Genomic DNA, 228,702 nt, shown 5'->3' with positions numbered 1-228,702 from the left:
CCATGGCCTGGGATGCCCTGGACGAGGAGACCCAGACGCTGCTGGAAAAGCTGGAGGTTGCCTACAGCTTCAGCATGCAGCGCAAGCACATGCGCTTCGTCAATCTGGAGGGCTACCAGCCGGGTGAAAACCTGGCGAAAAAACCCTCGGACATCGGCTTCCCCGACTTCGCGGATGCGGTATACCCGGCGGTCGTCACCCACCCCGTCAGCGGCCGCAAGGTGCTGGAAATCGTCGAGCAGTTCCTGGACCGGGTGATCACCCCGCAGAAGTTCGGGCTGTCCAACGACGAATCCATCGAGCTGCTGGAGCGACTGGTGGCCCACACCCGCAAGCCCGAGTTCCACTACTTCCACCAGTGGCAGGAAGGCGACATGGTGCTCTGGGACAACTGGCGCATCATGCACTGCGCCACCGGAACCCCCCCGGGCGTACGCCGTGTAATCAACCGCACCACCATCATGGGGGAAGAGACCCTCGGGCGGGTGCTGGACGGGGAGTGAGTCCAGCCCCATCACGTGGGCATAGACTATAGCCCCTTCCATCAGCAAGTTGAGCTCGTTGGCGAGCACTTAAAGCCTACAGTGATCACGCGTGCGGAGGTAAGCCGGCAGGCTCTTCATCATTAACGGGGGACACAGAGGTGGCCGCAAAAAACCCGTATTTACAGGGACTTGAGGACACCAAGGGTGTATTGCTGGGGGGTAAAATGGTCGGTGTGAGAGGATTCGAACCTCCGACCCCTTCCTCCCGAAGGAAGTGCGCTACCAGGCTGCGCTACACACCGATAGATTTGAGGGCGGGAACTATACCAGAGAGCTGGCTGATTACCAATAGGGAGAACACCCTGGGGACCAACACCCTTTCGGCCAAGGCGGAGGGGCTCAATGGGCCCGCGGGCCCGAAGCCGACGCAGACAATGTTGCTCCACCCTCGGATGAAACACCGGGCTGGTCGCGATCGACCACGCGATCGCGACCCAGCTCCTTGGCCGCATACAGGCGCTGGTCTGCCAGGCGAATCAGCTCATCAAGCCCGTCGTCGGAACCCAGCTCGCCGCTCGCGGCGACCCCAATGCTGACGGTGATATGGGCGCCGTCACCGTCCACGGCAAAGGCCCTGGCAGCCACCTGGGCCCGGAACCGCTCCATCACCTGGGTCGCGGCAGCCGTATCGCGGTTGAGGATAATGGCCATGAACTCCTCGCCACCGTAACGACCCACGAGATCGTAAGGTCTGCAACAGGACTGCAGCAACCGGGAAAACGCCGCGAGCACCTGGTCGCCGGCCTGGTGCCCATAGGCATCATTGACCTGCTTGAAATGATCGAGATCGAGAATGGCCAGGGAAAAGGGTCGCGGTTCACGCCGGTGCTCCGCCAGCAGCTGATTCAGGCGCTCCATCAGATAGCGACGATTGTACAGCCCGGTGACGTGATCGAGAGTGCTCTGCCGGTAGAGTTCCGCCTCGGCCATTTTACGGTCGGTGATATCGATGATCAGCCCCTCGAGCGCCTCGATTTCACCCTGTGAGTCTCGGACAAAATCGCCCTGCTCAAAGACCCAGCGAACCTGCCCGTCGGCGCGCCGAATCCGGTATTCAAGACGGCAGGGCAGCCCATTCTCGCGAGCTTCATCCCAGACTTGCCAGACAGCCTCGCGATCCTCGGGCAGAATGATGTCATTCCAGGAGAGGCGCCGATTTCCCAGCAGGTGTTCGACCGGGTAGCCCGTCAGCTGATCACAGCCCTGGGAGAGAAACTCCATGGTCCAGTCAGGGTCGTAGCGGCAGCGGTAGGCAATCCCCGGCAGATTCGCGATCAACACGGCCTTGCTGCGCTCGCTTTCCTTGAGAGCAGCATTGATCTGCTGGAGCCGCCGGTTCCATACCCAGGCCAACCCACCACTCAACAGGAGGAGCAGCAAGCATATCGCCAGCAGCAACTCGAGAAGCTGTGGGGACACGCGGCAGACCCGCTGTCAGTACACCCCGTACCAGCGTGCCAGCAGCTGGCTGAACAAGCTGAACAGGGTGACAACCACCAGCAGCCCGATCAGCAGGCGCAGGGGGCGGAAGGGCTTCCGCTCGACCGAGTTGACGCCTCGCGACAGAAACTCGTCCACCCTGGACTGATCGTCCGGATTGAGGCGCTGGTCCTCGTTGACATGGGACTCTTGAGACATGGTGCGTTACCTCCAATCACACGCATATTGTGGCCCCTAACCCGGTACTTGTCACCCGCGGGACTCAGAGGGCAAACAGCGCCTCGGGCATCTGCATCAGGCTCTGCGACCCGGCGAGCACGGCATCCCGATGACTGCCGGCCCGCGGCAATAGCCGCGCGAAATAGAACTCGGCGGTCATCAGCTTGGCTTCGTAGAAGGCCTTGTCATCGCCACCCTCGGCCACTTTCTGACGGGCCAGCACCGCCATGCGCGCCCAGCACCAGGCCAGCACCACATAGCCACTGTACATCAGGTAATCCACCGCGGCGGCACCCGCCTCCTCGGGATTCTGCATAGCCAGCTCCCCGACCTTCAGGGAGAGCTCCAGCCATTCGTCCTTGTAGTGAACCAGGGGCTCGATGAAGCGGGCATCCGCCTGGTCATTGTGCTGCGTGCAGAAGTCATCGATCAGGGCGGTGAAATCGGTCAGCAGCTTGCCGCCACTACCCAGCACCTTGCGCCCGATCAGGTCCATGGCCTGGATACCGGTAGTGCCTTCGTAGAGCATGGCGATGCGGGCGTCGCGCACGATCTGCTCCATGCCCCACTCGCGGATGTAGCCGTGGCCGCCAAATACCTGCAGACCAAAATTGGCCGACTCGAAACCCGTCTCGGTCACGAAGGCCTTGGCGATGGGCGTCAACAGCGCCAGCCGGTTTTCGGCGGCCTGGGCCTCTTCCGCCTCTGCGGAATCGACAATATCCGACTGTTGCGCCAGGTAGTACAGGAAGGCCCGACTGCCCTCGACCAGGGCTTTCTGGCTCAACAGCAGACGGCGCACATCCGGGTGCACGATGATGGGATCGGCCGGTCCCTCGGGGTTTTTCGGGCCGCTCAGGCTGCGCATGGCCAGGCGTTCCCTGGCGTAGGCCAGAGAACCCTGCCAGGCCAGTTCGCCATGGGCCAGCCCCTGGATGGCAGTGCCGATGCGCGCCGTATTCATAAACGTGAACATGGCGTTCAGCCCGCGATTGGGCGGCCCGATCAGGTAGCCGGTGGCACCGTCAAAGTTCATCACGCAGGTGGCCGAGGCCTTGATGCCCATTTTCTTTTCCAGGGAAGCGCAGTGCACGGCATTACGCTCACCCACTGTGCCATCGTCCCGGGCCAGGAATTTGGGAACAATGAACAGGGAAATGCCCTTGGTACCCTCGGGCGCGTCCGGCAGACGGGCCAGCACGATATGCACAATGTTCTCCGCCATGTCGTGTTCGCCGGCACTGATGAAGATCTTGGTGCCGGTGATGGCGTAACTGCCGTCCTCTCGCGGCTCGGCCCGGGTCCGCAGCAGCCCCAGGTCACTGCCACAATGCGCCTCGGTCAGGCACATCGTGCCCGACCAGCTGCCCTCGATCAGTCGGGTCAGGTAGGTGGCCTTCTGGGCATCGTCGCCATGGGCCTCGATGGTCTTGATGGCGCCGTGACTCAGCCCCGGGTACATCAGCCATGGCCAGTTGGCAGTGCCCGCCAGCTCATTGACCACAATACCCAGCAGATTCGGCATTCCCTGCCCGCCCCATTCGGGATCCGCGGCCAGGGCGGGCCAGCCATTGGCCACGAACTGCTGATAGGCGTCGGCAAAACCGGCCGGTGTCGTCACCACACCGTCGTCCCAGTGGCAACCTTCCTCATCGCCGCTCTGGTACAGGGGCGCCAGCACGTTCTCGGCAAATTTTGCGGCCTCGCCAAGGACCGCATCCATTAGCTCGCGGCTGGCCTCCTGGTACGCGGGCAGCCGCTGGTAGAGCGACTCGGACTGCAGCAACTCGTGCAGCACAAACTGGATATCGCGCAGGGGAGCCTTGTACTCGGGCATGGGGGAACCTCTCGGTGAAGCGGCAAAGTGAACGGCGAACACATTCTGCGGGTTTTGCCGCGGATGTCAAATGACATTTCTGCGGGAGAGCGCAGCCAAGACGCCGCCGGTAGCCGGCCACATCAGCGCGACAAGCGCGCCAGGCGCAAGGTCAAGCCTGTGAAACCCCGAAAAAAAGGCGTTCTAAATCAATATGCTGGCAAGCCTGAACTGGATCAAAAGGCGGCTGGAAGGGCACTTCCCCCAACAATGGCGCAGGCAGCCAGCGCGCGAGAGTGTCCAGGTTTTCGCGGTGGCAGGCCATTTCCTGCCCCGGCTGGTTGGCCACCCACCCAGCCAGGCGCAGACCATCGCGCTGTATCGCTTCGGCAGTGAGCAGGGCGTGATTGATGCAACCCAGGCGCATGGCCACCACCAGAATCACTTCCGCCTGCAGGGTTGTGGCAATGTCGGCAAAGGTTTCGCGCGGCCCCAGCGGCACCCGCCAGCCCCCGGCACCCTCCACCAGTACCAGGTCGGCACCCAGCCCCATCACGCCCCGGCAGAGCCCCGCCAGCCGGTCGGCCTGCAGACGCCGCCCCGCCTGCTCGGCGGCGATATGCGGTGCAATCGCCGGCTGCAGGGCGACCGGGTTGACCTGGCTATAGGGCAGATCCAGTGACATCGACCGCATCAGGGCCAGCGCATCCTCATTGCGCCCCTCGCTGTCACAGCCCGCCGCCACCGGCTTGACGGCGCCGGTGGTCAGGCCGGCGCGCCTGGCGGCTTCCAATACCGCGCAGCTAATGGCGGTCTTGCCCACTTCGGTATCGGTACCGGTCACGAAATAGGTGCGGGTCATGATTGCAACTCCAGACGTGCATGGATAACTTCCCAGGTGGCCGGCAGGCCCCGGGGCTCGCGGAAGCGCTCATAGGCCCGCAGCATCGCCGCCAGCTGGCGCCGGGTAGTCAGGCCACCGGCACGGCCGCTGTTCATGTTGTGGGCTCCCAGGGTCTTCAGCTCCCGCAGCAGGTCGGCGACCGCCGCATGATGTACCACCCGGGTCTCCACCTCCGCGTGCAGGGTGACGCCGGGCAGACTTGCGGCAGCCTCCTGCAGCGCCGACAAGGGCAGGAAGCGGTTGACGTGCTGGCCGTCGTCCACTGCCGCCCAGGCCCCGCGCAACTCGTGCAGTGTCGACGGCCCCAGGGTACTGAACAGGGCACAGCTACCGGGCTTCAGCACCCGGGCCAGCTCGGCCAGCAGGCGCCGCGGGTGGTAACACCACTGTAGTGCCAGGCTGCTGAAAATCAGGTCGACACTGGCGGTTGCCAGTGGCAGGGCCTCCGCGTCACCCACGACCCAGCGGGCCTGCCCCTCACCATCCTGCTGTCGCGCCCAGGCCAGCATCCCGGCGGCAATATCCAGCCCCAAGTAAGCCGCACCCGGGTAGTGGTGCTGCAGCGCCGGGCGGAAGTACCCCGTGCCACAGCCCAGGTCGACCACCGTGTCCACGGTGTTCGCCGTCTCCGGCAGGCGCGAAAGCAAGGCATCGCCCACCTCACGCTGAACTTGCGCCACACTGTCATAGTGAGGCGCTGCGCGACTGAAGGAATTCGCAATAGCCTGCTTGGAAACCGGTTCCGGGCCCTGCGGGATGCCGGCTGCGGAGGACTCCAGCAGCGGCGCTATCGCAGCCAGGAGAGCCTCGCTGGCCTGCAGTGGCAACAAGTGACCCACCGCCGGCAGCGCAGCTACCACCGCCTCACGCTGCCCCGCCAGGAGGCTTTCAAGCGCCGGGGCCAGATCCGGGGGCACCAGCGCATCGGCCTCGCCGAGGAGGTGCCGCTGGGGCATGGGCAGCGTCGCCAGGACTTCGCGGAGGTCGAGATCGCCCAGCCAGGCGAGACCTGCCTGCAGGGCAGGCAAGGGCAGTTCGCGGCGGCACTGCTGCAGGTAGCGCAGCCAGGCGCGCGGCGCACCTCGCCCCTGCAGGGCGTCAAAGCGGCGCAGGGTCTGAACGGGATGGCGGGGCAGGCTGGCTCCCATGGCGGCCAGGTCCTCCGGCGACAGGCCCGGCCAGTCTGCGCGCGCCAGAAAGCAGGGATTACTGCACACCGTCACCAGACAATCGACCCGCGACGGCGCCCGGGCCGCCAGCGCCGCCGCCAGCTGCCCGCCCAGGGACCAGCCAAGCAGCCCGAATCGCGCGGGCAGACGATCCAGAAGGCCTTCCACGGTAGCCGCGAGACCGGTTTCGGACGGCACATCGGGGGGTGGCAGCCAGTCCACCAACACCAGGTTCGCCAGGCCTCGCAGCGGAGCCAACAGGGGCCGCCAGAGTTCGCGGCTCCCGGACCAGCCATGCAGCAGCACCAGGTGCTGCTCGCTGTCGATGGTGGCGGGCAGGTATTCGATCTGAAAGCTTGCCTCAGGCATCGGCGCTCAACTCCGCCAGAGCATCGAGGAGCTGTTCCACCTGCCCGACTGTGTGGCCGGCGGTCAGCGTGATACGCAAACGCGAGGTTTTGGCGGGTACGGTGGGGGGGCGAATGGCACTGACCAGGAAGCCCCGCGCGCGCAGCCCTTCACTGAGCTGCAGTGAACGCCCAGCCTCGCCCACCAGCAGGGGTTGAATCGGGGTCGGCGAAGGCATCAGGGGCAGATTTCGTGCGGCGGCGCCATTCCGGAAGTGGGCGATCAGGGTCTGCAGGTGCTCGCGCCGCCAATTCTCCTCCGTCGCCAGCCGCAACGCGGTCAGGCTGGCGACGGCAATCGCCGGTGGCGGCGCCGTGGTGTAGATGTACTTGCGGGTCACCTGGATCAGCGTCTCGATCAGGGTCTCGCTGCCCGCGACAAAGGCGCCGGCAGTACCCAGCGCCTTGCCCAGGGTCGCCATCAGCACCGGCACCGCTTCACTGTCCAGGCCCGCCGCCGCCACACTGCCGGCACCGCGCTCCCCCAGCACGCCGAAACCGTGGGCATCGTCGACCATCAGCCAGGCGTCGTGCTGGCGGCAGAGAGCCGCCTGCTCGACCAGGGGCGCCAGATCACCGTCCATGCTGAACACACCGTCCACCGCCACCAGGACCGGGCCCTGGCTGCTCGCCAGCTTGCGCGCCAGATCGGCACAGTCGTTGTGGGCAAAGCGCCGCAGGCGGGCGCCGCTGTGCAGGCCGCCGTCCAGCAGGGAAGCGTGGTTGAGGCGGTCCTCCAGCACGGTGTCCCCGGCTTGCAGCAGGGCCTGCAGGGCGCCGGTATTGGCGGCGTAGCCACTGCCCATCAACAGGGCCCTGGGCCGTCCCGTGGCCTCGGCGAGTGCCTCCTCGAGCTCGGCGTGGGCGCGACTGTGGCCACAAACCAGGTGGGAAGCGCCACTGCCAACCCCGTAATCCCGGGCACCGCGGCGCAAGCTCTCCACCAGGCGCGGATCGCTGGCCAGGCCCAGGTAGTCGTTGCTGCAGAAGTTGAGGTAGTCGCCCCCCTGCCAGCGCACCCGGGGGCCCTGGGGCGAGTCCAGGGTCAGGCGCTGGCGATAGAGGTCGGTGGCGCGACGCGTCTCCAGCACCTCGCGCAGGCGCCGGTCAAAAGCGGACACGGCGGGGCGGTCAGTGGGCCGCGGCGCTGCGCGTGGCGTCGTAGAACTGCGGCGAGGGCATCTCCGGCGCCTGCTCCAGCTCACGCTCCTCGGGGTGGATACCCAGGCGCTGGAACAGGGCCAGATCGCGGTTGGCCTCGGGGTTCGGAGTGGTCAGCAGCTTCTCGCCGTAGAAGATCGAGTTGGCACCGGCGAAGTAGGCGAGGGCGTGCATCTGTTCGTTCATCGATTCGCGTCCGGCGGACAGGCGCACGTGCGACGCCGGCATCAGGATCCGGGCCACGGCGATGGTGCGGATGAAATCGAAGGGGTCGAGATCCGCCTCTTCGGCCAGTGGCGTCCCCTCGACCTTGACCAGCATGTTGATGGGCACACTTTCCGGATGCTCCGGCAGGTTGGCCAGCTGCTGCAGGAGACCCGCGCGGTCCCGGGCCGACTCGCCCATGCCGACGATGCCACCGGAGCAGATTTTCATGCCCGCCTCGCGTACGTGGCCGAGGGTCTCCAGCCGGTCCTGGTAGGTGCGGGTAGTAATGATTTCGCCGTAGTACTCGGGCGAGGTATCCAGGTTGTGGTTGTAGTAGTCGAGCCCCGCCTCCGCCAGCTCCTGGGCCTGCTCGGGGCTCAGCATGCCCAGGGTCATGCAGCTTTCCAACCCCAGTTCGCGTACGCCCTTGACCATCGCCACCACGTAGGGCATGTCGCGCTTCTTCGGCGAGCGCCAGGCAGCCCCCATGCAGAAGCGCGATGCCCCACTGGCCTTGGCCGCCCGCGCCTGCTCCAGCACTTTCTCCACTTCCATCAGCTTTTCCGCTTCCAGACCGGTGTCATAGCGGTTGCTCTGGGGGCAATAGGCGCAATCCTCGGGGCAGGCGCCGGTTTTGATGGAAAGCAGTGTGCTCACCTGCACCGCATTCGGGTCAAAATAGGCCCGATGCACGCTGTGTGCCCGGAACAGCAAATCGTTGAAGGGCAGGGCAAACAGGGACTCGATTTCCTCGCGGCTCCAGTCGTGGCGCAGCTCGGGTTTGGCGGTGGCGACAGCAGTCATGGCGGGCATCTCGTGACGGGAATCAGGCGCCCATGATACGGGCTGCCCGAAAGCAGTCAACCAGGAGGGCATCGCATGGTTAACAGCCAGCTGGACACCCTGCTCGAAAAGCTCTTCCCCCGGCAGTGCCTGCTCTGTCGGCAGGCCAGCCACAACCCGCAGCCCCTGTGCCACGACTGCCGCACCAGCTTGCCGCTGAACCACTGCGCCTGTGAGCAGTGCGCGCTGCCACTACCGACGGGTGCCGCCCCCGGCGCACTCTGCGAAAGCTGCCTGGAGGGACAACGGGACTTCGACCGGGTGATCGCGCCGCTGGTTTACGGCCCGGGTATACGCCAGCTGGTGAGCGCCTGGAAATACCGGCGCCAGACCCTTCTGAGCCCCCTGCTCGCCAGCCTGTGGCTGGAGCACCTGACGCAGCTTCCGGCGTGCGACCTGCTGCTGCCGGTGCCGCTGCACTGGCGCCGACAGTTGTGGCGCGGCTTCAACCAGGCCGCCCTGCTGGGGCGGGCACTGCGACGCAGTCACCCGGCACTGGCAGGGATCCCCCTGCTGGAGGGAGGCCTGCAGCGCCGGCAGCACACGCGACACCAGGCGGGTCTCGGCGCCGGCGCCCGGGAGGCCAACCTCGCGGGCAGCTTCCGGCTGCGGGCTGAGGTGAGCGGGCTGCGGGTCGCGGTGATTGACGATGTCGTCACCACCGGCGCCACGGCCCGGGAGGTGGCGGCCGTGCTGAAGGACGGCGGCGCAGCAAGCGTGCAGATATGGAGCCTGGCTCGCACCCCCGCGCACCCTGCTACACTGGCCGGTCCAGCCAGCGGTTTGAGCGCAGAGTATGCAGCACCACAGTGAACACCCCTATGAACGCCTGACCCCGGACTGCGTGATCGATGCGGTGGAGGCCGCCGGCTACCCCTGTGACGCGCGCCTGCTGGCACTGAACAGCTACGAGAACCGTGTCTACCAGGTGGGCATGGAGGAGGGACCACCCCTGGTCGCCAAGTTCTACCGGCCGGGTCGCTGGAGCGACGAACAGATCCTCGAGGAGCACGCCTTCAGCCTCGAGCTGCAGGCGGCGGACATTTCCGTGGTCGCCCCCCTGCAATCAGCCGGCGGAGACAGCCTGCACCAGCACGAGGGCTTTCGCTTCGCCCTGTTTCCCCGCCGCGGCGGCCACCCCCCGGAACTGGACAACCTCGACAACCTGCTGGTCCTGGGCCGCACCATCGGCCGCATGCACCGGGTCGGTGCCGCGGCACCCTTCCGCACTCGCCCACACCTGACGATTGACAGCCACTTTGTCAGCAGCCGCGACTATCTGCTGGCGGAGGGCTTTATCCCCCGGGAGCTGATCGCCGCCTACGCCTCCCTTACCGACGATCTGCTGACTCGCCTGCGGGGCGCCCTGGCCAACCTGGAGGACAGTGACTGCATCCGGGTCCACGGCGACTGCCATGCCGGCAACATACTCTGGCGCGACGAGACCGCGCACTTCGTCGACCTCGACGACTGCTGCATGGCCCCGGCGATCCAGGATCTGTGGATGTGTCTGAACGGCGATCGCCAGGAGCGCCAGCTGCAGCTGGCGGAATTGATTGAAGGCTACAGCGACTTCGCCGACTTCGCGCCCCGGGAGCTGCGCTGGGTGGAAGCGCTGCGCACCCTGCGTATCGTCAACTACGCTGCCTGGCTGGCCCGGCGCTGGGGCGACCCCGCCTTTCCCAAGGCCTTCCCTTGGTTCAACAGCGAGCGCTTCTGGGGCGACCACATCCTGCAGCTGCGGGAGCAAATGTCCGCGCTGGAGGAGGAACCGCTGCGGCTGCTCTGAGGGCTCAACGCGCTTTGCCAGTCCGGCCGCGCATCGCCTCCAGGCAATCCTCGTCGTCTTCGCTGCAGGGGAAGGAGTGGTCCATTTCCAGCGCGGGTGACTGCGAGCGGGGACGCCCGACCACCTTCGCCGGCACACCCGCGACTGTGGTGTGGGGCGGCACCTCTTCCAGCACCACGCTGCCGGCACCTACCTTGGCACCGTCGCCCACCCGGATGTTGCCCAGGATCTTGGCGCCGGCGCTGATCAGCACACCGTTGCCGATCTTGGGATGCCTGTCGCCGTGCTCCTTGCCGGTGCCGCCGAGGGTGACCGACTGCAGGATAGACACGTTGTTGCCCACCACCGCGGTTTCGCCGATCACCAGCCCGGTCGCGTGGTCCAGCATGATGCCGTGGCCGAGCCTGGCGTTGGGGTGGATGTCCACCGCGAACTCGGCGGACATGCGGTTCTGGAAGAACAGCGCCAGGGAGCGGCGCCCGCGCTGCCACAACCAGTGGGATACACGGTGGGTCTGCAGGGCGTGGAAGCCCTTGAAGTACAGAAAGGGAATGTAGAGCTCCTGGCAGGCGGAGTCACGCTCCTCGACCGCAAGCAGGTCACAGCGCACCGACTTGCGCAGGCAGGCATCATCCCGAAAAGCCTCCAGGATGACCTCCCGCAGCAACAGGGAGGATGCCGTGGGACTATCCAGCTGGTAGGCAAGATGGAAGCTGAGGGCGCTTTCCAGGTCGCCGTGATTGAGAATGGTGGCGTGCAGGAAGCTGGCCAGGATCGGTTCATCCGCGGCGTGTTGCGCGGTCTCGTCCAGGATGCGTTGCCACACCGGGTCGGGCTTTTTCGGCGCCATGATCTCTCCTCTTTGTCAGCGCACCAATGTAGCACAGCCCGCAAGGGGCTGTTCAGGGGCCCTGGTATTGCCACAGGGCGTGCCCGCTGGCGCGGTACTTGGCCTCGAAGCGGGTCAGGGCCGGGCCCTCCGGCAGCTGGCACACCCGCCCCGGGCTGCCAGCCAGCAACAGGGCCACGCCAAACTCCTCGACGTAGAGCTGCCAATTACTGCGCAGCTCAATACGGCCGCCCAGCGCCACCAGATCGCTGAAGCCGGGATGCCCGTGAATGCGCCGCTGCAAGTGAGCCGCCTTGGGCCAGGGGTTGGGGTAGAGCAGGTAATGATAGTCGACCCGCCAGCCGGCCTCGCGCATCAGAAGCCATATGTCCTCGCATTCGGCCCGCAGCAAGTGATAGCAGGCCCCGCCGCCGGGGGTATCGGCGGCGCTGTGGCGCCCCAGGCGATCCGCGGAGCGGTCGATGCCCACCACACGGTGCTGGGGATGGCGCGCCGCGAGCAGGGCCGTGCTCATCCCGGTACCGCAGAAGGAGTCCAGCACCAGCGGTCGCGGGTCTTCCTCCTGCAATCGGGCCAGCTCGGCAAAGGCCGCGCGACTGAAATCGGGCACCGGGCGCCGGTTCGGGCTGCGCAGGTGCTTGCGCACCCGTTCGGCAAGGCGCGGGTGCAGGCCGGGCTGGTTGCTGGTGACCGGTCGCGAAGTCTGCTGCATGGCGTGTTGGTTTGCGTCGCTGTCGGGGGCTTGTCATGATACGCCGGCTGCGACCTGCGCCCAAACGGGATCCGATACCATGCAAGAGGATTTGCGCCCTTACTGGGTAAAGAAACTCTACCTGCGCCTGCGTCACGCCTGGACCGAGTGGCGCCTGCGGCCCCGCTGCGCCAGCCTGGGCCCCTGGCACAGCATCATGAAACCCTGGTACGTGCATATCTCCGGCGCCAATATCCGCATCGGCCGCAACTTCACCGCTATCGGCGAGCCGGGCAACCGGGTGGAAATCGGCGTGTGGGGGCGGGAAGCCGGGCAGGGGCGCGTCAGCATTGGCGACTGCGTGCTGATGAGCCCCGGCTCGCGCATCAGCGCCAGCGACGAAATCACCGTGGGCGATGGCACCATGTTCGCCAACGGCGCCTACGTGACCGACTCCGACTGGCACACCATCCGTGATCGCACGGTCAGGGCGGCGACGCCCACCCCGGTGCATATCGGTCGCAACGTCTGGCTCGGGGATCACGCCACCGTGCTCAAGGGCGTCACTATCGGCGACAACAGCGTGGTTGCCGCCCGGGCCGTGGTCACGCGCGATGTCCCCGCGAATGTCGTGGTCGCCGGCAATCCGGCGCGCGTCGTGCGCGAGCTGGACCCGGAGGAAGGCTTCACCACCCGCATGGACCTGTTTGCCGACCCGGCGGGTGTGGAGGCCTTTTTCGATGCGGTGGACCGGGAAGTGCTCGCCGGCAATTCCCTGTGGCGCTGGCTGCTGTCGCTGGTGTGGCCGGCAGCAGCCCTTCGCCATCACCCCTGATGATACTGGGGTGACAGCTCCTGAACCGCATCCACAAAGGCGGTGACATGATCCGGGTTCACACCGGGGGTGATCCCGTGCCCGAGGTTGAACACATGCCCGCTACCGTGACCGAAACTGGCGAGGATGGTGGCCACCTCTTCGCGAATGCGGGCCGGTGAGGCGTAGAGCATCGCCGGGTCCATGTTGCCCTGCAGGGCAACCCGGTCGCCCACCCGGGCACGGGCCTGGCCGATGTCCGTGGTCCAGTCGATACCCACCGCCTGGGCACCGCAGGCGGCAATCGCCTCCAGCCACTGGCCGCCACCTTTGGTGAAAACGATCACCGGCAGCGGCCGCCCATCGGCTTCGGTCGGCAGCTTGCTGATGACCCGCTGCATGTACTTGAGGGAAAACTCCCGGTAGCCGGCGGCACTGAGTGAACCGCCCCAGGTATCGAAGATCTGCAGCGCCTGGGCGCCCGCCGCCACCTGCTCGCTCAGGTAATCCGCGACGGCATCCGCCAGGCGTGCGAGCAGGGCGTGCATCAGCTCCGGCTGATCGTAGGCCATGCCCTTGACCCGGGCGAAGTCTTTCGAGGAGCCGCCCTCCACCATGTAGGTGGCCAGGGTCCAGGGGCTGCCGGAAAAACCGATCAGCGGCACCTGACCGTTCAGTTCGCGGCGGATGGTGCGCACGGCATTCATCACATAACCCAGGTCGTCAGCCGCCCGGATCTGGTTCAGCCCCGCGAGGTCCGCCTCGCTGCGTACCGTTTTCCGAAACTTCGGCCCTTCCCCTTCCTCGAAATAAAGCCCCAGACCCAGGGCGTCGGGGATGGTGAGGATGTCGCTGAAGAGAATCGCCGCGTCCATGGGGTAGCGCCGCAGGGGCTGCAGGGTCACTTCACAGGCCAGCTCGGCGTTCTTGCACAGATCGAGGAAGGAGCCCGCCTGGGCGCGCGTGGCGCGGTACTCGGGCAGGTAGCGCCCGGCCTGGCGCATCATCCAGATGGGCGTGCGGTCGACGGGCTGGCGCGCCAGGGCGCGGAGGAAACGGTCGTTCTTGAGATCAGTCACGGGGGAACCCTTGTACGTGCGTGAGGGGTGCTTCGTAGTCCGGTCTCGCCCGGCGTTGGTGCCGGTGAGACACGCCGTGAATACGTCCCTGTAGGCTCGAGGAGCGCATCCATGCGCTCCACGGTCTCCCCGGCACCAACGCCGGGCAAGACCTACCATCGCGGCAAACCGAAAACACAGTGGCGGGATTCTACGTGACTCCGCGGCGGCCAGCCAGCTGCGGCACGTCTCGCCCGTGACTTTGACCGACCGCACGACGGCCTAGGAGCTTCGTAGCACAGTCTTTGCCGGTGTCGAGTCAACCGGAAACGCGGCGCCTGCGGCCTGCTACGTACCAGGCCGGTTGAGCCGCGGTGCCCATCACCGACTCTCTGCGACATGGATGTCGCAGAGAAGCCCCCAAGGACGGGTTCACGGCGTGTCGGTGATGGGCTCCGCGGCTCAACCGGCCGGCGCTACGAAGCGCCAACCCAAGCCGGAATCAGACCTCCAGGAAGTCGAGAATACCCTCGGCCGCCTGCCGGCCTTCCCAGATCGCCGTGACCACCAGGTCCGAACCGCGCACCATGTCGCCACCGGCAAAGATCTTCTCGTTGGTGGTCTGGAACTTGTATTCCTGCTCCTCCGGCGCCACGATGCCGCGCCAGTCGTTGAGCTCCACGCCCTGCTCGACCAGCCACTCCGGCGGGCTGGGCTGGAAGCCGAAGGCGATGATCACCGCATCCGCTTCCAGCACTTTTTCGCTGCCGGGGATCGGTTCGGGGCGACGGCGGCCGCTGTCGTCGGGCTCGCCGAGGCGGGTCTCGACCATTTTCACGCCGCAGGCCTTGCCGTAGTACTCGACGATCTCGATCGGCTGGCGGTTGAACAGGAACTCGACACCCTCTTCACGCGCGTTGGCCACCTCGCGACGGGAGCCGGGCATGTTTTCCTCGTCCCGGCGATAGGCGCAGGTGACACTGGTGGCGCCCTGACGCACGGCGGTGCGCACGCAGTCCATGGCGGTGTCGCCACCACCGAGTACTACCACGCGCTTGCCCTTGAGGTTGACGTAGGCGTCTTCCGGCTGGGGGTAACCCAGGTTGTGGTTGACGTTGCCCACCAGGTAGGGAAGGGCCTCGTAGACACCCGGCAGCTCTTCGCCGGGGAAACCGCCGCGCATGTAGGTGTAGGTACCCATGCCCAGAAAGACGGCATCATACTCTTCCATCAGTTCCTGCATGCTGACGTCCTTGCCGACCTCGGTATTCAGGCGGAACTCGATGCCCATGCCCTCGAATACGCCCCGGCGCCGGATCATCACCGACTTCTCCAGCTTGAATTCGGGGATGCCGAAGGTCAGCAGGCCGCCGATCTCGGGGTAGCGGTCGTAGACCACCGGCTTCACGCCGGCGCGCACCAGGACATCGGCGCAGCCCAGACCGGCGGGGCCGGCGCCGATGATCGCCACCTTCTTGCCGGTGGGCACCACCTGGGACAGGTCCGGCCGCCAGCCCATGGCCAGGGCGGTGTCGGTGATGTACTTCTCGGATGAACCAATGGTTACCGCACCGAAGCCGTCATTCAGGGTACAGGCCCCCTCGCACAGACGGTCCTGGGGGCAGACCCGGCCGCACACTTCCGGCAGGGTATTGGTCTGGTGGCTGAGCTCGGCGGCCTCGAAGAGATTGCCCTCGGCCACCAGCTTGAGCCAGTTGGGAATGAAATTGTGGACCGGGCACTTCCACTCGCAGTAGGGGTTGCCACACTCGAGACAGCGGTGGGACTGCTCCTGCGCCTGGGAGGGCGTGAAAGGCTCGTAGATCTCGACGTAGGCGTGCTTGCGACGCTCCAGGGGTTTCTTGTCCGGATCGTTGCGGCCGACATCGATAAACTGGAAGTGATTGGACAGACGATTGGTCATGATGGCTTCTCCCGGTACCTAGTCGGTATTACGCAGGCGTGACAGCAGCTGGTTGAGATCCGCGGCCTTGGGTTTGACCAGCCAGAACTTGCCCAGGTGGTCCTCGAAGTTCTCGAACAGTTCGCTTCCCCAGGCGGAGCCGGTCTCCCGGGCATGCTCCCGCAGGATGCTGCGCAGGAGGGAGCGGTAGGCCTCCATGTGCTCGCCGCTGACGCGGTGGATTTCCACCAGTTCGCTGTTGTAGCGGTCGATGAAACCGCGATCCTGGTCCAGCACAAAGGCAAAACCGCCGGTCATGCCCGCGCCGAAGTTGACCCCGGTCGGGCCGAGTACAGTGACAGTCCCGCCGGTCATGTACTCACAGCAGTGATCGCCTGCACCCTCGACTACGGCGTGGGCGCCGCTGTTGCGCACGGCAAAACGCTCGCCGGCCACACCGGCGGCGTAGAGGTAGCCCCCGGTGGCGCCATAGAGGCAGGTGTTGCCGATGATCACGGTATCCTGGGAGCGGAAGCTGGATTCCCGCGGCGGGTAGACCACCAGCTTGCCACCGGCCATGCCCTTGCCCACGTAGTCGTTGGAATCACCTTCCAGGTACATGTGCAGGCCGCCAGCATTCCACACCCCGAAGCTCTGGCCCGCGGTGCCCTTGAGGCGCAGCACCACCGGGTTGCTCTCCATGCCCATGTTGCCGTGCCGCCGGGCAATCTCCCCGGACAGGCGCGCCCCCAGGGAGCGGTCGCAGTTGGTGACCTGGAATTCGAACTCGCCACCCTGGCCCGACTCGATCGCCGGCAGCGCCGCCTCGAGAATGGCCTGGGCCTTCTCGGCGCGGTCGAAGGGCGGGTTCGCTGCCACCTGGCAGAAACGCGGCTCGCCCTCGGCCTCCGGATCCTGGTAGAGGATCGGGGACAGGTCCAGCCGGGCCTGCTTGGCGGTATCGCCCGGCAGACGCTCGAGCAGGTCGGTGCGCCCGATCAGTTCCTCCAGGGAGGACACGCCCAGCTTCGCCAGCCACTCGCGCACCTCGCGGCCGATGAAGGTGAAGAAGTTCACCACCATCTCCACGGTGCCGTTGAAGTGGTCGTCCCGCAGACGCTGGTTCTGCGTGGCGACACCCGTCGCACAGTTGTTCAGGTGGCAGATGCGCAGATATTTGCAGCCCAGGGCAACCATGGGTGCGGTACCGAAACCGAAGCTCTCGGCACCGAGAATCGCCGCCTTGACCACGTCGAGACCGGTCTTCAGGCCACCGTCGGTCTGCAGACGGATCATGCCTCGCAGGCCGTTGCCGCGCAGGGTCTGCTGCACTTCCACCAGGCCCAGCTCCCAGGGCGAACCGGCGTAGCGGATCGAGGTCAGGGGACTGGCAGCGGTGCCGCCGTCGTAGCCACTGATTGTGATCAGGTCGGCGTAGGCCTTGGCCACACCCGCGGCGATGGTGCCGACACCCGGCTCGGACACCAGCTTCACCGACACCAGGGCCTCGGGATTGACCTGCTTGAGGTCGAAGATCAGCTGGGCCAGGTCCTCGATGGAGTAGATATCGTGGTGTGGCGGCGGCGAAATCAGGGTCACGCCGGGCACCGAGTAGCGCAGGCGCGCGATCAGCTCGTTGACCTTGCCTCCGGGCAGCTGGCCGCCTTCGCCGGGCTTGGCCCCCTGGGCCACCTTGATCTGCAGCACCTCGGCATTCACCAGGTACTCGGGGGTGACGCCGAAGCGGCCGGAGGCAATCTGCTTGATCTTGGAGCTGCGCTCGGTGCCGTAGCGGGCCGGGTCTTCACCGCCCTCACCGGAATTGGAGCGCGCGCCCATGCGGTTCATCGCCGCCGCCAGGGCCTCGTGGGCCTCCGGACTCAGGGCCCCCAGGGACATGCCGGCGGAGTCGAAGCGCGGCAGGATCTTCTCCAGCGGCTCGACATCGTCCAGCGACAAGGGCTGCGCCGCAAGTTTCGGCTGCAACAGGTCGCGAATCGTGGCTACGGGGCGCTCGTTGACCAGCTGGGCATAACGCTGGTAGGTGGCGTAATCGCCACTGGCCACCGCCTGTTGCAGGGTGGTCACCACGTCCGGGTTGAAGGCGTGGTATTCCTGACCGTGCACATACTTGAGCAGGCCACCCAGCTGCAGCGGCTTGCGCGAGATCCAGGCACGGCGCGCCAGTGCTTTCTGGTCGGCCTCCAGCTCCTCGAAACCGGCACCCTCGATGCGCGAGGCGACGCCGCAGAAAGCCAGATCGACCACTTCCCGGGCCAGGCCCACTGCCTCGAAGAGCTGGGCGCCGCGGTAGGAGCTGACCGACGAGATGCCCATCTTGGACATGATCTTGAGCAGACCCTTGTTGATGCCCTTGCGATAGTTCTTGTAGCAATAACCCGGCTCACCCAGCAGCTCGCCGTCGCGAATCAGATCCTCGAGCACGCTGTAGGCGAGGTAGGGATAAACCGCCGTGGCACCAAAGCCCAGCAGACAGGCAATCTGGTGGGAGTCCCGGGCGCTGCCGGTCTCGATCACCAGGTTGGCGTCGCAGCGCAGACCCTGGCGAATCAGGTGGTGGTGCACCGCGCCGGTAGCCAGCAGGCTGTGGATCGGCAGCCGGCCCGGCTCGATCTTGCGGTCCGAGAGCACCAGGATGGTCGCGCCACCGCGCACCGCGTCCTCCGCGGTCTTGACCAGGGCCTTCAGGGCGCTGTGCAGATCCGTCTGCTCGGCATCGTAGGTGCCGTCGATATCCGCGACCTCGAAGCCTGGACGATCCAGGCCGAGCATGGTGTTGAACTTACCCTGGGAGAGCACCGGGGAGGTCAGGATCACCCGGTTGGCATGCTCGGGCCCCTCGTAAAAGACATTTTTCTCGGCCCCGAGGTCGGTTTCCAGGGACATGACCACCGCTTCCCGCAGCGGGTCGATCGGCGGGTTGGTCACCTGGGCGAACTTCTGCCGGAAATAGTCGTAGAGCGGGCGCTCGTGACGCGAGAGCACCGCCATCGGGGTGTCGTCCCCCATGGAGCCGACGGCCTCGTTGCCGGACTCCGCCAGCGGGCGCAGCACCTGGTCGCGCTCTTCGAAGGTGACCTGGAAGTGTTTCTGGTAAGCCGGCAGCTGCTCGGCGTCGATACCCGGCGCCTGTTCGGTGGCGAAGGAACCCTCAATGCGCATGGCATTTTCCTTCAGCCAGCGCTTGTAGGGGTGGCGCGACTTCAGGCGCTCATCGATGTCGGCTGTCTCCAGCATTTCACCGGTCTGGGTATCCACCATGAGGATCTGGCCGGGGCCGACGCGACCCTTGGCAATCACGTCCTCGGTGCGATAGCCGTGGGTACCGACTTCGGAGGCCAGGGTAATAAAGCCGTCGCGGGTCTTCACCCAGCGGGCGGGGCGCAGACCGTTGCGGTCGAGCAGACAGACGGCATAGCGACCGTCGGTCAACACGATACCCGCGGGGCCGTCCCAGGGCTCCATATGCATGGAGTGGTATTCGTAGAAGGCGCGCAGGTCCGGGTCCATGTGCTCCATGTTGTGCCAGGCCGGCGGAATCAGCATGCGCAGGGCACGCGGCATGTCCACACCACCGGTGAGCAACAGGTCGAGCATGTTGTCCAGGCTGGAGGAGTCGGAACCGGTACGGTTCACCACCGGCGCGATGTCGGCGATATTGGGCAGCCGATCCGTCTCGAACAGCGCGGAGCGGGCCTCCGCCCAGTTGCGGTTGCCTTCGATGGTATTGATCTCGCCATTGTGGGCGAGCATGCGGAAAGGCTGGGCCAGGGGCCAACGCGGCATGGTGTTGGTGGAAAAGCGCTGGTGGAAGACACAGATGGCGGTTTCCAGGCGCGAGTCGTCGAGGTCGCGGTAGAAGCGCGGCAGGTCCACCGGCATGACCAGGCCTTTGTAGGCAATCACCCGGCCGGAGAGGCTGCAGATATAGAAATCCGGATCGTTGTCGATCGCCTTTTCCGCCTTGCGGCGCGCCACGAACAGACGGGTAGCCAGCTCGTCGGCCGTCAGCCCGGGGGCGTCGACAAAGACCTGTTCGATCCGCGGCAGGCAGGCCAGGGCAATTTCACCGCAGACGCTGCTGTCGGTGGGCACTTCCCGCCAACCCAGCACACTGAGCCCCTGGTCGCTCAAGGCCGACTGCACGGCATCCCGGGCAGCTCCGGCGAGGCCGGCGTCCTGGCTGAAGAACACCTGACCGACGGCGTACTGCTCGGACAGCGTCGCGTCAAAGTGCTCCCGCGCCAGCTCCCGAACAAACTGTTCGGGCATTTGCATCAACAGCCCGCAGCCATCCCCGGTGCGTCCATCCGCGGCGATGCCGCCGCGGTGGGTCATACAGGTCAGGGACTCAATAGCGGTCTGCAGCAAACGGTGGCTGGCCTCACCGGCGCTGTGGACGATAAGGCCAAAGCCACAATTGTCACGAAACTCTTCAGGGCGATACAGACCTGCTGCACTCATACTCGATCCAGAATGGCTGGTAAAAACAGACACGTGCTCCGAGCGCCACCCGGCGCGCTTACGCAGTGCACGGATTCAAAGGGGCAGCCATTCTACACAGCGCTCAGGACTTGACAAACACGGCGAGCGCTCTTATTTGGTGCGAATACAGCTTTATTCTGGTGCATAACGCCCTATATTGGGGCGCAAGATCACCTGGATGGGGCACCCCGCTCCGCGGTTTGCAGCAAAGTTTCCAGCTCCGCAGCAGAGACATCGTCGACGATGCAGGCCTCGCCGATGGCGCGCAACAATACCAGCCGCAGGCGACCATCGATCACCTTCTTGTCCCGCGCCATGAGCTTCGCGAAATCCCCCGGGGCCATGTCCTCGGGGATGCCGGTGGGCAGGCCCGCACCCTGCAGCAAGCCCTGCAGCTCCGACACTGCCGCCGACTCCAGCCAGCCGCGCTGGACGGAGAGGCGCAGGGCCAGGAGCATGCCGGAGGCGACCGCCTCGCCGTGCAGCCACTGACCATAGCCCTGGTGCGTCTCGATGGCGTGACCAAAGGTGTGACCGAGGTTGAGAATGGCGCGCAAGCCACCTTCCCGCTCATCGGCGGCCACGACATCCGCCTTCAGGGCACAACTGCGCTCGATGGCCTCCGCCAGGGCGCTCTCTTCGCGGGCAGCCAGTCGCTCCCGGGCGGTCTGCAGCCAGGCGTAGAACCCGCTGTCGCGAATCAGCCCATATTTAATGACTTCCGCCATCCCCGCCGCGAACTCCCGGGGCGGCAGTGTATGCAGAGTATTCAGATCGATATACACCGCCCGCGGCTGGTGGAAGGCACCGATCATGTTCTTGCCCAGGGCGTGGTTGACGCCGGTCTTGCCCCCCACCGACGAGTCGACCTGGGAGAGCAGGGTCGTCGGCACCTGGAGGAAATCCACCCCACGCTGGTAACAGGCCGCGGCAAAACCGGTCATGTCCCCGACCACGCCGCCGCCCAGTGCGATCAGAGTCGTCGTGCGATTGTGACCCTCGGCGAGCAAGCGATCAAAGATCGTTTCCAGAACAGCGAGTGTCTTGTGCGCCTCGCCGTCTGGCAACACGATCTCGGTGACCTTGTCGCGGGACCCCAAGGCGCGCCGCAGCCGTTCCATATAGAGGGGAGCCACGGTGGCATTACTGACCACGGCAACCTGCCGCCCGGCGATATGGCGATTCAGCAATTCGCCATCGGATAGCAAGTCCCGGCCGATGTAGATGGGATAGCTGCGTTCACCCAGCTCGACGTGCAGGGTGTGCATGACAACGGACACGGCTGACTCCAGACAAGGGAAAAGCCGTCATTCTAGCGGCTGGCGCCAGGACTGTCTTTAGCCCAGCACCGCTTGCAGCCGCTGGGCGACGGTGCGCGGCGAACAGCCGTCGGTGTCGATGACGTGATCGGCAATTTCGCGGTACAGCGGATCGCGCAGGGCCATCAGTTCGGCCAGGACGGTCTCCGGCTTCGCCGCTCGCAGCAGCGGACGCTTGCGATCGCGCGCAGTGCGCCGCAACTGCTCGCGCACGGTGGCATGCAGGTAGATGACGAAGCCGCGCTCGGCCAGGTGCGCCCGGTTGCTCGGGCGCATGACGACACCGCCCCCGGTGGCGAGCACGATATCGTTGAGCTGGGTCATGTCGGCGACCACCTGCTCTTCCCGGTCGCGAAAGCCCTGCTCGCCCTCCATGTCAAAAATCCACGGGATATCGGCGCCGGTACGGCGCTCAATCTCGCTGTCGGTGTCGGCAAAGGCCAGCCCCAGGTGACGGGCGAGCAACTTGCCAATGGTGGTCTTGCCGGCCCCCATGGGGCCGACCAGATAAATGCGACTGGGTGCGGACATCAGACTACAGCACACCCCTAGTCGAGAAGGGAGTCGGCCAGGATGCGCGGCGTGATGAAGATCAGCGTTTCCGTCTTGGTCCGGGAGTTGCTCTCGTTCCGGAACAGGCGCCCGACATAGGGAATGTCGCCGAAGAAGGGCACCTTGGTCACCGACTGGATGTCTTCCGTGCGGAATACACCGCCCAGCACCACGGTTTCGCCGTTGCCCACCAGCACCTGCGTGGTCAGCTCAGTGGTGTCGATGGAGGGAATGAAGCCCCCCTGGCCACTCGGCACCAGTTCACCCACCGAGTCCTGGGTAACCACCAGGTCGAGCAGAATCCGGTCATCGGGCGTGATGTTGGGAGTGACATCCAGCTGCAGGACGGCTTCCTTGAAGGAGGTGGTGTTCTGCCCACTGAGCGAACCCTCCTGGTAGGGCACTTCGGTACCCGATTTCACCGTGGCCTTCTGCTTGTCCCCGGTTATCACCTTCGGCTGGGACACCACTTCGCCCTTGCCCGCCGCTTCCAGTGCAGACAGTTCAGCGGTGAGGAACAGGTCTTCGCTGGTGAAACCCACCGCGAAGCCCCCCGCGGCGCCCGACACCCCGAGGTCCACCAGCAACGCGCCCGGGTAATTGACACTGCCCGGCGTGCCGTCGATCACCGACTGATTCAGATTGGTGACGTTCTCGGTATCCCCGGAGATGGTCACCGCATTGCCGTTGACATCGGAGTCGACGAAGCCGCCGCCCCATTCAATACCCAGCTCCTTCTCCAGGTCGGACTGCGCGATCACGATCCGCGCCTCGATCATCACCTGGCGGATAGGCGTATCCACCAGATCGATCAGCTCGCGGATTTCCGCCAGCTTGGCGGCGGTTTCCGTGACGATCAGGGAGTTGGTGCGCGGGTCGACAATCACCGAACCGCGGGAGGAGATCAGGGAGCCGCCCTCTTCGGAGCCGGCCTTGAACAGGTTGACCACATTCGCCGCGCTGGCGTAGCGGATGCGGATGAATTCCGTCTGCAGGGGCGCCAGCTCGGCGATCTGCTTGTTGGCCTCGATCTGCTGGCGCTCGCGCTCGGCGATCTCCGCCGCGGGCGCCACCATCAGAACGTTGCCCACCTGGCGCTTGTCCAGACCCTTGGTGCGCAGCACCAGGTCCAGGGCCTGATCCCAGGGCACATTCTGCAGGCGCAGGGTAATGCGGCCGGAGACCGTATCGCTGGCCACCAGGTTCAACTCGGTGAAGTCGGCGATCAGCTGCAGCACCGCGCGCACTTCAATGTCCTGGAAGTTCAGGGAGATGCGCTCGCCGACGTAGGTGAATTCGTCGCGACGCTCCTCGGCCTCCTTCTTGCTCAGGGGCTTGACCGAGATGACGTATTCCTTGTCCATCTGGTAGGCCAGGTAGTCGAACTCTCCGCTGGTGTTCAGGGTCAGGGTGGTGCCCCGCTCGCTGGTATTGACGTCGATACTCGAGACCGGCGTGGCGAAGTCGGTGACATCGTAGCGGCGCAGCAGCCGCTCCGGCACCGTGGTATCGATAAACTGTACCTTGATGTCGCCGCGCTCACTGAACACGGTGACATCCACCGAGGGGTCTTCCAGCTGCAGGGTCAGGCGCCCTTCACCCTCTGGTGTGCGCTGGAACTGCAGGTCCTCGATACTGGAACGGTCGCGACTGACCCGCTCCGTCGCGGATATCAAACGGTTGGGGTCGCTGGAGGGTTTGACGTAATCACCGCTTTCTTCCTGACCGACCACCAGGTACAGGCTGTTGCCCTCCACGCGGGTGTCATAGGGAACCAGCTTGACCAGGTTGACCACCATGCGGGTGCGATCGCCCGACTCCAGCACCACCACCCCGGTGGCGTTGCCGTAGGGGAGGGAGTAACTCTTGCGCTCCAGGGCGCTGCGCGCACCGGGAAAATCCAGGGCTATGCGGGCAGGCTTCTCAATGGTGTAGGACTGCGGCTCCGGCACCGCCCCATCAAAGTCCAGACGCACCTCAAACTTGCTGCCGGGTCGTGAAGCAAACTCGATATTGGTCACCGTCGACGCCGCCTGCACGGCCTGGGCCAGAAACAGTCCCGCCAGCAGCACCAGACTTGCCCGCAGGGCGCCCACAGCGCCGCTGCCGCCACCTCGGTAATTTTCCATGACTGTCATCCTGCCCATGCCTGCACCCATACCCCGCGTCAGATGCCGCTCAATTCAATCGTTCTGGGCCGCTCGACCCAGCCGTCTTCCGTGCCATCACTGACAATTTCCACCACCGAGACATAGGTCTCTGACAGCTCGACCACCTTGCCGTGATTGCGACCCAGGTAGTTGCCCAGGGTCACGCGGTGAACGCCGCCCTGGGGGTCCCGAACCAGGGCCCATTGTGTCCCTCCGCGCTCCAGCGTACCCACCATGGCCAGCGAGTCGAAGGTGAACTGCTCGAGAAACTCCTTCGGCCGGCTTTCATCAGGTTTCACCGCACTGATGGCTTTCAGCTGGGTCACATCGCGCACCTCGACCGGCCGGTCAAAGGGACTGCGCAGGGCCATGGCGCTGTAGGCAAAGGGGTCGTAAGCCTGAAACGTGGGAATCGGCGCGATGATCCCGCCGGGGCGCGAGCGCTTTTCATCCATGAAGGCGTCGAGATCGGAAAAGTCCTCGCTGCCACAGCCGGCGAGCAGCGAAGCCGCGAGAAACACTGTCAGCAGTCGCAAGTCCATCAGCCCTCCCCGTCCTTGTAGCGATAGGTCTTCGCGACAATGCTCAGGTTGAGCGCGGTGGTATCACTGGATCGCGCGTTGATCGAGAAATCGTGGAGGGTAACGATGCGCGGCAGCCCCGCCAACCCGCTGATGAAAGCGCCCAGGTCGTGGTAGGAGCCGGTGGCCGTGATTGCGATCGGCAACTCGACGTAGAACTCCTTGGCCTGCTCCGCCTGCAGATTGATGCTGTTGATCTCGAGGCCGTTGCTGAGCCCCTTGTTGGTAATGTCCTCCAGCAGGCCGGGCACTTCCGTGTCGCTGGGCAGCTGGCTCACCAGGGCGCCAAAGGACTCCTCCATTTCCACCATCTGCTGCTTGTAGGCTTCCAGGTTGGCCGCCTCGAAGGCTTTCTTCTCGAATTCCTGTCGCAGCTTGTTCTCTTCGGACTGCACGCGCCCGAGCTGGGCCTGCAGGTCCTTGACGTGATAGTAGTAGCCGCCCACCAGCACCAGCGCCAACAGCAGCACGCACAGGATCGCCTTGATGCCGGCAGGCCAGGAGCCAATGTTCTCGAAATCGATGTCGTTGACGTCGAATTCACGCAGGGTGCGGAGTGTGTCTTCCCAGGCCATGGCCTACTCCTCCTCACCGCTGTCGGGCAGCTGGATTTTCACCTTCAGGTTGAAGGTCGTGGCCTGGTCGCCGTACTGGGTCGCGGCACGCACGGAGTCCAGGTTGGGCTGCTTGAACCAGTCGGAGGCGTCGAGACGCCGCATCAGGCTCGACACCCGGTTGTTGGATTCGGCCACCCCAACAATGCTGATATCGTTGCCCCGGGCCTGCACGCTGGTATAGAACACCCCGTCGGGGACCGTCCGCACCAACTGGTCCAGTACCCGCACAATGATCGGCCGGTTGCCCTGCAACTCCTGGATGACCCGCATCCGGTCCAGCAACTGGTTGCGCCGGCGCTGCAGGTCCTTGATTTCAGCCACCTGGCGATCCAGCATCTTGATGTTGTCCCGCAGGTACTGGTTGCGGGCCTGCTGGTGCTCGATCTGCCCGTTGACGACGCGGTCGGCGAGCACCAGCAGCAGGACACCAAACAGTGCAACCACTGCGAGCAGGATAAAAAACTCCTTCTTGCGCTCTGCGCGTCGCTCCTCGCGCCAGGGTAGCAGGTTAATCTGGGCCATCAGTCAAAACTCCGCAGGGCCAGACCACAGGCAATCATCATCGCCGGCGCGTCGGCTGCCAGCGCCACCGCGTTGACGCGAGAGGAGATGCTCATGTCGGCAAAGGGATTGGCCACCGCGGTGGGGGTACCCAGCTTGTCCTGGACCAGCTCGGCCAGCCCGTCCATGGAGGACACACCGCCGGCCATGATGATGTAGTCGACATCGTTGAACTGGCTGGACGAAAAGAAAAACTGCAGAGAGCGGGCCACCTGCTGCACAACCGCCTCGCGGAAGGGCTCCAGCACCTCCGGCTCGTAGTCATCGGGCAGGCCGCCCTGTTTCTTTGCGAGGCCGGCTTCTTCCAGGGGGAGCCCGTAGCGGCGCATGATCTCATCCGTCAGCTGCTTGCCGCCGAACAACTGCTCGCGGGTATAGATCGTCTGCCCGTTGTTGAGCACCGACAGGGTGGTCATGGTGGCACCGATATCGACAATCGCCACCAGGCTGTCCAGATCCAGGTCCAGCTGCTTGCGAATCAGACCGAAGGAGCGCTCCATGGCATAGGCTTCGACATCCATGATCCTGGCATTGAGGTCGGCGCCCTCGATGGCGTCCAGGCGAGCATCGATGGTCTCCCGCCGACAAGCGGCGAGCAGCACTTCGACCTGATTGGCGTGCTCGGGGGAGGGGCCCTGAACCTCGAAGTCGATTGCCACCTCATCCAGTGGGTAGGGGATATACTGGTCCGCCTCGAGGGTCAGCTGGATCTCCATGTCATCGTCGCTGAGCCCGGCGGGCATATCGATGATCTTGGTAATTACGGAAGAGCCGGCGACAGCAGCGGCAACGGTTTTCAGCTTGGTGCGGGACTGGGCGACGATGGCGCGGATGGCGTTGGAAACAGCCTCGATGTCGTTGACATTCTTTTCGATGACCGCATCCACGGGAAGGGAGGTCACGGCGTAACTTTCCACCCGATAACGCCCCCCGGACTGGCTCAACTCCAGCAGCTTCACGGTCGTGGAACTGATGTCCAGCCCCAGTACCGGCGGCGTTCGCCTCTTCCCGATTATCCCCAACAAGGTAATTTCCTATGCTTTGCGAGTACTTAGACTCTTTTTATGCACCGGCACATTAACTGCACGATAAAGCATAGCCAAGTGTGCAATCAATAGCCAAAATGCACATATAATTACCACTTCCCCGTGCTGCAGCCCCCTGTCTACGGTTACAGTAATACAACTCACTCCATTGTAAAGGATTAAATGCGCCTCCTGAGCCTCGCCCTCCGCGCCGCCCTGCTGGGTACCCTCGGGTCCATCTGGCTGCTGGCCGGGGTCTACCTCTACTTCGGGCCCGACCTGCCGGACGCCCACAGCCTGCGCGACGTCAGACTCCAGACCCCCATGCAGGTCTTTACCCGCGACGGCCATCTGATCGGCCAGTTCGGCGAGCAGAAGCGCAACCCGCTGCCCTTCGAGGCCATTCCGCCTACCTTTATCGAGGCCCTGCTGGCCGCCGAGGATGACCGCTTCTTCGAGCACCGCGGCGTGGACCTGGCGGGGCTGCTGCGCGCGGTCTCGGAGCTGTTGCTGACCGGTGAAAAAGGCTCCGGCGGCAGCACGCTGACCATGCAGGTCGCGCGCAACTACTTCCTCAGCCTGGAGCGCACCTTCACGCGCAAATTCCGGGAGATCCTGCTGGCCATCGAGATCGAGCGCGCGTTGACCAAGGAGGAAATCTTCGAGCTCTACTTCAACCGGGTCTTCCTCGGCCACCGCGCCTACGGCTTCGAGGCGGCCGCTCAGGTCTATTACGGGCGCAGCATCAATGACCTCAGCGTGGCCCAGCAGGCGATGCTTGCCGGCATCCCCAAGGCGCCCTCGCGCAACAACCCCATCAGCGGTCCCGAAGGTGCCCGCGAGCGGCGCGACTGGATCCTCGGACGCATGCTGAACCTGGGCTACATCGACCGCGATACCTGGCGACTGGCGACCGCGGAGCCAGTCAGCGCCAGCCACCACGAGGCCCAGCTCAGCTTCAGCGCCCACTACGCCGCCGAGATGGCCCGCCAGGAGATGCTCGACCGCTACGGCATGGCCGCCTACAGCGACGGCCTGAAGGTCTACACCACGGTCGACAGCCGCTGGCAGCAAGCCGCACGGGAGGCACTGATCCAGGGCCTTGTCACCTACGACCAACGCCACGGCTACCGCGGCCCGGAGCAGCAACTGCCCCCGGGGCCCGAGGAAACACCCGAGGCTCTGCGCGAGCGCTGGCTGGCGGCACTCAAGGAAACACCGACCATCGCCGGCATGGCGCCCGCCGTGGTCACCGCGGTCGGCGACCGGGAGCAGGGCGTCGAGCTGCTGCTCGACGCGGACCAAATGGCCCTCCTGGCCTGGGAGCGCGGCCTGCGCCAGGCCAGCCCCTACCTGAACGAGAATGCCGTGGGCCGGGCACCGGAGTCCCCGGCGGATGTGGTCAGTGTGGGCGACCTGGTGCGTGTTCGCGCCCACCCGGAGGGCGGCTTTGCGCTCGCCCAGGTGCCAGAGGTACAGGGCGCACTGGTCTCTCTGGACCCCGATAACGGGGCCATTCGGGCCATCGTGGGCGGGATGGGCTTCGAGCACAGCAAGTTCAACCGCGCCACCCAGGCGCGCCGGCAGCCCGGGTCCGCCTTCAAGCCCTTCGTCTACGGCGCCGCACTGCACGCCGGCTACACTGCCGCAAGCATCATCAATGACGCCCCGATCGTGCTCGAAGACAGCTCCCTCGAGGACATCTGGCGGCCGGAAAATGACAGCGGACGCTTCTACGGACCCACGCGATTGCGCTGGGCGCTGACCAAATCGCGCAATCTGGTTTCGATCCGCCTGCTGCAGCAGATGGGCGTCGGTACGCTGATCGACTACCTGGCCCAACTGGGCTTCGAGACCCGCGATTTCACCCGCGACCTGTCCCTGGCCCTGGGCACCCAGGTGATGACGCCCCTCGAGCTGGCGACCGGCTATGCGGTGCTGGCGAACGGCGGCTATGCCGTCGAGCCCTGGCTGGTGGAACGGGTAGAGGACACTGCCGGCAAGGTGCTCTACCAGGCCAGCCCGGCGACTGTGTGCCGGGCCTGCGAAGATACGGGGGCAGAAACGCCGGCCCGGCGCGAACTGAGCATGGACGAAATCCTCGCCCGCGATGGCGAGCCGGAACGGCCGACGGCACCCCGGGTCATGGACGAGCGCGACAACTTCATTCTCACCAGCATGCTGCAGGACGTCATCCAGCGCGGCACCGGGCGCCGGGCCCTCGCCCTCGGCCGGGATGATCTGGCAGGCAAGACCGGCACCACCAATGGTCCCATGGATGCCTGGTTCTCCGGCTATAACCCGGACATCGTGACCACCGCCTGGGTCGGCTTCGACAACTACACCCCGCTGGGCCGCCGGGAGTTCGGTGGCACCGCCGCCCTGCCGATCTGGATCGATTTCATGCGGGTGGCACTGGAAGCGTCGGCCGAGCGCAGCCGCCCCATGCCACCCGGCGTGGTCAATGTCCGCATTGACCCCGACACCGGGCACCTGGCGCGACCCGGCCAGCCCGATGCCATCTTTGAATATTTCCGGGAGGACCGCCTGCCGCCCTCAGGCGAGCGCGGCGACGGCAACAGCGCCCCCAACGGCGAGGAGCTGCTGCGGGAGATTTTCTGAGGGAGGGGGCGCGGCGCGCCCCGATGGTGTGCGTCTTCAGCCCGGAACGGTGGGGCTGTAGTCTGCCGGGAGGGGAATCCGTGCCACGCCACTTTCCACGGCGGCGCGAGCCACGGCCGGGGCAATGCGGTGCAACAGGCGCGGGTCCATCGGTTTCGGAATGATGTAGTTGGGCCCGAAGCTGAGAGACTCGACCCCGCAGGCCTTGAGCACCGACTCGGGAACCGCTTCCCGCGCCAGCCCGGCCAGGGCGTGTACCGCCGCCACTTTCATGTCCTCGTTGATCGCTCGGGCACGGACATCCAGGGCACCCCGGAAGATGAAGGGGAAGCCGAGGACGTTGTTGACCTGGTTGGGATAATCCGAGCGGCCGGTCGCAATGATCAGGTCGTCGCGCACGCTCATTGCCAGCTCGGGACGGATTTCCGGGTCCGGATTGGAACAGGCAAAGACCACCGGGCGATCGGCCATGGACAGGAGCATCTCGGTGCTCATGAGGTCGGCGCCGGAGAGACCGACAAAAACGTCGGCGCCACGCAGGGCGTCGCTGAGACTGCGCTTCTGGGTATGGTTGGCGAACTCCTGCTTGTAGGCATTCACCCCCTCGCGGCCGGCGTAAATCACCCCGCGCCGGTCCAGCATGTAGATATTTTCTCTGCGCGCGCCCAGGCTGATCAGCAGGCGCATGCAGGCTATCGCCGCCGCACCGGCGCCGAGGCAGGTAATGATGGCATCCTCGAGGCGCTTGCCCTGGACTTCCAGCGCATTGATCATGCCCGCCGCGGTGACGATCGCAGTACCGTGCTGGTCGTCGTGGAAAATCGGGATATTGCAGCGCTCGACCAGGGCCGCCTCGATCTCGAAGCACTCCGGGGCCTTGATGTCCTCCAGGTTGATGCCACCAAAGGTGTCGGCGATATTGGCGACAGTCTCGATGAAGGACTCGCTGTCCTCGGTAGCAACCTCGATATCCACCGAATTGATCCCGGCGAAGCGCTTGAACAGCAGCGCCTTGCCCTCCATCACCGGCTTGCTCGCCAGCGACCCCAGGTTGCCCAGGCCCAGTACGGCGGTACCGTTGGAGATGACGGCCACCAGGTTGCCCTTGCCGGTGTAGCGGTAAGCGTCCGCGGGGTCCTCGGCGATCCGGCGGCAGGGTTCGGCCACCCCGGGACTGTAGGCGAGCGCCAGATGGGCCTGTGTCTCGGCCGGCTTGGTGAGCTCAACGCTGATCTTGCCGGGAATGGGCTCCGCGTGATAGTCCAGCGCGGCCTGTCTGAAGTCCTGGGTCATAGATTCACTTGCACTGCACGGGGGTAGTTATAAAAGGCATCCGAGCATATAGAAAAGCCCGAGGGGGGACAAGCCGGCACGCCCACTTCCGGCGCGGCCAGGTGACAATGCGAGAAAACAAAAACGCCGGCCCTCTTTCGAGGGCCGGCGTTTCGCGAAGACTTGCTGCGCGCCCGCTATCAGTTCGAGCGGGTGGCACCCCGTGCACCGAAGCGCTTCTTGAAGCGATCGACGCGACCGCCGCTGTCAACGATCTTCTGCTTGCCGGTAAAGAAGGGGTGGCAGGCGGAACACACGTCGATGTGGAAGTTTTCGCACACGGTGGAGCGGGTCTCGATGGTGTTGCCACAACTGCAGGTGGCAGTCACCGTCTCGTACTTGGGGTGAATTTCAGCTTTCATCTCGGGACTCCTGTTGGTGGTGCCGCCACCCGGTCACCGCCGGGCACCGCACCGAGGCGGAAAAATAGGCGCGCATATTACCAGATGGGCACAGGGACGCAAGCATTAGTGGGCTCTGCCGCCAACGGGTCGCCATGCAGTCCGCAGCCCGCTAGCAAGGATTTGCTAGACTGCGCGACTTTCCAGGCCAAATCACTCCCAAGGAGCCGGGCTGCATGAGCATACTCCGCGTGGCGGTGCCCGCACCACTGCGCCAGTTGTTTGACTACCTCCCCCCCGAGGGCACAGACACCCGCCAGATCGCCGGGCTGCGCCCCGGCGTGCGGGTGCGGGTGCCCTTCGGGCGCCGCGAGCTCACCGGCATCCTGACGGCGGTGGTTGAAGAAAGCGACTCGCCACCGGGCGCCCTCCGCGCCGCCCTCGAGGTGCTCGACCGGGAGCCCCTGCTGAATGCCGCCGCGCTCTCCCTCGGCCTGTGGGCCGCCCGCTACTATCACCACCCCCCGGGCGAAGTCCTCGCCCTGGCGCTGCCCCCCGGCCTGCGTGAAGGCGGCCAGCCACAGCCGCCGGGAACACCGGCCTGGCGCCTGACCACCCGCGGCAAGGGCCTGCCCGCCGACGCCCTGTCCCGGTCTCCACGCCAGGCCCAGGCCCTTGGCCTGCTGCAGGCCGAGGAAGCCGTCAGCGCGGCCCGGCTCAAAGCCGAGGGCATTTCGCCCGCGATCCTGCGCAACCTGGCCGACAAGCAGCTGGCGGAACGCTGCACCCTGCCCCCCGTGGAGGCCGCACCCGCCCCCGCAGCCAAAGGCCTGGCCCTGAACCCCGACCAGCAACAGGCATTCGACCAAGTGCTCTCCGAGTGGGGAAACTTTGCCTGCCACCTGCTGGAGGGGGTCACCGGCAGCGGCAAGACCGAAGTCTACCTGCAGCTGATCGCCCACTGCCTGGCACAGGGGCACCAGGCGCTGGTACTGATACCGGAAATCGGCCTGACCCCGCAGACCCTGCAGCGCTTCGAACAGCGCTTCGGCAGCGGCATCGCGGTCCTGCATTCCGGCCTCGCCGCCGGGGAGCGCCTGGCCGCCTGGGACGCCGCACGCACGGGGCGGGCCAGGATCGTGATCGGCACGCGTTCGGCGGTCTTCACGCCACTGCGCGAGCCAGGTCTGATCATCGTCGACGAGGAGCATGACAGCGCCTTCAAGCAGCAGGACGGCTTCCGCTACTCGGCGCGGGACATTGCGGTCAAGCGCGCCCAGGACGCCCGCTGCTGCGTGGTGCTGGGCAGTGCCACCCCGTCGCTGGAGACCTTGCACAACGCCCTTGAAGGACGCTACCACCACCAGCAACTGCCAGCCCGTGCGGGGGCCGGGACCGCGCCCTCGATTGCCACCATCGACGTGCGCTGCCAGCCCCTGGACGGCGGCCTCTCGCCCCCCCTGGTGGCTGCCATGACCGACTGCCTGAGCAGCGGCGGCCAGGTGCTGCTGTTTCTCAACCGGCGCGGCTATGCGCCCACCCTGCAGTGCCACGATTGCGGCTGGATGGCCCAGTGCGGGGCCTGCGACGCCAGGCTGACCGTGCACCGGCGACAGCGGCGCCTGCGCTGCCACCACTGCGGTGCCACCGCCCCCCTGGCCCGGTCGTGCCCGGAGTGCAGCAGTGCGCGACTGCTGACCAACGGCCTGGGCACCGAACAGGCCGAGGACAGCCTGCACCGCCAGTTCGCCTCGTGGCCCATACACCGCGTGGACAGCGACTCCATGCAGGGTCGCGACGCCATGCAGCAACTGGTCACGCGCCTGCACACGGGCGAGCCCTGCATCCTGATCGGCACCCAGATGCTGACCAAGGGCCACCACTTTCCGGAGGTCGGCCTGGTCGCGGTGATCGACGCCGACGCCCTGCTGTTCAGCCCCGACTTCCGCGGCGAGGAACGCATGGCGCAGCTGCTCACCCAGGTGGCCGGCCGCGCCGGGCGCGCAGACCGGCCCGGGCGTGTGTTATTGCAGACCCACTACCCCGACCACCCGGCCATGCGCGCCATGCTGGAGCAGAGTTACGGCGAGCAGGCCCGTCGCCTGCTGCGGCAGCGCCAGGAGCAGGGGCTGCCGCCCTGGAGCCAGATGCTGATGCTGCGCAGCGACTGCGCCGATCCCCGCGCCGGCGAACAGTTCCTGGCCCGGCTGCGCCGCGAGGTGGAGCCCCGCCTGCCGCCTGGCTGCAAGCTGATCGGCCCGCTACCCGCGCCACTGCAGCGGCGCGCCGGCAAATTCCGCCACCAGCTGCTGCTGAATGCCCCGGACCGGCGCAGCGCGCAGTACGCCGCCAGCCAGATGGTCGCCGCGGCCGAGTCCCTGCCGGGCCGCGGCGGTCTGAGCTGGTCGATCGACATTGACCCGCTGGACCTGAACTGACGGGGCAGCGTCGACCCGCACTGGCCATCGCCACCCCGAACGGGGATAATGCGCGCCTGCTTCAACCCACCACAGGACCAGGTACCCCGGGCCCATGAAGGAACAGCTTTCCGCGATCATCCAGCAGGCTCTCGACCAGCTCGTCGAGGCCGGCACCCTGCCCGCCGATCACGCCGCCAGCTACACGATTGAGCGCACCCGGGATCCGGCACACGGCGACCTGGCAAGCAACGTGGCTCTGGTGCTGGCCAAGGTCGCGCGCAGGAAGCCGCGGGAACTGGCCGAGCAGATCCGCGACGCGCTGCCGGATTCGTCGGTGGTCAGCCAGGTGGAAATTGCCGGGCCCGGCTTCCTCAACTTTTTCCTCTCCGACGACAGCAGTCAGGCCGTGGTCCGGCGGGTACTGGAGGAGGGCAAGCGCTTTGGCTGTTCCAGCCAGGGCCAGGGACGCCGGGTACAGGTGGAATTCGTCTCCGCCAATCCCACTGGCCCGCTGCACGTGGGCCACGGCCGCGGCGCCGCTGTGGGCGACAGCCTGTGCCGCCTGCTCGCGGCAACCGGCTGGAATGTCCACAGTGAGTTTTACTACAACGACGCCGGCGCCCAGATCACCAACCTGGCGCTATCGGTACAGGCCCGCTGCCGGGGCCTCGGTCCCGAGGATCCCGCCTGGCCGCAGGACGGCTACCGCGGGGAGTACATCCGCGACGTGGCCAGCGCCTATCTGGCCGGCGAGACCATCGACGCGGAGGACCGCCACGTCACCGGTCAGGGTGACCCCGAGGACCTGGAGGCCATCCGCGAGTTTGCCGTGGCCTACCTGCGGCGCGAGCAGGACCTGGACCTGAAAGCCTTCGGCGTGCACTTTGACGAGTACTTCCTGGAATCCGCTCTCTACGAATCCGGCGAAGTGGAAGCCACTGTCGAGCGTCTGGTCGCCGGCGGCCATACCTATGAAGAGGACGGCGCCCTGTGGTTGCGTACCACGGCCTTTGGCGATGACAAGGACCGGGTGATGCGCAAGTCGGAGGGCGGCTATACGTATTTCCTGCCCGATGTCGCCTACCACCTGAACAAGTGGCAGCGCGGCTTCGAGCGCGTGATCAACGAGCAGGGCGCCGATCACCACAGCACCGTCACCCGGGTGCGCGCGGGCCTGCAGGCCCTCGAGGCCGGCATTCCGGAGGGCTGGCCCGACTACGTGCTGCACCAGATGGTGACAGTCATGCGGGATGGCGCCGAAGTGAAGCTGTCCAAACGCGCCGGCAGCTACGTCACCCTGCGCGACCTGATCGACGAGGTGGGCCGGGATGCCACCCGCTACTTCCTGGTGGCGCGGGCACCCACATCCCAGCTCACCTTCGATATCGATCTGGCCCTGTCCCAGAGCAACGACAACCCGGTCTACTACATCCAGTATGCCCATGCCCGCGGCTGCTCCATGCTGCGCAAACTGGCGGAACAGGGCGAGGAATGGCAAACGACCCAGGGCCTGGAGAGCCTGGACAGGTTGCAGGAAGAGCACGAGCGGGCGCTGCTCAAGCGCCTGGACCAGTACCCCGAGGTGGTCGCCAGCGCGGCGCAGGCCTGCGAGCCCCACAGCGTGGCCAACTACCTGCGTGAACTGGCCGGCGAGTTCCACACCTGGTACAACGCCCACAAGGTCCTGGTCGAAGACCGCCCGCTGCGCGACGCGCGCCTGGCCCTCAGCGAAGCCGTGCGCCAGGTCATCGCCAACGGCCTCGAACTGCTCGGGGTTTCCGCCCCGGACAGCATGTAGTCCATGGCGCGGACGCCCAGCAGCAACAATCGCCGGGGAGCCGTGCGCAAGCGGCCCACAAGCGGCAACTCTGGCAGCGACCGACTCAGCCCCTGGCGCTGGTACGGCGCCGGCGTACTGACCGGGGTTTTCCTCAGCCTGCTGCTCTACCTGGGCGCCCTGCCTCCGGCGACCCCGCCCGCGGTGGAGCCCGAGGCCGCGGGCAAAGCCGACAAGAATCCCGCCCCGAGCCGTCCGCGCTTTGATTTCTACACCGTGCTGCCCGAACAGACCATCGACGTCGAGGTCGAACCGGCCACGGTCAGCCAGCCCCGGGAAAGCACCGCGCCGGCAACCTGGCTGCTGCAGGCCGGCTCCTTCCGTCAACGGGAGGATGCCGACCGCCGGCGCGCCGAACTGCTTTTACTGGGCCTGGAGCCCCGGGTCGAGGAGAGCCCAGACAGCGGCACCGGGCGCTGGTTTCGCGTCTACCTCGGCCCCTTCGACTCACGCAGCGAAGTCTCCCGCGTACGCGGGCTCACCGCCGGGCAGGATATCGACACCCTGCTGCTGAAACGCGGTCAGCCCTGAGCCGCCAGCAGCGCTTGAAATCGCGCTGGCGCACCCCATATCCCCCGTAAAGGAGTCCTTTATTGTGGAACAATTCCGCGGAACAACCATTCTCTCGGTACGCCGGGGCAACAGCGTGGTCATCGGTGGCGATGGCCAGGTATCCATGGGCAACACGGTCATGAAGGGTAACGCCCGCAAGGTGCGTCGCCTGCACAAGGACCAGGTCATCGCCGGCTTTGCCGGCGGCACCGCCGACGCCTTCACGCTGTTCGAACTGTTCGAGGCGCAGCTGGACAAGCACCAGGGGCACCTCGTGCGCGCCGCGGTAGAGCTCGCCAAGGCCTGGCGTACCGAGCGCAGCCTGCGCCAGCTGGAGGCCCTGCTGGCCGTGGCCGACAAGCAGACCTCCCTGATCATCACCGGCAACGGCGATGTCATCGAGCCCGAGGACAACCTGATCGCGATCGGTTCCGGCGGCCCCTACGCCCAGTCGGCGGCGCGCGCCCTGCTCGACAACACCGACCTGGACGCCCGCAGCATCGTCGAGAAAGGCCTGTCCATCGCCGGCGACATCTGCATCTACACCAACCATCACCACACTATCGAACAACTCGACTACCAGGCCTGACCATGTCCGACATGACCCCCCGCGAGATCGTCCACGAGCTGGACAAGCACATCATCGGGCAGCAGGAGGCCAAGCGTGCGGTCGCCATTGCCCTGCGCAACCGCTGGCGCCGCATGCAGCTGCGCGATGCCCTGCGCGCCGAAATCACCCCCAAGAACATCCTCATGATCGGGCCCACCGGGGTGGGCAAGACCGAGATCGCCCGACGCCTGGCCAAGCTGGCCAATGCGCCCTTCGTCAAGGTGGAGGCGACCAAGTTCACCGAAGTGGGCTACGTGGGCCGGGATGTCGAGTCGATCGTCCGCGACCTTGCCGACGTCGCCATCAAGCTCTACCGCGAACAGGAGATGGAGCGGGTACGCTACCGGGCAGAAGAGGCCGCCGAGGAGCGTCTGCTGGACATCCTGCTGCCTCCGGCCCGGGACAGCGAGCGCGGCGAAAGCGGCGCCGGCACCCGGCAGCTGCTGCGCAAGAAGCTGCGCGAGGGCGAACTGGATGACAAGGAAATCGAGGTGGAACTGGCCAACGCCTCACCCAGCATGGAAATCATGGCGCCCCCGGGTATGGAGGAGATGACCAACCAGCTGCAGAGCATGTTCTCCAACCTCTCCCGCCAGCAGCGCAAGACCCAGCGCATGCCGGTGAAAGCGGCCTTCAAGGCCCTGCGCGACGAGGAGGCGGCCAAACTGGTCAACGAGGACGAGCTCAAGCAGAAGGCCATCCGCGAGGCCGAACAGAACGGTATCGTCTTCATCGACGAGATCGACAAAGTCGCCAAACGCAGCGAGGGGGCCGGTGCAGACGTGTCACGGGAAGGGGTGCAGCGCGACCTGCTGCCGCTGATCGAGGGCTCCACTGTGACCACCAAGCACGGCACCATTCGCACCGACCACATCCTGTTCATCGCCTCGGGGGCTTTCCACCTGTCCAAGCCCTCGGACCTGATTCCCGAGCTGCAGGGCCGCCTGCCCATCCGGGTCGAGCTGGAAGCCCTCACGCCGGAAGATTTCGAGCGCATTCTCACGGAACCGGACGCCTCCCTGACCGAGCAGTACCAGGCCCTGCTGGCGACCGAGGGCCTGAAGGTGGAGTTCACCCCCGAGGGCATCCGCCAGATTGCCGAAACCGCCTGGGAGGTCAACGAGAAGACCGAGAACATCGGCGCCCGGCGCCTGCACACCGTGATGGAGCGCCTGCTCGAAGAAGCCTCTTTCAGCGCCGCCGACGCCGGCCTGCAGGACAGCACCCTGCGCATCGACGCCGACTATGTCGACAGTCAGCTCAAGGCCCTGTCCCAGGACGAAGACCTGTCGCGCTTCATTCTCTGACCGGGAGGTCGACCATGGCTGAACAGAGCGCAGCGCCCACCGGGGTTCACCTGCACCGCAAGTCCCGGCTCCTGGAACTGACCTGGGAAGACGGTTCGCGCTACCAGCTGCCCTGCGAGTACCTGCGGGTCTACTCCCCCTCGGCGGAGGTCAAGGGGCACGGACCGGGCCAGGAAGTGCTGCAGACCGGCAAGCTGAACGTGGCCATCACCGACATCAAGCCGGTGGGGCACTACGCGCTGCAGCTGGTCTTCGATGACGGCCACGACACCGGCCTGTATGGCTGGGACTACCTGCGACAACTGTGCCAGGAACAGGAGCAGCGCTGGGACGACTACCTGCGCCGGCTGCACGAGGCCGGCGCCAGCCGCGACCCCCAGGTGCAGGTGGTCAAATTCCAGCCCTGACCGGGGCCGTTCATCGCGCTACAATAGGCGGTCAGTCCAGCACGGCGGAGGCCGCATGAGCGACAAGCGCACCACCCACTTCGGCTATCGCGAAGTCGAGTCCGAGGCCAAGGCCGGCCTGGTGGCCAACGTGTTCCACTCCGTGGCGGCACGCTACGACCTCATGAACGATCTCATGTCCGGGGGCGTCCACCGCCTGTGGAAACGCTTCACCATCGAGTTGTCCGGCGTTCGCCCGGGCCACCGGGTACTCGACATCGCCGGCGGCACCGGTGACCTGGCGTCGAAATTCTCCCGCCTGGTCGGGGAGACCGGCAGCGTGGTCCTGGCGGACATCAACGAGTCCATGCTCCGGGTGGGCCGCGACAAGCTGATCGACCACGGGGTGCAGGGCAACCTGGAATACGTTCAGGCCGACGCCCAGGCGCTGCCCTTTCCCGACGACCATTTCGACTGTGTCAGCATTGCCTTCGGCCTGCGCAACGTCACCGACAAGGACCAGGCCCTGCGCGAAATGCTGCGGGTACTGCGGCCCGGGGGCCGCCTGCTGGTGCTGGAGTTTTCCAAGCCGGGCAACGAACTGCTGGGCAAGGCCTACGACCAGTACTCCTTCCGCGTACTCCCGCTGATGGGCAAGCTGGTGGCCGGGGACAGCGACAGCTACCAGTACCTGGCGGAATCCATCCGCATGCATCCCGACCAGGAAACCCTGCTCGGGATGCTGGAAGATGCCGGCTTCGTCAACTGCGAATACCATAACCTCACCGGGGGCGTGGTGGCCCTCCACCGGGGCTTCAAGGCCTGACCGTGAGTCAACTCGACCCCACCCTGGTGACCGCGGTGCTGGCCGGCCTCGAGCGCGCGGTCAATGCCGCCCTCGACCTCGACCCAGGGGCCGGCAAAGCCCTGGCCGGGCTGGAAGGCAAGTGCTTCGCGCTGGCCTGCACGGCACCCGCCGTCAGTGTCTATCTGCTGCCGGGCCGGGACGGTCTGAGCTTGCGCGGCTGGTACGATGGCCCGGTCACGACGCGGGTGCGCGGGGCCGCCTCGGATTTCGCCGAGCTGGCGAGCGCCGACGACCCCGCCGCGACCCTGATCAACGGCAGCCTGCAGCTCGAGGGGGACAGCGGCGCCCTGATCCAGCTGCAGCAAATCATCGCCGGGCTGGAGCTGGACTGGGAGGCCCCGCTGGTCGAGGTCCTGGGCGATGTCGCGGGCCACCAGCTGGCCGTGTTCCTGCGCGCCAGCTTCAGCACCGGCCGCGAAGCCTCCCTCAGCCTGCGGCGACAGCTCGAGGAATACCTCCACGAGGAGGGACGTCTGGCGCCCTCGCGACAGGAAGTCGAGGATTTCTACCGCGACCTGCAGGCCCTGCAGCAACGGGTGGAACGCCTGCAGTCGCGGCTGGGCCGCCTGCGCCGCCGCACCCAGCAAGGCAAGCATTCGTGATCCGCGCCCGGCGCCTGCTGCGCATCCTGCGGGTCGCCATGACCCACCGGCTGGATACCTTCCTGGATACGGCGAGCCTGCCGCTCGGGGCCCGGCTGGGACTGCGCGCCCTGGGGCTGGGTGGCAGCACCGACACACCCCGCGGGGAGCGCCTGCGCCAGGCGCTGGAAGACCTGGGCCCGGTTTTCATCAAGTTCGGCCAGCTGCTGTCCACCCGCCGCGACCTCTTGCCGCCGGACATCGCCGACAGCCTCGCCCACCTGCAGGACCGCGTGGCGCCCTTCGATGAGAGCCGCGCCGCCGCGTTGATCGAGACTGCGCTCGAGGCGCCGCTGGCGCAGGTCTTCGCCGAATTCGAGAACCGGCCACTGGCCTCCGCCTCGGTGGCCCAGGTGCACGGCGCTGTGCTGCATGACGGCAGCCGGGTGGTGGTCAAGGTCCTGCGCCCGGATATCGAAGCCGTGATTCGCCAGGACATTGGCCTGCTCTACCTGATCGCCCGCCTGGTGCGGCGCTACCTGTCCGACGGCCGCCGCCTGCGCCCAGTGGAAGTGGTGGCCGACTACGAACAGACCATCCTCGACGAGCTGGACCTGCGCCGCGAGGCGGCCAATGCCTCGCAGCTGCGGCGCAATTTCGCCGACAGCCCGCTGGTCCACGTGCCCCAGGTGTACTGGGATTACACCCGCTCCAACGTCATGGTCAGCGAGCGCATTTCAGGTATCCCGGTGACCGATATCCCCGCCCTGCGCGCCGCGGGCACGGATCTCAAGCTGCTCGCCGAGCGCGGTGTGGAAATTTTCTTCACCCAGGTCTTCCGCGACAACTTCTTCCACGCCGACATGCACCCGGGCAATATCTTTGTCGACGCCAGCGATCCGGCCGATCCGCGCTACATCGCGGTGGACTGTGCCATTGTCGGCAGCCTGAGCGACGCCGACCAGTACTACCTGGCCCGCAATCTGCTGGCGGTCTTCCACCGCGATTACCGGCTGGTGGCCGAGCTGCATGTGGAGTGTGGCTGGGTCGCGCCGGAAACCCGGGTGCAGGATTTCGAGTCGGCCATGCGCGCGGTCTGCGAGCCGGTGTTCGAGCGCCCCCTCAGTGATATCTCCTTCGGCCAGCTGCTGATCTACCTCTTCGATACCGCCCGCCGCTTCGACATGGAGGTACAACCCTCGCTGGTCCTGCTGCAGAAGACCCTGCTCAACATCGAGGGCCTGGGGCGCGAGCTCTACCCCCAGCTCAACCTCTGGGATACCGCGCAGCCCTATCTCGAGGAGTGGATGCGCGAGCGCTATTCACCGCAGCAGGTGGCCCGCCGCCTGCTGCGGCAACTGCCCTCCTGGCTGGAACAGTTGCCCCGGGTGCCCGACGCGATACTGGACAGCCTGCAGCAGGCCGCGCATGCGCCCGTGGCCAGCGCCAACCCACGGCGACAGCTTGTCCCGGCAGGCCCCTCGCTCAGCGAGCGCCGCCGCCGTTTTCTCGCGGTCCTCGCCCTGTTGCTGGCCATGTTTCCGCTGCTGGCAGAGCCACAGGTCCTGGGGCGCCTGCCCTGGTGGAGCTGGCTGTCCCTGGCAGCCGGGCTCGCCCTGCTGTGGCCCCGGGCGCGGCCGGTGCCCGAGGACCGCGGCAGCGCGAGATAGGCCAGAAGCCGCCGCTGTGCGATAATCCAGACCATGAAACCATCACCGAACCCACTGCTGGACGCCGTCACCTGGAATGACCAGGGTCTGGTCGCGACCATTGCCCAGGACTGGCAAAGCGGTCAGGTGCTGATGCTGGCCTGGATGAACCCGGAATCTCTCGCCCTCACCCTGGCGGAAGGCCGCGCCGTGTACTGGTCGCGCTCGCGCCAGGCCCTGTGGCGCAAGGGGGAAAGCTCCGGCAACGTGCAACGCCTTCACGAGCTTCAACTGGACTGCGATGGCGATACACTCTTGCTAAAGGTGGAGCAGATCGGCGGCATTGCCTGCCATACCGGGCGCCAGCACTGTTTCTACCGGCGCTGGCAGGACGGCGACTGGCAGATCACCGAGCCGGTCATCAAATCGCCGGAAGCGCTGTACGGATCCAGTCAATGAACGATATTCTGCAACATCTCGACGCCATACTCGCCCAGCGCAAGACGGCAGCTGCGGACAGTTCCTACGTCTCGAGCCTGCATCACAAGGGCCTCAACAAGATCCTCGAGAAGGTTGGGGAAGAGGCCACCGAAGTGATCCTGGCCGCCAAGGACGCGGCTGCCAGCGGCGATCGCGAGGCCCTGGTGGGCGAAGTGGCCGACCTGTGGTTCCACACCCTGGTGATGCTGTCCCACCTCGACAGTGACGCCGCGGCAGTTCTCGGCTGCCTGGAACAGCGCATGGGCATATCGGGCCTGGAGGAAAAAGCCTCCCGGCAACAGCATTCCTGAACGGAGATCGACATGGGCATCGGCGGTATCAGTATCTGGCAGCTTCTCATCATCCTGGCCATCGTGGTCATGCTCTTCGGCACCAAGCGCTTGCGCGGCCTCGGCAGCGACCTGGGGAGCGCCATCAAGGGCTTTCGCAAGAGCATGCAGGACGACGGTGACGCCCCGGAAAAGGAAAAGGACGAGGCGGGAGACACCGCACCCGGCCAGCGCAGCGAACAGGCGGATGACGCCAGCAACGGGAGCCACCCCAAACCCTAGGCCTCCCGAACCGGGAACCCCGCATGTTTGATATCGGATTTGCCGAATTGCTGATCATCGCCGTGGTCAGCCTGCTGGTGATCGGGCCGGAACGCCTGCCGGGCACCGTACGCACGGTCATGGCCTGGGTTCACCGCCTGCGGCGCGGTTTTAACGAAATCCGCATGGAGGTCGAGCAGGAACTGCACAACGATGCCGTGATGCAGGAACTGAAGAAAACCGGCTCGGAGATCCGCAGTCAGGCGCAGGAAGCCAGCCGCGAAGTGGAAGCCGGCCTGGACAGCGTCCGACGCGACCTCGACACCACCGCCTCCGGGCAGGTCCACCCCCCCGCTGACACCGAGCCCGCCTCGCAAACGGACGCCAGCGAGGCACCCACGCCCCCGCAGGAAACTGCCCCGGATCAGAGCAGATCATGAGCGACGACACCCACGACCAGCCCATGCCGCTGGTCGCGCACCTGACCGAGTTGCGCGACCGCCTGCTGCGGGCGCTGCTGGCGATACTGGTGGTCTTCATTGCCCTGTTTCCCTTCGCCAACGAGATCTATACCTTTGTCTCGCAGCCCCTGCGGGCACTGCTGCCCCCGGGCACCAGCATGATCGCCACGGAAGTCGCCTCGCCCTTCCTGACGCCCTTCAAGCTGACCCTAGTGGCGTCGATCTTCGTCGCCATACCCTACGTCCTGTACCAGATCTGGAGTTTCATTGCGCCGGGCATGTACCGCCACGAGAAGCGCCTGGCGATTCCGTTGCTGGCCTCGTCGGTGCTGCTGTTCTACGCCGGCGCCGCCTTCGCCTATTTCGTTGTCTTCCCCCTGATCTTCGCCTTCTTCACCAGCGTGGGGCCGGAAGATGTCGCCATCATGACCGACATCAACCGCTACCTGGATTTTGTCCTCAAGCTGTTCTTTGCCTTTGGCCTGGCCTTCGAGATACCCATCGCCGCGGTCCTGCTGATCTGGGCCGGTATCACCACCCCCGAGGACCTGGCGAAGAAACGCCCCTTCATCATCGTCGGCTGCTTCATCTTCGGCATGCTGCTCACCCCGCCGGACATCATCTCCCAGTCGCTGCTGGCGATCCCCATGTGGATGCTGTTCGAGGTGGGCGTTTTCTTCGGGCGCTTCGTGCAGAAACGCGGCGAAGAAAACGGCGCGGAATGAAGCCCGGCCGCTCCCTGTCACCCCTGCTGTCGGTCTTTCGCTTTCTGCTGCCCTACCGGGCGCGCCTGCTGGGCGCGCTGGTGGCGCTGCTGTTCACTGCAGGCGCCACCCTGGCCCTCGGGCAGGGGGTGCAGCTGCTGATCGACCAGGGCCTGGCCGGTGGGACACCCGGCGACCTGCGTCGGGCCATCGGATTCATCATGGCCATCGCCGCGGCCATGGCGGTGGGTACCTTCCTGCGTTTCTACCTGGTGTCCTGGCTGGGGGAGCGGGTCAGTGCCGACCTTCGCCAGGCGGTCTTTGACAATGTCATCCATCTGCACACGGCCTACTTCGAGGACAATCGCAGCGGCGAAATCATGTCCCGTCTGACCACGGACACCAGCCTGTTGCAGACCATTATCGGCTCCTCCCTGAGCATGGCCCTGCGCAGCAGCCTGACCCTGAGCGGCGGCCTGCTCATGATGTTTGTCACCAACCCGCGACTGAGCCTGATCATCGCCGGCACGGTTCCCCTGGTACTGTTGCCGATCCTGATCTTCGGGCGCCGGGTGCGGCGCCTCTCCAGCCAGAGCCAGGCCAGCATCGCCGACGTCGGCAGTCGCGCCGGGGAAATCATTCAACAGCTACCCACGGTGCAGGCCTTCACCGCCGAGGCGGCCGAAAGCCGGGCCTTTGGCGCCGCCGTGGAGCGCGCGTTCCAGGTTGCGCGGCGGCGAATCCGTCAGCGTGCGCTGCTGGTCTGTCTGGCCATCCTGCTGTTGTTCTCCGGCATGGCAGCCATGCTCTGGAGCGGCGGCAGCGATGTTCTCAGCGGTCGCATGAGTCCGGGGGAGCTGGGGGCCTTCACGTTTTATGCCATGCTGGTAGGCATGGGCTTCGCCACCATCGCCGAAGTCTGGGGCGAATTGCAGCGGGCCGCCGGCGCCGCGGAAAGACTGCTGGAGTTGCTCGACACCCGCAGCGCGCTGATCGATGGCGAGCGCAGCGAGGCCCCGGCGAACGCCGGGCTGCGGCTCCAGGGCGTCACCTTTTCCTACCCCAGCCGTGCGGACAAACCCGCCCTGAGGGATCTGGAACTGGAGGTTCCCGAGGGCCAGAGCCTGGCCCTGGTCGGGCCTTCAGGCGCCGGCAAGTCCACCCTGTTCCAGCTGCTGCAGCGCTTCTACGACCCGGACCAGGGCCAGGTCCTGCTGGGTGGCGTCGACCTGCGGACACTGCGACTGGCTACCCTGCGGGCGCAACTGGCGATCGTGCCCCAGCAACCGGTGCTGTTCACTGCCAGTGTGCACGACAATATCGCCTACGGGCGGCCGGGTGCTAGCCGCGACCAGGTCGAGGCCGCCGCCCGCGCTGCCCACGCCCACGACTTCATCCGGCGACTGCCCCAGGGCTACGACAGCCACCTGGGCGAACTGGGGGTGCGCCTGTCCGGCGGCCAGCGCCAGCGCATTGCCCTGGCCCGGGCCATCCTGCGCAATCCGCGTATCCTGCTGCTGGACGAAGCCACCAGCGCCCTGGACAGCGAGAGCGAGCACCATGTCCAGGAGGCTCTGCGCGAGGTCATGCGCGGCCGCACGACCCTGGTGATCGCGCATCGTCTCTCTACCATCCAGCGTGTCGATCGCATCGCCGTCCTTGAAGAAGGGCGTGTGATCGCCATCGGCAGCCATCAGAGCCTGTTGCGCGACTGCCCGCTATACGCCCGCCTGGCGGAACTGCAGTTTCGCGACGGCCATGCGGCACCACACCCGACGGCTTGACGTTCAACGCCCGCCCGGTGTGGGCTCATACCATATCGGCGAGGTGTAGGCCCGCTCCTGATGGGCTCGGGCGGTACCCGATTCGAGCTCTGCCCCAAGACGCAGCACGTCGTAGTTCACCCAGCGAGGCGTGGGAATCTCCAGCACCCGCAGGTAGTAGAACGCCCGCTGCCCGGGATCAAAATCCGGGTCGCGCCAGACACCGCTGAGCTGCGCTGTACCGATACTGTTGCGGTAGGTGGCGTGCTCCAGGTCAACCGTATCACCGACTGGTGGCAAGCGGCCGTCAGCCCCAGGCTCGCGCTCACCCGACCAGGCGACATCGTAGACACGCTCGTGCAGTTCCCCGCTGTCCGGGTCATGCCAGCCCTTGACCACTTGCACGCGGTCGAGATTGGCACCTTCGGTGTCCTTCAGCGCAGCAAACAGGAAGGTCGGCGCCGCCACATCCTGATCAGCGGACAATACACCGCCCATAGGCACACCCTTGCGATAGCCCGTCAGCGCCAGATGCGGTGACAGGGCGTCATCATCCGCAAACTCCCACCCGGCAAAAAAACGAACACTCATCCGGGGGCCCGTGGTGGCATAGACTTCCCGTCGCTGCATTGCGTCGAAAATGGCCTCCCGGGTATTTTCCGTCGCCCACACCGCAGCGTAGCCCGCAGCCAGTTGCTCCCAGGTACGCATGCTCTGGTCGGGATAGGGACGCGAGGGGATCATGGGGCCTCGCGCTCGCGTGGGAGAGGGCTCCATGGTGGGACCCTTGCTCCAGAAATTGTCCTCATCCATCGCGGCCAGGGCGTTGTGGGCATCGCTGGAGCCAATCACGCCGAAGCGGTAGGGGTTGCTGCCAGTGTCTTCCTGCATGCGCAGACCCAGCTTCAAGGCCTCGCGCGTGTATTCATACTTCAGCATTTTTTCTTCGTTGAGGCGATTGCCCAGCAGGTTGAGACGGTCCCAGGTACCGTAATCGGCAAACTCGTCACCAGGGGACAGCAAGGGGTGCGCTTCACTGTCACCCTTGATCTGGGTAATCTCCACCAGCGGCTCCCAGCGGGCTCGCATCGCCGTGTACTCCGGCGTCGGCGGACTGCCGTCGTACATTGACTCGGTGAACATCAGTCCATTGCTGACATTGCTGTTGTGGGGAATCGCGAAGGCCTGGCCCCCGGTCTCCTGCTCGTAGCTGGCCAGGTAGCGCCAGAGATCCTCCGGGTTCTCGCTGTCGAAAGCCGAGTAGGGGAGCACGGCAGTGACCTTCTCTGCCCCATCGCGGAATACGACCACCCGGTGCAGGTTGTTTCCCTCACCCGGCATGGAGGTCCACTCAAAACCAGTAAAGGCCGTGAACGCGCCCGGGGTATTGGCTTCATCCACCGCGGCCGCAATATGGGCCCAGGTATCGCGCGTAATCGAGGCGTTCTCGATCAGCGGCTTTCCGCCGATAAACGACGCCGTCACCTCCTGAATCGCTTGGCTGACGTCTTCCCGGGAGCCCGACAGCATTTCCATCCAGCGCCGTGCGGTGGGACTGTCCATCATGCCCGGGTCGCCTGCACGCATGGCGGGTATCAGCCCCAGGTACTCGGCGTGGTCCGAAATCACCAGAAAATCCAGCGGCCGGGCCAGTTGTGCCTTCAGGCCACTGGGCGCGACCACCTCCTCGCCGCGGGCAAAACGCAGTGCTTCCTCGGGCCCCAGGGTGAGATTGCCGGAAAAGTTGGCATCTGCCGATAGCCGGGTATGGATGTGCGTATCACCCCACAGCAGCTGCATGGGCACAGCCTGTTGCTGGTGTGGGGAGTAAAGCACCTCGGAGGCCAGCCCGGGAGCGGCCAGTGCAAGTGCCAGCAGACCTGTCCATCTACGCTTCATCGTGAATCCTCCCTGTGGGGGTCAAAGCAGCAACGCGGCCCGCTACAGTTCCAGCACCAGGTCGACGCCGTAGCTGCGAGGCTCGCCGAAAATCGTCGTGGGCACGCCAGTCGGGAAATGGGACAGGTAATACTCCTTGTCCTCCAGGTTGCGCCCCCACAAGGCCACACGCAGCATTGCGTCACCGCCTACCGCGATATCACTGACACCCACTCGGGCATTCAGCAAACCATAGTCGTCGATGCGATAGCGGCGATCATTGGCGGCATTGCCAAATCGCTCATCACTCCAACTGTAGCCGAGACTGGCGGTCAACTCGGATCCCGCGATGAACTCAGCACTGTACTCAAGATCGACGTTCCAGGTGTGCTCGGGGCTGTCGACAAACTGGTAGTTGCGATAGAGGTTGCGACCAGCCTCATCGATAACCTTCTCGTAAACCGAGTTCACGTAGCCATAACTGGCCGTCAGCTGGAAACCCATACCAAGCAGCGCGGTCACATCGAGCTCCAGGCCTTCCACGGTGGCTTCGCCGGCATTCAGGATGTCTGCCCGGGTCACATCTACCGGGTCGGATACCGAAAGCTGAATATCATCGTAATCAGCGGTAAACAGCGCAACATTCACGCGCAGACGATTTTCGAGCAGCTGGGTCTTGGCTCCGACTTCCCAGGAGATCAGTTCTTCCTGATCGAAACCATCCTCGAAGCGCTGGATGCTGCTCGCCCGGATGTTGAAACCACCGGTCTTATAGCCAGAAACCACCTTGGCGTACAGGTTAGTGTTCTCGCCCAGGTCGTAGGCAACGATCAGGCTGGGACTGACATCGGAAAAGTCGTTGTCGCCCTGGCCAGTCAATGCGGCAATCTGCTGCCCACCGAAGAACCGGCGATCCAGCATGCGCGCTTCGCGCTCGTCCTTTGACCAGCGCAAGCCGACGGTGAATTTGAGGCGCTCATCCAGTACGTCAGGGCGCCAGCTGGCCTGCCCAAATACGGCGTAGGCCCGGTTCTCCACATTGATCGTGCGGCGAGACATGAAGTTCTGCAAAGGCACGTCGACCTGGTCACGGCTATCGGCCGACTCGTCAAAATAGTACAGACCCGCCACATACTCGAGACGCCCGTCGAGGGCATCGCCGGTGAGCTGGAACTCCTGGGTGAACTGGTCCTGCTCCTGCCACCAGGCATTGGCAAACAGGGGCAGTGGTGCGACCACACCAGTGTGGTAATTCTGGTTGTTGAAATTGTCGAGGTCGCGGTAGGCGGTAATCGACTTGAAAGTCAGATTCTCGGCAATCTCCCAGTCGACCGTAAGGTTGTGCCCCTGGGCAGTAATGTCATTGGCGAGCAGGTCTCGAACACCTGGCGAACCGGCGCTGGGCCGGCTTCCCGTCGCCGGATAGAGGGGCACGGCAGCCAGGAAGGCGGGCGTGTCCTCGATGATCGAGCGGTCGTAGGTGTACCGGACCTGCGTGCTGTCACCCACATCCCAGAGGAGAGCCGCGCGCCAGGCCTCGCGATCCTGGTCACCAAACCGTTCGACACCGGTACCGCGATTGTCAACGAATCCGTCGCGCTCCTGACGCAACCATGTCACCTCGGCCGCGGCGGTGTCACCCAGGGGCAGATTGACGCTGGTACGATGGCGCAGGAGGCTCCGGTTACCCACCGAGACATCCTGGCGCAGCCCCATCTCTCCCAGCCGGGGCGCCCGGGTATGGAAATTGACCGCACCGCCGGTGGCGTTGCGCCCGTACAGCGACCCCTGAGGTCCCCGCAGCACCTCAATACGCTCAATATCCGCGACTTCCATGGCCAGGCCCTGGCTACGCGCCACATAGACATTGTCCACATAGACCGCAACCCGCGGGTCCAGAGTGATCTGGTCGTCCGTGTTTCCGACACCGCGAATGTTGATCAGGGTGGTGGCGGCACTGTTGGGATGTGGCGAAATCTGGAAATTGGGTATCTTGTCGCGAACGCCCGTGAGGTCAGTGATGCCCTGTCGTTCCAGCTGCTGGTTGTTGAACGCTGCCATGGAGATCGGGGTATCCTGGGCGGACTCTACCCGCTTCTGGGCAGTGACGAAGACTTCTTCCAGGGCAGCAGCCGATACATGGGGCTGCATACCGATTGCACACAGAGTTGCCAGTGCAAGTGGCTGAAAACGGAGTACGGTAGAGTTCTGTTTCACGGGGTTCTGCCTCGGCTACGGTTATTGTTGCCGAAACACTACGAATTGATTGCTCCATCAGCGACCGCGCCGAACGGCACACACGTCATCGCGGGCTTTTCAGTCGATGATTTGGCGGCAAGCGCCAGATAGCACAGCACCTTCCACCGTCTCGGCGAATAACCGCTGCTATCGATACAGGAGGGGGAACAAACGAAAAGGGCGGGATAACCCGCCCTGGAGAAGATGTCGGGCCCCTGTGGGAGCCCGGAGCAGGATCAGCTGAACTCGCGGATCAGGCCGTTGAGGGTTTCCTTGGCGTCGCCGAAGATCATCCGCGTATTCTCCTTGTAGAACAGCGGGTTCTCGATACCGGCAAAGCCCGAGGCCATGGAGCGCTTGAGTACGAATACCGTGCGCGCCTTGTCCACGTTGATCACCGGCATGCCGTAGATGGGGCTGGACTCCACCTCGCGGGCAGCCGGGTTGACCACGTCGTTGGCACCGATAACGATCGCCACATCCACGGTTTCCATGCGCGGGTTGATATCGTCCATCTCCAGCAGCTGGTCGTAGGGCACATCCGCCTCGGCCAGCAGCACGTTCATGTGCCCGGGCATGCGGCCCGCCACCGGGTGGATACCGAAGTTGACCTCGGCACCGTTGGACTCCAGCAGTTCACAGAGCTCTTTCACCGCGTGCTGCGCCTGGGCTACCGCCATGCCGTAGCCGGGGATGATGGCCACGCTGGTGGCCGCTTCCAGGATGTAGAAAGCGTCGTCCACGGACAGCGGCTTGATCTCGCCCTCCACCGTGCTGGTGTCCTTGGCAGCACTGCCGAAGCCGCTGAACAGCACGTTGCTCAAGGAGCGGTTCATCGCCTTGCACATGATCTGGGTCAGGATGATGCCCGAGGCACCGACCAGGGCACCGGCCACGATCAGGATGTTGTTGTTGATCGCGAAACCCGCAGCACAGGCAGCCAGACCGGAGTAGGAGTTCAGCAGCGAAATCACCACCGGCATGTCGGCACCACCGATGGGAATTACCGCCATGATGCCAAACAGCAGCGACAGCCCCACCACCACGTACAGCCAGGTGTGATTCTCGGGCTGCAGGCAGAACATCACCGCGCTGGCCAGAATACCCAGCACAATCAGGCTGTTGACGATCTGCTGGCCGCCGAAAGTCACGGCACCACTGCCGATGGTCTCGCTGAGCTTGCCGTAGGCAATCAGCGAACCGGTAAAGGTCAGGCCACCGATCAGAATCGACAGCACGATGGTCACCAGGGTAAAGGTGTTGCCGGCACCACCGAGTGCAGCCCAGCCCACCAGCAGGCTGGCCATGCCGCCGAAGCCGTTGAACAGGGCCACCATTTCCGGCATGGCGGTCATCTGCACCAGGCGCGCCGCGGCGGCGCCAATCAGGCCGCCGACCACAAAGCCGATCAGGATCCACTGGAACTCCAGATCCTGCTGGAGCAGCGCCGCCACGATGGCCAGCAGCATGCCCACGGCGGACATCAGGTTGCCCTTGCGGGCGGTGCCCGCGGAGCCCAGCAGTTTCAGGCCGAAGATGAAGAGGATCGCCGCGACGACCCAGGTCATCTGAATAAACAAAGCATTGCCTCCCACGATCAACCCCCTCTCTTCTTGAACATGGCGAGCATGCGGTCGGTCACCATGTAACCGCCGACCACGTTGATGGTTGCCAGCGCAACGGCACCCGCGCCCAGCCACTGTGACAGATCATGCTGTCCGCTACCGGCCAGACTGATGGCACCCACCACGGTGATACCGGAAATGGCGTTGGCCCCGGACATCAGCGGTGTGTGCAGGGTCGCGGGAACCTTGTGTATCAGTTCGAAGCCCAGAAAGATGGACAACACCAGGATAAAAGTCAGGAATACGGCTTCCATGTCAGTTGCCCCCCTCAAGGATGTTCTTGATGGTTTCGTTGGTGACCTGGCCGTCGTGGGTGATCACACAGCCCGGCAGGATGTCGTGATCGAAGTCGACCTTGAAGCTGTTCGCTTCCTTGTCCCAGACATCATCCACCAGGTTGAAAACGTTGCTGGCATACATCTGGCTGGCATCCCGGCAGACCTGGTTGGGCAGGTTGCCCTGTCCGATAATGGTCACGCCGTTGACGTCCACAGTCTCGTTGGGCACCGAGCCCTCGACATTGCCCCCGGTCTCGGCAGCCATGTCCACGATAACCGAACCCGGCTGCATGCCTTCGACCATATCCCGGGTCACCAGCACCGGAGGCTTGCGACCGAACACCTGGGCCGTGGTGATGACCACGTCGGAGTTGGCAATAACCTCTTTCTGCGCCTGGCGCTGCTTCTCGATCTGCTCGGGAGTCAGCTCCTTCGCGTAGCCACCCTCGGTCTCGCCGGTTTCACCCAGATCGATCTCGAGGAAGGTGCCGCCCAGTGAGCGCACCTGTTCGGCCACCACGGGCCGGGTATCGAAGGCTGTGACCTTGGCACCCAGGCGCTTGGCCGTGGCGATTGCCTGCAGGCCGGCCACGCCGGCACCGATGATGAACACCTTGGCCGGCTTCAGGGTACCCGCCGGTGTCATCATCATCGGCAGGATACGGGGCAGGTGAGTCGCCGCCAGCAGTACCGTGACGTAACCCGCCAGGTTGGCCTGGGAACTCAGGGCATCCATTTTCTGGCTGCGAGTGGTCCGCGGGATCATCTCCATGCTGATCGCCGTCACGCCCTGTTCCTGGAGCGCGCGCACCAGGTCGTGCTCGTTGAACGGGTCCAGATAGCTGATATGGATCGCCCCGCGCTTCATCAGGGAGACTTCGTCCCGCTGAGGCTTGCGCAGTCTGAGCAACAGATCCGCATTGCGGAACAGCGCCTCGCGGTCATTGCTGACGGTGGCGCCGGCGTCGATGTACTCCTGGTCGGCAAAACCCGAACCGGCCCCCATGCCGGCTTCGAACTCCACTTCCGCGCCGAGGCGTACCAGCTTCTTGGCCACCTCCGGTGTGACGGGAACCCGGTTTTCACCCGGGTGGGTTTCCCTGGGAATGGCTATACGCATAGTGTTGGATACCCCATGTATCTTCCAGACAGAGACTGCGCTTGGGCACTCGGTGCCGGCGCTACGACCCCTCGCCCCCCAAGAGGCAAAAAGCGGCCGCGTACTGTACACGTTTCGTACAGGCCGCGGATAGTATCATCACCAGCGCGGTGCACAAACCTGGCGTTTTGGCCAGTTTTATGCTTCATAAGTGTGAAAAATGCCCCGAAAAGGGGCATTCAGAGGCCAACTCCGAGGATGCCCGAGCCTCGAAAAGCCCGGACACAAGTTGATCAACCGGGACGCAACTGCAGAAAGGGGTTCATCCAGCGGTACTTCCAGCTGGTGAAGCGCAGGGGCGCATCCAGCACCGCCAGGCAAATGCAATCCTCGGACTGCAGCGCCGTGGGGGCGTGATCATCCTCCGCATCGCGGTAGAGAAAATCGCCCACGTGATAGCTGCCATGCGCATCCGAAAAGCCGCCCTGCAGGATCAGGGTCATCTCCGAGCCGCGGTGGGTATGTTGGGGAATCCGCCCCCCCGCCTTGATGTGATAGAGGGCAAACTCAAAGGAGGGATCTCCCGTGCGCAGGTAGCTGATACGCAGCGAACCGGTGATTTTCTTCCAGCTGAGCTCGCGGAAATCCCCACGCATCAGGCGCTGCAACAGGGCCGGCAGGCGGCCCACGCCCGACTCGGGCACCCGCTGGTAACGCAGTGGCGGTGCCTCGTCGAGACGGGCCAGCACATTGTCCAGCAAGCTCTCCGCCACCGGCTGCGGCGGCAGGGAGGAAAAAAGCTCGGCACCGAGATCCTGCAGCTGAGCGGTCTGCTGCCGGCACTGGGCACAGTAATTGAGGTGAGCCGAAAGGCAGGCAGCCTGAGCCAGCGGAAGGATGCCCGCGGCGTACTCGGTCAACAAATCGACACTGGGGTGATACTTGGCCATAACGCTATTGTCTTTCCATCTGAATCTGTAGTTTCTGCAGCGCCAGGCGCACCCGTGACTTCACGGTGCCCAGCGGCAGGTCCATGTCGTTTGCCGCCTCGGCGTGGGACTTGCCTTCCATGTACACCTTGGCGAGGATCTGCGCCTGGTCGGGCGGCAGTGTGCTCATCAGGGCCTTGATGCGCTCCCGGTTGCGGCGGCTCTGCAACTGCACCAATGGCTCCTCGTCGTCCTGCTCCGGGGTAAAGTCCTCGGCCGCCAGCGGCGTATCGAATTTCTGCAGGCGCCGGAACATGTCCGTCCTGCAGTTGCGGGCGATGGTGTAGACCCAGGTACTCGCCGCCGCCTTGCGGGGGTCATAGGCCCCGGCTTTCTGCCAGATCTTCAACATGACCTCCTGTACCAGCTCGTCGGCATGGGTAGCCGACAGACTGGAACCCGCCAGGGCAAAGGCCTTGATGAGTGGGGCGAAATGTCGGAAAAGGCGGGTAAAAGCCGCCCGGTCCTGGTTGCTGCCGATCAGCACCAGACATTCACTCCACTCGTCGACGCGGCGTCCCGACGCGTCGATCGCCTGGCTGGTCCCCGCTTCCCGTGAATCCTCCACGCTTGCACCCTTCCTTTTGACTTGTGCTGAGTATACGCTGGCAACATGAGGCTGGATCAGTTACCGCGGGTTTCTCGGGACGTGTCCCGGACGGGGCCCGTCCGCTCGATGAAACGGAGCGTGATCCACGGCCGGACAAGGCGCGTAATCAGGCACAAGTCAACCAATAATGCGGCCGCGCCGCGCCCCCACCAGGAGGTCCGCCTTGGACATTGCCGTTATCGGCTCGGGAATATCCGGCCTGACCTGTGCCCACTATCTCAGCCGCGAGCACCGGGTCAGCGTTTTCGAGGCCGGCGAGCGCATCGGTGGCCACACCGCCACCGTGGACGTGAGCCTCGGCACCCGTCGCTACGCCGTGGATACCGGCTTTATCGTCTATAACGATTGGACCTATCCACACTTCATAGCCCTGCTCGACGAGCTCGGCGTACCCAGCAAACCCACGTCCATGGGCTTTAGCGTGCGCGATGAGCGCAGCGGGCTGGAGTATTCCGGCAGCAGCCTGAACACGCTGTTTGCCCAGCGTCGCAATCTGGTCTCCCCGCGTTTCCTCGGCATGATCCGGGACCTCCTGCGCTTCAATCGCGAAGCCGTCGCCGACCTGGAAGGCGGGCAACTCGCGACAGGGGAAACCCTCGGTCACTACCTCGACAGGCGCGGCTACGGCGAGCCCTTCGCCGAGCAGTATCTGGTCCCCATGGCTTCGGCCATCTGGTCCTCCGACTGTGCCAGCGTGCGGGAATTCCCGGTCGAGTTCTTTGTGCGTTTCTTTCGTAACCACGGGCTACTCTCGGTCAAGCAGCGGCCCCAATGGCGCGTCATCGAGGGCGGCTCCCGGGAATATCTGCGCCCCCTGTGCCAGCGCTTCGAGGAGCGCATTTACACACGCGCCCGCGTGAAGCACCTGCAGCGGCAAGCAGACGGCGTAGAGTTGATGCTGGAAGACGGTCGCAGCTTTCGCTTCGACCAGGTCGTGGTCGCGACCCATTCCGATCAGGCGCTGAGCCTGCTGGCCGACCCCAGCCGGGAGGAGAAACAGGTCCTCGGCGCGCTGCCCTATCAGGCCAACGACGTGATCCTGCACACGGATACGCGCCTGCTGCCGCGCAAGCGCAGCACCTGGTCGAGCTGGAATTACCGCCTGGGGGTGGACAGCGGTCGCGCCGTGGTGACCTACAACATGAACATCCTGCAGGGCCTGGATGCCCCGGAGACCTTCTGTGTCACCCTGAACGACAGGGACGCGATCAATCCCAATCGGATTCTCGGCGAGTTTCGCTACGATCACCCCGTTTTCTCCCTCGCGGGCATCGACGCCCAACAGCGCTGGGGGGAAATCAATGGTGTGCGCAACACCTGGTATTGCGGCGCCTACTGGCACAACGGTTTCCACGAAGATGGCGTGGTCAGTGCACTCCGGGTGGTCGAGGGCATCGGCGGGGCGGGCAGGGCAGCGGCGTGAAATCGAGGCTCTACCAGGGCACGCTACGGCATCGCCGCTTCCTCCCGCGGGAACACAGCTTCGCCTATCGAGTATTCATGCCCTACCTCTGCCTGGACGAGCTGCCCGAGCTGTTTGATGGCCGCTGGCTGTGGTCGGCCCGGGGCCGCGCACCCGCCTGCTTTCGCCGCAGCGACTTCCTCGGCGACCCCGACGTTCCCCTGCAGGAAGCCGTGCGACAGCGCGTGGAGGAAGCGACAGGCGAGCACCCCCGTGGCCCGATCTATCTACTCGCCAACCTGCGCTACTTCGGGCTGCAGATGAACCCGCTGGCCTGTTACTACTGCTTCAGCGAAGACGAGACTCGGCTCGAGTACCTGGTGGCCGAGGTCACCAACACCCCCTGGGCTGAACGCCACAGCTATGTGCTACCGGGGCCCGCGGCGGGCCAATGGTTGCACTCCGAGTTCGACAAATGCTTTCACGTGTCGCCCTTCAACCCCATGGCCATGCGCTACCACTGGCGCAGTAACACCCCGGGGGAGCAGCTGTCCATACACCTGGAGAACCACACTGACGAGGGGAAGGTGTTCGATGCCACCCTCGACCTGCAGGCTCAGACCCTAACGGCGGGCAGCCTGAACCGCATACTCTGGCGCTACCCCCTGATGACGGGCAAGGTAGCACTGGGCATTTACTGGCAGGCCCTGCGCCTGTTCCTGAAACGGGTGCCCTTCCACTCGCACCCCGGAACAAAGAAAAGCACTGGAGTTTGAGCAATGAGTGATGTGAGTGTCAGCGACATCCGACTGCAGGCCCGCCCCCGTCGTCGTTGGAGCAATACGGGACTGGCGCGGCGACTACTGCTGGGGGTGCTCGACAACTTTTCTGTCGGCAGCCTGACCATTCACGACGGTGACCAGGTCTTCCACGTCGGTCACACCGACTGCCCCAGTGGGCTGCACGCCGAAGTGCGCGTCCACAATCCGGCGGTCTACGCCCGGGTACTCACCCACGGCACCGTGGGTTCGGGCGAGGCCTATATCGAGGGGGAGTGGAGCAGCCCCGATCTGACTGCGGTCACCCGCCTGTTCTCCGCCAACCTCCCCACCATGGAGGCGATGGAGGCACGCCAGTCCTGGCTGCTGCGCCTGAGCCTGAAACTGGCCCACGGCATGAATCGCAACACCCGCCGCGGCTCCCAGCGCAATATTGCCGCCCACTACGACCTCGGCAACGACTTTTTCCGTCTGTTCCTCGACCCGACCATGATGTACTCCTCGGCGCTGTTCGAGGAACCCGCACAGACCCTGGAACATGCCTCGCTGGCCAAGCTGGATACCCTTTGCCAGCAGCTGGAACTGGGCCCCGATGACCACCTGCTGGAAATCGGCACGGGCTGGGGTGGCATGGCCATCCATGCCGCGCAGCACTACGGCTGCCGAGTCACCACCACCACCATTTCCCGTGAACAGTACGAGTACACCCGCGAGCGGGTCGCCGAACTGGGCCTGGAAGGGCGCGTCGAGGTGCTCTGCGAGGATTACCGCCTGCTCCAGGGGCAGTACGACAAGCTGGTCTCGGTGGAAATGATCGAGGCCGTGGGGCATCAGTTTTACGCCGACTATTTTGCCCGCTGCAGCGCACTGCTGAAGCCGGCAGGAAAGATGGCCTTGCAGGCGATCACCGTCGCCGACCAGCGCTACCGCCAGGCGCGCGACAATGTCGATTACATCAAGCGTTTCATCTTCCCCGGCGGCTGCCTGCCCTCCCTGGCGGTGATTGCCGACAACGTCGCCGAGCACACCGACCTGCAGATGGTCCACCTGCGCGACATCACCCTGGACTACGCCCGCACCCTGGCCTGCTGGCGCGAACGCTTCCTGGCCCAGCTGGACGCCGTGCGCCGCCAGGGTTTCGACGAGCGCTTCATCCGCATGTGGGAGTTCTACCTCTGCTACTGCGAAGGCGGCTTCCGCGAACGCATCATCAGCACGGTGCAACTGACCCTGGCCAAGCCCGGCTACAGACCAGCTGCCTGATCGCACGCACGGCTTCCTGGCTAGCTCCGTGCGCCGCCCGTATTGCGCGCTTTGGGACACGCTGTGAATACGTATATGTAGACCTCTTGTTGAGCAAGTCCCAAATGCTTCCGCGGTGTAAAAGGTTAACTGGGTAAAACTGCGCACGTATATCCGGCCTTTGTGCTGAGTCACTTCGGTGACTCTGGCCTCAATGAAAACCGCGCCCTTGCCGCTTATCGTCCGTACGGAGTTGGGGCTCCGTGTATTCAGCAGCATTCACAAGGGCCGGTTTAACCCGTTAACTCATTGCTCACCGTGTTTGCTTGGGGTGATTGCTCCTTTCAGCCAGTCGTATTAACCGGGCCGGTATTCGGTCTGGTGATACAACATAGCCCATAGTATGCGCGCCAGTTTGTTCGCCACAGCGACCACGGCTTTGTGTTTACCGCGGCGCTCCATGACGTTGTCGGCCCAGCGCGATAGCCGATCCGTTGATCGACTCGCGTAACGGATGACCGACCAGGCGCCCTGAATCAATAGCCGGCGCAGATAATTGTTGCCCCGTCGGGTGATGCCGCCCAGCTTTTGCCTGCCGCCACTGGAGTGCTCACTGGGCACCAGTCCCAGATTGGCAGCAAAGTGTCGTCCGCTCTTGAACGCCTTTCCCTCGCCGGCAAAACCAACCATAGCAGTTGCCGTTTTCTCGGCAACTCCTTTGACCGCCATCAGCCTGCGAGCTGGCTCCAGCTGCTTGGCTGTTCTCTTGAGCTTAGCCTCATGGGCCTGAATCTGCCGATCACTCTCCCACCATTCCTCCAGCAGGCTATGGAGTACTTCTCTGGCTGCAGGTGTCAGCCCGTTATCGGGATCTTCCAGAAGCTCAGGCAGGGCTCTGAGCAAACGCCCCTTCCCAGGACTGACAACAACGCCGTATTCGTTCAACAGCCCTCGGATCTGGTTCGTCAGCGCCGTACGCGACTTCACCTTGCGATCGATAACTTTGTGCAGCACCAGAATATCTGTCTGTTCCAGCGTTCGCGGCTGGACAAACTGCATCCTGGGCCGTCGAGCTGCTTCGGTGATCGCAAAGGCGTCGTTGCGATCGTTCTTGTTGCCCTTTACGAAGGGTTTAACGTGCTGTGGCGGAATCAAAAACACTTCAAACCCATGCTTTTGGAGTTCCCGGCCCCAGTAGTTGGACCCACTGCAAGCTTCCATAGCAATGGCAGCATCAGGAAACTGGAGAAGTTTCCCGTGCAGCCGGTTCCGGCGCACCTGATGATTGAACACAACCTTGCCTGCCTGGTTGACGCCGCAGACCTGGAGAACAGACTTTGCCAAATTAACTCCGATTAAGGTAACTTTCACTTGAACACCTCTTGTTGTTGATCTATTGATTTCGTTAATCCAATAGTGGCGCCTTGACGCCGATTTCAACAAGAGGTGTTCATCTCATCATCCTTGTAAGCTCGACGGCGACATCCCTGTCGCCGACGGTCCCAAAGCGCGCAATACGGGCACCGCACTCAGTGCCGGCGACAGCCCACACGAGCTCGCTACTGGCACTGAGTGCTGGGCCGAACATGCTCCTTGTTGGGACCGTTGCCGGCCATGGATGGCCGGCAACGAGCGTACAGGGACGTATTCACAGCGTGTCCCAACAAGGAGCATGTTCGGCCCAGCACGGACTTTCCCGGAAAGCCGTGGGCAGTCAGTCGTTGCGGATGGTGTAGTGCCAGGCGGGTGGGAGCAGCGCGCGGACCTCCCGCTGGGCGTAGCGGGTGTCGATCAACAGGGCACTGCCGCGGTCACTGCTGCTGCGAATCACGCGACCGAGTGCCTGGCTGACTTTCTGCAGACCGGGGTAAAGGTAAGCGTAACGGTAGCCGTCCATGCCCTGGTGCTGGTAATGGCTTCTGAGCTGCTCGCGCAGGGCATTTAGCTGGGGCAGGCCGAGACCGACAATAACCACGGAGCTCAGCTGGTCACCGGGAAGATCGATACCTTCACTGAAGGCGCCGCCAAGCACACAGAAGGCGGCGACATCCCGGCGCCTGTCCAGGGTAGCGAGGAGCTCGGCATGTTCTGCCGCAGGCTGGCCTGGCGCCTGTACCCACAGCTGCCGGGAGGACAGGGCCGCCTGCAGGAGCGGATCCGCGAGTGTGGCTTGCAGGTAACCGTAGGACGGGAAGAACAGCAGGCAGTTGCCGGCGTTTGTGGCCAGCCAGTCGGCCAGCAGGCTCCCGAGATCCGGCAGGCTTCCGGCTCGCGCGCGATAGCGCGTGTCGATGTGGGTCGCCAGCTCCACCGAGAGCTGCTCACTGTCAAAGGGCGAGTCCGCCGACCAGGATACCGTGTCCGGCGCCAGCCCCAGGCTGGCCAGTACCCAGTGACGCGGGGACAGTGTCGCCGAGAAAACCACCAGAGCGTGCAGCAGGCCGTGGCGCTCCGCCAGGAGGCGCGCCGGGTCGAGGCAGTGCCAGCGCAGGACCACCTGGTGAAAGCGACCCGACAGCTGTCGCGTTACCTGCAGTCGATACTCCTCACCCCAGCAGGCCTGTACCCGCAGGCACTGCAGCAGGGCGAAATACCATTCGCGCAGGGCCGGCAAACGCTGCAGCAGGAAGGCGTCCCGGGCCAGCTGCTCTGCCACCGCGTCGGACGCCCGCTGCAGGCTCTCGAGCAGATCCTCGGGAGGAGTATCCAGCCAACTCTCGCCCTGGGTGCCATCGTGCAAGGCCATCAATACGCGGTCCACGCGTCGCAGGCTGCTGCGCAAGGCGGCCGGCGCCTCCGCCAGCGCCTGACGCAGGGCGCCGCGGCTCAGCTCTGCCGCGTACATCTGGCGAGCGCGTTCAGGCAGGTTGTGAGCCTCGTCCACCAGTACCGTGCAGCGCCGGCCGCCATCCACCAGACGGTCAAGCAGTCCCGGAGTCAGGCTGTAGAGATGGTGCAGGTCGGCGACCAGCAACTCCATCCAGGGCGCCAGGTCCAGGGCCAGCTGCCAGGGACACAGGGTGTGCTCCCGGGCCAGCCTTTCCACGCCGGCGCGATCCAGCTGCCCCGCCGCCAGGGCTGCCTCCCGCGCCGCAGGCAAGCGGTCGTAGTAGCCGCGGGCATAGCGGCAGTCGTCGCCGTGACAGGCCTTGCCGGGGGAAAAGCAGATCGACTCCTTCGCGGTCAGCGTCAGGGCGCTGCCACGATAGCCCCGCTGCACAAAGTGCGCCACGGTATCCTCCACCGCGCGCCTGCCGCTGACTCTGGCGGCGGCCACGACCACGCAGTCGTGCAGCCCTCGCTCCAGGGCGCGCAGGGCGGGGTAGAGCACCGACGCGGTCTTGCCGATACCGGTGGGCGCCTCCAGCAGCAGGCGGCCGCCGCCGTGGACACATTTGTAGACCCGCTCGGCCATGGCGCGCTGTCCGGGGCGAAACTCGGAATAGGGGAAGGCAAAGCGAGCCAGACTCTCGTCGCGCCGCTGGCGCCGCGCCTCCAGCTGCGCCAGCCACTGGCGGTAGCGCTGCAGGGTGTCGTCAAGAAAATCCTCCAGTTCACCCCGGCTCAGGTCCTCCTCCAGCGGGTGCTCACTGTCGTCATCCAGCCGCAGCCAGGTGAGCTGTACCCGCAGGCCCGGCAGGTCTTCGCTGCGGGCAATGATGGCTGCGTAGAGTCGGGCCTGGGCCAGGTGCAGGCGGGTCAGCGGCACCGGCAAGCGGGCCGGATCGACACGACAGGTCTTGATCTCCTCCACCAGCCCTCGCTGGGGGTCGTAGCCATCGGCGCGACCGCGCACGCGGAGTGACAGGCCGACTGCCTCGGCGTCGACATAATCCACGGGGAACTCGGGAAGATAGCTGGCAGGGCGACGGCGGTACAGGCGCTGATGCCCGGCCGTGCCCTCCTGCCCGGTGGGCGACGGGGTAAAGCGCAGATCGATATCGCCGCTGCGATGACAGAACTGCGCCAGGAAACGCACGCTGACCGCGACTTCAGTCATCGCTCCAGCTCACACGCAGTACCTGGGCGGGAATACCCTCCCGGGCAAAAAAACGCAGCCAGCGCCGCTGACTGTCCTGCAACTGGTCGCCCGGGCCCTTGACCTCGTAGAAGCGGTATTCCCCCGGACGCTCGTCCAGGGCCAGCAGATCGGGAAAGCCGCGGCGATTCTCCGCCGGATCAAACAGCTGCCGCTCCCAGATGGCCAGCAACACCCTGGGGGGCAGGCAATCGAGGCTGCGCGCCAGCAGGTCCCGGGACAGGTAGCGCCAGGCCACCCAGCGACACTGGTAGCCTTCGCAGCGGTCCCAGGTGGCCAGCACCTGCGCGCGCAAATCGCCACTGCGCAGCTCCTCCAGTCGCCGGGCCAGAATCTCACGCCGCCGCTCGCGAAAGCCGGGCTCGTACATATCCGCGGGCACTGCCTGGAAAGCATTGTGAAATGCACCGGCCACCGGCGCGAAAATGACATCCCAGAAGGCCAGACCAAAGAGGCCGTTCAGCAACTGGTTCTCGACATAGTGTACCTCGGCCCACTCCGCTTCCAAGGCTCGCGCTGCTGCCAGCTCGACGCGCTCACCGCAGGGGGGCAGGAGCATATCGCGGGTGTTGAAGCGGTCCCGGCGCGCCGGGGGTGTGGGTCGGCCCAGCTGTCGCAACAGGCGGGGGCGCATGCGCCGGACCGCATCCAGCTCGGCTTCGTTCCAGGGGGACGCGAGCATCGCCTCGCACTCTGCCAGGGCCCCTGCCGGATCGCCACTCAGCTCCAGCGTCCGGGCCAGACGCTCCCGGGCGGGGTGGAGCTGACTGCGACGATAGAGTGTGGCGGCCAGAGGCAGCTGGCCGTGTCGCTCCAGCTCACGGGCCACGCGATTCAACAGGCGCCAGTAGCGCCGCTGGCTCGGCGCATGACGGGGCCAGTCCTCCAGCAGGAGCTCGCCGAGCCCGGCCAGACCCTCGCCATCGCCCGCCTCCCGCAACAGCCAGGCGGCGTCCGCCAGCAGGCCGAAATGCCGGTACTCGTCCAGCGCGGCGCGGCTGGCAAACAGTCGCTGCTGCCGGTCCAGGGCATAGGGGTAGTAGCGGGCCACCCCCAGGTCGCTGAGGACAAAGTCGGTCAGGCCCTGACGGCGATTGCCAAAAAACAGCAACTGCAGGACCTCGACCGCCTCGACGCCACAGGGTGCGACAATCGTCTGACTGCCCGCCAGGCGCCGCTGGAGTTCGCCGTCACCCAGGTCCAGTGTCGACACTGCCTCGAGCAGCGCCGCCTTGTTGGCCGACGCGGGTACCGCGGTCTCGTCAGCGAAGGCGCGCCGCCACTCGGGCAGGGTGAACAGCGGGCCCAGGGCATCCATATCCAGCGCATCGCCGCGCGCCAACAAGTCCTTCTCCAGCAGTTCCGCCAGGGCCGCGGGCAGGTCGGGAATCTCTGGATAATCGAGCCGATCCACGCGAAACCAGGGACCGGCCCGCGACACCAGGCGCACGTAGAGGCACTGAGCCGGCGGCGAGCAGAACCGCCAACTGTCGATCAGGCCCTGCTCATCTTCCGACAACAGGTCGGCGTACAGCGCTTCCACGCCTTCGCACAGGCGCTGGAAATTGTCGCGGTAGTAGGTGGGGGGTAGTTCAATCAGGACGAAGAGCGCTCCAGGCGGATCAATCGGGATTCGGCGGCCAGCCCGCCCTGCCGCGCCGCCCGCGGCCACCTTTCCCTGTCGAGATCTTGCATGTCACTGCCACTCCTTGGAGCTGCTTCTGTCGGGGAGCCGGGCCTGTGCTACGCTAGGCGCCGAACCACCGAGCGAGCCTGCCCCCGTGAAAGACGCTGTCGCGGAAACTGCCAAACCGGGCCTGTCCACCGGACTTGCCCTGCTGCCCATCATCTTCCTTACGACCCTGCTCGCCCTGTCGGTTTACCTGTTTGGCGCCGACTCCTCCTATGGCGCCAACCAGATAGCCCTGATACTGGCCTCCGGTGTGACTGCCCTGGTGGGCATGCGCACAGGGCTCAGCTGGGCCCAGTGCCAGGAGGGGCTGGTCGCGGGTATCAGCCTGGGACTGGGCCCCATGCTGATTCTGCTCTCAGTGGGCATGCTCATCGGCACCTGGATCCTGGGCGGGACCGTACCCGCCATGATCTACTACGGGGTGCAGATTCTCAATCCCGGGATTTTCTACGCCGCGAGCGCGGTGATCTGCGCCATCGTTGCGGTTAGCATCGGCAGCTCCTGGACCGTTGCCGGCACGCTCGGCACCGGGCTGATGGGCATCGCCGGCAGCTTCGACCTGTCACCGGCCATTGCCGCCGGTGCCATTGTCTCCGGGGCCTACTTCGGCGACAAGCTCTCGCCGCTCTCCGACACCACCAACCTGGCTGCGGCCGCCACCAGCGTCGACCTGTTTGACCATATCCGCCACATGCTGTGGACCACCGTACCCGGCTTCGCGATCGCCCTGCTGCTGTTCCTGTTGATGGGCGGCGGCGAAGCCGCCACGCCGGAGGAAATCGAAGCACTGCAGGCGAGCCTGGCACGCGAGTTTGCCATCGGCCCCCACCTGCTGCTGCCCCTGCTGGTCATGCTGGCCCTGGTCTACAAGCGGGTGGCGGCCTTTCCGGCCATCATCATCAGCTCACTGCTGGGCGCCGGTTTTGCCCTGGTCTTCCAGCCCGAGGCGGTACGCCAGCTGGCCGGGGAAGGCGGCGAACCGCTGGTCCTCCTCAAGGGTGTCTGGATCAGCCTCTTCGACGGCTATACCGCTGACAGCGGCAATACCTTCCTGGATGCCCTGCTCAGCAAGGGCGGCATGAGCAGCATGCTCAACACCGTCTGGTTGATCATCTGTGCCCTGGGTTTCGGTGGCGTGCTGGAGCGCACCGGCATCCTCGAACACCTGCTCAACCTGACCCTGCGCGGCGTGCACTCGCTGTTCGGACTGGTGGGAACAACCGTCGGCACCTGCATCGGCACCAATATCCTGGCTGCTGACCAGTTCATCAGCATTGCCCTGCCCGGGCGCATGTTCAGCAAGGCCTGGCAGCGACAGGGCCTCTCCCGGCTCAACCTTTCGCGCACCCTGGAAGATTCGGCGACCCTGACCTCGGCACTGATTCCCTGGAATACCTGCGGCGCCTACATGGCCGGGACCCTGGGCGTGGCCACCCTGAGCTATGCCCCCTATGCGTTTTTCAACCTCGCCTGCCCACTGCTGGCGCTGCTCTATGCCGCCCTGAACATCGCCTGGAAACCGCTGGAACCGGAACACGAGGTGCTGGTGTGACAGCGATGGATCCCCACAGTCTCGACTGGGATTACCCGGCGCCCTTTGTACAGTCTGTGACTGTCGCAGACACCGACATCGACGGCCTGCAGCACACCAACAACACGGTGTATGTGAAGTGGTGCGAGCGCGTTGCCTGGGCGCATTCGGTAAGCCTGGGCCTGGACCTGGACAGCTATCGCCGACTTGACCGCGCCATGGCCATTACCCGCAGCGAATGGGACTATCTGAGAGCTTCACAGGCCGGTGAAACCCTCGCGGTAGCCACCTGGATCGTCGACTGGGACCGGCGCCTGACCATGCTGCGCCGCTTTCAGATCATCCGCCCCGTCGACGGCGCCACCCTGCTGCGGGGCGCCATGCGCTTCGCCTGCATCGAGATCAGCACGGGACGACCGCGGCGCATGCCGCGGGAATTTATCGAGGGCTACGGCCCGGCGGTCCTCGACGGGGGCTCAACTACGCGCCCAGTCAAAGGCCAGGACGCTGCGGATATCTGACGCCCCGACCCGGCACATCAATAGGCGATCGACTCCCAAGGCCACGCCACTGCAATCGGGCAGGCCACTGCCCAGGGCCGCCAGCAAGTGTTCGTCCAGGGGGTATTCCGGCAAGCCCGCTTCCCGGCGACGGCAATTGTCCTCAAGGAAACGCTGGCGCTGCTCCGCAGCATCCGCCAGTTCGTGGTAGCCGTTGGCCAGTTCCAGTCCATCCACGTAAAGCTCGAAGCGCTCGCCGACCCAGTGGCCATCGCGCTCTCTCAGTTGTGCCAGAGCCGCCTGACTGGCCGGGTAGTCAGTCACGAAACAGACACCCTGCCCGGCCAGCCAGGGCTCCACCGCGTGAGTCAGCAACAGATCCAGCCAGAGGTCGCGGCCGCCCTCGAGGGAGCCGGTGTCCACCCGCTCACGGGCACAGCGCTGCAGGGTCTCCAGGCTCGCCGTGAAAGGGTCCAGACCCAGGGCAAACTGGAACAGCTCGCGATAGCTGAAGACCCGCCACGCGCGCCGCCCGAGCACCGCAACGACCAGTTCGGCCACCTCCTCGATCAGCTGTTCCAGGCTGAAGCCGGGCCGGTACCACTCCAGCAACGTGAACTCCGGGTTATGCCGACGCCCGACCTCGGCGGCCCTGAAGGCCTTGCCCAGCTGATAAATGGGACCACTTCCGGCCGCCAGCAGTCGTTTCATGGCGTATTCGGGGGAGGTCTGGAGAAAGCGGCGGGACTCGCCGGGGGGTAGGCCCCCAGTAACCAGCAGGGGTTCCAGGGACGGGTCCGTCACGCCGCAGGAGGCCAGCAGCGGCGTTTCCACCTCCAGCACGCCGCGCTCGGCAAAGAAGTGGCGGAGCAGGGCATAGAGATCCGCCCGCTGCCGCAGCGCTTCCGTCGCGGCAACGGGCTGCCAGTCAGTCACCGCGGAGCCGGCTCAGCTCTTGCTGACGCGGTTCTGGTACTCGCCAGTGCGGGTATCCACACGGATGACCTCACCGGTGGTAATGAACAGCGGGACCTTGACCACGGCGCCGGTGCTGAGTGTCGCGGGCTTGCTGCCACCCTGCGCGGTATCGCCTTTGAGGCCGGGATCGGTCTCGACAATTTCCAGCTCGACGAAATTCGGCGGAGTCACCGACAGCGGCGTGCCGTTGTACAGGGTGACTTCACAGGTTTCCTGCTCCTTGAGCCACAAGTGGGCGTCACCCACTGCCTTGGCATCCGCCTGGTGCTGTTCAAAGGTATCCGGTTCCATGAAGTGATAGAACTCACCGTCGTTGTAGAGGTACTGCATGGTGCGATCCATGACATCGGCACCCTCCAGCGACTCACCGGATTTAAAGGTGCGCTCCCAGACACGACCGGTCTTCAGGTTGCGCAGCCGCACGCGGTTGAAGGCCTGCCCCTTGCCGGGTTTGACAAACTCGTTCTCGAGAATATTGCAGGGATCGCCATCCAGCATCACCTTGAGGCCGGAGCGAAATTCATTGGTAGAAAACGTCGCCATGGGTTGTCTTTCACAAAATTTGAAATGGGGCGCAATCATACCGCAGCAGGCGGCGGGACGCAGCCCACCCGGGTTCCCGCACTTTCTTCTGGCACCCGGCAAAGAAACTGGGCTAACCTGTGAACAGATATGGGACATCCGTTGCCGGGACACGCAGACCAGCCATGAGCGAAGGCAATCCAATCAAGCTCAGAATTCCGCGCCAGGACCTGCCGGGCTTTACCGCTTTCCCGCTTTCCGCAGACGGCGCCAGGGCCTGGGTGAGCGCTCTCCCCGTGGCCAATGCCCGGGAAGTGGCCCTGCGCCTCAAGGCGGTGTTCGACGAGCTCAATCGCAGCCCCGCGGCGCCCGACCTGCGCCACCAGCTGCTGGAAATCCTGCGGCCGGCGCTGCAGGTTGCCACGCAGACGCTGTCCCGGCGCTTTCTCAACCAGCCCCTGGTGCTGCCCGAGGAGCCGCGGCAAATTGCCCAGCTCAGCGACCAGCTCTACGGTCTCGCCGCCACCGGCTATACCCTGGTCGCTCTCCACGCTATCCGCGACCGCCACAGCATCCAGGGTACCAACCCCGCCCGGCTGGCCTGTGAGGCCCTGCAGCGTGCGCTCTGCCTGGTTGGCTGCAAGCAATTGCAAGCCTTCCAGCTGTACCAGGACAGCGATAATCGCGCCTGGTTTACACTGCACCAGCTCTATACCCTGGCCGAACGACAGCAACTGACCCAGCTGCCGGTCATTGGGCGCCTGGGTGAACACACCACCATCACGGCAACCTACGCCGCTCCTCTGCTATTGGCCTGCTGCAAGCCCAACCAGCTGCGCCAGAGCGACCTGTCGGCCATACACCGTGGGCTCCGGGAATGGAGCCACAACGTCCGCGTCTTGCCCTTCCACCCCAGCAGCGGATTGTTTGCCATCGACCTGGACAGCGACCAGCCTCCAGTCTATGCCTCGACGGTAAGCGGCAGCGACAGCAAGCAGCTGCGCACACTCGACACCGAACCCCTGGTCGCCGCACTGCGCCGGCTGGCCGAGCGCGACCAGGAAGAGGGCGGCAAAGGGCTGGTATTCGATCAGGACACGCGCCTGCACAGCAATATTTTGCAGCACGTGATTGAGTCGCTCTCATCGGTCAGCATGCGCAATTTCAACCGCAGCCCCTTTCGCGGCGAGCTCTGGGTTGGGGTCGGCCTGAGCAGCGCTCACTACCACTGCGCGGGGGAGCTGACCTTCGAGCAGGTTCTGCACGGCCGGGACTACGAGCCGTCGGCCGATGCCCGGGTTGCCGGCAACCCCTTCCTCGTCGACCAGCACCGCCACGACCCCTGGGAGACCATTAATCCACGCGACATTCACCAGGGCGAAAAAACCGCCAGTCCCGACGAGGAGGCCCCCGGGGCCATCCCCATCGAGCCGCTGGTTGCCGAAGAACTGCTGGACGACGAGCCACCCCAGCTGTCAGCCAGGGAGCGCTACCCGGAGTACCGCGTACAGGCAGTCAACGCCAGCCCCGGCGGTTACTGTCTCGCCTGGGACGACGACCTGCCCGGCGATATCCGCACCGGCGATGTTCTCAGCCTGCGCGAGGAAGGCCACGGAAACTGGCTGGTCGCGGCGATACGCTGGATCAGCTCGCTCCAGGGCGCCGTCACCATGGTGGGGGTCGAGCTGCTCAGCCCGGGCGCCATTCCCTATGGCGCCCATATTCAGAACAACCAGGGTGGGGAGTCGGCCCCGATCCGGGTTCTGCTGCTACCCGAAATCAAGCTGGTCGGCCAGCCCAACACCCTGATTACGCCACGCAGCGGCTTTCGCGAAGGCCAGAAACTGCGCCTGGAACGCCACGGGGAGGAACTGCGCATCCGCCTGCAGCGCCAGCTTGCTGCCACCGCCACCTTCAGCCAGTTCGACTACCGGGTGCTGCGCGAGTCGCACAGGGACGAAGCCGGCGAGGCGGACCGACAGACCCTGCCTGGCTCTCCATTCAAGTCCCTGTGGACTGATATCTGATCACGCCCGACAGCCTGGGACCAGAATTCACCGCTACCCGGCCGAATCCCGGGGTGGCTGGTAGCGGTCGGAAATCCCCAGCAGATAGAGGATGGCATCCAGCCCCAGCGTGGAAATCGACTGCTCGGCGGACTGCTGCACCAGGGGCTTGGCCCTGAACGCCACACCCAGCCCGGCGATACTCAGCATGGGCAGGTCGTTGGCCCCGTCCCCCACCGCAATCACCTGCTGCAGGTCGATTCCCTCGCGTCGCGCCAGTTCCCGCAACAGGGCTGCCTTGCGCTGACCATCAACGATCTCGCCGCTCACCCTGCCGGTAACCACGCCATTTTCGATGTCCAGATCATTGGCGTGGACGTAATCGATACCCAGGCGCTCCTGCAAGCCGCGCGCAAAATAGGTAAAGCCCCCGGAGAGTATTGCCGTGCGGTAACCCAGTGCCTTCAGGGTGGCAATCAGGTGCTCGGCACCCTCGGTGATGCGCAGGCCCCGGGCAACCTCCTCGAGGGCGGTTTCGGACAGGCCGCGCAGCAGCGCCACCCGCTCGCGGAAGCTGGCCTGGAAATCCAGCTCTCCGCGCATGGCGCGTTCGGTAATTGCACTGACCTGCTCCCCCACGCCGGCGAGACGGGCCAGCTCGTCGATGACTTCCGCCTCGATCAGGGTTGAGTCCATGTCAAACGCGACCAGACGTCGATTGCGCCGGTACATGGTGTCTTCCTGAAAGGCCAGATCCACGTCCAGCTCGCTGGCAACCTCGAGCAGTTCGCGGCGAAAGGCCGTGAGGTCATGCAGCGGGCCGCGCAGTGTGAATTCGACGCAGGCCTTGCTTTGCGGCGGCAGCTCACCCACGGGCACCCGGCCGGAGAGCCGGGTGATGCCGTCGATGCCGATATCGTGCCGGGCAAACACGGCGGTGACCCGGGCCAGCTGATCGGCAGTGATTTTTCTCGCCAGCAGGGTGGTGATGTAACGCGGCCGGCCCTGAGCCTCCACCCAGCTGTTGTAGCTGTTGGCCTGGACATCCTGCCAGCGCAGCTGGAGCCCCTTGTCGGCGGCAAAGCCCTGCAGCGCCGCCACCAGCGCGGAGCGGTTGGCACCCTCCGGCAGCTCCAGCAGCAAGCCCATGGACAAGGTGGCGTGAATCACCGCCTGCCCGATGTCCAGGACATTGACCCCGTGGCTGGCGAGGATCTCGGTCACGGCGGCAGTTATTCCGGGGCGATCCTCACCGGACAGGGTGAGCAGGGTGATGGCATTCACTGTCTATAACTTTCCCGCTGACTGCAGAGGCGGCTATTCTACCTGTAGCGCCCACCCGGCGAAACGCCACCCGGCAGCGGGCATGGTTTATACTCGGGCCTTTTCTGCCCAGGGAGTCTCCAGCAGCGTGCCGCAACGTATTCGCGAGGCCAGCCTTGCCACTCAACTGGGGGTGATCGCAGCAGTCGGCTGCCTGATCATCAGCCTGGCACTGGTCTCCATGGCAGACATCTCCAACCGCCACATGCAGCAGGCCCAGCAGGCCGGATTCGGGAATGCCCTCGCACAGCAGATTTCCCGGCGCATCAGCACGGCCCTGGAAACCGGCGACCTGCTCAGCGTTGCCGCCTCCCTGCACCGATTCCAGGAATCTGCCTCCGCCGAGCAAGTCAGTCTCTATGATGTAGAGGGCCGCGCTCTGGGACAGGCCGGCGAGGTCGGCGCCGGCCCGGTGGCCTACTATCGGGCGCCGGTGCGCATCGGCGGCGATACCGCGGGCGAGATTGTCATCGCCATCAATACCGAGGGGGCCCAGACCGAACGTCTGCGCTTTCTGTTCAGCCTGCTGGGGCTGGCCGTACTGCTGTCGATGCTGACCTACGCCTTGACCCGCTACGCCGGCCAACGCTGGCTGGCGCTCCCACTGAAGCAGCATGCCGATGCACTGGCACTGGAGGACAGCCCGCTTGAGCAGCTGCCGGAGAACGAACTCGCACAGCTCGCCGGCCGGGTGGAGCGGCTGCCCCTGACCCTGCTGCGGGCCCGCGGCAGCCCGGCACCCCGGGACGAGAATTACCGGGACACCGCCGTCCTCTATCTGCATTGCACCAGCCTGCTGGACTACGTCGACACCCTGGATGAAAAAGCCCTGCATCGCTACATCCGCCGACTGCACCAGGTCTGTTACGCCGCCGCTGGTTTCTACCAGGGCCGCCTTCAGGTAGTACGGCAGTTCGGGGTGGCGGTATTTTTCAGCGGCGAGAACAAGGGCGGTAGCCCGGCCTTCCGCGCCGCTGCCTGCGCCTGGCTGATCCGCGATGTCTGTCGAAGCCTGGAACAGGAGATGTCGCTGTCACTCAATGTCGCTCTGGCGGTGGCCCACAGCGAGCTGGGTCGCGGCGACGAGGGGGACATCTACCCCGGCCTATACCTGCAGCCGACCCTGGATGAGCTGCAGGCGCTCTGCGCCAGCCAGCCTCCAAAGGTGATGCTGTCGCCCGGCGTCTGCGAGGACCTCGACATCAGCAGCCGCCTGGAGCTGGAACCCAGTGAATTGCGCGACTATGCCATTCTGGAGAGCTTTGCAGGCCCCTATCAGGACATGCTGGACCGACAGTTGCAGCTGATCCTGCGCAAGTTGCGGGACTTGTAGCAGGCAAGCTAGTTCATCCGCCGCCCTGCTGACGGGCCACCTCCGCAAACATGCTGGCGATCGCGCCGGGATCAATATACTCCCGCCAGTAGCTGATGAGGCCGTCCCGGAAGTGGAAGATCCCCAGGTACCTGTTGCGGTAGGGAACGCCAGTCTCCAGGTGCCGGGCATTGGAATCATATTCCGCGATCAGAATGTCGGGATCCAACAGCTCGTAGATGGCCTGGATACCATAATTGAGGCCGGACAGGGGCGCCTGGCCCTCCTCGAAGAACTGCCTCAGGGTCTCCCGGCCCACCATCGACTCCGGCATGGCCTCGATGGGCTTGTAGGGCCAGTCGCAGTAGACGTCCTCGGTGAGGTAGTTCAGGCCGGTCGCGAAATCCTTGATACCGCAGGCTTTGAGCATGGCCTTTAGGGTATCGATATTCTGCGCGCGGCGTACGGCATCGTTCATGATCGGGCTCCAGGAGAGGGTGGACAGGACGTCATGCCAGCCTAGCAGGCGGCGCCCGGCCACCACTCATCCGCTGAAATGAGCGGGGGCCGTCGCAGGGCTGACCAGACTAGAGGAGGCGCGCCGTGGAGTGATTCAGACGGGCGACCACCTGCGCCTGCTTGCTGGTGCCCATGCGCTCATAGATACCGCGCAAATGTGTCTTTACCGTATTCACGCTGACCCCAAGGGCCTCTGCCGATTCACTGATACTCAGGCCGCGGGCGAGAAGAGCCGCCAGCTTCGATTCACACTTGGTAAAACCGTACATGCTGCGAAGCATGACGGGATCCAGGTCGATGGAAGCCTGCAGGCTGGCATTCACATACACCACCGCCGCGGGTTTCTCCCAGGAATCGAGGACCCGATCCGACACCAGGGGCTTGACCACCACGTCCAGCACCGGGTTACCCGGGCTGGCCTCCAGGCAAACCCCCTGGCCGCGCTGGGAACGTGTCTTGTTCCGGTGCGCCGCCAAAGCCAGCTCAATTGCTTCGTTCAGGGGCCTGCCATCGATGCTGTCCGCGCAGCGCAACTTGCCATTCTGCAAATGCAGGAATTCACTGGTTTCGGTCAGCTCGCGCGCTGCCTGGTTCGCCGAGACAACACGCCCGTAACCATCCAGCAGCAGGCAGGCAATGGACATCCGCGCCATCGCCTCCTCGAAGAATTCCTGGATGTAGCTGCCGTGTGTGTACTGTTCGCGCAGGCGGATCGCTCGCTGCAGGTGAGGCACCAGCAACTCCACCAGCTGCTTCGAATCGTCGCCGAAGACACCCTGGTCATCAGTCCGCTCCAGAGACAGCTTGACCCGCATGACATCATTGCGCAGCACATCCATACCCATCAGATGCCGGATACGCAGCGGCTTGAGAAAACGCTGGTATAGCGGTGAGGTGAGGAACTGGTCGAGGGGGATCAGTTCCTCGATATTGCTGGCCCGCGGGATGGGCAACTCCTGGTACCAGTTGACCGTCATCACGTCATCGACACGCTCTCGCCCTACCGCCGCGGGGTCTTCATTGTCGGTAATCAGATAGTAGGCACCGGGTGCCGCCGGCGAGGAAATCAGCAGGGAACTGTCGTGGGCGCCAGTGACCTCGGTCAGACGGCGCATCAGCCCCTTCCAGGGCTTCGCTTCTTCGACCCCCTGGTAGGCGAGACCCACCAGATCACTGAACCCGGGCAGGGATTGCATGGTATGCATGGCGCACCTCATTCTGCTTATGTCATGGCCGCTCAGGGCATAAACAATATCCCTGCAATCGAATGACCCGGCATCACCCGATTGAATGAGCTTTGAACAAGGATAGCAGACCTGGACCGGGGCTTTCCCCGGGAAGCAGAGTGCCCCGCAAGTCGACGGAGCTTAAGTCGACAGCCTGCGCTTCAGCGCCACCGTCAGCAGCAGACCCAAGACGGCAAAACCGGACAGCAGGAGAAAGGCTGGCGCATAGCTTCCGCTGCGGTCAAAAACCAGCCCGGCGATGGGGGCAGCACCGAAATTGAAGGGTATGACCAACAGCGTCAACAGGCCCAGCATGGCACCGAAGCGCCGCGCCCCGTAAATCCGCCCGAGCAGCGCACTCAGCGCCGGATGTGCACCGCCACCGCAGAGTCCCAGCAGGACCGTCGCCAGCGCCAGCCCCGGCAGCCCCTGCTGCAGGAGCAGGAAGGGCCAGACCAGCGCCTGCAGCCCCAGGTTCACCGCCAGGGCGCCGGTGGGGCGCAGGCGATCCGCCAGCCAGCCGAACAGGGCAGCACCGGCAATCGCGGCGAGCCCATTGATGGAAAGCAGCAGCGAGGCCCGGGGCAGCGATATCCCCAGCTGCAAGGCATGCTGCACCACATGCGTCACCAGCACGATGCCCCCCGAGAACATGGCCCCACCAATCACCACCAGCAGCCACAGGCGACTGTCCGCCAGCGTTGTTTGCCACCCCTCGCCGGGCACCCGAGGGGCCGGACCGGCCACCTCCGCAGCGCCTTGTGGGTAATCGCGCAGAAGCAGCAGGAAAGGTGCCAGACACAGGCAGGTGCCGGCAAAAATCCGCAGCAGGGTTCTCCAGCCGGACATCTCCAGGATCCAGCCAAACAGCGGGGGCCCGAGCGCTACCAGGATCGGCAGGCTGACAATCCCCAGGGCCCGGCCCGTGGCCTGGGGGAACCAGTTGGCCGCCAGTTTGCCCGCGGGCAACACCCCGAACCCGGTAATACCTGCCCCCACCAGCAGCCCGTAGGCCCCGAGAAACAAGGGCAGCGACATGGCCATGGAGGCCAGCAGGAAGCCGGCCGCGGCCAACAGAACCCCCAACAACATCGTGCCCCGGATTGACCAGCGGTCCAGCAGCAGACCCAGCACCGGCGACAACAGCCCCATCACCAGTGACACCAGGGCGATCCCGAGGGACAGCTGCGAGCGCCCCGCCTCGAAGGTCACCGACAGATCGGCGATCAGCAGGCCAAAGGCGCCGAAGGTCAGGCCAATGGCCAGATTCTGTGCGGCGGTGGCGATAGCCAGCACCAGAGTGGGATGAGGCATGACGGTCGAGCGCTCCATGATGGCCGACCCGCTCAGTCTGCTGACAGCGCGTAGGCGATGATGTGGTCACTCTTGCGCCCCGGTAGCGCTACGTGTCCACCGGCCGCTATGACCAGGTACTGGCGCCCATCGGCGCCCAGGTAAGTCATGGGCGTGGCGTGACCTCCCGCCGGCAACCGCGACTCCCAGAGCAGCTCACCGGACAGCGTGTCAAAAGCCCGCAGGCGCGCATCCGTGGTCGCGGCAATGAAGGTCAGCCCGGATGCTGTCAGCAGCGAGCCACCCAGGTTGGGCGCACCGAAGGAAAGACCAAAAGGCAGGGGCACCGGTCCCACTTCCGCCGTGGTACCCAGCGTACGCTCCCAGGCCACCTCGCCGCTGGCCAGCCGGATCGCTGTCAGCTTGCCCCAGGGCGGCGGATTGCAGGGAATGCCCAGGGGTGACAGCAGTGGACGCAGGGATGCGCGATAGGGCGTACCCGCCATGTCGCCGCCGTTATCCATGCCACCCCCGGCAACCTGGCCTTGTGAGCGGGGTATCAGCTGGCTGACCACGGCCAGGCTGGAATGATTGACCAGCATCAGCCCCCGCTCCGGGTCAACCGAGACGCCGCCCCAATTGATGCCGCCCAGCATGCCGGGGAACTGAAGGCTCCCCTGCAGGCTGGGCGGCGTGTAGAGACCCTCGGCGCGCAGGCTCTCAATCTCCTCGGCACAGGCCTGGCGGTCAAAATACAGCAGGCCCCAGGAGCTGTCGGCTGTGAGCCGACTGTCGGACAAGGGCCGGGGGCGCTGCGGGAAAGGCTGTGTGGGCGAAGCCTGCTCACCCGGTACATCGGAGGCTGGCACCGGCCGCTCTTCCACCGGAAACAGGGGCCCGCCGGTGCGCCGGTCGAGAAAGAACAGCAGACCGGTCTTGGTCGCCGCCACTACGGCGGGCACGGGGCCGTCGGGGCCCGGCCAGGTGAACAATGTCGGCTGCGCGCCGACATCATAGTCCCAAAGGTCGTGGTGTACCGTCTGGAAATGCCAGACCAGCTCGCCGCTGTCTGCGCGCAGCGCCACCACCGAGCTGCCGAAGTGGTCAAAACCCTCCCGCTCGCCGCCCCAGGAATCCGGACTGGGGTTGCCGGTAGGGACAAAGACCAGCCCGGTTTCCGGGTCGTGGGAAAAGGTGCCCCAGGCATTGGGGGTGCCGCGGCGGTAATTGCCCGCCGCATCCTGCATCGGCTGCCCCGGGGGCACCGGGTTCCAGGCCCAGCGCAGCTCACCACTGCGCAGGTCGAAGGCGCGTACCACACCACTCGGCGCATCCACCTTGCGGTTGTCCGCCACCCGCGCGCCCAGCACCAGCACGCCGGACTCGGCGGCCACCGTTGGCGGCGCCGTGACATTGTATTCACCGGTCTCCAGCTCTCCCAGCCCGGCGATCAGGTCGACGACACCCTCTCGGCCAAAATCCGCGCAGAGCTTGCCAGTGGCCGCATCCAGGGCCAGCAGGCGCGCGTCGTAGGTGCCCAGGTAGACTCGTGAAGCACACGCCCCCCGGGCCTGCGGATCGCGCCACCAGGCTACACCGCGGCACGCAAAGGTCAGACCGTCCGCCTCGTCGACCCCGGGGTCATGAACCCAGCGCTCCTCGCCGGTGGTGGCATCCAGGGCGATGAGACGATTGCGGGCACTGCAGAGATACAGCGTGTCATCGACCTTGAGGGGCGTGACCGTGAGCATCTGTTTGAAACGGGCCGCCTCGGAGTCAAAAGTATCGCCAGTGCGATATTCCCACGCCACCTCCAGCTGCGACAGATTGCTGGCTTGCAGCTGTTCCAGGGGTGAGAAACGGGATCCAGCGGCATCACCGCCCCACGCAGGCCAGTCGGCGCCCGCCGAGGGGCCTCCGGCCATGGCCTCCAGACAGACCACCAGCAGGGACAGGGCGGCAAGGATGCGAACTCTGCTTATCATTTTCATGCTTCTATCCTAGCTCTGCCCCTCGTCGGCGATCTTCATCTGCCCAGATGAAAAGGTCCCAGCCAGCCTGGCGCAGGATAGCGCTGCTCGATAATCAGAAAACCGAGAGGTGCACCATGCAACACCCTTCACGAATCCGTTATCTCGCCCAACAGCTCGCCTGGCTGAGCATTCCCGCCACCCTGGGCACCACGGCACTGGCGCAAAACCCGGACCAGCGCGCCACAGCCATCGAAGAGGTGGTAGTCGCCGCCCGCCGCGTGGAAGAAAACCTGCAGGATGTTCCGGTGGCTGTCACCGCACTGACCCGCAGCGACCTGGAAGCCCTGCGCGTGGACAACATTCTCGGCGTGGGTCAGACCGTGCCCAACGTCTACATCCAGAAGCAGGGGGGCAGCACCGCGCCGCAGGTGAATATGCGCGGCGTATCCAACGGCTCCCTCAACCTACAGGTCGACTCCGGGATCGGCATGTACGTCGACGGCGTCTATCTTGGCCGCGGTGGGGCGGCAGTCTTCGAGATGGCTGACCTGGAGCGGGTCGAGGTCATGCGCGGTCCCCAGGGCACCCTGTTTGGTCGCAACTCCACGGGCGGTGCGATCAACCTGATCACGGCCAGTCCGACCGGGGAGTTCGGGGTCAAGCTGGACGCTGGTATCGGCAATTACAATGAGCGCCACTACAAGGCCACGATTGATCTGCCAGAATGGAACGGCCTGGCGACCCGGCTGACCCTCGGCAACCGCTCCTATGATGGCGATGTCGACAACCTGTCCCCGCGGCGCACATGGTTCCTGCCCGAGCCCTTTGGCAAGCAGACCACCAGCCGGCGCGGAGGCGACAGCGACAGCGACAACCTGTTCCTGGCCGCCGAGTACACAGGCATTGATCGCCTCAAGCTGGCCTACAAGTTTGACTACAGCGACTGGGAAGGTACCCAGAACTACCGGCAGATGGGCAGCTTCGGCCCCTGTGCCGACTTCGACAGCACCCCTGGCCAGTGCATTATCGGCAACGGCCTGGTCGAAGCGGTCCACCCGATCAGCGAGAGCTTTGAGTACCGGGATGAGCTGGCGGTGCCACTGGAATCTACCGCCACCAATGAGACCCTTGGTCACTCCCTGACCGTCGACTTCGAGCTGAGTGACAATATCGATCTCCGCTATATCCTCGGCTATCGGGAGTACGAGCTGGATATGGGCAGTAACCAGGTCTGGGGTGATGGCGAGTACATCGATACCCTGGGCATCATCGGCTCCCAACCAGGCGGGGTTTACGCGCCCTTGATCGCCATGCGTTACGAGGAGCACGAGCAAACTTCCCACGAATTCCAGCTGCTGGGCAACGCGGGCAATCTGGACTGGATCCTGGGCGTCTTCCACTTTACTGAAGAGGGCGAAAAGGACGGTCCCATTCTGCTGTCCCGCCCGATTTCCGACGGCGAGTTCGTACCCATCTCGGCGCAGGATTTTCACTATTTCGTGGGGCAGAAGCTCTCAACCGACAACGACTCCACCGCCGTTTACGCCCACCTGACCTGGCGACTCGACCGTCTCGAGCTGGCTGGCGGCCTGCGCTACACCGAGGACGAGCGCGAGGAGTTTGTAATCGCTGCAGGCCTGTACGGACTGGCTCTGCCAGGCAATCAGAGCTTCGAGTATGAGGGCGACAATGTCGACTATGACATCTCCGCGACCTGGCACCTGGATGACAGCATAAATATCTACGCCAAGCATGCCACGGGCTTTGTCAGCGGTGGCGTTCTGGGTGGCAGCACCTTCGAACAGGAAGACATGGAACTCTATGAGCTGGGCATGAAGGGTGACGTCTTCGATCATTCCCTGCGCTTGAACGCGGCGGTTTTCCGTCAGGAACGCTCCGACGTGCAGATTGAAGGCTTCACCGCCATCGGCTACTTCATGGGCAAGGGTCGCGATATCGTCTCCGAGGGCGTGGAGCTGGAAGCCACCTGGGTACCGACTGCAGGCCTCAAGCTGAATGCCGCCTGGGGCTATACCAATGTCGACAGTTCCGGTGACCTGCGTACCTACCAGCCGGAGCACACGCTCTACCTGGGCATGGGCTACGAGTTCGCCACAATGGCCAATGGCATTCAGCCCAGCCTGCGCATCGACGCCAACTGGCGCGATGACGTCTATCGCCTAGCCTGCCCAGCGGGCATGGATCAGGTGCCGGCCTCGGATGTGTGCGTCGGCACTGCCGACCCAGCCCTGGATGCAGCCGCTGCCATCGGCGCCACCACTCGCCTGAGTGCCCGCTTCGAGCTGGCCGAGATTCCCCTCGCTGGAGACACGCGATTCAAGGCGGCGCTGTGGGGCCGAAACCTGCTCGACGAGGACGAGATCGAGTTCAACTTCACCCTTGGCGGGCCGACCATCACGAGCACCTTCATGCGCCCGCGCACCTACGGGTTGGACCTGTCCGTGGAGTTCTGACGTACGGCCATGCCGGCGCAGCCTTCAATGTAGGCCCGCCAGCACGCCGCAAAACGAGAAAGGCCTGCCCGGGTGACCGGGCAGGCCTTTTTACTCGATGTTGCCAGCTTTTCTGTCAGGCCGCAGCGGATACCGCAGTCGCTACCGGTGCCAGGAACTCACCGGGACGGGCATCCGTGCTCTTGCTGCCGTCAAAGGTGACTTCGCCATTCACCAGGGTGGCCCGCATCGGCGCTGGGTCACGCGTCCAGCGCCAGGTAAAGCCGCCCTTGCCATCCGGCACGTCGTAGACGCGCTTCATGTCGCGCTCCTGGATCTCGTCGGCATTGAACACGGCAATATCAGCGCGCATGCCCGGGGCGATTACCCCGCGATCGGCAAAGCCAAAATGCTTCGCCAGCTTCCCGGTCTGGATGTAGACCGCCTCCTCCAGGGTGATTTCGCCATTGCGCACAAAGTCGGTGAACAGCTTGATGTTCTCGCCACCGCCACAGAGCATCTGCCCGTGGGCTCCCGCATCACTGATGTTGCCCACCGAATTGGGGTCGCGCATCAACTTGACCACCATCTCCCGATCGCGCTCGAAGGGCGGCATGGTCACCGTGGACTCCAGGCCATTGGCCAGGAGCCACTCCGCCATGGCATCGGAAGGATGCGGTGCACCGATTTGCTGCTGGTACTCACCCAGCGTAATGTGCGTCGGTCCCACGCCGTTATCGGAATTCATCAACTGCAGGTGCTCGGCGCGGCCCTTGGGAAAAGGCGAGAATTCGAAAGCCTCGTTGTCCCAGGACTGTCGGGCCCGGGCGCGCCACTCGGGGTCGCGCAGGATGGCTGCCTTGGCCTCGTCGCCTTCCGCGACCACCACTTCGTGCCAGACATAGTCGTTGGACTGGGCGAAGATCAGCGAGTTCTGCACGCTGAGGGTCGAGGTCACCGCCACGTGGGCATAGCCGGTCCAGAAGTCGCGACCCTCGCGCTTGAACTGCTCGTGAATCTCCACCAGCGGCGCCTGGATGCCCATCATGTCGCGCTGGAAGACCAGGGTCGGCAGGCCCGCCCACTGGACCCGGATCGGCAGGCCCTCGGCCAGGCGGCCGATGCGGCGCATGGTTTCGGGGGCGGTCATGTTGCGGAAGGTATCGACAATCACCTGCAACGTGGCGCCCTCGTGGCGACTGATCACTTCCATCAGCGCGCGCAGCTCGGCGTCGTCCGCCTTGAGAGAAGGCACGGGGCGGTCTTCGCCATCGTGATCGAACAGATTGGAGGACATGCCCAGTGCACCGGCACCCAGGGCCTCGTCCAGCAGGGTGCACATCTTCGACACTTCTTCAGGTGTCGCGGCACGGTCCCAGGCTTCCATGCCCATGACCGCCAGGCGCAGGGCGATATGGCCACAGAAGGCCGCGTAATTGGCCGGCAGCTTGACGTTGCGGACCATGGAGTCCTTGTACTCGGGCCAGCTGCGCCAGTCCCAAGGCAGCTCCTTGAGGAAAGGCTGCGCGGGAATATCCTCGAAGAAGGAGAAAATCCCGACCACCTCGCGGCGGGCCGCCTCGTCGTCGGAGACCGGCGCGATGGAGAAACCGCAGTTGCCCATCACCACCGTACTGACGCCATTGCCGGGCAGCGGGTCCAGGCTCTGGTCCCACCACATGGCACCATCGAAGTGGGTGTGGCTCTCGATGAAACCGGGGGTGACGTGACAGCCGCTGGCATCCACCACCTGCTCGTCGGCCTCGGGTTGCAGACCGGGCTCCACCGCGGTGATCACGCCGTCGCGAATGCGCACATCGGCGGCGAAGGCAGGGGCACCAGTGCCGTCGACGACCGTGCCGTTGCGAATTAGTGTCTTGCTCATCCTGTCGCTACCTCGTTGATTATAGTGTGGAAAAGAGGGATTGCGACCGCGCGGAAGTCAGGGCGACCGCACCCCACTGCAAGCAGTGTAGGCATTTTTAATAACATTTTCCATAATTATTTTCAGGGCTGCGAGAGCTGCCGCTCCAGGCCCATCACCAGGGACTGGAAACCCAGTTCCAGCACCTGCTCCCGGCGCACCGTGGGCAGGTAGTGGTTGAGCGCCCCGAGCCATTCGCGATGCTCGCCCACGGGGTCCAGGGAACGCGGGCCGAGGCGGCGCGCGGGCTCGGCGAACTCCTCGATGTAGATCAGCCCCATGGCCTGGCTGGTGATCCAGGCCAGCAGCAGGGCCGCTTCCTCCTCCCGCACATCCAGCGCATGCAGCATTTCCAGCAAGGGTTGCATGATCCGCTGCCAGGCAGGCGTCGTTCTGCCCTCGATGGAGACAATACGCAGGGCCACCGGGTGACGCTCGCAGTGACGTGCCAGCGCGCGAAGCCAGGTCATCAGTTCCGATTGCCAGGCTTCATCCCCCGCCATGGGCGGCAACTCGAACAGGCCAAAAGTGTGGTCGGCCACCGCCTGCAGGAGCTCCGAGATATTCGGGAAATGGTTGTACAGGGTCATCACCGATACGCCGAGGCCGGCGGCGACATCCGCCATGCTGATCTCGTCGGGGCCGACGTCCTCCAGCAGGCGCAGGGTCACGTCAATTACCCGCTCGCGACTGACCTTGGGCGGCCGACCGCGACGGCGGGGCGAGGGTACCGGCTTCTGGCTGGGCATTCGGACTCCGTGGCAGGGGTGATCAATAACGCCGCCAAGCCTAACACGCCGACCCCTGCGCTGCGCTAACCCACCGTCAGGCGCAGGCCAGGCAGGGTGCTCCGATCCAGCTTCTGCTCCATCACGCGCCGGTAGCCGGTCTTGCGAATCTTCCACCCATCGTCCAGCCGCACATATTCGTCCTGATAATAGGCAAACATCTCCTCCTGCCGCTGGTCACCCTTGTGCAGATAGAAGTGATACATCCCCCAGATGCCGCTGGCGTGGTTCTCGCCCTGGAAAGTGATCTCGGGCATGGTCACGTGCCAGTAGCCGAGCACCTCGGCATGGTTGCGGCCGTGGCTGTCGCGCAGAAAGGCGAGCAGATCAGCGCGATTGTCAAAGGTGTAGAGACCGTCGGAGTAGGCCGTCTGCACATCCTCGGTAAGCAGGCTTTCCATGCTGTCGAAGTCACCCTCGGTCATGCAGCGCACATAACGATGCTTGAGCAGGCGGATGTCCTCGAGGTCCAGCAAACGGGCAACGGCAGGGTCCGGATGGGGCTGGGTCATGGGCTTTCTCCAGTTGCGAAGATTATTGTGGCGTAGCTCTCAAGTTTGCCCATTGTCGACGGCTGGGCCGGACTGTCACCACCCCGGAGCATGAGTTACTACCCAAAAAGGTGAGGAAGCGCGAGGAAATCTGTGGGACATTGACAGGGACCTCCAATAACCCCAACCAGGTATTCGTCATGGAATTTGGACTTTCAATCGCCTTCAGCGATCCGGCGCACTACATCCCGCTGGCCCAGGCCGCCGAGGAGAATGGCTTCGGTCTGGTAACCCTGGCTGACCACCTCATCTATCCGTCAGAGTTTTCCGTGCCCTACCCCTACACGCCCGACGGTGTACCGCGCTTCGGTGAACTGGACCCCTTCCCGGACCCCTGGGTGGCCATCAGCGCGATGACTGCGGCGACCAGTCGTATCCGCTTCTCCACCAACGTCTTCGTGCTCCCCGCGCGCAACCCCTTCCACGTGGCCAAGATCCTTGGTACCGCCGCGATCTTCAGTAACTACCGCGTCGCCCTGGGCATTGGCATGGGCTGGATGCCCGAGGAGTTCGCCGCGGGCGGGCAGGACTTCCGCAATCGTGGCAAGCGCGCCGACGAGATGATCGAGGTGATGCGCAAGCTGTGGAGCGGCGAGCGCGTGGAACACCACGGGGACTTCTATGATTTCGAGCCCCTGCGCATGTGCCCCGCGCCGGAGCAGGACATCCCGATCTACGTCGGCGGCTTCTCCAAACCGGCCATGCGCCGCGCCGCCCACAACGACGGCTGGATCTCCGACCTGCACACCCTCGCCGAACTGGAAGCGCTCTGCCAGCAGGTGGACGCCGAGCGGGAGAAGGCGGGCACCCTCGACAAGCCCTTCAAGAAACTCTCCTTCGGCTGTACCGACGCCGCGGGTCTGGACGGTTTCCGCGCCATGCGGGACATGGGCATCAGCGTGACCACCACCATGCCCGCGGTAATGTACGGCAGGGACATGAAGCCGCCGCTGGAGGAAAACATCGACTGCATCAAGCGCTTTGCCGATGACGTGATTGGCAAGCTGTAGCGTGCACCTGCACCCGGACATGGCCGCGGCACTGGATACGCTCGATCCGGCGGTACGCGACTGTGGCCCGGTGCTGGAAATGCTTGCCCGGCAGGGCAGGTCTGCGCTTGGCCTGCGAACACCACTGGCAGCGCCTGACAGCCAGACTGACGAGGGTGTCGATGTCAGGACAGTGACCCTCGACAGTCGCGAAGACGGCTCGAGCCTGAGGGTGCGCCGCTACCGGCCGGAGGGTGCGGCGGTGCAGCCCGCCCTGGTCTATTTTCACGGCGGCGGTTTTGTCTTTGGCGCACCCGAGGATGAAGATCTGCGCTGCATATTTTATGCGCGCGAGGCTGCCTGTACGGTGCTGTCAGTGGACTACCGTCTCGCGCCCGAACACCCCTATCCCTCCGGGCTGGAGGACTGCATCCTTGCCTGGCAAAGCATCACGCGCCAGGCCGGTGCGCTGGGCATTGATCCCGCCCGCATGGCACTGGGAGGCGCCAGCGCCGGCGGTGGCCTGGCAGCCGCGACCGCCATCACTCTGCGTGACCTGGGATTGCCGCCTCCGCTGCTGCAACTCCTCATCTACCCGGTGCTTGATGACCGGCTGGATACGCCTTCCATGCATTCCTGCGGCGACACCCCGGTCTGGAACCGGAAAACTGCCAGGCAGTCCTGGGCAATGTACCTGGGGCAGGCGGGAAAAGGCGCTGTACCCGACACCGCCGCACCCGCCCGCGCATCCAACCTCTCGGGACTTCCTCCGGCATACCTGGCGACCGCCGAGCATGATCCGCTGCGCGACGAGGGCCTGAATTTTGGCCTGCGGCTTCTGCAGCATGGCATCCCCGTGGAACTACACAGCTATGCCGGCACGTTACACGGCTTCGACGTACTGGCCACCGGCTCGAAGCTTGCGCAGGGTGCCTTGCAGGAACAGGTCCGGGCACTGGTGGACGCCTTGCACTGACCCATTCATGCCCCACCCATCCAGCGAGGACACGGCAGGATGTCACAGCGATTTGACCTGAACACCGAGAGCCGTACGCTGCGTCGTCGACTGGTCCGCACTATGCAGCAGGGTTTGAGCGAACTCGGTCCACAGCCACTGGTAACCAATACCTCGCTCTATACCGACCCCGAGCGTCACGCCGCCGAGCACGAGTTCGTGTTTCGGCACACGCCACTTGTGGTCGGGCTATCCAGGGATGTGCCGGAACCGGGCAACACACTGCTGTTCGATGCCTATGGCCCGCCCGTGATCGTGGTGCGCCAGGAGGACGGCGGCCTGGCCGCATTCCGCAACTTCTGCCCGCATCGTGGCGGTCAATTGCAAGCTTCCCGCAGCAAACAAGGGGGGCTATTGTGCCCATTCCACGGCTGGCGATTCGACCAGAAAGGGCACCTGACGCATAGACCGCTGGGTGAAGCCTTTGACCAGACCCGGAAGACCTCGCTTGAACCGGTTGCTGTTGCGGAACGCCACGGCCTCCTCTTCATTCAGCACGAAACCACCGAAGACGAACTGGATCTGCGGGGTTTCCTGGGCGGGATAGACAGACTGCTGGAAGCGTTTCAGCTGGACCGCGCAGAACCCGTCGGCCATGACACGCTCGAAGTCGAGGCCAACTGGAAACTGGTCGTCGACATATCCTGCGAGGGCTATCATGTACCTGCGACACACCCGAAGAGCCTGTCGCCGCAGCTGGTCCCCTTCCTGACCATTCACGACCACTTCGGTCTGCATCATCGTTTTGCCAGTCCGGGCCGGGATCTCCAGCGCCTCGTAGACCTGCGGGAATGCGAATGGCCGCCTTCTGGCACAGATTACAGCGCCGTACATTACCTTTTCCCGAACACGATTCTCACGGTCTCCGCTGCCATCGACGGCGAGTTGCCGGTCATTGCCATCAACCGCTCCTTCCCTACTCGGGATATCGGCGTCACGCGGGTTGTCTACAGCAGCTACCGGCCCATGGACGCGCCGCCCGTCCCGGCTTCCGCCTACGCAAAACTGCACGCGGCGATAGTCAACATCAACCGCGATGAAGACCTGCCTACCGTCGCGGGGGCATGGCGGAATTACGCCAGTTTGCGCGAACCCGCGTCGCTGGTATTCGGACGCAACGAAATGCTGTTGCAGCGCTACCACGGGGATATCGCATACGCCTGCGGCATCCCCCTACCCATCACGGCCGCTTGAAGAACGGAGCAGAGAACATGAATCACGAAGCCCGCAGCCAGTACCTCTTCGATGTGCACTGTATCGAGCAGGTGATCAGCCACTACGTTATTGGACTGGATACACTGAACATCCCGCTCATGCGCAACTGTTTTACCGACGATGCCCACGTCGAGATCCCAGGCGCGGGGGTCCAGAGTCCCGACGAGTATGCGGCCATCTGCAAGCAGAGCCTGCCGGGCCTGGACGCCACCCATCATCAGCTGGGCCCGATCGCGGTGGAAGTGACCGGCGACACCGCCAGGGCACACTGCTACCTCACCGCACAGCATGTCCTGCACAGTGCCGGCGCTGACTGCCTGCTGACCATCGGTGCCTGGTACGACGACGAATTGGTGCGTACCCGGGAGGGCTGGAAAATCAGCAAACGGGTGGGTACGGCGGTGTGGCTCGCCGGCAACCCAGCGGTGCTCGGCATGCCGATGGAACAGGGAGCATTTCCGAAGTCGCCAGGGCGGGAGTGCCCCGCGTGGCTTCGTCGCGACTGACATTACATGTACATCGCGATCGTATACCCGCCATCCACCGCCAGCGTCTGACCCGTCACATAGGAGGCCAGTGGCGAGGTCAGGTAGAGCGCCGCACCGGCAATATCCGCCGGGGTCCCCTGCCGCTGAATCGGCAGACGCGCATACAACTTGTCGAACTGCTCGTCTGTCATATCCGCATTCATCGGCGTTTCGATATTGCCGGCAGCGATGAGGTTGCAGCGAATGCCGTGCTTCGCCCAGGACACCGCCAGGGTCTTGGTCAGCTGTACTAGCGCCCCCTTGGCTGCGCCGTAGCCCGGCACCATTTCGAAGCCGAAGAAGGAAGTCAGGGAGCCGATGCCGATCACGCTGCCGCCGCCTTCCAGTTGGCTGTGAGCCAGCTTGTCGCGGAGAGCGGTAGCAACACTGAAGTAGCTCATGAGGTTCACTTCGATGGCGTCGCGAAACCCCTCCTCCTCCCATTCATTGACACCTCGCGGGAAGGCGGCGCCGGCATTGTTGATCAGAATATCGAGACTGTCGATCTCACTGGCCAGCCGGGACGCCGCTTCCCGGTCAAAGGCGTCGTAGACGTGATAGACAAAGCGCGAAAGGTCGGCATCATAGTCATGACCACTGGGCCGGCGACCGGTGATATGAACAACGGCACCACTATCAGCATAGGCACTGGCGATTTGCAGCCCTATACCGCTGGTGCCTCCCGTGACCAATACGCTGCACCCCGAAAAATCAAAGTTCACCCTTTCCCGCTTCATGCATCAAACCTCGGTATCCGAACATGGCAGGCAGACTATGTCAGCATGGCTTGAGTGCGGCATCATCGGGACAGATGAACCTGGATGGATTGGGGGCCCTCACCGGCTCGCTTCACCGACGAGGGCCCAGGAAGCAGACACAGCAAGATCTGCTTCGTTAGGGTTGATACGACATTCGTTGAGCAGTCAGGACCAGTATGGGCGACTGGCGTCCAGCTCCGCTGGCTGCGTTAGTCTGCTACCCAGGCTCACGCCGCGAAGCTGAAACTCGACAGCTCCGGCTTCTCCATCGCTTCCGCGAAATCGTCGTAGCTCCAGGGCCAGCTGGCGGGCACGCCCTGGGCATCCAGGTACCAGCTGGAACAGCCACTACCAAAGATGGTGTTGCGGGCCGCCTCGACGCGCCGCTGCTCATAGTCCGCAAAGGCTTCCGGAAGGGTGTCCACCAGACGCGCGCCCTGGCGCAGCTGGTCAATCAGTTGATCAATGTAACCCCACTGCCGCTCGGCGATGTCGATCAGCGAGAAATTCCCCACCGGCCCGCCGGGCCCGTTGAGCATGAAGAAGTTGGGGAAGCCGGGAATGGTCATCGCGTAGTGGGCGCAGGGGCGCTCGCTCCAGGCATCGTCCAGGCAACGCCCCTGACTGCCGGTCACCACGGTCGGGCGGATAAAGCGGTCGGCGCGGAAGCCGGTGGCCAGCACCAGCACGTCCAAGGGGTGGAAGCTGCCGTCCTGCATACGCACACCCTCGGGCTCCACCGCGGCAATGCGCCCGGTTTCCACCACTGCATTGGGCTGCTGGATGTGATCGTAGTAGCACCAGCTGTAGATCAGGCGCTTGCAGGCAGCACGGTAATCCGGGCGCAGTTTTTCCCTCAGCACGGGATCTTTGACGCTCTCTTCCAGGTTGCGCAGCACCTCGGCTTCTACCGCGGCGATCTCAGGTCCATCGGGGTTGGAGATGGCGTTACAGAAGCGACGGATATTGCCGAAGTATTCATCGCTGTAGCGGACGGCGTCGATTTTTTCCGGATGGGCACGAAAGTCCGCGCGATCCTCGTCAGTGTAGGTGAAGTAGGGAACCGGCATGATCCACTGTGGCGAACGCAGGAAGTGGACTACGGTTTCGCTGCGTGGCTGCAGGGCGGAGAGAATCTGTATGCCGGTGGAACCACCACCAATGATGCCAACACGCGTGCCATCGAGTACCGCGGAGTCATCCCAGCGCGCACTGTGAAAGGCCTTGCCGGCGAAGCTGTCCAGGCCGGGAATTTCCGGCATGTTGATGTGGTGGAGAACGCCGGATGCAGCGATCACCACATCCGCCTCAAGCGCACTGCCATCACACAGGGTGAGCTGCCAGGTGGTCGACGCGTCATCGAAGCGGCAGGCAGTCACCTCGCTATTATAGCGGATCAAGGGGCTCACGCCGTAGTCGTCGGCGACTTTCTGAAAGTAGTCCCGTATCTCCGGTCCCGGCGCGTAATAGGCACTCCAATCCGGGTTCGGCGCAAAACTGTAGGTGTAGGCGTGGGCAGGCACGTCGCAGGTCAGGCCGGGATAACGGTTCTCCCGCCAGGTGCCACCGAGGGTGGCTCCCTTTTCGTAAATCGACACATGCTGCTCGCCGCGCTCCAGCAACTTGATCGCGGCGAGGATGCCCGACATGCCGGCACCAATAATGGCGTAGCGCAGTTCGCGCGGGGCTTCTACAGACGCTTGATTCATGGTTGCCTCGTACTCTTTCCGATAGATCCAGGGTTGATGCGATCAAATAATATGAAACCAGTGGCATGTGTACATCGTCGATATGGATGATTATGCATTGGAGTCGCATTCGTGCTGCACAATGGGCCTTTTTAGCTGGCTCAAAGCTCCTTTCACCGAATGAGAAAAAGAGAATTAGCATGCCCTATCCTCGAATCCTCCCATAGCGAATGGTTCCAGTCTCATGCCCCTGGAGGCTTTATGAATAAAACAGTAGAAGGCCGCTCAGACAGCGAGCTCCCAGTCCCGACCAGTGACATCAGCGATGGAAAGCGCAATCTGGACACGTTCGGGTATACAGTTCACAAGGATCTGCTGAATCCGACAGAGGTCGCCGCAATACGCGAGCGGCTGCTTGAGCAGGCGGACCTTGAGTGTGAAGAGGGAGTCGCCAGTTATCGCCTTCCAAGCCATGACTCCATCGGAGACCGGGAGCTGGGAAAGCCACCCCAGGGCGTCACTCCCGCATGGCAGGCGATACTCACCCTGCCCAACAAAGGGCGCGAGTTCATCGATCTTGCCATGCACCCCGTCGTGGCCGAATATGGACGTCACATGCTGGAGGACGTTCCCTTCTATATGGCCCAGTCAACGGGGATCATCGTGCGCAATGGCTCGGGAGGGCAGGTGCTGCACAACGATCAGATTCCTGTGCCTTTCCAGACCCCCATTCCACTGTACTTCAATGTCATGGTGGCGCTCAGTGACTTTGAAGAGGGCATGGGTGTCACTGAAGTCGTACCGGGAACCCACAGGACCCGAGCACCCAGATTTCACTATAACGAAAAGACCGGAAAAGCCGAGTCCGAAGAAAGTGTCAAATCAGTCCCGGTGACATGCACCGCGGGCTCGGCAATCTTTTTTGAAAGCCGGCTCTGGCACTTCCAGGGTCGCTCCACATCCGACAAAACGCGGATATCCATTCTGAACGGCTACTGCCTGCACTTCATGCGGGCGCAAGACAACTACGCCGCCTCGTTGCATGACCATGTATACGCCACGCTTAACGATGCAGAACGATCAATGATGGGCTTTGAGGTGGTCCAGGAGTACTGCGGCCGGATCTTCCCACGGCATCCCGATGACAACCGGTGCAATACCAACGCACGCTATCCGTATATCCCAGAACTACGGCGTGGTGGCGACCAACATGCGGCGCCATTTCCAGGTATGGGGTCCGAGGAAAGCTGAGCATAAGGCTCTGTAAATCGAAGCAGGAGACCCAGCCCTCAAGCGGGGCCTGCCAGCCTCTCAATCGTTCGCACGCAATCGCTGGATAACGTCAGTATCTTTTCCATGGGCACTCAGGTCTCCCACCAGGTCATTACCCATGCGACGCTCGACAAAGCGCCAGCGACCATCAAGCTTACGCAAGGTATCGCGGTAATCGCCGCCGATAACGGGCTGGAGGGGCAGGGCATCGGTTTGCTGAAAAACCATCACGTAGGAGCGAACAACCACATCGCCATTGTCCTGGGGCTCCAGTATTACGTTCGCCAGCATGTGCCACGTGCACGGCCTGCCGTCATATAGATGCAGCCACTGCCGAAAGCCGTCGGCGTAAGCCTGCGCACTCCTGTCGGCGAGAATCGCATCACCGTTGTAGACTACGGCATCGGCGAACAGCTCACCCAGCTCATCAAAGCGTCCGGCGTCCAGCAGAAAGGGATAGCTGTGTACCGTATTCTGTATCTCAATCAGATCATCAACTGTGAGTGACATGCGCGCCTCGGCAATAACGGGATGATTGTGACTATTCATTCAGCTCGGGTACCGGCTGGACCATCACTTTGATGGCGCGCCCGTTACCCTGGGTCTGAAAGGCCTCGCTGACCTCAGCCAGGGGAAAGCGATCCGAGATCAGCCGCCGCCGGTCCACCTTGCCGCTGGCCATCAGCTCCAGTGCCTGGGTCAGTTCTTCGGCACGATAGCCCATGGAGCCCTCGATCACCGGCTGCTTGTGAATCAGGTCCATCAGTTCCAGGGTGACGGCATCCTCGAAGGCGCCAAAGCAGATGATGCGCCCGCCCACCGGCTGCAGCAGATGCAACGCCGTCTGCAGTGGCGGCGGCCCCTTCATGTGCTTGATGTAACCGGCGCAGTCGATCACGGCGGCGACCCGCGGAGGGCGCATCACCGGGTACTCCCACTCGACCACGCCGCACGCGCGGCCGCAGGCCTCGACCACATCCTCCTCGGCGGCATTCACCACGGCGGTCGCGCCGACCTGCCGCGCCATTTCCAGGCGGCTCGGGGACACATCCACCGCAACAATTTCGCCAATCTCCGGCAGCGTCGCACGGATGGCCTGGACCACGCCCAGCCCGATAATGCCAACGCCAAATACCACCACGTTTTCCCCGGGCTGCAGCGCCGCCTTACGCACCAGCTGCAGGGCATCCGCCAGCGGCTCGGTGGTTGCCGCCTCCTCGAAGCTCACACTCTCGGGAACCTTCGCCAACTGGAAGGGGTTCGCCGGCACTGGCACATACTCGGCCATGCCTCCACCGGCAGTGACACCGACTACCCGGTCGCCAACGGCATAGCTATCGACACCCTCGCCCACCGCTGCAATGACACCCGCATACTCGTGGCCGATGATGCGATTACCGTCGACATCGGTACGCAGTGTGCCACTGTGCATTTCCAGCGCGGAGGGTGAGTCGAGTCGATAGATGTGCAGATCACTGCCGCAGATGCCACAACTGGCGACCTGGACGATGACTTCACCGGGGCCGGGCTCCGGTTTCGCTATATCGGCGGTCGCGCGGATATCGCCGACGCCATGGAAAATTGCTGCCTGCATAGTGGTTCTCCCGGTATGCCGATTCAAGCGCTGCGACTGGTCGTTTGGCTACTATCGTCGCCCGCCTCTTCGCGCGCATGTTTTTCAAAGGCTTTTTGTGTTGCACCACTGATTACATCAGTGAAGTGCTGGCGATTTTCCCGAGCCCAGTCGAAGGAGCGCTGGCGGTTGACGTTGTCGCCATTGATAACCGGCAATACGTAACGCGCCAGCATCTCCAGGGAACGTTGCTTGTGCTCGGTGCTGGCCCAGTTCTTGTCCAGCAGCAGCAGGCAGCCAAAGTCAGGCACCTTCTGCTCCAGGCGGCGGATCTGTTCGATCGCATCCTGGGGAGTTCCCACGATCACCTCGTCGCGCGCAATCAGGTCCTCGATACTCAGGTGGGCCGGCGAGTCAGGCAGATGCTCTGACTGGTTGCGGATGTAGTCCAGGTAACGTTCATAGCCTTCGCCCACCTCGTCCAGTGCCTGCTGGCGCGAGGGTGCGATGTGCATGTCCGTGGCACAGCGAATGCTCGCGGGCGACATGCACTGGCCCATTTTTTCGGCGGTGGAACAGACGATCTGCCAGTTGGTGGTCAGGGCATCGAAGCCCCCGTAAAGCGTCGAAGCCAGGCACAACATGCCAGCCCCGTATTTCGCCGCAAGCTTGCCCCCATTCGGCGAGAAGGTGCTGGCCACGCAGACTTCGAGGTCGCGATTCAGGGGCAATACCTGGCAGTGCGCATCACGCAACTCGTACCAGTCACTGTGCTCGGTGACCCACTCGCCGCGCAGCAGCCGCAGTATCACGTTAAGGCCGCTATCCAGCTTGTCACGGGAGTCCCCGACATCCAGTCCGAGCATGTGGGCATCGCTGACCAGAAGCCCGGGGCCGGCACCGAACATCAGGCGCCCCTGGCTCAGGTGGTCGAGCTGGGCAATGCGGTTCGCGGTCATCAATGGGCTGTGATAAGGCAGCGACACCACCCCGGTTCCCAGACGAATCCGCCGGGTGCGCTGGGCGGCAGCGGCTATCATCAGTTCCGGCGAAGCACTGATTTCATAGCCGCCGCTGTGATGTTCGCCATACCAGAATTCGTCCAGGCCCAGCCGGTCGGCAAACTCCGCCAGCTGCAGGTCGCGCTCCAGGCACAGGGTCGGGCTCTCGTCCAGGGGGTGGAAGGGCGCCAGAAAGACGCCCAGGCGCAGGCGATTGGTCCGTACCGGTGTCATCAGCTGTTCCTCATGTCGTCGTAGGCCCAGGCCCACTCACCATCCGCGGGTGCATCCAGGATGTTCAGGTCTTCGCGCACTTCGGCGATCGTACAGTCCAGGTAATCCTCCCAGTTCACGTAGAACAGGGGCCGCCGTAACTCCCTCGCCATGCGTCGCGCCAGGGCCATGGCGTCCAGCATCAGGGGCATGGTCCGCGGATAGTGCAGGGTAGAGCGCATCAGGCCGCAGCTGATGGAAAAAGTTGGCTGCTGGGACAGCTGGGCCGCCAGCTCGGGGCCGAGGTGATCGAAATACTGCTGCGTATTCAGCATGATCAGCGCGTACTCGCCAATCGGCGTGACATCCAGGCCGGTCACCATGTGCTGAATATCGTGCCCTTGCACAAAGCGCTTCAGCCAGTACTGGAAATCGTCCTCCGGCGCCCCCTTGAACATGAAGTCGATGTCGAAGCCGCTTTCCGCCACAAAGCGGTAGATGAGCTCGCCCAGGGTACCCGGCCGGGAGTCGCGCAGACGCTCCACGGAAAAATCCGAGAGCGTGCGCGCATCCAGCCAGTCGGCAAATTCGGGATTGCGCTGTCGCTCGGCCTGGAACAGCGCAAGCACTTCTGCCGGATCGGTCACCTCGGCGAAGGCAGCCATGGTCTCTGGGATAAACCAGGCGGGGGGCAGGTCCGACCCGTACTTGCGCAGCATTTCCTGCGCCACCACGTGGCGCATGGCGGCACTGTTCAGGTACTTGGAGGAGCTGATCAGAATACTGCTGTCTGTGGTCAGGGGGACTGCGCCCCCCTTGAGGTATGCGGCTTCTCTGGCGTCCATTTATTATGACTCCTCGCGGTTGAAGGAGAGTCGAATGTATCAGTGCGACCCTATTTTTGGAATATATTTCCAATAATAGATCCCGCTCTACCCGACCCCCTCACACGCATGAATGAAGAGGAAGCCGGCTCACCCCTCACTAGAGCGCTTGAGCCAGATCAAAGCCCGCGTGGATTGCGCCATCAATGTAGCTGACACCGTTGCAGTCGCCAATACTGTGCACGGTCAAGCCCTCACCGCGGAGCCGGTCCGCCAGCGCAAGGTCGCCCTCGGCACCCGAGGTAATGATGACCTGGTCAGCGTCGATCGTGCGCTCCTGCTGGTTGGCATTGCAGTAGGTCAGCGTACTGTCGGTGATGGCCACCACCCGCGCCCGGGTGAGGAATTCCACGCCCTTGTCGCGGCAATCCGCCAGGTTGCGCCAGCGACGTACCAGCATCAGGCCCTGGCCCATGACCTCGCCTTCTTCGAGCACGGTCACCTGGCGGCCGCGCTCGGCGAGAAACTCCGCCAGTTCGACCGCAACCAGGCCACCACCGATCATGACGACGCGCTTGCCCAGGGGCATCCACACCCGCGACAGCTGGCGCATCCAGTCCGGCCGCCCGGTAATACCGGCCATGCCACCCAGGGCCATGGCGCCCCGCGCCAGTGTCGGCAGCTTCGATTCACCCTCGGACTCCCCGGTGATCATGCCGCGAATGTCATCGCCGCTGAGCACGTGGGGCAGGTCAACGCCGGGAATTTCCGGCAGCCCGCGCCGGGCACCGGTGGCCACCACCACCACATCCGGCGACTGGGCGCGCACCCACTCCGGGGTGACCTCGGTATTCAGCTGCACCTCGACCGAGGACTGCTCAATGGCACGACTCAGGTAATTCACCAGGCCGGCGTTCGGCGGATAGGACACGGCAGAAAAGAATACCGTACCACCCAGCCGCGAGGACTTGTCACACAGCGTTACGCGGTGTCCACGCAGATCCGCGACCCGCGCCGCCTCCATGCCCGCGGGGCCGGCGCCAATCACCAGCACCTTTTTCGGCGACTCGGCGGGGCTGACCAGCGTTTCGTGCTCGCGCCCGGTGCGCGCATTCACCGCGCACTTTACGGTCTTGTTGACGAAGATCTGGCTGATGCAGGTGTAGCAGTAGATGCAGGGCCGCACATCCGCCAGCCGGCCCTCGGCAATCTTGTTGGGCAGCTCCGGGTCCGCCAGCAGCTTGCGCGCCATGGTGATGAAATCCAGCTTGCCTTCGCCGATCAGCCGATTGCCGACCTCCGGCTCGATGCGCCCGGGGGCGATCACCGGGATGGATACCGCCGCCTTGATGGCACTGGCGTAGGGCACGAAGCCGCAGGGCTTGTGCACCGTATGCGCGGCGGTAAAACTGGCACCCTTGGAGGCATCTGCATAAGCACTCACGTGTATGGCGTCGGCTCCCGCTGCCTCGGCCAGCTGTGCCGTGCGAACGGCATCCGCATTGGTAATACCGCCCTCGGTCAGGAACTCTACCCCATCCAGGCGGCACCACACTGGGTAATCCCTGCCGCAACGGGCCTTGATTGCCTCAATCACCTGAACCAGCAGGCGGGCGCGATTTTCGATACTGCCACCATAGGCATCCTCCCGCTTGTTCACGGAAGGGTTCAGGAAGCTGTGAATCAGGTAGCCATGGCCAGCGTGAATTTCCACGCCATCCACCCCGGCACGCTGGGCGCGCTCGGCAGCCGCGGCGAACTCGCCAATCACCCAGTCAATGTCCTCCTGGCTCGCCACACGGTATTCCACCTTTGCAGCCGCCGCAGAGTAGGGCGTGGACATCGCTGCGATTTCCTCGGGGAACAGCGTGCCTTCCATGTCGCCGCCCTTTTCCTCGGGCAGCGAAGGCGTCAGCATGGGGCGACCGTCGCGAATGTCATTCATGGCCGTGAGGCCCGCGTGCTGCAGCTGCATGGCCAGCTTCGCGCCGTGGCTGTGCACTGCATCAGCCACCTCACGCACACCGGGGATGAAGCGATCGTCGGATATAGCCACCTGGCGGTAATTGGCCGAACCCACCGGCCAGGAAATCGACACCGAGCCCATGATTAGCAGTGCAGCACCGCCCTTCGCTCGCGTCTCGTAGTAGCGAAGCAGCCGCTCGCCACAGTAGCCCTCGGGATCTGCGGTGTTGGAGCCCATCGGGCTCATGAAAATGCGATTGCGCAGCGCCAGGGTACCAATACGACCAGGCGCCATAAGGTGGGACAGTTGCGTCATGAAAGCCTACTCCGGAAAATCAGGCGGTTTGCGCCCCGTCAATGGCAAAGCTGGCACCGCTGACATAGCGGGCCTCGTCAGAGGCCAGGTAGGCCACCGCGCCGGCAATCTCTTCCGGCCGCGCTTCCGGGTGCAAGGCAAACAGACGCCGCAGCAGGTCCATGTCGATGTCGGCGGACATGCTGTCGGCATTGACCTGGGCCATCGGCGTGTTCACCCCACCGGGGCAGATGCAATTGACCCGCACCCCTTCTTTGGAGAACTCCACGGCCAGGGAGCGAGTGAGGGAAATGACGGCCGCCTTGGAAGCCGCATAGTGGGCAAAATAGGGCGCGCCCACGCGCCCCGATGCGGAGGCCATGTTGACGATATTGCCCCTGGACTGGATCAGGTGCGGCAGTGCTGCCTGGGTAATGATGAACAAGCTGGTGGTATTGACCGCGAACATACGATCCCAATCCTCGCGCTTCAGCTCGAGGAACTTCGCCGAGCGCGACATGCCGGCAATGTTGCATAGCACATCCAGGCGGCTCAGGGTCTCGATTGTCTGCGCCACCATCCTGCGGCAGGAATCATCATCGGTCGCATTGAAGACCGCGACTTCCGCGCGCACACCATCCGGCAGACTGGCGCGGGTCTCCTCCAGGCCTTCCGCATTGATGTCCGCGAGCATCAGTGTCGCACCCTCACTGGCGAGGCGCTGGGCGGTCGCCCGCCCGATCCCACTGGCAGCGCCAGTGACCAGGCAGACCTTGTCGGCAAAACGTTGCATGGCAATGATTCCTATGGCGGTTTTAGTGTTATGAATGCTGTGCTGGGTTATTCCTGAATGCTGTAGCCCCCGTCGCTGACCAGGGTATGGCCGGTGACGAAGCTGGCCATCGAACTGGCCAGGAAGAGTATCGGGCCGGCCATTTCCGCCGGCGTGCCCCAACGGTGCAGGGGTGTCTTGTCTGCCACCATGCGGTTGACCTCGGGATCATCGGCAAAGGCGGCGGTCATCGGTGTGGGCACTGAGCCCGGTAACAGCGCATTGACGCGAATGCCCTGGGGCGCAAGGGACACCGCAAAAGTACGCGTGAGCTGTACGATGGCAGCCTTGGCAGCCCCGTAACCGGGGAACCACGGGCTACCGAAGAGCGACATCTCGGAGGCAATATTCACCACGCTGGCCCCCTGGGGCAACTGACTGGCTGCCAGTGCGCCAGTGAGACGGTCGGTCAGGTGGTACACCGCATTCAGGTTCACCGTGACAGCGGTATCAAAATCGAAGGGCTCGGCGGCACCGCCGGTACCCCCGGCGTTGTTGACCAGCACATCCAGGCGATCAAAGGCGGCGGCTACCCGCTGGATATCCTCCCGTTGCTGCAGACGGAGTTGCACATACTTCGCCCCCTTGGGAGCCTCCGGATAGGCATCGACACCTTCGCGCGTACCGGTAATAGTGACCGTGGCACCCACGTCCAGAAACGCCCTGGCGGTAGCGGCACCAATACCGCTGGTGCCCCCCGTTACCAGGACACAGGCACCTTCCAGGTTCATCTCGGGGCAGCGTGGGTCAAAGCCAGTCATTGCGTATTCTCACTCCCTTTCTTATAGCCAGGATAGGCCATTGCTATTCTTGGTTTCGGACAGCTTACCGGGATACCGACCGGCGACTTCACACATTGGAATGAATTTGCCACCGGCGGGATCGCGTTTTTTACACCAGCATTTACCTGTCGATGGATTCCAGCCCCTGCTTCAGCGCGTTGAGGAAGCGAATCACGGGGCCGCCATCCAGGGCGCGATGATCGAAGGTCACTCCGAGCCTAAGGATGGGCCTGACCTGAATGGCGAAACTGTCGTCGGGTAGACGCACCGCAACCGGCTTTTGCTGGATACCCGGCATACCGAGCAATGCCACCTGGGGCCCATTCAGGACAGCCTCGGCACGCACGACTGGCCCCAGTGCACCCGGGTTGGACACGGTAAAAGTCCCGCCGGCCAGGTCATCCCGCGAGAGGCGCCCCGCCCGTGCTAGTTGCGCAAGGGCCGCGATGCGATCAGTCATCTCCATCGCAGTCAGGAGTTGTGCGTCGCGGATCACTGGTGCGACCAGACCTCCCTCGGTATCAATGCCCACATTCAGGTTGACCGTATTCCAGAGCATCAAGTCGTGTTCACGGAAGGTGGCATTCAGGCTCTTGTGCTCAGACAAGAGACGCGCCGCCTGACTGGCCACAATGCCGAGGATTGACGGGGCCGGATGCCCCGCACGCTTGTAACGGCTGCGGAACGCCATGACTGCACTCAGATCAATATCCATGTCCGCCGTCAGATGCGGCGCCTCGCGTTTGGCCTCCGCCATGACTCTGGCAATGGTGCGCCGGCGTGAGGAATGCGGAATGGATGTTCCTGTCAGCTGTCCTTTCGACTCAGCCTGAGCAGGCTCCTGTCTGTCGCCCCACTGCGCGGCGGTGGGCTCGCGCTCCTCGCTGCTGGCCGCAACCATGGCCGCCTCGCGCAGGACATCATCGCCCGTCACGCGACCGCGTGGCCCTGTCCCTGTCACGGTGGTGATGTCCACACCATGCTCCCTCGCCAGTTTGCGAGAGCGCGGCGACGACTTCACCGGCACGGTGGCCGGCAACGCTCCCCGGGCACCCATTGCCTGGGAGGACGCAGGCTCTGGGGCTGCTTGCGCGACGGCATTGTCCGCGTCGGCTTCCTCGCTGGAACCCGCATCATGGCGCGCCAGTTCGCGCTCAATCACCTCGGCCGAGGTTCCGGCCGGAACCTGCAGCGCCACGGGGTCCCCCATGAGGAACTCCTGTCCTTCCTCGCCGAGCGCCCGGACCAGGATACCGTCTTCTTCGGCCTCGACCGTGGTCACGGTCTTGTCCGTCTCAAGCTCGTAAAGGGACTCACCCCTGGAAAAGGCGGAGCCCTCCTCGACCAGCCACTGCACCAGCCGGGCGTGCTCCACGGATCCCATCATGGGAATCGTCAGTTCAGTTAGTATCGACATGATGTCACCGGGCCACTGTTACAGGTTCATGATGTGACGCGCCGCCTCCGCGATCTCTGCCACGGAGGGAATACAGGCTTGCTCGAGCTCGACGCTCTGGGGGAGGGGGACGTCCTTGCCTGCCACGCGCAACACCGGCGTCTCAAGCTCGTAGAATGCCCGCTCCTGAATCTGCGCGGCGATCTCCGCCCCCGGCCCCGCGGTCCTGTTGGCCTCATGCACGACCATGGCACGGTGTGTCGAGGCGACGGAGTCCAGGATGAGGGGCCAGTCGATGGGGTTCAGGCTGCGCAGGTCTATGACCTCCACCGAGATGTCCTCAGACTGGAGCGCTGCAGCCGCTTCCAGCGAGCGGTTGACCATGGATCCATAGGTCAGCAGGGTGACATCCCGGCCCTCGCGGCGCACCACGCCCTTGCCGATCTCGACAACAAAGTCGGTGGCCAGCGGCACCTCGCCATTGGTGAAGCTCAGCGCCTGAATGGAGTGATACAGCACCGGATTGGGCTCGCGCAGGGCCGCCTTCATGTGGCCCTTGGCATCCGCGGGGTTTGAAGGCACGACGACCTTCAATCCCGGAAAGTGCATGCCCAGCACTTCGATCGAATTCGAGTGCTCCGGACCGGCGCCCCCCATGACACCCAGTGGCAGGATAATCACCGCGGACATCGGCACGTTGATTCCGTGCATATAGCGCCACTTGCCCAGCTTGTGATAGATCTCGTCACCGGCAATCAGCGAGAAGTCGGCAAAGCCGACGTTGATTACCGGCGTCATGCCGGCAATCGATGCGCCCGCGGCCATGCCGACCTCGAAGGCTTCGGAGATGCCACAGTCCACGACCCGCTGTTTGCCGAATTCATCGGCCAGCCCCTTCTCCGAGCCAAACCAGCCCCCCGAGGCCACCCCCTGACCGAGCACGAAGATCTCGGGGTTGATGCGCATTTCCTCCGCGATGGCAAGCCCCATCGCGGCGTTGTACAGCATGGTTTCCGACGTCTTATTGCTGGTCATAGTAGAGATCCTTGAATATCACGGACACATCGGGGGTCTGGGCCTCCATCGCGGCCTGGAACGCGACAGCCACGAGCGCGTCGGCTTCGCTGCGTATCTCTTCACTTTCCCCGGGATCCAGATGACCGCCCAATACCTCGAGCGGATCGCGGTAGTCTTTCAGGTAATCCCGCTTTTCACGGTAAAGCTGCGGGTCGCCGGCGTAATGCCCCTGGACCCGCACTGTCTTTGCCTCGATCAGGCTGGGTCCCTCGCCGTTGCGCGCACGATCTGCGGCCTCGGCCACCGCATCGCGCACCGCGAGCGCATCCTGGCCATCGACGATGACCCCGGGTATGCCATAACCGGCTGCGAAGTCGGCGATATCACCGGTGGGGCAGACATCGGTCAGGGGCGTGCCCACCAGGATATTGTTGTTCTCGCACAGGTAGATCAGCGGCAATTTCCAGGCAGCCGCATGAACCAGTGTCTCGTGGAATGTGCCCCGCGAGGCTGTACCGTCACCAAAGTTGGCCAGTGACACGCGGTCATCCCCGCGCACTCGGGAGGCAAACGCCGAGCCCGCGGCGAGGGGATAGACGCTACCCAATGTGGCACCCTCACCCATGATCCCCAGGCTGTAGTCGGCCCAGTGAGGCACACCACCACCCTTGCCACCGGTCGAACCCGTCGACTTGCCGAGCACATCACCGAAGATCGGATCCGGTGCCATGCCTTTGCCTATTGCCCAGGCACAACCTCGCCCCTGGTACCAGAGGTAATCGTCCTGTCGAAGCGCCGCAGTTGCACCAATACCCACCGCTTCCTGACCCTCCCCGGGATGCCACCAGCCCGATATCCTGGCCTTGCGCGTGTGCGCGGCAAGGGTGACTTCCATCGCCCGGGTGATACACAGCCGGCGGTACATGTCCTGTATTGAAGGGAGGTCTGTAGCCATGGGATAACCCTGTCATTCGTATTGCGGCCCGCTGGCGGGTCGACTGTTATAGACAGTGTGATTATCGAGTCACCGGGAAAAGCCGCTTTCATTGCCATGAATGAGGACATGCCCCTTGTGGCTCCCGCCGACAGCGCGGGCAGCGCCCTTCGATGCAACCATACGGGTTCCTCGCCGCCTGCCTGCAGGTGCAGTACCATCTCGTGCGCCCGGCCGCTTATCGCGACACTGACCGGCGACCTCAAACGTTGGAATGAGAATGACCTTGACCGAAACCACCGCCATCAGCCTGCTATCCCAGGGGCTGCTCCTCGCCGTGATTCTTTGGGTGCTGGAGAGCCGACAGGCAATCGCCAACCGCCTTCTGGCCTGCCTGCTACTGGCGATGACCACCCGCCTGCTGGCGCTGATCCTGAGTGAAGAGCGCTTTGTTCAGGAATGGCGCACGGAAGTCACGATCCTGCACAATACCGTTTTGCTCATCGGCCCTTTCCTGTATCTCTATGCCCGCTCGCTGGTACACCACCCCACAAGACTGCAGTCACGAGATATCTGGCACGGCTTGCCGTTCCTGCTGGCCATCACCTGGAACCTCGTTGCCAGGCAGCGTTATCTACTGCCGCTGGACGACCCGGATCTGATTCAGCTTACCGCTCAGCACGGCCTCGCCAGCAGCGTGTCGCTTCTTACCTACGGGCTGCTGACCCTGAGGCTATTACAGAGGTATCGCCTCTCCCTGCTGGACAAATACACCGCCATCGAGCGCATCAGCCTGGACTGGCTGCGCAACATCGCCGGGCTGGTGCTGTTGCTGGCGGCGAGTGGGGCAGGCTTGAACCTGCTACGCCTGGCCGCGGGCTGGCCACCCGACCCTGCCCGCTGGATTGTCCTGCCTGCCAGCGCGGCATTGTTCTACGGGGTGGCTATATTCGGCTTCCGGCAGTCCCTCGTCCTGTTCCAGCGAAGCGACCGATCTTCGGCCGAGGCTGGAGAAGAACCCGAAGGCGGCCCACAACCCTCGAACCTGGCGACTCAGGCGCCCCGCTACCAGCGCTCAGGGCTGGACCCGGATCGCGCCGCGCGGCTTTGGGATAAACTGCAGCGGCTCATGCAAACCGAACAGCTGCATCTGCAACCCGAACTACAGGTCGATACCCTCGCCGTCGCATTGGGCGTACGTCAACAGACACTTAGCGAAGTTCTGAACACCCACGCCGGCATGCGCTTTTACGACTACATCAATGGCTTGCGAGTAGAGGAGGCCCGGCGGCTGATGATTGATCCGCAGAATGCCGGGCTGAGCCTGCTGGACATCGCCATGGCCGCCGGTTTTTCCAGCAAATCGACTTTCAACAAGTACTTCAAGCAGGTGTTTGAACAAACACCGTCCGAGTACCGACGGCAGCACATGCCTTGACGCGTTCCGGGCGCACCTTCCGGCAAAATGTGCCGCCCCGCGCGTACGCGCCGTTCGGGTCGGTCGCCCCCGGTGACGGAGTCGCCAGAATAGTAGCCAGTCATACACACTGAACGACTGGAGCCTGGCATGTTCAATGTCCCCGCACACACACTAAGATTGGCTCGCCTGGCACTCTGCCTCGGCGCCCTCTGTCTTCAACCTCAGCAGACAAGCGCAGCCGGCGAGCCGCCACCACTCCCGCAACCCGACTACCATGCGCCAAAGGCACTGCTGGAACACAAGGCCGTATTCGACGATGAGGTGAAAAGAATCGCCGACACACCGGTCTGGTCGCTGATTGATCATGGCGTCAACATGGTCATGGTGGAAGGCCCGGAGGGGCTGGTCCTGTTCGACACCGGCCTGCACCAGGACTATGCCGAGAAGGCCCTGGCCCGGATTCGCGCCATCAGCGACAAGCCCGTCGTGGCAATCATCTATTCACACCACCACCCGGATCATATCAACGGCGCCGGCTTCTTGGTCGATCGCCGGGATGTCGACAGCGGTGAGGTGCCGGTCATTGCCGCTCACAACCTGATGCGCGAAATGTCTTCGGAACTGGTCATGAACACACCGATCATGGCACTGAGGTCAGCTTACATGTTCGGCTTCGGCCTGGAGGGGCAGGCGAAGAAGGACAACTATGTCGGCTGCTGTGGTGAGCTGAAAGAAAACGCGGCTGCCCCCATCCCCACCGCTTTTATCCCACCCACCGTGCTGGTGCACGACACCCTGAACCGGACGTTGGGCGGCATCGAATTCGAACTCTTCTTCACTGGCGGCGAAGCCGGCTCACACATTGCAGCCTATCTGCCCGAGCACGGTGTGCTGCTGGCCGGTGATGAAATCCAGGGGCCGACTTTCCCCAACCTGCATTCCCTGCGCGGCACCCGCATGCGCGATGCCAATGCCTGGGTCGAGGCACTGGATCGGATGCGCGAGCGGGCCCCGGAACACCTCGTCCCCAACCATGGCAACCCGATCCTTGGCCGCGAGGAAGTGGCCCGCGTTCTCACCCTGTATCGCGACGCCATCCAGTACACCCACGACCAGGCCATCCGCCATATCAACAAGGGGCTGGTGCACGAAGAGCTGGCCCACGCGCTTCCCGGCCTGCCGGAATACCTGCGGGAGGAACCCTGGACTGGCGAGCATTACGGCAACGTGCCCACCGCCGCACGCTCCTACTATGCCGGTTACATCAGCTGGTTCTCGGGTGATGCCACCGAATTGATGCCCACACCACGGGACGAATTTGCCAGCCGCATGGTCGCGCTGCTCGGGGGTCGGGAACGTGTGGCAACGCTGGCTCGCAACGCCCTGCAAGAGAGCGACCCGCAGTTCGCCGCCGAGCTGGCCACCTGGCTGATCCGCAGCGACCGCAAGGACGCGCATGCCCGCGAGATCAAGGCGACCGCTTTTCGCACCCTGGGTTATCAGCAGACCAACATGAACTGGCGCAATTTCTACCTGATGGGCGCCATGGACCTGGCAGGCAAGGTCGACCTGCGCAACTACACCGGCCAGCTAGACAATCCCGACAACCTGGCCCGCCTGCCACTGGCGGTCATGCTCGACTCACTCCGCTACCGGGTGGACGCTGGCAAAGCCGGCGACACCCGCTTGATACTTGGCCTCCACTTCCCCGATGCCGAGCCGCTCGCGGTCGAGTTACGCAACAGCATCATTCAGATACACCGGGGCACGCTGCCGAAAACAAATGCCACACTGGCGCTGAGCGCGGAAACCTTTGCCGCTCTGATGCTGGGCAATCGCAGCCCGGGGGATGCGATCGACGAGGGAAGCGTCATTGTCGAGGGCGACCAGCAGGCCGTGACGCAATTCTTCACCCTTCTGGATTACGACATCGCCCCGGGATCCCTGCTTCACTAGGCAGGTAATGTTCAGACCTTGACGGGAGCTGTTGCGCGGCCTGCGGGCCGCGCCTTTTTTCTTCCAACCCCGCAGCTGCCAGCTTTCACTCCACCCGCATCGCATCCACTTTCTGGAAACCCCGGGGCAGCTTGTTGCCGCGCCGACCGCGCTCGCCGCGGTAGTGCTCCAGCTCGCTGAACTTGAGGGTCAGGTGGCGCTTGCCGGCCAGGATGACCAGGGATTGGTTTTCCGCGAGCACCTGCGCCGACACCACGAACTCCTCGCGTGTCTTGGCACGCGCGGTAGGGATGCCAATGATCTTGTTGCCTTTGCCCCGGGCCAGCTGGGGCAGATCTTCCAGCGGGAAGACCAGCAGGCGCCCTTCATTGGACACCGCCGCCACCCAGGCACCCTCATTGCTGGCGGGCACGGGCGCCGGCTGCATCACCCGGGAACCCGCGGGCAGGTTGAGCACGGCCTTGCCGGCCCGGTTCTTGCCGTGCAGGTCGCCGAGCTGGGCGACAAAGCCATAGCCCGCATCACTGGCGAGCAGATATCGCTGGTCGGTATCGCCCAGCAAGAGCCCTTCGAAGGTGGCGCCGGAGGGCGGGCTGATGCGTCCGGTAACGGGCTCTCCCTGGCCCCTGGCCGAAGGCAGGTTGTGGGAGGGCAGGGTATAGGCGCGACCGGTGGAATCCAGAATGACCGTGGCCTGGTTGCTGCGCCCCTTCGCCTCCAGCTTGAAGCTGTCGCCGGACTTGTAGCTGAGACTGGTGGCATCGATCTCGTGGCCCTTGGCGGCGCGAATCCAGCCCTTGTCGGAGAGCACCACGGTAATCGGGTCGGCGCTCATCAGCTCCACTTCGCTGAAGGCCTTCGCCTCATCGCGCTGCGCGAGGGGTGAACGGCGAGCGTCGCCATACTGCTCGGCGGCGGCCTCCAGTTCCTTGCGAATCAGGGTCTTAAGACGGGCCTCACTGCCCAGCGTCAGCTGCAGCTGCTCGCGCTCTTTGGCCAGTTCGTCCTGCTCGCCGCGAATCTTCATTTCCTCGAGCTTGGCCAGGTTGCGCAGCTTCAGCTCGAGGATGGCTTCCGCCTGGGTATCCGACAGGCCGAAGCGCGCCATCAGCGCCGGCTTGGGCTTGTCCTCCGTACGGATGATGTGGATCACCTCGTCGATATTCAGGTAGGCAATCAGGTAGCCTTCCAGGATATGCAGGCGCCGCTCGACCCGATCCAGCCGGTACTCCAGGCGCCGGCGCACGGTGGTGGTGCGGAACTGCAGCCACTCGCGCAGGATGCCGTCGAGGGATTTCACCGCCGGGCGACCGTCGATGCCGATCATGTTCAGATTGACCCGGTAGGTTTTCTCCAGGTCGGTAGTGGCAAACAGGTGGCTCATCAACGCATCCAGGTCGACGCGATTGGAGCGCGGCACGATCACCAGGCGCGTGGGATGCTCGTGGTCAGACTCGTCCCGCAGATCCGCCACCATGGGCAATTTCTTCGCCTGCATCTGCTGGGCAATCTGCTCCAGCACCCGGGAGCCGGAGACCTGGTAGGGCAGGGCGCTGACCACGATATCGCCGTCTTCGCGCTCCCACACGGCGCGCATGCGCAGGCCCCCGCGACCGCTCTCATACAATGCGTGGATATCCTCCCGCGGGGTGATGATCTCCGCCTCGGTGGGGAAGTCGGGCCCCTGAACGTGCTCGCACAGCTCGGCGACCGTGGCCCGGGGGTGCTGCAGCAGATGAATCGCCGCGCTGACCACTTCCCGCAGGTTGTGCGGCGGGATGTCGGTGGCCATGCCCACGGCAATACCCGTGGTGCCATTGAGCAGCACATTGGGCACCTGGGCGGGGAGGACCGAAGGCTCGTCCATGGTGCCGTCGAAGTTGGGTACCCAATCCACCGTCCCCTGCCCCAGCTCGCCCAACAGCACTTCGGCATAGGCGGTGAGCCGGGATTCGGTGTAGCGCATGGCGGCGAAGGATTTGGGGTCATCGGGGGAGCCCCAGTTGCCCTGGCCGTCCACCAGGGGGTAGCGGTAGCTGAAGCTTTGCGCCATCAGCACCATGGCCTCATAGGCCGCGCTGTCACCGTGGGGGTGAAATTTGCCGATCACGTCGCCCACGGTGCGCGCGGACTTCTTGAACTTGGCGGTGGCCTTCAGGCCCAGTTCGCTCATGGCGTAGACAATCCGCCGCTGCACCGGCTTGAGACCATCGCCGATATTGGGCAGGGCGCGATCGAGAATGACGTACATGGAGTAGTCCAGGTAAGCCTTCTCGGTATATTTCTGCAACGACACCTGCTCGATGCCGTCCTGATCGATTTCCAGGATATCCGTCATGGGTTTGGAACCTTCTCTTGCAAGCTTCCCGCCGCGGCACTCGGGGCGCCGGAACGGACGGTGCGATCAACCCTGCCGAGGCGGTGTGTTGCGCAGGCTGACCAGTTGTTCGTTGAGGTTGACGATGGAATTCGCCATGTCTACCAACAGGCTGTGAATGGTAGCAGGATTGCTGCGGATGAGGTCAGTGAACTGGTCCTTGGGCACCTTCACCACCGAACAGCGGGTGTGCGCGCGCACGGTGGCGCTGCGGTTGCTGTGGGTGAGCGCAGCCATGGCACCGAATATTTCCCCCTCGCCAACCCGGCCCACGATCACATCGTCCACCAGCACGTCAGCCTGGCCCAGGGACAGGTTGTAGACAAACTCGGCATGCTCACCCTGGCGGATGATGTCTTCTCCCGGCTGGAATTCCTCGAAACCCGGCGTGGCCGGCGCATCCGCACGCAGGTGGGCCGCTGTCAGGCGCAGCATCAGTCCGGCGTAGGTGACCAGCAGACGGGTCCACAGCTTGGTGGTGGCGGGCTGGGCGAATACCCGCTGCATGAACTCCAGGCCGGAGTAGGCATAGAGGGAAGCCCCCGCTTCGCTGCCGTAGAGAACAGTCATCCCGGCGTGAGTGGTGCCCGCCACATCCGGCAGTAAGAGATCGCCCTCGTCCAGGAAGTAGACTGTACGCCCCTGGTAGCGGGCGGAGAGACTGCCCGAGTCCACCAGGTAGAGCTTGTGGCTGTCAAAGCCGCGGAAGTTGCCCTCAGGGGTCGCCTCCACTTCCATGCGGATGGGCGGCATGTTGACGTGATCAATCAGGCTGGTCACCAGGGCCTTGAACTGCTCGTTCAGACGGCTGAAATCCTGGGCCAGTTCGGCATTGGCCAGCATCGCTTTGCTCTTGTTATCCCCTGCCACCGGAGGCTGCCCGGGCACCTCCGCCCCCATCGGCACCGCGGCAGACCGCAGCCGCCGAATACCAATACGCCCGCATCTTAGCAACTTCCCGGTGCCGGGAGAACGCCCGGCAGCCATTTGCCATGATAAACTTTCCATCAAATCCGCACCCACAGAAGGCCTTCCGTGAACATCAGCAAGCACACCGTCGCCAGCTTCCACTACACCCTGCGCAATGGCGAGGGCCTGGAGCTGGAAAGCTCCCGGGGCGACCAGCCGACCGCCTATCTGCACGGCGCCAGCAACATCATCCCGGGGCTGGAAGCGGCACTGGAGGGGAAAGCAGCCGGCGACCACGTCGAGGTGACCCTCTCCGCCGAGGAGGCCTACGGGCAGCGCCGGGAAGGGGCCGTACAGCGGGTGCCGGTCAAGCACCTGATCTACCGCGGCAAACTGCGTCCGGGCACCACGGTGCAGATGAACACCCAGCACGGTGGCATTCCGGTGACCGTGATCAAGGTCGGCAGGCATACCGCGGAGGTCGATACCAATCACCCCCTTGCCGGTCAGAACCTGAGCTTCGAGATCGACATCGTCGATGTTCGCGCGGCCACTTCAGAGGAAATCTCCCACGGCCATGCCCACGGTGCCGGCGGCCATCAGCACTGAGTTGGCGCATTACTGGCACTGCAAGCCCTTTTCGGCGCTATCGGCGCAGGAACTCTACCGGCTGCTGCAGCTGCGCGAGGCGGTGTTCATCATCGAGCAGGCCTGTATCTACCCCGACCTTGACGGCCTGGACGATTGCGCCTGGCATCTGTTCTGCACCGATGCCGAGGGCCGCCACCTGGCCGGCGCGCGCTGCCTGCCCCCGGACAGCGCCTTTGCGGAAAGCTCGATCGGTCGCGTGGTCACCTCTCCGGCCATCCGCGGCAGCGGCCTGGGCCGCGAGTTGATGCAACGCGCGCTGGCCTTCAATCGCCGGCAATGGCCGGGGCAGGAGATTCTGATCGGCGCCCAGGCCCACCTGGAAGCCTTTTATGCGAGCCTGGGTTTTGTGCCAGAGGGAGCACCCTACGACGAGGACGGGATCCTGCATATCCACATGCGCTGCGCGCCGTGAGTTCAGGCCGGGCTAAACGTGCACTCTATAGCTCCAGCAGGAAGGTCACCGGGCCGTCATTGACCAGGGCCACCTGCATGTCCGCCCCGAATCGTCCGGCAGCCACCGGCGCGTGGCGCGCCTGCAGGGTCGCCAGCAGGTCGTCGTAGAGGGCTTTTGCCTCGCCCGGCGGCATGGCGCTGGAAAAACTCGGTCGCAAGCCCTTGCGGGTGTCCGCGGACAGGGTGAATTGCGAAACCAGCAGAATGCCGCCACCCGTGTCCACAACACTGCTGTTCATGCGCCCCTCGCTGTCGGCGAACATGCGCCAGCCCAGCAGCTTGTCGATCATGCGCTCCGCAACCGCCCGGTCGTCACTCCGATCCAGGCCCAGCAGCACCAGCATACCGGGGCCGATCGCCCCCACGGTCTCGCCGGCCACGCTGACGCTGGCCTGACTGACCCGCTGCAGGAGCGCTCTCACCGTAAACCTCAGCCAGCCAGACGATCCGCCCGCCGGCGCTCGTGCTCCAGCAGGAGCTTCTTGCGCAGGCGGATGCTCTCGGGAGTGACTTCCACCAGCTCGTCGTCCTCGATGAACTCCAGCGCCTGCTCCAGGCTGTGCCGGACCGGCGGGGTCAGGGTCAACGCCTCGTCGGTGCCGGAAGCGCGCACGTTGGTCAGCTGCTTGCCCTTGGTGGGGTTCACTGCGAGGTCGTTGTTGCGGCTGTGCAGACCAATAATCTGCCCCTCATAGACATCCACGTTGGGGCCGATAAACAGGCGCCCGCGATCCTGCAGGTTGAACAGGGAGTAGGCCAGGGTCTTGCCCTTGACCATGGACACCAGCACGCCGTTGGTGCGGTGCACGACATCATTCGATTTCACCGGGCCGTAGTGGTCGAACACGTGGGTCATGATGCCACTGCCGGAGGTCAGGGTGAGGAACATGCCGCGGAAGCCGATCAGGCCCCGGGCCGGCACAATAAAGGCCAGACGCACGCGGCCCTTGCCATCCGGCTCCATGTTCTCCAGCTCCGCGCGGCGGCGGCCCAGTTCTTCCATGATCGACCCCTGGTGCTGCTCCTCGCAGTCGACCACCAGCTGCTCGTAGGGTTCCTGCATCACCCCGTCGATTTCTTTCTGGATTACTTCGGGACGCGATACACCCAGCTCGAAGCCCTCGCGGCGCATGGACTCGATCAACACCGAGAGGTGCAGCTCGCCGCGACCGGAGACCTTGAACTTGTCCGGGCTGTCGCCCGGCTCGACGCGCAGGGCCACGTTGTGGATCAGCTCCCGCTCCAGTCGCTCCTTGATGTTGCGCGAGGTGACAAACTTGCCCTCGCGACCGGCGAAGGGGGAGTCGTTCACCTGGAAAGTCATGCTGACGGTGGGCTCGTCCACGGTCAGGGCCGGCAGGGCCTCCACCGCGGCGGGGTCACACAGGGTATCGGAGATGTTCAGCCCCTCGATGCCGGTGACGCAGACGATGTCGCCGGCCTCGGCTTCCGCGACTTCCACGCGCTCCAGGCCCAGGTAGCCCATCACCTGCAGGACACGGCCATTGCGGGTCTTGCCATCGCGGCCGACAACGGTCACCTGGGTATTCGGCTTCAATCGGCCGCGCTTGATGCGCCCGACGCCGATCACACCCACGTAGCTGTTGTAGTCCAGCGCACTCACCTGCAGCTGCAGGGGACCGTCGCTGTCGACGCGGGGCGGCGGCACCTTGTCCAGGATCGTCTCGAACAGGGGCTGCATGTCCGCCGCCATGTCCTCGTGGTCGAGGCCGGCAATGCCCTGGATAGCCGAGGCATAGACAATGGGGAAATCCAGCTGCTCCTCGTTGGCGCCGAGGCGATCGAACAGATCGAAGACCTGGTCCACCACCCAGTCCGGGCGGGCGCCGGGGCGATCCACCTTGTTCACGACCACGATCGGGTTGAGGCCCTTCTCGAAGGCCTTGGCGGTGACAAAACGGGTCTGGGGCATGGGCCCGTCGACCGCATCCACCAGCAGCAACACCGAATCGACCATGGAGAGCACGCGCTCAACCTCGCCGCCGAAATCGGCGTGCCCGGGGGTGTCCACGATATTAATGCGGTAATCGCCCCAGTTGATGGCCGTATTCTTGGCCAGGATGGTGATCCCCCTCTCCCGTTCCTGGTCGTTGGAGTCCATAATGCGCTCTGCGCCTTCGGAACGCCGGTCAAGCGTACCGGACTGCTGCAGCAGACAGTCGACGAGGGTGGTTTTGCCGTGGTCGACGTGTGCGATGATGGCAATGTTGCGAAGCTTATCGATCAAGGGGAGATCCTCGGGCGGCGGCCCGCTGAAAAAAAGGTCGCGGATTATACCGCAGTGGCCGCGACAGTTGCAGGCATCAAGCGGCGGGATTTTTACCGCTGCGCCTGTACGCTCGTCACCGGTGCGTGCTGACACCGCTACGCCCCGATTTACGGCAGCGCTGTGCCCGCAAACCGCCCACCGCAGCACCAATATGAAACACCAGCGCACCAATAAAGTGCGCTGGCGCTACACAAGAAGCCGCTTGCGGCAGCAACCGCCAATCTCAGACGGCTCTGTCACGGCACCACTGAACACATGGCACAGCTCTTGCTTTTAGATCTGTGCCTGAACACACTGGCCACCACGGTATGCGCGCTCGCTGCCGCCACACCAGTGAAACGGATTGACGCCCGACATGGCGGCAATATTGACATCCCACGGAGGAAAGACCATGTCAGAGAACACTCTGAAACTGATCAAGGACAGCGAAGCCGGCTGGGTTGACCTGCGCTTCACTGACACCAAGGGCAAGGAGCAGCACGTCACCCTGCCCGCGGCGGCCATCGACGAAGAATTCTTCGAGGAAGGCCAGATGTTCGACGGCTCCTCGATTGCCGGCTGGAAAGGCATCAACGAATCCGACATGATCCTGATGCCGGACGACAGCACCGCGACCCTGGACCCCTTCACCGACGACACCACGGTCATCCTGCGTTGCGACATCGTCGAGCCCAGCACCATGCAGGGCTATGAGCGCGACCCGCGCTCCGTGGCCCGCCGCGCCCAGGAATACCTGCAGAGCACCGGCATTGGCGACACCGCCTTCTTCGGCCCCGAGCCCGAGTTCTTCGTCTTCGACGACATCAAGTGGCACGCCGACATCTCTGGCGCCGGCTACACCATCAGCTCCTCGGAAGCTGCCTGGTCCTCCAACCTGCACCAGGAAGGCGGCAACATCGGCCACCGTCCGCGGGTCAAGGGCGGCTACTTCCCGGTTCCGCCGGTCGACTCCCTGCACGACATCCGCGCCGCCATGTGCGCCGCGATGGAGCAGATGGGTCTGGGCGTGGAAGTGCATCACCACGAAGTGGGCACGGCCGGTCAGTGCGAAATCGGCGTCAAGTTCAACACGCTGGTGAGCAAGGCTGACGAGGTGCAGATTCTCAAGTACTGCGTGCACAACGTGGCCCACGCCTACGGCAAGACCGCGACCTTCATGCCCAAGCCCCTGGTGGGTGACAACGGTTCCGGCATGCACGTTCACATGTCCATTTCCAAGGACGGCGTGAACCTGTTCGCTGGCGACGGCTACTCCGGTCTGTCCGAGACTGCCCTGTACTACATCGGCGGTGTGATCAAGCACGCCCGCGCCCTGAACGCCTTTACCAACCCGGCCACCAACTCCTACAAGCGCCTGGTACCCGGCTTCGAAGCCCCGGTCATGCTGGCCTACTCGGCCCGCAACCGCTCCGCCTCGATCCGCATCCCCTATGTCGGCAGCCCCAAGGGCAAGCGCGTGGAAGTCCGCTTCCCCGACCCGGCCGCCAACCCCTACCTGGCCTTCTCAGCGCTGCTGATGGCAGGCCTGGACGGCATCCAGAACAAGATCCACCCCGGCGATGCCGCCGACAAGGACCTCTACGACCTGCCGCCCGAAGAGGGCAAGGCCATCCCCACCGTTGCCTCCAGCCTGACCCAGGCCCTGGAAGCCCTGGATGCGGACCGCGCCTTCCTCACCGCCGGCGGCGTGTTCACCGACGACATGATCGACGGCTACATCGAACTGAAGCAGGCCGACGTCGAGCGCCTGAACATGACCACCCATCCGGTCGAGTTCGATCTGTACTACTCCGTGTAAACGGACAGCTTCTCGGTTTCCGGCCCGCCTTCGTGCGGGCCTTTTTTTTATCCGCAGGAAGCCCGGCGTGCTACAGTTGGCGCTGCCAAGCACCTCCGCACGGGGTACTCGAATGACGCGCCTGCTACTGTTGAGCCTCCTCCTGGCCGGCGTTTGCCAGGCTCAGATCTACAAATCCGTCGATCGCGACGGCAACGTCACCTTCAGCGACCGACCGCCCTCGGGCAGTGAAGAGGCCGAAGCGGTTGAACTGAAGCCCCTGAACACCGCACCCGCCCCCGAAGCGCTCCCAGAACCCTCTTCACGCCGCGAGAAGGCGGGGGACGAAGGCGCCGCAGCCGAACCCGACATACGCGTGACCAGCCCGCAAGCGGACCAGGTCGTGCCCATTGGCGATCTGGGCAACCTGACAGTCAATGTCGCAGTCGAACCACCCCTGAGTGGCGGCGAGCACCTGCAGCTCTACCTCGATGGCACCCCCCAGGGAGAGCCCCAGCGCGCCAACCAGTGGCAACTGGAGGGCCTGCCCCGCGGGGGCCACGACCTGCGCGTCGACCGACTCGGCATGCGGGGCGAAGTCCGCGCCAGCTCCGACACGATTCGCTTCTATGTGATGCGTCCGCTGAACATCCGCAACCGCCCCTCGACACCTGCACCACAATAGCGCACTCTATTGGTGCGGCACTGCCTGCCAACAGGTCCAGGCATCTGACGAGCATCCACCGGGGGTCCAATCAGGCCCTGTGTGTAAGTGAACGCTAACCTCAAAGCGCCTATAAAGCAGGTAAAAATAGAATGATTTGAGGAGCCGCATCAGATTGGCGCCATTCTTGCTTCAGATTGCCTGAAGACGAGGCAGGACGGCCGCAGCGCGGTCAAACATGGGGCACAGATGCAGACAGACGAGTCCGGGATTCTCGAGCACATCAGCACCGGGGTAATTGCCCTGGGGCCCGAATTGCAGGTGTGCGTGATGAACCCGGCTGCCGAGGTCCTGCTCGAAGTGTCGGCGGTACGCGTGATCGGCAATCACGCCAGCCAGCTCCTGTTACGCTCCCAGGAGCTGATGCAGACCTTGGACCAGGCTCGCCGCGCGCACGCCTCCCTGGCACGACGCAGCGTTCAGCTGCTGCTCTATTCCGGCCAGGAATTGCAGGCGGACCTGATTGCAACCCCCCTGGTGGATCATCCCGCAGGCTACAGCATGCTGCTGGAGATCCTGCCCATTGATCGCATGCTGCGCATGAGTCGCGACGAAAACCTGCTGCAGGCCCAGGAAACCACCCGGGCGGTCATCCGCGGCCTTGCCCACGAGATCAAGAATCCCCTCGGCGGGGTTCGCGGCGCCGCCCAGTTGCTGGCCCGGGAACTGCCCGATGAAACCCTGGCCGAGTACACCCGCATCATCATCCGCGAGGCAGACCGCCTGCGCGACCTGGTCGACCGCCTGCTGGGCCCCAACCAGCGCCCCAAGCTGCAGGCTCTCAATATCCACGAAGTTCTCGAGCATGTGCGCAACCTGATCGAAGCCGAGGCGGACAACCGGATTACCGTGGGCCGGGACTACGACCCCAGCCTGCCCCTGCTGCCGGGGGATCGCACACAGCTGATCCAGGCAGTGCTCAACATCATGCGCAACGCCCTGCAGGCCGCGGAAACCCCGGAGGACTGCAAACTGGTTCTGCGCACGCGCTCCCAGCGCCAGTTCACCATCGGCACCACACGCCACCGCCTGGTCTGCCGGGTGGACATTGTCGACAACGGCCCGGGCATCCCGGACGACCTGCAACAGGCGATCTTCGTGCCCATGGTCACCGGACGTCCGGACGGTACCGGCCTCGGCCTGTCGATTGCCCAGGCCATTATCAACCGCCACGGCGGCATGCTCGAGTGCGCCAGCGAACCGGGCAATACCCGGTTCACGATCTACCTGCCAATGGAATCCGACCATGCAGAGACACGCTAAAGTCTGGGTCGTCGACGACGACAGTTCTATCCGCTGGGTGCTGGAGCGCGCCCTGAGCCAGGCCGGCATCGACAACGAAAGCTTCGCCGATGCGGAGCACCTGCTGGAACGCATGCAGGGCGAGCCGCCGGACGTGGTCATCAGCGACATTCGCATGCCCGGTATCGACGGCCTGACCCTGCTCTCGCGCCTGAGCGAGGAGCACCCGGAACTCCCGGTGATCATCACCACCGCCCACTCGGACCTGGACAGCGCGGTGACCTCGTACCAGCGGGGCGCCTTCGAGTATCTGCCCAAGCCCTTTGACATCGACGAAGTGGTCGCCGTCACCGAGCGCGCCCTGGCCCAGGCACTGGAAAAACGCGGCGAAGTACCCGCCCAGGAGGCGCTGCCCGACACCGAGATCATCGGCGAAGCCCCGGCCATGCAGGAGGTTTTCCGCGCCATCGGCCGGCTGGCCCACAGCAACATTACGGTGCTGATTAATGGCGAATCGGGCACCGGCAAGGAACTGGTGGCCCGTGCCCTGCACCGCCACTCACCGCGCGCGCAGCAGCCCTTCATCGCCCTGAACATGGCGGCGATTCCCCGGGACCTGATGGAATCTGAGCTGTTCGGCCATGAAAAGGGTGCCTTTACCGGCGCCAACAACAAGCGGGAAGGGCGCTTTGAACAGGCCAACGGCGGCACCCTGTTCCTGGACGAGATCGGCGACATGCCGGCGGAGACCCAGACCCGGCTGCTGCGGGTGCTAGCGGACGGCGAGTTCTACCGCGTCGGCGGTCACACTCCGGTGCGGGTGGATGTGCGCATCATCGCCGCCACCCACCAGGACCTGGAGGAGCGCGTGCGCCGGGGCGAGTTCCGCGAGGACCTGTTCCATCGCCTCAACGTCATCCGCATCCACATTCCGCGCCTGTCGGAACGCCGGGAGGACATCCCCCGGCTGATGAAGTTCTTCTTCCGCAAAGCGGCGGATGAGCTCGGGGGCGAGGCCAAGGTGCTGCTGCCAGATACCGAGCGTTTCCTGGTCAATCTGCCCTGGCCCGGCAACGTGCGCCAGCTGGAAAACACCTGCCGCTGGCTCACCGTCATGGCCTCCGGTCGGGAAATTCACCTGCGCGATCTGCCCCCCGAGCTGGGCAAGGCGCCGCCCACCGTCACCAGTGAGGGCGGCAGTGCCGAGTGGCACGAACTGCTCTGCCAGTGGGCCCGCAACGAGCTGGTCCAGGGCAAGCACCACATCCTGCGTCAGGCGGTGCCACTGTTCGAACGCACCATGATCGAAGTGGCCCTGGAGCACACCCGCGGCCGCAAGCGGGATGCGGCAGAGCTGCTCGGCTGGGGTCGCAATACCCTGACACGAAAGATGAAAGACCTCGACATGCCCGGCTGATACACTGCGCGAATGTTGCACATCGCCCTCTATCAGCCGGAAATTCCGCCCAACACCGGCAATATTATTCGACTCTGCGCCAATACCGGCTGCCAACTTCACCTGGTAGAGCCCCTGGGCTTCAGCCTGGATGAAAAGCGCCTGCGACGCGCCGGCCTGGATTACCGCGAATTTGCCCGGGTGCAGGTACACAGCAGCCTGGACAGGCTGCGCGCCAGCCTGCCCGACAGCCGCTGGCTGGCCCTCAGCACGCGCGGCCGCCGCTGCTACAGCGAGCATCAGTTTCGGGAGAGCGATCTGCTGTTGTTCGGCCCGGAGACCCGGGGACTACCCGGGGAGCTGCTGGACAGCCTGCCCGAAACACAGGTATTGCGGATACCGATGCAGGCCAACAGTCGCAGCCTCAACCTGAGCAATGCCGCGGCGGTACTCTGCTATGAAGGCTTGCGGCAGCTGGGCTTTCCCGACCTGGCGTAGTCAGGGAGGGCTGCGAGTGGGACGACTGCACGACGCAGCCAGGGGAGTGGGCCGCCCGCGAGGGGCGACCGCAGGTAACGCTCAGTGGCTGGTGGCGGCCTCGGCCGCACCGTTCTGACCCTCGGACTGCGAGTTGGCCAGGGCCTGCTGGTAGAGCGCCTCGAAATTGACCGGCGCCAGCATGACCGGCGGGAAGCCGCCTTTCACACAGAGATTGTCGATAGTCTCGCGCGCATAGGGGAACAGCACGTTGGGGCAGGCGGTAGCCAGTACCTGGCGCAGGGTTTCACCCTCGAAGCCGCGCACCGTGAAAATGCCCGCCTGCTGCACCTCGACCAGGAATGCCGTTTCTTCCTCGACCTTGGTGGTCAGGGTCACGGTCACCACAACCTCGAAGTTGCCGTCCTCGTCGATGCGGTTGCTCTTGGTGTTCAGGTCGACGTTAACCTTGGGCTTCCAGGTCTTGCGGAATACCTCGGGGGTACCCGGTGACTCGAAAGACAGGTCCTTGGTGTAGATACGCTGCAGGGTAAACTGCTGGCGGGGCGGTTCCCCGGCCGCGCCTGCGGCTTGTGCTTGTTCGTCGGCCATTGCGCCGTCCTCCATGGGGTTGTTGTTAAGCGCCCGCGCCGGGCGCCCGTTGCAGAAGTTCGTCCAGGCGACCCTCGCGCTCCAGCGCCGCAAGTTCGTCAAAGCCGCCCACGTGGCAATCACCGATCCAGATCTGGGGTACCGTACGGCGGCCGCTGCGCGACTGCATCTCGGCCCGGCGTTCGGGGTCGGCATCCACCGGAATATCGTTGAACTCGACGCCCTTGCGCACCAATAGCGCCCGGGCGCGGGTGCAATAGGGGCAGAATCGGGTGGTGTACAGCACCACCTGGGGAGACAGCACGGACATGGCTATTTCACCAGTGGCAGTTGCAGGTTGTTCCACTCCAACATACCGCCCGCCATCTTGTACACCTTGGAGAAGCCAGCCGCCTTCAGCTGCTTGCTGGCCGAGCCGGCGGTCTGCCCCATCTTGCAAACGAGGATTACCGGCTGATCGCGGTACTTCTCCAGCTCGCCGATCCGGCTCTCCAGCTTGCCGGCGGGAATGTGCAGGGCGTCCGCGATATGCCCGGCCTTGTACTCGCCGGCGTCGCGCAGATCGACGAACACACCGCCCTCGGCATTGACCCGATTGATAGCCTGCTGGGGACTGAGAGCAGGACCCGCCTTGCGGGCCTCGTGCAACACCAGCATGACCAGCACCGCCAACAGGGCCGCGAACAAAACCCACTGCTGGGTCACGAATTCCAGGAATAAAGCCATAGGGCAGACGTCTTGCCGCTGTTCAAAAAGGCGCCAAGTATACAGCCTATGCCGGGGGGCGGCCAGCCATCAGCGGCCGCCAATTACCCCATGCGATGCGTGCGCCAAGCGGGTAAAATGCGCGATTCACGCCATCCACGAGCACATCCGGGAGAGCCATGAGCAGCGCCAGCCAGAAAACCCCCACCGTCCTGATCATCCTGGATGGCTGGGGTTACCGGGAAGAGACCCAGGACAACGCCATCGCCAACGCCAACACCCCCGTCTGGGACCGGCTGTGGCGGGAGGCACCGCATACCCTGGTCTCCGGCTCCGGCCTGGACGTGGGCCTGCCGGCAGGGCAGATGGGCAACTCCGAGGTCGGCCACATGAGCCTGGGTTCCGGCCGGGTGATCTACCAGAACATTACCCGCATCGACCAGGCCATCGCCGATAACAGCTTTGACGAGAACTCCACCTACACCGCCGCCATCGACAAGGCGGTGGACCGGGATGGAGCGGTCCATGTACTCGGCCTACTGTCCCCCGGCGGGGTTCACAGCCACGAGGACCAGCTGCTGGCGGCTGTTCGCCTGGCGGCCAAGCGCGGTGCCCGACGCGTCTATCTGCATGCCTTCCTGGATGGTCGCGACACCCCCCCGCGCAGCGCCGAGGCCTCCCTGGAAAAAGCCCAGGCCCTGTTTGCCGAGCTCGGCTGCGGGCGCGTCGCCAGCATTGTCGGCCGCTACTATGCCATGGACCGCGACAATCGCTGGGACCGTATCCAGCAGGCCTGGGAATTGCTGGTCGACGGCGAAGCGCCGCACCGCGCCGAAACCGCCACCGCGGGGCTCGCCGCCGCCTACGCCCGCGACGAAAACGACGAGTTTGTCCTGCCCACCCTGATCTGTCCGGACGATGAGGCGCCGGCCTGCATCCGCGACGGCGACACCGTGCTGTTCATGAATTTCCGCGCCGACCGCGCGCGCCAGCTGACCCGGGCTTTCGTCGAACCGGGCTTCGACCAGTTCCCGCGCAAGCAGGTGCCCGACCTGGCCGGTTTTGTCACCACCACCGAATACGCCGCCGATATTCCCGCGCCCTGCGCCTTTCCCCCCGAGTCCCTGGACAACGTGCTGGGCGACTACCTCGCACAGCGGGACAAGACCCAGCTGCGCCTCGCGGAAACCGAGAAATATGCCCACGTCACCTTCTTTTTCAGCGGCGGCCGCGAGGAGACCTTCCCCGGCGAGAAGCGCATCATGGTGCCCTCACCGGATGTCGCCACCTACGACCTGAAACCGGAGATGAGTGCGCCAGAGGTCACCGACGAGCTGGTGGCGGCAATCCGCTCCCGCGACTACGACCTGATCGTCTGCAACTATGCCAATGGCGACATGGTCGGCCACACCGGCGTCTACACGGCGGCCGTGAAGGCCGTGGAAACGCTGGACAGCTGCCTGGGGCGGGTTGCCGACGCCTTGGAGGAGGTCGACGGCCAGGCCCTGATCACCGCGGATCACGGCAACTGCGAGCAGATGCAGGACTACGAGTCCGGCCAACTGCACACCCAGCACACCACGGAGCGGGTGCCCCTGGTCTATGTCGGCCCCCGGCATCTGCAGCTGGACCCGAAGGGCGGCATCCTCGCGGACATCGCCCCCACCCTGCTCGACCTGATGGCGCTGCCCCAGCCCGACGAGATGAGCGGCCACAGCCTGGTGCTGTCGGAGGGCTGAGCGCATGCCCGGCCCTCGCCTGTCGGGGCCGGCTCGCGTGCTGGCTGGCCTCCTGCTGTTCTGCGCTCCGGCAGCACTGGCGGCAGATTCCCCGGAGCGCCCCGAGGAAGCCCGCGCGGCACTGGAGGCCCTGCAGGCCAGGATCACGGAGATCACCCGGGAACTGGAAGCCTCGCGGGGCGAGCTCGGCGACCTGCAGACGCAGCTGCGGGACAGCGAACAGCGGCTGGGCAGTCTCAGTCGCGAGATCAGCGAGAACCGCGAGGCCATCGCCGACACCCGGGCGGAACTCGAGCAACTGCGCGCGCGCCAGGGGGACCTGGAAGCCCGCCGCGACCAGCAGCGCCAGCGCATTGCCGAGCAGCTGCGCGCGGTCTGGCAACAGGGGCGCGAACCGGACATCAAGCTCCTCCTCAACCAGACCGATCCACAGACGGTAGCGCGCAGCCTGGCCTACCATCGCTATTTCCTTGACGTTCGCCGGGAGCAGCTGGAGGCCTTTCGCGCCACGCTCGCGGACCTGGCAGAGGTCGAGCAGAACATCGCCGCTCGCAGCCGCGAACTGGAAAGCCGACGCGACACCCTCGCCGCGCAGCAGGAAGTGGAACTCGCATTAAAGGCGGAGCGTGCCCGGGTCGTCGCCAGCCTTGACGCCGATATTGCCGACCAGAGCCGGCAGCTGGAACAACTGCAACAGGAGCGGGCGGAGCTGGAGGAACTGCTGCAAGCTCTGGAGCAGGCAGCCCTGGCGCTGACACTGCCCGAAGACGCCCGCCCCTTCGCCGAGGCCCGCGGTGAGCTGGAGTGGCCGGTACCCGGCAAGCGCGCCAACAGTTTCGGTAGCCCGCGGGGCAGTGGTGGCCTGCGCTGGCAGGGCCTCAATCTGCTCGCCGATACCGGCACACCCGTGCATGCCATCCACCACGGGCGCGTGGTCTACGCCGACTGGCTGCGCGGCCTCGGGCTGCTGCTGATCCTCGATCATGGCGACGGCTACATGAGCCTCTACGGCCACAACCAGAGCCTGCTCCGCGAGGTCGGTGACTGGGTCAATGCCGGCGCCCAGATCAGTACCGTCGGTAGCAGTGGCGGCCAGCAGTCCCCGGCGCTGTACTTCGAGATCCGCCAGCAGGGCAAGCCGGTCGACCCCGTGAGCTGGTGCCGCTGAACCCGACGAATCGGTTACACTAGGGTTTTGCGTTTTCCAGAGCGGCCCCGTGCCGCAAGACGGTACCCATGCTCATGTCCTTCTCCCGCGTTCTCGCCGCTGCTGCACTGCTAGTTGGCGCTCTGCACAGCCATGGCACGCTCGCCAACGAAGCCCACCAGAACGACCCGGCGGCGCGCCTCCCCCTGGACGAGTTGCGCACCTTTGCGGACGTCTACCACCAGATCCGCACCGGCTATGTGGAGGAACTCAGCGACAGCGAGTTGCTGGAGCTGGCAATCCAGGGCCTGCTGATGAACCTGGATCCGCACTCTGCCTACCTGACCAAGGACGCCTTTGCCGACCTGCAGAGTTCCACCAGCGGTGAATTCAGCGGCCTGGGCCTGGAGGTGGGCATGGAGGACGGCTACGTCAAAATCATTGCCCCGATTGACGGCTCGCCCGCGGCCGAGGCCGGCCTCCAGCCGGGGGACATCATTCTCAAGCTCGACGGCAGGACGGTGAAGGGCATGGGCCTGGGAGAAGCCGTCGACCTGATGCGCGGGCCCCGCGGCACCGACATCGAGCTGACCATTGGCCGTCCGGGGGAGAGCCAGCCCTTCGACCTGACCCTGACCCGGGACACCATCAAGGTGGCCAGCGTGCGCGAGCGCAGCCTGGAACCCGGGTACGGGTATATCCGTATCGCCCAGTTCCAGCACGGCACCGGGGCTGACGTTCGCAAGTCACTGCAGCGCTTGCAGAAGAAAGCCCCCCTCAAGGGCCTGGTACTCGACCTGCGCAGTAACCCGGGCGGCGTCCTGCAGGCCAGTGTCGAGGTCGCCGACCTGTTCCTGGACGGCGGGCTGGTGGTCTACACCGAAGGCCGCCTGCCCAATTCCGACGTCGAGTACGCCGCCGAACCCGGCGATGCCAGTGACGGCATACCGCTGGTGGTGCTGATCAATGGCGGCTCCGCGAGCGCCTCGGAAATCGTCGCCGGCGCGCTGCAGGACCACAGTCGCGCGGTGATCATGGGCACCGACAGCTTCGGCAAGGGCTCGGTGCAAACGGTGATGCCGATTTCCGAAGAGCGGGCGGTGAAGCTGACCACCGCGCTCTATTACACCCCGAACGGCCGCTCCATCCAGGCTGCTGGCATCGTGCCCGATATTCTGGTGGAGCGCGCCCAGGTCACCACCTTCGAGAATCCGGGCCAGATCAGCGAGGCCGACCTCAACCGGCACCTGGACAACGGCAACGGCAATGCTACGCGCCGCGAGGCGCGCAAGTCCCTGCTGACCGAGGACAACCAGCTCTACGAAGCCCTGACCCTGCTCAAGGGCGTGAATATCCTGGCACGGCAGGGGCAGCAGGCCGGAAATCCGGCCTCTCGCGCCCAGGATTGACCGTGCACCGGCGGGGGCCCCCTCGCTTCTGGCCCGAAACCCTTCAGCAGCTCAGCCTTCTGGCGCTGCTAATACTGCCCGTTTCGGTGTCGTCGACTCCCGCGCCAGACACGTCCGGTGCGGCCGCACCTCGGGCCGCCACAACGGCCCTCCAGCAACCACTCCCAGGCAAAGCCCGGCAGCCACGCCTGGTCATCATCATTGACGACATTGGCAACAGCCTGCGGCAGGGTCGCGCCATCGTCGAACTGCCCGGCAAGCTGAATATCGCGGTATTGCCCCATACCCCCCACGGCGCCAGCCTGGCTGCACAGGCCCATCGTGAGGGCAAGGAGATACTGCTACACGCGCCGATGAGCGCACGCAACGGCAAGTCACCCGGTGCGGGCGCATTGACCCCGGACATGGACCAGACGCGATTGCGGCAGACCCTGGCTGAGGCGCTGGCCAGCGTACCCCACGCGCGCGGGGTGAACAACCACATGGGCAGCGAGATGACAGCCGATGCACAGGCGATGCGCTGGCTGATGCAGTTGCTGCGCGAACAGGGGCTTTACTTCGTGGATTCACGCACCCACAAGGGCACGGTCGCCGCCCTTCAGGCGCAGGCGGCCGGGCTGCCCCACCTCTCGCGACAGGTATTCCTCGACAACCTGCGCGAGCCCGACGCCATCCTGGAGCGCCTTGAGGCAGCCATCGCGCGCGCCAGGGAAGAGGGGCTGGGAGTGGCCATCGGCCACCCCTACCCGGAAACCGCTGCCGTCTTGCGCAATCAACTGCCGACCCTGGCCCGGCGCGGGGTGAGCCTCGCACTGGTCTCCGAGGCGCTCGGGATTGGGGTTTCAGGTCCGTCCAGGCCCCCGGCGGAGCCGCCCGAGAACCATCACCCGGGGCCCCTGGACAATCCGGTCCCCTCGGCCGCGGGCACCTGTCTGCCTGCGCCCGCCCCGCGACCACCACTGCGCCGCGTTTGCAGTCGCGACTGGCAGACTTACCTGACAGGCTATTGAGAGCAGCGGCGGGCTTATAACCGGCAGCTATTCCGAGAGCACTTTATATTATTTAGTTACCAATTCTCTCTGATCTATTCTGTTTTCGTCTAACAAAGAAAGGCATGACAGTATGGACTGGCAGGGTTGGCTGGCTCTGGGAAGCGCGGGGGGCGTTCTGCTCACGCTGGGGCTGACGCGACTGCAACCACAGGTGGTAACCCTGGCGGCGCTGGCACTGTTGATGACCTCGGGCGTCCTGAGCGGCGAGGCTGCCCTGCTGGGCTTCGCCAACCCGGGTCTGGCCACCGTGGCGGCCATGTTCGTGGTAGCGGCGGGCATCCAGGCTTCAGGCGGCAGCGAGTGGATCGTCAATCGCTGGCTGGGTCGACCGGGGAATATCCGCAGCGCCCTGGGGCGCCTGTTCACACCCGTGGTGCTGCTCAGTAGCGTACTCAACAACACCCCGGTAGTGGCCACCATGATCCCCGCGGTGCACAGCTGGTCGCGCAAGACCGGGCTGTCCGCATCCCGCCTGATGATTCCCCTGAGTTATGCCTCCATCCTCGGCGGCACCCTGACCCTGATCGGCACCAGCACCAACCTGGTGGTCAACGGACAGTACCGGGCACTCACCGGGGGCGAAGGTTTTTCGCTATTTGCCATCAGCGGCGTCGGATTGGTCGTCGCCGCCAGCGGCCTGTTGTTCATGTGGCTGTTCTTCCCCCGCTGGCTGCCCGACCGCCAGCCGCGGCAGACCTTCGCCAACACCCGGGAGTTCACCCTGGAGGTCGCGGTCACCCGGGGCGGCCCGCTCGTGGGCAAGACCATCGAGGGCGCCGGCCTGCGCCACCTGCGCCGGGTCTACCTGGTGGAAATCGAACGCGACGGCACCCTGTTGACCGCAGTGGACAGCGGCGAAACCCTGCGCGGCGGCGACCGCCTGGTGTTTGCCGGCGACACACAGGCCATTACCGATCTCCTCGGCATCAAGGGTCTCGAGGCTTCACCGGAAAACGGCTTGGAGGGGCCACTGCAGCAGGAGCGCGCCGAGCGACGCCTGGTGGAGGCTGTGGTCTCGCCCCATTGCGAGGCCATCGGCCAGGCCATCCGCGATGCCCGCTTTCGCGACCGCTATGGAGCCGTTGTGCTCGCCGTCGCCCGCAACGGCGAACGTATCCGGGGCAACCTGGGGACCATTGAACTGGAGGCTGGCGACACGCTGTTGCTGGAAGCAAGACCCGCCTTCGTCACCCGGCAGCGCTACAGCCGGGACTTCCTGTTGATCAGCGAGCTCGACGCGCAGCCACCCCGCCACGAGAAGGCCTGGCTGGCCTGGATGATTCTGCTCGCCGTCATCCTCAGCGCCGGTACCGGCCTGCTGAGCATGCTCAATGCCGCCCTGATCGGTGCCCTATTGATGCTGGCGACGGGCTGCTGCTCCCTGGCCCAGGCCGAACGCAACCTGGACCTCGGCGTACTGGTAACCATCGGCGCCTCCTTCGCCCTGGGGCTGGCCCTGGAGCAGTCGGGCGCCGCCCTGTTCCTCGCGGCCAATATCATGGACCTGAGCGGAGGACGCCCCTGGCTAATGCTGGTGCTCACCTATGTTGCGGTATCCCTGCTCACCGAAACCATCACCAACAACGCGGCCGCCCTGCTGATGCTCCCGGTCGCCCTGAACCTGGCCGGCGGCGCCGGCCTGGCGCCGGAGCCCTTCCTGCTGGCCATCATGTTCGCCGCTTCCGCCAGCTTCGCCACCCCCCTGGGCTACCAGACCAACCTGATGGTCTACGGCCCGGGTGGCTACCGCTTCAGCGATTTCCTGCGGGTGGGCATCCCGATGAACCTGGTGGCAGGGACCAGCGCACTACTGGCCATTTTCTGGCTGTGGCCGCTGGAGGCAGCCGGGTGATCACTCAGTAGATCGCGCCCGCCGCGCGCTGATAGCTCTGCAGCAGCGCACGCCCCTGCTCGGCCAGCACGCCGAGGGTGACCGCAATGCCGCGTGTCTCCAGTGCCGACACCCAGTTGTCCGGCTTGGCGCCCTCGTCAAAACCGACGGCCTCGGCATCCTCGGTGGCGGCCGCGCAAACCAGCCGATGGAGGCCCGCGAACGGTATGGCACCAAAGCACATCGCGCAGGGCGCGCAGGTGGTGTACAGGCTGCAAGGACCGACACTACCCAGGTCGTGGCTCCCGATGCGCTCCTGGGCGAGCGCCATGGCCAACATTTCCGCGTGCCACAGCGAGCAGCGGGCAGGCAGCACCCGGTTCGCCGCGACTGCGAGCAACTGGCCGTCGGGACCGAGCACCACCGCTCCGAAGGGACCCCCTCCCTCGACAATATTGCGTTCAGCCGCAACCACGGCAAGCTGCATCGCGGCGGCGTCGCTATCGAAGTGGCGACGGCCACGATTGAGCGCCGCAAGCCAGTCGGGCAACAGGCCAGACAGGGACGCAAGCGGCTTGTCACCAGCACAGGCAGACATGCTCAGCGGGAACCTCCCTCGTTGCGGCGGGTGTCCGCCTTGGCGGCATACATGCCACGATCCGCATGCTGCAGCAAGGCCTCCGGGGAGATGCCGTCGCGGGGATAGAGCGCCAGACCGACACTCAGGGACGCACCGACGATCTGCCCGGCCAGCTCGAAAGGCCGGGCAAACTCCTCGCGGATTTTGATCATCAGGCCCTCGAGGGGAGCGGTACTGTTCAGGCCCTCAATGACCACCACGAATTCGTCTCCGCCCAGTCGCGCTACTGTGTCCGCCCGACGCACACAGGCCGTGAGCCGCTGTGCCGCCAGCTGCAGCAGGCGGTCGCCGGCGGCATGGCCCAGGGTGTCGTTGATCTGCTTGAAATCGTCCATGTCGACGAACAGCAGCGCCACGAGCTGGTCATGCCGCTGGGCGCTCTCCATAGACTGGATCAGGCGGTCGTTCAGCAGGGCTCGATTGGGCAGCCCGGTCAGGGCATCATACTGGGCCAGGTGTTCCAGTCGAAGCAGCATCGTCCGATGGCGAATGGCACTGGCCACCTGCTCGGAGACAAATTGCAGCAGCGTCCGCTCGCGCTCACTGAAGGCGCTCTGGGGAAGCAAGCGCTCGACAGTCAGCACGCCCATGATCCCCTGGTCGTCTACCAGGGGGATGCCCAGCCAGGAGTGGGGCAGGCTATCGGCGTCCTTTGTCCCCTGAGCCAGGATGCTCTGGCGATCCAGCAGCAAGGGACGCTGCGTCCGCATCACTTGCACGACGAAGGGTTCCAGGCGATGCCGGGACGGCACTCCCACGGGGGCTCGATTCAGCGGGGCCGCCGAACCGGCCGGGCTGTCTGGGTTCGCATGGTCAAGCACGACCTGAAAGTTGTCGCAGGGAACCAGCTCGACAATGATGCCGCGGATTTCATCCAGCAGAGCGGACAGGTCCCCGCTGCGATGGACTGATCGGGAAATCTCCAGCAGCGCTGCCTGGGCCCTCTCGGCCTGCTTGCGCCGGGTGACATCCCGGGCCACGCCGATACGCACCTGGTCCCGTTCGGACCAGCGTGCACTCCACATGATGTCGGCGACGGAACCATCCTTGCGGATGTAGCGGTTTTCGATCTGGCTGCTGCTGATGCCCGACATTACCCTCTCGGCCTGGGCCCGGGTAAGTTCCTGGTCCTCGGGATGGACCAGGTCCCATACCATCCTGCCGACCATCTCCTCGGGGGCATAGCCAAACACCTGCCGGCTGGCGGCGGAGACATAGAGGAAGCGACCGTCGCGATCCACCACACAGACCGCATCCAGGATCAGGTCGAGTACCTGATCCAGGGAGGGGGGTGGGAGTGAATTGCTCATGCTCCTCACCCCCACCGGATCAGCTGCGGACTTCGATGCCGTGCTCGGCCAGGTAAATCTTGGCCTGGGGCACGGTATACTCACCAAAGTGGAAGATGCTGGCGGCGAGCACCGCATCGGCGCCGCCGAGCAGGATGCCATCCACCAGATGTTGCAGGTTGCCCACGCCACCGGAGGCGATAACGGGGATATCCACGGCGTCGGTGATGGCGCGGGTCACGCCGAGCTCGAAGCCGTTCTTTGTCCCATCCCGGTCCATGCTGGTGAGCAGGATCTCGCCGGCGCCCAGTTCGGCCATTTTCACCGCCCAGGCCACCGCGTCGATTCCGGTGGGCTTGCGACCGCCGTGGGTAAAGATTTCCCAGCGCGGCTGGCCGTCCACATCGTCGACCCGCTTGGCGTCGATAGCGACGACGATGCACTGGGCGCCGAAGCGCTGGGAGGCACGGCGCACCAGTTCCGGCTCGTGGATGGCGGCGGTGTTGATACTGACTTTGTCGGCACCGGCGTTGAGCATGGTGCGAATATCCTCCACCGAGCGGATCCCGCCGCCCACGGTGAGGGGGATGAAGACTTCCCGGGCGATGGCCTCCACCGTGTGCACCGTGGTCTCGCGGCCCTGGTGACTGGCGGTGATGTCCAGGAAGGTGATCTCGTCGGCGCCCTGCTCGTTATAGCGACGGGCGATTTCCACCGGGTCGCCGGCGTCGCGGATATCCACGAAGTTGACGCCCTTCACCACCCGGCCGTTGTCCACGTCCAGGCAGGGGATAATGCGCTTGGCCAGCCCCATCAGGCGCCGGCTCCCGCACCGGCCTGGTCACACAGGCGCTGGGCCTCGGCGACGTCCAGGGTGCCTTCGTAGATGGCGCGACCGGTGATGGCACCGCAGATGCCCTCGTGGGCCACGGCACTCAGGGCGCGAATATCGTCGAGATTGGTGATCCCGCCCGAGGCAATCACCGGAATCGACGAGGCGCGGGCCATGCTCAGCGTGGCTTCGACATTCACCCCCTGCATCATCCCGTCCCGGGCAATGTCGGTGTAGACAATCGCCGAGACGCCGTCCGACTCGAACTGCTTCGCCAAGTCGGTCGCCTGCACAGTGGAGACCTCGGCCCATCCATCGGTGGCCACCAGGCCGTCTTTGGCATCCAGGCCGACGATCACCTTGCCCGGGAAGGCGCGGCAGGCTTCCGCCACGAAGGCCGGCTCCTTGACCGCCTTGGTGCCGATGATCACGTAGCTGACACCGGCGCGGACATAGTGCTCGATGGTTTCCAGGTTGCGGATACCGCCGCCGATCTGGATCGGCAGGTCGGGGTAAGCTGCCGCGATCGCGGTCACTACCTCACCGTTCACTGGCTCACCGGCAAAGGCGCCGTTCAGGTCCACCAGGTGCAGGCGCCGGCAGCCGACATCCACCCAGCGCCGGGCCATGGCCACCGGGTCGTCGGAGAACACGGTGCTGTCCTTCATGAGGCCCTGGCGCAAGCGCACGCACTGGCCGTCCTTGAGGTCAATGGCGGGGATGATCAACATGTGGGGTTCCACTCGATAAAATTGCGCAACAGCTGCAACCCGGCGGTGTGGCTCTTCTCCGGGTGAAACTGGGCGGCAAACAGGTTGTCTCGGGCCAGGGCGGCATCCGCCGTGACCCCGTATTCGACACTGCCGGCAACCAGGCTGCGGTCCTCGGCCGTGACGTAGTAGCTGTGCACGAAATAGAAGCGGCTGTCGTCGGGTATCCCCTGCCACAGGGCGTGGGGACGCACCTGGCGCACCCGGTTCCAGCCCATGTGTGGCACCTTGAGCCGCTGGCCCTCGGCATCCTGTAGCGGGTGGCCAAAATGCCGCACCCGGCCCGGGATAATATTCAGACAGGGCACGCCGCCGTTTTCCTCGGAGTCCGTCATCAGTGCCTGCATGCCCACGCAGATCGCCAATACGGGCTTGCGCTGTTCGGTGAGCGCCAGCTGCAACAGCTGGTCACAGTGCAGACGACGGATCTCGGCCATGCAATCGCGGATGGCGCCAACCCCCGGGAAGACCACACGGTCCGCGGCACGGATCTCCGCTGCGTCGCAGGTAACCACCACCCGTTCCGCGCCCACGTGCTCCAGGGCACTGGCAACCGAGTGCAGGTTGCCCATGCCATAGTCGATAACGGCAACGGTTCCACTCACGGCTTAGAGCACACCCTTGGTCGAGGGCATGGCATCCGCCATGCGTTCATCCCGGCCGAGGGCCATGCGCAGGGCACGACCAAAGGCCTTGTAGACGGTTTCGATCTGGTGGTGGCTGTTTTCACCGCGCAGGTTGTCGATATGCAGGGTCACCTGGGCGTGGTTGACGAAGCCCTGGAAGAATTCCTGGAACAGGTCCACGTCAAAGCCGCCAACCTGGGCGCGGGTGAAGGGAATGTTGTAGACCAGACCCGGGCGCCCGGAAAAGTCCACCACGACCCGCGACAGGGCCTCGTCCAGGGGCACGTAGGCGTGACCGTAGCGAAAAATCCCCTTCTTGTCCCCCACCGCCCGGGCAAAGGCCTGCCCGAGGGTAATGCCGATATCCTCCACCGTGTGGTGGTCGTCGATATGCAGGTCGCCCTTGGCCTGGACGTCCAGGTCAATCAGGCCATGCCGCGCGATCTGGTCCAGCATGTGCTCGAGAAAGGGCACGCCGGTGTCGAAGCGCGCCTGCCCGGTGCCGTCCAGGTTCACGGTGGCCGTGATCTGTGTTTCCAGGGTGTTGCGGGTGATGCTTGCCTTGCGCTCGGACATGCCGGCCTCCGGAAGTCGGGAGCAGTGTGACTGGGGCGCCCCAGGGCGCCGCGGAAAGCCGGCCATTATAGAAGAAAGCCCGGGGGAATTCACCGCCGGCGGACCCCGCCAGCCCGGAACAGGCGCCCGCGGGTCAGGCTTTCTCGCGCTCCCCACGGGCCGTCTCCCCAGCCACCGACAGCGGCTGCACCAGCAGGTTGTCGAAGCGCGAATCGGCGGGCTCGCGGAGGTACTCAAGGCCCAGCTCCCGCCGCTCGTGCTCGGCATAGTCCCAGTGCCGCGCGGAGCCGAAGAGATAGTCGAACCAGGGCACCAGGGAGCCGTAGTTGCTGTTAGTGAAACGGGGCTCGGAGCTGTGGTGCACCCGGTGGAAGTCCGGGGTCAGCACCAGCCAGCGCAGCCGGCGCTCGATGGCTTCGGGAATCCGCACATTACTGTGGCTGAATACGGTCGCCAGGACGGCAAACAGCCGGTAGGCAGCGGCGGCTTCCAGAGATACCCCCAGCAGAAATACCAGTGGGGCACTGATTGGCAGGGTCAGCAGGGGCTCGAGGGGATGGTGCCGATAGCTGGTGGAGACATCGACCTGGGTGTCGGAGTGATGCACGGCGTGAATGGGCCACAGCCAGGGCACCCGGTGGAAAGCCACATGCACCCAGTAGCCGAGCAGCTGCGTGGACGCCAGCAGTATCAGAAACCCGGCGACCGGGCCCCAGCCGAGCATCTGCAGAATCCCGAACTCCCGGCGATCAGTCCACGCGGCGACCCAAAGTACCAGGAGCGTGTTGGCAACCGCGGAGAGATACCAGTTCACCAGCCCGAGGGAAAAGTTGTTGCTCCAGCGCCAGGCCACACCGGCGCTGTCCGCGCGCCGGGGGGCAAACATCTCCCACAGCATGCAGAGCCCGAAGACCACGAAGGTGAAGGTATACACCAGGGTCGAGGACGAACTGACAACGATTCCACTTTCTTCCATGGCACCCCCGAACGTGAGGTCAGTCTAGCAGATCAACCGGGGCAAAATCGCACCCGGGAAATACAACAGAAAATTAAATTTGCACATGTCAAGACTTTGGGGTAGAAAAACATCAGGAAAGTCAAGATTTCTCGGGGGAGAGACGCATCATGGAGATCAAGCACACCGGCCGCCTTGCGGCCACAATCACCGCTATTGCCTTGTTCGGCGCCGCACCAGCCACTCTTGCCGGTGGACCGCAGATCATTGTCGAGTTCGGGCCGGGCTCCCTGGCCGTGCCCACCCTGGGCACAACGGCCCTGATTGCACTGGGCGGGCTGTTGGCCATCATTGCGCTGCGCGCTTTTCGCGGCGGCGCCGCCGGTCGCGCCGCAGCAGTGGCTCTCTTCTCCGCGGGCTTGATCAGCGGCGGACTGGGCGTGGAACGCAGCCTCGCCACCAGCTCCTTCAGCGTTACCTCCGCGGGGGACTGCGAGACGGGCGGTACCTACGCGATGTACGAACGGGGCGGCAACATTTTCACTAATGACTGCCCCAACCCCATGCGTATTCTCGGCTACCGCTTCCAGAACCCGGAGCAGCAGTGCACCCTCGTACCCAACGAGGGAGAAGGCGTACCCGCCTGCACCCTCAACAGCCCCGTGGCATCCGGTGGGCAGTGCGCGCTGCCCCTCTGCGCACCGGAGTAGCGCCCAGGCGTCAAACGCCGGTTAGCCAGCCTGCAAACCCGCCACCCGGCGGGTTTTTTGTTTGTAACTTCCCGCAATCCGGCGCATCGTTGGCCACGTAAGCAAAAGCTGAACGGATCAAGGATTGCCCATGCACGCCACCCTGCCACTGCTGAAGGTCAGTGACTTCCCGACGCTACAGCGTCGGACGCTGGACACCCTGCAAGTCAATCTCGGCTACCGCTGCAATCAGCGCTGCCTGCACTGCCATGTCAATGCCGGTCCGACCCGCACCGAGATGATGGACGACGACAATATCGCGCTGCTGCCCCGGGTCCTGGATGCTCGCAATATCGAGCTGCTGGACCTCACCGGCGGCGCACCGGAGATGCACCCGCGCTTTCGCGAGGTCGTCAGCATGGCCCGGGAGCGCGGCGTGCGCGTCATGGATCGCTGCAACCTGACCATTCTGCAGGAGCCGGGCTACGAGGACATCGCCGCATTTCTGGCCGCACACCAGGTGGAAGTGGTGGCTTCGCTGCCCTGTTACTCGCCGGCCAATGTCGACCGGCAGCGGGGGGACGGCGTCTTCGACAAGAGCATCGCGGCCCTGCAGGCGCTCAACCGCCTGGGCTACGGCGAGCCTGGCAGCGGGCTCGTGCTGAACCTGGTCTACAACCCCCAGGGCCCCAGCCTCCCACCGCCACAACAGGCCCTGGAAGCCGACTACAAGCGCGAGCTGCGGGAGCACTTCGGCATCGAGTTCAACACCCTGTTCACCCTGGCCAACATGCCTATCCAGCGCTTTGGCAGCACCCTGGTGTCCCGGGGCGAGTTCGCGAGCTACATGCAGCTGCTCAAGGACGCCTACCAGCCCGGCAACCTGGAGGGTGTGATGTGCCGCTCCCTGGTCAGCGTGGACTGGCGCGGCTACCTGTATGACTGCGACTTCAACCAGCAGCTGGATCTCCCCCTGCCAGGCAACGGTCCGCGCCAGCACCTGCGCGACCTGCTCCGGGAGGACCTGGTCGGCAAAGGCATCCACACCGCGGACCACTGTTATGGATGCACCGCAGGGCAAGGCAGCAGCTGCGGCGGGGCCCTGAACGCCTCGTAAGCAACCCCCAGAGGCCCGTTCGCGGCAGCCGCTGCACCCCCTACTTGAGAAACCCCACCCGGAGCAAAGCCTTGAAGAAAAGACTGTGGATTCTGCTGATCATCGCCGCCGTGGTAGCCACCTTCTATGCCCTTGGCCTGGACAGCTACCTGACCCTGGACCAGCTGAAGGCCAGTCAGTCGCGCTTTGACGACTTGCTCGAACAATACCCGGTCGCCATCCCCGCCGCCTACTTCATCATCTATGTCCTGGTGACTGCCGTGTCTCTGCCGGGCGCCACCATCATGACCCTTGCCGGCGGCGCGCTGTTCGGCCTCTGGCAGGGCCTGCTGCTGGTCTCCTTCGCCTCGAGCATCGGCGCCACCCTGGCCTTCCTGGTGGCGCGCTTCCTGCTGCGGGAAACCGTGCGGGCCCGTTTTGGCGAGCGCCTGAAAGCCATCGACCGCGGCATCCAGCGCGACGGCGCCTTCTACCTGTTCACCCTGCGCCTGGTACCCATTTTCCCCTTCTTCATCATCAACCTGGTCATGGGCCTGACCCGCTTGCGCACCTGGACCTTCTACTGGGTCAGCCAGCTGGGGATGCTGGCCGGCACCGCGGTCTATGTGAATGCCGGCACCCAGCTGGCCCAGGTGGAGCGGGTCGGCGACGTGCTCTCGCCGGAACTGCTGCTGTCCTTCGTGCTGCTCGGACTGTTCCCCTGGATCGCCCGCGCCATCGTCGCTCTGGTACAGCGTCGGCGCGTCTATCGACCCTGGCAACGCCCACGGCAGTTTGATCGCAACCTGGTGGTCATCGGCGCCGGCGCCGGGGGGCTGGTCTCCGCCTACATCGCCGCCACCGTCAAGGCCAAGGTGACCCTGGTGGAAGCCCAGCGCATGGGCGGCGATTGCCTCAACTACGGCTGCGTACCCAGCAAGGCCCTGATCCGCAGCGCCCGACTGGCCAGCCAGATGCGCCGGGCGGACCAGTACGGCCTGCAGCCCGTGGAGCCGGACTTCAACTTCCGCGCAGTCATGGAGCGGGTACAGCGCATCGTGGCCGAGATCGAACCCCACGACAGCGTCGAGCGCTACAGCGGCCTTGGGGTAGATGTCCTTCAGGGCTACGCAAGCATTGTCGACCCCTGGACCGTGGAGATTTCCCTCAACGCCGGTGGCACCCGCCGCCTGACCACCCGGTCCATCGTGATTGCCGCAGGCGCCGCCCCCCACATCCCCGACCTGCCGGGGCTGGCGGAGGTCGATTACGTCACCAGCGATACCCTGTGGGAGCGCTTCGCCCAGCTGGACCAGGCGCCCCGGCGCCTGCTGGTCCTGGGGGGCGGCCCGATCGGCTGTGAACTGTCCCAGGCCTTTGCCCGGCTGGGCTCCCGCGTGACCGTATTGCAGCGCAATCAACACCTGCTGCCGAAAGAGGACCCCGAGGTGTCGACGATGGCCCGGCAAGCCCTGGCCGAAGATGGCGTGCGGGTGCTGGCCGGGCACACGGCACTGCGCTGCGTGCGCGAAGGCGGGGAGCAGTACCTGCTGGCGGAGGACGACGAAGGCGCGGAGGTCCGTATCGTCTTCGACCATCTGCTGCTCGCCGTGGGGCGCCGCCCTCGACTCCAGGGCTATGGCCTGGAACACCTGGGCATCCCCACCAACCATACCGTCACCACCAATGAGTACCTGGAAACCCTGTACCCGAATATCTTCGCCGCGGGCGATGTGGCCGGCGACTACCAGTACACCCACGCCGCCGCCCATATGGCCTGGTACGCCGCGGTCAACGCCCTGTTCGGGCAGTTCAAGCGCTTCAAGGTGGACTACTCGGTGATCCCCCACGTCACCTTTATCGAGCCGGAGGTGGCCCGGGTAGGGCTGTCGGAGCAGGAGGCCATCGAGCGCGGCGTCGCCCACGAAATCACCCGCTACGACCTTGCGGACCTCGACCGCGCCATCGCCGACAGCAGCGCCCGGGGATTTGTGAAGGTCCTGACCGTGCCCGGCCGCGACCGCATCCTCGGCGCCACCGTCGTCGGCCCACAGGCCGGGGAATTGCTGACAGAGTTCATCCTGGCCATGCGCCACGGCCTGGGCCTGAACAAGCTGCTGGGGACCATCCACAGCTACCCGACGCTGGCAGAGGCCAACAAGTACGCCGCCGGCGAGTGGAAAAAGGCCCACGCACCCGAACGCCTGCTGGGCTGGGTCGAGCGCTACCACCGCTGGCGGCGCGGCTGAAACGCCCGAACGCGGGCCGGCGGAGCACGACCGGCCTGCCGCTAGCGCGCCATCTGCCCGGCAGACCCCAGGGACTCGGCCAGGAAGTCATTGACCTCCGGCAGTACGCTTCCGACGGTGAGAAAGGTCAATATGTGCCCCCGCCAAGCTTGACGCTCCAGCGTTACCGGCACCGCCTCGCCGGCCAGTGCTGCGGCAAAGTCCTCCGAGTGGTCGATGGGAACCAGGCTATCCCGGGTACCGTGGAAGAGCAGGAAGGGCGGCGCACCCGGATGCACCCGGGTAACCGGGGATGCCGCGGCAAAGGTCTCCGGAATCTCGCCAATACGCCCGCCCAGGAACTGGGGCACCAGCCGACCACCGGTGAACTTGCGCAGATCGGTGGGGGCGCCGCCGGCGATCACCGCAGCGGGGCGGGTACGGGGGCCGCCCCAGGGCCGGTCCAGATCACTGCCCGTACCCGCGGCCAGGGCCATCAGGCTGACCAGGTGCGCCCCCGCCGAATAGCCGAAAGCGGCGATCCGTCCGGTATCCAGCTGCAGGCGCTCAGCCTCGCTGTGCAGCCAGTGCATCGCCTGCTGCACATCGTGCACCTGGGCGGGGTAGGTCGCCGCGGGGGCAAAGCGGTAACTGATGTTCATCACCAGATAACCGCGCCCGACGTAATAGCGCGCCAGGCGCGCCATATCCTCGCGGCTGCGCCCCTCCCAGCCCCCGCCGTGTACCAGCAGCATACCCGGGAAGGGGCCCTCACCCTGCGGCCGGTGCACATCGGCCTGCAGGGCCGCAGGCCAGTCCGGCGGTGTAAAGGTCACGGTCTCCACGGCCTCGGGCGGGCGTAACTGTCCCAGCCAGACACCGCAGCCCGCCAGGGTGACGGAGGCTGTCGTCACCATGATCGCCAGAGCTCGTTGCATTCTTCCCATGGGTCCATGTCCGTTTGATTCGCTCTACATTACACTAGCCGGATGACTTCCCCGAACGACTTCTCCCGCCGCGTCCTGGACTGGTACGACCGGCACGGCCGCAAGGATCTGCCCTGGCAGCGCGACATCAATCCCTATCGGGTCTGGGTGTCCGAGATCATGCTGCAGCAGACCCAGGTGCGTACGGTCATTCCCTATTTCGAGCGCTTCATGGCCCGCTTCCCCACGGTGGTGGCGCTGGCCGAGGCGCCGGTGGACGAGGTGCTGCACCTGTGGACCGGGCTCGGCTACTACGCCCGCGCCCGCAACCTGCACCGCGCCGCCCGGGACGTCTGCCAGCAGCACGGCGGCGAGTTCCCGGTGGGTGTCGAGGGGCTGGCTGCGCTGCCCGGTATCGGGCGCTCCACCGCCGGGGCCATCGCCAGCATCGCCCAGGGGCAAACAGCCGCGATCCTCGACGGCAACGTCAAGCGCGTGCTCGCCCGCTACCACGCCGTGGCCGGCTGGCCCGGGGAATCCCGGGTGCTGAAGACACTCTGGGCTTTCGCCGAAGACCATACGCCGGAACAGCGCACCGCCGACTACACCCAGGCAATGATGGACCTGGGCGCCACCGTCTGTACCCGCGGCAAACCGGACTGCGAGGCCTGCCCACTCTGGGCGGACTGCCTGGCCCGGGCCACGGGGGAGCAGGCCAGTTATCCCGGGCGCAAACCGCGCAAGGCCCTGCCCGTGCGCGACACCGTGTTCCTGATCCTGCGCGACGCGGACGGCCATGTCCTGCTGGAAAAGCGCCCCCCCAGCGGAATCTGGGGCGGCCTCTGGTGCTTCCCGGAATTATCCGCCAGCGATCAGGTGACCGACTGGTGCCTGGATCGCTTCGCCCGGGAACCGCTCACGCTGGAACCGGGCGCGCCCTTCCGGCACACCTTCAGCCACTACCACCTGGACATTCAGCCCCTGCAGGCCCAGCTTGGCACACGGCCCGAATCGATCATGGCCGCTGGCGAACAGCTCTGGTATAACGTGGCGCAACCGCCGCAGGTGGGCCTGGCGGCCCCCGTCGCCCGCCTGCTGAACGCCATAGACTCCGGAGCCACACCATGACGCGCACCGTGTTTTGCAAGAAGTACCAGCAGGAACTCGAGGGCCTGGACGCCCCGCCCTATCCCGGCCCCAGGGGGCAGGATATTTTCGAGAACGTCTCGAAGAAGGCCTGGGACGAGTGGCAGGCCCAGCAGACCATGCTGATCAACGAAAAGCAGCTGAGCCTGATCGACCCCGCCACCCGCAAGTACCTGCAGGAGGAAATGGACAAGTTCCTCGCCGGCGAAGAGCACGACCGCGCCGAGGGCTACGTGCCCCCCTCCGGCAACTGATCAGGCCCGGGTTTCTATCAACTGGACCCAGTAGCGCAGCACGTTGGTCTGCCCGACCGCCAGTTTCAGGCAGACCAGCAGAGGCACCGCCAGCAACACGCCCACGGCACCCCACAGCCAGCCCCAGATCACCAGCCACACCAGGATAATCAGCGGATTGAGCCGCATGTGGCGGCCCAGCACCAGGGGCGTGATCACCTGGGCTTCCAGCAGGTTGATGGTGAAATAGACCAGTGCCGGCAGCAGGGCAAAGGCCACCGCGCCGTACTGCACCACCCCGGCCAGTACCAGCAGAATCACGCCGATCAGCGGGCCAACATAGGGTGCGAAGTTGAGCATACCCACCAGCACACCCCAGAGCAGTGGGTCCTGCACCCCGAACAGCCACAGCGCGACTCCCACCGTGAGCCCCAGGCAGGCGTTGATCACACTCACCGTGAGAATGTAACGCGACAGTTCCACCTGTATGGTGCGCACCAGCTGTAGCGAGGCCCGCTTGTCGTCGATGGCCGGGAAGATCTCGACGAACGCCGCAAACAGCCGCGAGCCGAAGATCAGCAGGAACAGGATCAGCAATACCGTAGTGAGGAACTGGGCAATCACCACCGGCGCGGCACCCAGCATGGTCAGCAGCAACTCCAGGCCACCCTGCTTGAGTCGCTCACTGACGCGGCCGTCCTTGCTACCGCCACTCTCTCGCTTGTCGGCAGCGGACTCTTCCTCCCCTTCAAACAGACCAAAGAAACTGAAGCTCTCTGGCTCCGGTGGCTTCTCGGCCTCCGGTGACAGCTTGTCGGTCAGGTCATCCACCTGGTCGGTCAGCTGATCCGTCAGCCGGGGAATGGCCTCCGCCCAACGCTGGGCAGGCTCCGCCAGCTGACTACCCAGAAGCACCATCGGCCCACCAATCAAGGCCAGCATGAGCATGGCGGAGAAGGTGCGGGGAATATAGAAACGCTTGAGCAGTTTGACCAGGGGGCTGAGCAGCAGCGCAAAAAACAGCGCCACCACAATCGGGATCAACAGGGTCTGGGCAAAATACACCGTATAGAGAACGGCGAGGGCGGCGAGGATTCGCAGCGAAAATGTTCCCGGAGGGAGACGGTCAACGCTCACGGTGCCGGCTTGCCCATCAGCAGGCCAGCCGGAAAGGCACTGGAGAGGAACGGCCAGAGCCGCATACCCCGGGATACCGCCTTCGAGGCGGCTTCACTGCCGGCAAAACGGGTCACCAGCCGCTCCACCAGCACCCCCGAGACAAAGCCACCACCCGCCAGCCAGGCGGGGTGCAGGGCCCGCAGGTAACGCATGCGGGCCGTGGCATTCTCATGCAGGCTGCTGTACTGCGCCTCAAGGCGCGCTTCCACCGCGCGCAGCTCATGAATCCGATGCTTGCGCCCCACGGCCGTCCTCCGTCTCCATCATTGCGCGCCATTGTCGCCGGGTCGCCGGCAGTGCCAGGCTGCGGGAATAGCGTTTCGCCGCCAGCCCCATTACAAGCAGCGCCAGGATCTGAATCAGGGTAAAACAGGCCAGGCCGAGCGGTATGGAACCGAACGTGGAATAGGCCAACCAGGCCAGCAGCACACTGAGCCCCAACCAGGCCAGAATGACCAGTGGCACGGCTGCCAGCGCAAGGATCAGCAGTCGCGCCGAATCCCCCGCGGCCAGCTTCAGCTCCAGCAGTGCCAGCCGGGAGAACTGATTGCCGGTCTCGAAGGCCTCAACCGCCAGCGCCAGCCAACCGCGAAGCTCCTCTTCCAGTCCCGCGGCCGTTGGGGGGGACGCCCCTACCGCTTCGCTGCGCTGAGTGGCACTGGACGGCGCGTCCTGACCGCCAGCCGCGTCCACAGGCTCTCCCGGGGCAGGCTGTCCTGACACTCCGCTCAGCGCCGTGACAGCAGGCGGGAGACCAGCAGGCCGGCAAAAAAGGCGATGCCGATGGTCGCCAGGGGCTTTTCGTGGACGTAACTCTCCACCTCCTGCCCCATCTCGTCGGCCTTGCTCTTGCCCTTGAGCAGCTGCTGCATGGCGTCTTCCTTCAGATCCATGCCGGCGGCCTCTGCGGCCATGCGGAAGTGCTGCTGGGCATCCAGCAACTTCTCGTAGGCCGCCATGGCCGCTTCCTTGCCGGAATCCAGCTCCTGTTGCCGGGTCGAGGTTTTCTTGTCAGTGGACTCTGCCATGTGACTTTCCTCCTGGGTCATCGCCATTGCGTGGTTTCAGGGTAGCCCATCCGGCAAGCGGCTGCATCCACACGCTGTGCGGTCAGACGGCGGGCCGCCACAACCAAGAGAAATGCCGCCGACGCTTGACTCCCGTGCAAGGGGAAGGTTAAATACGCAGCCTTCGGCAGCAAGCCAAAAGCCCGGATAGCTCAGTTGGTAGAGCAGGGGATTGAAAATCCCCGTGTCGGCAGTTCGATTCTGTCTCCGGGCACCACCCTATCTTTCCAAGCACTCCCAAAACCTCCCAGACCCCCATAGAAATCCCGCTTTAGCAGGGATTTTTGTTGCCCACTATTCCCAGCACTTGCCTTGCCAGCCCGAAAGAATGTGAGTAGATTCGTGAGTAGACCCAGTTCGGTCTATAAATCTACTCACACACGAGAGGCGAGCTCCCCGGTGGTGCGGCCTGGAGGGGGTAATAGTTATGGCGCTGACAGACACTGCCATACGCAATGCCAGACCAAAGGCCAAACTCTACCGACTGGCCGACGCCAACGGCCTGTGCCTGGAGGTCACCACAAACGGATCCAAGCTGTGGCGGTATCGGTACCGGCATGAAGGAAAGGCGCGAATGCTGGCACTGGGAGCCTATCCGACTGTCACCCTGCTGGAAGCTCGCGCACGACGCGATGATGCCCGCAAGACTCTGGCGCAAGGGATCGACCCAAGCGAGAAGCGAAAGGCTGACAAGCAGGCACAGATCCTAGACAGCATCACCTTCAGTGCTCTGGCGGAGGAATGGTATGGGTATAACGCCCCGCGCTGGGCGGAAAGCACCCGCTACAAGGCACGCCTGTACCTGGATAACGACGTGCTACCAACGATTGGTGACAAGCCCGTAAAGGCCATCACCCGCCCTGAACTCGTAGCACTGGTGCGCAAGGTCGAGGCGAGGGGGACGCTGAACGCCGCCGGGAAAATTCGCCAATGGCTCCACCAAATATTCAGGCATGGGCTGGCGACCGGCATGGTGGACACCAACCCAGCAACTGACCTCGGAGTAGTGGCCGCACCACGCAAAGCTACCCGTCACCATCCACATGTGCCCTTTTCCGAACTTCCAGAGCTACTGGGGAAACTCGACACCACCAAGCTCCACACTCTCACTCGCCTTGCTATCCGACTGCTGGTACTGACCGCAGTACGACCCGGCGAGCTGAGAGAGGCCCCGTGGTCTGAATTCGATCTGGACACAGCCACGTGGACCATCCCGAAGACGCGCATGAAAGCCCGCCGCCCGCACATCGTTCCCCTACCTACTCAAGCAGTGGAGGTTCTACGCCAGCTTCAACGGATCAGCGGCAACTATGAACTGGCATTCCCCGGACAGCACAATGCCGCAAAGCCAATGAGCGAGAACACCATCAACAAGGCACTGCGCCTGATGGGCTACAAGGGCCGCCAGACCGGCCACGGCTTCCGCCACCTGCTGAGTACCGAGTTGAATGGGAGAGGCTATAACCGGGATTGGATTGAGCGCCAGCTCGCACACAAGGATAAGGACGAAATACGCGACACCTACAACCACGCCACCTACCTGGAGCAGCGCCGGGACATGATGCAAGCATGGGCTGACTCTATCGACGCCCTATGCACAGGAACCAATGTGGTGAGCATCAAACGACAAGCGTAGCAGTTACCGATTGAGCACAGGGCTGGCAATCACCACCTGGCCGGCCTACTCGACAAAAGCACCTTGGAGAGTGCGAGTAATGGATGACCAGAGCAATTTCCCAGACCTACAACACTGGAAACCAGTAGCAGAGTTCACCGTTGAACAGGCCGCTTTGCTGATGGCAGGCATTGACCCCTGGGAGATAGAAACAACGGAAGCCGCCAAGGAACAATCACACCCAAGGTGGAAGAAGGCCGCTACGCATTCATTGGCAATAGTGGCAGCAATCCGACAAGGGTTGATCATCCCAGTGATATGTCGTGGCTGGTACGGGGACTATGATCACGGTCCACAGTTGAGGACCATAAAACATTCAGATCGGGAATGGGAAATCTCCCCACAACATACTGTCATCACTCGAGCTTCTTTGGAGAGCTGGATAGCGAACCACGCGGTTCCTATCTTTCGTCCGCCCCGGCAGAGAATGCCAGTCTCAACTGAGAATACCCCAAAGCCAGAACCCATCACCATTGATGTCGAGCCACTGACCCTGCCATATCAAGGCCACCGTTCCGAAGGCCTGGAGTTCGTAGATGAAGCAGTAGAGCAGCTTTGGTCAACCTTCGACCCGGATGACCCTGCCACTGCCCCAACGCAGAAGGAAGTAATCGAGTTTCTCAGAAGCAAGGGAGCCACCGTAAATATGGCAGAAGCTGTGAATCTCGTACTTCGCCCAAGAAATCTGGTGAGAGGGGGAGCCAAGAAAAAGAGGTGACCACCTTCCAAAGCCAGCATTGGCGGGGCTTTGCGCACTAACCACCCACTTTGGGCAGCCACCCAAAGTGGCACCTGGACTCCATCAAGAAACCCACCTGCCGCCTGCCTAGAAGGCTTGCCGGGTACCCGCTTTGAACTGCCAACCTTGTAGCCACTGTTCCCGATAACGCCCCGGAGGGCCTGAACAATGGCGACACCAACAACCACACCACCGCGCTTTATCAAACTGGCAAAGGTGCGGGAGTACACCAGTCTTTCCACGTCCGAAATCTACCGGCGCATTGCCGCAGGAACCTTCCCGGTCCAGGTGACCCTGGGGCCAAAGTCCGTTGCATGGATCGAATCCGAGGTCGCTGAATGGTGCGAAACCATAGCCGCTAGCAGGGAGGTAGCCTGACATGAAAAAGGCGACTCGCCCCGAAGAACAAAGCCGCCAAAAAGCACCCCGTGACTTTACCACTACCGGCGACCCGGTACGCGCCTTTGTCGCCGCCATCGCCCAGGACACGGGCGCCACTGTGGACCCGATAGCAGACGGCAAGTTTCACCGCTTCGACTGCCCCGAGGGAAAGCGAGGCAACCGCGCCTGTTGGTACGTGCTGCACCCTGATGGCTGGGGAGCCTACGGGAATTGGCGCACCGGGATCGCCTACCCCTGGCGAGCTGACCGCAGCCGCGACCATGACCGGGAGCAAGGCGCCCGCATTGCCGCCGCCATCGACGCAGCACGGCGCCAGCGAGAGCGGGAGCAAGCCCAGGCCCAGGAAAACGCCGCACGCCGCGCACAACGGCTGTGGAGCGATGCCAAGCCGGCAACTACCGATCACCCCTATCTGACCCGGAAACGCATTCCTGCGCTATGCCTGCGCCAGCACGGGGACTGCCTGCTGGTGCCCCTGCGCACCGTGGCGGGCGAGCTGGTGAATGTCCAGCGCATCCACCCTGACGGCACAAAACGGTTTTTGAAGGGCGGGAGGATCACCGGCACCTTTGCCCTGTTCGGGCGCGAGCTGCCCGAGGAAGGCGAGCTGTACATTGCCGAGGGCTGGGCTACCGCCGCCACGATCGCCACCACCCTGCGCCGGCCCGTGGTCGCCGCGATGAATGCGGGCAACCTGGCAGCCGCGGCCCAGGCCATCCGGGCAGCACGTCCGGGGCTGGCGCTGACTCTGGCCGCCGATGATGACCACGGCACACCCGGCAATCCGGGTATCACCAAAGCTGCCGAGGCCGCCCGGCTGGTGCAAGGCGCGATGACGTGGCCCACCACCTGCCGGCAAGAGGGCTGCACCTGCACTGACTTCAACGATACAGCCAACTGCGGGAGGGCGCCCCAATGACGGAATCTAATCTGGCGCATGACCTGCGGCCCAAGCAACTACCCCCGGACACCCTGCCGGATTCAACTTCCAACCCCGCTGAACAAAGTGTCACACGTGTCACAGGTGTCACGCCCAGCAATGACGCGGCTTCCGCTGTGACACCACCCGTCGATGCAGGTGTTACAGGTGTCACAACCCCACCGGATGACAGCACCCGGCCATGCTTCCGGGTATTCGATACTTGGGCCGCTGGCGAGTCGCGCCGCTACCGCCCGGGAGTCTGGTGGTTCACCATGAAGGAAACCGCTGGCAATACCACGCCCGTAGATACGTGGGTTTGCGGGCCGCTGCACGTGGAAGCTGTCACCCATGATGCCCAGGACAGCAACTTTGGGCGCCTACTGAGATTCCAGACCACTACAGGCAAGTGGCGGGAATGGGCCATGCCAATGGAATTACTCGCCGCCGATGGCAGGGAGCTGCGGGCGGAGCTGCTGAGCATGGGGCTACACCTGGACCCCCAGGCCCGCAACCACCTGGCCCGCTACCTGATCGAGAAAACCCCCAAGGTGCGGATGCAGTGCGCCACACAGGTGGGGTGGTCGGGCACCTCGTTTGTGCTGCCTGACACCGTGATCGGGCCGGAGGCTGCCCGGGTGGTGTTTCAGGCTGCCGAGTACCAGGCCGACGAATACACCCGCGCCGGCACCCTGGACGGCTGGCGTGATGCCGTGGCGACCCTGGCCCGAGGTAACCCGCTGCTACTGCTGGCACTGTCTGCTGGCTTTGCCGGCCCCCTGCTGCGCCGCTGCAATGCGGAGTCGGGCGGCCTACACCTGGTGGGGGATAGCAGCACCGGGAAAACCGCCGCGATCGAGGCGGCTTGTTCAATCTGGGGTGGCCCTACCTTCAAGCGGAGCTGGCGGGCCACGTCCAACGGCATGGAAGGCGCTGCTGCCCTGTCCAATGATGGACTGCTGGCGCTGGACGAAATCAGCGAGTGCGACCCCCGGGAGGTGGGCGCGATCGTCTACGCCCTGGGCAACGGGCAGGGCAAGCAACGGGCAAGCCGTACCGGAAACGCCCGGGCCATCAAACGCTGGCGCTGCCTGATTCTCTCCAATGGCGAGCGGAGCATTGCCACCGCCATGCAGGAAGGCGGGCACAAGGCGAAGGCCGGGCAATCTGTGCGCCTGCTGGATATATCCGCCGCCCGGACTTTCGGCGCCTGGGATACGCTGCACGGCCACGCCACTGGAGCGGCCCTATCGGATGCCCTCAAGACAGCCGCAGCGACACACTACGGTCATGCGGGCCGCGCCTTCCTGGACAGGCTGACTCAGGATCATCGCGACTTGCCTGCATACCTGGAACAATTCAAGTCAGCGCCCGCCTTTGCTGTCGAGGACGGGCAGCAGCGCCGGGGAGCAGCCCGAATGGCCCTGATCGCGATGGCGGGCGAGCTAGCGACCGAATACGGCGTTACCGGCTGGGAGGAGGGTGAAGCCACCATTGCCGCTGTGCAGGCACTGCGAGCCTGGCAGGCAACCCGAGGTAGTGGCCCCTCGGAGCGGGGGCAGGTATTGGCCCAGGTCGCAGAGTTTATCGAGCGTCACGGGGATGGCCGCTTCTCGGATGCGAACGGAACAGACAGCCGGCCAGTGCAGAACCGGGCCGGCTGGTGGCGGGATACGGAAGTCGGGCGCCGGTACCTCTTCAACACCACCGCCATGCGTGAGGCGCTACGGGGTTTCGACTTCGGACGGGCACTGGATACCCTGCAAGCCGCTGGCGCACTAACTGAGGGAGGCGGGGGCAAGCGGTCGCGGACCTTCCGCATAGGCCAACAAAGCCCCCGGTTGTATGAGATCGACCCGGAGCAGCTGGGGGGCATCCATGGCGCTGGATAATGTCCTGGACCGGCTGCGGTCGGGTGAACTTGTGACACCTGTGACACCGCTACAATGGGCTGGTGTCACGCCGAAGCCCGCGCTAGCACTGGCTGTGACACCTGTGACACCACCAGAAACGAAATCCGAAACAGAAACCGAGGAACCCGCCCCCATCACCCGGGAGCACTTCAGCAGTCTGGGGGTACAGCTGCTGGCCGATGACCTGGCTTTCCTGCGCTGGCACCTGCCCAGGGCAAACGCTGCCCGCAATGCCGCCGTGCGCGAGTATATGCGCCGCTGGCATGAAGCGATGGATGAGGAGCCGATCGAATACCGGAAAGATAACGCTGGCAGACGGTCTGCGAATTCTTGGCTGCGATTGCGCCTGTAGAACGCCTATCTGTAGTAAAATAGCATGAGCGTTGTGCCTCTAACTGCCAAGTTGGAAACTAGGCCATCTGGAAATACAGACAAGACTAGGACTTGATTTTTGATCAGCGCTCAATGATCTCGATTTCACCAATAATTTCAGAACTCTTTACAGTGTAAGTTACTCCTTTATATGGAACTTCCTCTGAAAGACGCCAAATAAAGTCTGAAAAATTCCTCATTACACTTGTTGCATAGGTTAATATATCCTGAGAATTAGCCGCATCATTAGAGTCCCCAACGAAATCTCTTAGACGCTTTTCGAACTTGTAAAACTCTCCTGGAGTATTACGCTCCAGTTTTATCGTAGCTGGATTCTTGGGGATTGGAGCTAAGACCTTCGGAATCACCTTGTCTCCCACCAGACTCAACCCTTCAATTCTAATCCACAGCTGACTATCGGCCATAAACATAGGGCACGCATGCGTCACCAAGTCACGATAAGAGCCCACAATATGAAGCCAGCCACCCTCATCACAAGACCTTCTATAATACTCTCTAAAATCAGTTGGCTGTGGCCGCCCCTTAAAATATTTCTTAAAAATTTTTGAAGTCATGGACATATGCTTCCCCTCACCCCTCTCGTCTTCACTTAAAATAAAGTAAAAAACGAACTCCGAAAGATAGTCTCTTAAAACACAGGCATCGAACAAAAAATGCTGAAAGGTATCGTATATGTTGCTAGAAAACCCATCCTGAAACCTAGCGCCCAACTTGACAGAATCTTCCTTTGATCGGGCGTAAAGCTGTCTTCGGTAAGCTATAGAAAGAGTCCGCAGCGAGTAAATCAAAGTGTTTAACTGATGTGATATTCTTTTAGAAATATCCCAAAGAAAAGCATCTCTTATTATGTATCCTTGATAAGATATCCTTGACCATTTCCAGACCGCCTCTGTACAAGACCATGGCATTGAGTTGTGCGAAACATGAATCCGCCACTCGGGAGGTGACTCACCATCTATTTGAGATCCATCCGTATAGAAGTCTGTCCCAACTCTTTCTTTCAGGCCGATCATCTTCAGCCCTTCGTACAAAGAATTGTAGGCAAAAATTTCTACATCTATCGATTTTTTATCAAGAGTTACAGGGTAAATAGAAACTCTGTTCTGAGCAGGCAAGTTGATGGCATAAATTCCGCCAATAAAATGCACATCTCTACCAACCTCTGGCCAATCATTCGACATTTTTTTCCCAACACTGAAATTCAATCACGGCAGCAGGACTCTTTTTACCGCAGCTTCGGCTAGCTCACAGCGGGTTTCACTAACCTGTTTCAACCGCACCTTGAGCTTGCCACAGAGCATCATAAGCTCATCGACTTTTTTGACGATTCGAGTTTGTTCTGCCCTTGGTGGCAGAGGAACTGCAAGAGCCTGAATTTGCGCTCGGGAGACATTCTTCATGGAACTGCTTGTTCCTCCCGCGACCGAAAGGTAGTAGCTCCGTGCAAAAGAGCTGTTGTTGAAAAGATTTACATACAAAGGGTCAATCTGGTTGCTGAAAACGAAGCGGATGATCTTGTCACTCATCATCAACTTTGTGGGTGTTCCCTTGGGCACAACGACCGAACGCGCAACGAGGTCTGATGTATTAGCCCGTGAAATCAGAAAGTCGGAGGGGTGCACTTCGTACTCTGGCCTGGGTGTCAGATTGGATGGCAGCGCTTTGTTCTCCCCTGGACGGAATTCTCCCCAAGTCACCGCGCTGACCTTTAAGACTGCCCAACCCTGATTATCTCTTGGTGCATCATGACATTTCGGGCTCCAGCCTGCCTCGGAATGAAGTGCTAGCCTTCCGAGCCTGACCCATTGCCAAGTACCTGGAGTTTCGAAGAATTTATCATTGTTCGAAATTTCAGGAGTGGGCTTTGGCTTTTTGATTTGCCCTCGCTTTACCAGTGATGTGATTTCCTGGTCGATTTTGGTGACCATGCTTTCAGCTGGCTCATCCCCCGCATCCTGATCCACCAACCGCCCCATCACCGCCAGTTGCAGGATGGTCTGCTTGAGCTTGTCGATGCTCTGTTCGGTGATGAACAGGGTGTCGAAGTGGGCGGAGAGGCGGGCCCAGTTGTCGGCCAGTTCGGTGGCGCTTTCGGATTGGGTGAGAATGCCGAGCAAGGTTTCTACGAGGGTTTCGTGGGCTTCGAGCTGGTCGCTGGTTTGCTGTTCCAGCCGGTCGCAGAGGGCCATGAGTTCATCGACTTTTTGGACGATGCGGTGTTGTTCTTCCTCAGGAGGTAGGGGCAGAGGTGTTTCCGAAAAATAACCTTTAGGAACACGCTTTTGGCCAGCGGAGCCGGTCATTACTTTCTCGCCCTCTGTTAGAAATTTTGGCGATTTCAGAAACAGAAGCAGGAAGTACGGATCTATGGCAGGTGAGAGTGGCCGCGCCACATGTAATTCGGTTGTGCCTGCACCTATGCCATTTCTAAGATGCCGGAAAACAGCGGCCTTGCTGTTCTCAAAGCAAGGCGTGATTTTCGCCAGCCCGACATCCCCGTTTGCAAAATGGCTGTAGCCTTTCTTTATGTCGCCCCACTTGCGAGGCTCATCGCCATGCTCGCCATGATATGAGGTTGTTACCAAAGGCATCGGAATGAAGGAGGCCTCAAGCGTATCGTCCCCTAAGTTACGCGGATTGATTTCCGCGATGGAGCCCAGTCGTGTCCAAACCCAACCGACAGGGAGCTCTGACGGGGCTTCATCCGGTGTTACTGGTGGCAGCGGCTTCGAGTTTTTGATTTTCTTCGAGGAAATTAGCTCGTTCCGACGCTCTGCAATGCGTTCAAGAAGTTGGTCGGCGGGAGTGTCAGCGGGATATTGCTCTACGAGCTTTCCATGGACGGCTAGCTCCAGAATCAGCTCCCGAAGCTTCTTAACCCCAGTCAGCTCAACCTTGCCATTACTCCCCCGGCCACTGCTGGACTTCTTCGTCACCGCCCCGGTCCACAAATCCAGACGCTCGGTAATCAGCTCCCGCGCACTCACGCCGCACTTCCGCCGCTGTTCTCATCGGCGTTATGGGAGAGCGCATCAGCCAGGATGTCCCGCAGCTGATGGCGGATTTCCTGGATTTCGGCCTGCTGCTGTTCGTACCTGGCCAGCAGTTCGTCGGGGTCGTGGCTGATCTGTTCGCCCTGGTGAGGGTTCTTTATATCCAGGTTGTAGTTGCGGGCCTTGATGTCGTCGATGGAGACTTTCCAAGCCTGCTCGGTCTCCTCTCGGCTGGCGAAGCCGTCCGCCTCTTTGCCCCACCAGTCGATTTCGGTCTGGAACTCCGCGAACTTCATGGGCCTGGTTTTGCTGTAGCTCTTGTAGCCTTCCGGGTAGGGGTGCTCGTAGTACCACACAGTTTCCGTGGGTTTGCCCTTGGTGAAGAACAGCAGGTTGGTCTTGATGCCGGTGTAGGGGTTAAACACGCCGTTGGGCAGGCGCACGATGGTGTGCAGGTTGCACTCGTCCAGCAGTTTTTCCTTGAGGCGGGTTTTCATGCCCTCGCCGAACAGGAAGCCGTCTGGCAGCACCACGGCGGCGCGGCCACCCTCGCGCAGCAGGTGGATGAACAGGGTCATGAACAGGTCGGCGGTTTCCCGGGTGCGGAAGGCGCTGGGGAAGTTGGTTTCAATGCCGTCCTCTTCCATGCCGCCGAAGGGCGGGTTGGCCACGATCACGTCCACCCGCTCCTTCGGGCCCCAGCTGATCAGCGGGCGGGCCAGGGTGTTGTCGTGCTTGATTTGGTCCGGCACCTCAATGCCGTGGAGGATCATGTTGGTGGTGGCCAGCAGGTGCGGCAGGGGCTTCTTCTCCACCCCGTGGATGCTGGCCTGGAGGATGCGCTCATCCTCGGGAGTTTTCACGTAATGCTTGCGCTTGTGCTCGATGGTGCAGGTGAGAAAGCCGCCGGTGCCGCAGGCGGGGTCCATCACCTTCTCCGCCAGCTGCGGGTCCACCCGATCCACCATGAACTCGGTAACCGCCCGCGGGGTGTAGAACTCCCCCGCGTTGCCGGCGCTCTGTAGATCCTTGAGCAGCTGCTCGTACATGCCGCCGAACTCGTGGCGCTCCTGGGCCTTGTTGAAGTCCACCCCTTCCTGGATCTTGTTGATGACTTGACGCAGCAACTGGCCGGACTTCATGTAGTTGTAGGCGTCCTCAAAGACGTTGCGCACAACAAAGGCGGTCGGGGTCTGGCTGTGCTTTTCAAGATTCTGCAGGCCCGGGAACAGCTCATTGTCGATGAAGGCCTTCAGCTCATCGCCGGTCATGCCCTCGGGGTCCGCCGCCCAGGTGCGCCAGCGCAGCCGCTGGGGAATCGGCGAACGGTAATCATCGTCCAGCAACTCCCACTCCAGCTCCCGATCATCGAATATCTTCAGGAACAGCATCCAGACCAGCTGGCCGATACGCTGGGCGTCGCCATCCACGCCGACGTCCTTGCGCATGATGTCCTGAATGGATTTGATGGTGGTGCTGATTGACATGCGGGCTTCCAGTTCCAGATTTCAGTGGGTGCTTGAATGCAGAATTCTAACCCGTCCGCGGCCCTGGGACGGAGGACAGGCAGTGTGTCATGTGTTGATTGCGGCGCCGCTCACCCCTCGTTGGCGCTGGCGTAGAGCGCAGTTTCCAGGTCATGCACGGCCTGCTGATACTGGGCCTTGTCACCGAAGGCCTGGACCAGCTCCAGCGGGGCGCCGAGCTGGCTGAAGGGATCTAGCTGCAAGATTTTGATATCTTCAATGGACTCGATGCCGGTGTCGGCGTACTTGTCCAGAAGGGCCTCCAGCACCTGGCGGGCCACGCCTTCATAGCGGGCAAAGTAGTTGCGCTTCTTTACCTGCTCGGCCCGCTCCCGGCGGGACAGCGGCGGCTGGTCGAAGGCCACGTGGCAGATCAGGTCGAAGGGATCGAGGGGCTTCTTGAGCCTCTTCTCCACCTCCTCTGCCAGCGGCTCCCACAGCACGCCCTGGTTGGCCAGCTCCTCGATGATTGCCTGCTTCTGCTCGGCACTGCTCCAGCGGCGCAGAAAGTCGTCCAGGGAGGCGAACTGCTTGCGCACGCATTGGCGCGTGTAGTCGCGCAGGGTCTCGGTGATCAGCTTTCCGTCGGGTCCGTAGTACTGCACACGCTCGGCAATGATCCGCACCGGCACATTGTTGACCACATAGCGAGTGCGCCCACCTTCCTCTCCCGTATCTTCGCCGGGTGGCTCCGGGTACTCTGGCCAGTCCTCACCGGGCTCACCGGGGGTGTCACCACCCTCACCGTCCAGGCCTGGCTCATCCGGGGGCACCGGTGATTCCTCGCCACGAGGGCAGTAGATCTGCACCGGGTCGCCATCGAAGGCCGGATCGGCGAACAGCTCGGTGGCCTTCTTGAAATCCATGATGGTGAACCAGAACTTGCCGTAGTCCTCGTTGATACGGGTGCCGCGACCGATGATCTGCTTGAATTCGGTCATCGACTGGATGTGCTGGTCCAGCACGATCAGCTTGCAGGTCTGGGCATCCACGCCGGTGCTCATCAGCTTGCTGGTGGTGGCGATCACCGGATAGCGCGACTCCGGGTCAATGAAGTTGTCCAGCTCCGCCTTGCCTTCCTGCTCGTCGCCGGTGATGCGCATCACGTACTTGCGGTTCTCTTTCACCCGCTCCGCATTCAGGTTGACCAGGGCGGAGCGCATGCGCTCGGCGTGGTTGATGTCGTCGCAGAAAACGATGGTCTTCTGGAAGGGGTCGGTGGCCTTCAGATAGTCGGTGATCTTCTGTGCCACCGCCTCGGTGCGTGCCTCGATCACCAGCTGACGGTCCATATCTTTGAGGTTGTAGACCCTGTCCTCGATCAGCTCGCCGAACTTGTCGCGCATGCCTTTCGAGGGGCGCCAGCCCTGCAGATCCTTGTCGAAGTCAATGCGCACCACCTTGTAGGGGGCCAGAAAACCGTCGTCGATGCCCTGCTTCAAACTGTAGCTGTACACCGGCTCGCCAAAGTAGTGAATGCTGGAAACCTCCCGGGTTTCCTTGGGAGTGGCGGTCAGGCCGATGTGGGTGGCGGCGGAGAAATAGTCCAGGATTTCGCGCCAGGCAGAATCCTCGGCGGCACTGCCCCGGTGGCATTCGTCGATCACCACCAGGTCGAAGAAATCCGGGGAGAACTGCTTGTAGATGTTCTTCTCTTCCTCGCTGCCGGTCACCGCCTGATAGAGAGACAGGTAGACCTCGTAGGAAGTGTCGATCTGGCGCTTGCTGATCTTGGTCATCGCCTGACCAAAGGGCTTGAAGTCGTTGTTTTTGGTCTGGTCCACCAGAATATTGCGGTCGGCCAGAAACAGAATGCGCCGCTTCTGCCGGGACTTCCACAGCCGCCAGATGATCTGGAAGGCGGTATAGGTTTTGCCGGTGCCGGTGGCCATCACCAGCAGAATGCGGTCCTGCCCGCGAGCCACGGCCTCCACGGTGCGGTTGATGGCCACAGCCTGGTAGTAGCGCGGCGCCCGGCCACTGCCATCGTCGTAGTAGGGCTGCTCCACCACCGGCCGAGCCGGGACGGGTATACCCTTGTACTGGCAGTAACGCTCCCACAGGCTCTCCGGGGAGGGAAACTCGTCCAGACTCAGGGTGGTTTCGGTGGCGGGCCCCAGGCCGGTACGGTCGTGGAAGAGGAAGCCGTCGCCGTTGCTGCTGAAGACGAAGGGGACATCCAGGGCATCGCTATAGGCCAGGGCCTGCTGCATGCCATCGCCTAGGGTGTGACTGTTGTCCTTGGCCTCGATTACCGCGATGGGCTGGTTCTGCTGGTAGCTCAAGACATAGTCAGCGCGGCGCTGCTGGCCGCGGGAGTGCAGACGGCCACGGACGATGATGCGCCCGGCGGTGAAGGTGACCTCTTCTCGGATCTGGGTCTGGAGGTTCCAGCCCGCCTGAACCAACGCCGGCGTGATGAACTTGCTGCAAATATCCCTTTCGCTAAGCTGTTTCTTATCCATGCCCCGGCCGGCTCGCCCACGTTTTGTCAGTGTTTGCTTGCTCCGGCTGGACTATAGCACCTCAGCTTCGCGGATCGTAGGCAGCCCGTGCGGCCTGAAAAAACCATAGGTTTTCCATAGGTTCCAAGCCCTTACTGATCACAGCCAGCGCCGGCGTTTTTTCGCCTTTTTTTCGCTAATAGACTGGTGGGGATGTATCAGGCTACGCGGGATGCGCTCGAAATCCATCGGTTCTGCGGATGCATCCGTGACACAAGCCCTCTCCTCTCCCAACCGGCTACGACGGACTCGCCTCATGCAGTAAACGGCCACCCCGATGAAGCAACAGGCTAGGCCCAGATAGGCTACCGTGGTCAACATGGTTCACTCCTCACCCCGGCTGGCAAAGCCTCCGGACGTAACGTTAGACTGCTTTCGATTTTCCCACTGCTGTCAGGTGAATGCCATGTGCGGCCGCTTCAACATCACCGATATGCCCGGCCTCCAGGGTCTGCTAGACCAACTCGGCATTGACTTGAGACTGCCGGATCCGCGCTACAACATCGCTCCAACCGAGGATATCCTCCTGCTGCGCGAGGGGCGTGGTGATCCCGCCCGGTGGTGGCTGGTGCCGTCCTGGGCCAGGGAAGTGAGCACCAAATACAGCATGTTCAATGCCCGGACCGAGTCTCTGGAGAAAAGTCCGGCATTTCGGGGGCCATTCAGGCGTCAGCGCGGCGTGGTACCGATGTCCAGCTTCATTGAATGGCGCCAGGAGGGCCAGCGGAAGCAACCCTGGGTGATCACCAACGAGGAGCAGATTCTGGCTGTGGCCGCCCTGTGGGACGTCTGGGAGGGGAGTGACGCACCACTGCTGTCCTGCACGCTGGTTACCACCGAGGCTGCTCCGCGGTTCCGGCCCTGGCACCATCGCATGCCGGTCATGCTGACTCGCGAGGAGTGCCTGCGCTGGCTCGACAACCGCCAGGCCATCGACCCTGGCGATTTGATGCTGGCGCCGATGCTCAAGCAATGCTTGAAGCTATATCCTGTAGACCGCACTGTGGGCAATGCGTCAAACCGTGACCCTGAGCTGTTCCGGCCATTATCCGAGCCAATCGTCCTCTCGGCGGAGCGATGAGGCAAGCCCCAGGGGAGGCTACAACCATGACCAGGATTCCAATCAGCACCTTGATCGAAGAAGGCGATCCCCTGACCCCAAGCGATTGGGATGAGGAGAAGGAGCGACAGATGCTCGAACGGTTGGAGCAAGTCAGGCAGCGGTGCGCCCGGGAATATTCTGAAAGCCCCCTATGGCGGGCCAGGGTGGAGCTGAACCCTGACTATTGGAAGACTTTCTCGCCAGGCCGTACCAAGTAGCCTGCTGCGGCAGGATCATCAGCGAACACATCAAAGAGCAACCCCGCTGTCAGACCTTAGCATTTACTAACCACTCGGCGTGCCGAGGTGCAATCTGTCCGTCCCACACTCCCATGAAAGCGTGCCAGCGAGAAAAAATGTGAGTAGATATGTGAGTATGGCAAATAAATCGCACCAAATATTACAATCATTAACAATGACTTAATACAAAAGTTCGATTCTGTCTCCGGCACCATATTCCCCACGACCAGTCAGGCACATTGCCCCGCTAGAGCAGCCGCTCAAGCTGCCCCCGCCATTGGCCGCGATCCTCTTCTTCGCCACAGTAGCGCCAGAAGACATCGAAGTCATCGCGTTGCGCCGTTTCGAATTCAATGCGCAGATGGCCCCAGTGTTCGCGACCGTCTTTCTTCGAGTCGCAGCGCTTGCGGGAATCGTCCTCGACCCAGTACCCCTCGAAAACCGTCTCGCTGACAAAGTCTCCCAGCACGGCGCCGTTGTCCAGGCTGTAATCACCCTCTATCTGCCCGTTCACGCGGCGAAGCTCCATGACACCGTGCTCGCCGGCATTCCAGACACCGACAATCTCGACCTGCCGGGTGGCCCCTTTTTCCGTGGGCGCGGTGCGCACCGTCAATTCCACGCGCCGGTTACTCGCGCGACCGCGAGCGGTGTCGTTGCTGGCAACCGGCCGCGACTCGCCAAAGGCACGGATCGTGACTGCATCCTCGGCAAAGGTCTCAGATAGATCGAGGAAATCCGCCACCGCCCGGGCGCGCCGTTCCGACAGCGCCCTGTTGCTGGATTCCGAGCCGACGTTGTCGGTATGGCCCGCCACCTCAATGCGCGTGCTGCCAGGGTTGTCGATAGCGGCGATCACGTCTTCCAGCGCGGCGTGGGCGCCGGCTTTCAGTTGGTGCTCTCCGGAGTCGAACAGCACCTCACTGTCGAGCGCAATCTTCGTCGCCGAACCTATGGCGCCAATCGCATCGACATCGGCGCCGGGCGTCCGGCTGTCGCAGGCCTGCTTGAGATCGAGCAGACGGACATACCGATACGCCGTACCCGCATCGACATAGGGGGCGATATCCACTGCCGCCTTGCCACCCGCGATACGGCCAACCCGGACCCAGTTTTCCCCATCCTCGGAGATGGCCAGCGCGGTGGCCTCGGTGTCCGGGCCGATCTCGAAGACATAGAGGTCCGGGCCGGGAATGTCGATCAGGCTGTTGTCGGACATGCTGACAACCAGGTCCCCCATGCAACCCAAGGTCAGTGCCTCCTCACCCCCTCCGTCGTCCCAATCCGGCACACCAAGCACCGCCTCCGGACTGGACGATGCATCACCGCCGTCCGGCTCTCCGGCAGTAAACGAAACCACCTCGTCGGCAAAGGAGCGGTCACCCATGGGGAAGTACACTTCACCCCCGTGACCATCGGGATACGAACGGCCACCACCCTCGGCCGACTGTGCCGCGGTACCGGTCGCTGCGACGGCAATCAGGAGCGGGAGCATGACTGTCGAGATCGCACGCATGGGAAAATCCTTGTTTGCAGTTTCCAGGCTACCTGGCCGTCAGGAGCGGAGCACATCCCGTCAACCAGAACGATTGCCCACCTCTAGCACGCCACTCGACCTTGTTTCAACAGGACGGCCTGCCCCCGCGCCACCTCAAACGCGACCCGGGCATTGCGTATCTGCCTTCATCAGCTAGGCTTTCCCTCACCCCTGATCACCAGCCGCCTTTATCCTGAAGGTGGCTCACCGGGAGCTGACAGGCATGACGGATAAACCGATGGTGAGGCTGCCCACGGACGTGGAAGTGTCTACCTTCCGGGAGGACGGTGTTGTCTGCCTGCGCGGCGTGCTGGATCCCGCCTTCGTGCTCGGCATGGCACCGGCGGTTGACCGACTGGTGCGGGAGGCGGTCGGTGCCAGCATGTACGACATGTCCGCCATGGGCGAGGAAATCGCCAGCACCGGGGGCAACGTGCTGACCGGCGGGCGACGGGGCGCGGGGCGCTTTGTCTCGGGAACCGATCACTGGCGTGACGATGCGGACTGCCGCGCCTTTGCCATGAACCCCGCGATCGCCCGGATCGTGGCCAAGCTGCTGGGCTCGAGCAAGGTGAACCTGTGGGAGGACAGTGTGCTGGTCAAGGAGCCGGATACCACCGAACGCACCGCCTGGCACCAGGACCTGGCCTACTTCCATGTGCAGGGCGAGCAGGTCTGCACCACCTGGATCCCGCTGGACCCGGCCACGGCCGAGACCGGGGCCATGAGCTTCGTGCAGGGCTCCCACCGCTGGCAGGGGCAGTTCCGGCCCAACTGGTTTGTTTCCGACCTGCCCATGCCCGGTACCGAGGGCGAGGTGATTCCCGATATCGACGCACTGGCTGCCGCGGGCGAGGTAAAACTGCTGCAGTTCGATCTCGGCCCGGGGGACATGACGGTCCACCACGCGCGCACCTTGCACGCGGCGGGGGGCAACCTGAGCCGCACCCAACGGCGGCGCGCCATCAGCCTGCGCTACTGCGGGGACGATGTGGTCTACCACTTCCGCCCGGGGGCCCCGCGCAAGGCCCACCACGAGTTTGTCCGGGAAGGGGATCGGCTAGACAGCCCCGACTGTCCGGTTGTCTGGCGCGCCTGAGTCGGCACTGCGGCCGGCCCCGCCCCGGGAGTCCTCACCGGCCGCCACGAGTTTGCGGACGTTGACCGGCAGCCCACTCATGCGCGGCATGGCATTGATCGGCTGCCGTTCCTGCAGGCTACTGGTCAGCAGATTCACCGAGACCCCGTCGCGCCGGGGATCAGTGCGACCCGGCACGCCGCCGAAGCCGTGGGTGATCGAAATGACACCGCGCCGCAGGTTCGCATCCTCCCTGGCCACGGTCTCCAGCTCGCCCCAGGGGGACTCGACGGCAATCCGGTCGCCGTTCTGCAGGCCTTCCGCCTGCATGTCCTCCGGGTTCATCCAGGCCGGGTTGTCCGGCAGGCGCCGGCGAATGGCGGGCAGATCCCGACAGGCCGAGTTGAGGGCATCCCGCTCCCGGCGTGCCGCAAGCCGGTAGGCATAGGCCGCGGCAAGTTCGCTGCCTTCCAGGACGGCGGCGAGCTCCGCCGCCACGTCGGCCGGCATGGTGGTGAAGCGATTGGGCGAATCGGGATCCCCCGGCTCCACCAGCACCGGCGGCCCCTCCACGACCAGGCCGTGGGGATGCCGGGCAATCTCCTCCAGCGAGTGCGGGCAATGCTGCGCGGCAATGCGCAGCAGATCCTCGGTGGTGGGCGCGGTGACCATGTCCAGCGGCTGCCCCCAGTACTCGAGCTGAAGCCCCAGGCGCTTGCCCAGGCCCCAGAAGTAGTACCAGTCATCCTTCAGTTCCGAGCCCGGTGGCTGCGCGGCGATCGCCGGCGTATAGCGCGTGAAGGGCTCGGGAAACAGCAGCGGTTCGTAGATGAACATCGGCAGGTCCGGCCGCTCGTACTGCAGGGTCGGCGGCAAGATGTAGTCGGACAGCTCGGCGGTGGCGGTCATGCGGTGGTCAATGGTCACCAGCAGCTCCAGGCTCTCCAGGGCCCGGGCCGTGCGCGGTAGGTCCGGCATGGCCAGCGCCGGATTGCCGCCGTGCACGATCAGGGCCCGCAACTGGTCCGGCGCCGGCTCAAGAATTTCATCCAGCAGCGAGCCGGTGGGCAGCTCGCCGTCCAGCAGGCCGTAGTCGAAGCGGCTGCGGTAGCCCTGCTCCCACCAGCGCGGCGCCGGCATCACCTCGGCCTTGCGCGGCCAGCGGGGCAGCAGCGCACCGGGGTTGGGTACCTCCTCGCCGGCGCGGATAAAGCGGCCGCAGACGACATTCAACAGCTCCACCAGGTGTTCAGCGAGGTTGGAGTGGGGCGACATGTCGGGCCCGGTGGCACTGGTGGCGGCACCGCGTCGGCTCTGGTGGGCAAACAGCTCGGTAGCCGCGACAATCTGCTCCGCGGGCACCCCCGTGCGTTGGGCAACCAGGTCGAGGGTGAAGGGCTGCAGCTGCTCCCGGAGGGTGTCCAGATCGCCCACGTGCTGTGCGCAGAAGTCGCGGTCGTGCCAGCCGCGCTCGAGGATCAGGCGCAGCATGCCGGCCAGCAAGACCGCGTCCTCCCCCGGCAGCGGCTGCAGGAAGACATCGGCGGCGCGGGCGGTCTCGGTGCGCCGGGGGTCGATCACGATCAGTTTCATGCCCCGCGCCTGGGCCTGGCGCAGCCGCTTGGCCGGGTTGCGGGTATCGAAACCTACGGTGGAGACCGAGACCAGTGGATTGCCGCCCACGATCATGAACACGTCGCCCCGGTGGAAGGGGTCGCGGCCGGCGGGCCAGACACCCAGGCGCCCGGCGGTCACGTACTTGGCGGACTGGTCGATGGTGACAGTGGAGAAGGCCTTGGGCGAGCCCAGGGCACGCAGCCAGTCGTTCAGCATCATCAGCGACGAGGAGGTGAAGAAGGCGCCTCCGCCCTTGTAGCCCCCAATGGCGACGGGGCCTTTGCGCTGGCGGATGGCGTCCAGGCGCTCGGCGATCTCGTCCAGGGCCTGCTCAATGCCGATGGGCTCGAAGCTGCCATCCGGCAGGCGCTTCAGCGGCCGCAGGATGCGCTCGGGGCTGTTGTGAGCCTCCGCCACCTGCATGCCCTTGAAACAGGCGTAACCCAGGGTGAATGGGTCCTCCCGGTCGGGCTCAACGGCAGTGATGCGGCCTGCGTCGTCACGGCTTACCTTGACGCCACAGTGACCCATGCAGAGACGGCAAAAGGAGGTATGGGTGCTTGCGCTCATGGGTTAACAGCCTCTTCTTATGTTTACCGCCCGGAGGCGGTCAGTGCTGCTTTGCTAACGCGCCATGCCGCTCAGGCTGGCGTGGCTTAGAAGGGGATATCCTCGTCACTGTAGCCCGGGTCACCGGCCTGGCTGGCGGGCATGCCCTGGCTCTGGTAATCATCGTAGTCCGGCGGCGGCGCCGAGGAGGCCTCGTCCGTGGTGACTCTCCAACCCTGCAAGTTGTTGAAATAACGCCCGTTGTACTCACGGCCGCGGATGTCGAAGGTGACCGTGACTTCCTGTCCCGGCTGCAGACCATCCAGCAGGGCGATCTTGTCCTGCACGAACTCCAGGCTAATGTCCTGGGGGTACTTGCCGTCCTCGACAGTGACCACCATCTCGCGCTTGGTGAAGCCACTCTTGAAGGTCTGAGGTTCCTGGATGAGCTTGATCTTGCCGGTGAGGTCGTAGGCCACGCCACGGGTCTCCTTGATGGGTCAGTTGGCGCGTATTGTCCCAACCTGGCCCCGCATCGTCTACTGCGCCTGCTGGGAGAAGTAGGGATCGAGCTCAACACCTTCAGGAGGATTGAAATAGGTGCGCACGTGGCAGATCTTGCCGCTGTCGTTCACCGTGTAGATCTCGATGCCCTCCAGTGACACGGGCTGCCCGTTGAAGAAGCCGGTGGAGCGCACCACCAGGGCCGCCTGATCCAGGCAGACCTGCTTGAGCAGGCACTCCAGGGTCCAGACGTCACCGTTCTTGAAGGTGTTCTCCCAGCTGTGCCGAATGGCCTCGCGCCCCTGCTTCTGCGGCCCCCCGTAGGGATCCTCGAAAACCACATCGTCGGCGAAATTGGCTGACCAGCGCGCCTGGTCCTGGGCATTCCAGGCATCGAAGTGCTCGTTGATGGCGTGGTCGACCTGTTGTCTGGTGGGCATGTGGCGCTCCTTGTTATTGGTATTCGGTACTGTAGCACCACTTAAAAGCTACCGATCCTGGAGATCGCCAGCCTCACCGCCCCTTCCAGAAATACAGTTCGCTAGTATGTGACCAGCCCCGAGCTCGAACCTACCCACCCTGCGCACAAAACTCCCAGATAGCCATGAGCATTGCCGACACATCAGTTCTCGCTGCGATCTTCGACCAAAACCTCAAACGGATTTGAGCGATCACCGGCACTCAGTGGTGGGCAAGGCGCAGGGTCGCAGGCATGGACAATCACGCGGAATCGAAGTTGATCACAGGCCAGCAGCAATTCCTCCGTCAGGATGGTATGCATCGCGCCACCTCCACCCGGTTTGCCCACGGCTTCCACCGAGGGCAGCTGTTCACGGATACCCTCGGTACATGCGATAACCATCCAGCTGTCGTCTTCTCGTTTCATTTCTGTTTCGAGCTCCAGCGACAACTCCACAGGCTGGATATCTTCGGGATAGGCAATGTCATGGCGCACAAAGCACTCCTCGGCACCGCGTGGCTCGCCGACAACATCGAATGAGATACCGGTCGCCGTCGGTGGAGTGGATACCTGTGGTGCCGAATCCTTCGGCAAGGGGATACCAGCGCAGCCAAACATAGCCAGCAGGGAAAACAAGGTCATGCATCGAAAGATAGTCATTTATGAGGTTTCCTTGCAAAAGTTGAATCAAGGGCACGGTCTGCGCGGCCAGGCCCATCGATGCACCTTCCGCTGCTCAAAAATATAGATGCACTGGAAGGGTTTGCAAGAGCTATTCGGGCTCAAACATCGGCCCCGCTCCGGGCCAGGTAAAGGGTCGCTCCCGCTACCCATGCGGGAAGTTTTGCCAGACTGCACTGAGCAGAACCAGGTCAAAGCGGTGGCTGCGAGCCAGTTAAGCTCGCGATCGAATCCGCTGCGGAAGCGCCAGACACACCGGAACGGCCTGTAGAGTTGATAGCGGGGTCACGACTGTCAATATTTGTGAGCTTCATCGCTGCTAACGCCAACGGGCGTCCACCCACTCCTACTGCCTACTCACAACCTCCTAACCCCCACATCCCCCACATGCATAAACCGCCCGGGCGTGCAGCTCAGCAATACCACCTGGGCATCCCCGCCAGCCGCGGCAATCGCCGCCCCCATACTTTGCAGGCGCGCGGGATCGGAGAAGCCCAGCGCGTCGTCGATGATTACCGGTACACCGCCATCATCCGCGACGATGCGGGCGGCGGCCAGGCGGGTGAGGATGCCCAGCTGCTCCTTGGCGCCAATACTGAGGGAGTCGAAGGGCACGGTCTGGCCATTGCGGGTGACGTCGAGAATGGTCCAGTCTTCCGCCAGGGTGACGTCGAAGTCGCTGCCGAAGACGATCTTGCCGAGGCTCTGGATACCGTCCCGCAGGGGTCGCACATAGGCCTGGCGGGAGGCGTCGCGATGCTGGTTGAGGGTTTCCCACAGCAGTTTCGCAGCGGCCGCCCGACGCTCGGTGGCGGTCAGGGTGTCCTCGGCCTCTTCCAGGGCCTGCTCGGCGTGCTCCAGCTCCTCGAACAGGCCGTTGGCCTGGGCGCGGTCGAGGCGGCTTTTCAGTACCGCCTGCTCCTGCTCCAGCTCGATGATGTCGCGCTCCGCCCGCTGGAAAGCCTTGGTTGCGTTGTCGAGTTGCAGCCGGGCGCTTTCGGGGTCCGCTGCCTTGAGTTCGTCGCGCAGCTGGTCCAGCTCCCCGGCAATCGCGTCGAGCCTGTTCTGCTGTTCCGTAACGGCCTGCTCCAGGATCGCGTCGGGCCGAGCCTCGGATTCCCGCTTCAGACTGGCGCGTTTCTCGTCCAGCACGCTCGCCAGGGCATTGGCCTCGGTGTTCGCCTGTTGCTGGTCCGCCTGGGCCCGAGCCAACTCGCCGCGCTGCTGTTCCAGCCCGCCGGTTTTGCGCTCCAGGTCCGCCTCACACAATTCCAGCGCCTTGCTGGCCTCCTCGAGCCGCGCTCGGGCCTCCTGCGCACTGGCGGGAAGGGGCAGGGCGCTATCGCGTTGTGCCAGTGCGTCATCACAGGCCTGTTGCAGGCGCCGGTACTCTGCCTGCAGGCTGTCTTCATCGCTGCCCTGGAGGATGTCGTCGATGCGACCGCGCGCTGCCTGCATGGCCTGCTCGGTATCCACCCGCCGCTCATCCTGGGTGATGGCCTGCTCCACGCTGCCAACCTGGTAGCGCGCCAGCAGATCGTCCAGCTCTTGCTGCCGCGACTCCACCTCCTCCGCCAGATCCCCGGCGGAGGCAGCGGGGGAGACCCGCAAGCGCGCCAGCCCGGGCATATCCACCTGCAGGGCAGAGGCCACCTGACGCTCGAGTGAATCACCGGCAGACAGCTCCAGCGACTCACCGTCGAGCTGCAGTTCCAACCCCTGCAGGGCCTCGATTTCCAACCGGGTGGCGGCGTTGTCGCGGGTTCGGCGGGCCACCTCCAGGGCACTGGCGGCCGCCTGGATAGCCTTGCGCCCCTCGGCGGTGATGTGAATGCCGGCCAGGGTTTCTCGCAGCTTCTCCACCTCGTCACGTTGGGCCTGGACCCGCTCCCGCAACTGCTGCAGGCGCGAAAGTTCGGCAACGTCCTGCAGGCAGCGGGCATCCTGCTCGGCCTGGACTCGAGCCTGCTGCAACTGGCGGCGCCGGTCGCGAAGGCCACGCAGCCCACTTTCAGCGGCCTTCACAGCGCGCTCCAACGCTTCGGCCTGCTCGGCCAATGGCTGCAGCGCGGTCCTCTTCTCTTCCAGCTCTGCGCTGCGGCGGACAACCTCCGCTCCGGCCAGCTGCCGCTGCTCCCACTGACTGCGGGCGTGATCCAGCAGCTGTTCCAGCGGCTTGAACTCCTCCTCTCGCGCCGCCAGGCGATGCTGCAGGCTGTCCACCGCCGCCCAGCGTTCGGCGTGTTGATCACGAGCCGACTTGAGCTCGGGCAGGGCGCGCTGCAGGCGGACAATCTCCGCGGAAACGCCCTCGAAGCGGCGCAGGTCCTCCTCCAGCTCCTGCCCCTGCGTGCGCAGGTTGTCGACCTTCGCGGTATAGTCCGCCACCCGCTGCTGCTCATCAGCAAAGCGCGGCTTGCCGCTTTTCAGGGTGAAGTAGCGCTCGTACTCCGCCTGTACCGCCCCGAAGAGGGCGCTCTCCTCGCCGCTGACGCCGCTACCGCCGGCGGCGTTGTCCAGCGCCCGGGCCAGGCCGTCGGAGTCGGAGAGTTTCACGCCACCGATTTCCTTGCCCTGTTCCACCAGCAGCGAATCCCACAACGCGGTGTCGATGTGGCTGCTGAGAATTTCCCAGGCGCGGTTGTGAGCGTCGTCGCCGGTGAGCTGTTCCGCCCGCGGCGCCAGGATGCGCAGCTCGGTGCCGTGCTTGCGGTTGTAGGTCTTGGCATAGGTAAAGTGGTATTCACCGCAGCGCACCTCCGCGGAAACGCTACTGCCCACGTCTTCGCCCACCGGCTGCACCGCCTGCACCTGCTGCTTCTTCGAGCCGGACTTTTCCCGGAATAGCATGCGCAGGGCTTCCACCAGGGAGGACTTGCCGACTTCGTTGGGGCCCTCGATCAGGGTGACGCCGTCGTCAAAATCAATCTGGCTGTGACTGACGCCGCGCCAGTTGTCCAGGGTCAGGCTGATCAACTTCATGCGCCTCGCCCCCCGTGCGTACCCGCGGCGCCGCCTGCCAACCGGTACATCAAACGCAGGGCGTCGCTGGCGGTTTCATCCACAGCGGATTGCGCCAGCAATGCCTTCCAGGTGGCCTCGGCGTAACCGCTGAGGGCAATGGCGTTGTCGTCCAGTTCGTCGGGCACCACCGCGAGGTCGGTGGTGCGCTCCCGGCGTTTGAGGCTGGCAAACAGGTGTGACTGGTCTTCCAGCAGGGCATCCAGCTCCGCCGCCAGCGCCAGGTTAATACTGCCGGTAAAACCGACCTTGAGTACGCTGCACTCCTTGCCGCGGATGTCCTCCAGCCACTGGGCGAAGGCGGCCAGATCATCGGGGCCGTTGATATGTCGCTGTTCGGCCAGGAACACCCAAATGCCGGTATCCAGGGTCGTCAGGTGGCAGTTGTCCCCCTCCAGGTCAACCAGCAACGCCTGGTTGGGGGCCACCTCGTCAAAATCCGTGACCAGCGGTGTCCCGGAGTAGCACAGGCGCCCGCTGTTGCCGACCTCCGTCAGGGAATGCCGGTCGCCCAGCGCGACGTAGTGGACCCGGCGCTCCGCCAGGGCCTGCTCCAGTACAGCCTGGCTGACCACGCCGGGCTGTCCCTGGTCAGGTGCCAGGGAATCCACCTGGCCGTGGCCGAGCAGGATACGCGTCACCCCCGGTGCGGGCTCGAGGGTTTTCAGGGCCTGGGTGCAGAGGTCCGTCGCCGGCCGCTTGCTGAACCAGGGTGCGCCGACCACCTCCACGTTGACCAGGCCCGGTACCGGGATGGGGTTGCTATCACTGACCACAATGAGGTGACCGCGGGCTTGCTCGCGAAAGGTCTTGCTGCGAAAAATCGATGAAGCATCCAGGGGGTCGTGGTTGCCCGGCAGCAAAAACACCGGCACCGGCACACTGTTCAGCGCGTCCAGGCAACGGCTCAGGGTCTGCGCCGACAGCTGGTTTGACTCGAACACGTCACCGGCCACCACCATGAACTGCGCGCCGTGCTCCCGCGCCAGCTGCCCCAGGTGTCGAATGGCATCGATGCGCGCCTGGCTGTAGCGGGCCGCGGCTTCCTGGCTGAGGAAGGCGCGGGTCATGCCGATCTGCCAGTCGGATGTATGGATGAACTTCACGCGGCGTTATTCCCCCTGAATTTTTCAGTATGGGCGAAGCAAGCGAATCTGCCCACACAGGCCCTGTTTGACTTTGACGGGGGTCACATTACTGGCGCACGCCGGGACTGGCCATAGTGGATGGGCATACATGTCGTGTTTTCGGGCAGATAATGGCAAGCGTGCTGAACGAGGACTATGCTGAATCCCAGGCAGACGTACAGGCAGAGCTGATGGCGGAAGCATTCGGGTTCTACGCGGACAACATTGTCACCAGGGATTACCTGAATGCCACTCTGCGCGCAGCCATGACCGAGCTGGAAGCCAGACTGGAAGCCAAACTGGACGCCCGCCTGAACCAGCAGGACGTCAAGCTGGCAGCGATAGAGGCAACCATGCAGGGTAACTTCCGGGTGCTGTCGGCGCTGATGGGCGTGACCCTGCTGGCAGTGGCGGTGCCAGCCATTCAGAGTGCCCTGTAGTACGGCAAGAGTGCAGCAAGGACCTGCTGACGTCGACGCGCATAGCCAAGCGGAACAGTAGACCACCACGGACCTGTCATCCACGCTGGGGCTACAAGCGTAAAGCATGGGGTAGACGTCGCCCATGTTGAGCCGCCGCGCTCACACAGCCCCCGCAAGGAATCCTGCATCATGCCACTGCAAACCTTTCGTCAACGCGCGTCATTATGCAGCCTGCTCCCCGCCCTGATGATTGCCGCCCCCGGCTCCCAGGCAGAGGATATTCATCAGGCCCCCGCCAGCGCCTCCGCCAGCGATTTCATCCAAGTCTTTGAAAAGCTGAGTGGTACCCACCCGGGCGTGCGCAAGGGCCACGCCCGCGGGGTCTGCGCCGAGGGCCACTTCACCCCTGGCAATGACGCTCGCGAGCGCTTCGACACACCGCTGTTTGACCAGATCACGCCGGTGGTGGTGCGCTTTTCCATGGGGGGTGGCAACCCGGACGCCGACGAGCGCACCCGGGCACCGCGCGGGATTGGCGTGAAATTTCTGCTCGAGGGCGAATCGCCCCACCACATCGCCGGTCTCACCACTCCGGTGTTCGCCGGGAAGAACCCGCAGCAGTTCCTCGGCCTGTTGCGCCTGAACCACCTGATTCAGCAGGGCGAGGCAAGCGCCGAGGACCGCGAACGCTACCTGGAAGAGAATCCGGAAGCGGCCCGCCAGGGCCGCTGGCTGCAGGCGCACCCGCCGGCTGCGGAGTACACGGCGGCCACCTATTTCGGCATTCACAGCTTCCTGGCAGATCGCAGCGACGGCCAAATGCAGGCCTTCCGCTGGCAACTGGTGCCGGCTGCGGGCGAACAATTGCTCACCGAGGAGGAGCGCGCCACCCTTCCAGCGGCCTTTCTGGAGGATCGGCTGAACAAGCGTCTGGCGGAAGCGGGCAGCATCGACCTGCACTGGCAGTGGGTGCTCGCAGATCCGGAAGACCCGATCAATGATCCCTCCCTGCAATGGCCCAATGACCGGGAGACTATCAGTGTCGGCACACTGACCCTGAGCGGCGCCGGCGGTGTGGCCTGCGAGCCGGTCAACTTCGACCCCAACCAGCTGACCCGCGGCATCAGCCCCAGCGATGACCCGGTGCTGGCCCTGCGCTCCGCGGCCTACGCCATTTCCTTTGGCAAACGGCTGTCAGGCCAATAAAGGGTTTGAAGCACACCGCCTGCCGCTAGCGCTGCAGGCGCACCGGCATCTGCTTGAAGCCGTGGATATTGTTGGAGCGGATGTACACCGGCTCGCCGGTGGGCTCTATGCCGTTGAAGGCGCGGAAGAACTCCTCGAAAAATATCCGCGCCTCCATACGCGCCAGGTTGGCACCCAGGCAAAGGTGGATACCGTGGCCAAAGGCCAGGTGCGGGTTGGGGTCGCGGGTGATGTCAAAACGCATTGGGTCGGTGAAAACCTCATCATCGAAATTCCCCGAGCTGTAGAGCATCACCACCCGCTCGCCCGCGGCAATGGTCTGGCCGCGGATTTCGGTGTCGCAGGTGGCCGTGCGACGGAAATAGTGCAGCGGGCAGGTCCAGCGCAACATTTCCTCCACCGCCAGGGGCAGATTGCCAGCATCCGCTTCCAGCGCCCGGTAGAGGTCGGGCTGGTTCAGCAGCTGGTACATGCCCGAGCTGATCAGGCCGCGGGTGGTTTCGTTGCCCGCCACCGCCAGCTGTACGAAGAGGGAGGCAAACTCCATCTCCGAGACCCGGTGGCCGTCGATCTCCTGGTTCACCAGCAGGGATACCAGGTCCTCTCCATCACCCTCGCGGCGCTCGCTGGCCAGGCTGTAACCGTAGCTGCCCATCTCCACCGAGGCCTGGGTCACTTCCTCCGGCGTCCCGCCCAGGTCGGGATCCGAGCCGGAGGTCTGCAGATCTGACCAGCGCCGGATCTGCGCCCACATCGATTCGGGAATATCCAGCAGCGAGCAGATCACCGCGGTGGGCAGGTCGCCGGCCAGGTCGTCGACGAAGTTGATCTCCTCGCCCACCGGGGCCCGTGCCATCACTGACCGCGCGATCTCCCGCACCCGGGGTTCCAGTGCCGCCAGGCGCCGCGAGGTAAAGCGGCTGATCACCGCGCGGCGAATCGGACCGTGGTTGGGCGGGTCCATCCCCAGCAACTGGTTCTGCGCCATTTCCAGGATGTCCGGCGGCAGGTCGTCGACCATGACGAAACCCTGCTGCGCGGAGAAGGTCCGAAAATCCCGGGATACCGCGACAATGTCCGCATGCTTGCTCAGGATCCAGTAGCCCCCACCGTCGGGATGCGCGTGCCAGTAGACCGGTGCGTGTTCACGCAACCAGGCAAACTGCTCGTGGGGGATACCCCGGGTATAGCTGTCCGGGCTGTAGACATCAATCTGCATGTTCACGCCACACCGTAACGGTCGAAATTGCCAAAGAAGCAGTACTCGAACAGGCCGTAACCCACCTCGCCGGAGCTGAGCTCGAAGCGGGCCGAATTGTCCACCAGGCCGAACATGCGCTCCTTGTCCTGCTCCACATCCAGGCTGAAGTGTTCCACCACTTCCTTGCCCTTGTACATGCCGTGCTTCCAGTCCGGCTCCAGCCCGTAACCGGTACCCACCATCACCCAGACATGGGTGAGCGGGGTTACCGCGACTTCCAGCGGCCCGCCGGGTGCATCCGGGAAGCGGATCACCGAACGGTCGATAAAAGACTGATAGGGTTTCGCCACCACCAGGTGGTGCTCGTGTTCCGGACGCCCCAGCCACTCGGTCTCGCGCGCCGGATCCTTCCACACCCGCACCGCGTCCTCGAGTACCCGCTGGCCGTCGTTGTGCTCGTTGACGATGTAGAGGATGGAAAAGTCGTCAAACTGCATCGGCGCGTAGTTCCACATGCCCTCCATGATCGGGGTACCGGCGTGCACACCGGGCGGCTCGAACTCGCCCACCGGGCGAATGCCCCAGGAGCGGTCGCGGCTGCCCTTCCAGCGGTCCGGGGTCACCTCGAAAGTCTCCTCGCCGATGCGCAGGCTGCCACTCCAGCAGCCGGTCTGGGCGAAGCGCATGCTGTCGAACAGCACGCGGCCGTGCTTGCGAATGTAGTGCCGCGGCTCCTGGTAGGCGGGAATCGCGCCCTCCCAGGTGATGTCCATGGCCAGCGGCTGCCCGGGGCGCTCCTCGACGATGAAGCGCACGCGTTCCAGGCCCTTGATCACCTCGATGCGGATTGGGCCTACTGAGGTGTCCATGCGGTCGTGGCCCAGCTCCCGGGAGCCGCGCACCACGTGGTGCTTGTCACCCCGGCGCACCACCACGAAGGCATCCTGGACATCCAGGGTCGGGTACTGGCCCATGCCCATGACCATGAACAGGTCGTCACTGGAGGCGTGCAGGTTGAAGTAGTAGCGGTCATAGAAATTGCGGTCGGAGGTGCCGACAAAACGCATCAGGTCGGCGATCTGGTGTAGCGGGTAGTCGTCCATTTGTGACAGCATGGGGCACTCCAGACTAATTATTATTAGTCCAGCATAACGCACCCTGCGCCAATGCGACAGATACCCCGGGAGACACCGCAGTGACAATAAAAATCGACGGACCCTTCTATGCCCAGCTGGGCGACGCCGCCGCGGAAGCGCGACGGCTGGCGGCGATCGGCTACGACGGGCTGTACACCCTGGAGGGCAGCTCAGATCCCTTCCTGCCGCTGGTGCTGGCGGCGGAGCACGCCCCGGGGCTGGACATCGCCACCGGTATCGCCGTGGCCTTCCCGCGCAACCCGCTGCACCTGGCCTACCAGGCCTGGGACCTGCAGCGCTACAGCGGCGGCCATTTCCTCCTCGGGATCGGTTCCCAGGTGAAGGCGCATATCGAGAAACGCTTCGGGGAGGACTTCGACCCGCCCGCGCCCCGCATGCGCGACTATATCCTCGCGCTCAAAGCCATTTTCACCTGCTGGCAGGAGGGCACACCCCTGGACTACCGGGGCCGCTTCTACCGGCATACACTGATGACACCGATGTTCAACCCCGGCCCCAACCCCCATGGCGTGCCGCCGGTCATGCTCGGCGCCCTCGGCCCGCGCATGACCGAGGTGGCCGGCGAGGTTGCGGACGGCCTGATCGTGCACCCCTTCAACAACGAGCGCTTCCTGCGGGAGCAGGCCCTGCCGGCCGTGGAGCGAGGCCTGGCGCGGGGCGGGCGAGAGCGCGGGGACTTCACCCTGCAGGTGAACGCCATCGTGGTGACCGGGGAGGACGCGGCGGCACGGCAGGCCGCCGACGCCAGCGTGCGCGGACTGCTGGGCTTCTACGCCTCCACCCCCGCCTACCTGCCGCCCATGGCCGCGATCGGTTACGCCGACCTGCAGCCGGAGCTGAACCGGCTCACCAAGCAGGGCCAGTGGGAGGAGCTGGGGCGCCGCATCGACGACGAGTTTGTTGACGCCTTCGCGGTCAGCGGACACCCCGGGGATATCGCCGCGGGCCTGCTGGCCCGTTACGGCGACTGCGCCGACCGGCTGGCCATCTACGCCCCCTATGCGGCCCCCGACTCGATGTGGGGGGAGATCCTCCAGGATCTGCGGCGTCTGCAAGGCGCGGGGTGACAGCACCCACGCGCAGGCACACCGTGCGAAGCGGGATGCGCCTGCGGTTTCAGCGGTTGGATGTCTCCATCAGTTTCCAGAGCAACCCCGGCGCCAGGCGCCGAATCCAGCTCAGCACGGCAGCCTCGCCCGGCCGCACCACCCACTTGCCCTTCTCCAGCGCCTGCTCGATGGCGTCGAGAATCTTCTCTGGTGCCGACAGGCGACCCGCCTCGCGAGACTGTCTGAGGCTTTTTGGTCCCCCCTCCAGGGCCTGGTTGACCAGCGGCGTGTTGACCGCCGGCGGACAGACCAGCAGGAAGCGGATGCCGCTGTCCTTGTTTTCGCGGTAGAGAATCTCGGCGTAGGTATTGGTGGCGGACTTGGTGGCGCTGTAGGCACCGAGGTTGTGGGTCAGGACATCCCCGGCCATGGAGCCGAAGAGGATCATGTCGCCGCTGCCGCGCTCCAGCATGCCGGGCAGCACCGCCTTGCTGACGTTGACCGTGCCCCCGTAATTGATCGCCATCATCCGGTTGATGCGCTCGCTGGGCATGTCGACCAAGGCACCGCCGGGCATGATCGCAGCCGCGTGGGTCAGGCGATCGATGGGGCCCAGCTGCTCCCGCACCGCTGCCACCATCGCCTCGACCTGCTGTCCATCGCTAACATCGCAGGTAAAGGTGGTGATGTTGGGCGACCGGGATGCAGTCTCTTTCAGGCCCTCCTCGTTGAGGTCCACCGCCGCCACCCGCACGCCCTGTTCCGCCAGGCGCGTGGCGGAAAGCTGGCCCATGCCACTGGCGGCCCCCGTCACCAGCGCCACCTTGCCGTAAAATGCCATCCGCCGCTCCCTTCCCCTTCAATGAGTGATGACCGACCCGCAACAGGTCGTTACGCTGTCTTCTCGCCGATCAATTCTTCCAGCAGGGCCCGGTGCTGGAACAGGTCCTCCACCTGGTCGGGCCTTTCGATTTCGCCAAAGTGGACCTGGCGGGCCCCGGTACGCATGAACACGCAGCCCCAGAGTACCGCGCAATAGGCCTGGAACCAGCTGAGGTCACCCAGCTCCACACCGGTCTGCTCCGTGTAGCTGGCCCGCACATCTTCCTCGCGCAGTATGTGCGGCATGCCGGGCATCTCGAACAGGGTGGTGATGCTCTGGAATACCCGGTGCGCGAAGATCATCCAGGCAACATCCAGCTCGCGCGGACCCAATGCGGTCATTTCCCAGTCGAGCACCGCCACCGGCTGGAAGTCGCGGTAGAGGGTATTGCCGAAGCGGGCATCGCCCCAGAGCAGGACCGGCTCGGCGGCGTCCGCCTCGGCGGGCCAGTTGGCCTCCAGCCAGTCGAAGGCGCGGTCGAGGAGGGCGGAGCGGCCGATATCCGGCACCGCAAACTCGTACCACTCCCGGCACCAGTTGACGTTGCGCCGCAGCGCCGTGCTGCCCTCGCGCCCTTCATCGAGAAAGGCGAAGGTCTCGGCTGCCTTGGGAATGGAGTGCAGCCTCGCCAGGACACTGACAGAGGCGTCCTGAAGCTCGCGCTGGCGTTCCACGGGCGCGTCGTAGAACCAGTTGTCACCAAAGGTGTAGGGCAGCACGTCCGGGGGCACGATGCCCTCGACATGGTCCATCAGGAAGAAGGGCGTGCCCAGTACCTCGCCGGTGGGCTCCATCCAGCGCACACGGGGCACCGGGATGTCGGTCAGCTCGGCCACCCGTCGCATTACCTCGCGCTGGTGGTCCAGGCGGTAACTGGGAAACACCGGCACGTCCTCGTGGGCGGGCGCCACCCGGGCAACCCAGCGCTCGCGCCGGGCTTCGCCGTTGGCCTGCCACTCGGCGGCCAGCACCAGGGTTTCGGAAGACATGCCATTGGCGTCGATGCCGCTTTCCAGGCTCACCTGCGGCGAGGCACCAGCGGGCAATACGGTCGACAGCCACGCGGCCAGCCGGTCGGAAAGTGTGGAAATGTCACGGCTGGAACGCTGGAGCCGGTTTTCGGGAGGAGTCTGTGCAGTGGCCATGGTGCCTCTTCCAGGCTTGTCTGCATTCACCAGCGTGCAGCACAGCCTGCGCTATTATTGTTGCAACCATAAAAGCAGAGTCGCGCAACGATCACAAGCCCCGGCACGACCTGGCCGGATCCGTCATCTGTGCTGGCCCCGCGCACCCCAATCGGGCCATCATGGCCGCTCACAACCCGGGAAGTTGGCAAGGAAGCATGCACACTCTGTTCTGGCGCTCGATCGCTGTCACCGCGCTACTGCTCGCGGCGGTGGGGCTGTTACTGCCGGTCATGCCCACGGTGCCCTTCCTGCTGCTGGCAGCCTGGGCCGCCTCCCGGGGCTGGCCGGAGCTCGAGGAATGGTTGCTGAACCATCCGGAGTACGGACCGCACATCAGTGCCTGGCGTGAAAATGGTGCTGTTTCCCGGCGCGCCAAGTGGCTGGCCACGGCCATGTGTGGTGGCAGCGCAACCTTTCTCTGGCTTTCCGGCGCACCGCTGGCTTTTGCTGCGGGCGTCACGACAGTCTTCGTCGTGGTGCTCACCTGGCTGTGGTGGCGGCCCGAACCGTGAGTGATGCCAGCGATACTTCACCGCGCTCGCGCCTGCTGCGTCTGGGTCAGCGCCTGATCCAATCGCGGCACGCACTCTGGGGGCTGACCCTGGCGTCTTTTCTCGAATCCACCGTCGTTCCCATTCCCCTGGAGGCCCTGCTGATCCCGATGATGCAGGCCCGGCGCCGGCAGATGTTCCTGTTTGCCCTGCTGGCCCTGCTCGGCTGCCTGGCGGGTGCCGCCCTGGGCTATGCCGCGGGACTGTGGCTTTTCGATGTCGCGGGCGATCAGCTGATTGCCTGGTTCAGCACGCCGGAACAGTTCGAGCGGGCAAGGCAGGCGATGGAGAGCCGGGGCTTCTGGTTCGTCCTCAGCGTCGGTGTCACCCCCGTGCCCTTCCAGACTGCCATGCTGGTCTCCGGTGCCACCGGCTTTTCCTTCGGGCTGTTCATGCTCGCCTCGGCGCTGGCACGCGGACTGCGCTACTTCGGCCTGGCCCTGCTGGTGTACTGGGCCGGCGATCAGGCGGAAGCCCTGTTCCGGCGTCATACCCGCTGGGTGTCGGCGGTGTTGTTGGTGGCCTTCGTTCTGGTTCTGTGGCTCAGCTAGGCAGGGCGGTTGGCCGACCTGTGCCGCTGGTTTAAGCTCTGCGGCAACTCCTGAATCGAAATGGATGTCCCATGCGCATTGATTACCAGGCCACCCGCCGCAGCCTCGAACTGTCCCACGGTACCCTCAACTACCACGAGGTGGGCAGCGGCCCCTGCCTGCTGATGATCCACGGCTCCGGACCCGGGGTGACCGGCTGGGCCAACTTCTCCGGCAACCTCGGCTGGTTCTCGCAGCGCTTTCGCTGCCTGGTGGTGGACCTGCCCGGCTACGGGGGCAGCCAGCCACTGGCAGGCGACCCCATCGCCGGAGCCGTGACCGCCTGCGTAGAGTTTCTGGATGCACTGGATGTGCCCGAAGCCCACGTGATCGGCAACTCCCTGGGTGGCATGGTCGGCTCGCATATCGCCGCGGCCCACCCGGCGCGGGTCATCAGCCTCACCTGTATCGGCGGCATCGGTCTCAACCTGTTTGCGCCCTTCCCCGCCGAGGGGGTCAACCTGCTCACCGCCTTTGCCGAGGAGCCGAGCCGCGAGCGCCTGGAGGCCTGGCTACGTTCCATGGTGCACGACCAGAGCCTGGTTACCCCGGAATTGATCGATGCCCGCTGGGAGCAGGCCATGGAGCCCAACACCCTGGCCGCCACCCGGCAGATCTATTCCCGCGAGGGCATCGGCCAGATCGCTGCCATGCGCGAACAGTCTCCCACCCGCGCCATCGAACACCTGGCCAGCATCCAGGCGCCCACACTGCTCACCTGGGGTCGCGACGACCGGGTGACGCCCCTGGATGCCGCGCTGCTGCCGATGCGCCTGATCCCCCTGTGCGAGCTGCACACCTTCCCCCGCTGCGGCCACTGGGCGATGATCGAGTGCAAGCAGGCTTTTGAAACCCTGGTAATGAGCTTCCTCTGCCGCCAGGAACCGGAGGGTCCTGCGGGGTGAAGAGCAGCCTGCAGGAGAAGATCGAGCTGGAGCACGATGCCGCCCGCATCTTCATGCGTCTGTACGAGCAGCGCAGCGGCCAGCCGATGCGACACATCTGGCACAACGAGCCCAGCAAGCCCGATGTCTCCTGCTACCTGAACGGCGACCGCATGGATCTCGAGGTCGCGCACATCTACGGCAGCGAAACCGAGGCCATGCTGATACTCGGCCGCGAGGCGAATATCCGCACCCTGGAGGCCCTGCATCGGCTGACGGAAGTCCCGCTCGGGGAGCGCCTGCTTGCCGCGCTCAACGCCGTGCTGGCAAGCAAGGCGGGCAAGCACTACGACAGCGAACGGGTCTGGCTGGTGATCCGCAACGCCAACCCCCTGTGGTCGGCGGAGGAGCTGCGGGCCTGCCGCGAGCGCATCACCCTGCCTGGGCAACATCCCTTTGAGCAGATCTGGGTCATCGGGGACATGGCGGGGGAGTCGGGTATCCTGCAGCTCTATCCCGCCGACTCACCCAGTAAACACCCATCTGCACCGCGCCAGTAGGCCGGCTATACTCTTACCCCGGTACAGCTTCGTCCGGCCTGACGCGCAGCAGGTGAGCTGCGACACGTATGCCCGGACAGACACCGACACTGGCATCAGGAGGTGAGACCGGCCTGTGACAGGAACCATCCCATTCTCCGGCAACCACCGGCGGCAGACGGCATGAGCGACACCCTGCGCTTTGGTTGCTGGCAGCTCGACCCCGCCCTCGGCGAGCTGAGCGGCGACGACGGCACACGGGTCGCCCTGGAGCCTCAGACCACCCGGTTGCTGGCCTGCTTTCTGGCCCACGACGGCGAGCTGCTCAGCCACGACCAGCTGGTCGCGACAGTCTGGGATGGGCGGGTGGTGTCGGATGATGCTGTCCGTCGGGGCGTATCCAACCTGCGCCATGTACTTGCGGATTGCGGCCTGCCCCGGTGCATCCGCACGGTGCACCGACGCGGTTATGTCGCCACGTTCCCGCAGCCGGTGGCAGCTGAGCCACACGAGACAGCGCCCAGCGCGCGTCGCTGGCCCCGCTGGCCACTGCTGAGCGGCGCGCTCGCCCTGGTGCTGATCGCCGGGCTGCTACTGCTGCGCGAAGCGCCCGCTCCCTCGTCGCAGCTCGAGGTGGAGCACCACATCGCGGTACTGCCATTTATCGACCTCAACCCCGGCGAGGACACCTTCTTCGCCGACGGCCTGGCAGAGGAGCTACTCGGTCTGCTGTCCCGCCATCCTGCCTTCCGGGTAACCTCCCGCGGCTCGTCCTTTCGTTTCCGCTCCAGCGAAGCGGACCCGAAGGCCGTGGGAGAGGCGCTGGGAGTCGACTACCTGATCGAAGGCAGCGTGCGGCGCGAGAATGAGAGCCTGCGCATTGGCGTACAGCTGGTCGACACGAGCAATGGCCAGCAACTCTGGTCGGGGCGCTACGACCGCAGCTTTGCCGAGCTGCTGCGGGTGCAGGACGATATTGCCCGCAATGTCGCCCGCGCCCTCCAGGTGGTGCTGGTCCAGGGTGCAGAGGCAGAAGAGGCACCCGCGCTTGGCCGGGAAGTGCACACGGACTATTTGCGAGCGCGGCGGCTGGCGGCTGGCGGCAGCACCCGGGAACTGGAGCAGGCCATCGATTTGCTGCAAGGCATCACCAGCAGCCGGCCGGACTTTGCCCCGGCCTGGGCCGCGCTGGCGGAGACAGTCCTGCTCAACACGCGAAGCCAGAGCCCGGATACATTCCAGTCGATCGGGGCCGTGATCGAGCCCCTGCTGGAACGCGCGCTCTCCCTGGATCCCGACCTCGGGGACGCCTACGTGACCCGCGCCCGCCTCAAGCGGAATGACCCCCAGGGCATGCTCGCGGACCTGGAGCGCGCCCTGTCACTCAACCCCAGCCACGCTGCCGGCCACGCGCTACTGGCAGAGCTCTATCACATGCAGTTGAACCGATCCGATCTGGCCCTGCAAGAGATCCGCCAGGCCCGCGCGCTCAACCCCCTGGAGCCACGCAATCACTACGCCGAGGCCTATCTGAAGCTGGACCAATGCGACTTCAGCGGCGCGCGCACACTGGCACAGCGGGCACTGGCAGTGGATGCGGACTACATTCCCGCCATTGCCATGCTGAGCCACGTCGATGCCCTCGAAGGCCAGCTGGCCCGCTCCCATCAGCGCCTGCTGAAGGCCTATCGGGAAGACCCCCGCAATCAGTGGCTGCGCAACATGCTGGTTATCAGCCACCTGAACCTGGGTGACCCGGCCGCCGCCCGCCAACTGAATCAGCCACCGTTCCGGGTCTCAAGCCTCTACCTTCAGCGCTACAGTGGGTCAATCGACAGCCTGGCCCGCCAGATGTTCGCCGCAACGGGTGATGATCTGATGTTCCTGGGGCGTTACCACCAGGCGGACTACGCCCTGGCCCACAGCATCCATTCGGGCGACCCGGACCCGGCCCGGGATTTCCTCCAGCAGGTACATGGTTTCGATGGCACCCTTCCCGCGAACCTGCCCGTCTCGAAATTGCGCGAAACCCTGGTCATGCTGCTCGCCTGGCACGCCCCAGCCCCCTCTCCGGAAGGCAGGCAATCCATCGAGCAAGCACGCACGCGGCTGTCGCAGGAGATGATGTCCCTCCCTGCGTGCAAGATCGCACCGCACGCCCTGTCGCTGGCATTGGCCGCAGCGGTACTGGGCGATCGCGAAGAAGCCCTGGCCCAGCTGGAAATCACCACGCGCCAGACCATGGTGGAGCCCTGGATCTGGTGGTCGGTGCGCAGCTCACCGGCCTTTGCCGACCTGCGGGGGATGCCCGGTTATGCGGCGGTCATGGAGCGCCTGGTAGCCCCGGTTCAAAGCCAGCGGGCTGTACTGGCCGCCCGCTCACTCCCAGCGACCACTGCGGAGACGCTGGCCGCTGCCGACGCGGTGCATCCAGTAGACCCAGCCGGCGACCACACCGCGATCGGTCTGCACCGGAACCAGGCTACGCTGGTAGAGTGAGCGGCGGCCAGGGCGAAAAGCCTCCAGCCGGTCCACTGCAGGCAGGTCGCGACGGGGGTTGACCAGCGTCACCAGTTCCCCGTGAACCAGGTCCCAATCCCCCTCGGGCCGGGCAAATTCCAGCGGGGAGGCTGTGCGCTGCTGCTGCAGATCTGATTCCGGATCCCCACTACCGTTGAGCAGAACCTGCTGCGGGGCAATTTCCAGGGCGGGGAAGCCATATTTGAGCCCATAGAGCCGCCCCCACACCCGCGCATCCTCGATACGCGCGGGCGAGGGGACGTAGTTCGCGTGATTGTGAAAGCCGCGTTTCAGGCTACCGTACACAAACAGCTGCAACATCGCTTCAGCGCCGGCCCTCACGCTCGCGAAGGCGCTGCTCGGTGATCGGACGCATCAGCTGACTGTTGCGGTCCCAGTCGGGCAGCGCCCGGGGGCGGAGCGGCGGGTGAGGCGGGCGCGGCGGATGGCGAAAAGGGTAGTAGACCGGCGGCAAGTAGACACCCTGCCGTATCTCGCCGGGCCCATCGTCGGCAGGTGCCGGGCTTGGCGGCGCCAGAACCACGACGGGGGAGCGCTGGGCTTCCCGCGCGCTGCGCTCGGCCACCAGCCGGTCGGTGGTTTCCCGCAGGGCCTCGAGATCGGCACGCACCTGCGCCGGGTCCACCGGCTGAATCGGCGCAATCTCCAGCTGCCTGACTGCCACCCCTTCGGCGGGCGGCGTATCGGAGAATTCCACCACGCCCTGCTCGTTGACCGTGCGGTAGACACGCGTCGTCCCCTCCTGCCCCCTGGCCGGGAAGGAAGCCAGAACCACCAGACTGCAACTCAGAATGACGCGCCACATGCCGACAGTATAGACCCTTGCCGCGGCCGTAACGGACATGCCTCGACAGCCAATAACAGGCTGAAATTCTGAACTCGCCCGCTACGGCCCCCCTTCGCCACCCCGCGAGCCCACCAAGGGTTGATCTGGATCAAGCCACTTTCACTTGGCCCGTCCTATAACGCAATTGAGGTATGAGCCGGAACCGCCGAAAGCAGGATATTGCACCCAACGGCAATCACGGCCTCACAAGGAGAATCGCCATGACCGCACAACAACTGACAGATCGCGAGCGCCTCTACACCGCTGCCCGCCAGATGGTCCCCGCCCTGCGCGAGCGCCAGAAAGAAGCCGCCAGCCTCGGCCACCTGCCGGAGAGCACGGTGCGCGACATGCAGGAAGCCGGCTTTTTCCGCATCATGCAGCCCAAGCGCTACGGCGGTTACGAGATGGAGCCGGAAGTATTCTTCCGGGTGCAGATGACCCTTGCCGAGGGCTGCATGTCCACCGCATGGGTACTCGGCGTCGTGGCGATTCACAACTGGCAGCTGGCCCTGTTTGACGATCGCGCCCAGCAGGATGTCTGGGGCGAGGACACCAGCGTGCTGATCTCCTCCTCCTACATGCCGGTGGGCAAGGTCACCCGGGTCGAGGGCGGCTACAAACTGAGCGGGCACTGGGGCTTTTCCTCCGGTTCCAAGCACTGTGGCTGGGCCTTCCTCGGCGCCATGGTCCCCCCGGAGAAGGAAGGCGAGGCACCCGACTACCGCACCTTCCTGGTCCCCCGCAGCGACTACCAGATTGTCGACAACTGGGACGTCAGCGGTCTCGAGGGAACCGGCAGCCACGACATCGTGGTGGAAGACGCCTTTGTGCCGGAATACCGCACCCACCGCTCGGTACACGGCTTCGAGTGCAACAGCCCGGGCAACGCGGTCAACACCCACCCGATCTTCCGTCTGCCCTTCGGCCAGATCTTCGTGCGCGCAGTCTGCAGCTCGGCTATCGGCTGCCTGCGCGGGGTTAACGACAGCTATATCCAGGTCAACAAGAACCGTGTCGGCCTGAACGACGGCAACAAGATTGCCACCGACCCTGACGCACAGATGGCCCTGGCCAACGCCATTGCCACGGTGGACGAGTGCGAAACCATCATGTTCCGCAACTTCGACCTCATGCTGGCGGCGGCCGAAAAGGGCGAAACCCTGCCCATGGAGCAGCGCATCAAGATGCGCTACGACGCGGCGCGGGTGGGCGCCAAGTGCGCCGATGCCATCAACGCCATGTTCATCGCCTGCGGCGCCCAGGGCATCCACCGCGGTCACCCGCTGAACCGGGCCTGGCTGGACATCAATGCCGGTCGCACCCACGTCGCCAACAACCCCTTCAAGTTTGGTCGCAACCTCGGCGGCACCTTGATGGGCCGGGAAAACACGGACTTCTTCCTGTAAGCGGGTAAGGATATGGATATCAAGGCACTGGCCTATGTACGCATCGAGTCCACCGCGCCGTCGCGCTGGGAGACCTTCGCCACGGAGGTGATGGGCATGGTGGTCGCCCCCCAGCATCGCTGGGGCGACAACCTCTATCTGAAACTCGACGACTACGCCTACCGCTACTGCATCGTACCGGGGCAGCAGGACCAGTTCCTCTGCGCCGGCTGGGAACTCGGCGGCCCGGAAGCCTGGGAGCAGGCACTGGCGGAACTGGACGCTGCCGGTGTCGACTACCGCCGCGGCAGCGACGAGGAAGCCCAGGAGCGCAATGTCACTGCCTTTGTCAGTCTGCGCGACCCCGGCGGCCAACTGCTGGAACTGTGCCTGCAACCGCGGCTGGACTACCTGCCCCTGCTGCCGAAGGTGCCGGTGTCCGGTTTTGTCACCGGCTACCACGGCGACATGGGCCTGGGCCATATCGCCATGGCCACCCCCTGCCTGGCGGAGACGCGCAGTTTCTATGTCGACCTGCTGGGCTTTGGCCAGACCGACTACCTGACGGTACCGATTCCGGGCGAGGAAAGGCCCCACGGGCTGCACTTCCTGCACTGCGCCAACCCGCGCCATCACAGCCTGGCCCTCTACGAGGACAGCCAGCCGCACCCGGGCAATCTGGTGCACCTGATGGCCGAGGTACAGAGCATGGACGACCTGGGGCGTTTCACCGATCGCGTGCACGAGACCGGCACCCGGGTGATTACCGGCATGGGGCGGCACACCAACGATCAGATGGTCTCGATGTATGTCGAGACCCCGGCGGGCTTTGCCCTGGAATACGGCTTCGACGGCGTGCAGATCGACTGGCGCCACTACACACCCACGGAAAGTACCACTACCAGCCACTGGGGCCACCGCTGGGGCCAGGGCTGAACGACACAGTCACGATAATTTGAGGGAAATACCATGACCGCAGAACAGAAAGTACAACCCTATCAGATCAAGGCCGAACCCGTTCCCGAGCGCTTCGCCCGAGGCTGGTATGTGGTCGGCAACAGCGCCAGCATCACCACCAAGCCGCGCATGCTGAAGGTCTTCGGCAGCAAGCTGGTGGCCTATCGCGGTGAAGACGATGGCGAGGTACACATTCTCGACGGCTATTGCCCGCACATGGGCGGCGACCTCAGTGGTGGCGAGGTCAAGGGTAATTCCGTGGTCTGCCCCTTCCACCTGTGGAGCTGGGGTTCCGATGGCGCCTGCGACCACATCCCCTATGCCAAGAAGATTCCCGCGAAGGCGGTGATCAAGTCCTGGCCGACGCTGGAAAAGAACGGCCTGGTATTCATCTGGCAGGACCCGGAAAACAATCCACCGATTCCCGAGCAGGAGCCCGAGGCCAACGCCGACTGGTATTCCGGCGAGTGGACCGACTGGGAGATGCGCGCCATTCCCATCGCCTCCCAGGGCCGCGAGCTGGTGGACAACATGGCCGACATGGCCCACTTCGGCCCGGTGCACTACTCGACGGTGAAATCCTTCCGCAATGAAATGCAGGGCCACAAGTTTATCCAGTACATGGTCGGCGGGCACCAGATCCTGACCGAAGGCGAGGGCGGCCTGATTACCAGTGTGGCCACCTACGAGGGCCCCGCCTACATGACCACCACCATGACCGGCAGCATGGACGGACACCCCATGCGGGTGCACCTGCTGGTCAGCCATATACCGGTGGACAAGGACAACTTCATCATCAACTTCGGTGTGATGATGAAGAAGGATCCGAGCCTGAGCCCGGAAGAAAACCAGGCCATGCTGGACGAGTACACCGAGAAGAACATCGAGTCCTTCCACCAGGATGTGGCCATCTGGAACAACAAGTGTGTCATCGACAACCCCTTGATGTGCGACGGTGATGGCCCCATTCACATGGTACGCAAGTGGTACAGCCAGTTCATGACCGACGTGGCGGAAATCCGCGAAGATCAGATCAAGCATCGCCAGCACGTCACCATTGACGGTCCTACTGTGGAGGAGGTCCTGGCCGCTCAGGGCCAGTAATTTCCGCCCAGGTCCTCTGGCGCCGGGCCCTTCTGCGGGGGTTCGGCGCTTTTTTATGCGCTACACTGTCCCCGGATTCGCTGGGAAAAGGTGCATGCAGGTCACCATCATCAATATGCTCGTGGTCGCTGCGGCGGTCGTCATCCACTACGAGTTTCTGCACTGGCTGACTCGCCTGTTACCGCGCCTGCGCGTCATGCACAGGGCCCGGATCGTCTGTGGCGTGGGGGGCGCACTGGTAGCTCACGCCATTGAGGTCTGGGTCTTCGGCATTGCCTACTACAGCATGATCAACACACCGGGTTGGGGTAGTCTGCACGGGGAATTCTTCCACGGCACCCTGCTCGATTGTGTGTATTTTTCCTTTACTGTTTTCACCACCCTGGGGTTTGGCGATGTCTATCCCGAGGGCAACCTGCGCTACCTGATCGGGGTGGAATCCCTCACCGGTCTGGTGCTGATCACCTGGACAGCCTCCTTCCTCTACTACGAGATGCAGCGCAACTGGAGCGGCGACTAGTCCGGCGGTGTCTCCGCACGCCACTCTTGGCTACAATGCCGCCTTTTGTCACACGAGGCGCGCCTGCCCATGGACCCCAAGCTGTTCCTGACCATCTTCGCCGCCGTCTTCGTGGCGGAACTCGGCGACAAGACCCAGCTCGCGACGATGCTGTTCGCCGCCGATCGCGAGGTGAGCAAGTGGACGGTATTTTTTGCCGCCTCCGCGGCGCTGATTGTGGCCTCAGCCATCGGTGTCCTCGCCGGCAGCCTGCTCTCGGCCTGGATCAGCGAAAAAGTACTGGCCTACGTGGCAGGGACCGGTTTTATCCTGATTGGTGCCTGGACGCTCTACCAGGCCTGAACCCGGAGAAACGCCCGTGAGCCAACTGCACATCCGCCCAGTTCGTCCCACCGACTGCCCACTGATCCTGCGCTTTATCCGCGACCTCGCCGAGTACGAGCGAGCCCTGGAAGAGGTCGAGGCGACCGAGGCGCAACTGCAGCAGCTGCTCTTCGGCGACAACCCGAAGGTGCACGGACTGATCTGCGAGAGCGACGGCGAGGCCGTGGGCTTCGCCCTGTACTTTTACAATTTCTCCTCCTGGCTCGGCCGCCTGGGTATCTTCCTGGAGGACCTTTACGTCGACCCGGCACACCGCGGCAAGGGCGCCGGCAAAGCCCTGCTCCAGCACCTGGCCAGGCAGGCGGTCACCGAGGGCTGCGGCCGCTTCGAGTGGAACGTGCTGGACTGGAACGAGCCGGCCATCCGCTTCTACGAGTCCTTTGGCGCCCGCCCCCAGTCGGAGTGGGTGGGCTACCGCCTGACTGGCGAGGCCCTGGAGCGCTTCGCCGGCGAATAACACGGCAAAGGGCACCGCCCGGACTGCCGCCAGCCCCGATCACCACAACCGCCGACGCGATCCTGCCGTCGGCGACGCACCTGCGACAGAACGCGGCTACGCCGCGACGAGGTGCGCTGCCTGCAGCGAAAAAGCCCCGTATACTGGCGCCATGCAATTCCAGCAGCTGCTACAGGACAAACGTTACCTGTTCTGGCTGCTCCAGCTAGCCGGCTGGAGCAGCTGGGGCTTTTCCTATTACCTGGGCATTCTGGTCTGGGGCGACCCGCCGGACAACTATTTCTGGTACCTGCCGGTGGTCAGTGCCATCGGCATCCTGATCACCCTGGCCCTGCGCCTCGCCTATCGTGCGACCTGGGAGGCATCCATCCCCGTCCGGGCACTGGTGGTGCTGCTGGGTTCCTACCTCGCGGCCGCCACCTGGATGCTGATTCGCGCCAGCATCTTTTTCTCCTTCTGGCCCGACCAGCTGAAAAGCCGCGGCGAAGACCCCATGCCCTGGTACGGCTACCTGGACGGAACGGTCTCCGCCTTCTGGGTGATGCTGGCCTGGAGTGCCCTGTACATCGGTATCAAGTATTACCTGCTGATGCAGGAAGAGAAGCAGCGCGGACTCGCCGCCATGGCGATGGCCCACGAGGCGCAGCTGAAAATGCTCCGCTATCAACTCAACCCGCACTTTCTGTTCAATACCCTCAACGCCCTTTCCACCCTGATTCTGGAACAGGAGACCCGCCAGGCCAACGACATGGTCACCCGACTGAGTCGCTTCCTGCGCTACTCCCTCGACAACGATCCCAAGCTGAAAGTGACGGTGGCCGAGGAAATCAAGGCCCTGCAGCTCTACCTGGACATCGAGAAGGTGCGCTTTGGCGAGCGCCTGCAGCTCTACTTCGATGTCACCCCCGACGCCAGCCATGCGCTGATGCCCTCACTGTTGCTGCAACCGCTGGTCGAGAACGCCATCAAGTACGCCATTGCCACCCGCCTGGAAGGCGGCAGCATCGCCGTCAGCGCCCGGGTGGCCGGCGATGAGCTGTTGCTCTCGGTGGCCGACGACGGTCCGGGCCTGGACCTGCGCAACGGCCGCACGCCCAAGGGCGGCGGCGTCGGTATCACCAACTGCCGTGAGCGCCTGCGCGCCCTCTACGGCGAGGCGCAGTCCTTCCGCCTGACGGCTACCGAGCCCCACGGGCTGACCATCAGCATTCGCCTGCCACTGGAGACGGAGAGCACCACGTCATGAGCCCCCTGCGCACCCTGATCGTCGACGATGAGCAACTGGCCCGCCGCGGCCTGGCCCTGCGCCTCAAGGCCTTCCCCGAGGTTCAGGTGGTGGGGGAATGCAGCGACGGCCAACAGGCCCTGCTGGCCATCGCCGAGCACGAGCCGGAGCTGGTGTTCCTGGACATCCAGATGCCCGGCATGAACGGCTTCGACGTCATCGCCCACCTGCAGGGGGACACCCTACCGATGATCGTCTTCGTCACCGCCTACGACACCTACGCGGTGGAGGCTTTCAAGGTGCACGCCGTCGACTACGTGCTCAAGCCGGTCGAGGAGGAGCGCCTGCAGGAAGCCATCAGCCGCGCCCTGGAACATCGGGAGCAGCGCGAGTCGGCACGCAGCAAGGAGCGCCTGGTGGAGCTGGTGATGGGGCTGACCGGCGCCAGCGCGCGCTCGGTGGAGGACATGGCCGCTGGCGATGACAGGTCGCGACAATGGCCGGAGAAAATCAGCATCCGCGACGGCAACGACATCCACCTGGTGCGCGTGGACGACATCCGCTGGATCGACGCCGCGGGCGATTACATGTGTCTGCATACGCCTGCCGGCACCCATATCATGCGCAGCACCATGAAGCAGCTGGAATCGATGCTGGACCCGGAGCGCTTTGTGCGGGTGCACCGCAGCACCATCGTCAACGCCCGGGACGTGGTCGGCGCCCATACCCTGGAAAGCGGCGACATGCTCCTGCACCTGGAAGGTGGCGCACGGGTCAAGGTCAGCCGCGGCTGCCGTGAGCGCGCCCGGGAGCTGCTGGAAGCGTAGCGGCCGAGGCACCGTTCAGGCTCTGCCCGGCGCTTGCCGGCCTGCCTCCGTTTCCCAGCGGTCGTCTACTTCAGCGCGAAGTCGCAGCCGGGTGTCGCCGGCGCCAGCACTCTCTTCGTCACTGCAGACCTCGCCGATCACCGCCGCCTGGCGATAGCCCTCGTCCTGCAGCTGCCTCAACAGGTCATCCGCTGCCGCCGGTGGCGCCCCGAGCAGAAGGCCTCCGCAGGTCTGGGGGTCACAGAGCAGTTGGCGCCGCGTGCTGTCCGCTCCGGGGGGCAGTTCCGCCAGCACCTCGTTGTCAGCCTGGGCAGTACTCAGGATCCCGTTTTCCAGGCAGTGCAGTGCGCCAGGCAACACCGGCAGTGCCGCGAGATCCAGGCTCGCCGACTGGCCCGGCAAGAGCATTTCCCGCAGGTGTCCGGCGAGGCCAAAACCGGTGATGTCAGTCGCAGCGCTGACGCCAGCCGCCACCGCCAGTCGCGCGGCCGACGCATTGGAAAGCAGCATGCTCTCCAGGGCCGCGGCAATATCGCGCCCGTCCGCCCGCGCCTGCATGTGCGCGGCGAACAGGGTGCCGGTCCCCAGGGGCTTGCAGAGAATCAGGCGGTCGCCCGCAACCAGCCCCCGTTTCGGCAGCAGGTGGCCATCGACGGCCATCGGTTCGCCCTGCACTGCGAAACCCAGGGCCAGTTCGTGCCCCTGCAGGCTGTGACCGCCCAGCAGTTTGCAGTCGGCGGCGGCGAACTCGTGCAAGGCCCCGGCCAGTAGCTGTTCCAGCTCGCGCTCCTGCAGGTCCGGGCTGGCAAAAGGCAGGGTCAGGGCCGCCAGGGCGGACAGGGGTCGCGCACCACAGGCATGCAGGTCGGACAGGGCGTGCAGGGCGGCCAGGCGCCCCATCAGCCAGGGGTCCTCCACCAGGCCGCGCAGCAGGTCGAGACTCTGCACCTGGCGCCCGCTGGCCGGCAGGGGCATGGCGACCGCGTCATCCGCTTCCGCCGGGCAGTGCTCGGGATAGTCCCGCCGCAGGCGCGCAAGGGCATTCCCCAGGGCACTACCGCCCACCTTGGCACCGCAACCGCCACAGAAAGCCTGCGCCCGGGGCTGTGCCTCGGGCAGCCTCTCCGGAGTGGTGGTCGGCATGGCCTCGGGCAGGTCGGAGAAGCGCGCCATGAAGCGCCGGTCGATGCGGTCCTTCCAGCGCCAGACCCAGGCACCGCTGGCAGTGAGCAGGCCGCGATCCGCCACCGCTCGCCGCTCGCCGAGGGAGAGCAGCGAGAGAAAGTGCCGCTGGGGCCGATGCTGACGCAGGGGCCGACCCAGCAGCTGGGCGCGCAAATTGTGCGCCAGCACAGGTGCCTGACGCACCGCATAGACACCAGCCTTGGGCCGTGGATGGCGGGTCTGGGTGGCCACATCCCCGGCGGCAAAAATCGCCGCCTCGCCCTCGACCCGCAGGGTATCGTCCACCGCCAAAAACCCCCGGGCATCGGTGGCCAGACCACTCTCCTGGAGCCAGGGAACGGGGGCCGCGGCGGTACACCAGAACAAGGCGTCCTGGGCCAGTTCCCGGCCATCGTCCAGCTCGATCCGGTCCCGCTCGACAGTGCTTACCCGGGCACCGCAGTAGGCGGTGACACCGGCTTGTGCCAGTGCCCGCGCCACCGCGCGTCGCGCCGCGGGCCGATAGCCGGGCAGCAGCTCCGGGGTTCCGCAGATCAGGTAGAGCGTGACCGGTGCATCGCGCAGACGATGGGCCATGGCGAGCACCAGCTCCACCGAGCCGGCACCGCCGCCAACCACAGCGATCCGGCGGGGACGGCCGTCGGCGAGCTCACTGGCGAGTGCCAGCCAGCGCGACCACAGCTGCGTCACCGGCTTGACCGGAATGGCGAACGCCCGCGCACCGGGCACGCTGTCCAGCTCCGGTTGGGAACCGATATCGATGCTGAGCAGGTCGTAGCCCAGGGACGGGCGACCGGCCAGGTGGACCCGTCGCCGTAGGGCGTCGACCCCGGTGGCCTCGGCGGTGACAAAGCGCACGTCGGCCCACTGGCAGAGCCGCGCCAGGTCGATGTGGGTATCCTCGAAGCGGTAGTGGCCGGCTATCAGGCCCGGCAACATGCCCGAGTAGGGGGTGTGGCTGGCCGGAGACACCAGGGTGATACGCAGGCCCTCGACGGGCCGCATGGCGAGCATGCGCAGGGCGAGGGCGTGGGCGTGGCCACCGCCCAGCAGCAGCAGATCCCGGCGCCGGATCACCGGACTCAACAAGCCGCCAGCTCCCGGGCGAAGTCGATCACGGCCTGGCGCGAACCGCGAAACAGAATCTCGCCCTGACGCTGGTCCAGCTGGTAACGATACATCGGATCGTAGTAGTCGCGGAGCAGGGCGTCGATCCAGGCGCGGTGCGCGTCGATACCGCGCCCAGCCACCTGGGCAGCAAAAGCCGCCTCCATCAGGGCGCGAAGACGCTGGTGGCGGGCGCCGCCGAGGCGCTTGCGGATGCGGTCGAGACCGTCCAGCAGGCGCTGGCGGTGCAGGGCATCACCGGCCTCAGCGCCCAGGCGTGCGCGATAGCGCTCACCCAGGTCGAGAATGTAATCCTCCAGCACCACCTGGGTCCGCGCCTCCACCGGCTCCTCCACCAGCACCAGCGGGGCCTCGTGCATACGCTGGCGCAGGCTTTCCGGCAGCGCGATGCGGCCGATCAGGCGCCCCTCGTCCTCGAGAAAAAGCGGACGGGATGATGCGGCTTCACCTGCGGCGGCCAGGCGCCGCAGCAAGGCGATACTCAGGGCGTTCTCGAAATCGATCTGGCTCGGCTGGGGCTCGGGAAGGTGGCCAAAGCTGGAGCCGCGATGGTGGGCCAGGCCCTCCAGGTCAATCGATTGATCCAGCGCCTCGACGACCCGGGTCTTGCCACAGCCAGTGGCCCCGGCGACCAGCACCAGGCGTGCCTGCGCCAGGCCGTGTTCCAATTCGTCGATCAGGAAGCGGCGCAGGGCCTTGTAGCCACCGCGAACCCGCGGCACCACCACACCGGCTTCCGCCAGCCAGGCCTGCACCGTCTGCGAGCGCAGCCCCCCGCGCCAGCAATAGAGCACGCCTCCCGGATGATCCCGTGCCCAGTCCAGCCAGTCGGTCATGCGCGCTTCGCGCACGGCGCCGGAAACCAGCCGGTGGCCCAGCTCGATCGCCGCGGCCTGACCCTGGCGCTTGTAGCAGGTGCCGACCTGCGCGCGCTCGTCGTCAGTCATCAGGGGCCGGCTGCTGGCCGCGGGGAAACTGCCCCGCTGGAACTCGCCGGGAGAGCGCAGGTCGAGAAACGGCACACGCCCCAAGAAGAGGGCGCGGTAATCGTCTATCAGGGGCAGGTCGACCATGTCATCGTTCCGGTACCAACCTATTCCGCCTCGCCGCCGAACAGCGCCATCACACGTTCCTGCAGGCCGGTGATGGCACTGGACATCAGGGCGAAGTCCGCGTCCAGTCGCACCGCGAGGTCGTCTTCCGCAACGTCGTCGTTTTGACCGACCAGCTCTTCGGAAAACTTCAAGCGGCGCAAGCAAAGGTCCTCGGCCAGAACCAGGTTGACCCGCTCTTCCCAGTTCAGGGCCAGCTTGACCACCTGGCGCCCGGCGTTTAGATGAGTCTCCACCTCTTCCCCCAGAAGATCAACGCCCTTGCAGCGGACCACGCCACCCTCGTCGCCCGGTTCGCGCAGCTCGCACTCCTCGCCCAGGGCAAAATCCGCCGGCAGGCTCTGGTGGGCCAGCCAGCCGGTCATGGTCGCGGTCGGTGCCTCGTTGACCTGGGGCAGCAGCACCGGGAAGCTGCCGATGCACTCCCGCAGCGTATTCAGCAATTCCTCGGCGCGGGTCGCGCTGGATGCATCCACGAAGATCCAGTTGGCGCGGGTGTCGATATAGGCATAGAGGCTATTGGAGCGCGTGAAGGCCCGGGGCAGGCAGTCGAGGACAATCTCGTCCTGGAGTGTGAGCCGCTCCTTGCGATAGACCTTGCGCGCCTGCTCTTCCTCGATAGCCGCCACTTTTTCCTGCAGCATTTCCTTGACCACGGCCGGTGGCAGGATGCGCTCCTCGCGTTTCATCCGCAGCAGCAGACGGCCATCCACCGGGTGCACCAGGGCGGTGGTTTCACCCCCCAGGGCAGGGACCCAGCCGAGGGAGGACGGCTGGGTGGCGCCGCAGTGCTGGAAGGCGCGCTCGGCCAGCAGCTCCTCGAGCTGCTCCGCAGAGAGAGTAAACGGACTGGTGAGCCGGTAGGCCCGGACATTCTTGAACCACATGGAGGGAACCCCAAACCTGCAAAAGGGCCGCATTGTACCGCAGGCCGCTCGCCACCCCCATCCACCCCGAACGCCCATCGACGGGCCGATGCCGCCAACGGGCTGAAACTGAGACAGCGGGACGGGAGAAACCCCCGCGGCGTTCAACAATTTGCGCCGCAATGTTTGTCAGCCGGCCCCCGCGGGGCTTAAATGCCAGCTCTTTTTTGCACACGCTTGACAGGAGCCCGCCATGACCAGCCCCCAGCGCACCAGCCCGCAGCACCCCCGCAGGCTGCGGGACATCCAGGAGTGGCACCTGGAGACCGACGTGGCCATCGTCGGCTTCGGTGGTGCCGGTGGCTGTGCAGCCATTTCCGCGGCGGATGCCGGCGCCGAGGCCATGATCTTCGAGCTGGCCAGCGCCAGCGGCGGCTCCACGGCCCTGTCCAGTGCCGAGATCTACATGGGTGGCAGCGGCGGCACCCGGGTGCAGAAGGCCTGTGGCTTTGAAGACAGCACCGAGGACATGTACACCTACATGATGGCCGCCGCCGGCCCCCAGGCGGACGCCGAGAAGATTCGCAATTACTGCGAACGCAGCGTGGAGCACTTCGACTGGCTGGTTAACAACCTGGGCGTACCCTTCAAGGACAGTTTCCACGCCGAACGCGCGATCATGTGCCTGACCGATGACGGCCTACTCTTTACCGGCAGCGAGAAAGCCTGGCCTTTCCGCGAACAGGCCAAGCCGGCGCCCCGGGGCCACAACCTCTACATCGAGGGCGACAACGGCGGCCCGCTGTTCATGAAGATCGTCACCGAAAACGTCGAAAAGCGCGAACGCATTCAGGTGCACTATGAAACCCGTGCCCTCACTCTGATTGTGGATGAGGATGGCCGCGTCAGTGGCCTGGTGGTGCGCCAGAACCAGCAGGAACTCAACGTGCGCGCCCGCAAGGGGGTAATCCTCTGCGCCGGTGGCTTCTGCATGAACGAGGAGATGGTGCGCAGGCACGCCCCGATGCTGACCCGCGGCACCCAGCCGATCGGCAACCCCGGCGATACCGGCAGTGGCATCCAGATGGGCATGGCCGTGGGCGGCGAAGCGGTCAACATGCACGAAGGCTTCATCAGCCTGCCCTTCTACCCCCCGGCCAGCATGACCTACGGCATTGCCATCAACGACAAGGGCCAGCGCTTCATCAACGAGGATGTCTACCACGGCCGCCTCGGCGCCTACGCCCTGCAGCAGCCCTCCGAGCGCCTGTACATGGTGCTCACCGTAGAGCAATACGGCGAATACGAGAAGGTCAGCTACCTCGGCGCCCCGGTAGCGGGCACCGGAGAAACCGTCGCCGAACTGGAGGAAGAACTGGGCCTGCGCGCCGGCAGCCTTGAAAACACCCTGCGCATCTACAACGAAGACTGCGCCCAGGGCGAGGACAGCCAGTTCCACAAGGCCGCGGAGTGGCTGCAGCCCCTGGAGCCGCCGCTGGTGGCCCTGGACCTGACCCCGGGCCGCGGCGCTTTCGTGCCCTTCTTTACCCTCGGCGGCCTGGACACCCTGCCCACTGGTGAAGTAGTAAACAGCGCCCGGGAGCCCATCCCCGGGCTCTACGCGGCGGGCCGCACCGCCTGCGGTATTGTGCGTCGCGCCGAGGGCTACAGCAGTGGCATGTCGGTGGGGGATGCGACCTTCTCCGGGCGCCTCGCCGGGGAACAGGCAGCCAAATCCGCCGACTGATTGCCCCGACCAAGGCACCGTCGAAGCAGCCGCCCGGCGGTATGCGTCGCCACTAGCCTGCCCGACACCCCGGGGCTTGTTCCCCGGGGCCAGGCTTTCTACCATGGCGAGTTCACTCACACGAGGATCCCGCCATGCGTTTCCTGCACACCATGGTCCGCGCCCGTGACCTGGACGAAACCCTGGACTTCTACTGCAACAAGCTGGGGCTGACGGAAATCCGTCGCCACGATTCGGAAAAAGGCCGCTTCACCCTGGTCTATCTCGCCGCGCCCGATGACCGGGAGCGCGCCGAGGCGGAGAAAAGCCCGGAACTGGAGATCACCTGGAACTGGGACCCGGAGACCTACACCGGCGGCCGCAACTTCGGCCACCTGGCCTACGAGGTGGAGGACATCTACGCCGCCTGCCAGCGCCTGATGGATGCCGGGGTCACCATCAACCGCCCGCCCCGCGATGGGCACATGGCCTTTGTCCGCTCCCCGGACGGCATCTCCATCGAGCTGCTGCAAAAGGGCAAGGCGCTGCCAGAGCAGGAGCCCTGGGCTTCCATGCCCAATACCGGCACCTGGTAGGCCGCCCTGGGGACGCCGGCCCGCCATCGCCCGGCCGGCCCTTCCGCAACAGGGAGACTGGGCCTGCCTGCGGCGGGCACCTCAACTGCGCAGAAAACGCAGAATCCAGTGACCGATGCGCTCCGACTCCGGCACCTGTTGCAGTGAGGCCACGCCCTGCTGGTAGACCGCCTCGCCGATGGCCTCGCGCCGGTAGTCCAGCAACTCGCGGCTGTAACCGGGCACGAACTCGGGGTGCCCCTGGAAAGTCAGTATGTGCTCACCAACCTGACACACCGCATTCTCGCAGAACTCGCTGCCGGCCAGCACGACGGTGCCGGGGGCCGGCTGCACCACCTGGTCCTGGTGACTGACGATGACCGAAAAGGCCTCGGAACCGCCGTCGTGCCAGCCGGGCTGCGTGCGGAAACGGTGGGAGTGCAGGCCCACGCCCCAGCCCTTGGCGGACTTTTCCGTGCGTCCACCCAGGGCGTGCGCCACCAGCTGATGGCCAAAGCAGATCCCAACCAGCTTCTTGCGCCGGCGGTCCAGTTCGCGCACAAAATCCATCAGCCGGGCAATCCAGGGCTTGTCCTCGTAGACGCTGCTCTTGCTGCCGGTGATCAGGTAGGCGTCCACCTCGTCGATATCCTCCGGGTACTCGCACTCCTCGACGTCGTAGACCCGGAACTCCAGTGAGGGGTCAAGGCGCCCCAGGAGGGCCATGAACATGTCCGGGTATTCCCCGTAGTCCGGCACCCATTCGGGGCGTACCGCGTCCGTCTTCAGAATGCCGATTTTCATGCCTGACTCCTGAGAAACGCACGGCGCGACGCCGCGCGGGCCTGCGTCGCCGTCTCGTGCCAATGGAAACCCCGTATTCTGTCCACCCGTTACGGGGCTGTCCATACCACTTCCGGGCAGGTGGCCCTGCGGCGGGCTCGCATTGTCACCAAACTGTCACGCAAGTGTCATCGAGCTGCCATGCACAGCCGCAACACTGGGCTCATGAAAATGCTCACCGCCATACACCAGATCGACCTGCGCCTGCTGGCGGGGATCTTCCGCCAGGGTGAGCGGCGCGCGGTGCGGCCACTGGCCCGGGCGATCTCGCGCTCCGGGGACGGTTACTTGCATGTGCTCCTGCCAGCCCTGCTCTGGCTGGCACAGGTCGAACAGTGGCTGACCTTCGTGCAGTTATTGGGTTTGGCACTGCTGGTGGAACGCTGCCTGTACTGGAGCCTGAAGAACAGCCTGCGCCGGCCGCGGCCACAGGCCTCGGTCCCGGGCTTTCGCAGCCTGGTCACGGCGGCGGACCAGTTCAGCTTTCCCTCGGGCCACAGTTCCGCGGCCTTCCTGCTGGCCACCTGCGTGGTCATCATCTGGGGCGGCCCCCTGCTGGCGCTCTACGCCTGGGCCGCAATGGTGGCCTTGTCCCGCGTGCTGCTCGGGGTGCACTTTCCCGGCGACACCGTGGCGGGCGCGCTGATGGGTACTGCGATTGCCCTGGCCAGCGCCAGCACCCTGGGGCTGGCGTGAAGCTGCTCTACGGCGTACAGGGAACCGGTCAGGGGCACATCAGTCGCGCCCGGGCCATGGCCGCCGCCCTGCGCCACTACGATGTCGAGGTCACCTGGCTGTTTTCGGGCCGCCCCCGGGAACAGCTGCGGGACATGCAGCCCTTCGGCGACTTCCTCTACCGCCGCGGTCTGACCTTTGTCACCCGCGCCGGCCGCTTGCGCTATCTGCCCACGCTGCTCAACAATCACCTGCCACAGTTCCTCCGCGACGTGCGGACACTGGACCTGGGCGCCTATGATGCCGTCGTGACGGACTTCGAGCCGGTCACCGCCTGGGCCGCGCGGCGCGCTGGCATCCCGGCCATCGGCATCGGCCACCAATACGCTTTTACCGGCGAGACGCCGACAGTCGCCGGGCACTGGCTGGCGCGGCTGGTCCTGCAACAGTTTGCCCCGGTAAGCCAGGCCATCGGCCTGCACTGGCACCCCTGGGCCGGCAACATACTGCCACCGATTCTGGACCTCCCGGCAAGGCCGGCCGTCAAGCGCAACAGCGCCGCCCCGGTCATTGTCTACCTGCCCTTCGAGGACCAGGCGGCAGTAACCCGCCTGCTGCAACAGTTCCCGGCACAGCGCTTCCACCAGTATGCCCCGGCCCTGACCGAGGCACAGTGCGACAACGTTGCCCGCCGGGCCACCAGTGCCACGCGATTCAAGCGCGACCTGGCAGGCTGCGCGGGCGTGATCTGCAACAGCGGCTTCGAACTCATCAGTGAGTGCCTGCAGTGGGGCATTCCGGTACTCACCCGCCCGCTTGCCGGGCAGATGGAGCAGCAATCCAACGCTCTCGCCCTGCGAGAGCTGGGTTACGCCCGGGTCGTGCCCACGCTCGAACCGTCGCACCTCCAGGACTGGCTTGAGCGGCGTCAGCCGCCACCGGCGCTGCATTTCCCCGATGTCGCGGGACGACTCGCCCGCTGGCTCGCCGAGGGAGCGCATACCCCGGCCGGGAACCTCGCTCGCCAGCTCTGGCAGGACAGTCAAGTGTCGGCGGGCCCGCCCCCGGAGACCCGGACGCCGGAAGCCCGGACGCCGGAAGCCCGGACGCCGGAAGCCCGGACGCCGGAAGCCCCGACGCCGGATGGCCGCACGCCCACAGCCCGCCAGTTGGGCCAGGCCGCCGGATCGGTTAGCCTGACGCCTCTTTTTGGCGGTGGGCAGGCATGGGTAGACAATCAATTCCGAGAATAGCCGCACTGCTGTGCTGGCTGACGACTGGTACAGGAAGCGCGCTCGCCGCACCGCAGATGCCGCCCGAAGCCGCTGCGCCGACAAACGCGGCAGCTGAAGCCGGGGGACGCTCAAGCCCAGCACATCCCGGCTATGTCGGGAGCGACAGCTGTCGGAGCTGTCACAGCGACGCCTATCAGGCCTGGCAGGGCTCTCACCACGACCTCGCGATGCAGCCGGCGACAGCCGACAGCGTGCTGGGTGACTTCGACAACGCCCGCTTCACGCACCGCGGCGTGACCACCACCTTCCGCCGGGAGGGTCAAAACTTTATCGTGCACACCGCCGGAGAAGACGGTCGCATGGCCGACTTTCCGGTGCGCTATGTATTCGGGGTCGAGCCCCTGCAGCAGCTGTTGCTGCCCCTGTCCCGGGGTCGCCTGCAGGCCTTCGATATCGCCTGGGACAGCCGGCCGGCAGCGGTGGGGGGCCAGCGCTGGTTCCACCTCAACCCGGAGGAGGTGGGTGACCACAGTGACCCGCTGCACTGGACCGGCCCCTACATGAACTGGAACACCCAGTGCGCCGAGTGCCACAGCACCGACCTGGAAAAACGCTACGATCCGGACAGTCGCACCTACGACAGCCGCTACGCCGAGGTCGACGTCGCCTGCGAAGCCTGCCACGGGCCGGGGGCACAGCACATCGCACAGGTGCGTGGCGAGAGCGACAGGGAGCTGCCACACGTCGGCTTTCCTGTAGACCTGTCCCAGCGGGGCAACTGGGCCTTCGCCGACGGGGAGCCAGTGGCCCGGCGCCAGAGTGAACTGGCGCACCCCGGGCAGGTGGATACCTGCGGCCGCTGCCACGCCCGGCGCGGCACCCTCGGCGACTACCATCACGGCCAGCCTCTGCTGGATACCCACCGCCTCAGCCTGCCGCGGCCACCGCTCTATCATTTTGACGGCCAGATTCGCGACGAAGTCTACGTCTACGGCTCCTTCCTGCAGAGCCGCATGCACCGGGAGGGGGTGGTCTGCAGCAACTGCCACGAGCCCCACAGCCTCAAGCTCCGCGCCGAGGGCAATGGCGTCTGCGCCCAATGCCACCGCCCGGAACGCTACGACACTCCGCAACACCATCATCACCCGGTCACCAGCAGCGGCGCCGCCTGCGCCAACTGCCACATGCCCGAGACCACCTACATGGTGGTCGACCCGCGCCGGGACCACAGCCTGCGCATTCCGCGACCAGACCTCAGCGTGGTCATGGGCACACCCAACGCCTGTAACCAGTGCCACCGAGAACAGTCCCCGGAATGGGCCCTGCAGGCCCTGCGCGACTGGGGGCAGGCACCGGAGGGTACCGCGGACCATCCCGCCCGCGCCCTGCAGCAGCTGGCCGCGGGCAACCGCAGTGTCGTGCCAGGGCTGCTCGATCTCGCGCAGGGGGACAGCGAAGCGCCGATACAGCGGGCGGCGATACTGGAAGCCCTGGGCGAAGCGGGCGTGGCCGCCGAACCCCTGACACCCCTGCTGCGTCACGATGACCCCATCCTGCGCCTGGGGGCGGTACAAAACGCCGCCAGCCTGCCGCCCCGGGAGCGCTATGCCCTGCTGCGGGAGCGCATCGCCGACCCGGTTGCCAGCGTACGCCTGGCGGCGGCCGAAGCCCTCGCCGACATTCCCCTGGCGGCACTTCCCGACACCGAAGCGCAGGCCCTGGAAACACTGTTCCGGGAGTACCGGAAAACCTACCGGGCCCACACCGACATGCCCGGCGTTCAGTTGCAGCTGGCAATCTTCCTCAGCCAGCGCGGCGACCGGGTGGCGGCAGAAGCCGCCTACCGCGCGGCACTGGCCAGTAATCCGCAGCTACTGGCGGGCTGGCTGAACCTGGCCGACCTGCTGCGGGCCGAAGGGCGTGAAGCGGACGCCCGGGACGCCCTGGAGCAGGCACTCGAGCTGGCCCCGGACAGCGGCCAGGCCCTGCATGCCATGGGTCTGCTGGAAGTCCGCGCCGGGAACCGTGAAAGCGCCCTGGACTACCTGCGCCGGGCCGCCGAGCAGGAAGACACCGGCACCCGCTACCGCTATGTCTACGCGGTGGCCCTGCACGACAGCGGCGCGGAGAAACTGGCGCTGCAGCAGCTGCGCGCCCTGAACAGCGCGGCGCCAGGCCAGGAGGAGATTCTGCTGGCGCTGGTCAGCTACAGTGAACGGGCGGGAGAAGCCGCCGCTGCGCTGATTTACGCGCGGGAATTGCAGTCCTGGTTTCCGGACAATCCGGACTACCGGCAACTGGTCTGGCGCCTGCAGCGCCTGACCGGGGAGTAGTCGAGGTCGCCACGCCAGGGCCTGGCGACCTGTGAGCTCACTCAGCCACGGCCGCGTTGAACACCAGGTGGAAGGTCACGGGGACCGCCGTGGCAATGCTGTCGAGGCCCGCCACTTCGCGCAGGGCCTGGACGCCACTGGCGAGACCAAAGTCGCCGGCGTTGACCAGCACCGGACGGGTACTCAGGACCCGCAGACCCTCGCCCTGTTCACTGAAGACGGTCACGGGCACTTTCAGGTCCGCGCTCTCGCCATGGAGCTCCAGGGTCACCTGGATGTCCGTGGTGACCACACCACCGGCGGCCACCTCCGAGAGAACACCCGGGTCCACCTGGGTGGACACCGTGGCCGTGGCGAAGTCGGCGGTCTGGAACAGCAATTCCCGCATCCGCTCATTGCGGATGGGGATCAGGGTTTCCACGCTGTCCAGCTCGATGGTGACCTGGACCGTGCCATCCTCGCCCAGGTAGCCCACCAGGGAGGAAAAGTGGTGGCTCTCCGCCACGCTGCCGTTTTTGATCGAGATGAAATCGACGCTGGAGTGGCTGTTGTCCAGCTCCCACTGGGCCTGGGCCAGGCTCGCGACCCCCAGCAGCACACAGGCACCGGTGATAGTTCTCAGGATCTTGCGCATGGACAAACCTCCGCGGGTGGACAATGGGAAAAGAGACCTCATTGTAGCGAGCCGTGCGGCTTTCACAAATGCGCGGGCAGGCGGCGGTCCACGAAGGCGCGAATGTCGCGCCAGGCGGTCCGCGCCTCGGGCACCCCGGCATTGAGCAGGCCGTGCCAGCCCTGGGGCATCCCTGGCCAGCCGCTCATCTCCACCGGCACCCCGGCAAGGGTGGCGCGACGCGCCAGCTCCAGTGCCCCGGGGGCGACGGTGTCGTACTGCCCGACCTGCAGATACAGCGGCGGCAGCCCCGCCAGGGCCTCCGGTGCTGCCAGCGCCGGGGAGACCCGCGGATCGTCCAAGGCGACGGCCCCCGCGGTGTAATCTCGCCCGCGATTGCGCACCCAGTCCACGCTCAGGAAAGGGTCCGGTCCGTCGACAGCCCCGCGCATGGACAGGTCGAACCAGCCGGTGAGGGAGACAAAACCCGCGGGCATCGGCAGGCCCTCGTCCCGGGCCCGCAGCAGGGCACCCAGGGCGAGACCACCGCCGCAGGACTCACCGAGCACCACCACCTCACCGGGCTCAACGCCCGTTTCCAGCAGGCCGCGGTAGGCGGCCAGGCAGTCATCGCCCGCCGCCGGCCAGGGGTGCTCCGGTGCCAGCCGGTAGTCGGGCAGGATCACTGTGCGGTCCAGGGCCGAGAGAATCATCTCACCGTAGAAGTGATACACCGCAAGGGGACAGGAGACAAACGCACCCCCGTGTACATGCAGCAGGTAACCGGGCCCGGTACCGCGCCCGCGGTGGCGATAGCGCCCGCAGGGCACCCCGCCGAGTTCGAGCATGTCGACGTCGGTCTGATCGCTGACCGGCTGGTCGTGGAAGGGTGCCATCGTCGCACGTACCGCGCGGTAGTCGGCGGCGGGGTCGGCGAAATCCGCGGGCACCGCGGCGAGAATGGCCTGCAACTCGGGGCTGGTCATGAGCGGCCTCAATCCAGGGGCGACCAGGTGCGCTCGGGGTATAGCGTCACCGCGGGGCGGTAGAGCCACTCGTCGCGCCAGGCCTTGCGCGCCAGGTACTGCACCAGGGGCTCGTCGGCCAGCTGGCGACCCTCGATGGCCGCCACCAGGCGCGCCAGCGACTGTGCGTAGTCCACCGGCTGCGCACCCAGCAGACGGGCAATCTCCCGGCTCTCGGTATCCCGCAGCCAGTCGCCCCAGCGGGCCTCCCGCACGGCGCACTGGAACAGCACCTCGGCATCGCGCAGGCGGGAACGGGCAATCGGGGTGTCCAGCGCCGGTGCCACATCGCTGGCCAGGGTGGCCAGCGCGCTGTCCTCCAGCGGCAGTTCACTGGCCGGGGCCTCCTCCGGAAGTGCCGGGCGCTCCAGGGCAATGCCCATGGCATCGGCCAGGGCCTCGCAGGTGGAGCGGTCGCCGACATAGCGGTAGCAGATATACCAGGCCAGGGGCTCGCCGGGCCGCGGGTGGCGGCAAACCGCATGGATCGGGATCATGCCGCGCACGTTCTGCTGGATGCGGTAATACTGGGCGGCGCGGCGGGTATAGGGAATGCCCGACTGGGCCTCGTAACGCTGGAACAGACCGTTCAGGCCGCCGCTGGGGTTCCAGAACTCCCGCACACAGATATTGCCGAGGTCCTCCATCGGGTCGCCCCAGTGCCCCCACTCCCAGTCCACCACGGCAGTGACCTGCCTGTCGGCGAAGAGGAAATTCACTGGCCCGGTGTCTCCCTGCACCAGGGACACCCGGGCCACGTTGTCGGGCGCATGCCGGCGCAGCCAGTCCACCCCGTAACTGAGCAGCGGGTCGCGGTAATCCTTGAGGAAGCCGGCGAACTGCCGCAGCTGGGCATCCACGTCGTTGAGGGCGCACTCGGCGGCGGTGGTCGGCAAGGGGCCGAGCACCTCGTCCAGGCCCAGCGCAGCGGGCTCCAGTTGGTGCAGGCGGGCGATGACATCGATGAAATCCTCCATCACCGCGCGCTGCTCGGCGACATCCGCCAGTCCCGGCAGGTCGGCACTGCCGGGCTCGCGGGAAAACAGCGCGGCGTGGTGCTCCTCGCTCCAGCCGAGCAGGGCGGGCGCCGGAATCTCCGTCTCCATCAGCGCTTCGCAGATGCGCGCCTCACGACGCAGGGACACGGTACCGCCCTCCACCGGCTGGCGATCCAGGCGCAGAAAGCCCTCGACACAGCCGCCGTCCGGCCGCTGCAGGTCCACCACCCAGGCTTCCCGGCGCGCCACGTGCCGCTGCAGCCGGGTCAGCTGTCCCCCCGCCAGGCCCTGCAACCAGTCGATTAGTCCGTCGGGCAGGTCGTGGCGGGGCAGGCTCATGGGCGGTCCTCAGCGCTGTTGCGGACGGATGAAGCGGTCGGCAAAACGCTCCATCGCTTCCAGTTTGGCCTCCAGGGGATGGAAGGCGGGGTCGTCCACGGTCCAGGCCATGGCCACGGTGCCGTCGATCCCCCAGTCCTCCAGCTGATGGTAGACCCCCGGCTCCGGTTCGGCCATCGGCATGACGAAACGGCCAAAGGGCGAGGGGCCCTGCTCGTCCTCTACCTTGCGGCGCTCGGCGTTGAGCTTGTCCAGCAACTCGCGGATCTCTTCCATGGGGTAACTCATGCCCATCCAGCCGTCGGAGCGCGCGGCCCGGCGCAGGGCGGCAGGGGATTTGCCGCCGATCCACACCGGCACCTTGCCCGGCACCGGGAACTGGCCAGTGGGCGGGAAGCGGTAGAAGTCGTTGTCCGCCTCGGCCATGCCGTCGTCCCAGAAATCGCGCATCACTTCCAGCATGGCGTCCATGCGCTTGCCGCGGTTGCGGGGGTTGTGCCCGAGCAGGGCAATCTCGTCCTCGCACCAGCCGGCACCGATGCCGAAGACGAAGCGGTTGTCGGTCTGCATCGCCAGGGTCGCCGCCTGCTTGGCGGCGCTGAAGGGCTCGCGCATGGTCAGCACATAGACATAGGTCATGAAGCGCAGCTGCTCGGTGACCGCCGCCATGCTGGCAATGGTGATCATCGGATCGGGAAAGCGGGTGTGGGCGTGAATGTGGCGTTGGCCCGAGGGATGCACGGAGGTGTAGTCCCGGGGGATCGCCACGTGGTCGGATACCGCAATCCCGGCGTAGCCCATCTGCTCGGCGGCCCGCGCCACCTCCTTCACCTGGTCGTTGCCCTCGTGGAACCAGGCCAGCCAATACTCCATTGTCTCTCCTCGACATTGCCCAAACAAAACCGGAGCGGGCACCATAGCAGTCCGCCTTCAGCGCTGCCCGCCAACCGGGCAAAAACCCGCGACCGGTCGATATATCCATCCCCCGGAGTCTGCTAAGGTGAGCGGCCCGGAAAACCGGCCCACGGAGACGAGAGGTAGCGGTGTCGCAGGACGGCCCCCTGAGTGATGAAGAGCTGACATTCATGGACGACCAGCTGCTGGAATACGGCAGCGAAGCGGGCATTCTCGGCCTGTCGGAACTGGATGGTTTTCTCACCGCGCTGGCCTCGGCCCCGGACCTGGTCCCGGCCAGCCTGTGGCTGCCGGAGCTCTGGGGCCACCGGCAAGAGGGTCTGCCCTGGCCCGGGGAGACGCCCCTGCAGGACCTGATGACCCTGATTTTTCGTCACCTGAACGACATCGTCGATCGACTGGCGCGGGAAAACGTCGAAATTCAGCCGATCTTCCAGCAGGCCGAGGACGAGCAGGGCGACTACCTGGTGGTCGAGGACTGGTGCTATGGCTACCTGCGCGGCGTGGACCTGGGCCAGTGGCCAACCCTGCCCACGCAGGAACAGGGGCACCTGGACCTGATACGGCTGTTCGGCTCCGAGGAGGGCGCGGAGCGCATCCAGGCCATGAGCGAGGAGCACTATCTGCTGGCCGTGGAGGATATTGCCCCCGCCGCCGTCGCGCTCTACCGACACTTCCACGGCGCCCGCTCCACGGCCAATCCGGAGCGACCACCGGGACCGGGGACCGCCACCGCCGAACCCGGCAGCGGCGAGCTGGACCGGCCCTGCCCCTGCGGCAGTGGCAAACCCTTTCGCAAGTGCTGCCTGCACTGAAGGGGCGAGAGGTGAATGAACGATTTGTCATCTCCCGGGTTTGCACAAATGTGCAACAGTCGTGCATGCTTCCTGTCATAACAACAGTCAGGGAGTACGCCCACCATGCAATCACTGATTCACGCCGATCTTTCCCCCGCGCCCATGTCCCGCCGCACCCCGGACCAGGGCTTCCCCAAGGGCTGGTATCGGGTTGCCGACAGCGGTGAACTGGAGGCCGGCAAGCTGGCGTCACTGAGCTGCCTGGACGAGGAACTGATTGCCTTCCGCGGCGCCGACGGGGAGGCGCGGGTCGCCGATGCCTACTGCCCCCACCTGGGTGCCCACCTGGCCTCCCACGACGGTGCGATCGAAGACGGCCGCATCATCTGCCCCTTCCACAAGTGGAACTTCGACGCCGCCAGTGGCCAGTGCGTGCACATTCCCTACTCGGATCTGCCGCCCAGCCCGGTGGGTCTCAAGGTCTACGAGACCCGGGAAATCGATGGCATGGTCCTGATCTGGTACCACCCCGAGGGCAAGCCGGCGGAGTTCGAGCCCTTTGCCTCGGACATCCGCGACGATCCGGGCGCATGGACCCTGTTTACCACCATGAGCGGGGTGTCCACGGCCCCCTTCCGGGACATGCTGGAAAACCTCTTCGACACCGCGCATATCGAGCAGCTGCACCGCTCCGCCAGCGTACCCGAGGTCACCGGCGTGGAGCGCACCCCCTACGGCATGCGCGTCAACTACCGCACGGACCCGGAGAATACTGACGTCGCCATGACCTCGATGGAGATGCACTTCACCGGTATTTCCCTGCTCGCACAGCGCTTCGTCGGGGAGGCCTTCGATACCCGCTTCCTGCACTCCTACACGCCGATTGACCGCGAGCGTTTCTTCAAGCACAGCTACCTCTATGTGCGCGAAACCGGCTCCGCAGAGATGACCCAGGCCATCGGCAAAGCCTTCGCGGAGCGCTTCGTATTTGAAAGCGAGCAGGATTACCGGGTACTGAACTACAAGAAGCACATCGAGCAACCCCGACTCTGCGCGGGCGACGGGCCGATCAATCAGTTTCGCAAGTACGCTCGGGAGTTTTACTGCTGAAATCCTGCCCCGAGAGCACCTCGGCCAGGATCGACTGCTCGATGTAGCCGCGCTCGCCGGCGCGGGCCGGCAGGCGCACGATCAGGTGCACTTCACCGGCCGTGGGCACCTGCAGGGTGACCCGCGGCTCCACCGACGGGGTTTCCAGACCGCTTTTCACATTGACCCGCTGCATGTGCCGGCGGGCCTGGTCCAGGTAGCCGGCACAGTGTCGCTGGGCCGAGGCCAGGAAGGCTTCGCTGGCGGCCTGCCAGTCGTCCTCACGTTTGAAGGGCACGGTGAACACGTGGTAGACGAATTCGTGGGTAAAGCTCTCATTGATTACCGGTTCTGCGACGAACAGGGCGTTGGGAATCACGATCTTGCGGCCGGTGCGCTGGTGGGTCAGCTTGCCAGGCCCCACCTCCAGGATTGTGGTCACCAGCAGGTGCTGATCGATCACATCGCCGCGGAAGTCCTTGATCTGAATGCGATCACCCAGACTGAAGGCGCCGGACCCGGTCTTGAGCGCCGAGCCAATTACGCAGAGGATCAGCTCTTTGGTGGCCACCACGAAGGCCACTGCGATGGCGACAATCGACAGGGCCAGGGCGCGCAATTCGTCGGCCCAGATCATCACCAGGCCCAGCAACAGCAGCAACAGTAACCCGTTGCGGGAATTCACCAGCCAGCGGCGACGCAGCTCGTGGGACGCCACGGTGCGGGTAATGAAGCGCGCCGTGGCAGCACGCAGCAGGCTCACCGCAACGAAGAGCACCAGAGTATTGATCATCAGGCGCAACAGGGTATCGGAGGACAGCATGGAGCCCGCGTCCTGACGGATCTCCTCCAGCAGCGCCGCCGCACCGCTGCCGGCTGCCAGGCCATCCTGGGCCAGAACCGGTACAGACAGGACGAGCGTCAGCAAGCACAGCAGGCGCGAGAACATCGACATGGCGGCACCCAATCTCCGGCAGGGCTTCAGAAGCGGGAGCCCGGTTGCTCGAGGAAGGCCAGCTCCTCGGGCGTCGACTCCCGGCCCAGAATAGCATTGCGGTGGGGATAGCGGCCAAAACGGTCGATGATTTCCTTGTGGCGCAGCTCGAAACGGTAATTCTCCTCGAGGCCATTGTCACGGAACAGCACTTCGGCGCGCTGGTGGATCAACGGGCTTTCACTGTGCATGTAGGGCATGTAGAGAAAGCTGCGCTGAACCGGCGAGAGATGCTCAGGCGCGCCCGCCCGGATTGCCTCCTGGGCCAGCACCAGGGCCATCGGGTCCTGGGCAAAGGCCGCGGGGGTGTCGCGGTGAATATTGCGGGAGAACTGGTCCAGCACAAGGATTTCCGCCAGCCGACCCCGGGCCGTGTCGCGCCAGTCGCACAGTTCACCACGCACACCCCGCGCCAGAGTATCGCCAAAGCGCCGGGCCATGGCAGCGTCCAGATCGGGGTCCTTGCGCCACCACATCGCCGGCTCCAGCTCCTCGAACCAGAAGCCCAGAACCTCCTGCTGCATATGTGGTCCTCCTGTGCCGGTGTCAAACGGGGTGCCTGCGGCCTTGACGCCCCCGGCGCCGTGCGTCGCACACAGACCTGCACTATAGTGTGCCTGCAGGTCAACGGCAGCGTACGGACACCCGGGAGCACCCATGGATTTCGGCATCATACCCCACTGCGACCGGCGCATGACCACTGACCCGACCTGGGCGAAGGCTTGCGTGCAACTGCTGGAAGCCGAGGACGTGGAATCGGTGTGGATGCCGGAACACGTGGTCATGGCGGAGGACTACGAACCCCGCTACGACTATTCCGATGACGGCCGAGCGCCCATCGCCCCCACCACCCAGATGCCCGACCCGCTGCACTGGCTGAGTTTCGCCGCGGCCTGGACCGAACAGCTGCGCCTGGGGACCGGCGTGTTGATCGGCCCACAGCACAGTGCCGCAGTGCTGGCCAAGCGTCTGGCCACACTGGATGCCCTCTCCGGCGGGCGGCTGATCGCCGGCATCGGCATTGGCTGGCAAAAAGAGGAATACGAGGCGGTGGGCGTGCCCTACCGCGACCGGGGTCGCCGGCTGGACGAGCTGCTGGATGCCATGCGCTGCCTGTGGCGGGATGATCCAGCCACCTTCCGGGGGGAGTTCGTCAGCTTTGAAAAGGTGTATTGCGACACCAAGCCCGCACAGGCGGATGGCGTACCCCTGTTGATCGGCGGCAGCTCCGAGGCCGCCGCCCGACGCGCCGGGGCGCGCGGCGACGGTTTCTATCCCTACGTGATTTCCCCGGATGACCTGGCCCGGCGCATGCAGACCCTGCACCAGAGCGCCCGCGACGCCGGCAGGACACTGCCCAACCCTTTCCCCGTCACCATCTGGCCCGGCAGTTATGACCCGCAGGGCACCTTTGATCTGGGGCTGATCCGCGCCTACCGCGACGCCGGTGCCACGCGCCTGATTGCTGCCAGCTTCGAGTCCGGCGGCGAGGACCTGGACAGTCTGCGTCGCTTCCTGCGGGAGTACCGGGAGCGGGTGCTGGCGGTATTGTAGGCGGTATCTGGCCGCGTCAGATCACCGCCAGATCCGCCAGGTTGCCCTTGCTCTCCAGCCAGGCCTTGCGGTCACCGGCACGCTTCTTGGCCAGGAGCATGTCCATCATGCTGTGGGTGCTGTCGCCAGCATCCAGCACCAGGCGCACCAGGCGGCGGGTATCCGGGTCCATGGTGGTCTCGCGCAGCTGCAGGGGGTTCATCTCCCCCAGGCCCTTGAAGCGCTGCACGTTGACCTTGCCCTTCTTCTTCTCCGCCTCGATGCGGTCCAGCACCCCCTGCTTCTCGCTCTCGTCGAGGGCGTAATAGACCTCCTTGCCAACATCGATACGGTAGAGCGGGGGCATGGCCACATACACATGCCCCGCCGACACCAGGGGGCCGAAGTGGCGCACGAAGAGGGCGCAGATCAGGGTGGCAATGTGCAGACCGTCGGAGTCGGCATCCGCCAGGATGCAGACCTTGTGATAGCGCAGGCCGCTCAGGTCGTCGCTGCCGGGGTCCACGCCGAGGGCCACGGAGATGTTGTGCACCTCCTGGCTGGCGAGGATTTCCTGGGAGTCCACCTCCCAGGTATTCAGGATCTTCCCGCGCAGGGGCAGGATGGCCTGGAACTCCCGGTCCCGGGCCTGCTTGGCGGAGCCGCCGGCGGAGTCGCCCTCCACCAGGAACAGCTCACCCCGCGTTGGGTCTGTGCCCGAACAGTCCGCCAGCTTCCCGGGCAGTGCCGGGCCGGCGGTGACCTTCTTGCGGGTCACCGTGCGCGCCGAACGCAGCCGGCTCTGGGCACGGCTGATACACAGCTCGGCGATACGCTCGGCTTCTTCGGTGTGCTGGTTCAGCCACAGGCTGAAGGCATCCTTGGCCACCCCGGAAACAAACGAGGCGGCCTCCCGTGAGGACAATCGCTCCTTGGTCTGCCCGGAGAACTGCGGATCCTCCAGCTTCACCGAGAGCACGTAGGCGCAGCGGTCCCAGATGTCCTCCGGGGTCAGCTTGACCCCCCTGGGCAACAGGCTGCGCAGCTCGCAGAACTCGCGCAGGGCCTCCAGCAGCCCGGTGCGCAGGCCGTTGACGTGGGTGCCACCCTGGGCGGTGGGAATCAGGTTGACGTAGGACTCGGCCAGCACCTCGCCGCCCTCGGGCAGCCACTGCAGCGCCCAGTCCACCGCGGCATTCTTGCTGCTGAAACTGCCGGTGAAGGGCTGCTCGGGCACGCAGGGGAAGTCGATGGTGGCATCCATCAGGTAGTCGGTCAGGCCGTCCTGGTAGTGCCACTCCCGACTCTCGCCCTTTTTCTCGTCGAGAAAGGTGACCCGCAGGCCGGGGCAGAGCACCGCTTTCGCCCGCAACACATGTTCCAGGCGCGGCACCGAGAAGTTCACCGAATCGAAATACTGCGGGTCGGGCAGGAACTTGAGGGAGGTGCCGGTATTGCGCTTGCCGCAGCTGTCGATGACCTCCAGGTCACTGGTCTTGTTGCCCCCCGAGAAGGTCATGCGGTAGACACTGCCATCGCGGCGGATGGTGATTTCCAGCGCCAGGGAAAGCGCGTTGACCACCGACACGCCCACCCCGTGCAGACCACCGGAGAACTGGTAGTTCTTGCTGGAGAACTTGCCGCCCGCGTGCAGGGTACTCAGGATCACCTCCACCCCGGGCTTGCCCTGCTGCGGGTGGATGTCGACCGGCATACCGCGGCCATCGTCAGTGACCGTGATGGCGCCGTCCCGGTGCAACACCACGTCGATGCGCGACGCGTGGCCGGCCAGGGCTTCGTCGACACTGTTGTCGATCACTTCCTGGGCCAGGTGGTTGGGCCGGCTGGTATCGGTGTACATGCCGGGGCGCTTGCGTACCGGCTCCAGGCCGGTGAGGACTTCGATGTCTTCCGCGGTGTACAGGCTCATGCGCTGTCTGGATTTCCTGCTGGATGGATGAACCCCGGGATTGTAACCCAGTGCGCGGGGGCGCTGCAGGAATCCATTCCAGCCCGAAGGGTTCGGGAGAGCAGGCCCTAGAGATAACCCTTCTGCTGCAGATCGACCGAAAAATGCACGCCGTGTACCCGCTCCACGGCAGTCTCCAGCCGCCCGTCGTCGTAGAGATGCAGCCAGCGATAGCCCGGCGGCAGTGTGTCCGCCTGGAAGTTCGGACTCCCCGGGGCAAACTGCACGCAGGTGGAGGGCGTGGCCAGCAGCCGCAATCGGCGGTAGTCGCGATCCAGGGGCTGGTGAACATGGCCCCAAAGCAGGGCCCGGGCCAGGGGGAACCCGGCCAGCAGGGCGAACAGGGCATCGGCATCGCTGACCTGCTGCTGATCCAGCCAGTCACAGCCGATGGGCACCGGGTGGTGGTGCAGACAGATCAATGCGTGAAGGTCCTCGCGCCGGCCGGCTTCCAGCGCCCGCCGCAGCAGGTCCAGCTGCGCCTCTCCCAGCTGCCCGCCGATTTCTCCCGGGACCTGGGAATCCAGCAGAATCACCTGCCAGCGGCCCAGGCGCAGATCATTCACCATCAGCTCACCGGCGGGGTCCACGGAAGCCATCAGGGCACGGTCATCGTGATTGCCGGGCAGCCAGAAGTGGGGCACGCCGGTGGGATCCAGGTATTCCCGGAGGCGACGGTAGGCAGGCAGGCTGCCGTGGTCGGCCAGATCGCCGGTGGCCAGGAGAGCATCCAGTCCCGTGTGAGCGGCCAGTGACTGCTCGAGCACGGCCCGCAGGGAGCGATCGGTATCCACCCCTAGCAGGGGGGTTCCGGGGCGCTCGCCCAGGTGGGTATCGGTGATCTGCAACAGGCGCGCCGGGTGCCCCGACGGAGTGACTCGATGAATGCGATGCTCCACACCGGGCATGCGCTACAGGCTCAAGCCAGGGAAAAGCCGACGCCCGTCGCGGGCGTCCGTCCGTTGGCCAGACAGTGCTCCAGCCACTCGGCGAGGAACAGGTTCTGCTGGAGTTTTTCGTCCTCCTGGAACATCTCCGCGTTGGGATAGGGATAGCGGCCGCGCACGCTGCGGCGGGACTGGAAGCGATTCACCTCCAGCATGCGCGCATCGTGATAGGCGCGCAGCTCGACATCCAGGCTGCCCAGCCAGCGGGCCTCGCCGTGGGACTGCAGCAGGCGGAAGAAGGTGGTGTAGCGGTTGCGCTCGAGAACCTCCAGCCGCACCCTGGCTCCGGAGACCTCAAATTCGCGCTGATTGCACTGCTGATAGTCGGGGAACAGGCGCAGCAGACGCGCGTAGTTTGCCTCGCACAGGGCGTGCAAGCGCACCAGGTCTATCGTGTGGGGGCGTCTGGCAGCCCGGGATACCACCATCTGTCGTTACCTGTATCTGCATCTGCAAAAATCTGGCGGATGACCGCGCAGAACCGCCGAGTGTATCACCCCGCTTTGCATTTTCCGCGGTTAAATTACACTATTGGTCTGGCATCATGCATGCGCAACCCCCGTCCGGGCTGCTAAACTCGACGCCGTCCCGCATTTGAGGAAAACCGATGAAACGCATTCGCGTCACGCTGCTTGCGCTGGCCCTGGCCAGTACTGTGGCCACCTCACACGCCGCGTCACTGCGCGATATCTACGAACTGGCCCTGACCAACGACGCCCAGCTCAAGGCGGAACAGGCCCAGTACAAGGCCAACCTGGAGACTGAAAAACTGAGCCGGGCGGCCCTGTTGCCCCAGGTCAATGCCACCTGGGACTACACCGACACCGACCAGGATGTGACCGGGGAAAGTTTCGCGGTGGAGGAGGACATCACCGCCATCCAGACCCGCACCAACACCGACACCACCCGGGACGGCTATCAGATCTCGCTGAACCAGGCCCTGTTCGACCTGCCGGCCTGGTTCACTTTCCAGTCCGGCAAGGAATTCAGCAAGCAGGCGGAAGCGACCTTCGCCGCCAACCAGCAGAACCTGATCCTGCGCGTCGTTGAGGCCTACCTGGCCGTACTGAGGGCCCAGGAAATTCTCTCCGCTTCCCAGGCGCAGGAGCGCGCCCTGGAACGCCAGCTGGAGCAGACCCGCCAGCGTTTTGAGGTGGGCCTGATCGCCATCACCGATGTCTACGAGGCTCAGGCCGCCTACGACCTGGCCCAGGTCAACCGGATCACCGACGAAAACAGCGTTTCCGTCGCCCTCGAGCGCCTCTCGGTGCTGACCGGGCAGGAGCACAGCAACCTCGACGTGCTGCAGGATGACTTCGAGGTCAAGCTGCCAGCGCCCAATGACCGCGCCGCCTGGGTCGAGTTTGCCCTGGAAAACAATTTCAATCTGCAGGCCGCCCGCCACGCCGAGGAAGTTTCCCGCCAGCTGGCCCAGGCCAACCGCATGGAGCACGCTCCCAGGGTCAGCGGCAGCGTGTCGATGTCCGACTACGACACCGAGGGTACCCTGACCCGTCGTCCGGCCACTGCCTTCGACACCGTCCCCGACAACACCACCGAGCAGGACCAGTGGCAGATCCGCGTGGATATTCCCCTGTTCAGCGGCGGTGCGGTCAGCGCCAACCGGCGCAAGGCGGCCCAGGAATTCATCGCGGCGCGGGAAAACCGCATCAACCTGACCCGCAATACCGTCACCAACACCCGCTCACTGCACATGACCGTGGTCTCGGACGTTTCACGGGTCGCGGCCCGTGAACAGGCGATTGTCTCCTCGAAGAGCGCCCTGGATGCCACCCAGGCCGGCTATGAAGTCGGCACCCGCAACGTGGTGGACGTACTGAATGCCCAGAACACCCTGTTCGCGGCGCGCCGGGACTATGCCAACGCGCGCTACGACTACATCACCAATACCCTGCGCCTGAAGGAGCAGGCGGGCCTGCTCAGCCCCGAGGACGTCTACCGCCTCGACGAGTCCCTGGAAGCGCCGGAGCCACCCTCGGCCAGCGAGGAGGAGTAAACAGCGGTGCCGGGTTCTGTGCCGGCGGAGCTGCCCGCCTGGATCGGCGGGGTCCGCGGCTTCCTGGAGGACCACGAAGCTGCCGCGCTCTACACCGCGGCGCGCGAGGCCTGCCATCTCGGCCCGATCCTCGAAGTGGGCAGCTACTGTGGCAAGTCCACCCTCTACCTGGGCCTGGCAGTGCGGGAGCAGGGCGGCACGGTGTTTGCTCTCGACCATCACCGCGGCTCCGAGGAGCACCAGCGCGGCGAGCTGTTTCACGACCCCGCGCTCTACGACCCCGAGCTCGACGGCATCGACAGCTTCCGGGAGTTCCGCGACAACATGCGCCGTGCCGGCCTGGAAGAGACAGTGGTCCCGGTGGTCAGCCAGTCGGCCGTCGCCGCCCGCCACTGGCAGACGCCCCTGGGCATGCTATTCATCGACGGCGGCCACAGCCTGGATGCCGCCCTCACCGACTACCGCTGCTGGGTGGGTCACCTGCGCTGCGGCAGCCTGCTGGCCATTCACGACGTCTACCCGGACGCTGCCGCCGGCGGGCAGGCACCGCGGGCGGTACTGCGCCTGGCACTGGCCTCGGGCCTGTTTCGTCAGCGGGATCAGGTAGGCAGCCTGGCACTGCTGGAGCGCCTCTGAAGCGACGCGCAAGTGGGCGACTGCAGGCCGGGAGCCCGGCGACGCCAACGCGAGTACGCCGGCTTGCCGCCGCGCCTCAGGCGGGGTCGCCGCGGCTGCGCTGGACGGGATCCGCGGCGCCCGGTTCCAGCAGGGTAACCCGGGTGAACAGACTCGACGCCGCGGTGTGACTGGTCAGGGCATCCGCGGCCAGGAGAACTGCCCCCGCGGTCCAGGTGGGCTTTTCCTCCGGCCACAGCAGATCTTCGACAAACTGGTAGCCGGTCCAGTAGGCGCCGTCACTGTCGCGCCACTGGTGCAGCCAGCTGTACAGTTCCACCGCGCGGGCGTGGTCGCCGGCGGCCAGCAGGGCCATCACCAGCTCACAGGATTCGGCGATGGTGACCCAGGGCTGGTCGGCAACACAGCGGCAGCCCATGCCGGGCCGCACGAACTCCGACCAGCGCGCCGCCAGGCGCTCCCGCGCGGGACGCCCCTGGAGCACCCCCGTCAGCACCGGGTAGAACCAGTCCATGGAGTAGCGCGCCTTGCTCTCCCAGGTGCGATCAAAGCGCTCGGGGCGACTGCGCAGAGCCTGCCCCAGCTGCTGGCGCGCCTGCAACCACTCGGGGCGCGGCTCCCCCAGGGCAACAGCGATGTTGTGGGCGCACTCCAGGCTCTTGAAAATGGAACTACAGCCGGTCACCAGGGCATCTTCCAGCGGCCTGCCCGCGGTATCCACCGCCCAACCGATCTCGCCGCGGGGGCCCTGCAGGCGCAGGACAAATTCCACCGCGCGCTCCACCACCGGCCACAGTTCGGCGAGGAAGTCGCGATTGCCGCTGACCAGGTAGTGGTGCCAGACTCCCGTGGCAATATAAGCGACGAAATTGGTTTCTCGCCGGTGATTGTTGTCGACCGTCTGCCCACGATAGGAAGCCCACCAGCTGCCATCCGCCAGTTGCAGCCCGGCGAGCCAGTGGTAGGCGCGCTCGGCGGCCTCCAGCTCGCCACCAATCGACAGGCCCATGGCCGCCTCGACGTGGTCCCAGGGGTCGGTGTAGCCCCCCTCGAACCAGGGAATCTCACCGTCCGCACGCTGGGTCTCGAGAAGAAACTCCACCGTGGGTCGCAGAAACTCCTGGGGGAACAGACCCCGGCTCAGATACAGACCGCTCACGTCTCGCCCCCCTCCCGGTAATACAGCACCACGCTCTTGCCCAACAGCGGGTTCAGCAAGCGCTCGAGAACCCGGGTCACACGCGGCGCACTGAGCATGTCCCAGACCAGCATGCGGTGGTAGAGGCGAACCAGCGGGTTGCTTTCACGGGTGCGCCAGAACAGGCAGCACAACCACCAGTAGGGACTGTGCAGGGCATGCGCACCGTGGCGGCGATAGCCGGTAAAGCCCACCCCCTCGACCTCGGCGTGCAGCCTGTCGATATCGAAGATGCGCACATGGCCACCGGGAACCTCGTGGTACTCCCGGCTCAGCCACCAGCAGATGCGCTCCGGCCAGGCCCGCGGCACGCTGATACAGAGCAGCCCACCGGGCTTCAGCACCCGGCGCATTTCCGCCAGAGCACCCCGGTAGTCGGGCAGGTGCTCCAGCACCTCGGAACAGATCACCCGGTCAAAACTGGCATCGGGAAAGGGCAGCGACAGGGCACTGCCCTGGACAAAACCGAGCTCCCGGCCGTCCGCCGCCGGGGTGAACTCCGCCGCACGCTGCCGGGCCGTGCACAGGTCCGGCAGGCTGAGATCGAGGCCCACGGCATGCACCTGGCCCTGGAGCCAGGTGCCGATGCTGTGGCGCCCCTCCCCGCAGCCCAGGTCGAGAACGCGGTCGCCCGGGCGCAGGGGCAGGAAGCGAAAATCAACGGTCTGCATGTTGGATCACACGCCGGTACAGCGCCTCCATGTCCCGGGCACACACGCTCCAGCTGAAGCGCTCGACAATTCTCTGCCGACCCCTTTCCCCCAGGCACTGCCGTTGCTCCGGGTCTTCCAGCAACCCGGCAATCGCCGCCGCCAGGGCACCGGCATCTCCCGCCGGGACAATCACCCCGGCGTCACCAACCACCTCTGGCAGGGCACCACCGTCGGTGGAGACCACCGGAACCCCACAGGCCATCGCCTCGCCGGCCGGCAGCCCGAAACCTTCGTAAAGCGAGGGCACTACCGCGAGGCTCGACTCGGCGTAGAGCTGCACCATTTCCTCGGTGGTGATGCCACTCACCAGGCGCAAGCGGTCGCCGATGCCCAGCGCGGCGATCAGCTGCTCGGTGGCACCACCGGGCTCGGGTCGACTCACCAGCACCAGCTCCAGGTCCGGCCAGCGCTGCAACAGCGACGCAAAGGCCTGCAGCAGATAGCGCAGCCCCTTCAGGGGCGAATCTGCCGAGGCGATACTCATCAGGCGCCTGGGCTGGCGCGGCACCTCGGGGCGTGGACAGAAAACTTCGGTATCCACGCCGTTGGGGACCAGGTCAATGCCCGCTGGCTGCAGGCCGAAATCCCGGGCAATGTCCTGGCGCGAGCAGTCCGAGACCGTGACCACATGGTGCAGCTGCCGGGCCACGGCGCGCTGCATGCGCAGGAAGCTGTACCAGCGGCGCACCAGTACGCGGTCCCACCAGTGCGGTGCGGCCTCGAGGGCGATGCGAAAATCACTGGTGATCGGGTGATGGATGGTGGTGACCAGCGGCAGGCCCAGCGCCTGCAGTGCCAGCATGCCGTAACTGAGGCTCTGATTGTCGTGGATGAGGTCGTAGCGGTGGCCGTGGCGGCGCAGGTATTTCACCACGCGGCGGCCAAAGGTATAGGGCTCGGCGAAGCCCCCGGTCAGCTTGCTCGACCACTCGATCAGATTGCTCAGAGATCGCAGGTGGCGCGACCGCAGGGAGGCCAGACCGTGCTCGAACAAGTCGAGGCTGGGAATCTGGATCAGGCGCACCCCAGGATCCAGCTCCGGGTAGGGCGGCCCGGAAATGACGTCCACCTGGTGCCCCGCCTCACACAGGGCCCGGCTGAGGTAGCGCAGATAGATACCCTGGCCGCCACCCGTGGGCTTGCTGCGGTAGCCAAGCAGTGCGATGCGCAGGGGACGCTGAGGCGGCGACTGTGCCGTGGGCGGCGCGCTGCCGGCGGATTCCGTCGGGTTGACGCTGGGCACTGTGTCCAGGAAGTTGATGGTGGTTTCCCCTCGAGTTCGGCGTCCGGGAACGGGAGCGGAATACCACACCGACCGACGACCGGGCAGCACCGCGAAGCTTCATTCTAGCAGTGCGCTGACAGCCGGCGCCAGCCCTGGACTAGCGATCGTTAGTCTTTCACATTCCCCGCCGTATCTCCGCGAATGACGGTAATTTCCCGTATAATCGGCCACTTTGCGTGACCAGGGAGCCGCACCATGCCCGCCAGCAGCCAGTACAAGGGAATCATTCTCGCCGGGGGCTCGGGGACCCGCCTGCACCCCCTGACCAGCACCGTCAGCAAGCAGCTGATGCCGGTCTACGACAAGCCGATGATCTACTACCCGCTGGCGACCCTGATGCTGGCGGGCATCCGCGAGATCCTGATCATCACCACACCCCGGGACCAGCAGGCCTTCCGCGACCTCCTCGGCGACGGCAGTGCCTGGGGCATCCAGATCAGTTACACGGTACAGCCCAGCCCCGACGGCCTGGCGCAGGCCTTTCTGCTGGGCCGCGACTTCATCGGCGACAATCCGGCCGCCCTGGTGCTGGGGGATAACATCTTCTACGGCGGCGGCTTCACCCGCAGCCTGCGCCAGGCCGCCAGCCGCGACGCCGGCGCGTCGGTATTCGCCTACTACGTTCACGATCCCGAGCGCTACGGCGTGGTCAGTTTCGACAGTCAGGGCCGCGCCATCGACATCGAGGAAAAGCCCGCTCAACCGCGCTCACACTACGCGGTCACCGGCCTGTATTTCTATGACAATGACGTGGTGGACATCGCCCGCGACATCCGGCCCTCGGCGCGCGGCGAGCTGGAAATTACCGACATCAACCGCGCCTACCTGGAGCGCGGCGACCTGCAGGTGGAGGTGATGAGCCGCGGTACCGCCTGGCTGGACACCGGCACCCACAACTCGCTGCTCGACGCGGCCAACTTCATTCGCGTGGTCGAAGAGCGGCAGGGCCTGAAGATTGCCTGCCCCGAGGAGGTCGCCTGGCGCATGGGCTATATCGGGACCGAACAGCTGCTGTCGCTCGCCGCGCCACTGGAAAAAAGCGGTTATGGTCTCTATCTGAAACAGGTGGTCAGTCAGGAAGCGGGGGTCATCGAGCATGATTTTTGAACCGACATCTCTGCCCGGCGTATTTCTGCTGCAGCCGCGGGTCTTTGGCGACGAGCGGGGCTTCTTTCTGGAAAGCTGGAATGCAGCTACCTTCCGGGAGGCGGGCTTTGACCTGGATTTCGTTCAGGACAATCACAGCCGCTCCGCACGGGGCATCCTGCGCGGGCTGCACTACCAGACCCGCCACACCCAGGGCAAACTGGTGCGGGTCACTGCGGGCGCGGTGTTTGACGTCGCCGTGGACCTGCGCCGCGACTCGCCGACCCTGGGCCAGTGGTTCGGCGCCGAACTGTCGGCGGAAAACCACCGCATGCTCTGGGTTCCCCCGGGTTTCGCCCACGGCTTTTACGTGCTGTCGGAATCGGCCGATTTCCAGTACAAGTGCACCGACTACTACGATCCGAAAAGCGAGATCACCCTGGCCTGGAATGACCCCCGGGTCGGCATCGACTGGCCAATTCCCCCGGGTGAATCACCGCAATTGTCCGGCAAGGATGCCGAGGGCCTGGCCTGGGCGGATGCCCCGCTGCTCGACTGAGCGCCGCAGCGACAGCCGGTCGACAGCGGCGCCCGCAGCGGGCCACTGACCTCAGGTCAGCAGCGGGCGCCACCAACTGTCGTTGGCGAGGTACCAGGCAACGGTGCGACGCAGCCCGCTCTCGAAGGTCTCCCGCGGGGCATAGCCGAGCTCCCGGTTGATCTTGTCAGCGTCGATGGCATAGCGCCAGTCGTGGCCGGCGCGATCGCTGACAAAGCGAATCAGGTCCCGGGCACTGCCGCCATTGGCCTGGGGGGCATCGGGGAAGCGCTGCGCCAGCACCGGGTCACTGTGGAAGCAGGCATCCAGCTGGTCGCAGAGCAGCTCGACGATCGCCAGGTTGCTCCACTCGTTATTGCCGCCGATGTTGTAGCACTCGCCCACCTGCCCGCGCTCCAGGACCAGCTCGATACCGCGGCAGTGATCCTCCACATACAGCCAGTCGCGAATGTTGCTGCCATCCCCGTAGATAGGCAGCTCGCGACCACGCAGGATATTGGTCAGGCACAGGGGGATCAGTTTCTCCGGGAAGTGCCAGGGTCCGTAGTTGTTGGAGCAGTTGCTGGTGGTCACCTGCAAGCCATAGGTATGGTGCCAGGCCCGCACCAGGTGGTCCGAGGCCGCCTTGCTGGCCGAGTAGGGCGAGTTGGGCTGATACTGCAGGTCCTCGCGAAAGGCCGGGTCGTCCGCGCCCAGGGAGCCGTAAACCTCGTCGGTGGAGACGTGGTGAAAACGGTGCTCGCGCGGACTCCTGCCCGAGAGCCAGTGCTCCCGGGCCGCCTTGAGCAGGGTGTGCGTGCCCACGATATTGGTCTCGATAAAGGCATCCGAGCCGGTGATGGAGCGGTCGACGTGACTCTCGGCGGCAAAGTGGACCAGGGTATCCACGCGATGCTCGCGCAGGGTGTCCAGCACGGCCGTGTCATCCCGGATATCCGCGTGCACGAAGTGGAAGCCGGGTTTCGCCTCCAGCGCCGCGAGGTTGGCGCGGTTGCCAGCATAGGTCAGGGCATCCAGCGCTACCAGGGTGTCACCGGGGTGCCTGGCGTGCCAGTAGTGCATGAAGTTGGCGCCAATAAAGCCGGCGGCGCCGGTCACCAACAATGATCTAGCCATCGGAATTGTCCTTGTAGTCCAGCAGCATGCGCCGCAGTTGCTCGCGCCAGTGTAGCGGGGTCAGCTCCAGGGCCGCCCAGGTAGTGCGCTTGTCGAGAACGCTGAAAGCAGGGCGCCGGGCCGGTGTCGGGTAGTCGCTGGCGGGTATCGGGCGCAGCGCGAGGGTACGGGGCAGCAGCCCCAGGGCATGCCCCTCCTCGGCAATCGCCTGCGCGAAGTCGTACCAGCTGCACACGCCGGCATCGCTCCAGTGGTAAACGCCCCCGGGAACAGCGCGCGCAATCGCCGACCAGATGGCCTGCGCCAGACCCTGCGCCCAGGTCGGCGTCCCCACCTGGTCATCCACCACCGTCAGCTGGTCCCGCTCGGCCATCAGCCGCAGCATGGTCTTGACGAAGTTACCGCCGAAGCGCGAATACACCCAGCCCGTGCGCAGGATGACGGCCTCCGGGAGTGCAGCCTGCACCGCCTGCTCCCCGGTCAGCTTGCTGCGGCCGTAGGCACCGAGGGGCGCGGTGGGCGCTCCCGGTGGGTAGGGCGTGCTGCGGGCACCGTCAAAGACGAAGTCGGTGGATACCTGTATCAGGCGCGCACCCGAGGCAGCGCAGGCGGCCGCCAGGTTACCGGGGCCCTCGGCATTCACCGCCATCGCCAGGTGCACCTCTTCTTCGGCGCGATCCACCGCGGTATAGGCCGCCGCGTTGATGACCCACGTGGGTGTGTGCTGGCGTACGCACGCAGCCACGGCCCCGGGGTCCGTGATGTCCAATTGCCCCCGGGACAGGGCCACCAGCTGCACCCCCTCGGGTACAGCTGCCTGAAGGGAGCGGCCAAGCTGCCCGTCTGCGCCGGCCAACACGATTCTGGTCTGCAAGAAAAATACCTTCTACCTGTTCACAGCAGCGCGCTATGTTACCCAGTCCTCCCGGTAAACACACCCGCATCGCTGCGTCTTGCCCCTCCGGTCGCTGGGGGCGAGGTATCGCGCCCGCGCGGCCTCAAGGGGGCCGGGTGCGCCGAAACTGCAGATCGTCCGTGACGAATTGCCAGTAGTGGCGGGTGCTGAGCCGCAACTCGTCGATGCGCCGGAAATCAGCCTGCACCCAAACCGGTCCCAGGTGCGAGAGGGGAAGGCTGTCATGGTAGAGCCTCTGGCCCTGCCGCCAGCCCTCCAGCGCCAGCTCTTCACCTTCGGCAGCGGGCCAGGCCACGGCGAACCAGCCACCCTCGAAATCGAACACTTCGCCGGGCTGTTCATGTGTGATGGTGACCGGATAGCCGGAACTGTTGTAGCCAACCCCGCGGCCGTCCATCAGCAGATTGACGTAGCCCGGGCCCTGGTAATGCTGGTTGTCGACTGCCAGCAGATAGTCGAAGCCCAGCCCGCGATAGCCGCGGGGCAGCTTGTCGATCACTGCCCGCTGCAGCGGCTCCTCGAAATCAAGCTGCACCTCCCGGGGCAGGGGCGCGGGCAGCGGCGATGCCGACAGGGCAGCGAGATACACGGGCGCCTCGCTCACCTGCACCTCGCGGACGAGCCGCCCCTGTCCATCCAGCAGCTGCCAGTGACCCGCCTGCACGGCTACCCGAAAGGCCCCGGACGCAAGCGCAACCGGGTCACCCACCGGACCTTGCAGCTGCCAGCCACTGACCCCGGCGGGCACCACCCCGGAGATGGTCAGATCCGGCGCCAGCCCCACGACCGCAGGCGGTGTATCGGTCACCATGCCGGCCGGTGAGCCCTGCAACGCGCTGAAGGTCGCCGCCTGTCTCGCGTTGCCGGTAGTTACCTGCCACCCCGGGGGAACCATCACTTCAAAGTGATAGGGCTCGCCAGCCCGGGTAATATCCTCGTCATCGCCCCTCAAGCGAACGGAAAAATTGGCGTAGCCATTTATGTTGCTGCGCTGGGCGCGCAGGTCGCCAGCGGGACGCTCGAGCAGGAAGGCCACCCCAGCCATCGGCAGATCACCGCCATCCATCACACCATTGCGGTTGCGGTCGCGGAAAGCAAAAGCGGACAGGTTGAGTGCCGCGGACGGCGCGCTCTCCCAATCCCGCTGCGGATACCACGCCTGCTCCCGGGAAACCGGCGGCGTGCTGACGGCAGGCGCGGGCGCGGAAGCGGGCGCCAGATACAGCCACCACAGCAGCAGGGCCGAGCCCGCCAGCAGCAGGAGGGCAAACAGATTCTTCAGCATGGTTTCTCCGGGACTCGCCTGAGCCCGACAGTATGCCCTGCCATGCAGGCGCTGCAAGCCCCACACCGCCCGGCACGCGAGCCCCACGCTCCGCAACGAAGGCGCGGCACCGCGGCGGACTTTCGGCACTGAAAGCTCGGGGGCGTTTGCCTGGCGCTGACGGAGCCGTCATCATGTGCCGCCTGCGAAGACCGAGGACATGTGAATGGATATCGCCACCCTGCGAGAATTCTGGGACCTGGTTGTGACCGTGTGGAAGCACGGCGTCTACGGCGTGGATATCGTGCATATCCTGGTCGCCCTGCTGATCCTCATGATATTCCTGGGCATTCGCAACCTGTTCTCGCGCTATGCCCTGGGGGCACTGCACCGCTGGGCGCGACGCAGCGAGAGCGAGATTGACGATGTACTGCTGGATGCCCTGCGCAACCCCCTGCGCTTCGTGCCGGTTGTCGTAGGTTTCTTCTTCGCCGCCAGCGCTCTCAAGGTCGAGGGCGACGTGGAGGCCTTCCTCTACAACATCAACCGCTCCCTGGTGGTGTTCACCATTTTCTGGGCCCTGCACCAGCTCTGCGGCCCCGTGGGTGTGGTGCTCGAGCGCAGCCGGCGCCTGCTCACGACCGCCATGGTGCAGTGGATCGTCAAGCTGCTGCGCGTGGTATTCATAATGCTGGGCGCCGCAGCCATTCTCGAACTCTGGGGTATCGCGGTCGGTCCGATCGTCGCCGGCCTCGGCCTGTTCGGCGTCGCAGTGGCCCTCGGCGCCCAGGACCTGTTCAAGAACCTGATTGCCGGCCTGTTCGTGATCGGCGAACGCCGCTTCACCGTCAGCGACTGGATCAAGGTCGACGGCGTGGTCGAGGGCACCGTGGTGGAGATCGGCTTCCGCACCACCACGATCCGCCGCTTCGACCGGGCGCCAGTCTATGTGCCCAACTCCCGCCTGGCGGACAACGCGGTAACCAACTTCTCGCGCATGACCCACCGCCGCATTTTCTGGATGATCGGGGTCGAGTACCGCACCACCCTGGAGCAACTGCGCCAGATTCGCGACAGCATCGAGCGCTACATTCTCGACAGCGACGAATTCGCCACGCCCGAAGAAGTCTCCACCTTTGTGCGTATCGACTCCTTCAACGACAGTTCCATAGACATCATGCTCTACTGCTTTACCCGCACCACCGTGTGGGGGGACTGGCTGGAGATCAAGGAACGCCTTGCCTACCGCATCAAGGAGATTGTGGAAGAGGAGGCGGGTGCCGGCTTTGCCTTCCCCAGTCGCTCCCTCTACCTGGAGGCCAGTGGGGAGAGCAGCGAGCCTTTCCCCCTGTCCCCGCCTTCCGCAGCCAGCCAGGTGGCAGCTGCCGGGCAACTGCCCGGACAGGCAGCGGCCGAGTCAAGCAGCGGCGGCAGCAGCAAAAGCTGAAACGGCCCCGGCACCGCCGGCAGAGAGCTTCAGCAGCGAGGCAAGAGCCAGTGGTCGAGGTCCGCCAGGACCTGCGCCCGCTCGGGCTCGTTGAAGACTTCGTGATACAGCCCGGGGTAGAGGCGCAGGGATACGTCATCGCTGCCAACCCCTGCGGCGAGATCGCGGGAGCCGGCCGGGTCGGTGAGACCATCCGCCTCACCGTGGAGGATCAGCAGTGGCTGGGTCAGGCGGGCGGCCTCGGCCCGCACCCGCGCCATGGCGGCAAACATCTCCGCCACCAGCCGCACCGTGAGGCGGCCGTGGTGCACCCGCGGGTCGGCACGATAGTCCACCACCACCTGCGGGTCGCGGCTGACCAGCCCCGCGTCCAGGCGGACTGTTCGCAGGCGGGGCAAGACACGGGACAGACAGCGATTGAGCGCCAGCAGCCAGGCGGGCGGTGCATCGGGTATGGCCAAGGCCGGCGCCGATAGCACGACGCCAGTGAAAGGCTGGCGGGTTTCCAGAAGATAGACCGCGGCGATCAGGCCACCGAGGCTGTGTCCCAGCAGGAAGCAAGGCAGACCAGGGTAGTCGGTGGCGATAATCTCACGCAGCTGCGACAGGGGGTCGAGGAAGGCCTGGAAGTCACAGATGTGGGCGCGGGCCCCCGGGGAGTCGCCGTGACCGCGATGGTCCGGGGCTAGCACCGCCAGGCCCAGGCCCATCAGGTGCTCGGCCAGGGCCTGATGGCGACCGCCATGCTCTCCGAGGCCGTGAACCAGCAGGACGGCCCCGCGAACCCGGCCCGGTGGCTCCCAGCGACGCCAGACGACGCCACTGGGCAGCACACCGCGCCGAGGCTCGATCATGCCACCGGTGTCAGCCAGTCGGCGTTCTGGGGACGTTTGCCGCGCACGGCGTCGAAGTACATGGACTGCAGCTGGGCGGTCACTGGCCCGCGGGAGCCGCTGCCGATCTGGCGACCGTCCAGCATGCGGATTGGCACCACCTCCGCCGCGGTACCGGTAAAGAAGGCTTCGTCGGCGACATAGACTTCGTCCCGGGTGATGCGCTTTTCGCGAATCGTGTAACCCAGCTCCTCGGCCAGGGCAAACACCGTCTTGCGGGTGATACCGTCCAGGCAGGAGGTGAGGTCCGGGGTGAAGATCTGGTCCTCACGGACAATGAACACGTTCTCGCCACTGCCCTCGGCGACATAGCCCTCGTTGTCCAGCATCAGGGCTTCCTCGGCACCACTGTCGATGGCCTCGCGCAGGGCCAGCATGGAGTTGATGTAATTGCCGTTGGCCTTGGCCTTGCACATGGTGATGTTGACGTGATGGCGGGTATAGGAGGAGGTGCGTACCTTGATGCCGCGATCCCGGGCCTCCGGATCCATGTAGGAAGGCCACTCCCACGCGGCGACTACGACGTGGGTCTTGAGCCCGTCGGCGCGCAGCCCCATGCCCTCGGAACCGAGGAAGCACATCGGCCGCAGGTAGCCTTCCTGCAGGCCGTTTTCACGCACGACCTGGCGTTGCGCCTCGTTCAGCGTGTCCTTGTCCCAGGGCATCTGCATGCCCAGGATATGGGCAGAGCGGAACAGGCGGTCGGTGTGTTCCTTGAGTCGGAAGATGCAGGTACCGCGATCCGGGGTGTGGTAAGCGCGCACGCCTTCGAAAACACCCATGCCGTAATGGAGTGTGTGGGTGAGCACGTGCACCTTGGCTTCGCGCCAGGGGATCATTTCCCCGTCGAGCCAGATGACACCATCGCGGTCCGCAAAATTCATCACTCCACTCCTGTCACATTCAGTCAATCGGTTGGTACCCGGCGGCCACCACCTGACGCACCGGCGGCGACCGGCTAGTCCGCTCCAGTTCCCTCCGCCACCCCGGCAAACAGCTGTTGCCAGGCAGCCGTGACCGCGGAGCGGTGCACCGCGTACTCCTCGGTGGAGATACAACCGGGCTGCTGCTGCAGGGCGAGCTGGTGGGCGGCCGAACGGTAGGCGAGATAGGCCTCGACCAGCGCATCGGCGTCGCGCTGCTCGAACAGGCCCTCGCGAGCCAGGGTCTCGAGGATGCGGATGTTATCCGACCAGCGGGTCAGCTCCGGCACGCGATGGGACCACGCCAGAACGGCATATTGCACCATAAATTCGATATCGACGATACCACCCGCATCCTGTTTGAGGTCAAATTTGTCAGCCTCGCCGGCACAACTGCCCAGCTGCTCACGCATGCGGCGACGCATGGCCACCACTTCGGCGGCCAGCTCCGCCTCGTCTCGCGCGGTGGCCAGGACCGCGTGGCGGATGGCCTCGGCCTGTTCACCCACCGTGCGGTCCCCAGCCACCAGGCGCGCACGCACCAGGGCCTGGTGCTCCCAGGTCCAGGCGGAAGACTCCTGGTAGTTGCGGAAGCCCTTCAGGCTGCTGGCCAGCAATCCGGACTCGCCGTCGGGGCGCAGGCGCATGTCGACCTCGTAGAGCTGCCCCAGGGCCATGCGGGTTTCCAGAATATGGATGACGCGCTGCCCGAGACGGAGGTAGAAGCGGGCGTTATCGATGCTGCGCTCACCGTCCGTCACCCCCTGCGGGTCGGCATCGTAGAGAAAGACCAGGTCCAGATCCGAGCTGTAGCTCAACTCGATGCCACCCAGCTTGCCGTAACCAAAGATGCAGAAGCCGTAGCCGTCGCCATCCCGCTGGGGCTTCCCATAGCGGGCCGTGAGGTCGGCCCAGGCCACCGCAACCACCTGGTCGAGGATCACCTCGGCGATCCAGGTCAGCTTGTCACTGACCTTCATCAGCGACAATCGTCCCACCAGCTCACTGGCTGCCACGCGCAGGATCTGAGACGCCTTGAAGTAGCGCAGAGCATCCATCTGGCTCTCCAGGTCCCCCGGCTGCAGGCGCGCCACCTGCTGCTGCAGATCGGAGGCGAGCAGGCCGCGATCGGGCGCGGTGTACAGACTGGCGCGGTCCAGCAACTCGTCCAGCAGTACCGGATGGCGCGCCAGTTGCTCGGCAATCCAGGGGCTGGCGCCACAGAGCAGGACCAGCTCCGCCAGGGCCTGGGGGTTCTCCAGCAAAAGCACCAGGTAGGCACTGCGGCGCAGCACCGCACTGACCAGCGGCAGGATGCGCTGCAGGGCGCGATCGGGATCGTCTGCCTCACAGCAGGCAAGCAGCAGGCGCGGCATGAACTGCTCGAGGCGAGCCCGCCCCTCCGGCTGCACCGAGGCGAGACGGGTGCTCTCGCGCAGCGCCTGGATTGCCGCCAGGCTTTCGGGCGCCTGCCGGTAACCCAGCTCGGTCAGGGTGGCCGCTTCCAGGTTCTCGTCCCAGGGAGGCAGCTCCTCGCCGTTGCCGTTGGCCTCCTCGTCGGGCTCGGCGATCAGCTCCCGGAAATGCAGCGCGGCCCGCTCTCGGTGCGCCGCCAGGGCCGCCGTGAACGCCGGCCAGTCGGCAAAGCCCATGACTTCGGCCATGGCCAGCTGGTGCAGCTCGTCGCCGGGCAGGGCCTGGCTCTGCTGGTCCCGATAGCCCTGGATGGCGTGCTCGCAATCGCGCAGGAACAGGTAGGCCTCGCGCAACTCCGCCAGCACCTCCGCCGGCAGGACGCCGAGGCTCTCGCACTCGGCCAGGATCGAGAGCAGCTCCCGCTGCTGCAGGCCGAGGTCGCGGCCACCGCGGATCAGCTGGATGCACTGGGCCACGAACTCGATCTCGCGGATGCCGCCGTGGCCGAGCTTGACGTCCGCCTGCAAACCGCGGCGTCGCACTTCACTGTTGATCATCTGTTTCATGCCGCGCAGGCTTTCGATAACCCCGAAATCCACGTAGCGGCGGAACACGAAGGGGCGCAGCATGGCCATCAGTTCGGCGGCACGCCGGGGGTCGCCGGTGACCGGTCGCGCCTTGATCATCGCGTAGCGCTCCCAGTCGCGACCCTGATCCTGGTAATACTGCTCCATGGCGGAAAAGTTGAGCGCCAGCGCCCCGCTCTCGCCGTAGGGCCGCAGGCGCATGTCGACCCGGAATACGAAGCCGTCCACCGTCATCTGGTCCAGCGCGGCAATCAGCGCCTGGCCCAGCTTGGTGAAGAACTCGGCGTTGCTGAGGCTGCGCCGCTCGCCGTCGGTTTCCCCGGCCTCGGGGTAGGTGAAGATGAGGTCGATGTCCGAGGACACGTTGAGCTCGCCGGCACCCAGCTTGCCCATGGCCAGCACAATCAGCCGCTGGTGTTCGCCGGAACTGCGACCCCGCGGGACGCCGAAGCGCCCCTCCAGCTCCGTCTGCAGCCGCTCGCAGGCCAGACCGATGCAGGCATCCGCCAGCGCGGACATGTCCGCCATGGTCTCCCGGGTATCCGCGGTGCGACTGAAATCGCGCCAGACCACACGCAGCATTTCCCGCTGGCGAAAGCGGCGCAGCTCGCGGTGCAGGTCGGCCCCCTCGGCCGACAGGGCCTCAGCGAGCAGCTCGCGCAACTCGTCGGGCCGAGAGCTGCGCTGCAAGCGACCACTGCCCAACAGCTCGGTCAGGGGCTCGGGGTTGCGCCGCAGAATGTCGGCGATAAAAGGGCTGCAGGCGAGGATGCGCGGCAGCTGGGCGCGACTCGCCTCGCAGTGGGCAAGCGCTGCCTGCAGCTCACCGACAGCGGCCTGGCCAGGCTGTTCCAGCACCCACTGCCAGGCGGTCTCGGCGGCCTCGGCCAGTGGAGTGGGCAGGGAAGCCGTTGAAAGCGCGCTAGACATGCAGAATCCTCGAAACCTGCTGGAGGTAAATGAACAGATTTCATGCTATCACAGGCACTAGGGCGCGAATGCTCCGCCATGTGACAGGGGCCGCATCAGCCCCTATACTTCGCGCCTGCATCACAGGAGCCAGCCATGCCCGGATCCAACCCGCTCAGCGATCTCTTCGGTCGCTCCCCCATTCGCCCCATCCAGCAACACATGCAGGTGGCCAACGACGCCGCGCAACAACTGCCGGCCTTCATGCAGGCCGCCCGCGGCGGTGACTGGGACGAAGCGCAGGCCATCTTTGTGCGCATCAGCGATGCCGAGAGCGAAGGCGACAAGCTCAAGCGCTCGGTGCGACGGCACCTGCCGAAGTCGCTGTTCCTGCCGGTACCGCGCTCCGACCTGCTGGAACTGGTCACCATCCAGGACCATGTGGCGAACATCGCCAAGGATGTCGCCGGCCTGATGCTGGGCCGGCAGATGCAGTTCCCCGAGCCCCTGCAGCCGCACCTGATCGAATTTACCGAGGGCGTGGCCGCAACCTGCACCCAGGCCCTGGTCGCCATCAGCGAGCTGGACGAGCTGCTGGAAGTCGGCTTCAGCGGCCGCGAGGTGAAGCATGTTGAGGGCCTGATCCAGGAGCTGGACAAACTGGAGGGCCGCACCGACGAGCAGTCCCAGGCCCTGCGCGCCAGCCTGTTCAGTATCGAAAGAGAACTGCATGCGGTGGACGTGATGTTCTACTACAAAATCATCGAGCTTCTCGCCGCCCTCGCCGACGCCGCCGAGCGGGTTGGCCACCGACTGCAAATCCTGATCGCCAAGTAACTCCTGATCCAGCAACAAGGACCCCGGCATGGAAATCATTTCCGAGTACGGCACCATCCTGCTCATCCTGGCCTGCGCCTTCGGCTTCTTCATGGCCTGGGGCGTGGGCGCCAACGACGTCGCCAATGCCATGGGCACCTCCGTGGGCTCGAAGGCACTGACCATCAAACAGGCCATCCTGGTGGCGATGGTGTTCGAATTCCTCGGCGCCTACCTGGCCGGTGGGGAAGTCACCTCGACCATCCGCAAGGGCATCATCGACCCCGCCATCATGAGTGCCAATCCAGAACTTCTGGTCTACGGCATGCTCTCGGCCCTGCTCGCTGCGGGCACCTGGCTGATGATCGCCAGCATCAAGGGCTGGCCGGTATCCACCACGCACTCGATCGTGGGGGCCATTGTCGGCTTCGCCGCCGTGGGGATTTCGGTGGAGGCAGTGGCCTGGGGCAAGGTGGGCGCCATCGCCGCCAGCTGGATCGTGTCCCCACTGCTCGCCGGCAGCATTGCCTTCGGCCTGTTCATGAGCGTCAAGATTCTCATCCTGGATACCGAGGATCCCTTCCAGCGAGCCAAGAAGTTCATTCCGATCTACATGTGGCTGGTGGGCTTCATGATTTCCATGGTCACCCTGCTCAAGGGCCTCAAGCACATCGGTGTGGACCTGGATCTCGGCCTGGGCAGCAAGTTCGCCAATGCCGTGCCCGTGTCCGCCCTGATCGGCCTGGTCGTGGCCGGCCTGGGCAGCCTGCTGCTGCGCCGTATCAAGGAACTGCCCACCCACGGCCACCGCTTTGCCAACGTCGAGCGGGTGTTCGCCATCCTCATGGTATTTACCGCCTGTGCCATGGCATTTGCCCACGGCTCCAATGATGTCGCCAACGCCGTCGGCCCGCTGGCGGCCGTGGTCAGCACGGTGCAGTCGGGCGGGCTGGTCTCGGCCGAGGCCTCGCTGCCCTGGTGGATCCTGCTGGTCGGGGCGGGCGGCATCGTGGTCGGCCTCGCCACCTACGGTTTCAAGGTGATCGCCACCATTGGCCGCAAGATCACCGAGCTGACCCCCAGCCGCGGCTTTGCCGCGGAGCTGGGAGCCGCCACCACCGTGGTCCTCGCCTCCGGCACCGGCCTGCCGATTTCGACCACCCACACCCTGGTGGGCGCGGTGCTCGGCGTGGGCTTCGCCCGGGGTATCGCGGCCTTGAACCTGCGCACCATCGGTTCCATCTTCCTGTCCTGGATTGTGACACTGCCCGCCGGGGCAGCGCTCTCGATCCTGTTCTTCTTCTTCTTCAAGGGCATCTTCAGCTAAGCATCCGCGGTGGTTGACGTCGCGACCACCGCCAGACTACCGTGGGCATCCAGCCGTCAGACGACACCGTCCGGGTGCCCGCCACGCCATGTCCACTGATCACAGTCGCATTATCCGCCAGCTGGGCGAGCTGATCCGCACACCCTCGGTCAGCTCCACCGACCCCGCCTGGGACCAGGGCAACCGCGCCGTGGTGGAGCTGCTGGCGGCGTGGCTGCAGGACATGGGCTTCGCCGTCGAACTGATGCCGGTCTCCGCAGACGGCCGCAAGGCCAACCTCATTGCCACCCTGGGTTCCGGACCGGGCGGCCTGGTACTGGCCGGCCACACCGATACCGTGCCCTTCGACGAGGGGCGCTGGCGCTCCGACCCCCTGCGCCTGAGCGAGCGCGACCAGCGGCTCTACGGCCTCGGCAGTACCGACATGAAAGGTTTCTTTCCGGTAGCCCTGGCGGCAGCGGAAGCCTTTCTCGAGCAGCCTCTGCGCCAGCCACTGATCATCCTCGCCACCGCCGACGAGGAGAGTTCCATGGACGGCGCGCGGGCGCTGGTGGCGGCGGGCCGGCCGCGGGCCCGGGCGGCGATTGTCGGCGAGCCCACCTCGCTGACACCGATCCGCCTGCACAAGGGCATCATGATGGAGGCCATCCGCGTCAGCGGACGCTCCGGCCACTCCTCCAACCCGGACCTGGGCCTCAACGCCCTGGATGTGATGCAGGAGGTCCTCGGCGAGCTGATGACCTTCCGCAGCGGGCTGCGCCAGCGCTTTGGCAACAGCCGCTTCGAGGTGGCCTGGCCAACCCTCAACCTGGGCTGTATCCACGGCGGCGACAATCCCAACCGCATCTGCGGCAGCTGCGAACTGCACTTCGACCTGCGCCTGACGCCCGACGCCGCGGAAGCGGGTGTACGCGAGGAGCTGGAGCAGCGCCTGCAGGCCATCGCCCAGCGCAGCGGTGCCGGCCTCGAACTGCGGCCGCTGGTGGAACCGGTGCCCCCTTTCGAGCAGGCCGCGAGCAGCGAGCTGGTACGCCTGGCGGAAACCCTTACCGGCCACACCGCCACCGCCGCCGGCTTCGCCACCGAGGCGCCGTTTTTCCACGCCCTGGGTATGGAGACCATCGTCATGGGGCCGGGCAGCATCAACCTCGCCCACCAGCCCGATGAATACCTGGAGCTGGCGCAGATCCAGCCGGCCATCGACCTCCTGCGCCAGTGCATTGCCCGCTACTGCCTGTGAGCCCATCCGAACTGCGGGCCCGGGCTGTGTAATATTTGCTTGGTGTCCGGGGCGCCGCCTGCGGTAACCTTGTGCGCCTGTCCAGAACACTCCGGGAAGCAAGGCCGTGACGACACCCAACCGGGCGCATATCCGCTGGTTCCGCAATACTGCGCCCTATATCAACGCCCACCGCGGGCGCACCTTCGTGCTGATGCTGGGCGGCGAGGCGGCGCTGGAGCCCACCTTTGCCACCATCATGCACGACATGGCCCTGCTGCACAGCCTGGGAGTGCGCCTGGTGCTGGTACACGGCAACCGGCCGCAGATTGACGAGCGCCTGGAGCGCGCCGGCATCGAGAGTCGCTTCCACGACGACATGCGCATCACCGATCCCGCCACCATGCACCATGTCACGGATGCGGCGGCATCCCTGCGTGCACAGATCGAGGCGCTGCTATCCATGGGCCTGCCCAATTCGCCGATGCAGGGGGCGCGCATGCGCGTTTGCTCCGGCAATTTCGTCACCGCCCGCCCCCTGGGGGTGCACGACGGTGTCGACTTCCAGCACACCGGCCGGGTGCGGCGCATGGATAGCGCCGGCATCCAGCAGCAGCTGGCCGCCGGCTCTATCGTCTTGCTCTCTCCACTTGGCTATTCCCCCACCGGGGAGATCTTCAACCTCACCCTGGAGGATGTCGCGGTGCACTGCGCCGCCGCCATCGGTGCCGACAAGCTGTTGATGCTGGGGGCCGCCCCCGGTGTCGCTGGGCCCGAAGGCCGCCTGATCCGGCAGCTGGCGGTCGGCGAGATTCCCGGCCTGTCGGTGGACGACACCGAACAGCAGCGCCTGCTGACCACAGCGCGGCGCGCCTGCCTGGCGGGGGTGCCGCGCTGCCATATCATCAGCTACCGGGACGACTGCGCCCTGCTGGAGGAGCTGTTCACCCACGACGGCAGTGGCACCCTGGTGGCCAAGGACGACTATGAGCAGGCCCGGGCCGCCAACATCGATGACGTCGGCGGCATTCTCGAATTGATCGAGCCCCTGGAGCAGGAAGGCGTGCTGGTGAAGCGCTCCCGGGAGCTGCTGGAAACCGAGATCCGCCAGTTCCGCATCCTCGAGCGGGATGGGCGCATCATCGCCTGCGCTGCGCTTTATCCCTTCGCGGAGGACGGCTGCGGCGAGATCGCCTGCATTGTCTCCCACCCCGACTATCGGGGTGGCCAGCGGGGCCAGCGCCTGCTGCGCGCACTGGAGGCCGAGGCCCGGCGCCTGGGCCTGGACCGGGTGTTTGTGCTGACGACTCAGACGGCCCACTGGTTTATCGAGCAGGGTTTTGTGGAGCAGCCCCGGGACAGCCTGCCGGCGGCGCGCAAGCAGCTCTACAATCTGCAGCGCAATTCCAAGGTCTTCTTCAAGCCGCTGGCCTGAGGGCCACTGCGTCGCCGCGGGTGGCTTTGCGGTCTGGCGACCGCTGCGTTGGTGTGGGTGGTTGATCCTCCTCTGCTCCGTTGCGGGCG

At 64.8% G+C, this 228,702-nt stretch carries 204 protein-coding genes and 2 tRNA genes (1 of these 206 only partly in view); 94 read left to right on the top strand and 112 right to left on the bottom strand.

Annotated features, from left to right (window positions below; translation table 11 throughout):
- Positions 1–503: the 3' portion of a TauD/TfdA dioxygenase family protein gene (locus ACYVGS_RS12795; RefSeq protein WP_460589083.1), read on the top strand. It extends 424 nt beyond the left edge of the window; the window shows 503 of its 927 coding nt (coding positions 425–927); its start codon lies beyond the left edge, outside the window; the stop codon is at positions 501–503.
- A gap of 207 nt (positions 504–710) precedes the next feature.
- Here the strand turns inward: ACYVGS_RS12795 and ACYVGS_RS12790 are convergent.
- From ACYVGS_RS12790 to bioB, 8 genes are all read right to left on the bottom strand, one after another.
- A tRNA-Pro gene (locus ACYVGS_RS12790) sits at positions 711–787 on the bottom strand.
- A 97-nt stretch (positions 788–884) separates the two neighbouring features.
- The gene (locus tag ACYVGS_RS12785; RefSeq protein WP_460589082.1) at positions 885–1,964 is read right to left on the bottom strand and encodes a GGDEF domain-containing protein; all 1,080 of its coding nucleotides are present in this window, start codon (positions 1,962–1,964) and stop codon (positions 885–887) included.
- 15 nt (positions 1,965–1,979) lie between these two features.
- Positions 1,980–2,183 (bottom strand): DUF3094 family protein, encoded by a 204-nt coding sequence (locus ACYVGS_RS12780; RefSeq protein WP_460589081.1) that lies wholly within the window; start codon positions 2,181–2,183, stop codon positions 1,980–1,982.
- Between the two features lie 64 nt (positions 2,184–2,247).
- Positions 2,248–4,041: an acyl-CoA dehydrogenase family protein gene (locus ACYVGS_RS12775; RefSeq protein ID WP_460589080.1), complete on the bottom strand. Its 1,794-nt coding sequence runs from the start codon at positions 4,039–4,041 to the stop codon at positions 2,248–2,250.
- Between the two features lie 151 nt (positions 4,042–4,192).
- Positions 4,193–4,882, bottom strand: coding sequence for an ATP-dependent dethiobiotin synthetase BioD (gene bioD / locus ACYVGS_RS12770; protein ID WP_460589079.1), 690 nt, complete (start codon positions 4,880–4,882; stop codon positions 4,193–4,195).
- Positions 4,879–6,462, bottom strand: coding sequence for a malonyl-ACP O-methyltransferase BioC (gene bioC / locus ACYVGS_RS12765; RefSeq protein WP_460589078.1), 1,584 nt, complete (start codon positions 6,460–6,462; stop codon positions 4,879–4,881). The genes bioD and bioC overlap by 4 nt, the downstream gene beginning before the upstream one ends.
- Positions 6,455–7,621, bottom strand: coding sequence for an aminotransferase class I/II-fold pyridoxal phosphate-dependent enzyme (gene bioF, locus ACYVGS_RS12760; protein ID WP_460589076.1), 1,167 nt, complete (start codon positions 7,619–7,621; stop codon positions 6,455–6,457). The genes bioC and bioF overlap by 8 nt, the downstream gene beginning before the upstream one ends.
- Positions 7,622–7,631: 10 nt before the next feature.
- Positions 7,632–8,672: a biotin synthase BioB gene (bioB, locus tag ACYVGS_RS12755; protein ID WP_460589075.1), complete on the bottom strand. Its 1,041-nt coding sequence runs from the start codon at positions 8,670–8,672 to the stop codon at positions 7,632–7,634.
- Positions 8,673–8,747: 75 nt separating this feature from the next.
- On the opposite strand from bioB, the gene ACYVGS_RS12750 reads away from it, so the two are divergent.
- Both ACYVGS_RS12750 and ACYVGS_RS12745 read left to right on the top strand, forming a co-directional pair.
- Positions 8,748–9,524: a ComF family protein gene (locus ACYVGS_RS12750; protein ID WP_460589074.1), complete on the top strand. Its 777-nt coding sequence runs from the start codon at positions 8,748–8,750 to the stop codon at positions 9,522–9,524.
- Positions 9,508–10,500 carry a stress response kinase A gene (locus tag ACYVGS_RS12745; protein ID WP_460589073.1) on the top strand — a complete coding sequence of 331 codons (993 nt, stop codon included), beginning with the start codon at positions 9,508–9,510 and terminating at the stop codon, positions 10,498–10,500. The genes ACYVGS_RS12750 and ACYVGS_RS12745 overlap by 17 nt, the downstream gene beginning before the upstream one ends.
- A 4-nt stretch (positions 10,501–10,504) precedes the next feature.
- Here the strand turns inward: ACYVGS_RS12745 and cysE are convergent, their stop codons facing one another.
- Both cysE and trmB read right to left on the bottom strand, forming a co-directional pair.
- Entirely contained in the window at positions 10,505–11,350 is an 846-nt protein-coding gene (gene cysE / locus ACYVGS_RS12740) for an LbetaH domain-containing protein (protein WP_460589072.1), read from the bottom strand.
- Between the two features lie 52 nt (positions 11,351–11,402).
- Positions 11,403–12,062 carry a tRNA (guanine(46)-N(7))-methyltransferase TrmB gene (gene trmB, locus ACYVGS_RS12735; RefSeq protein ID WP_460589071.1) on the bottom strand — a complete coding sequence of 220 codons (660 nt, stop codon included), beginning with the start codon at positions 12,060–12,062 and terminating at the stop codon, positions 11,403–11,405.
- Positions 12,063–12,141: 79 nt separating this feature from the next.
- On the opposite strand from trmB, the gene ACYVGS_RS12730 reads away from it, so the two are divergent.
- The gene (locus ACYVGS_RS12730) at positions 12,142–12,876 is read left to right on the top strand and encodes an acyltransferase (RefSeq protein WP_460589070.1); all 735 of its coding nucleotides are present in this window, start codon (positions 12,142–12,144) and stop codon (positions 12,874–12,876) included.
- On the opposite strand, the gene hemE is transcribed toward ACYVGS_RS12730, so the two are convergent.
- The 10 genes from hemE to ACYVGS_RS12680 all read right to left on the bottom strand — a co-directional run bounded on the left by hemE (position 12,867) and on the right by ACYVGS_RS12680 (position 27,124).
- Entirely contained in the window at positions 12,867–13,934 is a 1,068-nt protein-coding gene (gene hemE, locus ACYVGS_RS12725) for a uroporphyrinogen decarboxylase (protein ID WP_460589069.1), read from the bottom strand. The two genes, ACYVGS_RS12730 and hemE, sit on opposite strands and share 10 nt — an antisense overlap.
- Before the next feature lie 481 nt (positions 13,935–14,415).
- A complete protein-coding gene (locus ACYVGS_RS12720; RefSeq protein ID WP_460589068.1) occupies positions 14,416–15,837 on the bottom strand; it encodes an FAD-dependent oxidoreductase in 1,422 nt (473 codons plus the stop codon).
- A gap of 18 nt (positions 15,838–15,855) precedes the next feature.
- On the bottom strand, positions 15,856–20,301 hold the full coding sequence (gene gltB / locus ACYVGS_RS12715; protein WP_460589067.1) for a glutamate synthase large subunit: 4,446 nt from the start codon (positions 20,299–20,301) through the stop codon (positions 15,856–15,858).
- Positions 20,302–20,492: 191 nt separating this feature from the next.
- Positions 20,493–21,590 carry a 3-dehydroquinate synthase gene (gene aroB / locus ACYVGS_RS12710; RefSeq protein WP_460589261.1) on the bottom strand — a complete coding sequence of 366 codons (1,098 nt, stop codon included), beginning with the start codon at positions 21,588–21,590 and terminating at the stop codon, positions 20,493–20,495.
- Positions 21,591–21,659: 69 nt separating this feature from the next.
- Complete coding sequence (aroK, locus tag ACYVGS_RS12705; protein WP_460589066.1) at positions 21,660–22,172, bottom strand: shikimate kinase; 513 nt, start codon at positions 22,170–22,172, stop codon at positions 21,660–21,662.
- 17 nt (positions 22,173–22,189) lie between these two features.
- Positions 22,190–24,322 carry a type IV pilus secretin PilQ gene (gene pilQ / locus ACYVGS_RS12700; RefSeq protein WP_460589065.1) on the bottom strand — a complete coding sequence of 711 codons (2,133 nt, stop codon included), beginning with the start codon at positions 24,320–24,322 and terminating at the stop codon, positions 22,190–22,192.
- Positions 24,323–24,360: 38 nt separating this feature from the next.
- A complete protein-coding gene (locus tag ACYVGS_RS12695) occupies positions 24,361–24,885 on the bottom strand; it encodes a pilus assembly protein PilP (protein WP_460589064.1) in 525 nt (174 codons plus the stop codon).
- Entirely contained in the window at positions 24,885–25,499 is a 615-nt protein-coding gene (locus ACYVGS_RS12690; RefSeq protein WP_460589063.1) for a type IV pilus inner membrane component PilO, read from the bottom strand. The genes ACYVGS_RS12695 and ACYVGS_RS12690 overlap by 1 nt, the downstream gene beginning before the upstream one ends.
- 3 nt (positions 25,500–25,502) lie before the next feature.
- The gene (locus ACYVGS_RS12685; protein WP_460589062.1) at positions 25,503–26,063 is read right to left on the bottom strand and encodes a PilN domain-containing protein; all 561 of its coding nucleotides are present in this window, start codon (positions 26,061–26,063) and stop codon (positions 25,503–25,505) included.
- Positions 26,063–27,124, bottom strand: a complete 1,062-nt coding sequence (locus tag ACYVGS_RS12680; protein ID WP_460589260.1) for a pilus assembly protein PilM — start codon at positions 27,122–27,124, stop codon at positions 26,063–26,065. Before ACYVGS_RS12680 ends, ACYVGS_RS12685 begins: the two co-directional genes overlap by 1 nt.
- Positions 27,125–27,310: 186 nt before the next feature.
- Between ACYVGS_RS12680 and ACYVGS_RS12675 the strand changes: the two genes are divergently transcribed.
- The gene (locus ACYVGS_RS12675; protein ID WP_460589060.1) at positions 27,311–29,749 is read left to right on the top strand and encodes a penicillin-binding protein 1A; all 2,439 of its coding nucleotides are present in this window, start codon (positions 27,311–27,313) and stop codon (positions 29,747–29,749) included.
- A 36-nt stretch (positions 29,750–29,785) separates the two neighbouring features.
- Here the strand turns inward: ACYVGS_RS12675 and ACYVGS_RS12670 are convergent, their stop codons facing one another.
- Complete coding sequence (locus ACYVGS_RS12670) at positions 29,786–31,042, bottom strand: malic enzyme family protein (protein WP_460589059.1); 1,257 nt, start codon at positions 31,040–31,042, stop codon at positions 29,786–29,788.
- Positions 31,043–31,221: 179 nt separating this feature from the next.
- Positions 31,222–31,443 (bottom strand): 50S ribosomal protein L31, encoded by a 222-nt coding sequence (rpmE, locus tag ACYVGS_RS12665; protein WP_460589058.1) that lies wholly within the window; start codon positions 31,441–31,443, stop codon positions 31,222–31,224.
- Positions 31,444–31,658: 215 nt separating this feature from the next.
- On the opposite strand from rpmE, the gene ACYVGS_RS12660 reads away from it, so the two are divergent.
- The 15 genes from ACYVGS_RS12660 to ACYVGS_RS12590 all read left to right on the top strand — a co-directional run bounded on the left by ACYVGS_RS12660 (position 31,659) and on the right by ACYVGS_RS12590 (position 45,612).
- Positions 31,659–33,860, top strand: coding sequence for a primosomal protein N' (locus ACYVGS_RS12660; protein ID WP_460589057.1), 2,202 nt, complete (start codon positions 31,659–31,661; stop codon positions 33,858–33,860).
- 94 nt (positions 33,861–33,954) lie between these two features.
- Complete coding sequence (gene argS, locus ACYVGS_RS12655; protein ID WP_460589056.1) at positions 33,955–35,640, top strand: arginine--tRNA ligase; 1,686 nt, start codon at positions 33,955–33,957, stop codon at positions 35,638–35,640.
- Positions 35,641–35,643: 3 nt separating this feature from the next.
- Entirely contained in the window at positions 35,644–36,210 is a 567-nt protein-coding gene (locus ACYVGS_RS12650; protein ID WP_460589055.1) for an SPOR domain-containing protein, read from the top strand.
- A gap of 64 nt (positions 36,211–36,274) precedes the next feature.
- Complete coding sequence (gene hslV, locus ACYVGS_RS12645) at positions 36,275–36,820, top strand: ATP-dependent protease subunit HslV (protein ID WP_460589054.1); 546 nt, start codon at positions 36,275–36,277, stop codon at positions 36,818–36,820.
- 2 nt (positions 36,821–36,822) lie between these two features.
- Complete coding sequence (gene hslU, locus ACYVGS_RS12640) at positions 36,823–38,148, top strand: ATP-dependent protease ATPase subunit HslU (protein ID WP_460589053.1); 1,326 nt, start codon at positions 36,823–36,825, stop codon at positions 38,146–38,148.
- A 14-nt stretch (positions 38,149–38,162) separates the two neighbouring features.
- Positions 38,163–38,555: a gamma-butyrobetaine hydroxylase family protein gene (locus ACYVGS_RS12635; protein WP_460589052.1), complete on the top strand. Its 393-nt coding sequence runs from the start codon at positions 38,163–38,165 to the stop codon at positions 38,553–38,555.
- A 55-nt stretch (positions 38,556–38,610) separates the two neighbouring features.
- Positions 38,611–39,360 (top strand): class I SAM-dependent methyltransferase, encoded by a 750-nt coding sequence (ubiE, locus tag ACYVGS_RS12630; protein WP_460589051.1) that lies wholly within the window; start codon positions 38,611–38,613, stop codon positions 39,358–39,360.
- 2 nt (positions 39,361–39,362) lie between these two features.
- Positions 39,363–40,004, top strand: a complete 642-nt coding sequence (locus ACYVGS_RS12625; RefSeq protein ID WP_460589050.1) for a ubiquinone biosynthesis accessory factor UbiJ — start codon at positions 39,363–39,365, stop codon at positions 40,002–40,004.
- Positions 40,001–41,653, top strand: coding sequence for a protein kinase family protein (gene ubiB / locus ACYVGS_RS12620; RefSeq protein ID WP_460589049.1), 1,653 nt, complete (start codon positions 40,001–40,003; stop codon positions 41,651–41,653). The genes ACYVGS_RS12625 and ubiB overlap by 4 nt, the downstream gene beginning before the upstream one ends.
- Positions 41,654–41,686: 33 nt before the next feature.
- A complete protein-coding gene (gene hisI / locus ACYVGS_RS12615) occupies positions 41,687–42,091 on the top strand; it encodes a phosphoribosyl-AMP cyclohydrolase (protein WP_460589048.1) in 405 nt (134 codons plus the stop codon).
- Positions 42,088–42,423, top strand: a complete 336-nt coding sequence (locus ACYVGS_RS12610) for a phosphoribosyl-ATP pyrophosphatase (RefSeq protein ID WP_460589047.1) — start codon at positions 42,088–42,090, stop codon at positions 42,421–42,423. Before hisI ends, ACYVGS_RS12610 begins: the two co-directional genes overlap by 4 nt.
- Positions 42,424–42,435: 12 nt before the next feature.
- A complete protein-coding gene (gene tatA, locus ACYVGS_RS12605) occupies positions 42,436–42,684 on the top strand; it encodes a Sec-independent protein translocase family protein (RefSeq protein ID WP_460589046.1) in 249 nt (82 codons plus the stop codon).
- A gap of 23 nt (positions 42,685–42,707) precedes the next feature.
- On the top strand, positions 42,708–43,103 hold the full coding sequence (gene tatB / locus ACYVGS_RS12600) for a Sec-independent protein translocase subunit TatB (protein ID WP_460589045.1): 396 nt from the start codon (positions 42,708–42,710) through the stop codon (positions 43,101–43,103).
- The gene (gene tatC, locus ACYVGS_RS12595) at positions 43,100–43,849 is read left to right on the top strand and encodes a TatC family protein (protein WP_460589044.1); all 750 of its coding nucleotides are present in this window, start codon (positions 43,100–43,102) and stop codon (positions 43,847–43,849) included. Before tatB ends, tatC begins: the two co-directional genes overlap by 4 nt.
- Positions 43,846–45,612, top strand: coding sequence for an ABC transporter ATP-binding protein/permease (locus ACYVGS_RS12590; protein ID WP_460589043.1), 1,767 nt, complete (start codon positions 43,846–43,848; stop codon positions 45,610–45,612). The genes tatC and ACYVGS_RS12590 overlap by 4 nt, the downstream gene beginning before the upstream one ends.
- A 3-nt stretch (positions 45,613–45,615) precedes the next feature.
- Here the strand turns inward: ACYVGS_RS12590 and ACYVGS_RS12585 are convergent, their stop codons facing one another.
- From ACYVGS_RS12585 to ACYVGS_RS12555, 7 genes are all read right to left on the bottom strand, one after another.
- Positions 45,616–47,490, bottom strand: a complete 1,875-nt coding sequence (locus ACYVGS_RS12585) for a DUF3604 domain-containing protein (RefSeq protein WP_460589042.1) — start codon at positions 47,488–47,490, stop codon at positions 45,616–45,618.
- A 42-nt stretch (positions 47,491–47,532) separates the two neighbouring features.
- The gene (locus ACYVGS_RS12580; protein ID WP_460589041.1) at positions 47,533–49,620 is read right to left on the bottom strand and encodes a TonB-dependent receptor; all 2,088 of its coding nucleotides are present in this window, start codon (positions 49,618–49,620) and stop codon (positions 47,533–47,535) included.
- Between the two features lie 323 nt (positions 49,621–49,943).
- Positions 49,944–51,275, bottom strand: coding sequence for an NAD(P)(+) transhydrogenase (Re/Si-specific) subunit beta (locus ACYVGS_RS12575; protein ID WP_460589259.1), 1,332 nt, complete (start codon positions 51,273–51,275; stop codon positions 49,944–49,946).
- 29 nt (positions 51,276–51,304) lie between these two features.
- On the bottom strand, positions 51,305–51,586 hold the full coding sequence (locus tag ACYVGS_RS12570; protein ID WP_460589040.1) for an NAD(P) transhydrogenase subunit alpha part 2: 282 nt from the start codon (positions 51,584–51,586) through the stop codon (positions 51,305–51,307).
- Position 51,587: 1 nt separating this feature from the next.
- Positions 51,588–52,730 (bottom strand): NAD(P) transhydrogenase subunit alpha, encoded by a 1,143-nt coding sequence (locus ACYVGS_RS12565; RefSeq protein ID WP_460589039.1) that lies wholly within the window; start codon positions 52,728–52,730, stop codon positions 51,588–51,590.
- A 272-nt stretch (positions 52,731–53,002) separates the two neighbouring features.
- A complete protein-coding gene (locus ACYVGS_RS12560; RefSeq protein ID WP_460589038.1) occupies positions 53,003–53,659 on the bottom strand; it encodes a cupin domain-containing protein in 657 nt (218 codons plus the stop codon).
- 4 nt (positions 53,660–53,663) lie between these two features.
- Positions 53,664–54,266 (bottom strand): sigma-70 family RNA polymerase sigma factor, encoded by a 603-nt coding sequence (locus tag ACYVGS_RS12555; RefSeq protein WP_460589037.1) that lies wholly within the window; start codon positions 54,264–54,266, stop codon positions 53,664–53,666.
- 205 nt (positions 54,267–54,471) lie between these two features.
- Between ACYVGS_RS12555 and ACYVGS_RS12550 the strand changes: the two genes are divergently transcribed.
- Genes ACYVGS_RS12550 through ACYVGS_RS12540 form a run of 3 tightly spaced genes read left to right on the top strand, consistent with a single transcriptional unit; the run spans position 54,472 to position 57,752 of the window.
- A complete protein-coding gene (locus ACYVGS_RS12550; RefSeq protein ID WP_460589036.1) occupies positions 54,472–55,731 on the top strand; it encodes an NAD(P)/FAD-dependent oxidoreductase in 1,260 nt (419 codons plus the stop codon).
- Positions 55,728–56,486 (top strand): DUF1365 domain-containing protein, encoded by a 759-nt coding sequence (locus ACYVGS_RS12545; protein ID WP_460589035.1) that lies wholly within the window; start codon positions 55,728–55,730, stop codon positions 56,484–56,486. Before ACYVGS_RS12550 ends, ACYVGS_RS12545 begins: the two co-directional genes overlap by 4 nt.
- A gap of 3 nt (positions 56,487–56,489) precedes the next feature.
- Positions 56,490–57,752: a class I SAM-dependent methyltransferase gene (locus ACYVGS_RS12540; RefSeq protein WP_460589034.1), complete on the top strand. Its 1,263-nt coding sequence runs from the start codon at positions 56,490–56,492 to the stop codon at positions 57,750–57,752.
- A 336-nt stretch (positions 57,753–58,088) separates the two neighbouring features.
- Here ACYVGS_RS12540 and ACYVGS_RS12535 read toward each other — a convergent pair whose 3' ends face one another.
- The 3 genes from ACYVGS_RS12535 to ACYVGS_RS12525 all read right to left on the bottom strand — a co-directional run bounded on the left by ACYVGS_RS12535 (position 58,089) and on the right by ACYVGS_RS12525 (position 63,442).
- Complete coding sequence (locus tag ACYVGS_RS12535) at positions 58,089–59,102, bottom strand: IS110 family RNA-guided transposase (RefSeq protein WP_460589033.1); 1,014 nt, start codon at positions 59,100–59,102, stop codon at positions 58,089–58,091.
- A 343-nt stretch (positions 59,103–59,445) separates the two neighbouring features.
- Complete coding sequence (locus ACYVGS_RS12530; protein ID WP_460589032.1) at positions 59,446–61,731, bottom strand: ATP-dependent DNA helicase; 2,286 nt, start codon at positions 61,729–61,731, stop codon at positions 59,446–59,448.
- Positions 61,724–63,442, bottom strand: a complete 1,719-nt coding sequence (locus ACYVGS_RS12525; protein ID WP_460589031.1) for a PDDEXK family nuclease — start codon at positions 63,440–63,442, stop codon at positions 61,724–61,726. Before ACYVGS_RS12525 ends, ACYVGS_RS12530 begins: the two co-directional genes overlap by 8 nt.
- Positions 63,443–63,551: 109 nt before the next feature.
- Here ACYVGS_RS12525 and nhaC point away from each other — a divergent pair, with 109 nt between their 5' ends.
- Positions 63,552–65,015 carry a Na+/H+ antiporter NhaC family protein gene (nhaC, locus tag ACYVGS_RS12520; protein WP_460589030.1) on the top strand — a complete coding sequence of 488 codons (1,464 nt, stop codon included), beginning with the start codon at positions 63,552–63,554 and terminating at the stop codon, positions 65,013–65,015.
- Positions 65,016–65,020: 5 nt separating this feature from the next.
- Entirely contained in the window at positions 65,021–65,515 is a 495-nt protein-coding gene (locus ACYVGS_RS12515) for an acyl-CoA thioesterase (protein WP_460589258.1), read from the top strand.
- Here the strand turns inward: ACYVGS_RS12515 and epmA are convergent.
- Together epmA and efp are read right to left on the bottom strand one after the other, a co-directional pair.
- Entirely contained in the window at positions 65,471–66,430 is a 960-nt protein-coding gene (gene epmA, locus ACYVGS_RS12510) for an EF-P lysine aminoacylase GenX (RefSeq protein WP_460589029.1), read from the bottom strand. The genes ACYVGS_RS12515 and epmA overlap by 45 nt on opposite strands.
- A gap of 12 nt (positions 66,431–66,442) precedes the next feature.
- Positions 66,443–67,015 carry an elongation factor P gene (gene efp / locus ACYVGS_RS12505; protein WP_460589028.1) on the bottom strand — a complete coding sequence of 191 codons (573 nt, stop codon included), beginning with the start codon at positions 67,013–67,015 and terminating at the stop codon, positions 66,443–66,445.
- Positions 67,016–67,179: 164 nt separating this feature from the next.
- Between efp and ACYVGS_RS12500 the strand changes: the two genes are divergently transcribed.
- Complete coding sequence (locus ACYVGS_RS12500) at positions 67,180–69,021, top strand: hypothetical protein (RefSeq protein WP_460589027.1); 1,842 nt, start codon at positions 67,180–67,182, stop codon at positions 69,019–69,021.
- Between the two features lie 33 nt (positions 69,022–69,054).
- On the opposite strand, the gene serB is transcribed toward ACYVGS_RS12500, so the two are convergent.
- Positions 69,055–70,284, bottom strand: coding sequence for a phosphoserine phosphatase SerB (serB, locus tag ACYVGS_RS12495; protein WP_460589026.1), 1,230 nt, complete (start codon positions 70,282–70,284; stop codon positions 69,055–69,057).
- Between the two features lie 127 nt (positions 70,285–70,411).
- On the opposite strand from serB, the gene ACYVGS_RS12490 reads away from it, so the two are divergent.
- Entirely contained in the window at positions 70,412–71,656 is a 1,245-nt protein-coding gene (locus ACYVGS_RS12490; protein ID WP_460589025.1) for a hypothetical protein, read from the top strand.
- 13 nt (positions 71,657–71,669) lie between these two features.
- Here ACYVGS_RS12490 and ACYVGS_RS12485 read toward each other — a convergent pair whose 3' ends face one another.
- From ACYVGS_RS12485 to ACYVGS_RS12470, 4 genes are all read right to left on the bottom strand, one after another.
- Entirely contained in the window at positions 71,670–72,113 is a 444-nt protein-coding gene (locus ACYVGS_RS12485) for a nuclear transport factor 2 family protein (RefSeq protein ID WP_460589024.1), read from the bottom strand.
- A 109-nt stretch (positions 72,114–72,222) separates the two neighbouring features.
- A complete protein-coding gene (locus ACYVGS_RS12480; RefSeq protein ID WP_460589023.1) occupies positions 72,223–73,359 on the bottom strand; it encodes a helix-turn-helix transcriptional regulator in 1,137 nt (378 codons plus the stop codon).
- 162 nt (positions 73,360–73,521) lie between these two features.
- Positions 73,522–74,694 carry an MFS transporter gene (locus ACYVGS_RS12475; RefSeq protein ID WP_460589022.1) on the bottom strand — a complete coding sequence of 391 codons (1,173 nt, stop codon included), beginning with the start codon at positions 74,692–74,694 and terminating at the stop codon, positions 73,522–73,524.
- A 32-nt stretch (positions 74,695–74,726) separates the two neighbouring features.
- Positions 74,727–76,664 (bottom strand): pyrroloquinoline quinone-dependent dehydrogenase, encoded by a 1,938-nt coding sequence (locus tag ACYVGS_RS12470; RefSeq protein WP_460589021.1) that lies wholly within the window; start codon positions 76,662–76,664, stop codon positions 74,727–74,729.
- Positions 76,665–76,780: 116 nt separating this feature from the next.
- Between ACYVGS_RS12470 and ACYVGS_RS12465 the strand changes: the two genes are divergently transcribed.
- A complete protein-coding gene (locus ACYVGS_RS12465; RefSeq protein ID WP_460589020.1) occupies positions 76,781–79,120 on the top strand; it encodes a TonB-dependent receptor in 2,340 nt (779 codons plus the stop codon).
- Between the two features lie 115 nt (positions 79,121–79,235).
- On the opposite strand, the gene ACYVGS_RS12460 is transcribed toward ACYVGS_RS12465, so the two are convergent.
- The 3 genes from ACYVGS_RS12460 to ACYVGS_RS12450 all read right to left on the bottom strand — a co-directional run bounded on the left by ACYVGS_RS12460 (position 79,236) and on the right by ACYVGS_RS12450 (position 82,323).
- Positions 79,236–80,984 (bottom strand): N-acyl-D-amino-acid deacylase family protein, encoded by a 1,749-nt coding sequence (locus ACYVGS_RS12460; protein WP_460589019.1) that lies wholly within the window; start codon positions 80,982–80,984, stop codon positions 79,236–79,238.
- Between the two features lie 122 nt (positions 80,985–81,106).
- On the bottom strand, positions 81,107–81,772 hold the full coding sequence (locus tag ACYVGS_RS12455) for a TetR/AcrR family transcriptional regulator (RefSeq protein ID WP_460589018.1): 666 nt from the start codon (positions 81,770–81,772) through the stop codon (positions 81,107–81,109).
- 65 nt (positions 81,773–81,837) lie between these two features.
- Complete coding sequence (locus ACYVGS_RS12450; protein WP_460589017.1) at positions 81,838–82,323, bottom strand: nuclear transport factor 2 family protein; 486 nt, start codon at positions 82,321–82,323, stop codon at positions 81,838–81,840.
- Positions 82,324–82,502: 179 nt separating this feature from the next.
- Between ACYVGS_RS12450 and ACYVGS_RS12445 the strand changes: the two genes are divergently transcribed.
- Genes ACYVGS_RS12445 through ACYVGS_RS12430 form a run of 4 tightly spaced genes read left to right on the top strand, consistent with a single transcriptional unit; the run spans position 82,503 to position 86,087 of the window.
- On the top strand, positions 82,503–83,372 hold the full coding sequence (locus ACYVGS_RS12445) for a TIGR03619 family F420-dependent LLM class oxidoreductase (protein ID WP_460589016.1): 870 nt from the start codon (positions 82,503–82,505) through the stop codon (positions 83,370–83,372).
- A 1-nt stretch (position 83,373) separates the two neighbouring features.
- Entirely contained in the window at positions 83,374–84,327 is a 954-nt protein-coding gene (locus tag ACYVGS_RS12440; RefSeq protein ID WP_460589015.1) for an alpha/beta hydrolase family protein, read from the top strand.
- A gap of 39 nt (positions 84,328–84,366) precedes the next feature.
- Complete coding sequence (locus ACYVGS_RS12435; protein ID WP_460589014.1) at positions 84,367–85,560, top strand: aromatic ring-hydroxylating oxygenase subunit alpha; 1,194 nt, start codon at positions 84,367–84,369, stop codon at positions 85,558–85,560.
- 17 nt (positions 85,561–85,577) lie between these two features.
- On the top strand, positions 85,578–86,087 hold the full coding sequence (locus ACYVGS_RS12430) for a nuclear transport factor 2 family protein (RefSeq protein ID WP_460589013.1): 510 nt from the start codon (positions 85,578–85,580) through the stop codon (positions 86,085–86,087).
- 2 nt (positions 86,088–86,089) lie between these two features.
- Here the strand turns inward: ACYVGS_RS12430 and ACYVGS_RS12425 are convergent, their stop codons facing one another.
- Positions 86,090–86,845, bottom strand: a complete 756-nt coding sequence (locus ACYVGS_RS12425) for an SDR family NAD(P)-dependent oxidoreductase (protein WP_460589012.1) — start codon at positions 86,843–86,845, stop codon at positions 86,090–86,092.
- Positions 86,846–87,093: 248 nt separating this feature from the next.
- The gene (locus tag ACYVGS_RS12420; RefSeq protein ID WP_460589011.1) at positions 87,094–88,575 is read right to left on the bottom strand and encodes a flavin-containing monooxygenase; all 1,482 of its coding nucleotides are present in this window, start codon (positions 88,573–88,575) and stop codon (positions 87,094–87,096) included.
- Positions 88,576–88,815: 240 nt separating this feature from the next.
- Here ACYVGS_RS12420 and ACYVGS_RS12415 point away from each other — a divergent pair, with 240 nt between their 5' ends.
- A complete protein-coding gene (locus tag ACYVGS_RS12415) occupies positions 88,816–89,805 on the top strand; it encodes a phytanoyl-CoA dioxygenase family protein (RefSeq protein WP_460589010.1) in 990 nt (329 codons plus the stop codon).
- 60 nt (positions 89,806–89,865) lie between these two features.
- Here ACYVGS_RS12415 and ACYVGS_RS12410 read toward each other — a convergent pair whose 3' ends face one another.
- The 10 genes from ACYVGS_RS12410 to ACYVGS_RS12365 all read right to left on the bottom strand — a co-directional run bounded on the left by ACYVGS_RS12410 (position 89,866) and on the right by ACYVGS_RS12365 (position 100,679).
- Complete coding sequence (locus tag ACYVGS_RS12410) at positions 89,866–90,375, bottom strand: nuclear transport factor 2 family protein (protein WP_460589009.1); 510 nt, start codon at positions 90,373–90,375, stop codon at positions 89,866–89,868.
- Positions 90,368–91,420: a zinc-dependent alcohol dehydrogenase gene (locus ACYVGS_RS12405; protein WP_460589008.1), complete on the bottom strand. Its 1,053-nt coding sequence runs from the start codon at positions 91,418–91,420 to the stop codon at positions 90,368–90,370. Before ACYVGS_RS12405 ends, ACYVGS_RS12410 begins: the two co-directional genes overlap by 8 nt.
- Before the next feature lie 23 nt (positions 91,421–91,443).
- Entirely contained in the window at positions 91,444–92,634 is a 1,191-nt protein-coding gene (locus ACYVGS_RS12400) for an LLM class flavin-dependent oxidoreductase (protein ID WP_460589007.1), read from the bottom strand.
- Positions 92,634–93,458 (bottom strand): Coq4 family protein, encoded by an 825-nt coding sequence (locus tag ACYVGS_RS12395; protein WP_460589006.1) that lies wholly within the window; start codon positions 93,456–93,458, stop codon positions 92,634–92,636. The genes ACYVGS_RS12400 and ACYVGS_RS12395 overlap by 1 nt, the downstream gene beginning before the upstream one ends.
- 139 nt (positions 93,459–93,597) lie before the next feature.
- Positions 93,598–95,718 carry an oxidoreductase gene (locus tag ACYVGS_RS12390; RefSeq protein WP_460589005.1) on the bottom strand — a complete coding sequence of 707 codons (2,121 nt, stop codon included), beginning with the start codon at positions 95,716–95,718 and terminating at the stop codon, positions 93,598–93,600.
- A gap of 19 nt (positions 95,719–95,737) precedes the next feature.
- Complete coding sequence (locus ACYVGS_RS12385) at positions 95,738–96,490, bottom strand: SDR family NAD(P)-dependent oxidoreductase (RefSeq protein ID WP_460589004.1); 753 nt, start codon at positions 96,488–96,490, stop codon at positions 95,738–95,740.
- A 47-nt stretch (positions 96,491–96,537) separates the two neighbouring features.
- On the bottom strand, positions 96,538–97,290 hold the full coding sequence (locus ACYVGS_RS12380) for an SDR family NAD(P)-dependent oxidoreductase (protein WP_460589003.1): 753 nt from the start codon (positions 97,288–97,290) through the stop codon (positions 96,538–96,540).
- Positions 97,291–97,432: 142 nt separating this feature from the next.
- Positions 97,433–98,728: a dihydrolipoamide acetyltransferase family protein gene (locus ACYVGS_RS12375; RefSeq protein ID WP_460589002.1), complete on the bottom strand. Its 1,296-nt coding sequence runs from the start codon at positions 98,726–98,728 to the stop codon at positions 97,433–97,435.
- Positions 98,729–98,746: 18 nt separating this feature from the next.
- A complete protein-coding gene (locus tag ACYVGS_RS12370) occupies positions 98,747–99,742 on the bottom strand; it encodes an alpha-ketoacid dehydrogenase subunit beta (RefSeq protein ID WP_460589001.1) in 996 nt (331 codons plus the stop codon).
- On the bottom strand, positions 99,729–100,679 hold the full coding sequence (locus ACYVGS_RS12365; protein ID WP_460589000.1) for a thiamine pyrophosphate-dependent dehydrogenase E1 component subunit alpha: 951 nt from the start codon (positions 100,677–100,679) through the stop codon (positions 99,729–99,731). The genes ACYVGS_RS12370 and ACYVGS_RS12365 overlap by 14 nt, the downstream gene beginning before the upstream one ends.
- Positions 100,680–100,938: 259 nt before the next feature.
- Here ACYVGS_RS12365 and ACYVGS_RS12360 point away from each other — a divergent pair, with 259 nt between their 5' ends.
- Positions 100,939–102,096, top strand: a complete 1,158-nt coding sequence (locus ACYVGS_RS12360) for an AraC family transcriptional regulator (RefSeq protein WP_460588999.1) — start codon at positions 100,939–100,941, stop codon at positions 102,094–102,096.
- A 129-nt stretch (positions 102,097–102,225) separates the two neighbouring features.
- Entirely contained in the window at positions 102,226–104,034 is a 1,809-nt protein-coding gene (locus tag ACYVGS_RS12355) for an alkyl sulfatase dimerization domain-containing protein (protein ID WP_460588998.1), read from the top strand.
- 85 nt (positions 104,035–104,119) lie between these two features.
- Here ACYVGS_RS12355 and parC read toward each other — a convergent pair whose 3' ends face one another.
- Positions 104,120–106,372 (bottom strand): DNA topoisomerase IV subunit A, encoded by a 2,253-nt coding sequence (gene parC / locus ACYVGS_RS12350; protein WP_460588997.1) that lies wholly within the window; start codon positions 106,370–106,372, stop codon positions 104,120–104,122.
- 66 nt (positions 106,373–106,438) lie between these two features.
- Positions 106,439–107,254: a Crp/Fnr family transcriptional regulator gene (locus ACYVGS_RS12345; RefSeq protein ID WP_460588996.1), complete on the bottom strand. Its 816-nt coding sequence runs from the start codon at positions 107,252–107,254 to the stop codon at positions 106,439–106,441.
- A 192-nt stretch (positions 107,255–107,446) separates the two neighbouring features.
- On the opposite strand from ACYVGS_RS12345, the gene ACYVGS_RS12340 reads away from it, so the two are divergent.
- Both ACYVGS_RS12340 and ACYVGS_RS12335 read left to right on the top strand, forming a co-directional pair.
- Positions 107,447–107,929 (top strand): FKBP-type peptidyl-prolyl cis-trans isomerase, encoded by a 483-nt coding sequence (locus ACYVGS_RS12340; protein WP_460588995.1) that lies wholly within the window; start codon positions 107,447–107,449, stop codon positions 107,927–107,929.
- A complete protein-coding gene (locus ACYVGS_RS12335) occupies positions 107,898–108,383 on the top strand; it encodes a GNAT family N-acetyltransferase (protein WP_460588994.1) in 486 nt (161 codons plus the stop codon). Before ACYVGS_RS12340 ends, ACYVGS_RS12335 begins: the two co-directional genes overlap by 32 nt.
- Positions 108,384–108,408: 25 nt before the next feature.
- Here ACYVGS_RS12335 and dtd read toward each other — a convergent pair whose 3' ends face one another.
- Positions 108,409–108,846: a D-aminoacyl-tRNA deacylase gene (gene dtd / locus ACYVGS_RS12330; protein WP_460588993.1), complete on the bottom strand. Its 438-nt coding sequence runs from the start codon at positions 108,844–108,846 to the stop codon at positions 108,409–108,411.
- Between the two features lie 8 nt (positions 108,847–108,854).
- The gene (gene typA, locus ACYVGS_RS12325) at positions 108,855–110,672 is read right to left on the bottom strand and encodes a GTP-binding protein TypA/BipA (protein ID WP_460588992.1); all 1,818 of its coding nucleotides are present in this window, start codon (positions 110,670–110,672) and stop codon (positions 108,855–108,857) included.
- Between the two features lie 433 nt (positions 110,673–111,105).
- On the opposite strand from typA, the gene glnA reads away from it, so the two are divergent.
- From glnA to ACYVGS_RS12300, 5 genes are all read left to right on the top strand, one after another.
- A complete protein-coding gene (gene glnA, locus ACYVGS_RS12320) occupies positions 111,106–112,512 on the top strand; it encodes a glutamine synthetase family protein (protein WP_460588991.1) in 1,407 nt (468 codons plus the stop codon).
- Between the two features lie 112 nt (positions 112,513–112,624).
- Positions 112,625–113,176, top strand: a complete 552-nt coding sequence (locus tag ACYVGS_RS12315; RefSeq protein ID WP_460588989.1) for a DUF4124 domain-containing protein — start codon at positions 112,625–112,627, stop codon at positions 113,174–113,176.
- A gap of 228 nt (positions 113,177–113,404) precedes the next feature.
- Positions 113,405–114,478 (top strand): two-component system sensor histidine kinase NtrB, encoded by a 1,074-nt coding sequence (gene glnL / locus ACYVGS_RS12310; RefSeq protein ID WP_460588988.1) that lies wholly within the window; start codon positions 113,405–113,407, stop codon positions 114,476–114,478.
- Positions 114,462–115,874 carry a nitrogen regulation protein NR(I) gene (glnG, locus tag ACYVGS_RS12305; RefSeq protein WP_460588987.1) on the top strand — a complete coding sequence of 471 codons (1,413 nt, stop codon included), beginning with the start codon at positions 114,462–114,464 and terminating at the stop codon, positions 115,872–115,874. The genes glnL and glnG overlap by 17 nt, the downstream gene beginning before the upstream one ends.
- Positions 115,875–115,886: 12 nt before the next feature.
- The gene (locus tag ACYVGS_RS12300) at positions 115,887–116,351 is read left to right on the top strand and encodes a tRNA (cytidine(34)-2'-O)-methyltransferase (protein WP_460588986.1); all 465 of its coding nucleotides are present in this window, start codon (positions 115,887–115,889) and stop codon (positions 116,349–116,351) included.
- An 81-nt stretch (positions 116,352–116,432) separates the two neighbouring features.
- Here ACYVGS_RS12300 and secB read toward each other — a convergent pair whose 3' ends face one another.
- The 3 genes from secB to ACYVGS_RS12285 are packed head-to-tail and all read right to left on the bottom strand — an operon-like array spanning position 116,433 to position 117,668.
- Entirely contained in the window at positions 116,433–116,942 is a 510-nt protein-coding gene (gene secB / locus ACYVGS_RS12295) for a protein-export chaperone SecB (RefSeq protein WP_460588985.1), read from the bottom strand.
- Positions 116,943–116,967: 25 nt separating this feature from the next.
- Positions 116,968–117,252, bottom strand: coding sequence for a glutaredoxin (gene grxC, locus ACYVGS_RS12290; RefSeq protein WP_460588984.1), 285 nt, complete (start codon positions 117,250–117,252; stop codon positions 116,968–116,970).
- Positions 117,253–117,254: 2 nt separating this feature from the next.
- Entirely contained in the window at positions 117,255–117,668 is a 414-nt protein-coding gene (locus tag ACYVGS_RS12285) for a rhodanese-like domain-containing protein (protein ID WP_460588983.1), read from the bottom strand.
- Positions 117,669–117,826: 158 nt separating this feature from the next.
- Between ACYVGS_RS12285 and gpmI the strand changes: the two genes are divergently transcribed.
- The 5 genes from gpmI to ACYVGS_RS12260 all read left to right on the top strand — a co-directional run bounded on the left by gpmI (position 117,827) and on the right by ACYVGS_RS12260 (position 124,846).
- Positions 117,827–119,386, top strand: coding sequence for a 2,3-bisphosphoglycerate-independent phosphoglycerate mutase (gene gpmI / locus ACYVGS_RS12280; RefSeq protein WP_460588982.1), 1,560 nt, complete (start codon positions 117,827–117,829; stop codon positions 119,384–119,386).
- 4 nt (positions 119,387–119,390) lie between these two features.
- Entirely contained in the window at positions 119,391–120,554 is a 1,164-nt protein-coding gene (locus ACYVGS_RS12275) for a murein hydrolase activator EnvC family protein (protein WP_460588981.1), read from the top strand.
- A gap of 68 nt (positions 120,555–120,622) precedes the next feature.
- Positions 120,623–121,942: a S41 family peptidase gene (locus ACYVGS_RS12270; protein WP_460588980.1), complete on the top strand. Its 1,320-nt coding sequence runs from the start codon at positions 120,623–120,625 to the stop codon at positions 121,940–121,942.
- A 2-nt stretch (positions 121,943–121,944) separates the two neighbouring features.
- Complete coding sequence (locus tag ACYVGS_RS12265) at positions 121,945–122,952, top strand: divergent polysaccharide deacetylase family protein (protein ID WP_460588979.1); 1,008 nt, start codon at positions 121,945–121,947, stop codon at positions 122,950–122,952.
- 112 nt (positions 122,953–123,064) lie between these two features.
- The gene (locus tag ACYVGS_RS12260) at positions 123,065–124,846 is read left to right on the top strand and encodes an SLC13 family permease (protein ID WP_460588978.1); all 1,782 of its coding nucleotides are present in this window, start codon (positions 123,065–123,067) and stop codon (positions 124,844–124,846) included.
- A gap of 4 nt (positions 124,847–124,850) precedes the next feature.
- On the opposite strand, the gene ACYVGS_RS12255 is transcribed toward ACYVGS_RS12260, so the two are convergent.
- The 7 genes from ACYVGS_RS12255 to ACYVGS_RS12225 all read right to left on the bottom strand — a co-directional run bounded on the left by ACYVGS_RS12255 (position 124,851) and on the right by ACYVGS_RS12225 (position 130,534).
- Complete coding sequence (locus tag ACYVGS_RS12255) at positions 124,851–125,423, bottom strand: nucleoside deaminase (protein WP_460588977.1); 573 nt, start codon at positions 125,421–125,423, stop codon at positions 124,851–124,853.
- A gap of 2 nt (positions 125,424–125,425) precedes the next feature.
- Complete coding sequence (locus ACYVGS_RS12250) at positions 125,426–126,775, bottom strand: sensor domain-containing protein (protein ID WP_460588976.1); 1,350 nt, start codon at positions 126,773–126,775, stop codon at positions 125,426–125,428.
- Between the two features lie 19 nt (positions 126,776–126,794).
- Positions 126,795–127,568 (bottom strand): imidazole glycerol phosphate synthase subunit HisF, encoded by a 774-nt coding sequence (gene hisF / locus ACYVGS_RS12245; protein WP_460588975.1) that lies wholly within the window; start codon positions 127,566–127,568, stop codon positions 126,795–126,797.
- Positions 127,568–128,317, bottom strand: coding sequence for a 1-(5-phosphoribosyl)-5-[(5-phosphoribosylamino)methylideneamino] imidazole-4-carboxamide isomerase (gene hisA, locus ACYVGS_RS12240; RefSeq protein WP_460588974.1), 750 nt, complete (start codon positions 128,315–128,317; stop codon positions 127,568–127,570). The genes hisF and hisA overlap by 1 nt, the downstream gene beginning before the upstream one ends.
- On the bottom strand, positions 128,311–128,961 hold the full coding sequence (hisH, locus tag ACYVGS_RS12235) for an imidazole glycerol phosphate synthase subunit HisH (RefSeq protein WP_460588973.1): 651 nt from the start codon (positions 128,959–128,961) through the stop codon (positions 128,311–128,313). The genes hisA and hisH overlap by 7 nt, the downstream gene beginning before the upstream one ends.
- Before the next feature lie 3 nt (positions 128,962–128,964).
- On the bottom strand, positions 128,965–129,558 hold the full coding sequence (hisB, locus tag ACYVGS_RS12230; protein WP_460588971.1) for an imidazoleglycerol-phosphate dehydratase: 594 nt from the start codon (positions 129,556–129,558) through the stop codon (positions 128,965–128,967).
- A gap of 133 nt (positions 129,559–129,691) precedes the next feature.
- Positions 129,692–130,534: a sterol desaturase family protein gene (locus ACYVGS_RS12225; RefSeq protein ID WP_460588970.1), complete on the bottom strand. Its 843-nt coding sequence runs from the start codon at positions 130,532–130,534 to the stop codon at positions 129,692–129,694.
- 149 nt (positions 130,535–130,683) lie between these two features.
- Between ACYVGS_RS12225 and ACYVGS_RS12220 the strand changes: the two genes are divergently transcribed.
- From ACYVGS_RS12220 to ACYVGS_RS12210, 3 genes are all read left to right on the top strand, one after another.
- On the top strand, positions 130,684–131,223 hold the full coding sequence (locus ACYVGS_RS12220) for a midcut-by-XrtH protein (protein ID WP_460588969.1): 540 nt from the start codon (positions 130,684–130,686) through the stop codon (positions 131,221–131,223).
- A gap of 130 nt (positions 131,224–131,353) precedes the next feature.
- The gene (gene arsS, locus ACYVGS_RS12215; RefSeq protein WP_460588968.1) at positions 131,354–132,319 is read left to right on the top strand and encodes a radical SAM/Cys-rich domain protein; all 966 of its coding nucleotides are present in this window, start codon (positions 131,354–131,356) and stop codon (positions 132,317–132,319) included.
- Between the two features lie 71 nt (positions 132,320–132,390).
- Positions 132,391–134,547 (top strand): FAD-dependent oxidoreductase, encoded by a 2,157-nt coding sequence (locus ACYVGS_RS12210; RefSeq protein ID WP_460588967.1) that lies wholly within the window; start codon positions 132,391–132,393, stop codon positions 134,545–134,547.
- Positions 134,548–134,588: 41 nt separating this feature from the next.
- Here ACYVGS_RS12210 and ACYVGS_RS12205 read toward each other — a convergent pair whose 3' ends face one another.
- Positions 134,589–135,473, bottom strand: a complete 885-nt coding sequence (locus ACYVGS_RS12205) for an alpha/beta hydrolase fold domain-containing protein (protein ID WP_460588966.1) — start codon at positions 135,471–135,473, stop codon at positions 134,589–134,591.
- Positions 135,474–135,515: 42 nt separating this feature from the next.
- Here ACYVGS_RS12205 and mutY point away from each other — a divergent pair, with 42 nt between their 5' ends.
- Together mutY and ACYVGS_RS12195 are read left to right on the top strand one after the other, a co-directional pair.
- Positions 135,516–136,580 carry an A/G-specific adenine glycosylase gene (mutY, locus tag ACYVGS_RS12200; protein ID WP_460588965.1) on the top strand — a complete coding sequence of 355 codons (1,065 nt, stop codon included), beginning with the start codon at positions 135,516–135,518 and terminating at the stop codon, positions 136,578–136,580.
- The gene (locus ACYVGS_RS12195) at positions 136,577–136,852 is read left to right on the top strand and encodes a Fe(2+)-trafficking protein (protein WP_460588964.1); all 276 of its coding nucleotides are present in this window, start codon (positions 136,577–136,579) and stop codon (positions 136,850–136,852) included. Before mutY ends, ACYVGS_RS12195 begins: the two co-directional genes overlap by 4 nt.
- On the opposite strand, the gene ACYVGS_RS12190 is transcribed toward ACYVGS_RS12195, so the two are convergent.
- Genes ACYVGS_RS12190 through ACYVGS_RS12175 form a run of 4 tightly spaced genes read right to left on the bottom strand, consistent with a single transcriptional unit; the run spans position 136,853 to position 139,038 of the window.
- Positions 136,853–137,968 carry an AI-2E family transporter gene (locus ACYVGS_RS12190; protein ID WP_460588963.1) on the bottom strand — a complete coding sequence of 372 codons (1,116 nt, stop codon included), beginning with the start codon at positions 137,966–137,968 and terminating at the stop codon, positions 136,853–136,855.
- A complete protein-coding gene (locus tag ACYVGS_RS12185; protein ID WP_460588962.1) occupies positions 137,965–138,255 on the bottom strand; it encodes a hypothetical protein in 291 nt (96 codons plus the stop codon). The genes ACYVGS_RS12190 and ACYVGS_RS12185 overlap by 4 nt, the downstream gene beginning before the upstream one ends.
- Positions 138,230–138,703, bottom strand: coding sequence for a hypothetical protein (locus tag ACYVGS_RS12180; RefSeq protein WP_460588960.1), 474 nt, complete (start codon positions 138,701–138,703; stop codon positions 138,230–138,232). Before ACYVGS_RS12180 ends, ACYVGS_RS12185 begins: the two co-directional genes overlap by 26 nt.
- 35 nt (positions 138,704–138,738) lie before the next feature.
- A complete protein-coding gene (locus ACYVGS_RS12175) occupies positions 138,739–139,038 on the bottom strand; it encodes a glycine zipper domain-containing protein (protein ID WP_460588959.1) in 300 nt (99 codons plus the stop codon).
- Positions 139,039–139,218: 180 nt separating this feature from the next.
- Here ACYVGS_RS12175 and ACYVGS_RS12170 point away from each other — a divergent pair.
- The 7 genes from ACYVGS_RS12170 to ACYVGS_RS12140 all read left to right on the top strand — a co-directional run bounded on the left by ACYVGS_RS12170 (position 139,219) and on the right by ACYVGS_RS12140 (position 145,077).
- Positions 139,219–139,294, top strand: a tRNA-Phe gene (locus tag ACYVGS_RS12170).
- Between the two features lie 210 nt (positions 139,295–139,504).
- Complete coding sequence (locus ACYVGS_RS12165; RefSeq protein ID WP_460588958.1) at positions 139,505–140,713, top strand: tyrosine-type recombinase/integrase; 1,209 nt, start codon at positions 139,505–139,507, stop codon at positions 140,711–140,713.
- A gap of 79 nt (positions 140,714–140,792) precedes the next feature.
- The gene (locus ACYVGS_RS12160) at positions 140,793–141,470 is read left to right on the top strand and encodes a hypothetical protein (RefSeq protein ID WP_460588957.1); all 678 of its coding nucleotides are present in this window, start codon (positions 140,793–140,795) and stop codon (positions 141,468–141,470) included.
- Positions 141,471–141,659: 189 nt separating this feature from the next.
- Positions 141,660–141,869 (top strand): helix-turn-helix transcriptional regulator, encoded by a 210-nt coding sequence (locus ACYVGS_RS12155; RefSeq protein WP_460588956.1) that lies wholly within the window; start codon positions 141,660–141,662, stop codon positions 141,867–141,869.
- 1 nt (position 141,870) lies between these two features.
- Positions 141,871–142,812 (top strand): toprim domain-containing protein, encoded by a 942-nt coding sequence (locus ACYVGS_RS12150; protein ID WP_460588955.1) that lies wholly within the window; start codon positions 141,871–141,873, stop codon positions 142,810–142,812.
- Positions 142,809–144,704, top strand: coding sequence for a DUF927 domain-containing protein (locus ACYVGS_RS12145; RefSeq protein WP_460588954.1), 1,896 nt, complete (start codon positions 142,809–142,811; stop codon positions 144,702–144,704). Before ACYVGS_RS12150 ends, ACYVGS_RS12145 begins: the two co-directional genes overlap by 4 nt.
- Entirely contained in the window at positions 144,691–145,077 is a 387-nt protein-coding gene (locus ACYVGS_RS12140) for a hypothetical protein (protein WP_460588953.1), read from the top strand. The genes ACYVGS_RS12145 and ACYVGS_RS12140 overlap by 14 nt, the downstream gene beginning before the upstream one ends.
- A 103-nt stretch (positions 145,078–145,180) precedes the next feature.
- Here the strand turns inward: ACYVGS_RS12140 and ACYVGS_RS12135 are convergent, their stop codons facing one another.
- The 4 genes from ACYVGS_RS12135 to hsdR form a co-directional block, all read right to left on the bottom strand.
- Entirely contained in the window at positions 145,181–146,299 is a 1,119-nt protein-coding gene (locus ACYVGS_RS12135) for a hypothetical protein (protein WP_460588952.1), read from the bottom strand.
- 24 nt (positions 146,300–146,323) lie between these two features.
- The gene (locus ACYVGS_RS12130) at positions 146,324–148,105 is read right to left on the bottom strand and encodes a restriction endonuclease subunit S (protein ID WP_460588951.1); all 1,782 of its coding nucleotides are present in this window, start codon (positions 148,103–148,105) and stop codon (positions 146,324–146,326) included.
- A complete protein-coding gene (locus tag ACYVGS_RS12125; protein WP_460588950.1) occupies positions 148,102–149,598 on the bottom strand; it encodes a type I restriction-modification system subunit M in 1,497 nt (498 codons plus the stop codon). The genes ACYVGS_RS12130 and ACYVGS_RS12125 overlap by 4 nt, the downstream gene beginning before the upstream one ends.
- Before the next feature lie 110 nt (positions 149,599–149,708).
- The gene (hsdR, locus tag ACYVGS_RS12120) at positions 149,709–152,102 is read right to left on the bottom strand and encodes a type I restriction endonuclease subunit R (protein ID WP_460588949.1); all 2,394 of its coding nucleotides are present in this window, start codon (positions 152,100–152,102) and stop codon (positions 149,709–149,711) included.
- 445 nt (positions 152,103–152,547) lie between these two features.
- Here hsdR and ACYVGS_RS12115 point away from each other — a divergent pair, with 445 nt between their 5' ends.
- Complete coding sequence (locus tag ACYVGS_RS12115; RefSeq protein WP_460588948.1) at positions 152,548–153,222, top strand: SOS response-associated peptidase; 675 nt, start codon at positions 152,548–152,550, stop codon at positions 153,220–153,222.
- Positions 153,223–153,729: 507 nt separating this feature from the next.
- On the opposite strand, the gene ACYVGS_RS12110 is transcribed toward ACYVGS_RS12115, so the two are convergent.
- The gene (locus tag ACYVGS_RS12110) at positions 153,730–154,998 is read right to left on the bottom strand and encodes an OmpA family protein (protein WP_460588947.1); all 1,269 of its coding nucleotides are present in this window, start codon (positions 154,996–154,998) and stop codon (positions 153,730–153,732) included.
- Positions 154,999–155,242: 244 nt separating this feature from the next.
- Between ACYVGS_RS12110 and ACYVGS_RS12105 the strand changes: the two genes are divergently transcribed.
- A complete protein-coding gene (locus ACYVGS_RS12105; RefSeq protein ID WP_460588946.1) occupies positions 155,243–156,118 on the top strand; it encodes a phytanoyl-CoA dioxygenase family protein in 876 nt (291 codons plus the stop codon).
- Here ACYVGS_RS12105 and ACYVGS_RS12100 read toward each other — a convergent pair.
- The 6 genes from ACYVGS_RS12100 to ACYVGS_RS12075 form a co-directional block, all read right to left on the bottom strand.
- Complete coding sequence (locus ACYVGS_RS12100; protein ID WP_460588945.1) at positions 156,080–158,284, bottom strand: molybdopterin-containing oxidoreductase family protein; 2,205 nt, start codon at positions 158,282–158,284, stop codon at positions 156,080–156,082. The two genes, ACYVGS_RS12105 and ACYVGS_RS12100, sit on opposite strands and share 39 nt — an antisense overlap.
- 86 nt (positions 158,285–158,370) lie before the next feature.
- Positions 158,371–158,742: a DUF3127 domain-containing protein gene (locus ACYVGS_RS12095; protein WP_460588944.1), complete on the bottom strand. Its 372-nt coding sequence runs from the start codon at positions 158,740–158,742 to the stop codon at positions 158,371–158,373.
- Positions 158,743–158,802: 60 nt separating this feature from the next.
- Positions 158,803–159,207, bottom strand: a complete 405-nt coding sequence (locus ACYVGS_RS12090) for a nuclear transport factor 2 family protein (protein WP_460588943.1) — start codon at positions 159,205–159,207, stop codon at positions 158,803–158,805.
- Between the two features lie 182 nt (positions 159,208–159,389).
- Positions 159,390–159,887: a hypothetical protein gene (locus ACYVGS_RS12085; protein WP_460588942.1), complete on the bottom strand. Its 498-nt coding sequence runs from the start codon at positions 159,885–159,887 to the stop codon at positions 159,390–159,392.
- Positions 159,888–160,265: 378 nt separating this feature from the next.
- Positions 160,266–162,890, bottom strand: a complete 2,625-nt coding sequence (locus tag ACYVGS_RS12080; protein WP_460588941.1) for an AAA family ATPase — start codon at positions 162,888–162,890, stop codon at positions 160,266–160,268.
- Positions 162,887–164,035: a metallophosphoesterase family protein gene (locus tag ACYVGS_RS12075; protein WP_460588940.1), complete on the bottom strand. Its 1,149-nt coding sequence runs from the start codon at positions 164,033–164,035 to the stop codon at positions 162,887–162,889. The genes ACYVGS_RS12080 and ACYVGS_RS12075 overlap by 4 nt, the downstream gene beginning before the upstream one ends.
- Before the next feature lie 152 nt (positions 164,036–164,187).
- On the opposite strand from ACYVGS_RS12075, the gene ACYVGS_RS12070 reads away from it, so the two are divergent.
- The gene (locus ACYVGS_RS12070) at positions 164,188–164,496 is read left to right on the top strand and encodes a hypothetical protein (RefSeq protein WP_460588939.1); all 309 of its coding nucleotides are present in this window, start codon (positions 164,188–164,190) and stop codon (positions 164,494–164,496) included.
- Between the two features lie 171 nt (positions 164,497–164,667).
- Positions 164,668–165,684 (top strand): catalase family peroxidase, encoded by a 1,017-nt coding sequence (locus tag ACYVGS_RS12065; RefSeq protein WP_460588938.1) that lies wholly within the window; start codon positions 164,668–164,670, stop codon positions 165,682–165,684.
- 25 nt (positions 165,685–165,709) lie between these two features.
- On the opposite strand, the gene ACYVGS_RS12060 is transcribed toward ACYVGS_RS12065, so the two are convergent.
- Positions 165,710–166,903 (bottom strand): cytochrome P450, encoded by a 1,194-nt coding sequence (locus tag ACYVGS_RS12060; protein ID WP_460589257.1) that lies wholly within the window; start codon positions 166,901–166,903, stop codon positions 165,710–165,712.
- A gap of 2 nt (positions 166,904–166,905) precedes the next feature.
- Complete coding sequence (locus ACYVGS_RS12055) at positions 166,906–168,000, bottom strand: hypothetical protein (RefSeq protein ID WP_460588937.1); 1,095 nt, start codon at positions 167,998–168,000, stop codon at positions 166,906–166,908.
- A gap of 80 nt (positions 168,001–168,080) precedes the next feature.
- Here ACYVGS_RS12055 and ACYVGS_RS12050 point away from each other — a divergent pair, with 80 nt between their 5' ends.
- On the top strand, positions 168,081–169,109 hold the full coding sequence (locus tag ACYVGS_RS12050) for an LLM class oxidoreductase (RefSeq protein WP_460588936.1): 1,029 nt from the start codon (positions 168,081–168,083) through the stop codon (positions 169,107–169,109).
- Between the two features lie 49 nt (positions 169,110–169,158).
- On the opposite strand, the gene ACYVGS_RS12045 is transcribed toward ACYVGS_RS12050, so the two are convergent.
- Positions 169,159–169,932 carry an SDR family NAD(P)-dependent oxidoreductase gene (locus tag ACYVGS_RS12045; protein ID WP_460588935.1) on the bottom strand — a complete coding sequence of 258 codons (774 nt, stop codon included), beginning with the start codon at positions 169,930–169,932 and terminating at the stop codon, positions 169,159–169,161.
- A 50-nt stretch (positions 169,933–169,982) separates the two neighbouring features.
- Positions 169,983–171,119, bottom strand: coding sequence for a phosphotransferase family protein (locus ACYVGS_RS12040; protein ID WP_460588934.1), 1,137 nt, complete (start codon positions 171,117–171,119; stop codon positions 169,983–169,985).
- Positions 171,120–171,316: 197 nt separating this feature from the next.
- On the opposite strand from ACYVGS_RS12040, the gene ACYVGS_RS12035 reads away from it, so the two are divergent.
- From ACYVGS_RS12035 to ACYVGS_RS12015, 5 genes are all read left to right on the top strand, one after another.
- Positions 171,317–171,673 carry a YbaN family protein gene (locus ACYVGS_RS12035; protein ID WP_460588933.1) on the top strand — a complete coding sequence of 119 codons (357 nt, stop codon included), beginning with the start codon at positions 171,317–171,319 and terminating at the stop codon, positions 171,671–171,673.
- A complete protein-coding gene (locus tag ACYVGS_RS12030) occupies positions 171,670–172,263 on the top strand; it encodes a YqaA family protein (RefSeq protein WP_460588932.1) in 594 nt (197 codons plus the stop codon). Before ACYVGS_RS12035 ends, ACYVGS_RS12030 begins: the two co-directional genes overlap by 4 nt.
- Before the next feature lie 71 nt (positions 172,264–172,334).
- Positions 172,335–173,207 (top strand): alpha/beta fold hydrolase, encoded by an 873-nt coding sequence (locus ACYVGS_RS12025; protein ID WP_460588931.1) that lies wholly within the window; start codon positions 172,335–172,337, stop codon positions 173,205–173,207.
- Positions 173,204–173,746: a hypothetical protein gene (locus tag ACYVGS_RS12020; protein ID WP_460588930.1), complete on the top strand. Its 543-nt coding sequence runs from the start codon at positions 173,204–173,206 to the stop codon at positions 173,744–173,746. Before ACYVGS_RS12025 ends, ACYVGS_RS12020 begins: the two co-directional genes overlap by 4 nt.
- Before the next feature lie 162 nt (positions 173,747–173,908).
- Positions 173,909–176,224 (top strand): winged helix-turn-helix domain-containing protein, encoded by a 2,316-nt coding sequence (locus ACYVGS_RS12015; protein WP_460588929.1) that lies wholly within the window; start codon positions 173,909–173,911, stop codon positions 176,222–176,224.
- Here the strand turns inward: ACYVGS_RS12015 and ACYVGS_RS12010 are convergent.
- Positions 176,105–176,566, bottom strand: coding sequence for a gamma-glutamylcyclotransferase family protein (locus ACYVGS_RS12010; protein WP_460588928.1), 462 nt, complete (start codon positions 176,564–176,566; stop codon positions 176,105–176,107). The genes ACYVGS_RS12015 and ACYVGS_RS12010 overlap by 120 nt on opposite strands.
- A gap of 4 nt (positions 176,567–176,570) precedes the next feature.
- Complete coding sequence (locus tag ACYVGS_RS12005; protein WP_460588927.1) at positions 176,571–177,110, bottom strand: DUF4124 domain-containing protein; 540 nt, start codon at positions 177,108–177,110, stop codon at positions 176,571–176,573.
- A 203-nt stretch (positions 177,111–177,313) separates the two neighbouring features.
- Between ACYVGS_RS12005 and ACYVGS_RS12000 the strand changes: the two genes are divergently transcribed.
- The 8 genes from ACYVGS_RS12000 (at position 177,314) to ACYVGS_RS11965 (ending at position 183,954) form a co-directional block, all read left to right on the top strand.
- Positions 177,314–178,501: an acyl-CoA dehydrogenase family protein gene (locus ACYVGS_RS12000; RefSeq protein ID WP_460588926.1), complete on the top strand. Its 1,188-nt coding sequence runs from the start codon at positions 177,314–177,316 to the stop codon at positions 178,499–178,501.
- Between the two features lie 12 nt (positions 178,502–178,513).
- A complete protein-coding gene (locus tag ACYVGS_RS11995; RefSeq protein WP_460588925.1) occupies positions 178,514–179,416 on the top strand; it encodes a VOC family protein in 903 nt (300 codons plus the stop codon).
- Positions 179,417–179,449: 33 nt separating this feature from the next.
- Entirely contained in the window at positions 179,450–180,541 is a 1,092-nt protein-coding gene (locus tag ACYVGS_RS11990; RefSeq protein WP_460588924.1) for a Rieske 2Fe-2S domain-containing protein, read from the top strand.
- A 94-nt stretch (positions 180,542–180,635) separates the two neighbouring features.
- The gene (locus ACYVGS_RS11985; protein ID WP_460588923.1) at positions 180,636–181,061 is read left to right on the top strand and encodes a potassium channel family protein; all 426 of its coding nucleotides are present in this window, start codon (positions 180,636–180,638) and stop codon (positions 181,059–181,061) included.
- A gap of 69 nt (positions 181,062–181,130) precedes the next feature.
- Positions 181,131–181,403 (top strand): TMEM165/GDT1 family protein, encoded by a 273-nt coding sequence (locus ACYVGS_RS11980; RefSeq protein ID WP_460588922.1) that lies wholly within the window; start codon positions 181,131–181,133, stop codon positions 181,401–181,403.
- Positions 181,404–181,419: 16 nt separating this feature from the next.
- Entirely contained in the window at positions 181,420–181,902 is a 483-nt protein-coding gene (locus ACYVGS_RS11975) for a GNAT family N-acetyltransferase (RefSeq protein WP_460588921.1), read from the top strand.
- A 151-nt stretch (positions 181,903–182,053) separates the two neighbouring features.
- Positions 182,054–183,148, top strand: coding sequence for a sensor histidine kinase (locus ACYVGS_RS11970; protein ID WP_460588920.1), 1,095 nt, complete (start codon positions 182,054–182,056; stop codon positions 183,146–183,148).
- Positions 183,145–183,954: a LytR/AlgR family response regulator transcription factor gene (locus ACYVGS_RS11965; protein WP_460588919.1), complete on the top strand. Its 810-nt coding sequence runs from the start codon at positions 183,145–183,147 to the stop codon at positions 183,952–183,954. The genes ACYVGS_RS11970 and ACYVGS_RS11965 overlap by 4 nt, the downstream gene beginning before the upstream one ends.
- A 15-nt stretch (positions 183,955–183,969) precedes the next feature.
- On the opposite strand, the gene selD is transcribed toward ACYVGS_RS11965, so the two are convergent.
- The 3 genes from selD to rdgC are packed head-to-tail and all read right to left on the bottom strand — an operon-like array spanning position 183,970 to position 188,266.
- The gene (gene selD, locus ACYVGS_RS11960) at positions 183,970–186,216 is read right to left on the bottom strand and encodes a selenide, water dikinase SelD (protein ID WP_460589256.1); all 2,247 of its coding nucleotides are present in this window, start codon (positions 186,214–186,216) and stop codon (positions 183,970–183,972) included.
- 5 nt (positions 186,217–186,221) lie between these two features.
- Positions 186,222–187,340, bottom strand: a complete 1,119-nt coding sequence (gene mnmH / locus ACYVGS_RS11955; protein ID WP_460588918.1) for a tRNA 2-selenouridine(34) synthase MnmH — start codon at positions 187,338–187,340, stop codon at positions 186,222–186,224.
- Between the two features lie 20 nt (positions 187,341–187,360).
- Complete coding sequence (gene rdgC, locus ACYVGS_RS11950) at positions 187,361–188,266, bottom strand: recombination-associated protein RdgC (protein ID WP_460588917.1); 906 nt, start codon at positions 188,264–188,266, stop codon at positions 187,361–187,363.
- Between the two features lie 232 nt (positions 188,267–188,498).
- Here rdgC and ACYVGS_RS11945 point away from each other — a divergent pair, with 232 nt between their 5' ends.
- Positions 188,499–189,992 carry an FAD-dependent oxidoreductase gene (locus tag ACYVGS_RS11945; protein ID WP_460588916.1) on the top strand — a complete coding sequence of 498 codons (1,494 nt, stop codon included), beginning with the start codon at positions 188,499–188,501 and terminating at the stop codon, positions 189,990–189,992.
- A gap of 134 nt (positions 189,993–190,126) precedes the next feature.
- Positions 190,127–190,567 carry a VOC family protein gene (locus ACYVGS_RS11940; RefSeq protein ID WP_460588915.1) on the top strand — a complete coding sequence of 147 codons (441 nt, stop codon included), beginning with the start codon at positions 190,127–190,129 and terminating at the stop codon, positions 190,565–190,567.
- 81 nt (positions 190,568–190,648) lie between these two features.
- Here ACYVGS_RS11940 and ACYVGS_RS11935 read toward each other — a convergent pair whose 3' ends face one another.
- Positions 190,649–191,350 carry a type 1 glutamine amidotransferase family protein gene (locus tag ACYVGS_RS11935; protein WP_460588914.1) on the bottom strand — a complete coding sequence of 234 codons (702 nt, stop codon included), beginning with the start codon at positions 191,348–191,350 and terminating at the stop codon, positions 190,649–190,651.
- Between the two features lie 204 nt (positions 191,351–191,554).
- Here ACYVGS_RS11935 and ACYVGS_RS11930 point away from each other — a divergent pair, with 204 nt between their 5' ends.
- From ACYVGS_RS11930 to ACYVGS_RS11920, 3 genes are all read left to right on the top strand, one after another.
- The gene (locus ACYVGS_RS11930) at positions 191,555–192,085 is read left to right on the top strand and encodes a phosphatase PAP2 family protein (protein WP_460588913.1); all 531 of its coding nucleotides are present in this window, start codon (positions 191,555–191,557) and stop codon (positions 192,083–192,085) included.
- Positions 192,082–193,317 carry an MJ1255/VC2487 family glycosyltransferase gene (locus ACYVGS_RS11925; RefSeq protein WP_460588912.1) on the top strand — a complete coding sequence of 412 codons (1,236 nt, stop codon included), beginning with the start codon at positions 192,082–192,084 and terminating at the stop codon, positions 193,315–193,317. The genes ACYVGS_RS11930 and ACYVGS_RS11925 overlap by 4 nt, the downstream gene beginning before the upstream one ends.
- 209 nt (positions 193,318–193,526) lie before the next feature.
- The gene (locus ACYVGS_RS11920) at positions 193,527–195,632 is read left to right on the top strand and encodes a HEAT repeat domain-containing protein (RefSeq protein WP_460588911.1); all 2,106 of its coding nucleotides are present in this window, start codon (positions 193,527–193,529) and stop codon (positions 195,630–195,632) included.
- Positions 195,633–195,669: 37 nt separating this feature from the next.
- Here the strand turns inward: ACYVGS_RS11920 and ACYVGS_RS11915 are convergent, their stop codons facing one another.
- From ACYVGS_RS11915 to ACYVGS_RS11900, 4 genes are all read right to left on the bottom strand, one after another.
- Complete coding sequence (locus ACYVGS_RS11915; protein WP_460588910.1) at positions 195,670–196,266, bottom strand: YceI family protein; 597 nt, start codon at positions 196,264–196,266, stop codon at positions 195,670–195,672.
- Between the two features lie 62 nt (positions 196,267–196,328).
- Entirely contained in the window at positions 196,329–197,231 is a 903-nt protein-coding gene (locus ACYVGS_RS11910; protein WP_460588909.1) for an alpha/beta hydrolase family protein, read from the bottom strand.
- An 8-nt stretch (positions 197,232–197,239) separates the two neighbouring features.
- Positions 197,240–198,607 carry a phosphotransferase family protein gene (locus ACYVGS_RS11905; protein ID WP_460588908.1) on the bottom strand — a complete coding sequence of 456 codons (1,368 nt, stop codon included), beginning with the start codon at positions 198,605–198,607 and terminating at the stop codon, positions 197,240–197,242.
- Positions 198,608–198,616: 9 nt separating this feature from the next.
- The gene (locus ACYVGS_RS11900) at positions 198,617–199,480 is read right to left on the bottom strand and encodes an LLM class oxidoreductase (protein WP_460588906.1); all 864 of its coding nucleotides are present in this window, start codon (positions 199,478–199,480) and stop codon (positions 198,617–198,619) included.
- Positions 199,481–199,650: 170 nt separating this feature from the next.
- Between ACYVGS_RS11900 and ACYVGS_RS11895 the strand changes: the two genes are divergently transcribed.
- On the top strand, positions 199,651–200,337 hold the full coding sequence (locus ACYVGS_RS11895) for a YecA/YgfB family protein (protein ID WP_460588905.1): 687 nt from the start codon (positions 199,651–199,653) through the stop codon (positions 200,335–200,337).
- Positions 200,338–200,442: 105 nt separating this feature from the next.
- A complete protein-coding gene (locus tag ACYVGS_RS11890; protein ID WP_460588904.1) occupies positions 200,443–201,429 on the top strand; it encodes a Rieske 2Fe-2S domain-containing protein in 987 nt (328 codons plus the stop codon).
- On the opposite strand, the gene ACYVGS_RS11885 is transcribed toward ACYVGS_RS11890, so the two are convergent.
- Both ACYVGS_RS11885 and ACYVGS_RS11880 read right to left on the bottom strand, forming a co-directional pair.
- Positions 201,389–202,363, bottom strand: coding sequence for a mechanosensitive ion channel domain-containing protein (locus ACYVGS_RS11885; protein ID WP_460588903.1), 975 nt, complete (start codon positions 202,361–202,363; stop codon positions 201,389–201,391). The genes ACYVGS_RS11890 and ACYVGS_RS11885 overlap by 41 nt on opposite strands.
- Positions 202,364–202,389: 26 nt before the next feature.
- Positions 202,390–202,926, bottom strand: coding sequence for a DUF924 family protein (locus tag ACYVGS_RS11880; protein ID WP_460588902.1), 537 nt, complete (start codon positions 202,924–202,926; stop codon positions 202,390–202,392).
- A 133-nt stretch (positions 202,927–203,059) separates the two neighbouring features.
- Between ACYVGS_RS11880 and ACYVGS_RS11875 the strand changes: the two genes are divergently transcribed.
- Complete coding sequence (locus tag ACYVGS_RS11875; RefSeq protein WP_460588901.1) at positions 203,060–203,956, top strand: LLM class F420-dependent oxidoreductase; 897 nt, start codon at positions 203,060–203,062, stop codon at positions 203,954–203,956.
- 16 nt (positions 203,957–203,972) lie between these two features.
- Here the strand turns inward: ACYVGS_RS11875 and parE are convergent, their stop codons facing one another.
- The 3 genes from parE to ACYVGS_RS11860 form a co-directional block, all read right to left on the bottom strand.
- Complete coding sequence (parE, locus tag ACYVGS_RS11870; protein ID WP_460588900.1) at positions 203,973–205,865, bottom strand: DNA topoisomerase IV subunit B; 1,893 nt, start codon at positions 205,863–205,865, stop codon at positions 203,973–203,975.
- 107 nt (positions 205,866–205,972) lie between these two features.
- Positions 205,973–206,812, bottom strand: a complete 840-nt coding sequence (gene cpdA / locus ACYVGS_RS11865; protein WP_460588899.1) for a metallophosphoesterase family protein — start codon at positions 206,810–206,812, stop codon at positions 205,973–205,975.
- 11 nt (positions 206,813–206,823) lie between these two features.
- Positions 206,824–207,279: a DUF1249 domain-containing protein gene (locus ACYVGS_RS11860; RefSeq protein WP_460588898.1), complete on the bottom strand. Its 456-nt coding sequence runs from the start codon at positions 207,277–207,279 to the stop codon at positions 206,824–206,826.
- A 179-nt stretch (positions 207,280–207,458) separates the two neighbouring features.
- Between ACYVGS_RS11860 and ACYVGS_RS11855 the strand changes: the two genes are divergently transcribed.
- Both ACYVGS_RS11855 and ACYVGS_RS11850 read left to right on the top strand, forming a co-directional pair.
- Positions 207,459–208,868, top strand: coding sequence for a TolC family protein (locus tag ACYVGS_RS11855; protein WP_460588897.1), 1,410 nt, complete (start codon positions 207,459–207,461; stop codon positions 208,866–208,868).
- A gap of 6 nt (positions 208,869–208,874) precedes the next feature.
- The gene (locus ACYVGS_RS11850; protein WP_460588896.1) at positions 208,875–209,504 is read left to right on the top strand and encodes a class I SAM-dependent methyltransferase; all 630 of its coding nucleotides are present in this window, start codon (positions 208,875–208,877) and stop codon (positions 209,502–209,504) included.
- Between the two features lie 76 nt (positions 209,505–209,580).
- On the opposite strand, the gene ACYVGS_RS11845 is transcribed toward ACYVGS_RS11850, so the two are convergent.
- The 3 genes from ACYVGS_RS11845 to ACYVGS_RS11835 are packed head-to-tail and all read right to left on the bottom strand — an operon-like array spanning position 209,581 to position 212,658.
- Positions 209,581–210,663: a prenyltransferase/squalene oxidase repeat-containing protein gene (locus ACYVGS_RS11845; protein ID WP_460588895.1), complete on the bottom strand. Its 1,083-nt coding sequence runs from the start codon at positions 210,661–210,663 to the stop codon at positions 209,581–209,583.
- A complete protein-coding gene (locus ACYVGS_RS11840; RefSeq protein WP_460588894.1) occupies positions 210,660–211,373 on the bottom strand; it encodes a class I SAM-dependent methyltransferase in 714 nt (237 codons plus the stop codon). Before ACYVGS_RS11840 ends, ACYVGS_RS11845 begins: the two co-directional genes overlap by 4 nt.
- A complete protein-coding gene (locus ACYVGS_RS11835; RefSeq protein ID WP_460588893.1) occupies positions 211,360–212,658 on the bottom strand; it encodes a glycosyltransferase family 4 protein in 1,299 nt (432 codons plus the stop codon). The genes ACYVGS_RS11840 and ACYVGS_RS11835 overlap by 14 nt, the downstream gene beginning before the upstream one ends.
- A 237-nt stretch (positions 212,659–212,895) precedes the next feature.
- Between ACYVGS_RS11835 and rfbA the strand changes: the two genes are divergently transcribed.
- Both rfbA and rfbC read left to right on the top strand, forming a co-directional pair.
- On the top strand, positions 212,896–213,807 hold the full coding sequence (gene rfbA, locus ACYVGS_RS11830; RefSeq protein ID WP_460588892.1) for a sugar nucleotidyltransferase: 912 nt from the start codon (positions 212,896–212,898) through the stop codon (positions 213,805–213,807).
- Positions 213,797–214,345 (top strand): dTDP-4-dehydrorhamnose 3,5-epimerase family protein, encoded by a 549-nt coding sequence (gene rfbC, locus ACYVGS_RS11825; protein ID WP_460588891.1) that lies wholly within the window; start codon positions 213,797–213,799, stop codon positions 214,343–214,345. Before rfbA ends, rfbC begins: the two co-directional genes overlap by 11 nt.
- A 51-nt stretch (positions 214,346–214,396) precedes the next feature.
- On the opposite strand, the gene rfbB is transcribed toward rfbC, so the two are convergent.
- From rfbB to ACYVGS_RS11810, 3 genes are all read right to left on the bottom strand, one after another.
- The gene (gene rfbB, locus ACYVGS_RS11820) at positions 214,397–215,461 is read right to left on the bottom strand and encodes a dTDP-glucose 4,6-dehydratase (protein WP_460588890.1); all 1,065 of its coding nucleotides are present in this window, start codon (positions 215,459–215,461) and stop codon (positions 214,397–214,399) included.
- A complete protein-coding gene (gene rfbD / locus ACYVGS_RS11815; RefSeq protein ID WP_460588889.1) occupies positions 215,454–216,335 on the bottom strand; it encodes an SDR family oxidoreductase in 882 nt (293 codons plus the stop codon). The genes rfbB and rfbD overlap by 8 nt, the downstream gene beginning before the upstream one ends.
- A 124-nt stretch (positions 216,336–216,459) precedes the next feature.
- A complete protein-coding gene (locus tag ACYVGS_RS11810; RefSeq protein ID WP_460588888.1) occupies positions 216,460–217,662 on the bottom strand; it encodes a hypothetical protein in 1,203 nt (400 codons plus the stop codon).
- Positions 217,663–217,867: 205 nt separating this feature from the next.
- On the opposite strand from ACYVGS_RS11810, the gene ACYVGS_RS11805 reads away from it, so the two are divergent.
- Positions 217,868–219,088, top strand: a complete 1,221-nt coding sequence (locus tag ACYVGS_RS11805; RefSeq protein ID WP_460588887.1) for a mechanosensitive ion channel family protein — start codon at positions 217,868–217,870, stop codon at positions 219,086–219,088.
- 29 nt (positions 219,089–219,117) lie between these two features.
- Here the strand turns inward: ACYVGS_RS11805 and ACYVGS_RS11800 are convergent, their stop codons facing one another.
- The 3 genes from ACYVGS_RS11800 to glnE form a co-directional block, all read right to left on the bottom strand.
- The gene (locus tag ACYVGS_RS11800; RefSeq protein WP_460588886.1) at positions 219,118–219,942 is read right to left on the bottom strand and encodes an alpha/beta hydrolase; all 825 of its coding nucleotides are present in this window, start codon (positions 219,940–219,942) and stop codon (positions 219,118–219,120) included.
- On the bottom strand, positions 219,939–220,865 hold the full coding sequence (locus ACYVGS_RS11795; protein WP_460588885.1) for a branched-chain amino acid aminotransferase: 927 nt from the start codon (positions 220,863–220,865) through the stop codon (positions 219,939–219,941). The genes ACYVGS_RS11800 and ACYVGS_RS11795 overlap by 4 nt, the downstream gene beginning before the upstream one ends.
- Before the next feature lie 74 nt (positions 220,866–220,939).
- A complete protein-coding gene (glnE, locus tag ACYVGS_RS11790) occupies positions 220,940–223,837 on the bottom strand; it encodes a bifunctional [glutamate--ammonia ligase]-adenylyl-L-tyrosine phosphorylase/[glutamate--ammonia-ligase] adenylyltransferase (protein WP_460588884.1) in 2,898 nt (965 codons plus the stop codon).
- A 135-nt stretch (positions 223,838–223,972) separates the two neighbouring features.
- On the opposite strand from glnE, the gene ACYVGS_RS11785 reads away from it, so the two are divergent.
- From ACYVGS_RS11785 to argA, 4 genes are all read left to right on the top strand, one after another.
- On the top strand, positions 223,973–224,653 hold the full coding sequence (locus ACYVGS_RS11785) for a DUF47 domain-containing protein (protein ID WP_460588883.1): 681 nt from the start codon (positions 223,973–223,975) through the stop codon (positions 224,651–224,653).
- 28 nt (positions 224,654–224,681) lie between these two features.
- Entirely contained in the window at positions 224,682–225,959 is a 1,278-nt protein-coding gene (locus ACYVGS_RS11780) for an inorganic phosphate transporter (RefSeq protein ID WP_460588882.1), read from the top strand.
- Between the two features lie 88 nt (positions 225,960–226,047).
- Entirely contained in the window at positions 226,048–227,199 is a 1,152-nt protein-coding gene (gene argE / locus ACYVGS_RS11775) for an acetylornithine deacetylase (protein WP_460588881.1), read from the top strand.
- Between the two features lie 106 nt (positions 227,200–227,305).
- On the top strand, positions 227,306–228,613 hold the full coding sequence (argA, locus tag ACYVGS_RS11770; protein WP_460588880.1) for an N-acetylglutamate synthase: 1,308 nt from the start codon (positions 227,306–227,308) through the stop codon (positions 228,611–228,613).
- The last annotated feature ends 89 nt before the right edge of the window (positions 228,614–228,702 follow it).

This window comes from Haliea atlantica (genome assembly GCF_054779855.1).
Note: the sequence above shows the minus strand (reverse complement) of the source record. Positions and strands in the feature narration are given on the sequence as shown.

Bases quoted from the DNA above. Each gene is read 5' to 3' on its own strand.
- ACYVGS_RS12780 (WP_460589081.1), bottom strand. From the start codon at position 2,183: ATGTCTCAAGAGTCCCATGTCAACGAGGACCAGCGCCTCAATCCGGAC.
- ACYVGS_RS12775 (WP_460589080.1), bottom strand. From the start codon at position 4,041: ATGCCCGAGTACAAGGCTCCCCTGCGCGATATCCAGTTTGTGCTGCAC.
- bioD (WP_460589079.1), bottom strand. From the start codon at position 4,882: ATGACCCGCACCTATTTCGTGACCGGTACCGATACCGAAGTGGGCAAG.
- bioC (WP_460589078.1), bottom strand. From the start codon at position 6,462: ATGCCTGAGGCAAGCTTTCAGATCGAATACCTGCCCGCCACCATCGAC.
- bioB (WP_460589075.1), bottom strand. From the start codon at position 8,672: ATGACTGCTGTCGCCACCGCCAAACCCGAGCTGCGCCACGACTGGAGC.
- ACYVGS_RS12750 (WP_460589074.1), top strand. From the start codon at position 8,748: ATGGTTAACAGCCAGCTGGACACCCTGCTCGAAAAGCTCTTCCCCCGG.
- ACYVGS_RS12745 (WP_460589073.1), top strand. From the start codon at position 9,508: ATGCAGCACCACAGTGAACACCCCTATGAACGCCTGACCCCGGACTGC.
- cysE (WP_460589072.1), bottom strand. From the start codon at position 11,350: ATGGCGCCGAAAAAGCCCGACCCGGTGTGGCAACGCATCCTGGACGAG.
- trmB (WP_460589071.1), bottom strand. From the start codon at position 12,062: ATGCAGCAGACTTCGCGACCGGTCACCAGCAACCAGCCCGGCCTGCAC.
- ACYVGS_RS12730 (WP_460589070.1), top strand. From the start codon at position 12,142: ATGCAAGAGGATTTGCGCCCTTACTGGGTAAAGAAACTCTACCTGCGC.
- ACYVGS_RS12720 (WP_460589068.1), bottom strand. From the start codon at position 15,837: ATGACCAATCGTCTGTCCAATCACTTCCAGTTTATCGATGTCGGCCGC.
- gltB (WP_460589067.1), bottom strand. From the start codon at position 20,301: ATGAGTGCAGCAGGTCTGTATCGCCCTGAAGAGTTTCGTGACAATTGT.
- aroB (WP_460589261.1), bottom strand. From the start codon at position 21,590: ATGCACACCCTGCACGTCGAGCTGGGTGAACGCAGCTATCCCATCTAC.
- aroK (WP_460589066.1), bottom strand. From the start codon at position 22,172: ATGTCCGCACCCAGTCGCATTTATCTGGTCGGCCCCATGGGGGCCGGC.
- pilQ (WP_460589065.1), bottom strand. From the start codon at position 24,322: ATGGAAAATTACCGAGGTGGCGGCAGCGGCGCTGTGGGCGCCCTGCGG.
- ACYVGS_RS12695 (WP_460589064.1), bottom strand. From the start codon at position 24,885: ATGGACTTGCGACTGCTGACAGTGTTTCTCGCGGCTTCGCTGCTCGCC.
- ACYVGS_RS12690 (WP_460589063.1), bottom strand. From the start codon at position 25,499: ATGGCCTGGGAAGACACACTCCGCACCCTGCGTGAATTCGACGTCAAC.
- ACYVGS_RS12685 (WP_460589062.1), bottom strand. From the start codon at position 26,063: ATGGCCCAGATTAACCTGCTACCCTGGCGCGAGGAGCGACGCGCAGAG.
- ACYVGS_RS12675 (WP_460589060.1), top strand. From the start codon at position 27,311: ATGCGCCTCCTGAGCCTCGCCCTCCGCGCCGCCCTGCTGGGTACCCTC.
- ACYVGS_RS12670 (WP_460589059.1), bottom strand. From the start codon at position 31,042: ATGACCCAGGACTTCAGACAGGCCGCGCTGGACTATCACGCGGAGCCC.
- rpmE (WP_460589058.1), bottom strand. From the start codon at position 31,443: ATGAAAGCTGAAATTCACCCCAAGTACGAGACGGTGACTGCCACCTGC.
- ACYVGS_RS12660 (WP_460589057.1), top strand. From the start codon at position 31,659: ATGAGCATACTCCGCGTGGCGGTGCCCGCACCACTGCGCCAGTTGTTT.
- argS (WP_460589056.1), top strand. From the start codon at position 33,955: ATGAAGGAACAGCTTTCCGCGATCATCCAGCAGGCTCTCGACCAGCTC.
- ACYVGS_RS12650 (WP_460589055.1), top strand. From the start codon at position 35,644: ATGGCGCGGACGCCCAGCAGCAACAATCGCCGGGGAGCCGTGCGCAAG.
- hslU (WP_460589053.1), top strand. From the start codon at position 36,823: ATGTCCGACATGACCCCCCGCGAGATCGTCCACGAGCTGGACAAGCAC.
- ACYVGS_RS12635 (WP_460589052.1), top strand. From the start codon at position 38,163: ATGGCTGAACAGAGCGCAGCGCCCACCGGGGTTCACCTGCACCGCAAG.
- ubiE (WP_460589051.1), top strand. From the start codon at position 38,611: ATGAGCGACAAGCGCACCACCCACTTCGGCTATCGCGAAGTCGAGTCC.
- hisI (WP_460589048.1), top strand. From the start codon at position 41,687: ATGAAACCATCACCGAACCCACTGCTGGACGCCGTCACCTGGAATGAC.
- ACYVGS_RS12610 (WP_460589047.1), top strand. From the start codon at position 42,088: ATGAACGATATTCTGCAACATCTCGACGCCATACTCGCCCAGCGCAAG.
- tatA (WP_460589046.1), top strand. From the start codon at position 42,436: ATGGGCATCGGCGGTATCAGTATCTGGCAGCTTCTCATCATCCTGGCC.
- tatB (WP_460589045.1), top strand. From the start codon at position 42,708: ATGTTTGATATCGGATTTGCCGAATTGCTGATCATCGCCGTGGTCAGC.
- tatC (WP_460589044.1), top strand. From the start codon at position 43,100: ATGAGCGACGACACCCACGACCAGCCCATGCCGCTGGTCGCGCACCTG.
- ACYVGS_RS12590 (WP_460589043.1), top strand. From the start codon at position 43,846: ATGAAGCCCGGCCGCTCCCTGTCACCCCTGCTGTCGGTCTTTCGCTTT.
- ACYVGS_RS12585 (WP_460589042.1), bottom strand. From the start codon at position 47,490: ATGAAGCGTAGATGGACAGGTCTGCTGGCACTTGCACTGGCCGCTCCC.
- ACYVGS_RS12580 (WP_460589041.1), bottom strand. From the start codon at position 49,620: ATGCAGCCCCATGTATCGGCTGCTGCCCTGGAAGAAGTCTTCGTCACT.
- ACYVGS_RS12575 (WP_460589259.1), bottom strand. From the start codon at position 51,275: ATGACCTGGGTCGTCGCGGCGATCCTCTTCATCTTCGGCCTGAAACTG.
- ACYVGS_RS12570 (WP_460589040.1), bottom strand. From the start codon at position 51,586: ATGGAAGCCGTATTCCTGACTTTTATCCTGGTGTTGTCCATCTTTCTG.
- ACYVGS_RS12565 (WP_460589039.1), bottom strand. From the start codon at position 52,730: ATGCGTATAGCCATTCCCAGGGAAACCCACCCGGGTGAAAACCGGGTT.
- ACYVGS_RS12560 (WP_460589038.1), bottom strand. From the start codon at position 53,659: ATGGCCAAGTATCACCCCAGTGTCGATTTGTTGACCGAGTACGCCGCG.
- ACYVGS_RS12540 (WP_460589034.1), top strand. From the start codon at position 56,490: ATGAGTGATGTGAGTGTCAGCGACATCCGACTGCAGGCCCGCCCCCGT.
- ACYVGS_RS12530 (WP_460589032.1), bottom strand. From the start codon at position 61,731: ATGACTGAAGTCGCGGTCAGCGTGCGTTTCCTGGCGCAGTTCTGTCAT.
- ACYVGS_RS12515 (WP_460589258.1), top strand. From the start codon at position 65,021: ATGGATCCCCACAGTCTCGACTGGGATTACCCGGCGCCCTTTGTACAG.
- efp (WP_460589028.1), bottom strand. From the start codon at position 67,015: ATGGCGACGTTTTCTACCAATGAATTTCGCTCCGGCCTCAAGGTGATG.
- ACYVGS_RS12500 (WP_460589027.1), top strand. From the start codon at position 67,180: ATGAGCGAAGGCAATCCAATCAAGCTCAGAATTCCGCGCCAGGACCTG.
- ACYVGS_RS12485 (WP_460589024.1), bottom strand. From the start codon at position 72,113: ATGAACGATGCCGTACGCCGCGCGCAGAATATCGATACCCTAAAGGCC.
- ACYVGS_RS12480 (WP_460589023.1), bottom strand. From the start codon at position 73,359: ATGCATACCATGCAATCCCTGCCCGGGTTCAGTGATCTGGTGGGTCTC.
- ACYVGS_RS12475 (WP_460589022.1), bottom strand. From the start codon at position 74,694: ATGCCTCATCCCACTCTGGTGCTGGCTATCGCCACCGCCGCACAGAAT.
- ACYVGS_RS12470 (WP_460589021.1), bottom strand. From the start codon at position 76,664: ATGAAAATGATAAGCAGAGTTCGCATCCTTGCCGCCCTGTCCCTGCTG.
- ACYVGS_RS12465 (WP_460589020.1), top strand. From the start codon at position 76,781: ATGCAACACCCTTCACGAATCCGTTATCTCGCCCAACAGCTCGCCTGG.
- ACYVGS_RS12460 (WP_460589019.1), bottom strand. From the start codon at position 80,984: ATGAGCAAGACACTAATTCGCAACGGCACGGTCGTCGACGGCACTGGT.
- ACYVGS_RS12455 (WP_460589018.1), bottom strand. From the start codon at position 81,772: ATGCCCAGCCAGAAGCCGGTACCCTCGCCCCGCCGTCGCGGTCGGCCG.
- ACYVGS_RS12450 (WP_460589017.1), bottom strand. From the start codon at position 82,323: ATGACCCAGCCCCATCCGGACCCTGCCGTTGCCCGTTTGCTGGACCTC.
- ACYVGS_RS12445 (WP_460589016.1), top strand. From the start codon at position 82,503: ATGGAATTTGGACTTTCAATCGCCTTCAGCGATCCGGCGCACTACATC.
- ACYVGS_RS12435 (WP_460589014.1), top strand. From the start codon at position 84,367: ATGTCACAGCGATTTGACCTGAACACCGAGAGCCGTACGCTGCGTCGT.
- ACYVGS_RS12430 (WP_460589013.1), top strand. From the start codon at position 85,578: ATGAATCACGAAGCCCGCAGCCAGTACCTCTTCGATGTGCACTGTATC.
- ACYVGS_RS12425 (WP_460589012.1), bottom strand. From the start codon at position 86,845: ATGAAGCGGGAAAGGGTGAACTTTGATTTTTCGGGGTGCAGCGTATTG.
- ACYVGS_RS12420 (WP_460589011.1), bottom strand. From the start codon at position 88,575: ATGAATCAAGCGTCTGTAGAAGCCCCGCGCGAACTGCGCTACGCCATT.
- ACYVGS_RS12415 (WP_460589010.1), top strand. From the start codon at position 88,816: ATGAATAAAACAGTAGAAGGCCGCTCAGACAGCGAGCTCCCAGTCCCG.
- ACYVGS_RS12410 (WP_460589009.1), bottom strand. From the start codon at position 90,375: ATGAATAGTCACAATCATCCCGTTATTGCCGAGGCGCGCATGTCACTC.
- ACYVGS_RS12405 (WP_460589008.1), bottom strand. From the start codon at position 91,420: ATGCAGGCAGCAATTTTCCATGGCGTCGGCGATATCCGCGCGACCGCC.
- ACYVGS_RS12400 (WP_460589007.1), bottom strand. From the start codon at position 92,634: ATGACACCGGTACGGACCAATCGCCTGCGCCTGGGCGTCTTTCTGGCG.
- ACYVGS_RS12395 (WP_460589006.1), bottom strand. From the start codon at position 93,458: ATGGACGCCAGAGAAGCCGCATACCTCAAGGGGGGCGCAGTCCCCCTG.
- ACYVGS_RS12390 (WP_460589005.1), bottom strand. From the start codon at position 95,718: ATGACGCAACTGTCCCACCTTATGGCGCCTGGTCGTATTGGTACCCTG.
- ACYVGS_RS12385 (WP_460589004.1), bottom strand. From the start codon at position 96,490: ATGCAACGTTTTGCCGACAAGGTCTGCCTGGTCACTGGCGCTGCCAGT.
- ACYVGS_RS12380 (WP_460589003.1), bottom strand. From the start codon at position 97,290: ATGACTGGCTTTGACCCACGCTGCCCCGAGATGAACCTGGAAGGTGCC.
- ACYVGS_RS12375 (WP_460589002.1), bottom strand. From the start codon at position 98,728: ATGTCGATACTAACTGAACTGACGATTCCCATGATGGGATCCGTGGAG.
- ACYVGS_RS12370 (WP_460589001.1), bottom strand. From the start codon at position 99,742: ATGACCAGCAATAAGACGTCGGAAACCATGCTGTACAACGCCGCGATG.
- ACYVGS_RS12365 (WP_460589000.1), bottom strand. From the start codon at position 100,679: ATGGCTACAGACCTCCCTTCAATACAGGACATGTACCGCCGGCTGTGT.
- ACYVGS_RS12360 (WP_460588999.1), top strand. From the start codon at position 100,939: ATGACCTTGACCGAAACCACCGCCATCAGCCTGCTATCCCAGGGGCTG.
- ACYVGS_RS12355 (WP_460588998.1), top strand. From the start codon at position 102,226: ATGTTCAATGTCCCCGCACACACACTAAGATTGGCTCGCCTGGCACTC.
- parC (WP_460588997.1), bottom strand. From the start codon at position 106,372: ATGACGGATATCCTGGAAATCGATCAGGACGGCATCGAGCAGGTGTCG.
- ACYVGS_RS12345 (WP_460588996.1), bottom strand. From the start codon at position 107,254: ATGCTGGCCAATGCCGAACTGGCCCAGGATTTCAGCCGTCTGAACGAG.
- ACYVGS_RS12335 (WP_460588994.1), top strand. From the start codon at position 107,898: ATGCCCACGGTGCCGGCGGCCATCAGCACTGAGTTGGCGCATTACTGG.
- glnA (WP_460588991.1), top strand. From the start codon at position 111,106: ATGTCAGAGAACACTCTGAAACTGATCAAGGACAGCGAAGCCGGCTGG.
- ACYVGS_RS12315 (WP_460588989.1), top strand. From the start codon at position 112,625: ATGACGCGCCTGCTACTGTTGAGCCTCCTCCTGGCCGGCGTTTGCCAG.
- glnL (WP_460588988.1), top strand. From the start codon at position 113,405: ATGCAGACAGACGAGTCCGGGATTCTCGAGCACATCAGCACCGGGGTA.
- glnG (WP_460588987.1), top strand. From the start codon at position 114,462: ATGCAGAGACACGCTAAAGTCTGGGTCGTCGACGACGACAGTTCTATC.
- ACYVGS_RS12300 (WP_460588986.1), top strand. From the start codon at position 115,887: ATGTTGCACATCGCCCTCTATCAGCCGGAAATTCCGCCCAACACCGGC.
- secB (WP_460588985.1), bottom strand. From the start codon at position 116,942: ATGGCCGACGAACAAGCACAAGCCGCAGGCGCGGCCGGGGAACCGCCC.
- grxC (WP_460588984.1), bottom strand. From the start codon at position 117,252: ATGTCCGTGCTGTCTCCCCAGGTGGTGCTGTACACCACCCGATTCTGC.
- ACYVGS_RS12285 (WP_460588983.1), bottom strand. From the start codon at position 117,668: ATGGCTTTATTCCTGGAATTCGTGACCCAGCAGTGGGTTTTGTTCGCG.
- gpmI (WP_460588982.1), top strand. From the start codon at position 117,827: ATGAGCAGCGCCAGCCAGAAAACCCCCACCGTCCTGATCATCCTGGAT.
- ACYVGS_RS12275 (WP_460588981.1), top strand. From the start codon at position 119,391: ATGCCCGGCCCTCGCCTGTCGGGGCCGGCTCGCGTGCTGGCTGGCCTC.
- ACYVGS_RS12270 (WP_460588980.1), top strand. From the start codon at position 120,623: ATGCTCATGTCCTTCTCCCGCGTTCTCGCCGCTGCTGCACTGCTAGTT.
- ACYVGS_RS12260 (WP_460588978.1), top strand. From the start codon at position 123,065: ATGGACTGGCAGGGTTGGCTGGCTCTGGGAAGCGCGGGGGGCGTTCTG.
- ACYVGS_RS12255 (WP_460588977.1), bottom strand. From the start codon at position 125,423: ATGTCTGCCTGTGCTGGTGACAAGCCGCTTGCGTCCCTGTCTGGCCTG.
- ACYVGS_RS12250 (WP_460588976.1), bottom strand. From the start codon at position 126,775: ATGAGCAATTCACTCCCACCCCCCTCCCTGGATCAGGTACTCGACCTG.
- hisF (WP_460588975.1), bottom strand. From the start codon at position 127,568: ATGGGGCTGGCCAAGCGCATTATCCCCTGCCTGGACGTGGACAACGGC.
- hisA (WP_460588974.1), bottom strand. From the start codon at position 128,317: ATGTTGATCATCCCCGCCATTGACCTCAAGGACGGCCAGTGCGTGCGC.
- hisB (WP_460588971.1), bottom strand. From the start codon at position 129,558: ATGTCCGAGCGCAAGGCAAGCATCACCCGCAACACCCTGGAAACACAG.
- ACYVGS_RS12225 (WP_460588970.1), bottom strand. From the start codon at position 130,534: ATGGAAGAAAGTGGAATCGTTGTCAGTTCGTCCTCGACCCTGGTGTAT.
- ACYVGS_RS12220 (WP_460588969.1), top strand. From the start codon at position 130,684: ATGGAGATCAAGCACACCGGCCGCCTTGCGGCCACAATCACCGCTATT.
- arsS (WP_460588968.1), top strand. From the start codon at position 131,354: ATGCACGCCACCCTGCCACTGCTGAAGGTCAGTGACTTCCCGACGCTA.
- ACYVGS_RS12205 (WP_460588966.1), bottom strand. From the start codon at position 135,473: ATGGGAAGAATGCAACGAGCTCTGGCGATCATGGTGACGACAGCCTCC.
- mutY (WP_460588965.1), top strand. From the start codon at position 135,516: ATGACTTCCCCGAACGACTTCTCCCGCCGCGTCCTGGACTGGTACGAC.
- ACYVGS_RS12195 (WP_460588964.1), top strand. From the start codon at position 136,577: ATGACGCGCACCGTGTTTTGCAAGAAGTACCAGCAGGAACTCGAGGGC.
- ACYVGS_RS12175 (WP_460588959.1), bottom strand. From the start codon at position 139,038: ATGGCAGAGTCCACTGACAAGAAAACCTCGACCCGGCAACAGGAGCTG.
- ACYVGS_RS12165 (WP_460588958.1), top strand. From the start codon at position 139,505: ATGGCGCTGACAGACACTGCCATACGCAATGCCAGACCAAAGGCCAAA.
- ACYVGS_RS12160 (WP_460588957.1), top strand. From the start codon at position 140,793: ATGGATGACCAGAGCAATTTCCCAGACCTACAACACTGGAAACCAGTA.
- ACYVGS_RS12155 (WP_460588956.1), top strand. From the start codon at position 141,660: ATGGCGACACCAACAACCACACCACCGCGCTTTATCAAACTGGCAAAG.
- ACYVGS_RS12150 (WP_460588955.1), top strand. From the start codon at position 141,871: ATGAAAAAGGCGACTCGCCCCGAAGAACAAAGCCGCCAAAAAGCACCC.
- ACYVGS_RS12145 (WP_460588954.1), top strand. From the start codon at position 142,809: ATGACGGAATCTAATCTGGCGCATGACCTGCGGCCCAAGCAACTACCC.
- ACYVGS_RS12140 (WP_460588953.1), top strand. From the start codon at position 144,691: ATGGCGCTGGATAATGTCCTGGACCGGCTGCGGTCGGGTGAACTTGTG.
- ACYVGS_RS12135 (WP_460588952.1), bottom strand. From the start codon at position 146,299: ATGTCGAATGATTGGCCAGAGGTTGGTAGAGATGTGCATTTTATTGGC.
- ACYVGS_RS12125 (WP_460588950.1), bottom strand. From the start codon at position 149,598: ATGTCAATCAGCACCACCATCAAATCCATTCAGGACATCATGCGCAAG.
- hsdR (WP_460588949.1), bottom strand. From the start codon at position 152,102: ATGGATAAGAAACAGCTTAGCGAAAGGGATATTTGCAGCAAGTTCATC.
- ACYVGS_RS12115 (WP_460588948.1), top strand. From the start codon at position 152,548: ATGTGCGGCCGCTTCAACATCACCGATATGCCCGGCCTCCAGGGTCTG.
- ACYVGS_RS12110 (WP_460588947.1), bottom strand. From the start codon at position 154,998: ATGCGTGCGATCTCGACAGTCATGCTCCCGCTCCTGATTGCCGTCGCA.
- ACYVGS_RS12105 (WP_460588946.1), top strand. From the start codon at position 155,243: ATGACGGATAAACCGATGGTGAGGCTGCCCACGGACGTGGAAGTGTCT.
- ACYVGS_RS12100 (WP_460588945.1), bottom strand. From the start codon at position 158,284: ATGAGCGCAAGCACCCATACCTCCTTTTGCCGTCTCTGCATGGGTCAC.
- ACYVGS_RS12090 (WP_460588943.1), bottom strand. From the start codon at position 159,207: ATGCCCACCAGACAACAGGTCGACCACGCCATCAACGAGCACTTCGAT.
- ACYVGS_RS12085 (WP_460588942.1), bottom strand. From the start codon at position 159,887: ATGACTATCTTTCGATGCATGACCTTGTTTTCCCTGCTGGCTATGTTT.
- ACYVGS_RS12080 (WP_460588941.1), bottom strand. From the start codon at position 162,890: ATGAAGTTGATCAGCCTGACCCTGGACAACTGGCGCGGCGTCAGTCAC.
- ACYVGS_RS12070 (WP_460588939.1), top strand. From the start codon at position 164,188: ATGGCAAGCGTGCTGAACGAGGACTATGCTGAATCCCAGGCAGACGTA.
- ACYVGS_RS12065 (WP_460588938.1), top strand. From the start codon at position 164,668: ATGCCACTGCAAACCTTTCGTCAACGCGCGTCATTATGCAGCCTGCTC.
- ACYVGS_RS12060 (WP_460589257.1), bottom strand. From the start codon at position 166,903: ATGCAGATTGATGTCTACAGCCCGGACAGCTATACCCGGGGTATCCCC.
- ACYVGS_RS12055 (WP_460588937.1), bottom strand. From the start codon at position 168,000: ATGCTGTCACAAATGGACGACTACCCGCTACACCAGATCGCCGACCTG.
- ACYVGS_RS12045 (WP_460588935.1), bottom strand. From the start codon at position 169,932: ATGGCATTTTACGGCAAGGTGGCGCTGGTGACGGGGGCCGCCAGTGGC.
- ACYVGS_RS12040 (WP_460588934.1), bottom strand. From the start codon at position 171,119: ATGGCCACTGCACAGACTCCTCCCGAAAACCGGCTCCAGCGTTCCAGC.
- ACYVGS_RS12035 (WP_460588933.1), top strand. From the start codon at position 171,317: ATGCACACTCTGTTCTGGCGCTCGATCGCTGTCACCGCGCTACTGCTC.
- ACYVGS_RS12025 (WP_460588931.1), top strand. From the start codon at position 172,335: ATGCGCATTGATTACCAGGCCACCCGCCGCAGCCTCGAACTGTCCCAC.
- ACYVGS_RS12015 (WP_460588929.1), top strand. From the start codon at position 173,909: ATGAGCGACACCCTGCGCTTTGGTTGCTGGCAGCTCGACCCCGCCCTC.
- ACYVGS_RS12010 (WP_460588928.1), bottom strand. From the start codon at position 176,566: ATGTTGCAGCTGTTTGTGTACGGTAGCCTGAAACGCGGCTTTCACAAT.
- ACYVGS_RS12005 (WP_460588927.1), bottom strand. From the start codon at position 177,110: ATGTCCGTTACGGCCGCGGCAAGGGTCTATACTGTCGGCATGTGGCGC.
- ACYVGS_RS12000 (WP_460588926.1), top strand. From the start codon at position 177,314: ATGACCGCACAACAACTGACAGATCGCGAGCGCCTCTACACCGCTGCC.
- ACYVGS_RS11995 (WP_460588925.1), top strand. From the start codon at position 178,514: ATGGATATCAAGGCACTGGCCTATGTACGCATCGAGTCCACCGCGCCG.
- ACYVGS_RS11990 (WP_460588924.1), top strand. From the start codon at position 179,450: ATGACCGCAGAACAGAAAGTACAACCCTATCAGATCAAGGCCGAACCC.
- ACYVGS_RS11985 (WP_460588923.1), top strand. From the start codon at position 180,636: ATGCAGGTCACCATCATCAATATGCTCGTGGTCGCTGCGGCGGTCGTC.
- ACYVGS_RS11980 (WP_460588922.1), top strand. From the start codon at position 181,131: ATGGACCCCAAGCTGTTCCTGACCATCTTCGCCGCCGTCTTCGTGGCG.
- ACYVGS_RS11970 (WP_460588920.1), top strand. From the start codon at position 182,054: ATGCAATTCCAGCAGCTGCTACAGGACAAACGTTACCTGTTCTGGCTG.
- ACYVGS_RS11965 (WP_460588919.1), top strand. From the start codon at position 183,145: ATGAGCCCCCTGCGCACCCTGATCGTCGACGATGAGCAACTGGCCCGC.
- mnmH (WP_460588918.1), bottom strand. From the start codon at position 187,340: ATGGTCGACCTGCCCCTGATAGACGATTACCGCGCCCTCTTCTTGGGG.
- rdgC (WP_460588917.1), bottom strand. From the start codon at position 188,266: ATGTGGTTCAAGAATGTCCGGGCCTACCGGCTCACCAGTCCGTTTACT.
- ACYVGS_RS11945 (WP_460588916.1), top strand. From the start codon at position 188,499: ATGACCAGCCCCCAGCGCACCAGCCCGCAGCACCCCCGCAGGCTGCGG.
- ACYVGS_RS11940 (WP_460588915.1), top strand. From the start codon at position 190,127: ATGCGTTTCCTGCACACCATGGTCCGCGCCCGTGACCTGGACGAAACC.
- ACYVGS_RS11935 (WP_460588914.1), bottom strand. From the start codon at position 191,350: ATGAAAATCGGCATTCTGAAGACGGACGCGGTACGCCCCGAATGGGTG.
- ACYVGS_RS11930 (WP_460588913.1), top strand. From the start codon at position 191,555: ATGAAAATGCTCACCGCCATACACCAGATCGACCTGCGCCTGCTGGCG.
- ACYVGS_RS11920 (WP_460588911.1), top strand. From the start codon at position 193,527: ATGCAGCCGGCGACAGCCGACAGCGTGCTGGGTGACTTCGACAACGCC.
- ACYVGS_RS11915 (WP_460588910.1), bottom strand. From the start codon at position 196,266: ATGCGCAAGATCCTGAGAACTATCACCGGTGCCTGTGTGCTGCTGGGG.
- ACYVGS_RS11910 (WP_460588909.1), bottom strand. From the start codon at position 197,231: ATGACCAGCCCCGAGTTGCAGGCCATTCTCGCCGCGGTGCCCGCGGAT.
- ACYVGS_RS11905 (WP_460588908.1), bottom strand. From the start codon at position 198,607: ATGAGCCTGCCCCGCCACGACCTGCCCGACGGACTAATCGACTGGTTG.
- ACYVGS_RS11900 (WP_460588906.1), bottom strand. From the start codon at position 199,480: ATGGAGTATTGGCTGGCCTGGTTCCACGAGGGCAACGACCAGGTGAAG.
- ACYVGS_RS11890 (WP_460588904.1), top strand. From the start codon at position 200,443: ATGCAATCACTGATTCACGCCGATCTTTCCCCCGCGCCCATGTCCCGC.
- ACYVGS_RS11885 (WP_460588903.1), bottom strand. From the start codon at position 202,363: ATGTCGATGTTCTCGCGCCTGCTGTGCTTGCTGACGCTCGTCCTGTCT.
- ACYVGS_RS11880 (WP_460588902.1), bottom strand. From the start codon at position 202,926: ATGCAGCAGGAGGTTCTGGGCTTCTGGTTCGAGGAGCTGGAGCCGGCG.
- ACYVGS_RS11875 (WP_460588901.1), top strand. From the start codon at position 203,060: ATGGATTTCGGCATCATACCCCACTGCGACCGGCGCATGACCACTGAC.
- parE (WP_460588900.1), bottom strand. From the start codon at position 205,865: ATGAGCCTGTACACCGCGGAAGACATCGAAGTCCTCACCGGCCTGGAG.
- cpdA (WP_460588899.1), bottom strand. From the start codon at position 206,812: ATGCCCGGTGTGGAGCATCGCATTCATCGAGTCACTCCGTCGGGGCAC.
- ACYVGS_RS11860 (WP_460588898.1), bottom strand. From the start codon at position 207,279: ATGGTGGTATCCCGGGCTGCCAGACGCCCCCACACGATAGACCTGGTG.
- ACYVGS_RS11855 (WP_460588897.1), top strand. From the start codon at position 207,459: ATGAAACGCATTCGCGTCACGCTGCTTGCGCTGGCCCTGGCCAGTACT.
- ACYVGS_RS11840 (WP_460588894.1), bottom strand. From the start codon at position 211,373: ATGCAGACCGTTGATTTTCGCTTCCTGCCCCTGCGCCCGGGCGACCGC.
- rfbA (WP_460588892.1), top strand. From the start codon at position 212,896: ATGCCCGCCAGCAGCCAGTACAAGGGAATCATTCTCGCCGGGGGCTCG.
- rfbC (WP_460588891.1), top strand. From the start codon at position 213,797: ATGATTTTTGAACCGACATCTCTGCCCGGCGTATTTCTGCTGCAGCCG.
- rfbB (WP_460588890.1), bottom strand. From the start codon at position 215,461: ATGGCTAGATCATTGTTGGTGACCGGCGCCGCCGGCTTTATTGGCGCC.
- ACYVGS_RS11810 (WP_460588888.1), bottom strand. From the start codon at position 217,662: ATGCTGAAGAATCTGTTTGCCCTCCTGCTGCTGGCGGGCTCGGCCCTG.
- ACYVGS_RS11805 (WP_460588887.1), top strand. From the start codon at position 217,868: ATGGATATCGCCACCCTGCGAGAATTCTGGGACCTGGTTGTGACCGTG.
- ACYVGS_RS11800 (WP_460588886.1), bottom strand. From the start codon at position 219,942: ATGATCGAGCCTCGGCGCGGTGTGCTGCCCAGTGGCGTCGTCTGGCGT.
- ACYVGS_RS11795 (WP_460588885.1), bottom strand. From the start codon at position 220,865: ATGAATTTTGCGGACCGCGATGGTGTCATCTGGCTCGACGGGGAAATG.
- glnE (WP_460588884.1), bottom strand. From the start codon at position 223,837: ATGTCTAGCGCGCTTTCAACGGCTTCCCTGCCCACTCCACTGGCCGAG.
- ACYVGS_RS11785 (WP_460588883.1), top strand. From the start codon at position 223,973: ATGCCCGGATCCAACCCGCTCAGCGATCTCTTCGGTCGCTCCCCCATT.
- ACYVGS_RS11780 (WP_460588882.1), top strand. From the start codon at position 224,682: ATGGAAATCATTTCCGAGTACGGCACCATCCTGCTCATCCTGGCCTGC.
- argE (WP_460588881.1), top strand. From the start codon at position 226,048: ATGTCCACTGATCACAGTCGCATTATCCGCCAGCTGGGCGAGCTGATC.